187 protein-coding genes and 2 pseudogenes (2 of these 189 cut by a window edge) are annotated in these 230,686 nt (G+C 71.1%); 75 read left to right on the forward strand and 114 right to left on the reverse strand.

What is annotated here, in order from left to right; translation table 11 throughout:
• Window positions 1-703: the 3' portion of a sirohydrochlorin chelatase gene (locus ACZ561_RS24200; protein ID WP_470998728.1), read on the forward strand. 122 nt of this gene lie to the left of the window's left edge; only the last 703 of its 825 coding nucleotides appear in the window; its start codon lies beyond the left edge, outside the window; it ends in the stop codon at window positions 701-703.
• A gap of 37 nt (window positions 704-740) precedes the next feature.
• The gene (locus ACZ561_RS24205; protein ID WP_470998731.1) at window positions 741-947 is read left to right on the forward strand and encodes a helix-turn-helix domain-containing protein; all 207 of its coding nucleotides are present in this window, start codon (window positions 741-743) and stop codon (window positions 945-947) included.
• A gap of 1 nt (window position 948) precedes the next feature.
• Here the strand turns inward: ACZ561_RS24205 and ACZ561_RS24210 are convergent, their stop codons facing one another.
• Both ACZ561_RS24210 and ACZ561_RS24215 read right to left on the reverse strand, forming a co-directional pair.
• The gene (locus ACZ561_RS24210; RefSeq protein ID WP_470998734.1) at window positions 949-1,536 is read right to left on the reverse strand and encodes a TIGR03086 family metal-binding protein; all 588 of its coding nucleotides are present in this window, start codon (window positions 1,534-1,536) and stop codon (window positions 949-951) included.
• A 61-nt stretch (window positions 1,537-1,597) separates the two neighbouring features.
• Window positions 1,598-2,221 (reverse strand): mycothiol-dependent nitroreductase Rv2466c family protein, encoded by a 624-nt coding sequence (locus ACZ561_RS24215; protein WP_470998737.1) that lies wholly within the window; start codon window positions 2,219-2,221, stop codon window positions 1,598-1,600.
• Between the two features lie 104 nt (window positions 2,222-2,325).
• Here ACZ561_RS24215 and ACZ561_RS24220 point away from each other — a divergent pair, with 104 nt between their 5' ends.
• Window positions 2,326-3,186: an aldo/keto reductase gene (locus tag ACZ561_RS24220; RefSeq protein WP_470998740.1), complete on the forward strand. Its 861-nt coding sequence runs from the start codon at window positions 2,326-2,328 to the stop codon at window positions 3,184-3,186.
• Window positions 3,187-3,344: 158 nt separating this feature from the next.
• Here ACZ561_RS24220 and ACZ561_RS24225 read toward each other — a convergent pair whose 3' ends face one another.
• Window positions 3,345-3,731, reverse strand: coding sequence for a nuclear transport factor 2 family protein (locus ACZ561_RS24225; RefSeq protein WP_470998742.1), 387 nt, complete (start codon window positions 3,729-3,731; stop codon window positions 3,345-3,347).
• 327 nt (window positions 3,732-4,058) lie between these two features.
• Here ACZ561_RS24225 and ACZ561_RS24230 point away from each other — a divergent pair, with 327 nt between their 5' ends.
• The 4 genes from ACZ561_RS24230 (at window position 4,059) to ACZ561_RS24245 (ending at window position 6,467) form a co-directional block, all read left to right on the forward strand.
• On the forward strand, window positions 4,059-4,508 hold the full coding sequence (locus ACZ561_RS24230) for a hypothetical protein (protein WP_470998745.1): 450 nt from the start codon (window positions 4,059-4,061) through the stop codon (window positions 4,506-4,508).
• 339 nt (window positions 4,509-4,847) lie between these two features.
• Window positions 4,848-5,057 (forward strand): helix-turn-helix domain-containing protein, encoded by a 210-nt coding sequence (locus ACZ561_RS24235; RefSeq protein WP_329114377.1) that lies wholly within the window; start codon window positions 4,848-4,850, stop codon window positions 5,055-5,057.
• Window positions 5,057-5,626, forward strand: coding sequence for a Clp protease N-terminal domain-containing protein (locus tag ACZ561_RS24240; RefSeq protein WP_470998747.1), 570 nt, complete (start codon window positions 5,057-5,059; stop codon window positions 5,624-5,626). The genes ACZ561_RS24235 and ACZ561_RS24240 overlap by 1 nt, the downstream gene beginning before the upstream one ends.
• A gap of 118 nt (window positions 5,627-5,744) precedes the next feature.
• A complete protein-coding gene (locus tag ACZ561_RS24245; RefSeq protein ID WP_470998749.1) occupies window positions 5,745-6,467 on the forward strand; it encodes a hypothetical protein in 723 nt (240 codons plus the stop codon).
• A 6-nt stretch (window positions 6,468-6,473) separates the two neighbouring features.
• Here the strand turns inward: ACZ561_RS24245 and ACZ561_RS24250 are convergent, their stop codons facing one another.
• The 7 genes from ACZ561_RS24250 to ACZ561_RS24280 form a co-directional block, all read right to left on the reverse strand.
• Complete coding sequence (locus tag ACZ561_RS24250) at window positions 6,474-7,082, reverse strand: GNAT family N-acetyltransferase (RefSeq protein WP_470998751.1); 609 nt, start codon at window positions 7,080-7,082, stop codon at window positions 6,474-6,476.
• Between the two features lie 55 nt (window positions 7,083-7,137).
• Entirely contained in the window at window positions 7,138-7,683 is a 546-nt protein-coding gene (locus ACZ561_RS24255) for a DUF1697 domain-containing protein (protein WP_470998753.1), read from the reverse strand.
• A gap of 72 nt (window positions 7,684-7,755) precedes the next feature.
• Window positions 7,756-8,958 (reverse strand): S8 family peptidase, encoded by a 1,203-nt coding sequence (locus tag ACZ561_RS24260; RefSeq protein WP_470998755.1) that lies wholly within the window; start codon window positions 8,956-8,958, stop codon window positions 7,756-7,758.
• A gap of 224 nt (window positions 8,959-9,182) precedes the next feature.
• Window positions 9,183-10,379, reverse strand: coding sequence for a macrolide-inactivating glycosyltransferase (mgt, locus tag ACZ561_RS24265; RefSeq protein WP_470998756.1), 1,197 nt, complete (start codon window positions 10,377-10,379; stop codon window positions 9,183-9,185).
• A gap of 68 nt (window positions 10,380-10,447) precedes the next feature.
• Window positions 10,448-11,743: an ABC transporter substrate-binding protein gene (locus ACZ561_RS24270; protein WP_470998758.1), complete on the reverse strand. Its 1,296-nt coding sequence runs from the start codon at window positions 11,741-11,743 to the stop codon at window positions 10,448-10,450.
• A complete protein-coding gene (locus tag ACZ561_RS24275) occupies window positions 11,743-12,585 on the reverse strand; it encodes a carbohydrate ABC transporter permease (RefSeq protein ID WP_470998760.1) in 843 nt (280 codons plus the stop codon). Before ACZ561_RS24275 ends, ACZ561_RS24270 begins: the two co-directional genes overlap by 1 nt.
• The gene (locus ACZ561_RS24280) at window positions 12,582-13,520 is read right to left on the reverse strand and encodes a carbohydrate ABC transporter permease (protein WP_470998762.1); all 939 of its coding nucleotides are present in this window, start codon (window positions 13,518-13,520) and stop codon (window positions 12,582-12,584) included. Before ACZ561_RS24280 ends, ACZ561_RS24275 begins: the two co-directional genes overlap by 4 nt.
• A gap of 135 nt (window positions 13,521-13,655) precedes the next feature.
• Here ACZ561_RS24280 and ACZ561_RS24285 point away from each other — a divergent pair, with 135 nt between their 5' ends.
• The gene (locus ACZ561_RS24285) at window positions 13,656-14,546 is read left to right on the forward strand and encodes a phosphotransferase enzyme family protein (RefSeq protein WP_470998764.1); all 891 of its coding nucleotides are present in this window, start codon (window positions 13,656-13,658) and stop codon (window positions 14,544-14,546) included.
• 52 nt (window positions 14,547-14,598) lie between these two features.
• The gene (locus ACZ561_RS24290) at window positions 14,599-15,429 is read left to right on the forward strand and encodes an alpha/beta fold hydrolase (protein WP_470998766.1); all 831 of its coding nucleotides are present in this window, start codon (window positions 14,599-14,601) and stop codon (window positions 15,427-15,429) included.
• Between the two features lie 46 nt (window positions 15,430-15,475).
• On the opposite strand, the gene ACZ561_RS24295 is transcribed toward ACZ561_RS24290, so the two are convergent.
• The 4 genes from ACZ561_RS24295 to ACZ561_RS24310 form a co-directional block, all read right to left on the reverse strand.
• Entirely contained in the window at window positions 15,476-16,198 is a 723-nt protein-coding gene (locus ACZ561_RS24295) for an exonuclease domain-containing protein (RefSeq protein ID WP_470998768.1), read from the reverse strand.
• An 87-nt stretch (window positions 16,199-16,285) separates the two neighbouring features.
• Window positions 16,286-17,536 carry an SAV2148 family HEPN domain-containing protein gene (locus ACZ561_RS24300; protein WP_376444791.1) on the reverse strand — a complete coding sequence of 417 codons (1,251 nt, stop codon included), beginning with the start codon at window positions 17,534-17,536 and terminating at the stop codon, window positions 16,286-16,288.
• Window positions 17,537-17,645: 109 nt separating this feature from the next.
• Window positions 17,646-18,947 carry a copper amine oxidase gene (locus ACZ561_RS24305; protein ID WP_470998770.1) on the reverse strand — a complete coding sequence of 434 codons (1,302 nt, stop codon included), beginning with the start codon at window positions 18,945-18,947 and terminating at the stop codon, window positions 17,646-17,648.
• A gap of 33 nt (window positions 18,948-18,980) precedes the next feature.
• Window positions 18,981-19,808: a Tat pathway signal sequence domain protein gene (locus tag ACZ561_RS24310; RefSeq protein WP_470998772.1), complete on the reverse strand. Its 828-nt coding sequence runs from the start codon at window positions 19,806-19,808 to the stop codon at window positions 18,981-18,983.
• A 137-nt stretch (window positions 19,809-19,945) separates the two neighbouring features.
• Here ACZ561_RS24310 and glgX point away from each other — a divergent pair, with 137 nt between their 5' ends.
• A complete protein-coding gene (glgX, locus tag ACZ561_RS24315) occupies window positions 19,946-22,066 on the forward strand; it encodes a glycogen debranching protein GlgX (protein ID WP_470998774.1) in 2,121 nt (706 codons plus the stop codon).
• A gap of 239 nt (window positions 22,067-22,305) precedes the next feature.
• Here the strand turns inward: glgX and ACZ561_RS24320 are convergent, their stop codons facing one another.
• A complete protein-coding gene (locus ACZ561_RS24320) occupies window positions 22,306-23,529 on the reverse strand; it encodes an MFS transporter (protein WP_470999325.1) in 1,224 nt (407 codons plus the stop codon).
• A 90-nt stretch (window positions 23,530-23,619) separates the two neighbouring features.
• On the opposite strand from ACZ561_RS24320, the gene treY reads away from it, so the two are divergent.
• Window positions 23,620-25,968, forward strand: a complete 2,349-nt coding sequence (gene treY, locus ACZ561_RS24325; protein WP_470998776.1) for a malto-oligosyltrehalose synthase — start codon at window positions 23,620-23,622, stop codon at window positions 25,966-25,968.
• 615 nt (window positions 25,969-26,583) lie between these two features.
• Here the strand turns inward: treY and ACZ561_RS24330 are convergent.
• The 3 genes from ACZ561_RS24330 to ACZ561_RS24340 all read right to left on the reverse strand — a co-directional run bounded on the left by ACZ561_RS24330 (window position 26,584) and on the right by ACZ561_RS24340 (window position 31,170).
• On the reverse strand, window positions 26,584-27,648 hold the full coding sequence (locus ACZ561_RS24330; RefSeq protein ID WP_470998778.1) for a cytochrome P450: 1,065 nt from the start codon (window positions 27,646-27,648) through the stop codon (window positions 26,584-26,586).
• A 525-nt stretch (window positions 27,649-28,173) separates the two neighbouring features.
• Entirely contained in the window at window positions 28,174-30,378 is a 2,205-nt protein-coding gene (locus ACZ561_RS24335; RefSeq protein WP_470998780.1) for an MMPL family transporter, read from the reverse strand.
• 243 nt (window positions 30,379-30,621) lie between these two features.
• Window positions 30,622-31,170 carry an FHA domain-containing protein gene (locus tag ACZ561_RS24340; protein ID WP_383551321.1) on the reverse strand — a complete coding sequence of 183 codons (549 nt, stop codon included), beginning with the start codon at window positions 31,168-31,170 and terminating at the stop codon, window positions 30,622-30,624.
• A 323-nt stretch (window positions 31,171-31,493) separates the two neighbouring features.
• Between ACZ561_RS24340 and ACZ561_RS24345 the strand changes: the two genes are divergently transcribed.
• Both ACZ561_RS24345 and treZ read left to right on the forward strand, forming a co-directional pair.
• A complete protein-coding gene (locus ACZ561_RS24345) occupies window positions 31,494-32,483 on the forward strand; it encodes a GNAT family N-acetyltransferase (RefSeq protein ID WP_470998782.1) in 990 nt (329 codons plus the stop codon).
• 73 nt (window positions 32,484-32,556) lie between these two features.
• Window positions 32,557-34,308, forward strand: coding sequence for a malto-oligosyltrehalose trehalohydrolase (gene treZ / locus ACZ561_RS24350; protein ID WP_470998784.1), 1,752 nt, complete (start codon window positions 32,557-32,559; stop codon window positions 34,306-34,308).
• Window positions 34,309-34,532: 224 nt separating this feature from the next.
• On the opposite strand, the gene ACZ561_RS24355 is transcribed toward treZ, so the two are convergent.
• The 3 genes from ACZ561_RS24355 to ACZ561_RS24365 are packed head-to-tail and all read right to left on the reverse strand — an operon-like array spanning window position 34,533 to window position 37,678.
• Window positions 34,533-35,723 (reverse strand): M24 family metallopeptidase, encoded by a 1,191-nt coding sequence (locus ACZ561_RS24355; RefSeq protein WP_470998786.1) that lies wholly within the window; start codon window positions 35,721-35,723, stop codon window positions 34,533-34,535.
• A gap of 39 nt (window positions 35,724-35,762) precedes the next feature.
• Window positions 35,763-36,728, reverse strand: a complete 966-nt coding sequence (locus ACZ561_RS24360; RefSeq protein ID WP_470998788.1) for a DUF1444 domain-containing protein — start codon at window positions 36,726-36,728, stop codon at window positions 35,763-35,765.
• Window positions 36,729-36,781: 53 nt separating this feature from the next.
• Window positions 36,782-37,678, reverse strand: a complete 897-nt coding sequence (locus ACZ561_RS24365) for a LysR family transcriptional regulator (protein WP_470998789.1) — start codon at window positions 37,676-37,678, stop codon at window positions 36,782-36,784.
• 77 nt (window positions 37,679-37,755) lie between these two features.
• Here ACZ561_RS24365 and ACZ561_RS24370 point away from each other — a divergent pair, with 77 nt between their 5' ends.
• Window positions 37,756-38,466, forward strand: coding sequence for a CTP synthase C-terminal region-related (seleno)protein (locus ACZ561_RS24370; protein ID WP_470998791.1), 711 nt, complete (start codon window positions 37,756-37,758; stop codon window positions 38,464-38,466).
• On the opposite strand, the pseudogene ACZ561_RS24375 reads toward ACZ561_RS24370, so the two are convergent.
• A pseudogene (locus tag ACZ561_RS24375) lies at window positions 38,463-38,981 on the reverse strand (DDE-type integrase/transposase/recombinase); the annotation flags it as partial. The gene ACZ561_RS24370 and the pseudogene ACZ561_RS24375 overlap by 4 nt on opposite strands.
• A 56-nt stretch (window positions 38,982-39,037) precedes the next feature.
• On the opposite strand from ACZ561_RS24375, the gene ACZ561_RS24380 reads away from it, so the two are divergent.
• Complete coding sequence (locus ACZ561_RS24380; protein WP_470998793.1) at window positions 39,038-40,045, forward strand: quinone oxidoreductase family protein; 1,008 nt, start codon at window positions 39,038-39,040, stop codon at window positions 40,043-40,045.
• A gap of 282 nt (window positions 40,046-40,327) precedes the next feature.
• On the opposite strand, the gene ACZ561_RS24385 is transcribed toward ACZ561_RS24380, so the two are convergent.
• Both ACZ561_RS24385 and ACZ561_RS24390 read right to left on the reverse strand, forming a co-directional pair.
• Entirely contained in the window at window positions 40,328-41,230 is a 903-nt protein-coding gene (locus tag ACZ561_RS24385) for a poly-gamma-glutamate hydrolase family protein (RefSeq protein ID WP_470998795.1), read from the reverse strand.
• A 43-nt stretch (window positions 41,231-41,273) separates the two neighbouring features.
• Window positions 41,274-41,909: a nucleoside/nucleotide kinase family protein gene (locus ACZ561_RS24390; protein WP_470998797.1), complete on the reverse strand. Its 636-nt coding sequence runs from the start codon at window positions 41,907-41,909 to the stop codon at window positions 41,274-41,276.
• A gap of 47 nt (window positions 41,910-41,956) precedes the next feature.
• On the opposite strand from ACZ561_RS24390, the gene ACZ561_RS24395 reads away from it, so the two are divergent.
• On the forward strand, window positions 41,957-42,349 hold the full coding sequence (locus ACZ561_RS24395; RefSeq protein ID WP_470998799.1) for a VOC family protein: 393 nt from the start codon (window positions 41,957-41,959) through the stop codon (window positions 42,347-42,349).
• A 110-nt stretch (window positions 42,350-42,459) separates the two neighbouring features.
• Here ACZ561_RS24395 and ACZ561_RS24400 read toward each other — a convergent pair whose 3' ends face one another.
• Entirely contained in the window at window positions 42,460-43,953 is a 1,494-nt protein-coding gene (locus tag ACZ561_RS24400) for a TerD family protein (protein ID WP_470998801.1), read from the reverse strand.
• 110 nt (window positions 43,954-44,063) lie between these two features.
• On the opposite strand from ACZ561_RS24400, the gene ACZ561_RS24405 reads away from it, so the two are divergent.
• The 7 genes from ACZ561_RS24405 to ACZ561_RS24435 all read left to right on the forward strand — a co-directional run bounded on the left by ACZ561_RS24405 (window position 44,064) and on the right by ACZ561_RS24435 (window position 49,506).
• Window positions 44,064-44,453, forward strand: a complete 390-nt coding sequence (locus ACZ561_RS24405; RefSeq protein ID WP_470998803.1) for a WXG100 family type VII secretion target — start codon at window positions 44,064-44,066, stop codon at window positions 44,451-44,453.
• 12 nt (window positions 44,454-44,465) lie between these two features.
• Window positions 44,466-44,765, forward strand: coding sequence for a WXG100 family type VII secretion target (locus ACZ561_RS24410; RefSeq protein ID WP_376444202.1), 300 nt, complete (start codon window positions 44,466-44,468; stop codon window positions 44,763-44,765).
• Entirely contained in the window at window positions 44,765-46,465 is a 1,701-nt protein-coding gene (locus tag ACZ561_RS24415; protein WP_470998805.1) for an RNase A-like domain-containing protein, read from the forward strand. Before ACZ561_RS24410 ends, ACZ561_RS24415 begins: the two co-directional genes overlap by 1 nt.
• 14 nt (window positions 46,466-46,479) lie before the next feature.
• On the forward strand, window positions 46,480-47,130 hold the full coding sequence (locus tag ACZ561_RS24420; protein WP_470998807.1) for a hypothetical protein: 651 nt from the start codon (window positions 46,480-46,482) through the stop codon (window positions 47,128-47,130).
• The gene (locus ACZ561_RS24425; RefSeq protein WP_376444209.1) at window positions 47,127-47,444 is read left to right on the forward strand and encodes an RNase A-like domain-containing protein; all 318 of its coding nucleotides are present in this window, start codon (window positions 47,127-47,129) and stop codon (window positions 47,442-47,444) included. Before ACZ561_RS24420 ends, ACZ561_RS24425 begins: the two co-directional genes overlap by 4 nt.
• Window positions 47,445-47,453: 9 nt before the next feature.
• Window positions 47,454-48,089: a contact-dependent growth inhibition system immunity protein gene (locus ACZ561_RS24430; protein WP_470998809.1), complete on the forward strand. Its 636-nt coding sequence runs from the start codon at window positions 47,454-47,456 to the stop codon at window positions 48,087-48,089.
• Between the two features lie 175 nt (window positions 48,090-48,264).
• Window positions 48,265-49,506, forward strand: a complete 1,242-nt coding sequence (locus ACZ561_RS24435; protein ID WP_470998811.1) for a benzoate/H(+) symporter BenE family transporter — start codon at window positions 48,265-48,267, stop codon at window positions 49,504-49,506.
• Window positions 49,507-49,509: 3 nt separating this feature from the next.
• Here ACZ561_RS24435 and ACZ561_RS24440 read toward each other — a convergent pair whose 3' ends face one another.
• The 6 genes from ACZ561_RS24440 to ACZ561_RS24465 all read right to left on the reverse strand — a co-directional run bounded on the left by ACZ561_RS24440 (window position 49,510) and on the right by ACZ561_RS24465 (window position 54,183).
• Window positions 49,510-50,097, reverse strand: coding sequence for an NAD(P)H-dependent oxidoreductase (locus tag ACZ561_RS24440; protein WP_470998813.1), 588 nt, complete (start codon window positions 50,095-50,097; stop codon window positions 49,510-49,512).
• Window positions 50,094-50,789 (reverse strand): SMI1/KNR4 family protein, encoded by a 696-nt coding sequence (locus tag ACZ561_RS24445; RefSeq protein WP_470998815.1) that lies wholly within the window; start codon window positions 50,787-50,789, stop codon window positions 50,094-50,096. Before ACZ561_RS24445 ends, ACZ561_RS24440 begins: the two co-directional genes overlap by 4 nt.
• 120 nt (window positions 50,790-50,909) lie before the next feature.
• On the reverse strand, window positions 50,910-51,320 hold the full coding sequence (gene msrB / locus ACZ561_RS24450; RefSeq protein ID WP_376444222.1) for a peptide-methionine (R)-S-oxide reductase MsrB: 411 nt from the start codon (window positions 51,318-51,320) through the stop codon (window positions 50,910-50,912).
• Between the two features lie 13 nt (window positions 51,321-51,333).
• Entirely contained in the window at window positions 51,334-52,725 is a 1,392-nt protein-coding gene (gene murC, locus ACZ561_RS24455; protein WP_470998817.1) for a UDP-N-acetylmuramate--L-alanine ligase, read from the reverse strand.
• 101 nt (window positions 52,726-52,826) lie between these two features.
• On the reverse strand, window positions 52,827-53,297 hold the full coding sequence (locus tag ACZ561_RS24460) for an indole-3-glycerol phosphate synthase (RefSeq protein WP_470998819.1): 471 nt from the start codon (window positions 53,295-53,297) through the stop codon (window positions 52,827-52,829).
• Between the two features lie 106 nt (window positions 53,298-53,403).
• Complete coding sequence (locus ACZ561_RS24465) at window positions 53,404-54,183, reverse strand: pyrimidine reductase family protein (RefSeq protein WP_470998821.1); 780 nt, start codon at window positions 54,181-54,183, stop codon at window positions 53,404-53,406.
• 36 nt (window positions 54,184-54,219) lie between these two features.
• Here ACZ561_RS24465 and zapE point away from each other — a divergent pair, with 36 nt between their 5' ends.
• The 5 genes from zapE to ACZ561_RS24490 all read left to right on the forward strand — a co-directional run bounded on the left by zapE (window position 54,220) and on the right by ACZ561_RS24490 (window position 59,215).
• Window positions 54,220-55,335 (forward strand): cell division protein ZapE, encoded by a 1,116-nt coding sequence (gene zapE / locus ACZ561_RS24470; protein WP_470998823.1) that lies wholly within the window; start codon window positions 54,220-54,222, stop codon window positions 55,333-55,335.
• 33 nt (window positions 55,336-55,368) lie between these two features.
• Window positions 55,369-55,794 carry an OsmC family protein gene (locus ACZ561_RS24475; protein WP_329114651.1) on the forward strand — a complete coding sequence of 142 codons (426 nt, stop codon included), beginning with the start codon at window positions 55,369-55,371 and terminating at the stop codon, window positions 55,792-55,794.
• 126 nt (window positions 55,795-55,920) lie between these two features.
• Entirely contained in the window at window positions 55,921-57,279 is a 1,359-nt protein-coding gene (locus tag ACZ561_RS24480; protein WP_470998825.1) for an alkaline phosphatase PhoX, read from the forward strand.
• Window positions 57,280-57,365: 86 nt separating this feature from the next.
• Window positions 57,366-58,295, forward strand: a complete 930-nt coding sequence (locus tag ACZ561_RS24485) for a PPK2 family polyphosphate kinase (protein ID WP_470998827.1) — start codon at window positions 57,366-57,368, stop codon at window positions 58,293-58,295.
• 17 nt (window positions 58,296-58,312) lie between these two features.
• The gene (locus tag ACZ561_RS24490) at window positions 58,313-59,215 is read left to right on the forward strand and encodes a polysaccharide deacetylase family protein (RefSeq protein ID WP_470998829.1); all 903 of its coding nucleotides are present in this window, start codon (window positions 58,313-58,315) and stop codon (window positions 59,213-59,215) included.
• On the opposite strand, the gene ACZ561_RS24495 is transcribed toward ACZ561_RS24490, so the two are convergent.
• Genes ACZ561_RS24495 through ACZ561_RS24515 form a run of 5 tightly spaced genes read right to left on the reverse strand, consistent with a single transcriptional unit; the run spans window position 59,212 to window position 61,741 of the window.
• Entirely contained in the window at window positions 59,212-59,388 is a 177-nt protein-coding gene (locus tag ACZ561_RS24495) for a hypothetical protein (protein ID WP_470998831.1), read from the reverse strand. The genes ACZ561_RS24490 and ACZ561_RS24495 overlap by 4 nt on opposite strands.
• Before the next feature lie 4 nt (window positions 59,389-59,392).
• Window positions 59,393-59,578 carry a hypothetical protein gene (locus tag ACZ561_RS24500; protein WP_470998833.1) on the reverse strand — a complete coding sequence of 62 codons (186 nt, stop codon included), beginning with the start codon at window positions 59,576-59,578 and terminating at the stop codon, window positions 59,393-59,395.
• Window positions 59,579-59,592: 14 nt separating this feature from the next.
• Window positions 59,593-60,243: an ABC transporter gene (locus ACZ561_RS24505; RefSeq protein WP_470998834.1), complete on the reverse strand. Its 651-nt coding sequence runs from the start codon at window positions 60,241-60,243 to the stop codon at window positions 59,593-59,595.
• Window positions 60,240-61,070, reverse strand: coding sequence for an ABC transporter ATP-binding protein (locus ACZ561_RS24510; protein WP_470999327.1), 831 nt, complete (start codon window positions 61,068-61,070; stop codon window positions 60,240-60,242). The genes ACZ561_RS24505 and ACZ561_RS24510 overlap by 4 nt, the downstream gene beginning before the upstream one ends.
• Complete coding sequence (locus ACZ561_RS24515) at window positions 61,067-61,741, reverse strand: AIM24 family protein (RefSeq protein WP_470998835.1); 675 nt, start codon at window positions 61,739-61,741, stop codon at window positions 61,067-61,069. Before ACZ561_RS24515 ends, ACZ561_RS24510 begins: the two co-directional genes overlap by 4 nt.
• A gap of 71 nt (window positions 61,742-61,812) precedes the next feature.
• Here ACZ561_RS24515 and ACZ561_RS24520 point away from each other — a divergent pair, with 71 nt between their 5' ends.
• The 5 genes from ACZ561_RS24520 to ACZ561_RS24540 all read left to right on the forward strand — a co-directional run bounded on the left by ACZ561_RS24520 (window position 61,813) and on the right by ACZ561_RS24540 (window position 67,920).
• Window positions 61,813-62,508, forward strand: a complete 696-nt coding sequence (locus ACZ561_RS24520) for a peptidyl-tRNA hydrolase (protein ID WP_470998836.1) — start codon at window positions 61,813-61,815, stop codon at window positions 62,506-62,508.
• A gap of 111 nt (window positions 62,509-62,619) precedes the next feature.
• Window positions 62,620-63,375 carry a DUF4142 domain-containing protein gene (locus ACZ561_RS24525; protein WP_470998837.1) on the forward strand — a complete coding sequence of 252 codons (756 nt, stop codon included), beginning with the start codon at window positions 62,620-62,622 and terminating at the stop codon, window positions 63,373-63,375.
• A gap of 95 nt (window positions 63,376-63,470) precedes the next feature.
• On the forward strand, window positions 63,471-65,147 hold the full coding sequence (locus tag ACZ561_RS24530; RefSeq protein ID WP_470998838.1) for an MbnB/TglH/ChrH family RiPP precursor modification enzyme: 1,677 nt from the start codon (window positions 63,471-63,473) through the stop codon (window positions 65,145-65,147).
• Entirely contained in the window at window positions 65,144-66,199 is a 1,056-nt protein-coding gene (locus ACZ561_RS24535; RefSeq protein WP_470998839.1) for a TIGR04222 domain-containing membrane protein, read from the forward strand. The genes ACZ561_RS24530 and ACZ561_RS24535 overlap by 4 nt, the downstream gene beginning before the upstream one ends.
• Window positions 66,200-66,270: 71 nt before the next feature.
• Window positions 66,271-67,920: an alpha/beta hydrolase gene (locus ACZ561_RS24540; protein WP_470999329.1), complete on the forward strand. Its 1,650-nt coding sequence runs from the start codon at window positions 66,271-66,273 to the stop codon at window positions 67,918-67,920.
• 5 nt (window positions 67,921-67,925) lie between these two features.
• On the opposite strand, the gene hemQ is transcribed toward ACZ561_RS24540, so the two are convergent.
• Together hemQ and hemG are read right to left on the reverse strand one after the other, a co-directional pair.
• On the reverse strand, window positions 67,926-68,639 hold the full coding sequence (gene hemQ / locus ACZ561_RS24545; RefSeq protein WP_329114673.1) for a hydrogen peroxide-dependent heme synthase: 714 nt from the start codon (window positions 68,637-68,639) through the stop codon (window positions 67,926-67,928).
• 17 nt (window positions 68,640-68,656) lie between these two features.
• A complete protein-coding gene (gene hemG, locus ACZ561_RS24550) occupies window positions 68,657-70,147 on the reverse strand; it encodes a protoporphyrinogen oxidase (RefSeq protein ID WP_470998840.1) in 1,491 nt (496 codons plus the stop codon).
• 126 nt (window positions 70,148-70,273) lie between these two features.
• Between hemG and ACZ561_RS24555 the strand changes: the two genes are divergently transcribed.
• Window positions 70,274-71,302 carry a DUF4349 domain-containing protein gene (locus ACZ561_RS24555; protein ID WP_470998842.1) on the forward strand — a complete coding sequence of 343 codons (1,029 nt, stop codon included), beginning with the start codon at window positions 70,274-70,276 and terminating at the stop codon, window positions 71,300-71,302.
• Between the two features lie 27 nt (window positions 71,303-71,329).
• Window positions 71,330-72,703 carry an FAD-dependent oxidoreductase gene (locus ACZ561_RS24560; protein WP_470998844.1) on the forward strand — a complete coding sequence of 458 codons (1,374 nt, stop codon included), beginning with the start codon at window positions 71,330-71,332 and terminating at the stop codon, window positions 72,701-72,703.
• A gap of 68 nt (window positions 72,704-72,771) precedes the next feature.
• Here ACZ561_RS24560 and hemE read toward each other — a convergent pair whose 3' ends face one another.
• Complete coding sequence (gene hemE / locus ACZ561_RS24565) at window positions 72,772-73,848, reverse strand: uroporphyrinogen decarboxylase (RefSeq protein ID WP_470998845.1); 1,077 nt, start codon at window positions 73,846-73,848, stop codon at window positions 72,772-72,774.
• A gap of 91 nt (window positions 73,849-73,939) precedes the next feature.
• Between hemE and ACZ561_RS24570 the strand changes: the two genes are divergently transcribed.
• The 3 genes from ACZ561_RS24570 to ACZ561_RS24580 all read left to right on the forward strand — a co-directional run bounded on the left by ACZ561_RS24570 (window position 73,940) and on the right by ACZ561_RS24580 (window position 76,954).
• Entirely contained in the window at window positions 73,940-74,632 is a 693-nt protein-coding gene (locus ACZ561_RS24570; RefSeq protein WP_376431463.1) for a DUF3000 domain-containing protein, read from the forward strand.
• Between the two features lie 211 nt (window positions 74,633-74,843).
• Window positions 74,844-75,509 (forward strand): response regulator transcription factor, encoded by a 666-nt coding sequence (locus ACZ561_RS24575; protein WP_017242457.1) that lies wholly within the window; start codon window positions 74,844-74,846, stop codon window positions 75,507-75,509.
• A 161-nt stretch (window positions 75,510-75,670) separates the two neighbouring features.
• Window positions 75,671-76,954, forward strand: coding sequence for an HRDC domain-containing protein (locus ACZ561_RS24580; protein ID WP_470998847.1), 1,284 nt, complete (start codon window positions 75,671-75,673; stop codon window positions 76,952-76,954).
• A 31-nt stretch (window positions 76,955-76,985) separates the two neighbouring features.
• On the opposite strand, the gene ACZ561_RS24585 is transcribed toward ACZ561_RS24580, so the two are convergent.
• The gene (locus ACZ561_RS24585; RefSeq protein WP_470998849.1) at window positions 76,986-78,158 is read right to left on the reverse strand and encodes an alpha/beta fold hydrolase; all 1,173 of its coding nucleotides are present in this window, start codon (window positions 78,156-78,158) and stop codon (window positions 76,986-76,988) included.
• A gap of 320 nt (window positions 78,159-78,478) precedes the next feature.
• Between ACZ561_RS24585 and ACZ561_RS24590 the strand changes: the two genes are divergently transcribed.
• The 4 genes from ACZ561_RS24590 to ACZ561_RS24605 all read left to right on the forward strand — a co-directional run bounded on the left by ACZ561_RS24590 (window position 78,479) and on the right by ACZ561_RS24605 (window position 83,465).
• Complete coding sequence (locus ACZ561_RS24590; protein WP_362014462.1) at window positions 78,479-79,693, forward strand: thiolase family protein; 1,215 nt, start codon at window positions 78,479-78,481, stop codon at window positions 79,691-79,693.
• Window positions 79,690-81,819 carry a 3-hydroxyacyl-CoA dehydrogenase NAD-binding domain-containing protein gene (locus ACZ561_RS24595; RefSeq protein WP_470998850.1) on the forward strand — a complete coding sequence of 710 codons (2,130 nt, stop codon included), beginning with the start codon at window positions 79,690-79,692 and terminating at the stop codon, window positions 81,817-81,819. The genes ACZ561_RS24590 and ACZ561_RS24595 overlap by 4 nt, the downstream gene beginning before the upstream one ends.
• A 170-nt stretch (window positions 81,820-81,989) precedes the next feature.
• The gene (locus ACZ561_RS24600; protein WP_470998852.1) at window positions 81,990-83,081 is read left to right on the forward strand and encodes an LCP family protein; all 1,092 of its coding nucleotides are present in this window, start codon (window positions 81,990-81,992) and stop codon (window positions 83,079-83,081) included.
• Window positions 83,082-83,093: 12 nt separating this feature from the next.
• A complete protein-coding gene (locus ACZ561_RS24605) occupies window positions 83,094-83,465 on the forward strand; it encodes a PIN domain-containing protein (RefSeq protein WP_470998854.1) in 372 nt (123 codons plus the stop codon).
• Here ACZ561_RS24605 and ACZ561_RS24610 read toward each other — a convergent pair.
• The 9 genes from ACZ561_RS24610 to ngcE all read right to left on the reverse strand — a co-directional run bounded on the left by ACZ561_RS24610 (window position 83,462) and on the right by ngcE (window position 95,662).
• Window positions 83,462-84,940 (reverse strand): amino acid permease, encoded by a 1,479-nt coding sequence (locus ACZ561_RS24610; RefSeq protein ID WP_470998856.1) that lies wholly within the window; start codon window positions 84,938-84,940, stop codon window positions 83,462-83,464. The two genes, ACZ561_RS24605 and ACZ561_RS24610, sit on opposite strands and share 4 nt — an antisense overlap.
• Window positions 84,941-85,128: 188 nt before the next feature.
• Entirely contained in the window at window positions 85,129-87,069 is a 1,941-nt protein-coding gene (gene dxs, locus ACZ561_RS24615; protein WP_470998858.1) for a 1-deoxy-D-xylulose-5-phosphate synthase, read from the reverse strand.
• Window positions 87,070-87,275: 206 nt separating this feature from the next.
• Complete coding sequence (locus tag ACZ561_RS24620) at window positions 87,276-88,613, reverse strand: sugar ABC transporter permease (RefSeq protein WP_470998860.1); 1,338 nt, start codon at window positions 88,611-88,613, stop codon at window positions 87,276-87,278.
• Window positions 88,610-89,416 carry an ATP-binding cassette domain-containing protein gene (locus ACZ561_RS24625; protein ID WP_470998862.1) on the reverse strand — a complete coding sequence of 269 codons (807 nt, stop codon included), beginning with the start codon at window positions 89,414-89,416 and terminating at the stop codon, window positions 88,610-88,612. The genes ACZ561_RS24620 and ACZ561_RS24625 overlap by 4 nt, the downstream gene beginning before the upstream one ends.
• A 177-nt stretch (window positions 89,417-89,593) precedes the next feature.
• The gene (locus ACZ561_RS24630) at window positions 89,594-90,694 is read right to left on the reverse strand and encodes a substrate-binding domain-containing protein (RefSeq protein ID WP_470998864.1); all 1,101 of its coding nucleotides are present in this window, start codon (window positions 90,692-90,694) and stop codon (window positions 89,594-89,596) included.
• Window positions 90,695-90,816: 122 nt separating this feature from the next.
• Window positions 90,817-92,040 (reverse strand): ROK family transcriptional regulator, encoded by a 1,224-nt coding sequence (locus tag ACZ561_RS24635; RefSeq protein ID WP_470998866.1) that lies wholly within the window; start codon window positions 92,038-92,040, stop codon window positions 90,817-90,819.
• Between the two features lie 275 nt (window positions 92,041-92,315).
• Complete coding sequence (locus ACZ561_RS24640; protein WP_470998868.1) at window positions 92,316-93,239, reverse strand: carbohydrate ABC transporter permease; 924 nt, start codon at window positions 93,237-93,239, stop codon at window positions 92,316-92,318.
• Window positions 93,240-93,250: 11 nt separating this feature from the next.
• Window positions 93,251-94,174 carry a carbohydrate ABC transporter permease gene (locus ACZ561_RS24645; RefSeq protein WP_470998870.1) on the reverse strand — a complete coding sequence of 308 codons (924 nt, stop codon included), beginning with the start codon at window positions 94,172-94,174 and terminating at the stop codon, window positions 93,251-93,253.
• Between the two features lie 42 nt (window positions 94,175-94,216).
• Window positions 94,217-95,662 carry an N-acetylglucosamine/diacetylchitobiose ABC transporter substrate-binding protein gene (ngcE, locus tag ACZ561_RS24650; RefSeq protein ID WP_470998872.1) on the reverse strand — a complete coding sequence of 482 codons (1,446 nt, stop codon included), beginning with the start codon at window positions 95,660-95,662 and terminating at the stop codon, window positions 94,217-94,219.
• A gap of 380 nt (window positions 95,663-96,042) precedes the next feature.
• On the opposite strand from ngcE, the gene ACZ561_RS24655 reads away from it, so the two are divergent.
• Window positions 96,043-99,861, forward strand: coding sequence for a GH92 family glycosyl hydrolase (locus tag ACZ561_RS24655; RefSeq protein ID WP_470998874.1), 3,819 nt, complete (start codon window positions 96,043-96,045; stop codon window positions 99,859-99,861).
• A 69-nt stretch (window positions 99,862-99,930) separates the two neighbouring features.
• On the opposite strand, the gene acnA is transcribed toward ACZ561_RS24655, so the two are convergent.
• Complete coding sequence (acnA, locus tag ACZ561_RS24660) at window positions 99,931-102,648, reverse strand: aconitate hydratase AcnA (protein ID WP_470998876.1); 2,718 nt, start codon at window positions 102,646-102,648, stop codon at window positions 99,931-99,933.
• 219 nt (window positions 102,649-102,867) lie between these two features.
• A complete protein-coding gene (locus ACZ561_RS24665; protein ID WP_470998878.1) occupies window positions 102,868-103,731 on the reverse strand; it encodes an NAD(P)H-binding protein in 864 nt (287 codons plus the stop codon).
• An 81-nt stretch (window positions 103,732-103,812) separates the two neighbouring features.
• Between ACZ561_RS24665 and ACZ561_RS24670 the strand changes: the two genes are divergently transcribed.
• Window positions 103,813-104,811, forward strand: a complete 999-nt coding sequence (locus ACZ561_RS24670) for an AraC family transcriptional regulator (RefSeq protein WP_470998880.1) — start codon at window positions 103,813-103,815, stop codon at window positions 104,809-104,811.
• Window positions 104,812-104,815: 4 nt separating this feature from the next.
• Here the strand turns inward: ACZ561_RS24670 and ACZ561_RS24675 are convergent, their stop codons facing one another.
• On the reverse strand, window positions 104,816-105,814 hold the full coding sequence (locus tag ACZ561_RS24675; protein ID WP_470998882.1) for a LacI family DNA-binding transcriptional regulator: 999 nt from the start codon (window positions 105,812-105,814) through the stop codon (window positions 104,816-104,818).
• Window positions 105,815-105,907: 93 nt separating this feature from the next.
• Between ACZ561_RS24675 and ACZ561_RS24680 the strand changes: the two genes are divergently transcribed.
• From ACZ561_RS24680 to ACZ561_RS24690, 3 genes are all read left to right on the forward strand, one after another.
• On the forward strand, window positions 105,908-107,785 hold the full coding sequence (locus ACZ561_RS24680; RefSeq protein ID WP_470998884.1) for an amidohydrolase: 1,878 nt from the start codon (window positions 105,908-105,910) through the stop codon (window positions 107,783-107,785).
• Between the two features lie 248 nt (window positions 107,786-108,033).
• Window positions 108,034-108,390 carry a VOC family protein gene (locus tag ACZ561_RS24685; RefSeq protein WP_470998886.1) on the forward strand — a complete coding sequence of 119 codons (357 nt, stop codon included), beginning with the start codon at window positions 108,034-108,036 and terminating at the stop codon, window positions 108,388-108,390.
• Window positions 108,391-108,440: 50 nt separating this feature from the next.
• Entirely contained in the window at window positions 108,441-109,970 is a 1,530-nt protein-coding gene (locus tag ACZ561_RS24690) for a helix-turn-helix domain-containing protein (RefSeq protein ID WP_470998888.1), read from the forward strand.
• A gap of 155 nt (window positions 109,971-110,125) precedes the next feature.
• Here the strand turns inward: ACZ561_RS24690 and ACZ561_RS24695 are convergent, their stop codons facing one another.
• The 9 genes and pseudogenes from ACZ561_RS24695 to ACZ561_RS24735 all read right to left on the reverse strand — a co-directional run.
• Window positions 110,126-115,087, reverse strand: coding sequence for an SAV_2336 N-terminal domain-related protein (locus ACZ561_RS24695; RefSeq protein ID WP_470998890.1), 4,962 nt, complete (start codon window positions 115,085-115,087; stop codon window positions 110,126-110,128).
• Window positions 115,084-116,112 carry an AAA family ATPase gene (locus tag ACZ561_RS24700; protein WP_470998892.1) on the reverse strand — a complete coding sequence of 343 codons (1,029 nt, stop codon included), beginning with the start codon at window positions 116,110-116,112 and terminating at the stop codon, window positions 115,084-115,086. The genes ACZ561_RS24695 and ACZ561_RS24700 overlap by 4 nt, the downstream gene beginning before the upstream one ends.
• 6 nt (window positions 116,113-116,118) lie before the next feature.
• A complete protein-coding gene (locus tag ACZ561_RS24705; RefSeq protein WP_470998894.1) occupies window positions 116,119-118,158 on the reverse strand; it encodes a VMAP-C domain-containing protein in 2,040 nt (679 codons plus the stop codon).
• Window positions 118,159-118,269: 111 nt separating this feature from the next.
• On the reverse strand, window positions 118,270-118,752 hold the full coding sequence (locus ACZ561_RS24710) for a CU044_2847 family protein (protein WP_470998896.1): 483 nt from the start codon (window positions 118,750-118,752) through the stop codon (window positions 118,270-118,272).
• A gap of 99 nt (window positions 118,753-118,851) precedes the next feature.
• On the reverse strand, window positions 118,852-119,499 hold the full coding sequence (locus tag ACZ561_RS24715) for a hypothetical protein (RefSeq protein ID WP_470998898.1): 648 nt from the start codon (window positions 119,497-119,499) through the stop codon (window positions 118,852-118,854).
• A gap of 46 nt (window positions 119,500-119,545) precedes the next feature.
• The gene (locus tag ACZ561_RS24720; protein WP_470998900.1) at window positions 119,546-121,099 is read right to left on the reverse strand and encodes an MFS transporter; all 1,554 of its coding nucleotides are present in this window, start codon (window positions 121,097-121,099) and stop codon (window positions 119,546-119,548) included.
• A gap of 94 nt (window positions 121,100-121,193) precedes the next feature.
• The gene (locus ACZ561_RS24725; RefSeq protein ID WP_470998902.1) at window positions 121,194-122,039 is read right to left on the reverse strand and encodes an alpha/beta fold hydrolase; all 846 of its coding nucleotides are present in this window, start codon (window positions 122,037-122,039) and stop codon (window positions 121,194-121,196) included.
• A gap of 22 nt (window positions 122,040-122,061) precedes the next feature.
• A complete protein-coding gene (locus ACZ561_RS24730) occupies window positions 122,062-122,460 on the reverse strand; it encodes a RidA family protein (protein WP_376431405.1) in 399 nt (132 codons plus the stop codon).
• A gap of 365 nt (window positions 122,461-122,825) precedes the next feature.
• Window positions 122,826-123,947, reverse strand: a pseudogene (locus tag ACZ561_RS24735) (acyl-CoA dehydrogenase family protein); the annotation flags it as partial.
• A gap of 119 nt (window positions 123,948-124,066) precedes the next feature.
• On the opposite strand from ACZ561_RS24735, the gene ACZ561_RS24740 reads away from it, so the two are divergent.
• From ACZ561_RS24740 to ACZ561_RS24750, 3 genes are read left to right on the forward strand one after another with little or no spacing between them, the layout of a single operon-like run.
• Window positions 124,067-125,725: an AMP-binding protein gene (locus ACZ561_RS24740; protein WP_470998904.1), complete on the forward strand. Its 1,659-nt coding sequence runs from the start codon at window positions 124,067-124,069 to the stop codon at window positions 125,723-125,725.
• Between the two features lie 4 nt (window positions 125,726-125,729).
• Window positions 125,730-126,572 carry a PaaX family transcriptional regulator gene (locus ACZ561_RS24745; protein WP_470998906.1) on the forward strand — a complete coding sequence of 281 codons (843 nt, stop codon included), beginning with the start codon at window positions 125,730-125,732 and terminating at the stop codon, window positions 126,570-126,572.
• 23 nt (window positions 126,573-126,595) lie between these two features.
• Window positions 126,596-127,021 carry a hypothetical protein gene (locus ACZ561_RS24750; protein ID WP_470998908.1) on the forward strand — a complete coding sequence of 142 codons (426 nt, stop codon included), beginning with the start codon at window positions 126,596-126,598 and terminating at the stop codon, window positions 127,019-127,021.
• Here ACZ561_RS24750 and ACZ561_RS24755 read toward each other — a convergent pair.
• Window positions 127,008-129,401, reverse strand: coding sequence for a bifunctional salicylyl-CoA 5-hydroxylase/oxidoreductase (locus tag ACZ561_RS24755; protein WP_470998910.1), 2,394 nt, complete (start codon window positions 129,399-129,401; stop codon window positions 127,008-127,010). The two genes, ACZ561_RS24750 and ACZ561_RS24755, sit on opposite strands and share 14 nt — an antisense overlap.
• Before the next feature lie 2 nt (window positions 129,402-129,403).
• Entirely contained in the window at window positions 129,404-130,231 is an 828-nt protein-coding gene (locus tag ACZ561_RS24760) for an enoyl-CoA hydratase family protein (RefSeq protein WP_470998912.1), read from the reverse strand.
• Between the two features lie 242 nt (window positions 130,232-130,473).
• On the opposite strand from ACZ561_RS24760, the gene ACZ561_RS24765 reads away from it, so the two are divergent.
• Window positions 130,474-130,911, forward strand: a complete 438-nt coding sequence (locus ACZ561_RS24765; RefSeq protein ID WP_470998914.1) for an ATP-binding protein — start codon at window positions 130,474-130,476, stop codon at window positions 130,909-130,911.
• On the opposite strand, the gene ACZ561_RS24770 is transcribed toward ACZ561_RS24765, so the two are convergent.
• The 18 genes from ACZ561_RS24770 to ACZ561_RS24855 form a co-directional block, all read right to left on the reverse strand.
• The gene (locus tag ACZ561_RS24770) at window positions 130,871-132,454 is read right to left on the reverse strand and encodes an amino acid permease (RefSeq protein ID WP_470998916.1); all 1,584 of its coding nucleotides are present in this window, start codon (window positions 132,452-132,454) and stop codon (window positions 130,871-130,873) included. The genes ACZ561_RS24765 and ACZ561_RS24770 overlap by 41 nt on opposite strands.
• 144 nt (window positions 132,455-132,598) lie before the next feature.
• The gene (gene argF, locus ACZ561_RS24775) at window positions 132,599-133,609 is read right to left on the reverse strand and encodes an ornithine carbamoyltransferase (protein ID WP_470998918.1); all 1,011 of its coding nucleotides are present in this window, start codon (window positions 133,607-133,609) and stop codon (window positions 132,599-132,601) included.
• Window positions 133,610-133,760: 151 nt separating this feature from the next.
• Window positions 133,761-134,993, reverse strand: a complete 1,233-nt coding sequence (locus ACZ561_RS24780; protein ID WP_470998920.1) for an arginine deiminase — start codon at window positions 134,991-134,993, stop codon at window positions 133,761-133,763.
• Window positions 134,994-135,051: 58 nt separating this feature from the next.
• Window positions 135,052-137,415: a hypothetical protein gene (locus ACZ561_RS24785; RefSeq protein ID WP_470998922.1), complete on the reverse strand. Its 2,364-nt coding sequence runs from the start codon at window positions 137,413-137,415 to the stop codon at window positions 135,052-135,054.
• Window positions 137,415-139,586: a hypothetical protein gene (locus ACZ561_RS24790; protein WP_470998924.1), complete on the reverse strand. Its 2,172-nt coding sequence runs from the start codon at window positions 139,584-139,586 to the stop codon at window positions 137,415-137,417. Before ACZ561_RS24790 ends, ACZ561_RS24785 begins: the two co-directional genes overlap by 1 nt.
• A complete protein-coding gene (locus ACZ561_RS24795; protein WP_470998926.1) occupies window positions 139,583-142,027 on the reverse strand; it encodes a hypothetical protein in 2,445 nt (814 codons plus the stop codon). Before ACZ561_RS24795 ends, ACZ561_RS24790 begins: the two co-directional genes overlap by 4 nt.
• Window positions 142,024-145,422: a tubulin-like doman-containing protein gene (locus ACZ561_RS24800; RefSeq protein WP_470998928.1), complete on the reverse strand. Its 3,399-nt coding sequence runs from the start codon at window positions 145,420-145,422 to the stop codon at window positions 142,024-142,026. The genes ACZ561_RS24795 and ACZ561_RS24800 overlap by 4 nt, the downstream gene beginning before the upstream one ends.
• Before the next feature lie 39 nt (window positions 145,423-145,461).
• Window positions 145,462-147,885, reverse strand: coding sequence for a VWA domain-containing protein (locus tag ACZ561_RS24805; RefSeq protein ID WP_470998930.1), 2,424 nt, complete (start codon window positions 147,883-147,885; stop codon window positions 145,462-145,464).
• A 6-nt stretch (window positions 147,886-147,891) separates the two neighbouring features.
• Window positions 147,892-148,437 carry a Pycsar system effector family protein gene (locus ACZ561_RS24810; protein WP_470998932.1) on the reverse strand — a complete coding sequence of 182 codons (546 nt, stop codon included), beginning with the start codon at window positions 148,435-148,437 and terminating at the stop codon, window positions 147,892-147,894.
• Window positions 148,434-149,708, reverse strand: coding sequence for a hypothetical protein (locus ACZ561_RS24815; RefSeq protein ID WP_470998934.1), 1,275 nt, complete (start codon window positions 149,706-149,708; stop codon window positions 148,434-148,436). Before ACZ561_RS24815 ends, ACZ561_RS24810 begins: the two co-directional genes overlap by 4 nt.
• Entirely contained in the window at window positions 149,705-152,101 is a 2,397-nt protein-coding gene (locus ACZ561_RS24820; protein WP_470998936.1) for a hypothetical protein, read from the reverse strand. The genes ACZ561_RS24815 and ACZ561_RS24820 overlap by 4 nt, the downstream gene beginning before the upstream one ends.
• Window positions 152,098-152,904: a hypothetical protein gene (locus ACZ561_RS24825; RefSeq protein WP_470998938.1), complete on the reverse strand. Its 807-nt coding sequence runs from the start codon at window positions 152,902-152,904 to the stop codon at window positions 152,098-152,100. Before ACZ561_RS24825 ends, ACZ561_RS24820 begins: the two co-directional genes overlap by 4 nt.
• A 76-nt stretch (window positions 152,905-152,980) precedes the next feature.
• The gene (locus ACZ561_RS24830; protein WP_470999331.1) at window positions 152,981-153,700 is read right to left on the reverse strand and encodes a Crp/Fnr family transcriptional regulator; all 720 of its coding nucleotides are present in this window, start codon (window positions 153,698-153,700) and stop codon (window positions 152,981-152,983) included.
• A 238-nt stretch (window positions 153,701-153,938) separates the two neighbouring features.
• Entirely contained in the window at window positions 153,939-156,500 is a 2,562-nt protein-coding gene (locus ACZ561_RS24835) for a polynucleotide kinase-phosphatase (protein WP_470998940.1), read from the reverse strand.
• Window positions 156,497-157,966 carry a 3' terminal RNA ribose 2'-O-methyltransferase Hen1 gene (locus tag ACZ561_RS24840; protein ID WP_470998942.1) on the reverse strand — a complete coding sequence of 490 codons (1,470 nt, stop codon included), beginning with the start codon at window positions 157,964-157,966 and terminating at the stop codon, window positions 156,497-156,499. Before ACZ561_RS24840 ends, ACZ561_RS24835 begins: the two co-directional genes overlap by 4 nt.
• Window positions 157,967-158,012: 46 nt before the next feature.
• Entirely contained in the window at window positions 158,013-158,939 is a 927-nt protein-coding gene (mmuM, locus tag ACZ561_RS24845; protein ID WP_470998944.1) for a homocysteine S-methyltransferase, read from the reverse strand.
• A gap of 17 nt (window positions 158,940-158,956) precedes the next feature.
• On the reverse strand, window positions 158,957-159,880 hold the full coding sequence (locus ACZ561_RS24850) for an LLM class F420-dependent oxidoreductase (RefSeq protein ID WP_470998946.1): 924 nt from the start codon (window positions 159,878-159,880) through the stop codon (window positions 158,957-158,959).
• Window positions 159,881-159,935: 55 nt separating this feature from the next.
• Entirely contained in the window at window positions 159,936-160,316 is a 381-nt protein-coding gene (locus tag ACZ561_RS24855; protein ID WP_470998948.1) for a nucleotide pyrophosphohydrolase, read from the reverse strand.
• 197 nt (window positions 160,317-160,513) lie between these two features.
• Between ACZ561_RS24855 and ACZ561_RS24860 the strand changes: the two genes are divergently transcribed.
• The 3 genes from ACZ561_RS24860 to ACZ561_RS24870 all read left to right on the forward strand — a co-directional run bounded on the left by ACZ561_RS24860 (window position 160,514) and on the right by ACZ561_RS24870 (window position 163,315).
• The gene (locus ACZ561_RS24860; protein WP_470998950.1) at window positions 160,514-162,046 is read left to right on the forward strand and encodes an MFS transporter; all 1,533 of its coding nucleotides are present in this window, start codon (window positions 160,514-160,516) and stop codon (window positions 162,044-162,046) included.
• 215 nt (window positions 162,047-162,261) lie between these two features.
• On the forward strand, window positions 162,262-162,807 hold the full coding sequence (locus ACZ561_RS24865; protein WP_470998952.1) for a TetR/AcrR family transcriptional regulator: 546 nt from the start codon (window positions 162,262-162,264) through the stop codon (window positions 162,805-162,807).
• A 289-nt stretch (window positions 162,808-163,096) separates the two neighbouring features.
• The gene (locus ACZ561_RS24870; protein ID WP_470998954.1) at window positions 163,097-163,315 is read left to right on the forward strand and encodes a hypothetical protein; all 219 of its coding nucleotides are present in this window, start codon (window positions 163,097-163,099) and stop codon (window positions 163,313-163,315) included.
• A gap of 56 nt (window positions 163,316-163,371) precedes the next feature.
• On the opposite strand, the gene ACZ561_RS24875 is transcribed toward ACZ561_RS24870, so the two are convergent.
• The 4 genes from ACZ561_RS24875 to ACZ561_RS24890 all read right to left on the reverse strand — a co-directional run bounded on the left by ACZ561_RS24875 (window position 163,372) and on the right by ACZ561_RS24890 (window position 166,535).
• A complete protein-coding gene (locus ACZ561_RS24875) occupies window positions 163,372-163,866 on the reverse strand; it encodes a DUF6099 family protein (protein WP_470998956.1) in 495 nt (164 codons plus the stop codon).
• A 243-nt stretch (window positions 163,867-164,109) separates the two neighbouring features.
• A complete protein-coding gene (locus ACZ561_RS24880) occupies window positions 164,110-165,327 on the reverse strand; it encodes an AAA family ATPase (RefSeq protein WP_470999333.1) in 1,218 nt (405 codons plus the stop codon).
• A gap of 232 nt (window positions 165,328-165,559) precedes the next feature.
• Window positions 165,560-165,979: a cell division protein SepF gene (locus ACZ561_RS24885; protein ID WP_470998958.1), complete on the reverse strand. Its 420-nt coding sequence runs from the start codon at window positions 165,977-165,979 to the stop codon at window positions 165,560-165,562.
• A gap of 100 nt (window positions 165,980-166,079) precedes the next feature.
• Window positions 166,080-166,535: an Lrp/AsnC family transcriptional regulator gene (locus ACZ561_RS24890; protein ID WP_329114786.1), complete on the reverse strand. Its 456-nt coding sequence runs from the start codon at window positions 166,533-166,535 to the stop codon at window positions 166,080-166,082.
• A 116-nt stretch (window positions 166,536-166,651) separates the two neighbouring features.
• Between ACZ561_RS24890 and ACZ561_RS24895 the strand changes: the two genes are divergently transcribed.
• Both ACZ561_RS24895 and aspA read left to right on the forward strand, forming a co-directional pair.
• Window positions 166,652-167,710 carry an asparaginase gene (locus ACZ561_RS24895; protein ID WP_470998959.1) on the forward strand — a complete coding sequence of 353 codons (1,059 nt, stop codon included), beginning with the start codon at window positions 166,652-166,654 and terminating at the stop codon, window positions 167,708-167,710.
• Between the two features lie 155 nt (window positions 167,711-167,865).
• The gene (aspA, locus tag ACZ561_RS24900) at window positions 167,866-169,293 is read left to right on the forward strand and encodes an aspartate ammonia-lyase (RefSeq protein ID WP_470998961.1); all 1,428 of its coding nucleotides are present in this window, start codon (window positions 167,866-167,868) and stop codon (window positions 169,291-169,293) included.
• Between the two features lie 23 nt (window positions 169,294-169,316).
• Here aspA and ACZ561_RS24905 read toward each other — a convergent pair whose 3' ends face one another.
• Entirely contained in the window at window positions 169,317-170,291 is a 975-nt protein-coding gene (locus tag ACZ561_RS24905; RefSeq protein WP_470998963.1) for an NADP-dependent oxidoreductase, read from the reverse strand.
• 69 nt (window positions 170,292-170,360) lie between these two features.
• Here ACZ561_RS24905 and ACZ561_RS24910 point away from each other — a divergent pair, with 69 nt between their 5' ends.
• Together ACZ561_RS24910 and ACZ561_RS24915 are read left to right on the forward strand one after the other, a co-directional pair.
• Window positions 170,361-171,350 carry a GlxA family transcriptional regulator gene (locus tag ACZ561_RS24910; RefSeq protein ID WP_470998964.1) on the forward strand — a complete coding sequence of 330 codons (990 nt, stop codon included), beginning with the start codon at window positions 170,361-170,363 and terminating at the stop codon, window positions 171,348-171,350.
• Window positions 171,351-171,660: 310 nt separating this feature from the next.
• Entirely contained in the window at window positions 171,661-172,356 is a 696-nt protein-coding gene (locus ACZ561_RS24915) for a type 1 glutamine amidotransferase domain-containing protein (protein ID WP_470998966.1), read from the forward strand.
• Window positions 172,357-172,410: 54 nt separating this feature from the next.
• On the opposite strand, the gene ACZ561_RS24920 is transcribed toward ACZ561_RS24915, so the two are convergent.
• Both ACZ561_RS24920 and ACZ561_RS24925 read right to left on the reverse strand, forming a co-directional pair.
• Window positions 172,411-172,803 carry a nuclear transport factor 2 family protein gene (locus ACZ561_RS24920; RefSeq protein WP_470998968.1) on the reverse strand — a complete coding sequence of 131 codons (393 nt, stop codon included), beginning with the start codon at window positions 172,801-172,803 and terminating at the stop codon, window positions 172,411-172,413.
• A 50-nt stretch (window positions 172,804-172,853) separates the two neighbouring features.
• On the reverse strand, window positions 172,854-174,257 hold the full coding sequence (locus ACZ561_RS24925; protein ID WP_470999335.1) for a short-chain fatty acyl-CoA regulator family protein: 1,404 nt from the start codon (window positions 174,255-174,257) through the stop codon (window positions 172,854-172,856).
• 389 nt (window positions 174,258-174,646) lie between these two features.
• Here ACZ561_RS24925 and aceA point away from each other — a divergent pair, with 389 nt between their 5' ends.
• The 6 genes from aceA (at window position 174,647) to meaB (ending at window position 183,748) form a co-directional block, all read left to right on the forward strand.
• Window positions 174,647-175,933 carry an isocitrate lyase gene (gene aceA, locus ACZ561_RS24930; RefSeq protein WP_470998970.1) on the forward strand — a complete coding sequence of 429 codons (1,287 nt, stop codon included), beginning with the start codon at window positions 174,647-174,649 and terminating at the stop codon, window positions 175,931-175,933.
• 98 nt (window positions 175,934-176,031) lie between these two features.
• A complete protein-coding gene (gene aceB, locus ACZ561_RS24935; protein WP_470998972.1) occupies window positions 176,032-177,624 on the forward strand; it encodes a malate synthase A in 1,593 nt (530 codons plus the stop codon).
• Window positions 177,621-178,526: a 3-hydroxybutyryl-CoA dehydrogenase gene (locus ACZ561_RS24940; protein WP_470998974.1), complete on the forward strand. Its 906-nt coding sequence runs from the start codon at window positions 177,621-177,623 to the stop codon at window positions 178,524-178,526. Before aceB ends, ACZ561_RS24940 begins: the two co-directional genes overlap by 4 nt.
• A 238-nt stretch (window positions 178,527-178,764) precedes the next feature.
• Window positions 178,765-180,573, forward strand: a complete 1,809-nt coding sequence (locus tag ACZ561_RS24945; RefSeq protein ID WP_470998976.1) for a methylmalonyl-CoA mutase family protein — start codon at window positions 178,765-178,767, stop codon at window positions 180,571-180,573.
• Window positions 180,573-182,750 (forward strand): methylmalonyl-CoA mutase, encoded by a 2,178-nt coding sequence (gene scpA / locus ACZ561_RS24950; RefSeq protein WP_376431324.1) that lies wholly within the window; start codon window positions 180,573-180,575, stop codon window positions 182,748-182,750. Before ACZ561_RS24945 ends, scpA begins: the two co-directional genes overlap by 1 nt.
• The gene (meaB, locus tag ACZ561_RS24955) at window positions 182,747-183,748 is read left to right on the forward strand and encodes a methylmalonyl Co-A mutase-associated GTPase MeaB (protein WP_470998978.1); all 1,002 of its coding nucleotides are present in this window, start codon (window positions 182,747-182,749) and stop codon (window positions 183,746-183,748) included. Before scpA ends, meaB begins: the two co-directional genes overlap by 4 nt.
• A 12-nt stretch (window positions 183,749-183,760) precedes the next feature.
• On the opposite strand, the gene ACZ561_RS24960 is transcribed toward meaB, so the two are convergent.
• The 10 genes from ACZ561_RS24960 to ACZ561_RS25005 all read right to left on the reverse strand — a co-directional run bounded on the left by ACZ561_RS24960 (window position 183,761) and on the right by ACZ561_RS25005 (window position 196,379).
• A complete protein-coding gene (locus tag ACZ561_RS24960; RefSeq protein ID WP_470998980.1) occupies window positions 183,761-185,311 on the reverse strand; it encodes a sensor histidine kinase in 1,551 nt (516 codons plus the stop codon).
• The gene (locus ACZ561_RS24965) at window positions 185,308-186,048 is read right to left on the reverse strand and encodes a response regulator transcription factor (RefSeq protein WP_470998982.1); all 741 of its coding nucleotides are present in this window, start codon (window positions 186,046-186,048) and stop codon (window positions 185,308-185,310) included. The genes ACZ561_RS24960 and ACZ561_RS24965 overlap by 4 nt, the downstream gene beginning before the upstream one ends.
• A gap of 63 nt (window positions 186,049-186,111) precedes the next feature.
• Complete coding sequence (locus ACZ561_RS24970) at window positions 186,112-187,635, reverse strand: streptophobe family protein (protein WP_470998984.1); 1,524 nt, start codon at window positions 187,633-187,635, stop codon at window positions 186,112-186,114.
• 289 nt (window positions 187,636-187,924) lie between these two features.
• Window positions 187,925-190,264, reverse strand: a complete 2,340-nt coding sequence (locus ACZ561_RS24975) for an MMPL family transporter (protein WP_470998986.1) — start codon at window positions 190,262-190,264, stop codon at window positions 187,925-187,927.
• A 332-nt stretch (window positions 190,265-190,596) separates the two neighbouring features.
• Window positions 190,597-191,628 (reverse strand): pyridoxal-phosphate dependent enzyme, encoded by a 1,032-nt coding sequence (locus ACZ561_RS24980; protein WP_470998988.1) that lies wholly within the window; start codon window positions 191,626-191,628, stop codon window positions 190,597-190,599.
• The gene (locus tag ACZ561_RS24985; protein ID WP_470998990.1) at window positions 191,549-192,580 is read right to left on the reverse strand and encodes a GHMP family kinase ATP-binding protein; all 1,032 of its coding nucleotides are present in this window, start codon (window positions 192,578-192,580) and stop codon (window positions 191,549-191,551) included. The genes ACZ561_RS24980 and ACZ561_RS24985 overlap by 80 nt, the downstream gene beginning before the upstream one ends.
• Entirely contained in the window at window positions 192,577-193,413 is an 837-nt protein-coding gene (locus ACZ561_RS24990) for a Rossmann-like domain-containing protein (protein ID WP_470998992.1), read from the reverse strand. The genes ACZ561_RS24985 and ACZ561_RS24990 overlap by 4 nt, the downstream gene beginning before the upstream one ends.
• 20 nt (window positions 193,414-193,433) lie before the next feature.
• Window positions 193,434-194,231: an ABC transporter ATP-binding protein gene (locus ACZ561_RS24995; RefSeq protein WP_470998994.1), complete on the reverse strand. Its 798-nt coding sequence runs from the start codon at window positions 194,229-194,231 to the stop codon at window positions 193,434-193,436.
• Window positions 194,228-195,370 carry a FecCD family ABC transporter permease gene (locus tag ACZ561_RS25000; RefSeq protein ID WP_470998996.1) on the reverse strand — a complete coding sequence of 381 codons (1,143 nt, stop codon included), beginning with the start codon at window positions 195,368-195,370 and terminating at the stop codon, window positions 194,228-194,230. Before ACZ561_RS25000 ends, ACZ561_RS24995 begins: the two co-directional genes overlap by 4 nt.
• Entirely contained in the window at window positions 195,360-196,379 is a 1,020-nt protein-coding gene (locus ACZ561_RS25005) for an ABC transporter substrate-binding protein (RefSeq protein ID WP_470998998.1), read from the reverse strand. The genes ACZ561_RS25000 and ACZ561_RS25005 overlap by 11 nt, the downstream gene beginning before the upstream one ends.
• 144 nt (window positions 196,380-196,523) lie before the next feature.
• Between ACZ561_RS25005 and ACZ561_RS25010 the strand changes: the two genes are divergently transcribed.
• Window positions 196,524-197,792: an MFS transporter gene (locus tag ACZ561_RS25010; RefSeq protein WP_470999000.1), complete on the forward strand. Its 1,269-nt coding sequence runs from the start codon at window positions 196,524-196,526 to the stop codon at window positions 197,790-197,792.
• A 127-nt stretch (window positions 197,793-197,919) separates the two neighbouring features.
• Here the strand turns inward: ACZ561_RS25010 and ACZ561_RS25015 are convergent, their stop codons facing one another.
• The 3 genes from ACZ561_RS25015 to ACZ561_RS25025 all read right to left on the reverse strand — a co-directional run bounded on the left by ACZ561_RS25015 (window position 197,920) and on the right by ACZ561_RS25025 (window position 201,516).
• Window positions 197,920-199,041: a DNA alkylation repair protein gene (locus tag ACZ561_RS25015; RefSeq protein WP_470999001.1), complete on the reverse strand. Its 1,122-nt coding sequence runs from the start codon at window positions 199,039-199,041 to the stop codon at window positions 197,920-197,922.
• Window positions 199,042-199,516: 475 nt separating this feature from the next.
• Complete coding sequence (locus ACZ561_RS25020) at window positions 199,517-199,699, reverse strand: hypothetical protein (RefSeq protein ID WP_470999003.1); 183 nt, start codon at window positions 199,697-199,699, stop codon at window positions 199,517-199,519.
• Window positions 199,700-199,839: 140 nt separating this feature from the next.
• On the reverse strand, window positions 199,840-201,516 hold the full coding sequence (locus ACZ561_RS25025; protein ID WP_470999005.1) for an SWIM zinc finger family protein: 1,677 nt from the start codon (window positions 201,514-201,516) through the stop codon (window positions 199,840-199,842).
• A 165-nt stretch (window positions 201,517-201,681) separates the two neighbouring features.
• Here ACZ561_RS25025 and ACZ561_RS25030 point away from each other — a divergent pair, with 165 nt between their 5' ends.
• The 3 genes from ACZ561_RS25030 to ACZ561_RS25040 all read left to right on the forward strand — a co-directional run bounded on the left by ACZ561_RS25030 (window position 201,682) and on the right by ACZ561_RS25040 (window position 204,134).
• The gene (locus ACZ561_RS25030) at window positions 201,682-202,353 is read left to right on the forward strand and encodes a hypothetical protein (RefSeq protein WP_470999007.1); all 672 of its coding nucleotides are present in this window, start codon (window positions 201,682-201,684) and stop codon (window positions 202,351-202,353) included.
• 1,101 nt (window positions 202,354-203,454) lie between these two features.
• Complete coding sequence (locus ACZ561_RS25035; protein WP_470999009.1) at window positions 203,455-203,739, forward strand: hypothetical protein; 285 nt, start codon at window positions 203,455-203,457, stop codon at window positions 203,737-203,739.
• Window positions 203,736-204,134 carry a PIN domain-containing protein gene (locus tag ACZ561_RS25040; protein ID WP_470999011.1) on the forward strand — a complete coding sequence of 133 codons (399 nt, stop codon included), beginning with the start codon at window positions 203,736-203,738 and terminating at the stop codon, window positions 204,132-204,134. Before ACZ561_RS25035 ends, ACZ561_RS25040 begins: the two co-directional genes overlap by 4 nt.
• A gap of 507 nt (window positions 204,135-204,641) precedes the next feature.
• On the opposite strand, the gene ACZ561_RS25045 is transcribed toward ACZ561_RS25040, so the two are convergent.
• From ACZ561_RS25045 to ACZ561_RS25085, 9 genes are read right to left on the reverse strand one after another with little or no spacing between them, the layout of a single operon-like run.
• The gene (locus tag ACZ561_RS25045; RefSeq protein WP_470999013.1) at window positions 204,642-206,114 is read right to left on the reverse strand and encodes a non-reducing end alpha-L-arabinofuranosidase family hydrolase; all 1,473 of its coding nucleotides are present in this window, start codon (window positions 206,112-206,114) and stop codon (window positions 204,642-204,644) included.
• Window positions 206,114-206,920 carry a cupin domain-containing protein gene (locus tag ACZ561_RS25050; RefSeq protein WP_470999015.1) on the reverse strand — a complete coding sequence of 269 codons (807 nt, stop codon included), beginning with the start codon at window positions 206,918-206,920 and terminating at the stop codon, window positions 206,114-206,116. Before ACZ561_RS25050 ends, ACZ561_RS25045 begins: the two co-directional genes overlap by 1 nt.
• Window positions 206,872-207,732, reverse strand: coding sequence for a DUF6807 domain-containing protein (locus ACZ561_RS25055; protein WP_470999017.1), 861 nt, complete (start codon window positions 207,730-207,732; stop codon window positions 206,872-206,874). The genes ACZ561_RS25050 and ACZ561_RS25055 overlap by 49 nt, the downstream gene beginning before the upstream one ends.
• On the reverse strand, window positions 207,729-208,775 hold the full coding sequence (locus ACZ561_RS25060; protein ID WP_470999019.1) for a Gfo/Idh/MocA family protein: 1,047 nt from the start codon (window positions 208,773-208,775) through the stop codon (window positions 207,729-207,731). The genes ACZ561_RS25055 and ACZ561_RS25060 overlap by 4 nt, the downstream gene beginning before the upstream one ends.
• Window positions 208,772-209,812, reverse strand: a complete 1,041-nt coding sequence (locus tag ACZ561_RS25065) for a glycoside hydrolase family 10 protein (RefSeq protein ID WP_470999021.1) — start codon at window positions 209,810-209,812, stop codon at window positions 208,772-208,774. Before ACZ561_RS25065 ends, ACZ561_RS25060 begins: the two co-directional genes overlap by 4 nt.
• A gap of 26 nt (window positions 209,813-209,838) precedes the next feature.
• Complete coding sequence (locus tag ACZ561_RS25070) at window positions 209,839-211,230, reverse strand: glycoside hydrolase family 30 protein (RefSeq protein ID WP_470999023.1); 1,392 nt, start codon at window positions 211,228-211,230, stop codon at window positions 209,839-209,841.
• Between the two features lie 36 nt (window positions 211,231-211,266).
• Window positions 211,267-212,097 carry a carbohydrate ABC transporter permease gene (locus tag ACZ561_RS25075; RefSeq protein WP_470999025.1) on the reverse strand — a complete coding sequence of 277 codons (831 nt, stop codon included), beginning with the start codon at window positions 212,095-212,097 and terminating at the stop codon, window positions 211,267-211,269.
• Window positions 212,094-213,083, reverse strand: a complete 990-nt coding sequence (locus tag ACZ561_RS25080; RefSeq protein ID WP_470999027.1) for a carbohydrate ABC transporter permease — start codon at window positions 213,081-213,083, stop codon at window positions 212,094-212,096. Before ACZ561_RS25080 ends, ACZ561_RS25075 begins: the two co-directional genes overlap by 4 nt.
• Window positions 213,076-214,368 (reverse strand): extracellular solute-binding protein, encoded by a 1,293-nt coding sequence (locus ACZ561_RS25085; protein ID WP_470999029.1) that lies wholly within the window; start codon window positions 214,366-214,368, stop codon window positions 213,076-213,078. The genes ACZ561_RS25080 and ACZ561_RS25085 overlap by 8 nt, the downstream gene beginning before the upstream one ends.
• A 233-nt stretch (window positions 214,369-214,601) precedes the next feature.
• Here ACZ561_RS25085 and ACZ561_RS25090 point away from each other — a divergent pair, with 233 nt between their 5' ends.
• The 4 genes from ACZ561_RS25090 (at window position 214,602) to ACZ561_RS25105 (ending at window position 221,545) form a co-directional block, all read left to right on the forward strand.
• Window positions 214,602-215,615, forward strand: a complete 1,014-nt coding sequence (locus tag ACZ561_RS25090) for a LacI family DNA-binding transcriptional regulator (protein ID WP_470999031.1) — start codon at window positions 214,602-214,604, stop codon at window positions 215,613-215,615.
• Window positions 215,616-215,624: 9 nt separating this feature from the next.
• Window positions 215,625-217,844 (forward strand): glycoside hydrolase family 3 N-terminal domain-containing protein, encoded by a 2,220-nt coding sequence (locus tag ACZ561_RS25095; protein WP_470999033.1) that lies wholly within the window; start codon window positions 215,625-215,627, stop codon window positions 217,842-217,844.
• Window positions 217,841-219,331 (forward strand): glycoside hydrolase family 43 protein, encoded by a 1,491-nt coding sequence (locus ACZ561_RS25100; protein WP_470999035.1) that lies wholly within the window; start codon window positions 217,841-217,843, stop codon window positions 219,329-219,331. Before ACZ561_RS25095 ends, ACZ561_RS25100 begins: the two co-directional genes overlap by 4 nt.
• Window positions 219,332-220,078: 747 nt before the next feature.
• Window positions 220,079-221,545, forward strand: a complete 1,467-nt coding sequence (locus ACZ561_RS25105; protein ID WP_470999037.1) for an endo-1,4-beta-xylanase — start codon at window positions 220,079-220,081, stop codon at window positions 221,543-221,545.
• 283 nt (window positions 221,546-221,828) lie between these two features.
• Here ACZ561_RS25105 and araD read toward each other — a convergent pair whose 3' ends face one another.
• The 4 genes from araD to ACZ561_RS25125 all read right to left on the reverse strand — a co-directional run bounded on the left by araD (window position 221,829) and on the right by ACZ561_RS25125 (window position 227,256).
• Window positions 221,829-222,542 (reverse strand): L-ribulose-5-phosphate 4-epimerase AraD, encoded by a 714-nt coding sequence (araD, locus tag ACZ561_RS25110; protein WP_361855354.1) that lies wholly within the window; start codon window positions 222,540-222,542, stop codon window positions 221,829-221,831.
• A 44-nt stretch (window positions 222,543-222,586) separates the two neighbouring features.
• Entirely contained in the window at window positions 222,587-224,095 is a 1,509-nt protein-coding gene (gene araA / locus ACZ561_RS25115; RefSeq protein ID WP_470999039.1) for an L-arabinose isomerase, read from the reverse strand.
• 75 nt (window positions 224,096-224,170) lie between these two features.
• Window positions 224,171-225,877: a ribulokinase gene (gene araB / locus ACZ561_RS25120; protein ID WP_470999041.1), complete on the reverse strand. Its 1,707-nt coding sequence runs from the start codon at window positions 225,875-225,877 to the stop codon at window positions 224,171-224,173.
• Between the two features lie 332 nt (window positions 225,878-226,209).
• Window positions 226,210-227,256 carry a LacI family DNA-binding transcriptional regulator gene (locus ACZ561_RS25125; RefSeq protein ID WP_361855345.1) on the reverse strand — a complete coding sequence of 349 codons (1,047 nt, stop codon included), beginning with the start codon at window positions 227,254-227,256 and terminating at the stop codon, window positions 226,210-226,212.
• A gap of 223 nt (window positions 227,257-227,479) precedes the next feature.
• On the opposite strand from ACZ561_RS25125, the gene chvE reads away from it, so the two are divergent.
• The 3 genes from chvE to mmsB form a co-directional block, all read left to right on the forward strand.
• Window positions 227,480-228,589: a multiple monosaccharide ABC transporter substrate-binding protein gene (gene chvE / locus ACZ561_RS25130; RefSeq protein WP_470999043.1), complete on the forward strand. Its 1,110-nt coding sequence runs from the start codon at window positions 227,480-227,482 to the stop codon at window positions 228,587-228,589.
• Window positions 228,590-228,651: 62 nt separating this feature from the next.
• A complete protein-coding gene (mmsA, locus tag ACZ561_RS25135; RefSeq protein WP_470999045.1) occupies window positions 228,652-230,223 on the forward strand; it encodes a multiple monosaccharide ABC transporter ATP-binding protein in 1,572 nt (523 codons plus the stop codon).
• Window positions 230,220-230,686 carry the beginning of a multiple monosaccharide ABC transporter permease gene (gene mmsB, locus ACZ561_RS25140; RefSeq protein ID WP_470999047.1) on the forward strand. The gene runs 778 nt beyond the window's last position, so the window shows 467 of its 1,245 coding nt (coding positions 1-467); its start codon is at window positions 230,220-230,222; its stop codon lies beyond the right edge, outside the window. The genes mmsA and mmsB overlap by 4 nt, the downstream gene beginning before the upstream one ends.

The following is a 230,686-nucleotide window of genomic DNA, read 5'->3' on the forward strand; positions in this document are numbered from 1 at the left end:
GTTCCTGGACTTCAACCTGCCGTCCGTACCGGGGGTCCTGGACCGGCTCGCGGAGGAGGCGCGGCGCGAATCGCCTCCTTGCAAGGGTGGTGGCGGGCGACGGGAGGGCGTACGGGACGTGGTGGCCCTGCCGCTGCTGCTGACCCGGGCCTTCCACGCGAAGGCCGACATCCCCGCCGTACTGCGCCAGGCCCCGCCCTCCCTGCGGATCCGCCGCGCGGAGGTGCTCGGCCCCTCGCCGCTGCTGATCGCGACGGTGGAACGACGGCTGTACGAGGCCGGGCTGACGCCCGGCGACAAGAGCACGACCGGGGTCGTCCTGGCCTCGGCGGGCTCCACGGACCCGGAGGCGATCGCAGCGATCGCAGAAACGGCGCGGGAGCTGCGGCGCACCGGTTGGTGCTCCGTGCGGCCTGCGTTCGCCTCCGCATCACTCCCGCGGACCGAGGACGCCGTCCGCGCCCTGCGCGCCGACGGCGTGCGCCGCGTGGCGGTGGCCCCGTACGTCATCGCCCCCGGCCGACTGCCGGACCGCATCGCGGCGGGCGCGGCGGAGGCCGACCACCTGGCGGACGTCCTCGGTCCGTCCCCGGAGCTGGCCCGGCTGCTGATCGAGCGGTACGAGCAGCGCTGCGCGCCGGTTGCCGGCGAACTGCCGGACGCTCTCCGGGCGGAGAGCCTCACGACACGGGCCGCGGGCTAGGACCGTCCTGGTCTCGCGGGGCGGGGCTGCCGCCACCGTGCCTGCACCCACGCTCAGCGCGCTCACGCTCGGCACCGTACGGTCTTCGCGACGACGTCCTTTCGTGCTGCTCCACCTGCACCACAGCAGCGTCGCCCGTCGCGTCGAACAGATCGGCAGGACTCTGGCCATCGACCTCACCGACCCCACCGGCCTGACCCGGGCCAGGCTCGCCCTCACGGCGTGGCGGCTGCTCGACGACTGACCTACCGCCGTTCCTCCTGGCCCCTGGGGTCGCGGCCGCTGATCGCGAGGGCGCGGGCGAAGGCCGGGGCCGTGTCCGGTACGTCGAGGGGCTCGGCGAAGCCGTCGTACTGACGGTAGGTCTCGGCGTGTTCCTCGACGACCCCGAGCAGGAACCGTCCCGTCGCCTCCGGGACGGTGAAGTCCTGGCCGGTGGAGCGGGCCAGGTCCCAGCCGTGCAGGGCGAGTTCCTTGACGAGTAGCGAGGCGATGACCGTCGCCGGCATGGTCACATATCCGGTGTCCACCTCGCCCTGCCAGACGTCCGGCTTCGCCCAGGCCTCGAGCGCGCGGTCGAGCTGGGCCGCGTACCGCTCCGCCCAGTCGGGCTCGGACGTGAAGTCCCGCTGGACGGTCTCCTCGGGGAGCTGCTGACGCAGGGCGCGGAGTTCCAGGCCGTGGGCGGAGTAGAGGACGAGGTGGTTGGCCAGCTCGCGGACGGTCCAGTCGGCACAGACGGACGGCTGCGCGAGCTGGTCGGCGGTGACACCGCGGGCGACGCGGGCGGCCTCGGCGGCGGCGACGGTGAGGTGTGCGTGGATGTCGTTCATGCCGCCGAGGCTAGGACGGGCCGCCGCAGCCGCTCTTGAAGAATTGCGACAGCCGGCGCGCTCAGCTGAAGTCGAGCCCGCCCGTCCGGGTCCGCTTGATCTCGAAGAGGTCGGAGTGGCCGGCGAGCACCCGGAAGCTGTCGAAGAGCTCGGCCGCCTTCGGGCCGCGCGGGATGGCCCGCAGGACCGGCCCGAACCAGACCGTGCCGTCGACATGGATGGTCGGCGTGCCGACATAGCCGTCCGCCTCGGGGTCCTTGCCGGCGTCGTGGCTGCGGCGGACCACCTCGTCGTACGTGTCGTCGTGCGCGGCCTCGGCGAGTTCCGCCGGCAGGCCGAGCTCCGTCAGGGACTCGGCAATCACCGCGTCGAAGTCCTTCTGCTTCTCCTGATGGATGCGGGTGCCGAACGCGGTGTAGAGCGGGCGCAGGACCTCGTCACCGTGCTTCTCGGCCGCCGCGGCCGCCACCCGCACCGGGCCGATCGACTTGTCGACGAGCTCCCGGTACCAGTCGGGCAGCTCGTTGCCGACGTTGTGGAAGTACAGGCTCATCACCCGGAAGCGCAGCTCGATGTCCCGGTGCTGTTCGACCTCCAGCATCCAGCGGGAGGAGATCCATGCGAAGGGGCACGCGGGGTCGAAGTAGAAGTCGACGACGGTCCTGAGCTGCGTATCTGTGGTCATGACAGGAGCCTAGCCAGCAGGCGACGACAGGTGGCGGTCCATTGTCGACTCCGTCAACTGGGCCACTTCCGGCGGCCGTCCAATGATTGTTGTAGCGTCCACCCATGGTCTCGGAAACGTACACGCTGGGCGGCGACCTTCCCGTACGGCGGCTCGGTTACGGCACGGCCCAGCTCACCGGCGCCGGCTACTGGGGACCGCGCGGCGAGCGGGCGGACGCGGTCGCCGTCCTCCGGCGGGCCGTGGAGCGGGGCGTCACGCTGATCGACACCGCCGACAACTACGGTCCCGGCCTTGCCGAGGAGCTGGTCGCGGAGGCGTTGCACCCCTACCGGGACGAGTTGGTGGTCGCGACCAAGGGCGGGGTCGTACGAACGGGCGACAGTGCCTGGCACATCGAGGGGCGGCCGGAGCGGCTGCGCGCGATGTGCGAGGCGAGCCTGCGGCGGCTGCGGACGGACCGGATCGACCTCTACCAGCTGCACCGGCTCGACCCGCAGGTGCCGATGGCGGAGCAACTCGGCACGCTCGACGAGCTGCGCACGGAGGGGAAGATCCGGCACGTCGGCCTGGACTCGGTGACCTCAGAGCAGCTGACGCGGGCGCTGGCTCTGACGTCCTCGATCGTCTCGGTGCAGAACCGCTTCAACCTCCTCGACCGGGAGTCGGCGGCGGTGCTGAAGGTGTGCGAGGCCAACGGACTGGCGTTCCTGCCGTGGTTCCCGCTGGCCAACGGCGCGCTGACCGGTGGGGCCGCGGCCTCACTGGACGCGGTGGCGGGCCGGCTCGGGGCGACCCGGGGGCAGACAGCGCTGGCCTGGCTGCTGCACCACTCCCCCGCGCTGCTGCCGACGCCGGGCACCGGTTCACTCGCACATCTGGAGGAGAACCTGGACGCGGCCGCGCTCCGACTCGACGCGTCCGACATCTCCGTCCTGGACGCGCTCACGGACCACGACGGCTGAAGCGTGCTGCGGAACCGATCCGACGTCGATGCAACGCCGTGATGTGGTCTGCCGGCGACTGCCTCTGTCCGGTTGCCTGGTGGCTGTCGACGCCCGTTGATCTCCGGGGTGACGTCTTACGCGATCTTCCTGACGGTTCTGCGGTTCTGCCACCCGCTTCAGTCCACGCCGGGCGGCACACGCGTGGCCTGGTGGTGGTACATCCGCCAGCCCGTGGCTCCGTCCTCCCTGCGCCAGATCGAACTATGTCTGGTCCTGCGCTCACCGAGCATGGTCTCGAACGTCAGATGCACCAGACCCGGCGCGAGCAGCACACCCGACATGCATGAGGGCTCGAAGCGGGGGGCGTCCGCCGAACTGCCCGGATGATCGGGCAGTTCGGCGAGCATCGCCTCGTACGTCCACCGCCGCCCAGACCCGCCGACCTCCACGAACTCCGGGTCGAGGAGCTGCCCGGCGCGTTCCCGCGAGGTCCGGACAGCTGGATCCATGAGCTGCAACTCACCCGCGATCGCCAGGCTCACATCGTCTGCTGCACCGTCCATGAACGTATCCTCACCGCGCCCACCAGCCCTGCCGCAACCGAATTCGCCTGTCCCACGCGGGTCCTGGTGGATTCCTGGAGATCATTTACCCGGGCTCGTACCGCCGGGCTCGACGGAACCGGCCCGGGAACTTCGCCTTCACGTGGTAGCGCGGGGACGCTCCGTGCCGGATTCGCTCCGGGCCTTGCCCGCCCGCGCCCAGGGCAGACCGCCGCCGCAGCGGCTGCCGACCGGGTGGGTCGTCCCGGCGGGATCACCGGCCGCCTTCATCGGGCGGACCTGCCTTCATATGATCAGCTCTCGCCGACCGCCGGACAAAGGACGCCCATGACCGAGGAAGCGCGCACATTGCTCTGGACGACGGGCGTCATCACCGCGGTCGCCGTCGCGGTGCTCGGGGGCACCGTGTACGAGTTCGTCGCCGACAGCGACGCCACGGTCCCCCTCAGCGTGGCCGACGTCGAAGGGGCGTGGATCGCCGAGGACAGCGGCGACGTACGGCTGGTCGTACGCGGGGACGGTTCGGCCGAGCTGACGCGGGAGACGCGGGTCGATGCCTGTGGATGGGGCGACAGTCGGGCGGTACGGGCGACATGGTCCTTCGGCGACAACGACGATCCACGGATGATGCACTTCAATCTCTGGGATCCCGATACGACCGAAGAGTGCTTCTTCGATCTCACCGTCGCCGACTCGGGCAGGCAGGCGACTCTCACCGGCAACAACGCCTTCGCCACGTACGTACGCGGCGACACCCGCGGTGAGTCCTCAGGGTGAGTCGAGTCGCCTGCTGGAACCGCCGAACCAGCACCGCGCTCACCTCCAGGTCCCCAGCCGAAGGCCAGGAGGTACGCGCGCCCCACCGCGTTCCACCAGCGGCGCCCGCGGACGACGACCACCCCCAGAACAGGGCGAACCAGGCCGCAACCGCGCCGCCGACGATCAGAGCCCACCGGGCACCGCCAAGGCCGACGAACAAGGCCACCGTGAAGACCGTGACGACGAGCCCGAAATGGGCCCCGCCGGCACTCATCCGCAGCATCCCGCGCACGACCCGACAGCCTCCTCGTGTCAACCATGGTTGACACGAGGAGGCTGTCAACGTAAGTTGACAGCATGACCGATGCAACCGATCTCGCCGAGCGGGCGGGGGATCGCGACCCCCGGGTCGGACTCCGCGCCGTCTCCGCACTGAGGCGGCTCCTCGAACAGCTGGAGGCCGTTCAGGTACGCAGCGCCCGCGCCCAGGGCTGGTCGTGGCAGGAGATCGCCGCGGAGCTGGGCGTGAGCCGTCAGGCCGTCCACAAGAAGCACGGGAGGCATTGATGTTCGAACGGTTCACGAAGGGGGCCCGGGCGGTGGTGAAGGGCGCGGTGGTCCAGGCCGAACGCCAGGGCGCCCCGGTGGTCACCGAGGAGCATCTGCTGCTCGCGCTTCTCGACGCGGAGGACACCAAGGCGTCCTTCGTCCTGCGGGCCCTGGGAGTGACGGATCGGCGGGAATCACTGGAGGCGGCGCTCATGGACGCGCGTCGCCGAGGCGGGCTCTCCAAGGCGGACACGGACGCGCTCGCCGGACTCGGGATCGACGTGACCGAGATCGTCGCGCGGGTCGAGGAGGCACACGGCCCTGGCGCGCTCGCCGACGACCGTGACGAGCGGGTCCGCCGCTCCGGGCACCGGCCCTTCACCAGCGAGGCGAAGGGCGTTCTGGAGCGGTCCCTGCGCGTCTGTCTCGGGCGCCGCGAGAAGGCGATCGGTGACGAGCATCTGCTCCTCGCGCTCATGGCCCGCCCCGGTGTCGTCGCCGAGACCCTGGCGGACCACGGCGTCACCTACGCCACGGTGGAACGGGCCCTCGGCCAGGAGAGCCGCCCTCTGTCCGGCGATCTTTGAGAAGCTGGACGAGGGCCACCCCCAGCTGAAAGCCTCTCCGCACCAGGCCGAGGCCGACGAGGAGGACATCATCGACACCGCCGAAGAGGGCCAGCACCCGCTGGACTCCGCCAGCGTCATGAACGCGAAGAAGACCCTCCTTGAACTCCTCGGCCGGGCGGGAGTGTTCCACGTGGACGCCGAGGAGCTGATCGCGCTGGTCGAGGCCGGTGCGATCGCGGAGGCCCACGGCGAGATCGGCAAGATCGTGGGGGTCCCGCCGGAAGGCGGTGAGCCGTACGCCTCCGGCTGGCTCGCCGGCGCCCAGGCCGTCGACGCCGAACTCGTCCACCTCGCCGAGCGGGCCCTGCGGCGCGCGATCGGCCCGGCGCTGACCGACCACCCCCTGCGCGGAAGTGGCCAGGACGGCGTCGCACGCGCCCGGACCCCGGTCGGAATGGTGGACGTGGAGCGGGCGAAGGTCGCCGTGACCCCCCTCTATCTCGCGTTCAGCCACGCCTCGGACCTCGACCCCGAGGTGTCGGACGAGGTCCTCACCGCGGTCCTCGGCACGATGGGCGTCGTCGAACGGGTCGGGTACGCGGGGCGGCTCGAGGAGTTCGCCGAGACCCATCGGAGCCGACTGACCCAGGTGTACGCGCAGTACGGCCCCGGCAGCCGCATCGCCGTCCACGGCCGCTACTCCCTCATCCACTCCCCCACCAGCATCGCCGTCCTCGAACGCCTCACCGCCACTCCGTCCGCGTTGCGGACGGAGTGGGAGGACGCCGAGCTGCCCCCGGCGTGGCTGGAGGGTCTGGCGATCGCCTGGCGCGCCGCGGACGACGCGCCGCCGGCCTGACTTTCGTTACGGGGCCTCGGGGCCGCGCGGTTCGCGCCACATCCCCCACAGCACGGGCCCGTTGCCCGGCAGCCGGAACTCCTCGCGCACGGCGAAGCCGAAGTGCTCGTAGAAGGGCAGGTTGGACGGGCTGGAGGACTCCAGATAGGTGGGCAGACCCGCTGCGTCGGCCTTGGCGAGACCCGAGCGCAGCAGGGCTGCCCCGTGCCCCTGCCCCTGGGCGGCCGGGTCGGCGCCGATCAGCGCCAGGGACCAGTGCGGCTCCTGGGGCGTGTGCGCGGCGGCCGCCTCGACGGCGTCCCTGAACAGCGGGGCCCGGTCACCGAGGATGTCCTGGAGTTCCCGGATGGTCTCCGCGTCGGGAACGGCCTTGGCCTGCGCCTCCGGAGGTGCCCAGAAGGCGGCCGCGGCCTCGGTGTGCTCGCACACCCCGTGGCGGACGTACTGACGCGTGAAGATCGTGGTGAAGTAGCGGCCCAACCGCGCCTCACGCGAGGCGTCGTCGGGGAAGAACCAGCGCATCATCGGGTCGTGGTCGAAGGCGCGGGTCAGGGTGCGGCCGATCGGCGCAGCATCGTCGATCGTTGCCGTTTTCGGTGTGTTCGTCATCGACATACGGGTCATTCTGCACCCGGATGATCTTGAACGGGACGGTGGGGTCCCCTCGGCGCTATGACCGGGTCATCTCCACCAGCTTGACCACGGTGTTCCAGTTGCGCGAGGTGGCCACGATCCCCTTGAAGAGGGCGGGGCGGGAGAGCGCCTCACCGAGCTTGGACCGGCCGAGGCCGTCGGGTGTGTAGAGGTAGAGCGCGCGGTCGCCGAGCCGGAACTCCTCCGGCAGGAAGGCGTCCTGGTCGATGGCGGCGAAGCGTTCGGGGTCGACCCGCTCGGAGAGGTACGTGACGTGGAGCTGCTTCCCCTCCAGCTCGGCGGCGAGGAAGGGGCAGTCGTCGGCGACGGCGGCGAGGTACTCGGCGTCGCGGACGAGACAGTCGACGCGGAAGCCGAAGCGCTTCTCGATGGCGTCCTCGATGCCGGCGGTGAGTTCCCGCTCGTCGGCGTCGGCGGTGAAGACGGCGTTCCCGCTCTGGAGATAGGTTCTGACGTCGCCGTGGCCGAGGCCCTCGAGGAGGGAACGGAGCTCCGCCATGGGCACCTTGCGGTGTCCGCCCACGTTGATGCCGCGCAGCAGAAGAGCGTACGTCGTCGTCATGGTCACACGATAGGCGGCCGCCGTGCCCCGTGGGGGAGGGCACGGCGGCCGCCGGTCATCGGGCCGGGGCCGCTACTCGACGATCTTGAGCAGCTTGTTGGCGGTGCCCGCGGAGGGGTTGGAGATCTTGTCGGCGGTGGCTCCGCCGACGAGCGCCTGGGCGACCTGGTCCGGGGTGGAGTCCGGGTGTCCCGCGAGGTAGACGGCGGCCGCGCCGACCACGTGCGGGGTCGCCATGGACGTACCGGAGATGGTCTTGGTGCCGGTGTCGCTGTCGTTCCAGGCCGAGGTGATCTCCGAGCCGGGAGCGTAGAGGTCCACCACGGAACCGAAGTTGGAGAAGTCGGACTGCTGGTCGCCCTCGGTGGAGGAGGCGACGGTGATCGCCTCCTGGACACGGGAGGGAGAGCCCTGGCCCGCGTCGGAGGACTCGTTGCCCGCGGCGACACCGAAGGTGACGCCGGCGGCGATGGCCTTCTTGACGGCGTCGTCGAGGGCGGGGTCGGCGCCTCCGCCGAGGCTCATGTTGGCGACGGACGGGCCCTGGTGGTTCTTGGTGACCCAGTCGATGCCCGCGACGACCTGCTCGGTGGTGCCGGAGCCGTTGTCGTCGAGGACGCGGACGGCGACGATCTTGGCCTTCTTGGCGACACCGTGGGCGGTACCCGCGATGGTGCCGGCGACGTGCGTGCCGTGGCCGTTGCCGTCCTGGGCCGTGTCGTCGTTGTCGATGGCGTCGAAGCCGTCGACGGCACGGCCGCCGAAGTCCTCGTGGCTGACGCGGACTCCGGTGTCGATGACGTACGCGGTGACGCCCTCGCCACCCTTGTCGGGGTACGTGTACTTCTTGTCCCCGGCGGTCTCGGCCTGGTCGACCCGGTCCAGACCCCAGGAGGGCGGGTCCGTCTGGGTGGCGTTGATGGAGAACTTCTTGTTCTGGACGACCTTGGCCACGGCCGGGTCGGCGGCGAGGCGCTTGGCCTCGGTCTCCGAGAGGTCGTTGACCGAGAAGCCGTTGACCGCGGAGTCGTAGCTGCGGCGCAGGGTGCCGCCGTACTCCTTCGCGAGCTCGCTCTTGTCGGCCTTCTCGTCCAGCAGGACGACGTAGCTACCTGCGACGGCGCCTTCCGCGCCGAGGCCGTAGACAGTTCCGAGGGCGGGCGTGGGGGCCGCGCCGGCGAACTGGGTGGTGAAGACGGTGACTCCGGCCGCGGCCGCGATCGCGGTCGAGACGGCGATGAGCTTCGTCCGGCGGACACGCTTGTGTATTGCCATGAAGAGGGGTCTCCTCGTCAGGATTTGTGGGGGGATGAGCCACTGGAAGGAAACTCTCCGGTAGCTGCCTCGAAACCCTTGCTCATTGACGAGTGCAAATCAAGACCTACGTACACCTGTGACTTACTCAACAAGCTTTCGTAATAATAAATCGGTCAACTCGCCCCAACTCGGCGCACGCGTAGGGCCCCCGACCATCCGGGGGCCCTCAAGTGCGACGCGTTCTAGGGCAGTTCGGCCTCGATCAGGTCCGCGGCCCGACGCGCTCCGCCCTCGCCCGCCATCCGCTCCTGGATCTCCTTGGCGCGGACGGCCACTTCGGGGTCGTCGACGAGTGCGAGCACCGCTTCACGCAATTGCTCGGCGGTCGCCTCCTCCATCGGCAGGTGCCGGGCCACGCCCAGGGACTGGAGCATGTCCGCGTTGCCGAACTGGTCGACGGCCTGCGGGACCGCGACCATCGGGGTGGCGGTGGCCAGTCCCTCCTGACTGCCGCCCGCCCCGGCGTGGGTGATGAAGGCGTCCGCCTGCTTCAGGATCGCCAGTTGGGGGACCCAGGAGCGCACGTCGACATTGGCCGGAATCTCGCCGAGCTCCGACGGGTCGACGAAGGCGCCGATCTGGAGCACGACATGCCAGCCGGACAGGTCACCGAAGGCATCGATGCACGCCTTGTAGAAGTCGGGCCGCTTGGTGAAGGCCGAGCCCAGCGAGACCAGGAGCACCCGCTCCGCGTCCGCCGGCCGCTGCCACTCCCCCTGGTCCGCCCGGTCGCCCTGACAGGCGCCGACGAAGGTGAAGACGGACTCGTCGACCCGTTCGGCGTGCGGCTGGAGCGCCCGGGGGATGAGCGCGATCGCCCGTCGCGGGCGGGCGATCAGCCGGTCGGGGTGGGTGTCGACACCGTGCTCGACCAGCCAGTTCTCGAAGCGGGCGTAGTACGCCTTGCCCCGCTCGGATGCCTTGAGCTCGGCGAACATCGGCTCGGCGACCTCCTCCTCGTACCCCTCCCACGGGACGAGATTCGGCCAGAGTCCCACGACGGGGACATCCCACCGGTGTGCGAGGACCGGAGCGGGGTAGGCGGTGATGTCATGCAGCACGAGGTCGGGCCGGTCGCCGTCGAAGGCCTCCGCGAGCTGCGGGAGCGCCTGCACGGCGTCGTGGAGGAAGGGTTCGATGTTGTCGATGGGTTCGGTACCCCAGGCGTCCGGGTCGTCGTCGGTCGGAAGCGTGGAGGTGTAGACGACGGGGGTCGCGCCGGCCGCGGCGACCTTCTCGGCGAAGGAGGCGGGGATGGCGTAACTGACGCGGTGCCCGCGAGCGACGAGCTCGCGGATCACTTCGAGGCTCGGGTTCACATGGCCGTGGGCGGCGATGGAGAACATGGCGATATGGGCAGGGCGCGGAGTGGCGGTCATGCGTTCACAGTAAGCGAGACGAGACGTCTCGTCCAGTAAATCGGTGTCCGGTGGCGCGCGCGGGCGACTCAGCGACGCTGGTAGCGGGCGAGGACCAGATTCCCGTCCTCCACCAGACGCTTGCGCAGCTCTTCGGTGTCGATCGCGCCGCTGTAGTACTCCTGATACGCCGGGGTGGCCACCTTGTCCTTCCATTCCGGGTAGCCGCGCACCGATTGCGCGGGTGCGGGTCGCAAATATTCGGCCACGGCGGCTCCGGTCGCCCAGCCGTCCTTCGCGGTGCGCAGGGACGGGTCCGCGAGCGCCGCCGTGCCGGTCGGCAGCATCCAGTCGCCGCGCGCCAGGCGGACCATGCTGTCCGGCTGGAGGAAGAAGTCGAGGAACCGCGCCGCCTCCTTCTTGTACGGGCTGTCCTCGGCGATCGACAGCGTCTGCGGGCTGACACCCTGCGCGAGCCCGTCCTTCCCCGCGGGCGCCGGCAGCACGATCCACTCGAAGCCCTTGGGAGCCTGCTGGGTGATCTGCTGGCGGTACGAGAAGCCGAGCGGGACCATCGCGTACTTGCCGCCGAAGAAGCCCGGCAGGGCGTCCGAGCCGCCGGTGCCCAGAGTGGAGCGCGAGGCGCTGAGGTCCGTGTTCACCTGATCGTTGATGGTGCCGGGGACGACGCCGTCGTCCTCCGTGAAGCGGATGGTCACCCTTCCGTCGGGTTCCCGGTGGAAGAGCCGCCCGCCCGCCGAGAGCCCCAGGTTGAGGCTGACCGAGACCGGTTCCTTGAGGGGCCAGGCGACCGCGTATCTCCCCTTGCCCATGGTGGCCGTCAGATCCCTGGTGATCCGACGGAACTCCTCCCAGCTCCAGGGCTTCTCCGGGGTCGGGATGCGGACGCCGGAGGACTCCAGGATCTGCTTGTTCGCCATGATCACGCGGGGTTCCTGGAGGAACGGAACGCCGTAGATCCCGTCGCCGAAGGTCGTGGTCTCCCAGCTGCGCGCCGGGATGTCGGCCTTGAGGCGCTCGGGCAGGAGGGTGCGGAGATCGGCGAGGTAGCCGCCGTAGGCGAAGTCGGCCAGGTCGTCGGAGGCGTCGTGGATGATGTCGGGCGCCTCGCCGCCCTCGAAGGAGGTGAGGAGCTGGTCGTGGACGGAGTCCCAGCTGCCCTGGACGTAGTCGACCTGGATGTCGGGGTGGGCCGCGTTCCACTCCTTCACCAGTTGCCTGTTGGCGTCGACGGACTCCTTCTGCCAGGCCAGCGACTGGAAGCGGAGCCGGATCGGGCCGCCGTCGGAGTCGTCCCCGGCGGAACATCCGGTGAGGAGCAGCGCCAGCGCGGCCGCGGCCGCCGTGAACACCCGTACACGCATCAGGACTTCACCGCCCCGGCCAGCATCCCGCCCGTGATGCGCTTCTGGATGATCGCGAAGATGACGAGCGAGGGGATCGTGGCGAGGAACGCGGCCGCGGCGAGCGGCCCCAGGTCGGCGACACCCTCCGCGCCGAGGAAGTGGGTGAGGACGACCGGCAAGGTCTGCTTCTCCGGGGTCTTGAGCAGGACGAGCGCGAAGAAGAACTCGTTCCATGCGGTGATGAAGGCGAAGAGCGCGGTGGCGACGATGCCGGGAGCGAGCAGCGGGGCGGTGACCGAGACGAGCGTACGGAGCTTCCCGGCGCCGTCGACGGCCGCGGCCTCCTCCAGCTCGGCCGGGACGGCCCGTACATAACCGACGAGCATCCACAGCGCGAACGGCAGCGACCAGACGACGTACACCATGACCAGGCCGAAGAGGCTGTTGATCAGATGCAGGTTCTTCAGGACGAGGAAGAGCGGGATGATCACCAGCACGAACGGGAAGGCCTGGCTGATCACGACCCAGCCGGTGGCGGCCGTGGAGAGCCGGCCACGGTGGCGGGCCATCACATAGGCCATGGGCGTGGCGATGACGACGGCGATCAGAGCCGCCGCGAGGGCGGCGATCAGGCTGTTGCCCGCGGCCTGGAGCAGCGGCTGCTCCTCGAACGCCTGCCGGAAGTTGGCGAGGGTCGGGTCCTTCGGGATCCACGTCGGGTGCAGCGAGCCCAGTTCCGTCGCCGGCTTGAAGGCGGTGGAGATCAGCCAGAGGAACGGGAAGGCGAGGAAGACCAGATACGCCAGGAGGGCGAGGTACTGGCCGAACCGCGCGGGCTTGCTGGTGCGGAGCGTGCTCACCGGTCCTGGTCCCCCTTCAGCCGTCCGACGAGATAGAGGGCGAGGAGCACGGAGATGACGGCGACCATGACACAGCCCATCGCTGCGGCGTAACCGAACTGCCCGTAGCGGAAGGCCTCTTCGTAGGCGAAGAGCATGGGGAGCCGGGTGCGGCCGCCGGGTCCGCCGTTGGTCAGGACGTAGACCAGGGCGAAGGAGTTGAAGTTCCAGATGAAGTTCAGCGCGGTGATGGCGAGGGCGACCGGCTTGAGCGCGGGCCAGGTGACGGTACGGAAGCGGCGCCAGGCGCCGGCGCCGTCGAGGGCGGCGGCCTCGTGGAGTTCGTGCGGGGTGTTCTGCAGTCCGGCGAGCAGGGCGACCGTCGTCTGGGGCATCCCGGCCCAGATGCCGACGAGGATCACGGCCGGCAGGGCGGTGGCGAGCCCGGTGAGCCAGTCCCGCCCGTCGCCGAGGCCGAGATCGCGGATGGTCTCGTTGAGGATGCCCGCGTCGGGGTTGTAGACGAGCCGCCACATGATGCCGACGACGACCTCGGGCATGGCCCAGGGGATGATCGCGAGCGCCCGGGTCAGCCAGCGGAAGCGCAGGTTCTGGTTGAGCAGGAGCGCGAGCCCGAGGGCGAGCAGGAACTGCGGGACGGTGACCCCGACGGCCCACACCAGGCCGATCCGGAACGAGTCCCAGAACAGCGTGTCGTGCAGCAGGTCCTGGAAGTTGAGCGTGCCGACCCACCGGGTGGCCTGCGTGCGGCCGGACTGGGCATCGGTGAAGGCGAGGGCGATGCCGTAGAGCAGCGGGCCGACACTGAGGATCAGGATGGGGATCAGCGCGGGCAGCACCAGGAACCAGGCGCTGTGGTCCCGCCCGTGACCGGGTCTCCCGCCGGTGGTCTTCGGACCGCCGGACCGCTTCGTCGCGGTCGTCAGCACACTCATGAATTCGCCCCCTTATGTGCCTTTTGCCGCGCCGTCTCGGCCTCCGTCATGGTCCTGACGGTCCGTCGGTTCGTCAAGGTCACCTGCATGGATGCGAGACTTTGGCTGATTCGCACAGGCAGGCGGGAGAGACGGATGGACGAGGCGCGGGCACGGGAGATCCTGGCCGCCGCGGGGCTGCCCACGGGCGGCGAGAGCAGCCGCGGCGCGGTGCGCGAGCCGGGGGTGCCGCTCCTCGCACTCGGGGAGAACGCGGTCTTCGCGGTGGGCGATCTCGTGGTGAAGATCGGCCGGGACGCGGAGCTGCTCCCCCGGGCGGAGCGGGAGCTGGCGCTCGCGGGCTGGCTGGAGGACGCGGGCATCCCTGCCGTACGAGCGGCGGAGCCCAAGCCCCGCCTGGTGGAGGGCCACCCGGTCACCCTCTGGCAGCGACTGCCCGAGGCCGTGCGTCCGGCCGAGCCGCGCGATCTGGCGCCGCTGCTGCGGCGGATCCACGCCCTGCCGGAGCCGGCAGACCTCACGCTGCCGCGCCGCGAACTGCTCGGCGGCGTCGAGCGGTGGCTGCGGCTGGCCGGCGACGCGATCGATCCGGCCGACGCGGCCTTCCTGCACGAGCGCCGTGACTCCTTCGCCCCGGCGGCGGCCGCGCTCACCCCGCATCTCACCCCCGGTCCGATCCACGGCGACGCGCTGCCCCGTAACGTCCATGTCGGCCCCGACGGGCCGGTCCTGGTCGACCTGGAGACCTTCTCCTCCGATCTGCGCGAGCACGACCTGGTGGTGCTCGCCCTCTCCCGGGACCGGTACGGCCTCGATCCGGCCGCGTACGACGCTTTCACCGAGGCGTACGGCTGGGACGTACGGGAGTGGGACGGGTGCGCGGTGCTGCGCGGGGCCCGGGAGACCGCGAGCTGCGCCTGGGTGGCCCAGCACGCGCCGACGAACCCCAAGGCGCTGGCCGAATTCGAGCGCCGGGTGGCCTCGCTGCGGGAAGGTGACCCCGAGGTGCGGTGGTACCCCTTCTGACGGCATGACGGGGCACGCCGCTCGAATTCCCACTCACGATCGGGGTGTTGTGATGCGTGTGGAACTGTCCGAGGTGACGCTCGACGTCGAGGTGAGCGGCCAGGGTCCGGCCGTCCTGCTGGTGCACGGTTTTCCCGACAGCCATCATCTCTGGCGCCATCAGGTGCCGGCCCTGACCGCGGCCGGGTACAGGTGCGTCGCTCCGACGCTGCGCGGCTTCGGCGCCTCGGGCCGGCCGGAGGGCGGAGTGGAGGCGTACCACCCGGGCAAGCACGTCGGCGACCTGCTCGAACTCCTTGCGCGGCTGGATATCGACCGGGTCCATCTGGTCGGGCACGACTGGGGCTCGGGCATGGTGCAGGGTCTCGCCCAGGGCGCGCCCGAGCGGGTCGCGAGTCTGAGCATCCTGTCGGTCGGTCACCTGGCGTCCATCCGCGAGGCGGGCTTCGAGCAGAAGCAGCGGTCCTGGTACATGCTCCTGTTCCAGTTCCCGGGGCTCGCCGAGGAGTGGCTCGCACGGGACGACTTCGCCAACCTCCGGGAGATGCTGGGCGAGCACCCCGACGCGGAGGCCGTCATCGACCCGCTGAGGGCGCCCGGCGCGCTGACCGCGGCGCTGAACGTCTACCGGGCGGGTCTCCCCGCCGAGGTCCAGTTCGGCCCGGCACTGCCGCTGCCGCCGCTGCCCGGCCCCGTGATGGGTGTGTGGTCCCCCGGTGACCGCTTCATGACCGAACAGTCCATGACCGGCACCGGCAAGCACGTGGACGGCACCTGGCGGTACGAGCGCGTCGAGGACGCCGGGCACTGGCTCCAGCTGGACCAGCCGGAGCGGATCAACACGCTGCTTCTGGACTTCCTGGCGGAGAACCCGATCGGCTGACCGCACCGGAAGGACGCCGGGAGGCGGGCCGTCAGCCCGACCGTCGTCAGCCGGCCACCGTGGCCGGCTCGCGCAGCGGCCAGGTCGGGTCGACGACCGCCTCCGGGCTGCCCTTGCGGCGCAGGAAGTCCTGGAAGTCCTCCGCCCAGACGCGGTACCAGCCGATCTGACGCTCATGCAGCTCCGCCGGGGTCAGCTCGGCCACCGACCCGTGCCGCTCGGCTATCGCGACCGCCACCCGCACGGCGGCCAGCGCGTCGGCCGCCGCCTGGTGGGCCGCCTCGAGGACGACGCCGTACTCGGCGCAGACCGCCTCCAGGGTCCGCTTCCCCCGGCGGTAGCGGTCGACGGCACGGTCGATGGTGTACGGGTCGATTACCGGGCCTATCTGCGCGCCGCCAAGCCGCTCGCTCAGCGAGGGGAGCCCGTGACGCCGCAGCTCGGCGGAGAGCAGCGTCAGGTCGAAGGAGGCGTTGTACGCCACTACCGGGACGCCCTGGGACCAGTACCCCGTCAGGGTCTCGGCGATCTCGTCGGCGACCTCACGCACCGGCCGTCCCTCGGCGGCCGCCCGCTCGCTGCTGATGCCGTGGATCGCGGACGCCTGTGCCGGGATACGGATCCCCGGGTCGGCGAGCCAGTCCCGCTGCCGCGCGACGCGCCCGCCGTGGACGCCGACGATCGAGGCCGTCACGATCCGCGCCTCCAGCGGTTCGGTGCCGGTCGTCTCCAGGTCGAATCCGACCAGCGCTTCCCCGTGCCAAGCCATCGGGTCCTCCTTACGTGATCTCCCCCGTGGTGCTGAACACCCTCGCACGAGCCACTGACAACGGCCCTCGGGCCTCGGGTCCCGGGCTCAGGAGACCGGCCGGGAGTCGAGCCAGACCGACTCGAACTCCTCCCGGTATGTTGCGAAAAGTCCGTAATCGCCATCGCGTGGCTGCTGTCCCGAGCGCACCACGTTCCGACCGCCCCCGCGCAGCACCAGGACCGGCGCCTCCATCCCCCGCGCCTTCCGCAGATACGACTGGACGACACCGACGCCGTCCGGTCCGTCCCCGTCCACCAGGTAGGCGGTGAAGCGAGGCGTCTCGTCGAAGACATGGATCTGGAAGGCGCCCGGGTCGCGCAGCCTGGAGCGCACCCGCCGCATATGGAGGATGTTCATCTCCACCGAGCGGCTCAGCTCGCCCTTCTTCAGGCCCAGTTCGCGCTCGCGCCGTTTCACGGCGCTGCTCGCCGGGTTCAGGAACAGCAGCCGTATCCGGCAGCCCGACTCGGCAAGCCGCACGAGCCGCCGCCCGGAGAAGTTCTGCACCAGCAGATTCAGACCTATGCCAGTGGCGTCGAGGCGCCGGGCGCCGCCGAAGAGGTCCTCTGCCGGCAGCTGCCGCTGCAGCCGCACCCGGTCGGGATGGACGGAGACCACGTCCGCGTACCGGTCCCCGACCAGGTCCTCGACGGCGTCGACCGGCAGCCGGTCGGCGGACGGCACCGCCGCCCCGCTGCCGAGGATCTCCAGGAGCCGGGCGGAGGCCCGCTCGGACTGGGCGAGCACGGTGAGCGAGAGGGCCCGGTTGCGGGAGACGACGTTGCGCGTCACCTCCAGCTCGTCCAGGGCGAGCTCGACCTCCCGCCGGTCGTCGAAGTACGGCTCGAAGCACGGCCAGTGCTGCACCATCAGCTCCCGCAGCTGCGGGAGCGTGAGGAAGCTCAGCACGTTGTCGTCGGCCGGGTCGAGGAGATAGCCCTTGCGCCGCGAGACCTCGCGGACGGCGACGGCGCGCTGCACCCACTCCTGTCCGGCCGGGCCGGCCGCGGCCACCACCCAGTCCTCGCCGTGCACCGGTTCGTACACCGGCCGCAGCACGGCGGCCACCACGGCCCGCAGTCGCTGCTCGACGAGATTCAGCCAGATGTAGGCCCTGCCCGCCCGCTGGGCACGGGTGCGCACCTCGCTCCAGGCTTCGGCGCCCCAGTCGAGCTCCGCCCCGATCTCCATCGGTCTGGCGACCGAGACCGCTCCTGGCGGGACTTCCACGGGGTCGGGGGAGCTCCCCTCGTGACCCGCGTCACCTGGGGGCAGCTCCAGACCTCCCGAGCTCACCCGCGCACCGCCTTCTACTTCTGGACGCCCGTTCCGACCGTCTGTCGACGATCAAGGAAGGGTACTCCGCGAGCGGGAGGCGGTGCAGCAGGATCGGCAGGCTGCTTCCTCAACTCCCCTGATTCGGAGCGCCGTTCTGGTTGGCGAGATCGGCCGGAGTGAGCGGATTCATAGCGGTAACGTCCCTGGGTGCGAGCTGGAAGCCCTGCCAGTGGACCGGCATCGGCTGCTGGTCCTCGTCCCGGGCGATGTGATGGAACCCGATGTTGACCCAGACGGCGGGGTCGGTCAGCGTCTCTCCGTTGACCCACTTGTCCACGCTGTCGGGCGCGTTCGAGCCGCAGTTGAGGATGTTGTTGCTGGCGAACTGCTCACAGGCCCGGGTCTGGGTGAAGTAGATGTCGTGCTTGGTGAAGCCGCGCCCGGCGTGGGTGTTGGAGGGGCCGGGCACGATCTCGTACGAGCGGGCATGGCCGTCCTTGTTCTTGCCGGTGGCGCTGACCACCCGCCACCAGCGCATGTTCTTCGCGTCGCCCGCCAGCTCCTTCGTCACCGGGGTGCGCGTGGTCTTCACGGTCGGGCCGCCGCCACCGGCCGCCGGAGCCGTGACCTTGGAGTCGTACTGCTCGATCCGGTCCTTGACGCTGCCGTCGAGGCCGAAGTCGAGCCGCCAGAAGACGTTGTGGGCATGGCTGGTGGCATAGGAGCGGGCACCGGGGCCGATGGGCCAGCCACGGCCGTCGGTCGCGTTGTAGTCCCCCGGCGACAGACTGCCGGTGGCGCCGACATTGGCGGCGATCGTGCCGTCGGAGGAGAACCGCCACTCGGTGATGTACTCGTACCAGGCCACCTTGTTGACGGTGTAGACGAGCAGGTCCTTGCCCTGGGCCTGCCAGACCTTGGTGCCCTCGTCGTTGGCCATCCGGTAGGCGTGACCGCGCGCCCGGGTGGTGGTGCACAGGCCGTTGACGTTGCCGACCTCGGGCACCTTCACGGCGGTGATCGTGCCGCCGGGACACTCGGCCGGCTTCAGGTTCTGCAGCCCCCAGCCGAAGCCGGCGCCTGTGAGGTCGTCGTACTCGGCGTTGCCGTCGTCGTAGGGGACGTGGATCTGCGCGAGCTTGGCGCTGTTCAGGACGCGGATCGGGGCGGCCGCGCTCTTGGGCTGGTAGGTGACCTTGTCCAGGATGAGGCCGGAGTCGGTGTCGTAGCGCCAGCACATGCGCCAGGTGGTGCCGCCGTCGAGGGTCTGTTCGACCCGGTAGGCGGCGGAGCAGTCGGGGCGGGGCGGCGCCGGGGCCGCCGTGGCGGAGCTCACCGGGCCCGCGGCCGCCGTGGCGGTGGCGAGGAGCGCGGCGGAAGCGAGGACGGCGCCCTGCTTGCGGGCGCGCGAGAGGAACGGGTGGGGCATGGGTCGAGAACTCCCTCGTAGGCGGGTCGGTGGTCAGCCGACGCGCGTGACGGTCCTGGCGCTGAGATCGACGATGAGATTCCGGGTGTCGATCCACGAGCCGTTGAGGATCTTGGTGACGAGCCGGACGCAGCGGTGCTCGCCGCATGCGGCGAGCTGGGCGGGCACCTTCGCCTCGCGGTAGGTGCGGTAGACGTCGCCGTTGAACCAGAGCTGGTCGGGCGAGGTCAGCGCCTTGCCGGTGGCGTCCTTGTAGTCCTCCCGGACCCCCTTGCCGAGCGGGCCCGCGAGGATCAGCTCCAAGGCCTCGCGCAGCTCCTCGGGGTGCGCCGAGGGCTGCACCCCGCGCTGCGCGGCGGCGTGCTCGACCTTCCCGGTCTCCAGGTTGACGGTCCGGGTGATCAGCTCGTCGCGCCCGTAGTCGTAGAAGCGGACCTCGGCGCGGCGCGGCGAACCGGGTTTGTCGATCTCCTCCGGCAACGGATCGGCGAGCTCGGTGGCCAGGTGCTGAGGACCTCGGCCCCCTTCGACGTCGCGCTGCGCGGAGGCGGCCGGCGGGGTCAGCGCCAGGGCCTCGGCCCGCTTCAGCTCGTCGTCGGTGAGGGGGTCGGTGCCGACGCCCTTCGCTCCCTCGGGCGGTGCGGTGGCCAGGGTCGCGGGCTCCGGCGCCGTACCGGCGGCGTCCGCCGACCCCGGCGGTGCGGACGCGGCGGTACGACCCCCGGCGAGGTCGTTCCCGCGCGTGCCCTCGGCGCCCGCGTTCCCCGGCAGGGTGATCCCGACCATGAGGGCGGTTCCTGTCACCGCCATGGCCGCGCCCGCCACCACTTTCCCCAGATGGCGGCGCACTATTTCGTACACACTTCCCCCTCTGTATCCCCCTTGTGTACTGGTCACCCGGTAGGACGGGCCGAAGTCCTAGGAGGTTGCCCCCTTTTCGGGCAGGATCTGGCCGGAGTGCACCCCAACACCCGGATCAGAATGGAAGAGTCTTATCTATGCAGGTCTGGCCGGGACAGGCGTATCCCCTGGGCGCCACCTACGACGGCGCTGGAACCAATTTCGCGGTCTTCTCCGAGGCCGCCCACAGAATCGAGCTGTGTCTGCTCCACGACGACGGCTCGGAGACGGCGGTGGAGCTGCGTGAGACGGACGCCTTCGTCCGACACGCCTATCTGCCGGGAGTGATGCCGGGTCAGCGGTACGGGTTCCGCGTCCACGGCCCGTACGTGCCGGAGCGCGGGCAGCGCTGCAACTCGGCGAAGCTGCTCCTCGACCCCTATGCCCGTGCGGTCTCGGGCTCCGTCGACTGGGGCGAGGCGGTGTACGGCTACCACTTCGGGCGGCCGGACTCGCGCAACGACCTGGATTCGGCGCCGCACACGATGACCTCGGTCGTGGTCAATCCGTACTTCGACTGGGGCGACGACCGGCGTCCGCGCACCGACTACCACCGTACGGTGATCTACGAGGCCCATGTGAAGGGCCTGACGATGCTCCACCCGGAGCTGCCGGAGGAGCTGCGCGGGACGTACGCGGGGCTCGCGCACCCGGCGGTCATCGGCCATCTCAAGGAACTGGGTGTCACGGCACTGGAGTTGATGCCGGTGCACCAGTTCGTCCACGACCACCGGCTGGTGGACGCCGGCCTCTCGAACTACTGGGGCTACAACACCATCGGCTTCTTCGCCCCACACAACGCCTATGCCTCCTGGGGCGACCGGGGCCAGCAGGTGCTGGAGTTCAAGTCGGCGGTACGGGCCCTGCACCAGGCGGGGATCGAGGTCATCCTCGACGTGGTCTACAACCACACGGCCGAGGGCAACCATCTGGGCCCCACGCTGTCCTTCCGGGGCCTGGACAACCCGTCGTACTACCGCCTCTCGAACGACCGCCGGTACTACACGGACACCACCGGCACCGGTAACTCACTGCTCATGCGGTCCCCGCACGTGCTTCAGCTGATCATGGACAGCCTGCGGTACTGGGTGACCGAGATGCATGTCGACGGCTTCCGCTTCGATCTGGCGGCGACGCTCGCCCGGCAGTTCCACGAGGTGGACCGGCTGTCCTCGTTCTTCGACCTGGTGCAGCAGGACCCCGTGGTCAGCCAGGTGAAGCTGATCGCCGAGCCGTGGGACGTGGGCGAGGGCGGCTACCAGGTGGGGAACTTCCCGCCGCTGTGGACCGAGTGGAACGGCAAGTACCGGGACTGCGTACGGGACTTGTGGCGCGGTGAGCCCCGGACGCTCGCGGAGTTCGCGTCCCGGCTGACCGGCTCGTCCGACCTCTACCAGGACGACGGCCGGCGGCCGCTCGCCTCGGTCAACTTCGTCACCTGCCACGACGGCTTCACGTTGCGCGACCTCGTCTCGTACAACCAGAAGCACAACGAGGCGAACGGGGAGGGCAATCGGGACGGCGAGGGCTACAACCGGTCGTGGAACTGCGGCGCCGAGGGCGAGACGGACGACATCGGCATCGACGAGCTGCGCAACCGGCAGATGCGGAACTTCCTCGCCACGCTGATGCTGTCGCAGGGCGTGCCGATGCTCAGCCACGGTGACGAGTTCGGGCGGACGCAGGGCGGCAACAACAACGCGTACTGCCAGGACAACGAGGTGTCGTGGGTGCGCTGGCCGGAGCCGGGCGCCTCGGAGGAGGGCACCCTGCTGGAGTTCACCCGCGCGATGGCGCGGCTGCGGCGGGACCATCCGGTCTTCCGCCGCCGCCGCTTCTTCCACGGGCGGCCGGTGGAGGGCACGCACGACGAGCTCACGGACATCGCCTGGTTCACCCCGGAGGGCGAGGAGATGACCTCGCGGGACTGGCAGGCGGCGCACGCCCAGGCGCTGTCGGTCTTCCTCAACGGCAATGCGATCTCGGAGCCGGGGACGCAGGGGGAGCGGATCGCGGACGACTCGTTCCTGCTGATGTTCAACGCGTCGTCGCAGGAGCTGGAGTTCGAGGTCCCGGTCAACCACGGCCAGACCTGGCGGGTGGTGGTGGACACGTCCCACCCGGAGGGCATCCCACCCCAGGAGGGCCCGAAGGTGGCGGCGGGCGAACGGGTGACGCTGGCACCGCTGAGCCTGACGGTCCTGAAACGCCCGGCGTAGCCGGGACGACGTCCCCGGCCGGGGGGCGGGGGTGGGGGTGGGGGTGGGGGCGGCGGCTCGGAGGGGCGGCGCCCACCGGCACCCCCGCCACCCCGTTGTGGGCAGGCGTTCCGCGGGGCTGGGGAGGGTGGGGTGCGGGTGGGCACCGCACCGGCGGAACGGTCCCCGCGACGGGGGGGGAGGGGGCACCGCCCCGGTGGAGCGGGGGACTCGAGCCGGTCGAGGGTGCGCGCTCGTCGTCAAGGGCTTGGGGTCAGTTCCCGGGACCGCGGCGTCGGGACGACGGGCCGAGCCGTCCAGGAGAGCAAGGCGCACAGCACCGCCGCCACCACCGCCACGGCAAACGCCGCCGCCGACCCGTACGTGTCCGCGAGCCGTCCCGAGAGGGCGAGCGCCAGCGCCTGCCCGCCGACGACGCCACTAGTCAGAAACGCCATCGACTCGGCCAGCCGGGACGCCGGGACGGTCCGCTCGGTGAGCCCGAAGACCGTGATCAGATGAGGTGCGTACGCGGCACCGAGGACGATCACGACCGCGTACAGCGCGACCATCGAGTCGACGAAGACGAGCGGGACGGAGAGGACGACGAGCGCCGCCGTCGCCGCCCTCCACCGCGTCGCCAGCCCGATCCGCGCGGGCACCGCCGCCATGGACAGCCCGACCGCGGCGCTCATCACCCCCATCGCCGCATAGACGAGCCCCGCCTGCGCCGGCGCCCCGAGCTTCTCCGTGAGCGCGGTGATCCCGGCCTGCGAGGCCCCGAACATGGCGCCCTGAAGCACCATCGTGATCCGGAGCGCGTACGCGGACCTCGGCAGCCGGCCCCGTTCGGCGGCAGCCGTCCGGGTGATGGCGGCCTTCGTACCGCCCTCGGCAGCGAAAGCCGACGGGTGCAATGCGAAGGCCGCGCCGCACGTGGCCAGGAGCCCCGCCGCAAGCAGCAGGGCCGCGGCCGGATGGGCGAGCGCCGCCGCGAGGCCGACGAAGGCCGGTCCGAGGACGAACGACACCTCGTCGAGCGTCCCTTCGAAGGACAGCACCGTCCCCACCGTCCGGTCGTCCGCTCCGGAACCCCGGGCCAGGGCGACCGAGCGGACCCGGGCGAGCGGCCCGATCTGCGGGACGGTCGCCCCGGCCAGCGCGCCGAGGAGCATCAGCCAGCCGGTCGCCGCGTGCGCGAGCGCCGCGAGGACGAGCGCGGCGACGGCCACCGCGTTGGCGAGGGACGCGGCGATGACCACCCCGCGCTGCCCACGCCGGTCGGCGAGGCGGCCGATGACCGGTCCGGAGACGGTCTGCCCCGCCGCGAGCGCCCCTCCGGCGAGCCCCGCCGTCGTCAGTGATCCGCTCGTCTCGGCGACCAGGAGCAGGCTGCCGAGCTGGCACATGGCGGTGGGCAACCGCCCCATGAAGGAGAGGACCGGAAGCACAGGTCCGAGCAGGGAGAGGGTGTCGCGATACATGCGAAGCATCGGCCGAACGTAACGCGATGCACACGAACGGACGCATGAGGCGATGACACAGAAGCCTCCACGCCGGGTACGTACGTTCGCATGACGCCCTTGCCCACCGTCCCGACGGTCCCCACCGCAACCTATCGGCTCCAACTCCAGCCGGAGTTCCCCTTCTCGGCAGCCGAGCGGGCTGTCCCGTACCTCGCCGGCCTCGGGGTGTCCCACCTCCACCTCTCCCCCGTCCTGGAGGCCGTGCCCGGCTCCACGCACGGCTACGACGTGACCGACCACCGCACGATCCGGCGGGAGCTGGGCGGTGAGGAGGGGCTGCGGGCGCTCGCGGCGACCGCCAGGGCCCACGGCCTCGGCCTGGTCGTGGATCTGGTGCCCAATCACATGGCGGCATCGCCCGCGCACAACCACGCGCTGCACGCGGTGCTCCGCGAGGGCCCGGACTCGGCGTACGCCCGCTGGTTCGACATCGACTGGGAGGCGGGTGACGGGCGGGTCCTGCTGCCCGTTCTGCCGGAACGGCTGCCGGACATTCGGGAGCGGATGCGGATCTCCGACGGCGCGCTGCATCTGGACGGGCAGGTGTTCCCGCTCCGTGCGGGGACCGAGGGGCTTCCGCTGCCCGAGCTGCTCGACGCCCAGTGGTACCGCCTGGCCTGGTGGCGTCTGGCCCGAACCGAGCTCAACTACCGCCGCTTCTTCACCATTTCGGAGCTGATCGGGGTACGGGTCGAGGATCCCGAGGTGTTCGGCGACACCCACGGAAAGATCGTGGAGCTGGTACGGGACGGGGTCATCGAGGGGCTGCGGATCGACCATCCGGACGGGCTCGCCGACCCGGAGGGCTATCTGGAGCGGCTGCACGAGGCGACGGGCGGCCGGTGCTGGACGGTGGTGGAGAAGATCCTCACCGGTACGGAGCCGCTGCCACCGGCCTGGCCCGTGGCGGGGACCACCGGCTACGACGCCCTGCGGTACGTGGACGGGGTCTTCGTGGACGCGGCGGGCGCCGACGAACTCCTCGACGTGTACCGGCAGTTCGCCGGACGGGCCGGAGACCGGGGTGGAATCTGGGAGGCGACGGCGCGCCGCGCCGCCTACAAGGTCGTGACGCACGAGCTGTCCGCGGAGACGACTGCCCTGACCCGGATCGCGGGCCGGATCTGCGCCGCCGATCCGGAGCTACGGGATCACGCGCCGTGGGCGCTGCGGACCGCGATCCGTGAACTCCTGGTCCGTGTCCCGGTGTACCGCACGTACCGGGCCGGCGGGGAGGCGGTTCTCACCCCGGACGCGGCGCGCGGGGCGAAGGCGGCCTTCGCCGTGCCGGAGGAGGCCGCGGCCGTCGACACCGTACGGGATCTGGCGCTCGGGCGGCTGGGCGACGGTCCCGAACACGTGGCGTTCCGTGCGAGGTTCGCGCAGACGTCCTCCGCGCTGCGGGCCAAGTCCGTGGAGGACACGGCCTTCTACCGCTACACCCCGCTGCTGTCGGCGAACGAGGTGGGCGGCGACCCCGGCCGTCCCGCCGTCGCGCCGGAGGAATTCCACGCGTACTGCCTGCGGCTGGCCCGGGACTGGCCCGCCACCGGAACGGTGCTGACCACGCACGACACCAAGCGCAGCGCGGACGTCCGGGCGGGGATCGCGGTTCTCTCCCAATGCCCGTCGGTATGGGCCGCGTTGCTGGAGGAGGTGGCCGGGGTTCCGGCGCCCGATCCGCATCTGGCGTGGACGGCGTGGCAGACCGCGTTCGGCTTCGGCACCCCCGATACGGACCGGCTCGGTCCCGCGGTGCTGAAGTCCGTACGGGAGGCAGGTCTGCACACCAGCTGGACGGAGCCCGATCCGGTGTACGAGCGGGCCGTGACCGACTTCGTGGCGGCGGGGCCCGGCCGGATTCCGCTGCGGGCGGCGTCGGAGGCGGCGTTCGCCCTGGAGCCCCACATCCGGACGCAGATGCTGGGCGCGACGCTCGTGCAGCTGACGATGCCGGGTGTGCCGGAGCTCTACCAGGGGACGGAACGGGAGTACCGGGCGCTGGTCGACCCGGACAACCGACAGCCGTTCGCGATCGGGCCGGACGACGACAAGACGGTGCTGGTCAGGGCGGCGCTGCGGCTACGGCGGCGGCATCCGGAACTCTTCGGTGCGGCGGGAGACTACATGCCGCTCCCCGCGTCCGGCGCCGCGGCGCCGCACTGCCTGGCCTTCGCCCGAGGCGAGGGCGCCACGCCGGAGGTGGTCACGGCCGTCACCCGACTCCCCCTACGCCTCGCGGAGGCGGGCGGCTGGCAGGACACGGAGCTGACCTTGCCACCGGGCCCGTGGCTCGACCTTCTGGACGGCGTACGGGAGTTCCCGGGCGGCCCGGTGAGGCTCACCGAACTGTTCGTCGAACGCCCGGTGGCACTGCTGAGCCGCAGGCGGCCGTGAACCCCCGGTTCGGCGGGGAGCAGGGCGCCAACGGTTCTGCGGGGTCGGCGCCCCCGCCGGTGGCGGGCGCCCATGCCGCCGGGGCGGTGCCCCCTCCCCCCGTCGCGGGGACCGTTCCGCCGGGGCGGCGCCCCGGGTTGTGCGCATTCGTCCCGCCGGGCCGACACTCACCCTCACGACCTCACCCCCCCCACCCCGTTGTGGGCATGCGTTCCGCTGGGCCGGAACGGGTGGGCACAACGGAACGGCGACCTTGCCGGGCCCAGGCTCCCGGTCCGTACGGTGCGCACAGGTGCGGCGCCGTGGTCGGGTTGTGCCCACCTGCGGAACGGGTGCCCACAACCGGTGGGGCGGCGGTTGAGGGTGGGCCCCGCCCTGTGGAACGCGTGCCCAGAACCCGGTGGGGCGGGCGTTGAGGGTGGGCACCGCCCTGTGGAATGCCTGCCCAGAACACGGTGGGGCGGGCGTTGAGGGTGGGCACCGCCCTGCGGAACGCCTGCCCACAGCTCGACGGAGCCGGGGTTGAGGGGTGGGCGCCGCCCCGCCGAAGGGGTGGCCGCAACCCACGGGCCAGGTGAAGGGGGATCCGGCCCGCGGAACGGACCGATCGTGCCCCTAGCCCCCCGGCCGTACCAGGAGGTTCCGTGGGGCTCGGGTGATCACGCCCGTGCGTTCGGGGCGGAAGCCCTCCGCCAGGCGGAGGCGGGGCATCGCGTGGAACAGGGCCCGCAGCGCGTACTCGGCTTCCAGGCCCGCGAGGAGGACCGCGGGGCAGGCGCCTCTTCCGTAGGTGAGTTGGTCGGGGTCGTCGCGCAGCGGGTCGTAGCGGTCGGGGTCGCGGAAGCGCTCCGGGTCGCGGCTCGCGGACCCGATCAGCAGGGCGACGGGCTCCCCCGCCGGGATCGTGCCGCCGCTCACCCGTACCTCGGCGCCGGTGCGCCGGACGGCGATCTGCACGGGCGGGTCGCGGCGCAGCGACTCCGTCCAGGCACGGGCGATCTGCCCGGCCGGGGCGTCCAGGAGTGCCATCGCGTGCTCCCGGTCGACGAGCACGTTGGCGAGAAAGTTGGCGAGTGCCTTCTCCCGTACCGCGATCTGGCCCGTGCACTGACCGGCGAGCGCGGAGGCGGCGCGGCCTCGGACCAGTCGCATCATGTCCCGGTACGGCACTCCGACGGCGGCGGCGACGGTGCCGGAGGGCAGCCAGTGGCAGAAGTCCGCGACCAGGTCGGCCTGGCGGCGTTCGGCGATACGGCGGGCGAGGACGAAGGCGGTGCGGGCGGTGACGCTCCGGAGCTCGCCCTCGTCGACGTCGACGTGGCTCTGCGCACACGGCGGGTCTCCGGGCCGGTGGCCGTGCGTGAAGCGGGCGTCGGTGAGGGCACCGGCGACATCGGCGTACCGGCTGAGCACCCAGGCCCGCAGCAGCGGGTCGTAGGTGAGCGGGAACTCCTCCCGCAGCACCCGGTGGACGCGGTGCGGGTCCCGGCCGGCACCGGGATCGAGGGGGCTGGGCGCGACGGTCCGGCTCGGCGACCGCTCGGCGACGAAGGGCGCGTCCGCCCGGACGCGCGCGGCCCCGGGGCCGTTCGCCCATACGCGCGGGACCTGCGCGGGCTCCATGCGCGGCACGGCCGCCCAGCCGTCCGGCCGTATGCCCGAGTTCGACTCGTCGTTCATCGTGCCCCCTGTCGGAACACCTGTCGGAACACCGTGAGTGCGTCTCCCCACCCCACCATCGGGTGGGAGCCGGCGCAGCCTGCAAACCGCCGAACGGGTGACGCTGACGCGCCTCGGCGTGCGCGAGAGCGCCCCCGGAGCGGCTCGCCGACTCCGCGGCGGTGGCCGTGCCGGCCGCGCAGGCCAGCCGCCCAGCCGGCCCGGGCCGGCTGGGCACTCGGCGTGACATCCGACTGGTCGGGAGGCGTTCAGGATTCCGGCCGGTCGGGACGGAACAGACGTCAGGGCGTTCGGAACGGGCTCCGACATCCGGGCGTCCCGATCGGGCCCCGCCACCGGGCGTCCCGAACGGGTTCCACCATCCGGCCGATCAGGACAAGTCCAGACGTCAGCGCGTTCAGAGCGCGTTCCGACATCCGGCCGGTCAGGACAAGTCCAGACGTCCGGGCGTTCCGGCCGGTGTCAGACACCCGGCCCGAACAGCCGGACGCCCGACACCGGACACCCGGCCGGCCGGCCCGCTCCTCAGGCCTGCACCGGCGCCGCCGGTGCAACCGGCGCCTGCACGCGCGCCGGGCGGGCGGCCGTCGCCGGGCGTCGCGGCCACCAGACACGCTCGCCCAGGAGGGCCATCGCCGACGGGAGGATGATCGCGCGCAGCACGATCGCGTCGAAGAGGACGGCGACCGTCAGACCCACCGCGATCTGCTTCATCTCGATGCGGTCGATGAACAGGAAGCTGACGAAGACCGACACCATGATCACCGCGGCGCTCGTCACCACACTCGCCGAACCGGCGATGCCGTCCACCACCGCACGCCGCGTCGGCACCCCGCGTCCCACGGCCTCCCGGATCCGGCTGACCACGAAGATCTGATAGTCCGTGGAGAGCCCCACGAGGATCGCGAGCACCAGCAGGGGCGTACGGGAGCCGACGAACCCCAGCGACTCGAAGCCGAGCAACCCCTCCGCCCAGGTCCCCTGGAAGACCAGCGTGAGTACGCCCCAAGCCACCAGCACCGACGCCAGGTTGAGCAGCGTGCCGAGCACCGCCATCACGACCGAGCGGAACGCGGCGTACATGATCGCCAGGGTGGCGAGGGCGACGAAGAGAATCACCCAGGGCAGCCGCTCCCGCTGATGCGCCGCGTAGTCCGCGCCGGCCGCGATCTCGCCGGACACGGCCCACTGCAGCCCCGGCTCTCCCTCGACGGCCGCCGGCAGCAGTTGCCCGCGCACCTTCTCCAGGGAGTGCCCCGCCTCGGGCGAGTTCGCGGCGTACGGGACGGGCAGGGCCAGCAGCGCCGTGCGCCCGTCCTCGGCCGTCCGTACCACCGGCGCCCGGTCCTGCGCGAAGAGCGCGTCGCCGCGTGTGGCCGCGGCCATCTTCCGAAGCGGCGCGGCCGGGTCCTCGCCCCGTACGAGGACGAGATGCGCGGGCCCCTCGGAGGGGAAGGCCGTCACGAGCCGGTCGTACGCGGCGACGGCCGGGATGCTGTCCGGGAAGGTCTCCTTGCCCTCGGTGCCGAGCTTCATGCCCAGTGCGGGCGCGGCGAGCGCGACGGTGGCGACGAGACCGGCGATCAGAGCGACCAGCGGGCGGCGTACGACGGGCCGCAGCAGCCTGGCCCACAGGCGCCCCTCGCCACCCTCGCCGCCCGCGCGGCGTCGCCGGGAGAGCCGGCGGCCGTCCATCCGGTGGCCGAGCTCGGCCAGCAGAGCGGGCAGCACGGTGAGCGAGCCGCCAACGGCCACCAGCGTGACGAGGATCGCCCCGGTGGCGATCGAGGAGAAGATCACGTCGCCGACGAGGTACAGAGCGGCGAGGGAGAGCGCGACGGCGAGACCGGAGTCGACGACGGCCCGTCCCGAGGTCGCGGCGGCCAGTTCGACGGCCCGGGCGTGGGAGATCGTGCCGCCGGAGCGCTCGCGCTCCTCCCGGGCCCGCTTGAGGTAGAAGAGCGAGTAGTCGACGCCGACGGCCATGCCCATCATGAAGATCACGCTGAGCGCCGCGCCGCCCGCGTCCGGGAAGACCCAGGAGGCGAGCCCGTACAGGCCGACCGAGCCCGCGAAGGCGAAGACGGCGAGCAGGACGGGGATGCCGGCGGCGAGGACCGCGCCGAAGACCACGAAGAGGATCAGAAAGGTGACCGGGAGACTGATCATCTCGGTCCGCTGGAGGTCCTGGCCCTGCTTGTCGTTGACGGCCACGGAGATGGAGGCGCTGCCCGTCTGCTCGATCCGCAGGTCCGGGTGCGCCTGCTGGACGGCGGCGGTCTGTGCGAGGAGCGCGTCGACGTCCTTCTTCGCGGTCTCCCGGTCCCCGCGCAGGGTGACGGCGATCCGCAGGGCGGCGCCGTCGCGGGTGGCGACCGGTTCGCCAACCGACTCGACGGCGGGCAGGCCGTCCATCCGGCGGCGGATCTCGCCCGCGGCTGCCTCGGGTTCCTCCCCGGCGGTCCGGGCCGTGCGCTCGATCAGGACCTGCTCGACGGGCGGCGGGGTCAGCCCGCTGCCGGAGGCCATGGCCTCGGCCCGTCCGGCCTCGCCGATCCAGAAGTCGGCGAACGAGCCCTTGTTCGTGCCGACCGCCGCCCCCGCACCGATGCACAGCGCGAGGAGGAGCACCCAGCCGGAGATGGCCTTCCACGGGTGCGTGGCACACCACTGGGCCGTTCGGACGGTGACCGGGGCTCTTCCCTGGGGCTGCTGACCTGTTGTTCCCATGCCCTCAGCCTCCCGTCGGAGGCGTCACCGGGTCACTGGTGGACTCCGGTGTCCCGATGGGGGGGTTACCCCCACCCGTACGGGAAATCCCCTACAGCTCACGGCCGTTGAGCGATGCTGAGCATCGGACTTCACCGGTACCGGACCGCCGACTGCCGACCACCGACCGCTCAGCGGCACCGGGCCGCCGCCCTCCCAGCGATACTGGACCGCCGCCCTCTCAGCGGTACCAGGTCCCGCCGTTCAGCGGACCGACAGCCGGAACGACATCTGCCCGAACGCCACCATGTCGCCCGCCCGCACGGCCACGGCGCCCGTGACCCGGCGGCCGTTGACGCTCGTACCGTTGGTCGATCCGAGGTCGCGCAGGACCCACATCCCGCCCTGCAGGGAGAGTTCGGCGTGCAGCCTGGAGACCGTCTCGTGGCTCAGCCGCAGTCCGTTCGCCGGGTCGCGGCCGATCCTCAGTGGGTACGGCCCCGGTTCGGGCAGCAACAGCTTCGGCAGCCGCTCGGCGTGCCAGGCGCGGCCGAGCTTGGCCGTGAACGCGGACATCTTCTCGACCGCGCCCACCACCCGCCGTGTCCAGCCGGACTCGGTCTGCAGATCGGCGGTGAGCAGGGCCAGTTCGTCCGGCCGGCGCGCGACGAGGGCGCGCTCCATCCGGAACAGGAAGGTGTCGTGCGAGAGCCTGCCCTGCGCGGCACCCTCACGGAGCAGCACCAGCGCACGGTCCCGCTCGGCGTCGGTGAGCCGCGCGGAGTGCGTGGAGAACTCGAAAGGCGTCGTCACACCGTGATTGTCGGTCCGAGGGGCCTGACGTGTCCAGAACGGGGCTCGTCACAGGACTGTCCGGGCGTGAGCGGCCTCGCGGACCCCGCGATTCCGCCTACCGGCTCGCGAGATCTCGGAGCGCCCGTTGCCGAGCCCGGTTCGGGGGCGAAGAGGTCGAGGCCTCGGCACGAGGGTGCGGGACGCGCTCACCGTGCAGGCTCAGCTCGCCTCGGGCGGGCAAGGCCACGCTCCCGACCGACAACTGACACCGGAAGAAGCCCGACCGTCGTCACCAAGATCGCTGATACGGTCTGCGCACTCGACTCCCTGGGGGATACGACGTGAACGCGTCCTCGAACAGCACGGCCGACGGCCTGATACTGCGCCCGCTCTCCGGGCCCGAGGAGCTGGCCCTGTTCCGCCGGCTCAGCTACGTCCTCGACCACGAACTCGAGGACGACCTCGCCACCGGCCGCCGCACGCCCGCGTGGATGTGGGTCGCCCTGCGCGGCGACCGCGTGCTGGCCAGGCTCTCCTGGTGGACGAAGAAGGAGGGCGGCGAGCCGCTCCTCCTCGACTTCTTCGACCTCGACCCCGAGCTGCCCGAGCAGGAGCGCGCCGAGATCGGCCTGCGACTCCTGGAGACGGCGACCGCCGCGGTCGTACCGGCGGGCACGGCCCGCCCCGAGTTCAACCGGTTCATGCCGCCGGACTGGCGCGAAGTACCGGAGACCCGCGCCGGGCTGGAGACGCTCTTCGGCGTCCTGGAGGCCTCCGGGGCCCGCCCACTGGTCGAGCGGCTCCGCCTGGAATGGCGCCCCGGCACCCCTCTGCCGGAGCCGAAGGGCCGTCTGGAGTTCCGCCCGGTGCGCGATCGCGAGGACCTCGTCGCGCTGATGACCCCGGTCATGGAGGGCACGCTCGACGCGCACGGCCAAGCCGACCTCGGGTCCGGCATGTCGACCCGCGAGGCGGCGGAGCAGCACTACGACGACGAGTTCGCGCACTACGCCTCGCCCCGGGAGTGGTGGCAGGTCGCGCAGCTGCCGGAGACCGGCGAGCCGGTCGGTTTCGTCGTGCCCGCCCGGAACAACTACAACCACACCATCGCCTACATCGGTGTGCTCCCCACACACCGCGGCAAGGGCTACATCGACGATGTCCTCGCCGAGGGCACCCGCATCCTGGCCGGTCAGGACGTGCCCCGCATCCGTGCCGCGACCGACCTGGGCAACGTACCGATGGCGAAGGCCTTCGCCCGCGCGGGCTATGTGAACGTCGAGCGGCAGATCGACTTCGTGTGGGACACGCCGGGCGCGGCCCGGTCCTGACTGCCAGGATGGACGCCGTAGTCGCTGTCGCTGTTGCCGTGGCGTGCCGTCCGTCGACGAGGGGATCCGACCGGTGCTGTTCGAGGTGTGGGCCCCGCAGGCCCGTGACCGGGTGACGCTGGAGCTGAACGGCACCGGGCAGCCCCTGGAGCGGGACGCCGAGCGGGCCGGCTGGTGGACCGGGGTCGCGACGGCCGAGGACGGCGACCGTTACGGCTTCTCCCTGGACGGCGGCCCGGTACTGCCCGACCCCCGGTCCCGCCGCCAGCCGGACGGACCGGACGGGCTCAGCGCGGTCGTCGACCACTCCGCGTACGTCTGGTTCAACGAGTCGCCGCGGCTGCGGCTGCGCGCCGCGGTCCTGTACGAGCTGCACATCGGTACCTTCACCCCCGACGGGACCCTGGACGCGGCCGCCGAACGGCTCGGGGAGCTGGCGGGGCTCGGCATCACCCATGTGGAGCTGATGCCGCTCTGTCCTTTCCCCGGGGTTCGCGGCTGGGGGTACGACGGCGTCGCGCCGTGGGCGGTCCACGAGCCGTACGGCGGGCCGACGGCGCTGAAGCGCTTCGTCGACACGGCGCACGGCCTGGGGATGGGGGTGGTCCTGGACGTCGTGCACAACCATCTCGGCCCGTCGGGGAACCATCTGCCGTCCTTCGGCCCGTACTTCACCGACACGCATCACACGCCGTGGGGCGCGGCGGTGAACCTGGACGCGGCGGGCTCGGACGAGGTCCGCGCGTATCTGCGGGACAGCGCGCTCGCCTGGCTCCAGGACTACCGGATCGACGGACTCCGGCTGGACGCCGTGCATGCCCTGGTGGACGACCGGGCGCTGACGTTCCTGGAGGAGCTGTCGGAGGCGGTGGACGAGCTGGCGCGGGAGCAGGGCCGCCAGCACTTCCTGATCGCCGAGTCCGACCTCGCCGATCCCCGGACGACGACCCCGCGCGTCTCGGGCGGTCTCGGCATCCACGCCCAATGGAACGACGACTTCCACCACGCCCTGCACACCACGCTGACCGGCGAGTCCCAGGGCTACTACGCCGACTTCGCGCGGGCCCCGCTGGCCGCGCTCGCCAAGACGCTGACCCACGTCTTCTTCCACGACGGTACGTACTCGAGCTTCCGGGGCCGCCGCCACGGACGGCCGGTGGACCGGGTCCGTACCCCCGCTCACCGCTTCCTGGGGTACGCCCAGACGCACGACCAGATCGGGAACCGGGCGCTGGGCGACCGGCTCTCCGCGACCCTCTCCCCCGGCCTGCTCGCCTGCGCGGCGACGCTCGTCCTGACCGGGCCCTCGGTCCCGATGCTTTTCATGGGCGAGGAGTGGGGCGCGAAGACGCCCTGGCAGTACTTCACCGACCACACGGACCCGGAGCTTGCGGAGGCGGTACGGCGCGGCAGGCGGCGGGAGTTCGCGGAGCACGGCTGGGCGGAGGAGGACATCCCCGACCCCCAGGAGCCCACGACCCGGGACCGCTCCGTCCTGGACCGCGCGGAGCGCGAACGCGCCCCGCACAACCGGCTCCTCGCCTGGCACCGCGAGCTGATCGCGCTGCGCCGCACCCTGCCGGACCTCACCGACCCGGACCTGGCCGCGGTCCGGGTCGCGTACGACGAGGAGGCCCGCTGGCTGGCGTTCCGTCGCGGGGTGCTGCGGGTCGCGGTCAACCTGGGCAAGGAACCGGTGGAGATCCCGCTCGGCACGAACGGCCGCGACCGCGTCCTCGCCGCCTGGGAGCCGGTCGACGCCCCGGGCTCGGACGGCCTGCTGCGGCTGCCGGCGGAGTGCGCGGTGGTCCTGACGGACGGGTGAGCCGGGGCGATGGTGAGCCCGGGCGGGTCCTGAGCCGGGGCGGGTGGTGAGCCGGGCGTGGCGGAGGCCTGAGCCACGAGGACATCGACCGGCCCTTCGACGGTCAGATCCGGATCACGGGCGACGCGATGCGGGGGACGGCGCAGGACATCTCCGAGGACTTCGCCGAGGACCACCCGGGGGCCGCGCTCCCCTGCGACGAGAGCGGCACGCGCACGACCTGATCACTCCACGATCGCCATCTCGTGCGGCGTGTTGTTGAAGCGGCGGCCGCCGCCGGCACCGCCCCGGCCGTCCTCCGTCGCCGTGACGATGTCCTCGATGCGGACGCCGAAGCGGCCCGGGAGATAGACGCCGGGCTCGATCGAGAAGCACATGCCCGGCACGATCGGCCGCTCCTCGCCCTCGATCATGTACGGGGGTTCGTGGGTGGTGACACCGATGCCGTGGCCGGTGCGGTGGATGAAATACTCGCCGTAGCCCGCGTCCGTGATCACCTTGCGGGCCGCCCGGTCGACGTCCTGGCAGGCCACGCCGGGGCGGACGGCCTCGAAGCCGGCCTGCTGGGCCTCCCGCACCAGGTCGTGGACGCGCTGCTCCTCGGCCGTCGGCTCGCCGACATGGACGGTACGGGTGGTGTCGGAGCCGTAACCGTGCTTGAGGCCGCCGAAGTCGAGGACGACCATGTCGCCGCGCTGGATGAGCCGGTCCCCCGCCTCGTGGTGCGGGTTCGCGCCGTTGGGGCCGGAGCCGACGACGGTGAAGTCGACCTGGGAGTGGCCGAACCGCATGAGCAGCGCGGCGAGGTCGGCCGCGACCTCGGTCTCCCGCCGGCCCGCGAACCGGACCTTCAGGATCTCGCTGTACGCCTGGTCGGCGGCGGCGCCCGCGGCCGCGATCCGCTCCAGTTCACGCGCGTCCTTGACCGCCCGCAGCATCGGCAGGGCCTCCGTCAAGGAGACGTACGAGGTGCCGGGCAGCTCCTTCTGCAGCCCGAGGAGGTGCATCGCCCAGGCGTTGTCGCTGATGCCGATGGAGGCACCTCCCACGCCCTCATGGCTGTGGGGGAATCCTTCGACGTCGAGGAGGGGTGCGGTGACCGTGTACGGGTCCTTGCCGTCGGTCCAGTCCCGCAGCGTGAGCGCGCCGGCGCCCGGGGCCTTCTCCGCGTCCGGGGCCTCCAGGGTCGGTACGACGAGGACCGGGTCCCGGCCGGGCACGATGACGAGAACGGTGAGCCGTTCGGTGATCGCGGTCGGCCGATAGCCGGTCAGGTAGACCAGGTCCGGGCCGGGCGCGACCAGGACGCCGGCGAGTCCGGCGTCGGCCGCCGACGCGGCGGCGCGCGCCATCCGGGCGCGGTAGTCCTCGGCGGTGAAAGGGGCGGGCGTACGGGACTCGGGCGTACTCGACATGGAGTCATCCTGCCCGTCGGGCCCCCGGGACGCGACCGCTCAGCGCCGGTCCGGTCCCGGCCCCTGGGCGATGAGGCGTTCGAGCAGCTCGTGGAATTCCTCGCCGACGACGATCCGCAGCTCCCCGCCGTCCTCGTCATGGTCGCTGAGCTGGGTGAGCGTGCCGCCGCGCCACCAGAAGACGTACGGGCTGATGGCACCGGGGGTGTCCTCGTAGCCGGAGGCGGCGAACGAGGCCATCGCACCGAGCGCGGGCACGATCGTGGTGTCGCGGATCGGGTGGAAGGCGAGTTGGTGACGGAACGGCATCGCCACCAGGGCCCCGTGCTCGCCGAGCGACTGCCCGGTGACGCGCCGTACGACCGTGTCCAGATCCAGGACGCGGCTCGCGGTGTAGAAGGAGTCGCCGAGGATCACCTCGAAGCACATGCCGTCGGCGTCGCGTACCGTCTCGTGGCCCTCGACGGGCAGCCCCCGCAGGTTGGCGAGCGCCCGGTCGCGCAACCGGTCGACGTCGCCGAGCGGTTCGATGGCCTCGTCGGTGAGCATCATGACGCTCTCCGGCAGGTCGAGGGCAAGGATCTCGTACAGTCCGGGCGCGACGCTCCGTGCGTAGCCGAAGGTCCCCGGGTCGATGCCGTCGCCGCTGACCACGCGGGGGTAGAGCTGGGCGCGGATCTGCTCGGGCGGGAGGGTGTCGAGCGCGGAGGGGCCGTCCATGGTGCGCAGCACGAGGCCGACATGGCGGCGGATGAGCGCGGGCCAGGCGCGCGGTCCACGCCGGTCGTTGTGGCAGACGGCGGCGAGGTTGCCGAGGCCGAACCTGCGGCCGTCGGCGTCGCTCACCAGGTCGGCGTAGAGGGTGACTTCGAGGCCGAGTTCGGCGAAGGCCTCGCGGACCCGACTGCGGAAGAGGGCGGCCTCGCGCTGGGAGAAGTACGAGAACTCGGGGTCTCTGGGTGCGTCGTCACCGTCGCGCTTGGGTCCTCGCCGGAACAACCCCACGTCCGCCCGCCTTCCGTCGCCTGGGGAACAGCCTAGGGGGTGTGTCGAGTAGATCAGGTGGGGAGTCGCCAAGTCGACTCCCCGACCAGGAAGGCTGCCAATTCGGCGGCCGGGGGGCCGGGTTCGACGCCGGTGTGGAGGAGTTCGGTGCGGTGCACGAGGCGGGGCGCGCTCAGTGGTACGGCGACGGCGCCGGCGATCGCTCCGGCGAGGGAGACGGGCAGCAGCGTCAGGCCGTGGCCGGCGGCGGCCAGCGCGACGAGGGTGCGGGTGTCGGCGCCTTCGTAGCGCAGGGCGGTGCGGAAGCCGTGGCCGGCGGGCCCGCCGTGCGCGGCGCGCAGTCCGTCGAGCGGGATACCGGCGTCGGGGGCGTCCAGCCAGCGCGCGTCGACGAGGTCCGCGAGGCGCAGTCCGGGGCGGCCGGCGAGCGGATGGCCGGAGGGCAGGACCACGGCGAGCGGTTCCTCGGAGACACGCACGGCGGTGAGCGGGGCGACGTCGGGGAGCCGCAACGGGTCGCTGGGCGAGGCGAGTCCGTCGACCAGACCGAGATCGGCGGCTCCGGTCGCGACGGCGGCCGGCACCTCGTCGCGGGGCAGGGTGCGCAGGGTGACGCCGCAGGCGGGGAGCGCGTCGAGCGTCCGGGGGTGCAGGGCGAGCAGGGCGACGGCGAGGGTCAGCGTCTCGCGGGGCGCGGCGGCGAAGCGGGCGAGGTCGGCGCGGGCGGCGTCGAGCCGGAGGAGGAGGGATCCGGCGTGTTCGAGCAGGCGCTCGCCCGCGGGGGTGGGGACGACGGGGCGGCGGCCGAGCAGCGGCATGCCGAGGTCGTTCTCCAGGGCGGCGATGTGCTGGGAGACGGCGGACTGGGTGTAGCCGAGGTCGCGGGCGGCCTCGGAGAAGGAGGCGAGCCGGACGACGGTGACGTATGTACGCAGGAGGTGCGGATCCATGGTCATAAGTGTTCACGATGGAGAGTGCAGGAATCATCGTTGGACGTGAACATGGGCGGGCGAGCAGCATGGTCGGCATGACGCAGACATCCCGTATCGCCCTGGTCGGCGACCGTTCCCCGCATGTGAAGTCCCATGTCCGCATCCCTGTGTTGCTGGAGGCGCTGGCCGAGCGCGACGGCCTCGTGCTCGACGCGTACTGGATCCCGACCGGGGATGCGGAGGCGCCCGGCGCGGTGAAGGGCTTCGACGCGGTGTGGGTGCTGCCGGGGAGCCCGTATGCGAGCGAGGCGGGCGCGCTGGCGGCGATCCGCACGGCGCGGGAGGACGGGATTCCGTTCCTCGGCACGTGCGGCGGCTTCCAGCACGCGCTGCTCGAGTTCGCCCGTGACGTCTGCGGCCTGAGCGGCGCGGCGCACGCCGAGAACGACCCGGCGGCGGCCGGCGACGACCTGCTGATCGCGCCGCTCGCCTGCTCCCTGGTCGGCCATGAGGGGGCGGTGCGGGTGACGCCGGGCTCGCTCGCGGAGTCGGTGCTCGGCGCCGAGCGGACGACGGAGCGGTACCACTGCAACTACGGCCCGGACGGCCGCCGTCTGGACACCTTGCGGGCCCATGGCCTGCGCTTCACGGGCGAGGACGACGAGGGCCAGGTCCGGATCGCGGAGTTGCCCGGGCACCCGTTCTTCCTGGCGACGCTGTTCCAGCCGGAACTGGCGGGCGACGGCTCGCGCCCGCACCCGATCGTCCGGGCGCTGGCGCGGGCGGCGACGGAGCGGGCGCGCTAGGTGTATTGCCCTGTGAGGTTGGGGACGCGGCTTGCGGGTGGTTTGCCTGCGAGTGCGGTGTGTCCGCGGTGGTGATTGCAGGAGTGGAGCCAGCCGGGGAACGCTTCGCGGCGTTCGATGTCTGACCGGTAGGGGCGGGCGTAGGCCCATTCGTCGAGCAGGGTGCGGTTGAAGCGTTCGACCTTGCCGTTGGCCTGGGGCCGGTAGGGCCGGGTTCGTTTGTGGGTGATCCCGGCCGCCGCCAGGCTGTCGCGCCAGTCGCGTGAGCGGTAGCAGGAGCCGTTGTCGGTCAGAACCCGTTCGACGGTGATCCCAGCGCCGGTGAAGAAGGCGTGGGCCCGTTGCCAGAAGGCGGTGGCGGTCTCCTTCTTCTCGTCCGCGTGGATCTCGCTGTAGGCGAGGCGGGAGTGGTCGTCGACGGCGGTGTGCAGGTAGCTGTAGCCGGCGTTCCTGCGGGTCTTGCAGCCCGCTTGCCGGCCCAGGACCTTGTGTCCGCCGCCGTCGGGGATGTTGCCGGGAATCGGATCGCCATCAACGGGGTTGGTGGGGGATGAACCGTTATTGGAGGGTCATGCGAGCGATTCAGGTGTACGAAGTGGGCGGTCCCGAGGTGCTGCAGGAGGCCGAGGTGGACCAGCCGCGGCCGGGTCCGGGCGAGGCGGTCGTGGAGATCGCCGCATCCGGGGTCAACTTCCTCGACGTCTACCACCGCGAAGGCCGGTACAGCCTCCCGCTGCCCTTCACCCCGGGCGCTGAGGGCGCCGGCACGGTCGTCGAAGTGGGACCCGGCGTCGCTGACGTCGCAGTCGGGGACCGGGTCGGTTGGGTGGAGATTCCCGGCACGTATGCCGAGCGGGCCGTCGTGGACTCCTCCCGGCTGGTGCCGCTGCCCGACGATATCGGCTTCGAGACAGCCGCCGCCGCGCTCCTCCAAGGCATGACCGCGCACTATCTCGTCAAGGACGCCTACCCGGTTCAGGGGGGCGACACGGTGCTCGTGCATGCGGCTGCTGGTGGCATGGGGCTGCTTTTGACCCAGCTCATCACCCATCTCGGCGGCAGGGTGATCGGCACGACGTCGACCACGGCGAAGGCCGAGCTGGCGAAGCGTGCCGGGGCCGCTGAGGTGATCCTTTCCTCCGCAGTCGACGATCTCGCAGCCGAGGTGAGGCGGCTCAACGGCGGTCAGGGACTGCCGGTTGTCTTCGACGGCGTCGGCGCGCACACCTTCGATGCGAGCCTCGCCAGCCTGCGAACCCGCGGCCATCTCGTGCTCTTCGGCGCGGCAAGTGGTGCCGTGCCTCCGTTTGATCCGATGCGGCTCGCCCACGGTTCGCTGACCCTGATCCGACCCAGCCTCGGGCACTTCATCGCCGATCGGTCCGAACTGCTCCGACGGGCCGCCGATGTGTTCGAGTGGGTGCGCTCCAAGGCGCTTGAGGTCACCGTAACGGGCCGCTACGCATTGTCCGAGGCCGCCCAGGCCCACAGCGATCTGGAGGCTCGGCGTACCACCGGCAAGCTGCTCGTCGTACCCGATGCGGCCGCTATTGGACGCCGCGAGGAGACGCAGAGCTGATCGCGGGTGACGAGGTCGGGGATCTTGGAGACTGAGATGTCGAGGGCATGGCCGACCGTCATCGCCAAGATCCCCGACAGCGTCAGGCACTCAGCAGGACAAGATCAAGTTCTGGCGTATCTGGGTCACACCCCTTCAAGATCCCTCAGCCGAGACCTGGCTCACCCGTCCACAACCTCCCGGGACAGAACAGCTAGGGCGGCGGCGCCGTCCTGTGGGCGGGCCCCGGACCTCAGGGGCAGGGGCCCGGACGGCGCCGTCACACATGCGGACCTCCCTCGCCTAGACGGCGTCGCGGCCGAGTTCGTGGCGGTCGACGGCTTCGCGTACGGCGTCGACGAAACCGTTCCAGAAGTGGGCCTCGTCGGCGGAGCCCTTGCCGGCGGTCGCCCTGCGGTCGACGGCGCTGCCGAAGGTGCCGAACATCGCCTTGCGCAGCTCGGTGGAGATCTCGAGCTGGGCGCCGGCCCCGCTGCTCGTGCGGTTGACGATGTTCGCCGGGTCGTCGCCGTTCAGCGGGGAGTTGACGCCCGCGACGACCACCTGCACGTCCAGCCGGGGATCGCTGTTCCCGGTGGTGATCCCGTGTGCGGCGAAGGCGGATGCCAGGTTGCGCATCAGCCGCTGGTCACGGCCGCCGATGAGGATCTGCTTGGCCGGGCCCGTCTCGGGGGCGAAGCCGTGCAGGGAGACGGCGTACAGGTTGCTGCCGCAGACGGCCAGGGCGGCCGGGTCGTCGCAGTGGGTCGAGGTGACGTGCAGGTCGCTGGAGGAGGCCAGCCCCTCGAACATCCAGTAGTCGCGCTGCGGCGCTCCGGGCACGGCCGCGGGGGCGGTTCCGGCGCCGGTGAGCGTGTAGCCGGCGATGGCGAGGCACAGCTCACTGGTGCCCGCCTCGATGCCGCCGCCGTGCGGCGCGATGATCGCCGTACTGCGGACGGGCTCGCTCGTTCCGCTCGCGTTGTCGAACAGTTCCGCCGGGGCGCCGCGACGGAAGCGGCGCATCCAGTGGACGCCCTCCTGGTAGGTGCCGCTGCTGTACAGAGCCGTGTTCGAGGGGAACTCGGCGGCGGAGGTGGCCGCGGCGGCGGTACTGCCGTTCCCCGCGAGGTCGTTGAGCAGGGGGAGACCGGCGGCCGCGGCCGCCATGGAGGTCAGGATGGTGCGGCGACTGGTGGTGTTCATGCGGCGATCATGTCCGATGGGCGGGGGATGGCTCCCGAGGGGGTCAGTTCATGCGTACGACGAGGTGGGCGCGGTGCCGGCCGCGGGCGACGAGCCGGGCGTTGGACTCGTCGGAGTCCTGGACCCAGCGCTCGGCGTGGGCGCGGTCCTTGCCGAAGCGGACATGGCGTTCGACGAGCCGGGGCACGCGGCGGCGGTCGTCGAGTTCCAGGTACCAGGCCTCGTCGAGGAGCGGCAGGACGGTGGCCCAGGGGCCCTCGTCGTGGAGCAGGTAGTTGCCCTCGGTGACCACGAGCGGGACGTCGGGGGCGACCGGTATCGCGGCGGCGACGGGCTCCTCCAGGGCCCGGTCGAAGGCGGGGGCGTAGACGGTGGTGCCGGGCTCGGGGGCCCGCAGGCGGGCGAGGAGCGCGGTGTACCCGGCGGCGTCGAAGGTGTCGGGCGCGCCCTTGCGCTGCTCGCGCCCGAGCCGCTCCAGCTCCCGTTGGGCGAGATGGAAACCGTCCATCGGCACGAGGGCGGCGAGCCCGTCGAGCCGGGCGACGAGCCGGGCCGCGAGCGTGGACTTCCCGGCTCCCGGGGCCCCGGCCAGCCCCAGGATCCGCCGCCGGCCGGGAACGGCGAGCAGCCGTGCGCGGGCGGTGAGCTCGGTGAGCGACTGGGCGTCCATGGGGTGCATTCTCGCACCGTGTGGCGCCCCCGAAGTCATACGTATAACCTGGGCGTATGTCCTCCATCGCTCTCGTCGCCCTCGTCGTCCGTGACTACGACGAGGCCATCGCCTTCTACACCGACGCCCTCGGCTTCGACCTCGTCGAGGACACGGATCGCGGCGACGGCTCCCGCTGGGTTGTCGTCCGCCCCGCGGGCGGCCCCGCCGGTACCGGCCTGCTGCTCGCCCGCGCGAAGGGCGCCGCCCAGGAGTCCGCCGTCGGCGCCCAGACGGGCGGCCGCGTCGGATTCTTCCTGCACACGGACGACTTCGCCCGCGACCACGCCCGGATGACCGCGGCCGGCGTCCGCTTCCTGGAGACCCCCCGCCACGAACCGTACGGCTCGGTCGCGGTCTTCGAGGACCTCTACGGCAACCGCTGGGACCTGCTGCAACCGGCGTCCTGAACCGTGCGCGGGCGGCCGCACCGTCCGCGCGGACCGGTTCCACTGCCTGCTCCGACGGAGCCGCGCCGCCCCGGACAACTCCGGAGCGGCGCGCTCATGGCCCGCGACGATCAGCGTCTGGACCACCACGACCGGCCGGCCTGGGCCGATCGGATGTCGGTCACGTTCGCGAGGCCGCCCCAGTCCGACGGCCGGCTGTGGGGCTCCACCCGCTTCAGGTGGGCCCGCCAGGGGCCGTCCGCCATCTCCAGCTGCACGAGGACCGGGCCCTCGGGCAGCGGTACGGTCTCGCGCCGCTTGCCGATCTCGTTGACCACGTTCTCGTCCGTGGGCAAGCACGTGTGGTCGTCGTGCCCCGCCAGCTCAAAGAGGTTGACGATGAGGTTGTCGTCCCCTCGGTAGTGGATGGCGAGGTCGGCCGTGCCCGCGGTGTGCAGCAGGACGTCGGGGCCCCGGCGCTCCACCTGCTCCTCCGTCAGACGCGTCGCCGCCGCCAGCGGCAGCACCTGGACCTGCCAGGGGCCCTCCGCCTTCAATCGCAGCCGAAGCCGACCGTTCTCGGGGACCTGGGTGAGTACGCGGCCCTGGAAGTCCTCTTCGGTGCTGTTGACGAGGGTGTCCCCCTCCTTGTTGAACCGGGTGAGCGGCCACAGTCCGGTGTAGCCGTCGCCCCGGACGGCGAGATCGACCACGACCGGCCCCGGCGGGAGCCCCTCCACGGTGATCACGTCGTTGTCCCGACCGGTCTGCGTGTACGGCTCGAAGTCCGCGCCGAACGTCCAGGCCCTCGCGTCCGCCGCCGGAGGAGCCGGTACGGGATGCGGCGGAAGCGGCTCGGGCACCGGAGCCTGGGCGGCCGGAACCTGGAACGGAACCGAGGCCGGATGGGGAGCCGGGGCAGGCGCCTGCGCCGGCGGGGCCGGAGGCTGGAACGGCACCGGGGCGGACGCCGCCGGAGCCGGAGGCTGAAACGGCACCGGCGCGGGCGCCACCGGAGCCGGGGCCGGAGCCGGAGGCTGGAACGCCACCGGCGCCGGTGCGGGCGCCGCCGGGATCGGGACCTGGAACGGCGCCGGAGGCTGGAAGGCAACCGGGGCAGGCGCCGGTGGGGCCGGGGCGTTCCGCGCCACGTCCACCCCGTGGTCCGTCACCAAACCGGCGAGGCCGTTCAGGTAACCCTGGCCCACCGCACGGAACTTCCATCCCCCGGCCCGCCGGTACAGCTCCGCGAGGACCATCGCGGTCTCACCACCCGCGTCGGTCACGTCGTACCGCGCGACCGACGTGCCGTCCGGCGCGAAGGCCTCCACGGACAGCCCGTGCACGTCCCGCATCGCATCGCTCTCCGTCGACCCGACCACGAGGACGCGGACGACCTCCTCCTCGACCGCGGTGAGGGCCGTCTCCAGCCACGACGTGCCGTTCTCCTCCCCGAGCAGCCGTACAGCGCCCGACGGATGGACCGGAGCGCCGTGGAACACGATGTCCCCGTCCCCCCGGACCCGACCCGTCTCCGTCAGGAGCAGCGCCGCGACATCCACCCCGTTCCGTACCGCGATCCGTAGCGGCACCGTCGGAACGAAGGCATTGCCTCCCTTGATCATTTCCCCTCCCCGAAATCGATCACTCATGGATCTTCCGATCACCCGGGCCCGTGCGACAAGGCTGTCGTACCGCCTTGTTAGGGTGACGCGAGCGACGAGAGGCGGGGGCCATGACGATCGACGCCCACTTGAAGGTGGCCGAGGACGATCTCACTCGGCTGGCCGACGACTTGGACGAGATGCAGCGTCATCTCGACGGTCAGGTACGGCGGATGGACGGCATCGTCGACCGTATCGAAGCCGGCTGGAAGGGCGATACGGGGAAGGCGTACCGCGCCCTGCACCGGGGTGCGGCCGAGGATGCCGTGCGCATCCGGGAGATCCTCGTCGTCCTCGAGGAAGCCGTGCGGATGAGCCGCGACGGATTCACCGAGCAGGAGCTCGAAAACCTGCGGCGTCTCCAGCGCATGGAGAGTTCGGTGGACGTGGCGCTCGAGGCCGAGCAACTCCAGTCACCCACCCCGGCCCCGACGCCGCGCAGCAGCATTCTCGACATCTGAGCGGGGGCTCCCATGTCCGATGACCACATAGGCGTCGACTTCGGCACACTCCGAGATCTGGCCTCGGAGCTGGAGGACATTCTCAAGCAACTCAACATCAAGCTCGAAGCCCTCTACGCACGGACCGAGAAGGTCGTGCTGAGCTGGGACGGCGAGGCCCGCGAGGCGTTCATCGACGAACTCGACCGCTGGGACCGCCAGATGCAGGACCTCCAGGCCGCCCAGCGCTGGCTGCACGAGGTGGTGACGACCGGTCAGGCGAACTACGGTGCCGCCCACCGGGCCGTCCTCCACGGCTGGGGGGCCGCCTGATGGGTACGCCTCCCGCACCCGCCCAGAACGGTGGGTTCGACGTCACGCCCCGGCAGTTGAACGAGGTGGCGGGCACCGTGGTCATCCAGCAGGGGCTGCTGGACAAGGCCGCGAAGGACTTCATCTACGAGCTCGTGGAGTACATGGACTGCGGCGGCTACGGAGCCTCCGCCGAGGCCGTCTCCACCGCCTACGTCAAGGTGGGCAACAAGTTCCTCGACACCTGGGCGCGGGCCGTCGCCGGCGTCGGGGGTGTCGCGACCGGTTTCGTCACCACCGCCAACAACTACTCCCGGGCCGAGGCCGCCAGCCACCCCTCGGGCTCCGGCCAGCCTGTGCAGTTCCCGCTGCCGAAGGTCATCGACAAGCCCCCGACGTATCAGCGGATCGTCGACCTGAAGTGGGGTGACATGGATGACTACAGCAGCGGCTTCATCTCCTGGGTCCTGGAGGGGGTACCGGACTTCGCTCTGGACATCCTGCGCACCCTGCTGAACAAGGTGTACCGGTTCGGCGAGGTCGCCGACATCCTCCCCCTCCCGGACTACCTCGAGATCGACAAGATCGCGCTCGCCTGGCTGGAGCCCGGCTTCACCCTCCACCAGGTGGAGCCGGCGCTGTCGGGATCCATCGGCTCCATCTCCGACCCGAACAACGGCGAGTGGCAGGCGGCCATGCGCCAGTTCACCAGTTCGCTGTGGGGCACCACGGCGTGGGGAACCTCGACGGCCGGTTACGAGTGGAAGCACGACACGGCCGGAGGACAGGGCACCGGCAGCCATCCGGTGCTGAGCGTCCTGTTCGACACGACCCAGGAAGTCAGCCAGGCCATGCGGGCCTTCGCCGAGGCCGCCTCGACGATGCGCTCCGAGGTGTGGCGGATCTACAAGAAGGCCGTGTGGGACGCGCTGCCCCACATCAAGGACGGCCTCGGCATGGACGATCTCAAGAAGATCGGCAAGGGCCTGCTGTCCATGGGCAGGAGCCTGGGCATCGGCATCTCGCTGGAGATCGACACCGCCGCGCTGAACCGTGCGGTGTCGAAGTACGAGGGCGAGCTGCTCGGCGTGGAGGCGCGGCTCAACAAGCTGCTGCCCGCCCTCGACGAGGCGTACCGCGCCGTCCCCACGTACCAGTCCGAGCAGGCCCGGGCCCAGGCGTTCGGCGCGCGTTCACTCAACGACTTCAAGCCGGTGCACCGCTATGCCGTGCCCGGGCAGGACCCCGACGACATCTACTACCCGATGGACCTGGCGAGTCAGGAGGGCCTGTACGACAGCCATCCCATCGACAAACACGTCGGCATGACCGACGACCAGCTGAGAATGCGGCTGCGTGACCAGCCGGGGGCGCCGGCGGCCTCCTCCTTCACCGACCTCGCCTCGGCCCAGCGCTACACGCAGGCGGTCATCAGCAACGACGCCAACGAGAACAAGATCGCAAATTGGATCGATCGCGTCGAAAAGCGGATGGAGAGAAACCCGAACTTCGACCCGAACAGGTCGGAACTTCAGCCGCCGCTCTATCTGGAATTCCCTGGGGAGACCGTCGGCCGGAGCGTCTCGCGCGACGACTACACTAACGACGGCATGAACGCCAAGGCCGAGGACAGGAGCTGGGCCCAGGTGCGGGTGATCTACAAGAAGGATCTCGATCCGCCGTTCATCGTGCTGACCGCCATGCCGCACGAGGGACCGTGAGAGAGGTACGAGACATGCAGTCACCCCCTGTGTCACTTTTCTCGGACGGTCCGGCGCTCCGCCTTCTCGACCTCGCCGTCGCCGCGCAGGAGTCGGGCGGGAAGCTCTCCCTGGACGACGAGGTCAGACGGTACGTCCGCGTGGTCACGGAGGACTGGATCGCGAACTGGAACTGCCCTGTGTACACGGCGTGCGGCGTCCTGGAGCTCGCCGCCGACTCGGTCGACCGAGCGGGTACGCTCGAACCCTTTCCGCCCGCATTCCGGGAGAAGGCCGCGCGGGCGGCCGGGGACATGGATCCCGCCGAGTATCTGCGCACACTGGCCGAACTGGTCCGCATTCTGCACCGCGAAGGCGTTCCCGAATATGAGGAACTCCCGATGGCCGGCTGGGAATTCCTGCAGACCTTTCCCCATCTGTTCGGATTCGACGCCATTCTCATGGACGAGGGCGGCCCGTTCACGGACAGTGTCCTGTCTTTCCTGACCGGTGAGCATCCTTACTGCCATCAGCGGGCCGCCGCCTTCACGGCGGAGGCCCAGCGGGCCCTCGCCCTCTTCCCCGGCGAGGACGCGCTCCGGGCGCGCCTGTCCTGGGCCACCCGCGACCGGCTCCGCGAGCTCATCGACACCATCGACGACCACATGCAACGAGAGCACTCATGACCGCCGACACCGTCCGCCGGAACCGCGCCGCGACCTACCCCGACCGGGAGACCGCCCAATGGGCCACCCAGCAGGTCGTCACCCGTAACGAGCAGGTGATCCACCGCTGGCTGGCGCAGTCGACACGGCAGCGGCTCACGATCGAGGCTTCCTGGCCCTCGCGTCCCGAGCCGGTCGGGCGCGTGCTGCTGGACGCGATGATGCTGGCCGGACGGGACGCCGTGGAGGTGCGGGCCGCCCGGGTCACGCTGAAGCGGAGCGACGCGAGTCCGCACGGTTTCACCGTGCACACCACCTTCCCGATCTACCTCTAGAGGCTTCCTGTGTCCCTCAAGCCACTCGAACACGACCGAAGGTACGGCGAGCTGGATCAAGTCGTCCGTGCCCACCTGGGATGCACCGCCGACAGCGAGGAAGCCCTGGAGGCCTATCTCCGGCACTGCTGGCGGACCCGGCCCTGGGTGATCGCGGCCGCCGAGCACCAACTGCGCGAGTACGCCCAGAACCCTCCGGGGCGGCTGCGGCTGCGGCTCGGCGAGTTCTATCCCGTACCTGACGTCGGGCTGCCGGACACGGAGATCCAGGACTGGCTGCTGCGCCTGGCCGACCGGTTGCGGGAGAGCGTGGAGACGGGCATGGCTCCGCCGCCGAAGACTCCGCAGACCCACTGGGAGTGGCACGCGCGCTTCCCCGAGCTGGGCCAGTTCCTCGGGGGCTGGTTCTCCCAGGACATGCCCGACGAGTTCGGCGACCACGACGCCGCGGTCCAGGACTACGCCGACGGCACCGACCCCGGCCTGGTCGCCCAGCTCGCGGGCGAGCTGCACGACCTGCTCTCCCTGCCACTCGACGAGTCGGACTACGCGGTCGCCGTCGCCGAACTGGGCATGGAGGTCGATCCCCCGGAACCGCTGGGCCCCGGGGCCTGGCTGGCCGAGCTCGCCGAGCGGCTGCGCTGAGGGCCGGCGGCGCCGCGAAACCCCGCCGCGCGCACCGCACCGCATCACACCGCATCGAGCGGCCATCGCATCATCACCCTCGCCGCCCACACCGCCCCGTACCGGACCGCCCCGGTGCGGGGCGGTCCGGCTGGACTCCCCCTCTTCCCCTTCTCCGGAACGAGCGCACGCCACCATGGCCTTCACCCGACATCTGCGGTCCGCCGCGCCCCCCACCGCCGTAGCGGCCGGCTTTCTCGCCATGCTCATCGGCGTCACCAGCTCCGTGGCCGTCGTGTTCACCGCCGCCAAAGCCGCGGGGGCCACCTCCGCGCAGCTCACCTCATGGGTCTTCGCGCTGGGCATAGGCATGGGCGTCACCTGTATCGCCCTCTCCCTGCGCTACCGCGCGCCGATCGTGACGGCCTGGTCGACGCCGGGTGCCGCTCTGCTCGCCACCGGGCTGCAGGGGGTGACGATGGCGCAGGCCGTCGGGGCGTTCCTGCTCTCCGGCGTGCTGATCGTCATCAGTGGGGTCACCGGGTGGTTCGAGCGGATCATGAACCGGATTCCGGTCCCGCTCGCCTCCGCGCTGCTCGCCGGGGTACTCCTCCAGTTCGGCACCGAACTGTTCACGCAGATGGAGCGGAACGGACTGATCGCCGTCCCCATGTTCCTGGCGTACCTCGTGGGCCGGCGGTGGTTCCCCCGGTACGCGGTCGTCGTCGCGCTCGTCGCCGGGATCGCGGCGACCGCGTGGCAGGGGGCCTGGAAGCTGGACGGATTCGAGCTCGCCCTGGCCGAACCGTCCTTCGTACGCCCCGAGTTCAGCTGGCAGGTGCTCGTCGGGGTCGGTCTGCCGCTCTTCGCGGTGACGATGGCCTCGCAGAACCTGCCGGGGGTGACCGTCCTGCGCAACGCCGGCTATTCGACGCCGATCTCGCCCCTCCTCACCTGGACGGGTGCGGTCAACACCGTCCTCGCGCCCTTCGGTTGCTTCGGCCTGAACCTGGCCGCGATCACGGCGGCGATCTGCAGCGGCGAGGCCGCCCACCCCGACCCGCGCAAGCGCTGGGTCGCGGGTGTCTGGGCGGGTGTCTTCTATCTGCTGGTCGGCCTCTTCGGCGGAACGGTCGGCTGGCTCCTCACCGCGATGCCGCCGGCCCTGGTCCTGGGCATCGCGGGCATCGGTCTTCTCGGCACCATCGGCAGCTCGCTCACCTCGGCGCTGCTGGACGACCGCCTCCGCGAGCCGGCCGTGGTGACGCTGCTCGCCACCGCGTCCGGTCTCACGCTCTTCGGTATCGGTTCGACGTTCTGGGGTCTGCTGGCGGGCGTCCTGACACTCGCGGTGGGCGACCTCGCCCGCCGCAGGTCCGGGAAGCAGGCGGACCAGGAGCCGCGCCCCGCCACCCCCGAGGAGGTGAGGAGCCACTGAGCCTCAGAGCGACCGCGCCAGCTCCGCCGCCCGAGCGAGGTGCTCGTCCCTGAGGGTGGCCCACTCCTCCTCCCCATGGGTCGCCGACCCACCCAGGACGACGAAGTCGCTCGTCTTCGCACGCGCGCCGATCCGGTCGGTGAGCATGACGGTCCTCATCGCCTCGTGGCACCCCGAGGCGTCGAGCTCGGCGACGGTGTACCCGGCCGTGCACAGCACCAGCGCCTTCCGCGCCACCACGACCCCGGCCGGCTTGTACGCGAACCCGACCGTCCACACCCGGTCGAACCAGCCCTTGAGCCGCGCGGGACAGTCGGCCCACCACACCGGATAGACGAACACCCACGCGTCGGCGGCCGCGAGGCGGGCGTGCTCGGCGGCGACGTCGTCGGGAACGGCCGCGTCGGCACGGCGCCCGGACTCGCGCTCGTACTCGTCGCGCGTGAGCTCCGATCGGAACCCCATCGCGTCGAGGTCCGAAACGGTGTACGTGTGTCCGCCCTCGACGAGCCCACCCATGAACGCGTCGAGCACATCACGCGTGAAGCTCCGCTCACCCGGGTGCGCGTAGACGACATGAACGTGGGTCACGATCTCTCCCCCTCCGCCTGATTCCAGGCCTCCAGAATCTCGCGCGGGACGCGTCCGCGGTCGGGTACCGCGTAACCGTTGGCGCGCGCCCACTCGCGCACGACCCCGGTACTGACGGATCGTCCGGTCAGCTCCAGGGGACCCGGAGGCCAAGGCCCACCGGTCCCGGGCGTGGACGGCGTGAAGGTCGCGCCGTGGTCGAGGAGGTCCCGGGGGAAGAGAGGGACGGTGGTCCGGCCGCCGAGCAAGGCGGCGAGGAAGTCCGTCAGGGTTCCGCGGTGGGTGTACCAGCGGCGCCCACGGGCTTCGTTGACGGCGACGTGCCAGGCGTCCGGGTCGGTGGCCGGTTCCGTGATCCAGAAGAGGTACTCGCCGTTGTCGGTGACTCCGATGGCGAAGAGGTTCCGCGGGTCGTACCGAACCAGGCGGGCGTCCCGGGCTCGGGTGTCTTCGAGCAGGCGACGGATGGTGGCGGGCATGGGCCCGGTGAGGGCGACCCATTGCGTTGCCCCGAGAGGGTGGTAGAGGTGCAGGAACCGGCAGAACGCGCCGGGACCGTAGGTGTCGGCAAGGTTCTTGTAGTCGCGGGGCAGCCGTATCCCCAGGGTGTTCTCGATCTCGTCCCAGTCCGAGGGCGGCGGTGCGGCGGCCGGTGGCGGGCTGAGCCGGGTGAGTTCGTCGAAGCCGGTCACAGGGTCCCGTCCGTCCGTATCGGTCGCGTTCCGGGGGCGGTCGCCGACGGTTCCCGCCGCCCTACGAACGTGCCCCCGGCCGACCGTGGTCGACCAGGGGCACTCGGGAGCCGTGTCCGGCTACGCATCCGACTGCGGCGTGAGCCGCAGCGAGATCGAGTTGATGCAGTAGCGCTGGTCCGTCGGCGTCGGGTAGCCCTCGCCCTCGAAGACATGGCCCAGGTGCGAGCCGCAGCGCGCGCAGCGCACCTCGGTGCGGAGCATGCCGTGCGAGCGGTCCTCGATCAGTTCGACGGCGGCGCTGTCCTTCGGGTCGTAGAAGGACGGCCAGCCGCAGTGCGACTCGAACTTCTCGGTCGAGGTGAAGAGCTCGGCGTTGCACGCCCGACAGGAGTAGACGCCCTTGGTCGTGGTGTCGGTGTACTCACCCCGGAACGCGGGCTCGGTGCCCGCCTGGCGCAGTACCTGGTACTCCGCCGGGGTCAGCTCCGCACGCCACTGCTCGTCCGGCTTCTCGACGTCGTACGACATGAGCTCTCTCCCTCTACTTCGACAGGTGGGCGAGGATCCGCGGTCCGAGGTCCGTGACGTCGCCCGCGCCCATCGTGAGAACGAGATCACCGGGCTTGGCCATTCCCGCGATCACCTCCGGGACGGTCTCCTTGTCGTGCACGGCCGTCACGTCGGCGCCGGCGGCGCGGGCAGCCGTGATGATCAGCTCGCTGGTGATGCCGGGGATCGGGTCCTCGCGGGCCGGGTAGATGTCGAGGACCACGGAGGCGTCGGCGAGGGCCAGGGCGTCGCCCATCTCCTTGCCGAGCTCCTGGGTGCGGGAGAAGAGGTGGGGCTGGAAGACGACCACGAGCCGCGAGGCTCCGGCCGCGCCGCGCATCGCCTCCAGGTCGGCGGTCATCTCCGTGGGGTGGTGCGCGTACGAGTCGATGACCTGGACGCCCGCCGCCTCGCCCTTCAGCTGGAGGCGCCGGCCGACACCGGTGTACGCGGTGAGGGCCTGGGCCAGCTCGGCGGGGTCGATGCCGACGCGGGCGCCGGCGGCGAGGGCCGCGGCGGCGTTGTGGGCGTAGTGGCGGCCGGGGACGGAGACGGTGAAGGTGTGCTCGACGCCGTCGAGGACGACCACGACCTCGCTGGTCATGCCGTTCGGCACGATCGAGCGGATCCACACGTCGGAGGTCTCGGCCTCTCCGACGGTGACGATGTCCAGTCCCTCGCGGTGCGCGACCCGGGCGGCCAGCTCGCGGGCGCCGGAGTGCTCGCCGACGACCAGGGTGCCGCCGGGGCGGATCTTGGCGGCGAACGCCTCGAAGGACTCGTAGATCTCGTCCAACGACGCGTAGTTCGCGTGGTGGTCCAGCTCCACGTTGAGGACGATCGCGACCTCGGGGTCGTACTTCTGGAAGCTGCGGTCGCTTTCGTCGGCCTCGGCGACGAAGACCTCCCCCGCGCCGTGGCGGGCGTTGGTGCCGGGGCCCGCGAGGTCGCCGCCGATGGCGTACGAGGGGTCCAGGCCGAGCTCGGTGAGGGCGACGGCCAGCATGGAGGTGGTCGTGGTCTTGCCGTGCGTCCCGGCGACGGCGATCGCGCGCAGGCCGTCCATGAGGGAGGCGAGGGCGTCGGAGCGGTGGACGACCGGGATGTCGAGCTCGGCGGCGCGGGCCAGCTCGGGGTTGTCGGCGCGAATGGCGCTGGAGACGACGACGGCGGTGGCATCGTCGGCGAGGTGGCCGGCGGCGTGCCCGATGTGGACGGTGACGCCGAGGGCGCGCAGCGCTTCGGCGGTCGCGGACTCCTTCGCGTCGCTGCCGGCCACCTTCGCCCCGCGCTGGGCGAGGATCTTCGCGATGCCCGACATTCCGGCACCGCCGATGCCGATGAAGTGCGGCCGTTCCATGGCGGCAGGGATGGCGGGTGCCATGCGGATCTCTCCCCGGGGTGCGACGTACAGGAGGGCCCCAGCCTAGTGGCTCGCCCGGACGGCCCCGGGCACCGCGCCCGCGGCCGTCCGGGCCGCCCCCGTCACTCGCTGTGCGCGAACAGCTTCAGGACCGGGACGCCGACCTTGTGGCGGGCCCGCGAGGCCCAGTCCCGGTGGAAGAACTCCTCCACGTAGTGCGGGGCCGTCAGGACGATCACCTCGTCGGCGTCCGACTCGTCGACGACGGACTTCATCTTGTCGAGGGGGTGGTCCTCGACCACCTGTCCGACCGCCTCGCAGCCGGCGTTCCGCAGGGCCTGGAGCGAGTACTCCAGGGCCTGCTCGGCGGGGACACGGGCCTCCTTGCCCTCCGGTTGGTCCCCCTCCTTGGCCGCTTCCTTCAGCTCGCCCATGGCGACGTCGTCGATGGCGCGCAGCAGTACATCGGCCTGGTCACCACGGGGCTGCATCAGCACGATGAAGGACACCGTCTCTTCGCCGTGCAGGGTGGTGACGAATTCCACGTCGACGGACGTGAGGGGCTTCTCGATCATCAGAACGCTTGTGAACACCTCAGGAGCCCTTCTGCGGAAACCATCCTTCCCCGTGCCCGCACGGGGTCTACGGGGGTAAGTGTGCCCAGCGGAAGCTAACCGGAACGACAAATTCCGCCGATTGTCAGATCCGACGGTAGCGGGTGAAAAGGAACCCGGCCTCCTCCAGCACCGACGCCACGGCGAACCGTTTCGGGACGTCCACCGACGGGCCTCCCGCGATCCTCTGAGCGGTGCCCGCCGTCATCGTCGGCGACACCGTCAGACACAGCTCGTCGAGCACGCCCGCCGCCACGAACTGTCCGAGCAGCCGGGGCCCGCCCTCGGTCAGCTGGCGCCGCAGCCCCCGCGCCGCGAGCGCCGCCTTCGCGCGGTCCGGCTCCACGCCGGGCCCGTCGCCGGCGACGACCACCTCCGCACCCGCCTTGACGGCCGCGTCCGCCCGGTCGGGGGGCGCAGCGGCCCCGGTCAGGATCAGCGTCGGCACCAGCGGCTCGGTGAACAGCGGGGCCGAGAAGTCCAGGTCCAGGGAGGCGCTGACCACCGCGATCACCGGCGCGGGCCCTTGCCCGGCGGCCGCCCGGCGGGCCGCGAACACGTCCCGGGCGCGGGCCGGCCTGTACCCCTCCTGGCGTACGGTCTGCGCCCCCACCACGATCACGTCGGCCAGACCCCGCAGTGCGCCGAAGATCCGCATGTCGCTGTCGGACGAGAGGGGCTGGGAGCGGCCGTCGTGCTGACCTGCCCCGTCGAGGGAGGAGACCATGTTGGCGCGCAGCCAGACACCCTCCGCGGGCAGCTCCGGGTACGCGTAGAGATCGGCCAGCTCGTCGAGGGACCACTCCCGGTCCCCGGCGAGGGCGTCGTCGGCTGTCATGTCCGTCACAGGGAACAGGCGTCGCATCCTCGCAGTCTGACACGGCGCTTACAGTGGGGAACTGTGTCGACCCGTGCCTCCCACACCTCCCGCGTCATAACCGAAGCCGCTTCCGTCGAAGCCGCTCCGGTCTCCCTCTGCGCCCGGGAGCCCCATGTCCCCGCCGACCGGCTCGTCGCCGAGATGGTCCCGCCGCCGCGATTCGACTCGGTGCGGTTCGACACCTACATCCCGGACCCGAACCAGCCCAGCCAGACCGACGCGGTCAAGGCCCTGAGCTCCTTCGCCGAGGGGCTCGGCGGTGCCCACGCCACCGGCGCCGGCAGGCGTCCGGCGCTCGGTCGCTGGTTCGCCAAGAAGCCCGCCGCCCCCACCGGCCCGCGCGGGATCTACCTCGACGGCGGCTACGGCGTCGGCAAGACCCACCTCCTCGCCTCCCTCTGGCACGCCACGCCCGCCGAGCCGGGGCTCAAGGCCTTCGGCACGTTCGTGGAGCTGACGAACCTCGTGGGTGCGCTGGGCTTCCAGCAGACCGTGCAGACGCTCAGCGGACACCGACTGCTCTGCATCGACGAATTCGAGCTGGACGACCCGGGCGACACCGTCCTCGTCTCCTCCCTGCTCAGCCGGCTCGTGGAGGCGGGCGTGGCGCTGGCCGCGACCTCCAACACGCTGCCTGGCAAGCTGGGCGAGGGCCGGTTCGCCGCCGTCGACTTCCTGCGCGAGATCCAGGGCCTCTCCGCCCATTTCCGGCCGCTGAGGATCGACGGCGAGGACTACCGTCACCGCGGGCTGCCCGAGGCGCCCGCCCCGTACTCCGAGGAGCAGGTGACGAAGGCGGCGTACGCGACGCCGGGCTCCTCGCTCGACGACTTCCCGCACCTGCTCGACCACCTGGCGAAGGTCCACCCCAGCCGGTACGGCGCGCTGACCGACGGACTGTCCGCGGTCTGCCTCACCGATGTCCAGGCGGTCCCGGACCAGTCGACCGCGCTGCGGCTCGTGGTCCTCGCCGACCGGCTGTACGACCGTGAGGTCCCGGTGCTCGCCTCCGGGCTCCCCTTCGACCGGCTGTTCAGTGAAGAGATGCTGAAGGGCGGGTACCGGAAGAAGTACTTCCGGGCGATCTCCCGGCTCACCGCCCTGGCACGGGACGCAAAGGGTCTGGTGGAGCAGTAGGTTGGGGCCATACCCGATCGAAAGGGATTCATCATGGCCGCAACCCGCTCCGCCCACGCCGTCTGGGAGGGTGACCTCCTCAAGGGCAAGGGCGTCGTCACCCTCGACTCCTCCGGCCTCGGCTCGTACGACGTCTCCTGGCCGGCCCGCACCGAGGAGCCGAACGGCAAGACCAGCCCGGAAGAGCTGATCGCCGCCGCACACTCCTCCTGCTACTCGATGGCCTTCTCCAACATTCTGGCCAAGAACGACACCCCGCCGACCCGCCTGGAGACCAAGGCCGACGTCACCTTCGTGCCGGGCAAGGGCATCACGGGCAGCCACATCACCGTGCGCGGCGAGGTCCCGGGCCTGGACAAGGACAAGTTCCTCGAGCTGGCCGAGGACGCCAAGAAGAACTGCCCGGTCAGCCAGGCGCTCACCGGCACCACGATCACGCTGACCGCCGAACTCGCCTGATCGCTCTCGCCACATGAGGCCGTTGTGGCCCGCATGGTTCACCTGTCACCACAGTGCGTGATACACACATGCGGGTCACACGTCACATCACACACCTGTCCGCCAACAGGAAAAGTGGGTTGCCTCATGTCCGCAACACGACGTCAGATCCTGTCCCGCTCCGGCGCGTCCGTCGCCGGCATCGCCTTCGCGGGCGCCTTCTCCGAACTCTTCGCCGGTACGGCGGCCGCTCGCGGTCACGCCGGATACGGCCCGCTGATCCCCGACCCGGCCGGGCTCCTCGACCTCCCCAAGGGCTTCCGCTACAAGGTCCTCTCCCGCCAGGGCGACCCCCTCCGCTCCGGCGAGGGCCTCGTCCCCAGCAATTTCGACGGCATGGCCGCCTTCGCCGGCCGCCGGGGCCGCGTCCATCTGGTCCGCAACCATGAGAACCGGGTCACCGGCAAGATCGGCGTCCCGACCGTGGAATGCCTGACGTACGACCCCGCCGCCAAGGGCGGCTGTACGGCGATCGAGCTGGACGGCCGCGGCAACGTCCTCGGCGAGCGCGTCGCCATCGCCGGCACCGCGGTCAACTGCGCGGGCGGGCCCACCCCTTGGGGCACCTGGCTGACCTGCGAGGAGACCGAGGACAAGGCCGGGACCAACGGCTACACCAAGGACCACGGCTTCATCTTCGAGGTCGACGGCGCCGATCCGCACCGCACCGGAGCCGTACCGCTGACCGCCATGGGCCGCTTCCAGCACGAGGCGATCGCCGTCGACCCGCACAGCGGGATCGTGTACGAGACGGAGGACGCGTTCGAGCGGCCCTTCGGGCTCTTCTACCGCTTCCTTCCGGAGAAGCCGCTGGGCGGCCACGGTTCGCTGCGTGCGGGCGGAGCCCTGGAGGCGATGCGTGTGCCGGGCGTGCCCGACCTCTCCGTGGTCCAGGAGACCGGGGCGAGCTTCGGTGGCGTCGAGTGGGTCCCCGTACCGGATCCGCAGGCGGTCGAAACACCCATCAGGCTCCAGGACTTCGGGCCGAAGGGCATCACGCACGCGCAGAAGCTGGAGGGCTGCTACTGGGGCGGGCGGGCCGTGTACTTCGTCTCGTCCTTCGCCCGCGCCAAGGACGGCTCGGCGGCCACCCACTACGGCCAGGTGTGGAAGTACGAGCCGCATCGGCGCCGGCTCACGCTCGTCGTCGTCTTCGGTCCGAGCACCGACATCCAGCTGCCCGGGGAATCGCCGGACAACATCTGTCTCGCTCCGAGCGGCGGTCTGATGGTCAGCGAGGACGGCGAAGGTGGCCAGCACGTCTACGGCGTGAGCCGGAAGGGCGAGGTGTACGCGGTCGCCAGAGGGGCGCAGAACATCGGAACGCCGGAGGCCCCGGAGTGGGGCGAGTTCGCGGGCGTCACGTTCTCGCCGGACGGGCGGACGATGTACGTCAACTGCTACACCCCCGGGACGACGTTCGCGGTGACGGGCCCATGGTGCTGACCTAGCCCTTCGCCACACCGTTCGCGGGTCCGTCGAATCCGTCGCAGGATCGGGAGAAGGCGAGCGACGGACCCGAAGGGGCGCAGATGGCGAAGAAGGAAGAGAAGAAGGACGGGAAGGCGGCCAAGGGGTCCAAGGGGTCCGGGAAGAAGCGGCCGCGGACCCCGCCGGTGCGGTCCGCGGCCCTGCGGGAGGTGCTGCGCCTCCCCGTCGGCAAGCCGGTCGACCTCTCCTCGTACTCCGCCAGGGACATCCCGGCCGGCCCGGCCGACAAGGCGGCCGGGATCGAGGCCACCACACGTCTGGCCCCACGCCTCGCCGAGCTCCAGGAACGCCTCTTCGCGGCGAGCACGGCCGGCGACCGGCGCCGGCTGCTGCTCGTGCTCCAGGGCATGGACACCAGCGGCAAAGGCGGCACGGTCAAACATGTGATCGGCTACTTCAACCCGTCCGGCTGCCGGATCCGGTCCTTCAAGGCCCCCACGACGGAGGAACGGGGCCACCCCTTCCTCTGGCGGATCAGCCGGGCCCTGCCGGTGCCGGGCGAGATCGGCATCTTCGACCGCTCGCACTACGAGGACGTGCTCATCACCCGCGTCCGGGACCTGGTCCCGCGCCGCGACCTCGGCCGACGCTACGGCCAGATCAACCGCTGGGAGGAGTCCCTCGCGGACGACGGTGTCACGATCGTCAAGGTCTTCCTGCACATCTCGTACGAGGAGCAGCGCGCGCGGCTTCTGGAGCGGCTCGACAACCCGGACAAGCACTGGAAGTTCAACACGGGCGACATCGAGGAGCGGGCGCTGTGGCCCGCGTACCAGCATGCGTACGAGCTGGCGCTGGAGCGCTGCTCCACACCGGAGGCGCCGTGGTACGTGGTCCCCGCCGACCGTAAGTGGTACCGCAACTGGGCCATCAGCACGCTGCTCCTGGAATACCTGGAGGCGCTGGATCCGCGGTACCCGCCGGGAGACTTCGACGTGGCCGAGAGCCGTAGGCAGCTGCTCGCTTCCTGATCAGTTACTTTCCGTGGATGACCATTTTTGTACGAAGAATGTCGGCGCTCGCTCTGCTGGGCGCCGTTCTTGTCGGCTGTGGCGGGGGCACGGCCGACACGGCGACGGTGACTGACGCCCCGTCCACCACGCCGAGCACGCCGGTGGGCAAGGCGCCGAGCGCGAGCGCCGCGGCCGGCCCGGCGACGGTGCGCAAGGCGCCCCCCACCATGGCGCCCGGCCCGGAGGGGCTCACTCCGGTGTTCGAGCGGGCCCCCAAGGGCAAGAACGGGATCAGGAACAAGGTCGTCGCGCTGACCTTCGACGCCGACATGACGGCCGACCAGGGGCCGCGTGCGGCAGACGGGGAACGCTTCGACAACCCGGCGCTGATCGCGACGCTGCGGCGGCTCGAGGTGGACTCGACGATCTTCATGACCGGCCGCTGGGCCGAGGAGTACCCGGACCAGGCGCGCTCCATCGGCACCGATCCCCGCTTCGAGATCGCCAACCACTCGTACAGCCACTACGCCTTCGCCTCGCCCTGCTACGGACTGCCGACGGTGGCGAAGCAGGACATGGCCAAGGACGTACGGCGTGCCTTCGAGGCGTTCCGCGAGGCCGGGGCGCGCAATGTGGTGCCGTACTTCCGCTTCCCCGGCGGCTGCTACGACGACGACGCCCTGCGCGCGCTCGCCCCCGCCGAGGTCACGGCGGTGCAGTGGGACGTGGTGAGCGGTGACGCCTTCGCCAAGGACGGCGACGCGGTCGCCCGGCAGGTCCTGGACGGCGTACAGCCCGGCTCGCTCGTGGTCATGCACTGCACGCGCAGCGCCGCCCCGGTCACGGAGCAGGCGATCCGCCGGATCGTGCCGGAGCTGCGGGCCAGGGGCTACCGCTTCGTCAAGGTCTCGGAGCTGATGGCGGAGCGGGCGTCCTAGGCAGCGACGTCATGGGGGTCCGCGATGACCTCCGCGGCCCGCCGGTTCGCCGTGACGCCCCACGCCGGGCGCAACGTCGCCAGTCGGGTGACCGCCGTAGCCAGCCATTCCGGGTCACCCAGCCGGTCGGCCGCCTTCGCCGCGACCGTGTGGCACATGTGACGTCGCGTCATCAGCCTATCCGGAGCAGGCCGTTCGCTGGCCTTCGTGCCATTCGCAGACCGGGCAGAGGGTGATCCCCCGGGTCGACTCCGGGTACTCGGTCGGCTTCCGGCACAACACGCACTCGGCGTACGGTCCTTCGGCGGGCGTCGTCACCGCCGTCACCTCGGTGGGCTCGCAGTACGACGTGTCCTCCTCCATGCGTGCGAGGGTACTCACTCCCGCCAGGCCGTGGCCCTGATGCTCACGGCCGCCGCCGCACCGGCGAGGAGCAGGGCGCCCACCAGGGCGAGCCAGGGCATCGTGACGGTCGCGGTGCGGGAGCCGGTGATCAGGCCCTGCACCGCGTACTGCGCCGGTGAGCCGGTCGTCACGAGCGCGAGGAGCGAGCCGAGGACGAGCGCCGCGAGCGACCAGCCACGGGATCGGACGAGCGGCCGGGTGGTGAGGGCGCCGACGGCGGCGCCCGTCAGGACACAGACCGCGGTCGCGAGCAGGCCCGAGGTCCCGGCCTCGAACGGGTCGACGCGGCGGAGGTCGCTCACCGCCGTCACCCCGACGACGGCGACGACGCCGAGGAGCGCCGCGCAGGCCACGGCGGCCAGGACCGCAGCGAGGTGCGCGCGTCCCCGTCCGGCCGCGGCGGCCACGACGTTCCGCGCGGCGGACGGTTCCTGGGTGAGGCAGATGCGCACCGCCCAGGCCGTGACGGGGAGCAGCGCGGCAGCCGCGTAGCCGAGGGCGCCGAGCACGGGCTCCCCGGTCTGCACACCGACGCCGAGGAACACCGCGTACAGGAGCAGGGGTGCGAGCCAGCGCTGCGAGCGCAGCAGCAGGTCGGTCTGATAGCGCAGCAGTGCGGTCATACCCGGACGCCTTCGGTGCTCAGCTCGTGGATGTGCCAGGTGGCGTCGAGCAGCGCCCGGAGCAGTCCGTCGGAGTGCGCCGCGTCGACGGCGTACACGGTCGTGCCGTCGGACCCGGGTTCGTACGAGGGAGAACCCGGCAGCCCCTCGGGGAGCGGGCGGCCGCCGGAGACCACGATGCGCACGCGGGTCCGCATGTCGTCGTCGCGTCGAGGACGGCCGGACCGAACCCGCCCCTCCTCCACCGTGAACTCGGCGTCGGCCTCGCCCGCGAGCCGCCGCGGGTCGTGGTCGACGAAGACGACCGTCCCGCCCTCCGCGACCCGCTCGCGGACGGCCCGGTCCAGCTCATGGCGGGCGCCCGTGTCGAGGCCGGTCCAGGCCTCGTCGAGGACCAGAAGGTCCGGAGCGGCGAGCAGCGCCTGGGCGACGGCGACCTTCTGGCTGCTGCCCTTGGAGAGCTCGGCGAGCGGGGTGTCCGCGAACGGCCCGGCGCCGAACCGCTCCAGCCACTCCCCCGCCCCCGCGGCCGCGTCCGCCCGGCCGAATCCCTGGACGCGCCCGAGGTGGGTCAGATAGCCGCGCGCGGTGAAGGGCAGTGCGACCGGGAAGCGCTCGGGGACGTACGCCGTCCGCCGCGGCCGACCGGTGATCCGGCCCTCCGTCGGCGCGTCGATGCCCGCGAGGAGCCGGAGCAGTGTCGACTTGCCGGTGCCGTTGGTGCCGGTGATCCGGACGAGGGCGCCGGCGGGCACGGTGAGGCCGACCTCGCGCAGCACCCACGGACCGCGCAGGCCGTAACGGCGCCCCACCCGTTCCAGGTTCAGTTCGAGGTCTTCTGAGGAGTGAGCTCGCTGGGCCGGACGATGACGAAGCCCTCGCCCTCGAGCCTCAGCTGGACCGCCTCGCCCGAGCCGCCGCGGATCATCGAGCCGACGGACTGGGAACGGTGCAGCGAGGTGCGCAGCTGCTCGCTCCAGCCGACGACCGCGTCGGTGTCGACGCACACCGGGGCCTGCGCGGTGACGGGGATGACGATCGGGGTGCCCTCGCACATCAGGGCGATCTTGCCGTAGCCGCTGAAGACGCTGTTGAAGAGGCCGCCGCCGGTCATGCCGGCACCCTTCACCGTCTTGATCTCGTAGCCGAGGGTGGAGTCGAAGCAGAGGACGTTGCGGCCGTTCACGGTGAGCGCGTCGTTCTGCTCGACCTCGACGATGAAGCAGTTCTGCGCCTCGTGCGCGAACCAGGCCTCGCCCTGGCCGCGGACGGCCATCAGGGCCAGGCCCTCTCCGGTGACGGCGCGCTTGAGCATCCCGCCGATGCCCTGGCCCTTGCGCTCGAACTGGAGGTCGCCGCGGAAGGCGATCATCGAGCCCTGGCGCGCCTGCATCTCTCCGTTGACGGCGTACTTGACGCACTTGGCGTTCTGCAGGCTCATCCCCGGGAACGTCGCGGTCTCGGCAAGGTGTTCGCTGGCAAAAAGATCGCTCTTCATGAAGGGCATCCTGTCCCGGAACCTCCGATTCCTACAAGAAGCGCCTCGGCGAGCGGTGGCAGACTTGCCGGGTGAGCAGCAACGAAACCGATGTCCGCGATGAGAAGCCCCAATTCGTCCTCCCGCTGGTGGTGCGGATCGAGAAGGCCGAGCCCCCGGCCCGTACGGACGCCCTGGAGACGGCCGCTCGCGCCGTCCTGACGATCCTCGCCGACGAGCGCGCGCACGGTGACGGCGAGTGGGCGCAGGCCATGACGGACTGGCAGGACGCCCGGATCCGCAAGGTCGTGCGCCGGGCACGAGGCGCGGAGTGGCGGCGCGCGGAGACGCTCCCGGGGATCACGGTGACGGGTGAGGCCGCGGAGGTACGGGTGTTCCCGCCGGTCCCGCTGGACGGCTGGCCCAAGGAGCTGGCCAAGCTCCAGGTGTCGGGCACCGACCTGGAGGACCCGGCCGTGCCCGGCGCGCCGCGGCCCGGGGCGGCGGTGCTGTGGCTCAACCCCGATCTGGACATGTCCGCGGGCAAGGCGATGGCCCAGGCGGGGCACGGGGCGCAGTTGGCGTGGTGGGAGATGTCGGACGCGGACCGCAAGGCATGGCGCGAGGCCGGCTTCCCGCTGGCGGTGCGGACGGCCGATCCGGCGCGCTGGGCGGAGCTGACGACGAGCGGCCTGCCGGTGGTGCGGGACGCCGGATTCACGGAGATCGCGCCCGGTTCGTGCACGGTCGTGTCCGAATTCCCCGTGCTCGTTTCGAACGGCGACTGAACGCGCCCGTCCCGTAGTACGTATCTCCCGATACCGCCAAGTGGGTTGAACGGAAGCGTCCTTACCGGTTCAGTCTGCGGTGACCGAAATTTCGAACGTACGGGAGACACCTTGTCGCTACGCGTCAACGGGACGGTCCTCATCATCGCGGCGCTCGTCGCCACGGTCGGCGCGCTCGCCTTCCCCGTCTGGTCCTATGCCGACCGCTCCGGAACCGGCCAGGCGAATCTGAACGCGTCGAGCGTGGCCACCCAGTGGGGGCCGCTGTCCGCCACGGACCGGGACTTCCTGGTCAAGGTGAGGCTGGCCGGCCTCTGGGAGCTCCCGGCCGGCCAGCAGGCCATCGAGCGCGCCCCGAGCCGGGCCATGGTGGAGTGCGGCGACCACCTCGTCGTCGGCCACACGGACCTGGACCGACGGGCCCGGGACGTGGCGGCCAAGCTCGGCGTCGAGCTGCCGAACCAGCCGACAGAGCAGCAGCAGGGGTGGCTGCGGGAGCTGACGGCGTCGCGCGGGGAGGAGTACGAGCGGAAGTTCGCGAACCTGCTGCGCAACGCGCACGGCAAGGTGTTCGCGCTGATCGCGGAGGTCCGGCACACCACGCGCAACGCGCTGATCCGGCAGCTGGCGAGCGACGCCAACCAGACGGTGCTCGACCACATCACCATGCTGGAGGCGACCGGGATGGTCGACCACGACGCGCTGGCGAACGAGGCGGCGGGCCGGAAGACATCGCCGCCGACCGGTCCGCCGGTCGTGCCCTCGCCGGCGGTGCCCACGCCCGTGGTGCCGTCGGGGACGGACCAGTCGTTCACCTCGCGTCCGGTGCCGGAGGCGGGGATCGTGACGCCGCACTCGATGCCGTAGCGCCGCGGAACCTCAAATCAACCTCTGAACGTCCCTCCGACTGGATTCGAACGGCTCCGGCCGGGCCATCAGCTGGGGGACCGAAGGAGGGGGACATGAAGGAACGCAGCACGGCACTCGGCACGACGCCCGGCACAGGACTCGACTCCGCGCTCCAGCCGGCGCTCGGGATCGGCATCGGCTGGCGGCCGGAGATCGCGGACGCGGTGGAGGCGCTGCCCGGCATCGACTGGGTGGAGGTCGTCGCGGAGAACGTATGTGCCGGCCACCTCCCCGACTCGCTGAAGCGGCTGCGGGCGCGCGGGGTCACGGTCGTGCCGCACGGGGTCTCGCTGGGCCTCGGCGGCGCGGACCGGCCGGACGCGGGGCGGCTGGCGGAGCTCGCCGCGAAGGCGGAGGCGCTGGGGGCGCCGCTGGTGACGGAGCACATCGCGTTCGTACGGGCCGGGGGCGCGCTGACCGCGACGCCCCTCCTGGAGGCGGGGCACCTGCTGCCGGTGCCGCGGACCTGGGACGCACTGGACGTCCTGTGCGAGAACGTCCGGATCGCGCAGGACGCGCTCCCGGTACCGCTGGCGCTGGAGAACATCGCGGCGCTGATCTCGTGGCCCGGCGAGGAGCTGACGGAGGGCCAGTTCCTGGCGGAGCTGGTGGAGCGTACGGGGGTACGGCTCCTGATCGACGTGGCGAACCTCCACACCAACCACGTCAACCGCGGCGAGTCCCCGTCGAAGGCCCTCGCCGAACTCCCGGTCGAGGCGATCGCGTACGTCCATGTCGCGGGCGGCCTCGAACGCGACGGCGTCTGGCACGACACCCACGCCCACCCGGTCCCCGAGCCGGTCCTCGACATCCTCTCGGACCTGGCGTCGAGGATCTCCCCACCAGGCGTCCTGCTGGAACGGGACGACCACTTCCCTCCCACGGAGGAACTGACGTCGGAACTGACGGCTATCCGGGAACGGTTGACCGGGGCGGTCGGCAGGGCGGGGGCACCGTCCGCAGAGACCCGGACCGTGCCCGCCGAGGCGGGGAGGACGTCCGCCGAGGCCGGGACAGGGTTCCCCGCAGACCGGGTGGAGGCCGTCGCGGGCAGCGTTCCGGCGACCTCCGGGATCGAGCGCCCGCTGCTCATCGGCGCGGGGGCGCGGGTCTCCGGCGGTCCGATGCCGCAGCCGCGGCGGACAGCGGGCGCGCGCGAGCACGGTGATGCCGTCGCCGAGCCGCCCGGCACCCCGGCGCAGCCGGCCGAGGGCGGCGTACGGGCACTCGCCCCGGGTTCACCCCACGCGGCGGGCCCGCCCGGGGCGGAGAGCAGCCAGGTCCTGTCCCGGCCGGTCGAGGCTCGTCCGCAGCAGGCTCGTGACCGGGTCGCCGTGGCACAGGTTGCGCTGTTGTCCGCGCTCGTCGCGGGGACTCCCGCGCCCGAGGGGTTCGACACGCGGCGGCTCGGTGTGCAGAGCCGGGCGCTCGTCGGCAAGCGGGCCGAGGTGATCGCCAAGATCGCGCCCGAGCTGCCGGAGATCCTCGGGGACGGCTACCGCCGCGCGTTCTTCGCGTACGCCCGGACCCGCCCCATGTCCGGCGGCTACCGCCGCGACGCCCTCGCTTTCGTCGAGAGCCTGCTCGTCGCCGGCCGCCCCGAGGACCCCGACGCGCGGCGCCGGCTCACCCGGTGGTGGCGGGAACGCACCGACACGCGTCCGCCTCGCCGGGCGACCCGACTGATCCGCGCCGTCCGCGCCACGCTCGTAGGAAAGAGGGCCGCATGAACCTCCTCGCCCTGATCGTCTGGGCCGGCGTCCTCGTCACCCTCGGCATGACCATCGCCCACCTCCGCGCCGCCCGTGCCGACCGCGGCGGCTCCGTCCACGACCTCGCCGAGGCCGCCTTCCTCCTCGGCGGCCCGCCCCGCGTCGTGGACACGGCCCTGGCGGCCCTGCACGCCGAGGGAGTGATCGGGGTCGGCGGTCCCGGCCTCGTCGTCGTGCTCCGCCCCGACCTGCGGGCCCGGGACCATGTCGGCCGTGCGGTCCTGGAGCGGCTCGCGACCGCTCCCAGCGGTGCCCTGCACGAGCTGCGCCTCGCGGTGATGCGCGGCCCCGCCGTCCAGGAGATCGGCGACGGCCTGGCCGCGCGCGGCATGATGGTGACCCCCGCGGACCGGCTGACCGGCAAGCGGTGGTGCCTCACCCTGGGCTTCGGCTCGTTCGCGCTGCTCATCGTCTCGATCGCCCTGTCCGTGGGCGTCGCACGCGAACCCTTCGAGGTGCCGTTCGTCTTCAAGGTGGCGCCCGTCCTCTTCGCGGGCATCATCGGCTCCCTCGTCTGCGGCGCGTACAACGCCGGGCGGACGACCCTGGCCGGCCGCCGCGCCGCCGCCGAGTACCGGGCCGCCCATACCTACTTCCCCGACGCCGCGCACCAGGTCGGGCTGCGCGGACTGCGCGCCGTACCCGACACGGAACTGCGGACCCAGCTGATCGCGGCGGCCCGGATACCCAGGTCGCCCATGACGCACAACTCCTCCAACAGCGCCACCACGGACGCGTTCACGCTCGCGGCGCTGCACTGGTGCGCGGGCACGCCCGGCAGTCCGGGCGGCTGCGGCGGCGCTTCCGGAGGAACGGGAGGCGGGGCCGACAGCGGCGTCGGCGGCGGTGGCTGTTCCGCGAGCGCCTGCTCGAGCGGAGGCGGTGGTGGCGGCGGGACCGGCTGCGGAAGCTCCAGCGGTGGCGGATCCAGTTGTGGGAGTTCCAGCGGCGGCGGCAGCTCCTGCTCCAGCAGCAGCGGTTCCAGCTGCGGAAGCAGTTCCAGCGGCTGACCGGGTTGTTGTTCGCGACACGCCCGGAAGGTCCTTTACACGCCCCGCGCCGCGTGCCGACGATCACCGGCGTGAAAGCCCTCGTGCTGTCCGGAGTCGTCGGCTCGCTCGTGCTGACCTCCCTCGCCACCCCGCCCGGCCGGGCCCTTGACGCCCCGCCCTCCGAGGTGCACGGCACCCTGCTCGCGGCCCGCCGCGCCGCGACCGAGGGCATCCGCTTCACCACCTGCCCGGCGGAGGAGAAGCTGCCGCCGCACATCACGTGCGGCACCGTCCGGGTCCCCGTCGACTACGCGGACCCGGACGGGGCCTCGATCCCGCTCACCGTGAGCCGGGTCGAGGCCTCGGGCCCGGCCGCCGACCGCCAGGGCGCGCTCGTCTACAACCCCGGCGGCCCCGGCGCCTCCTCGACGTTCTTCCCGCTGACCGCGGAACTCCCCGCCTGGAAGCGGATCTCCGCCGCGTACGACCTGGTCGGCTACGCCCCGCGCGGGGTCGGCCGCTCGGCTCCCGTGTCCTGCCAGGACCCCGCCGACCGTGCCACGCGCCCCACCCCGGCGCCCACCCACCCCTCGGAGGTCTTCAAACAGGAGCGGATCGCCCGCGCCAAGACGTACGCCCAGGGCTGCGCCACCCGTACGGGCACGGCCCTGCGGCACTACCACTCGCTGAACAACGCCCGTGATCTGGAGGTGCTGCGCGCGGCACTCGGCGAGCCGAAGCTGACGTACATGGGCGCCTCGTACGGCACGTACTTCGGGGCGCTGTACGCGACGCTCTTCCCGCACCGGGTGCGCCGGATGGTCTTCGACGCGCCCGTCAACCCGGCGCCGCACCAGGTCTGGTACGTCAACAACCTCGACCAGTCGCCCGCGTTCGAGCGCCGCTGGGCCGACTTCCGTACCTGGGTCGCCGAGCACGACGAGGTGTACGGCCTCGGCACCACGGCGCGGGAGGTCCAGGCGAGTTACGAGAAGGTCCGCGTCGAACTCGCGGCGAGCCCGGCGGGCGGGAGGGTCGGCCAGGGGCAGCTGCACGCGGCGATGCTCGACGTGGGCTACCACGACGGTTTCTGGGCGCTGCGGGCCACCGCGCTGTCGCGGTATCTGCAGGGCGATCCGAAGCCGTTGATCGAGCAGGCCGCCCCGGCGCCGGAGACGTCGGACGCCGGGAACGGAAGGGCGGTGTACACGGCCGTGGAGTGCAACGACGCTCCCTGGCCGGAGGATTTCGCCGTCTGGGACCGGGACAACACCCGGCTGGCGGAGACCGCTCCGTTCGAGACCTGGGACAACGCGTGGCTGAACCTGCCGTGCGCGTACTGGAAGGCGCCGCGGCAGAAGCCGCTGGACGTGCGGACCGGTCCGGGCGTGCTGCCGCCGGTGCTGATCCTGGCCGCCGAGCGCGACGCGGCCACGCCGTACGAGGGGGCGCTGGAACTGCAGCGCAGGCTGTGGGGGTCCGCCCTGGTGACCGAGCGGGACGCCGGTACGCACGGCATCGGGGGTGGCCCGAACGCCTGCGTCAACGGGTACCTGGAGACCTATCTCCTGACCGGGGCCGTGCCCGGAGGGACGCCGGTGCGGCGCGCGTCATGCGCGCCGCACCCGGAGCCGGACCCGGTGTCGCTGGAGCGGCGTGCGGAACTCCGTCCGCCGTCTGATCTTCCGGGTCAAGGGATGACGGCCCGACCGATCGCCGGGCCGTCACCGAGTTCGTAGGGCCGTCAGGCCAGGCCTGCCACCAGGTCCGCCACGGAGCGGCGGCGGCCGGTGTAGAACGGGACCTCCTCGCGGACGTGCATCCGCGCCTCGGAGGCGCGCAAGTGGCGCATGAGGTCGACGATGCGGTGCAGCTCGTCGGCCTCGAAGGCGAGGATCCACTCGTAGTCGCCGAGCGAGAACGAGGCGACCGTGTTGGCGCGCACGTCGGGGTAGCCGCGGGCCATCTTGCCGTGGTCCGCGAGCATCCGGCGGCGGTCCTCGTCCGGCAGCAGGTACCAGTCGTAGGAGCGCACGAAGGGGTAGACGCTCACGTAGTCGCGGGGCGTCTCGTCGGCCAGGAAGGCCGGGATGTGCGACTTGTTGAACTCGGCGGGGCGGTGCAGCGCCATGTTCGACCAGACCGGCTCGAGGGCGCGGCCCAGCTTGGTGCGGCGGAAGAGGTTGTACGCGTCCTGGAGCTCGTCGCTCGTCTCGGCGTGCCACCAGATCATGACATCGGCGTCGGCGCGCAGACCGGAGAGGTCGTACGTGCCGCGGATGGTGATGTCCTTGGCGGCGAGCTGGTCGAACAGCTCCTGGACCTCGTCGGCGTAGCCGGCGCGGTCCTCGGGCAGGTTGTCGCGCAGCTTGAACACAGACCACAGGGTGTAGCGGATGACCTCGTTGAGGTCCTTCGCCTTCTTACCGGCGTTCGGGATCTTTTCGGGCGCACTCATACGCCTATTCTCGCCCGTCACGGACAGTGCCCTGCACCAGGGTGGGTGGTTTCCGACGTGGCGATGATCTCGTCCACGATCTCGTCGGCCGCGCGGTGGCCCGAGGCGATGCAGGCGGGGATGCCGACACCCTCGTACACGGCTCCGGCGAGGCGCAGTCCGGGCAGCTCGGCGACGGCCTCGCGGACGCGGGCGATGCGGGCGAGGTGGCCGACGGGGTACTGCGGGAGGCCGTCGGTCCAGCGGGTGACGGTGGTCGCGACGGGGCGGGCGGTCAGCCCCGCGGCCGCGCCGAGGTCCTTGAGTGAGGCCTCGACGAGGTCGGCGTCGTCGCGGAGGATCTGCTCCTCCTCGCCGTAGCGGCCGACGGAGGTGCGGAGCACGAAGAGGTCGGGGGCGGCGTCGGAGACCCACTGCCACTTCTGGCTGGAGAAGGTGGACGCCTTGATGGTGTGCCCGTCGACGGGCGGCACGAGGAACCCGGACCCGGGCAGGCCCTGGACGTCGGAGCGGCGGAAGGCGAGGGTGACGAGGGCCATGGAGGCGTACTCGACGGCTCCGAGCTCGCCGGCGGCCCGGGGCGCCTCGTGGCCGAGCAGCTCGGTGGCGGCCCAGGCGGGTGTGGCGAGGACGACCGCGTCGGCGACGATGCTCCGCCCCCCGGCGACGACGCGCCACCGGGTGGCGGGCCCGGGTCCGCCGAGGGTGTCCGGGGATTCCGGCGCGGCCGGAATCCGGCGGAGTTCGGTCACCGGGGCGTGCGTGAGGATCTCGCCGCCCGCGGCGCGGATCGCCGTGGCGACCGCGTCGGGCAGGGTGCCGATGCCGCCTTCGATGCCCATGAAGGCGGAACCGCCGAGGCCGGTGGCCGCGCCGGCCGCGTCCGACGGGGTCGCGGCGCCCGCCCGCTGGACGGCGTGGACGGCCTCGGTGAGCGTGGCGTGGGTACGGGCCGCGGCGAAGAGGGCGGGGACGGCGGCCCGCATCGAGATCCGGTAGGCGTCGCCGGCGTAGACCCCGCCGAGCAGCGGCTCGACCAGCCGGTCGACGACCTCGTGGCCCATCCGGTCGGCGACGTACGCGCCGATGGCGATGTCCTCGCCGATCTCGGCCGGGGGCAGTTCCCGGTCCCGCTCGACCCGGCGCAGCCCCTCCTCGGAGAGGAGGTCGGCGAGGGCCGCGGCGTCGCCGGGGACGCCCATGACGTGCCCCTTGGGCATCGGGCGCAGCGTTCCGCGGCTCCACACGGACGCGGTGGTCGTCGCGGGCGGCCGGAGCCGGTCGCCGAGGCCGACGGCGCGGGCCAGCGCCACCGCCTCGGGGCGGCGGGCGAGCAGCGACTCGGCCCCGAGGTCGACGGGGGCGCCGGCGATCTCCCCGGCGAGCAGCTTGCCGCCGACCCGGTCGCCGCCTTCGAGCAGCGTCACCCGTGCTCCGGCGGACAGCAGCCGGTGGGCGGCGGCGAGGCCGGCGATGCCGCCTCCGACTACGACAACGTGCGCGTTCATGGCTCCACTCTCTCAAAACCCGTTCCGAGGCCGGAACGTGACCGCTTCGCTACCGCGCGGGGGCAACCCGCGCCCCCTCCCGGTACGTCGAACCGGCAACACTCACCATCACCCCAGGGGGATCCCATGCGCGGAGTGCGAGGAGCGCGAAGAGCGGCTGTGGCGCTGCTGACGGTGTCGTTGGCGCTGACCGGCTGCGGCGGGACGGCGGACAGCGGCGCCGACAGCAAGGGGCTGAGCGCGGCGAGGCCTGCCGAGGGCGCCGAGGGCGCTGCGGACCGGGGCTACGCGTCGGACGGCGCCAGTGGCTCGGACAAGGCGCCGGCGACCCCGGAGAAGCCCGTCGGGGTACCCCGGCAGCAGCACGTGATCCGTACCGCCGAGCTGAGTGTGGAGGTCGAGGACGCGTCCAAGGCGTTGGCCACCGCCCGTCGGGTCACCGAGGGCGCGGGCGGCCAGGTGGCCAACGAGTCGACCGAGCGGATCGACGGCACGCACATGACCTCGCGGATCGTGCTGCGGGTGCCGCAGGACCGGTACGCGTCGGTGCTCGGCGAGCTGGCGGGCACCGGCCGGCTGCTGTCCCGGAAGGCGGACGCGAAGGACGTCACCGAGCAGGTGGTGGACGTGGAGAGCCGGATCGCCACCCAGCGGGCGAGCGTCGACCGGGTGCGCGCGCTGATGAACCGCGCGGAGAAACTGAGCGACGTGGTCACCCTTGAGGGTGAGCTGAGCCGTCGTCAGGCGGATCTGGAGTCGCTGCTGGCTCAGCGGGCCTCGCTGAAGGACCGAACGACGATGGCGACGATCACCCTCGAACTCACCGAGAAGGAGACGGAGAAGGCGTCGGAGTCCGAGGACCGTCCGGGCTTCCTGGACGCTCTCGCGGGTGGCTGGAGCGCGCTGGTGACGGCGCTGGCCTGGGTCGTGATCGTGCTGGCGGCGGTCGCGCCGTGGCTGGCGGTGGCCCTCGCCCTGTACCTGCTGTGGCGGATGCTCGTCCGACCACGGCTGCGGCGTCGCACGACCGGCGCACCGGCAGCGGCGGGACCGGCTCCGGCAGGACCGGCGCAGCCGGTTCCGGCTCAGGCGGCACCGGCTCAGGCGGGATCCGCGAAGGCGCCGGCGCAGGGACCTGACACATCCACGGACTGAACCACCGGGCCGACGTAGCGTGTTCGTATGAGCGAACGACTGGTGGTCATCGGCGGCGATGCGGCGGGTATGTCCGCCGCATCGCAGGCACGCAGGCTCAAGACGCCCGGGGAGCTGGAGATCGTCGCCTTCGAGCGCGGTCACTTCTCCTCGTACTCGGCCTGCGGCATCCCGTACTGGGTCGGCGGCGACGTCGAGGAGCGCGACGAGCTGATCGCGCGCACTCCTGAGGAGCATCGGGCGCGCGACATCGATCTGCGGACGCGGACCGAGGTGACCGAGGTGGACGTGCCGGGGCAACGGGTGCGCACCCGGGACCTGGAGTCGGGCACGGAGGCGTGGACGGGCTTCGACAAGCTGGTGATCGCGACCGGCGCCCGGCCGATGCGGCCGCCGCTGCCGGGGATCGACGCCCCGGGGGTGCACGGGGTGCAGACGCTGGACGACGGACAGGCGCTGCTCGACTCGCTGGAGCGTACGGAGGGCCGGCGCGCGGTGGTCGTGGGCGCCGGGTACATCGGCGTGGAGATGGCCGAGGCCCTGCTGAACCGGGGCTACGAGGTGACGGTGCTCAACCGGGGCGAGCAGCCGATGGCGACGCTCGACCCCGACATGGGGCGCCTGGTCCACCGCGCGATGGACGGTCTCGGCATCAGGACGGTCGGCTCATCGGCGGTCACGAAGATCCTCACGGGTGAGGAAGGCCGGGTCCGGGCGGTGGCGACGGAGGACGCCGAGTACCCGGCGGACGTGGTGGTCCTCGGGACGGGCGTGGTCCCGGAGACGACCCTGGCGCGGGCGGCCGGGCTGCCGCTCGGGACGTACGGCGGTCTGCTCACCGATCTCGCGATGCGGGTGCGGGGTCACGAGAACATCTGGGCGGGCGGCGACTGTGTCGAGGTGCTCGACCTGGTGTCGGGCCGCGAGCGGCACATCGCGCTGGGCACGCACGCCAACAAGCACGGGCAGGTCATCGGCTCGAACGTGGGCGGCGGCTACGCCACCTTCCCGGGTGTGGTCGGCACGGCGGTGTCGAAGGTGTGCGACCTGGAGATCGCGCGCACCGGTCTGCGGGAGAAGGACGCCCGCGAGGTCGGACTGCGGTACGTGACGGTGACGATCGAGTCGACCAGCCGGGCGGGCTACTACCCGGGCGCGGCGCCGATGACGGTGAAGATGCTCGCGGAGCGGCGTACGGGCCGGCTGCTCGGGGTGCAGATCGTGGGCCGTGAGGGCGCGGCGAAGCGGGTGGACATCGCGGCGGTGGCGTTGACGGCCGGGATGACCGTGGAGCAGATGACGGCCCTGGACCTGGGGTACGCGCCGCCGTTCTCGCCGGTGTGGGATCCGGTGCTGATCGCGGCGCGCAAGGCGATGGCGGCGGTGCGCGCGGCGGGCTGATCCGAGCCCCGCGGATGCGCCGTCGCTCCCGGGCGGGGACGACGGCGCATTCACCCGAAGGCGTCGGCTCAGACGGCCGTCCTTGTGTGGACGTACTCCACCAGGCGCGTCAGGGCGTCCGGGTCCATCGCCGGCATGACGCCGTGGCCCAGGTTGAAGACATGGCCCTCCAGACTCTTGGCGGCGGCGAGGACCTCGTCCGTCTTCGCCTCGACGACCTCGGTGGAGGCGAAGAGCACGGCCGGGTCCAGGTTGCCCTGGAGCGCCTTGCCGGGGCCGACGCGGCGGGCGGCCTCGTCCATCGGGACGCGCCAGTCGACGCCGACGACGTCCGCGCCCGCCTCGCCCATGAGGCCGAGCAGCTCACCCGTACCGACGCCGAAGTGGATCCGCGGGACGCCGTACGAGGCGACCGCGTCGAAGACCTTCACGGAGGCGGGCATGACCGAGCGCCGGTAGTCGGCGGGGGCCAGCGCGCCGACCCAGGAGTCGAAGAGCTGGACGGCGGAGGCGCCGGCCTCGATCTGGACCTTGAGGAAGGCCGAGGTGATCTCGGCGAGGCGGTCGAGCAGATCGGCCCACAGCTGCGGGTCGCCGTACATCAGCGCCTTGGTGTGCTCGTGGCTGCGGGACGGACCGCCCTCGACGAGGTAGCTCGCGAGGGTGAAAGGCGCGCCGGCGAAACCGATGAGCGGGGTGGAGCCCAGCTCGCCGGTGAGCATCCCGATGGCCTCGGTGACGTAGTGGACGTCCTCGGGGGTCAGGTCGCGCAGTCGGTCCAGGTCGGCGCGGGTCCGGATCGGGTCGGCGACGACCGGGCCGACGCCCGGCTTGATGTCGAGGTCGATGCCGATGGCCTTGAGCGGGACGACGATGTCGCTGAAGTAGATCGCCGCGTCCACCTTGTGGCGGCGCACGGGCTGCAGCGTGATCTCGGTGACCAGCTCGGGCCGCATGCAGGACTCGAGCATCGGAATGCCCTCGCGGACCTTCAGGTACTCGGGCAGCGAGCGCCCCGCCTGCCGCATGAACCAGACAGGCGTGTGCGGCACGGCCTCGCGCCGGCACGCCTTGAGGAACGCGGAGTCGTACGTCTGCGGCTGGTGCTTCGTCTGCTGGCCCACGGGGCTGTCATTGGCACTCACGCCCAGAATCTTCGCATGTGGCGGGAAGCCGCTCGTCCGGGCCGGGTGTCCCTCCCTGCGCGAGGCCCCCATTCCGCCTACTCTTCCCCGCATGGCTGCGGCTCAGGGACATTTTTCCGATCATTCCGACGGCGACGAACAGGCGGGCGACTCGGCGGGCAAAACGGAGACGAACCCGGTGCCGCCCGCTTTCCGGCGGGCGGTCGAGGCACTGCGTTCGGCCCGGCTGCGGCCGGAGGTCGAGATCGATCCGACCCGGCCGCCGCAGCGGCTCGCTCCGTACTCGTACGCGCTGGAAGCGGCGGTGGTGGAGGGCGAGGAGGATCTGGCCGACGGCCGGCTGGTCCTGCTGCACGATCCGGACGGGCACGACGCCTGGAAGGGAACGTTCCGGCTGGTGACGCTGGTACGGGCGGAGCTGGAGCCGGAGATGGCCTCGGACCCGCTGCTGCCGGAGGTCTGCTGGTCCTGGCTGACCGGCGCGCTGGAGGCGCGGGGTCTGCCGTACGGCGAGGCGAGCGGTACGGTCACCCAGGCGGGCTCCCACTACTTCGGTGGGCTCGCCGAGCGCCGTCCCGCGACCCAGATCGAGATCCGGGCCTCGTGGACGCCGCAGGAGGGCCTGGGGGGCGTGCCGGACACCGCGGCGCACCTGACGGCCTGGTGCGATCTGCTCTGCCAGATCGCGGGTCTCCCGCCGACCGCGCCCGATCCGGGGGCGGGGACGATCTCGGGTGCGGGGGTCGTCTCGCTGCCTCAGCGCAGGGGTCCGCAGCAGCCGTAGTGACGCCTCCGGGATCGCCCGGAAGGAGGCTCACTCGTAGGATGATCGATCACGCGTCCGAATTGCCCGAATTGTTACTCACCAAATCGTGATCTTTCCCTAAAGGCGGGCGCCCGAGCTGCCGAAGGAGTCAATGACCCCTTCACCGCACGGGTTCGCCCCCGGCTTCTTCCCCGAGCCGGCTCCGTCCCGCATCTCCCCAGGAGGCCGTGTGTCCGTTCTCCTCGAGCAGCCCGCAAGCCTGGTCGCCTACCGCCCGAACAAGCCGACGGCCATGGTCGTCGTGGCCGACCCGCGCGTCCGCTCCACCGTCACCCGCCACCTGTGGGCCCTCGGAGTACGTGACGTCATCGAGGCGTCGTCCATCGCTGAGGCCCGTCCCCGCGTCGGCAACCCCCGCGACATCTGCGTGGCCGACGTCCACCTCCCCGACGGCAGCGGCCTCACGCTGCTGTCCGAGACCCGCGCGGCGGGCTGGCCCAACGGCCTCGCCCTCTCCGCGGCCGACGACATCGGCGCCGTGCGCAACGCACTGGCCGGTGGCGTCAAGGGCTACGTCGTCACGGGTACGCGTACGAACATCGGGCACCCCACCCGCCCCGGCGCCGCCCCCATCGGCTCCGCGGCCGCCCGCCTCGGCCACCGCCGCCCCCCGGGTGCCCCGAGCCACCCGGGCGGCTACCGCGAGCTCTCCGGCCGTGAGGTCGAGGTGCTCCGGCTGGTCGCCGAGGGTCAGTCGAACAAGGCCATCGGCGTCTCGATGGGCCTGTCCGCGCTGACCGTGAAGAGCCACCTCGCCCGGATCGCGCGCAAGCTCGGCACGGGTGACCGGGCCGGCATGGTCGCGGTGGCACTGCGCACCGGGATCATCCACTGACCGCAGCAGGCCGTACCGGACCGGAATCGGGCCGGAATCGGGCCCCGGACGAGCCGCGTCACCGGGCCCGCAGCGCTCCCTGAACGGTTGACGAAAGATCGGCGCCTGTCGACGGAACGTTCCGTCGACAGGCGCTTGCCGTTCACAGATACCCTTGACACGTGACCGACGCCCAAGAGACCGCAGCAGACACAGCACTGCGAACCACCGGGGGCGCTCCCCCGGACGACGACGTCCCTGCGAACGGGCTGCCGATCCCCTTGCTGGAGCCCCGCGAGGGCATTCCGCCCGTCGTCGAGACCGACGAGGCCCTCGCCGAAGTGATCGCCGCCTTCGCCGCGGGCCGCGGCCCCGTCGCCGTGGACGCCGAGCGCGCCTCCGGCTACCGCTACGGGCAGCGCGCCTATCTCGTCCAGCTCCGCCGCGAGGGCGCGGGCACCGCGCTCGTCGACCCCGTGGGCTGCCCCGATCTGTCCGGACTCGGCGAGGCGCTCGCCGGGACCGAGTGGATCCTGCACGCGGCCACCCAGGACCTGCCCTGCCTGCGCGACATAGGCATGGTGCCGACCCGGCTCTTCGACACCGAGCTCGCCGGCCGACTGGCGGGCTTCCCGAGGGTCGGGCTCGGGGCGATGGTCGAGTCCGTCCTCGGCTACGCCCTGGAGAAGGGGCACTCCGCGGTGGACTGGTCCACCCGCCCGCTGCCCGAGCCCTGGCTCCGGTACGCCGCGCTGGACGTCGAGCTGCTCGTCGACCTGCGTGACGCACTGGAGAAGGAGCTCGACCGGCAGGGCAAGCTGGAGTGGGCCCACCAGGAGTTCGACGCGATCGCCTCGGCCCCGCCCGCGCCGCCGCGCAAGGACCCGTGGCGCCGGACCTCCGGGATGCACAAGGTGCGGCGCCGTCGCCAGATGGCGGTCGTACGGGAGCTGTGGACGGCCCGTGACCGGATCGCGCAGCGGCGGGACGTCTCGCCGGGCAAGGTGCTCAGCGACACCGCGATCGTGGAGGCGGCGCTCGCCGTGCCCACGAACGTGGCCGCGCTGACCGCGCTGCCGGGCTTCGGGCACCGCATGGGCCGACGCCAGCTCGAGCAGTGGCAGACGGCCGTGGACCGCGCGAAGGCCCTCCCGGACAACGAGCTCCCCCAGCCCGGCCAGCCGGTCGCGGGTCCCCCGCCGCCGCGCGCCTGGGCGGACAAGGACCCGGCGGCGGCCGCCCGCCTTTCGGCGGCCCGCGCGGCGGTCTCGGCCCTCGCGGAGGAGCTGAACCTCCCCCAGGAGAACCTGATCACCCCGGACACGGTCCGCCGCGTCTGCTGGGAACCCCCGGCTCCGGCGACCGAGGGCTCAGTCGCCGAGGCCCTCACGGGCTACGGGGCTCGGCCCTGGCAGGTGGGCCTGGTGACCCCGCTGCTGGTGACGGCGCTGGCCGCGCGGGCCTGATCCGGTCCGCCGGGTCCGTCTGACGGGATCCTCACTCCATGGGCGTGAGGATCTCGTCCTCGTCCCGGTAGAAGCTCCCTCGGGACTCGCCGAAGATCTTGCCGTGCTTGAGCCAGTGCTCGGACATCGTGTGCACCAGCTTCGCCTTGCGCTCCCAGACGATCTGATGGCCCGCGCAGGAGAGCCGGAACATCAGCTTCTTGGGCCCGGGGATCTTCTTGTAGAGCTCGGACGTGGAGAAGTACAGGAGACCGAGATCCGGCGCGGTGTTGATGATCGAGTCGTGCTCGCCGTACACGATGCACACGGGCACCTTCTCACCGAGGATTCCGTGCAGGGGCACGGTGGTCGAGTTCCAGCCCCACCAGTAGGAGTTGCGGACCCGGTTGAGCCCCTCGGGAGATCCGGCCACGGTGCCGCCCCACTTGGCGCCCTCCTTGTCGACCGCCATGATCGCCTTCCACACCTCGTCGACCATCCCGGCCTCGCGCTGGTCCGGACAGCCCAGGTCCTTCTTCCAGGAATTGTCGAGACCGGCCTTGGTGCCGACGGTCATCGGGAAGCCGAAAGCGCCGGCCGGCGTGGACACCGGCAGCGGCACGGGGGCCCCGAAATCGGTACCGTCGGCACTCTTCCTGCCCTCCGGCGGGAAGATCGGGGCCAGCAGGAAGAGGCTGCGCACCTTGTCGGAGTACTGGATGCTGTAGGGCCCGAGCTGCTGGGAGGCCGCGGACCAGCCGATCAGGTCGACCTTCGTCGTGCCGGTGCGCTGGAGGATGAAGTCGACGATTGTGTCGACCTCGTCCCAGTCGCTCTGGGAGTTGTTCAGCTGGGAGGTGTAGGCCAGCGGGCCGTTGTAGAGCGTCCCGTTCGGGTTGGGGACGAGGAGCTGCTGCTGGGCGACGGTGGGGCTGACGTTGTGCGGGTCGTCCATCTGCGGCCGGGGGGACAGACCGGAGCCCTGCAGCTCCATCACGTACACGTCGAAGCCGGCCTTCGCCAGCTCGGCGGCCCAGCTGTACTTCTTGTACGGCAGGTCGAAGCCGGCCACAGCGGGGACGCTGCGGCCGTGGAGCATGAGGACGGGCCTGCGCGGACTGCTGGGGGATGTGGCCTTGTGCTCCCGCACGAAGAGCTTGACCTTCAGCCCTTTGTTCGCCGGGATGGACGATTCGTGGTCCACGTAGAGGTCGGTGGCGGCCATGGGGTGCTCCGTTCTCCGGGTTCGGGTCCGGGACGGTCGCCCGGGGTGCGATCAGCGTCCGCTCGGACCCGCGTCCGGCATGGTTGACGTGACCGTGTCGACCTCGCCGTCGACCCGATCGGGTAGCCGCGGCACTCCGATCGGGCGGGCGTACGCGGGGCGCACAAATGCGCCCCGGCGCATCGGGCGGAGTGTGACCTTCACCGCTCCGGCCCCCGGGGCTGGGCAGCCCGGTTACCCGCAAGTAGCATGGGGGGAGCAAGCGCGCGCTTAGCCGCGTGCCGCAGCAGTGCCATCCCGCACCCTGGAGGAGAGCCATCGTGCCTCGTACCGTCAGGGACGTCGTCTTCGTCGACGGCGTCCGCACCCCGTTCGGCAAGGCGGGCCCGAAGGGCATCTACCACGAGACCCGCGCCGACGATCTCGTCGTGAAGGCCATCCGGGAGCTGCTGCGCCGCAACCCCGGCCTCGACCCCGCGAAGATCGACGAGGTCGCCATCGCCGCGACCACGCAGATCGGTGACCAGGGTCTGACCCTCGGCCGCACCGCCGGCATCCTCGCCGGTCTGCCGCAGTCCGTCCCGGGCTACTCCATCGACCGTATGTGCGCCGGCGCGCTGACCGCCGTCACCTCGGTCGCCGGCTCCATCGCGTTCGGCGCCTACGACGCCGTCATCGCCGGTGGCGTCGAGCACATGGGCCGCCACCCCATGGGCGAGGGCGTCGACCCGAACCCGCGGTTCGTGAGCGAGAAGCTGGTCGACGAGTCCGCCCTGTTCATGGGCATGACCGCCGAGAACCTGCACGACCGCTACCCGAGCATCACCAAGCAGCGCGCCGACGAGTACGCCGTGCGCTCGCAGGAGAAGGCCGCCAAGGCGTACGCCGACGGCAAGATCCAGCAGGACCTGGTGCCGATCTCGGTCCGCCGCACCAACGCCGAGGCCGGCGAGACCGGCTGGGGCCTGGTCACCGCCGACGAGCCGATGCGCCCGGGCACCACCCTGGAGTCGCTGGCGAACCTGAAGACGCCGTTCCGCGTCCACGGCAACGTCACCGCCGGTAACGCGGCCGGTCTCAACGACGGCGCCACCGCCTCGATCATCGCCTCCGAGGACTTCGCCCGCGAGAACAACCTCCCGGTGAAGATGCGCCTCGTCTCGTACGCCTTCGCCGGCGTCGAGCCCGAGGTCATGGGCTACGGCCCGATCCCGGCGACCGAGAAGGCTCTCGCCCAGGCCGGTCTCTCGATCGAGGACATCGACCTCTTCGAGATCAACGAGGCCTTCGCGGTCCAGGTCCTGGCGTTCCTGGAGCACTACGGCATCGCCGACGACGACGCGCGCGTCAACCAGTACGGCGGCGCCATCGCCTACGGTCACCCGCTCGCCTCCTCCGGCGTCCGTCTCATGACGCAGCTGGCCCGCCAGTTCGAGGAGAACCCGCAGGTCCGCTACGGCCTCAACACGATGTGCGTCGGCTTCGGCATGGGCGCGACCGTCATCTGGGAGAACCCCCACTGGGAGGGCAAGTGAGCACCACCGCCGAGCTTCTGAAGGGTGCGGCCGAGCTGTTCCCGGACGAGGTCGTCACCAGCGCCCACGTACGGCACTTCGAACTGCCCGCGGGTGCGGGCCGGTTCGCGCTGATCACGCTGGACAACGGCTTCGACCACACCAAGCCGACCACCTTCGGTCCGCAGTCCCTGGCGAACCTCAACACGGCGATCGACCAGGTCGAGGCCGAGGCCGCCAACGGTGAGATCGTCGGCGTCGGTGTCACCGGCAAGCCGTTCATCTTCGCGGTGGGCGCCGACCTCAAGGGCGTCGAGCTGCTCAAGCAGCACACCGACGCGCTCGCCATCGGCAAGGGCGGCCACGACGTCTTCAAGCGTCTGTCCGCGCTGGCCGTGCCGACCTTCGCGTACTACAACGGCGCGGCGATGGGCGGCGGTGTCGAGGTCGGTCTGCACTGCACCTACCGCACCGTCTCCAAGGCCCTGCCCGCCTTCTCGCTGCCCGAGGTCTTCCTCGGTCTGGTGCCCGGCTGGGGCGGCTGCACGATCCTGCCGAACCTGATCGGCGCGGAGAAGGCCGTCACGGTCATCATCGAGAACTCGCTGAACCAGAACCGTCAGCTCAAGGGCAAGCAGGTCTTCGAGCTCGGCATCGCCGACGCGATCTTCGAGGGCGCGGACTTCCTGGAGCAGTCGCTGATCTGGACCGCCTCGGTCCTCAACGGCTCGGTCGCGGTGGAGCGTCCGGAGATCGACCGCGGTGAGGGCTGGGACCAGGCCGTCGCCAAGGGCCGGTTCATCGCCGACTCCAAGGTGCACGGCGCGGCCCCGGCCGCGTACCGCGCCCTGGACATCATCGAGGCGTCCAAGGACGGCGACCTGCAGAAGGGCTTCGACGCCGAGGACCAGGCCCTCGCGGACCTGATCATGGGCGGCGAGCTGCGCTCGGGCATCTACGCCTTCAACCTGGTGCAGAAGCGCGGCAAGCGCCCCGCCGGTGCCCCGGACAAGTCGCTGGCCCGCCCTGTCACCAAGGTCGGTGTCGTCGGCGCCGGTCTGATGGCCTCCCAGCTCGCGCTGCTCTTCCTGCGCCGCCTCGAGGTGCCGGTCGTCCTGACCGACATCGACCAGGAGCGCGTCGACAAGGGTGTGGGCTACGTCCACGCCGAGATCGAGAAGCTGCTCGGCAAGGGCCGGATCAACCAGGACAAGGCCAACCGTCTCAAGGGCCTGGTCTCCGGCGTCCTGGACAAGGCCGCCGGCTTCGCGGACGCGGACTTCATCATCGAGGCCGTGTTCGAGGAGATGTCCGTCAAGCAGAAGGTGTTCGCGGAGGTCGAGGCGGTCGCCCCGGCGCACGCGATCCTCGCCACCAACACCTCCTCGCTGTCGGTCTCGGAGATGGCCTCGAAGCTCCAGCACCCGGAGCGCGTGGTCGGCTTCCACTTCTTCAACCCGGTCGCGATCCTCCCGCTCCTGGAGATCGTGCGCGGCGAGAAGACGGACGACGCCTCCCTCGCCACCGCGTTCGGTGTCGCCAAGAAGCTGAAGAAGACCGCGGTCCTCACCAAGGACGCCCCGGCGTTCGTCGTGAACCGCATCCTGACCCGCTTCATGGGCGAGATCCAGAACGTCATCGACGAGGGCACCTCGGTCGAGACGGCGGAGAAGGCCATCGAGCCGCTCGGCCTGCCGATGTCCCCGCTGGTCCTCCTGGAGCTCGTCGGCCCGGCGATCGGTCTGCACGTCTCCGAGACCCTGAACCGCGCCTTCCCGGAGCGCTTCACCGTCTCCCCGAACCTGGCGGCCGTGGTCAAGGCCGGCAAGCGCGGCTTCTACGTCTACGACTCCGGCCGGCCGGAGCTGGACCCCGAGGTCGCCGCGCTCCTCAAGCAGGGCGATGTCGTCCTGACCGAGGAGCAGGTCCGCGACCGCGTCCTGGACGCGGTGGCGCAGGAGATCGGCCTGATGCTGGAGGAGGGTGTCGTCGCCGAGGCGCAGGACATCGACCTCTGCCTGATCACGGGCGCGGGCTGGCCCTTCCACCTGGGCGGCATCACGCCGTACCTGGACCGTGAGGGCGTCTCCCAGCGGGTGAACGGCAAGCCGTTCCTCGCGCAGGGCGTGGCGAGCATCCCCGCGTAACGACGCGACGGTCGACTGCCGGTGGTGGCACCCCTCGGGTGCCGCCACCGGCAGTCGTCGTTCCACGGCGTCCTGTCGTACGGCACCACACGTCAACCGGGCGAACTCGTACGCCAGTCCGAGCGTTTTGCCTATACTGCACGGCCTACGGAGCAGAGGACTGAGGCAGGATGACCCAGGACATACCCACGCCGGAATCCGGCAGCGATTCCGACCGCTCCGCCTCGCGTTCGCGCAGGGCGCCGAAGCGCAGGCGCCGGACCGGGCGGATCGTCCTGCTGACACTGCTCGTCCTCCTCCTCGCCGCCGGCGGCGCCGTGTACGGGATGTACTCGAGCATCGACGGCAACATCAAGGCCGTGGACCTCGACAGGGAACTCGGGGACGACCGGCCGCAGAAGCCGGTGGCCGCCGGCCAGAACCTGCTCGTGCTCGGTTCGGACTCGCGGGCCGGGGCCAACGCGGCGCTCGACGGGGGCAAGGTGTCCGGCGCCCGGTCGGACACCGCTCTGGTGGTCCACATACCCGAGGGCCGGACGAAGGCCGTCGCGATCAGCATTCCGCGCGACACCCTGGTGACCCGGCCCGAGTGCCCGCGGAAGGGCGGCGGCACCACGCCCTCCGCCGAGCGCGTCATGTTCAACTCGGTCTACGCCCAGCACGGTCCGGCCTGTGTGGTGAAGACCGTCGAGAAGATGTCCGGGGTGCGGCTCGACCACTATCTGGAGATCGACTTCTCCGGGTTCAAGGACCTCGTCGACGCCATCGGCGGCGTCACCGTCGACCTCGACGAGCCCATCAGGAACGGCGCCGCCGGACTCGACCTCGCCGCCGGTCCGCAGAAGCTGGACGGTACCCAGTCCCTCGCCTTCGTACGGACCCGGTACGGCGTCGGCGACGGCAGCGACCTCGGCCGCATCGGGAACCAGCAGAAGTTCCTGATGGCGCTGCTCACCGAGATCAAGAGGCAGGACCTGCTGGGCAGCCCGGCCAAGACCTACAAGATCGCCGACTCCGCGACCAAGGCGCTCACCACCGACTCGGAGCTGGATTCGCTGACGGCCCTGAGCGATTTCGCCCAGTCGATGAACGGTGTGAACCCGAGCAGCATGGAGACGATCATGCTGCCCGTGGCGTACGACAAGAAGGACCCGAACCGCGTGGTGGCCCACGAGCCGAACGCGTCGCAGCTGTGGAAGGCGATCCGGGAGGACTCCCCGATCCCCGAGTCGGCGAAGAAGTCCCGCGCGACCGGCGGCTGACATCCTGTCCGCATGGACCTGGAACTTCCTCTGCTGATCGTCGACGGGGCCAACGTGGTGGGATCAAAGCCCGACGGCTGGTGGCGGGACCGGCGTGCGGCCGCCGAGCGGCTGCGGGACCGGCTCGCGGCCGCGGGCGGGCCGGAGGGCGGTCCCTTCGAGATCGTGCTGGTCGTCGAGGGCCGGGCCCGCGGAGTGGAGTCCGTGCCCGGAGTACGGGTGCAGGAGGCGCCCGGCAGCGGCGACGACCTCATCGTGGACCTGGCCCGGAACGCGAGCGGCCGGCCGTGCCTGGTGGTCACGGCCGACCGTGAACTGCGCCGGCGGGTGGGCGAACACGGGGCCCGTTGTGTGGGCCCCCGTGCCCTTCCGGAGACGGCCTAGTAGAGCGCGTCCTGGCCCGCCTTGCCCAGGCGGCTGTGGGAGCGGCCGTACAGGAAGTAGACGACGACGCCGATGGCCATCCAGACCGCGAAGCGGAACCAGGTCTCGCCGGGCAGGTTGAGCATCAGCCAGACCGACGCGGCGATGGACAGGATGGGGAGCACCGGCACCCACGGGGTACGGAACGCGCGGTGCAGGTCGGGGCGGGTGCGGCGGAGCACCATCACACCGAAGGCGACGACGACGAAGGCGAAGAGCGTGCCGATGTTCACCAGCGTCGCCAGCTCGTTGATGCTGGTGAAGCCCGCCACGATGGCGATGATCACGCCGAGCAGGATGGTCGGCCGGTAAGGCGTCTTGAAGCGCGGGTGCGTGATGGAGAAGAAGCGCGGGAGCAGCCCGTCGCGGCTCATCGCGAAGAACACCCGGGTCTGGCCGAGGAGGAGGATCAGGCAGACGGTCGTGAGACCGACGGCGGCGCCGAAGCTGATCACACCGGCGTAGAAGGGATGTCCGACCGCCTTGAAGGCGTCGGCGAGCGGAGCGCTGACCGACAGTTCGGTGTAGTGCTGCATGCCGGTCACGACCAGGGCCACGGCGACGTAGAGCACGGTGCAGATGAAGAGCGATCCCAGGATGCCGCGGGGCATGTCGCGCTGCGGGAGCTTGGTCTCCTCGGCGGCGGTGGCGACCACGTCGAAGCCGATGAAGGCGAAGAAGACGACCGAGGCGGCGGTGAAGATGCCCATGACGCCGAAGTTGGTGGCCTCGTACCCGAAGATCGTCTGAACGAGCGGGGCGTCCCAGGCGGAGCCGCCGCCCTCCGGGGTGACCGCGGGGGGAATGAACGGGTCGTAGTTGTCGCCGACGATGAAGAAGAGACCCGCGATGATCACGATCATGACGACCGTGACCTTGATGGCCACGACGAGCGCGGTGATGCGGGCGGACAGCTTCATGCCGATGACGAGGACCGCGGTCAGCACCAGGACGAGCAGGAACGCCAGGATGTCGAAGGTGCCGTCGGGCACGTCGGGCCCTTGCAGCGAGGCCGGTAGATGCCAGTCCACGTTGTCCATCAGGGAGCGTACGTAGCCGGACCAGCCGACCGCGACGACGGCCGTGCCGAGCGCGAACTCCAGGACGAGGTCCCAGCCGATGATCCAGGCCGGGAGTTCGCCGATGGAGGCGTACGCGAAGGTGTAGGCCGAGCCGGCGACGGGGACCGTCGAGGCGAACTCGGCGTAGCACAGGGCCGCGAGCGCGCAGACGATGCCGGCCGCGACGAAGGCCAGTGCGGTGGCAGGTCCCGCGTTCTCCTTGGCCACCTTGCCGGTGAGCACGAAGATGCCGGTGCCGATGATGACGCCGACGCCGAAGACCATCAGGTCCCAGGCGGAGAGCGATTTCTTGAGCGCGTGCTCGGGCTCCTCGGTGTCCCGGATCGACTGCTCGACCGTCTTCGTCCGGAACATTCCGGACGACCTGCTTGGCTGCTGGTCCGTACTCACCGTCGTACCTCCGTGCCGTCAGTTCCAGCACCCATGATCGAGACCCCGAAGGGGTGGCGCCTGTCGAGGGAACGGAGTTCACACGAATGGGCCGGTCGGCCACCCCGTGGAGTGGTCCGACCGGCCCAATGGTGACGCGCGGTGACGACGGTTCAGTCGCGGGCGGGCTCCACGGCCCGGCTGCTCTCCGGGTCGGGGGAGGAGCCGAGAGCCTGGGGGACGTCGAGGCGCGACACGAGGCCGGTGACCTGGCGGGCGATGTCGGGCGCGGTCAGACCGATCTCGGCCATCACCTCGGCGCGCGAGGCGTGGTCGAGGAAGCGCGGCGGGATGCCGAAGTCGCGCAGCGGTACGTCCACACCGGCGTCGCGCAGGGCCTGGGCGACGGCCGAGCCGACACCGCCGACCCGGCTGTTGTCCTCGACGGTGACGACGGCCCGGTGCTGCTCGGCGAGCGGGGCGAGCGCCTCGTCGACCGGCTTGACCCACCGGGGGTCGACGACGGTGGTGGAGATGCCCTGCTTGTCGAGGAGGTCGGCGATCTCCAGGCACATCGGCGCGAGCGCGCCGACCGAGACCAGGAGGACGTCGGGCCTGTCGGTGCCCGGCTCGCGGAGCACGTCCATGCCGCCGATGCGGCGCAGGGCCGGTACGGCGGGGCCGACGGCGCCCTTGGAGAAGCGGACGACGGTCGGCGCGTCGGTGACCTCGACGGCCTCGCGCAGCTGGGCGCGTACCTGGTCGGCGTCGCGGGGCGCGGCGAGCCTGAGGCCGGGGACGACCTGGAGGATCGACATGTCCCACATGCCGTTGTGGGAGGCGCCGTCCGTACCGGTGACGCCGGCCCGGTCCAGGACGAACGTGACACCGCACTTGTGCAGGGCCACGTCCATCAGGACCTGGTCGAAGGCGCGGTTCAGGAAGGTCGCGTAGACCGCGAAGACGGGGTGGAGTCCGCCGGTGGCCAGGCCGGCCGCGGAGACCGCGGCGTGCTGCTCGGCGATGCCGACGTCGTACACCCGCTCGGGGAATTCCTTGGCGAACTTGTCCAGGCCGACGGGCTGGAGCATGGCCGCGGTGATCGCGACGATGTCCTGGCGCTCCTTGCCGAGTTCGACCATCTCCTGCGCGAAGACGCCGGTCCAGTCGGCTCCGGAGGAGGAGATCGGCAGGCCCGTGTCGGGGTGGATCTTGCCGACGGCGTGGAAGCGGTCGGCCTCGTCCTGGAGGGCGGGCTGGTAGCCGCGGCCCTTCTCCGTGAGGCAGTGGACGATCACCGGGCCGCCGAAGCGCTTGGCGCGCGTCAGGGCGGACTCCAGGGCCTCGATGTCGTGACCGTCGATCGGGCCGACGTACTTCAGGCCGAGGTCCTCGAACATGCCCTGCGGGGCGATGAAGTCCTTGAGCCCCTTCTTGGCGCCGTGCAGGGTCTCGTAGAGCGGCTTCCCGACGACGGGGGTGCGCTCCAGGATGTCCTTGCCGCGGGCGAGGAAGCGCTCGTAGCCGTCGGTGGTACGGAGGGTGGCCAGGTGGTTGGCGAGGCCGCCGATCGTGGGCGCGTAGGAGCGCTCGTTGTCGTTGACGACGATGACCAGCGGGCGGTCCTTCGCGGCGGCGATGTTGTTCAGCGCCTCCCAGGCCATGCCGCCCGTGAGGGCTCCGTCGCCGATCACGGCGACGACGTGGTCGTCCTTCTTCAGGACCTCGTTGGCCTTGGCGAGGCCGTCGGCCCAGCCGAGGACGGTCGAGGCGTGCGAGTTCTCGATGACGTCGTGCTCGGACTCGGCCTGAGCGGGGTAGCCGGACAGGCCGCCCTTCATCTTGAGCCTGGAGAAGTCCTGGCGGCCCGTGAGCAGCTTGTGGACATAGCTCTGGTGGCCGGTGTCCCAGAGGACCTTGTCCTTCGGGGAGTCGAACACCCGGTGCAGGGCGATGGTCAGCTCGACCACACCGAGGTTGGGGCCGAGGTGGCCGCCGGTCTTGGAGACGGCGTCCACGAGAAACGTCCTGATCTCCGCGGCCAGCTGGTCCAGCTGTTCCGGGGAGAGCCGGTCCAGATCGCGCGGTCCCCTGATACGGGTCAGCAATGCCACCCGTGCCTCCTTGCCATTGAGCTGGTCGAGCTTGCCGATTCGTCGAGTCTAATGTTCCGCCCCCGACCGTGGTCATCGGGCGGCGGGGTGCGCGTCACGCGTGTGGCCGACACACCGCTGAGCGTACGGGCGGTGCACAGGACCAGACGCAGCAGTGCCCGGCGCCGGTTCTCCGGCGCCGAGCACTGTGGAGTACGTAACAGAGGCTACGCGCGACCCGCTGTCTTCTGGGTCCTCCGCGAGACCGAGTCGATCACGACCGCGGCGAGGAGCACCGCGCCGGTGATCATGAACTGGATCTCGTTGGCCATTCCGATCATGTTCAGGCCCTGCTGGATCGACTGGATGACGATCATTCCAAGGAGTGCCGACCAGACCTTGCCGCGGCCGCCGAAGAGGCTGGTGCCGCCGATCACGGCCGCCGCGATCACCAGCATCAGCGTGTTGCCGCTGCCGAGGCTCTTGGTGGCGCCGCCGGAGAGGCTGGCCACGAAGAGGCCGCCGAAGGCGGCGAGCATTCCGGAGAGGCCGAAGACCAGGATCCGGATCCGGTCGACGTTGATGCCCGCACGGCGGGCGGCCTCGGCGTTGCCGCCGACCGCGAAGACCTTGCGGCCGAACAGGGTGCGGCGGGCGACGAAGTCCGCGATCACCAGGACGGCGAGGAAGAGGACCAGGGCCAGCGGCAGGCCGCGGGCGCCCTCGGGCTCGTTCAGGACATACGCGACGACGAAGCAGAGGATCGCGACGACGGCCGTGCGGAGCACGATCTCGCTGGTGGGGCGGGACGGCAGCGCCGCGGCCTTGCGACGCTTGGCGTCGAGGAGCAGCGAGCCGGCGTAGGCGAGGACCGCCACGAGGGCCAGGCCGTACGCGGCGGCCTTGTCCTCGAAGTAGTACGCCGTGAGGTTCTCCACGATCGAGCCGGTGGGGGCGTTGATCGAGCCCTCCTTGCCCATCATCCAGATCTGCAGGCCGCTCCAGCCGAGGAAGCCGGCGAGGGTGACCACGAAGGCCGGGACGCCGATCTTGGCGAAGAAGAAGCCGTGGAGCAGGCCGATGAGGAGGCCGGAGGCGACGGCGATGACGACCGAGAGCAGGTCGTTCATTCCGTTGGTGACGTTGAGTACGGCCCAGACGGCGGCGCCGACGCCGGCGACCGAGCCCATCGACAGGTCGATCTCGCCCAGGATGAGGACGAAGACGATGCCGACGGCCATGATGCCGAGGCCGGAGGAGTAGACCGCGATATTGGCGACGGAGCTCGCCGAGAGGAAGTTGCTGTTCTGGACCTGGAAGACGATCGCGATGACGATCAGGCCCAGGACGACGGGCAGGGAGCCGAGTTCGCCGCCGCGGATCTTGCGGTTGAACTCGGTCCAGTAGCCCTTGATGCCCTGCTCGCGGACCAGCAGACGCGGGTCTACGGCGGGGATCGGGGCGGCGGAGGCCTCGACGGGGGCGGCCTGGGCGGGCACGGCGGCCTCGGGCGCCGCGGCGCCGGTGCTCTCGGGCGTCTCGGGGGTCTTGGCGAGGTCGCTCACTTCGCGTCCTCCTTCGTGGCCGTGGCCGAGGCCGTACGGGCCTGCCGACGGGTCACGGCGTTGTCCGTGGCACCGGTGATGGCGGCGATGATCGTCTCGTGGCTGGTGTCCTTGACGTCGAAGACACCGTTGTTGCGGCCCAGCCGGAGGACCGCGACCTTGTCCGCGACGGCGCGGACGTCGGCCATGTTGTGGCTGATGAGGATGACTCCGTGGCCGCGCTCGCGCAGCCGCTCCACGAGGTCGAGCACCTGTGCGGTCTGCTCGACGCCGAGTGCGGCGGTGGGCTCGTCCAGGATGACGATCTTGGGGTCGCCGATCAGGGCGCGGGCGATGGCCACGACCTGACGCTGACCGCCGGAGAGCGCCGCGACGGGGATGCGGACCGACGGAATGCGGATGGACAGGGTGTCCAGGAGCTCCTTGGCGCGCTTCTCCATCGCGATCTCGTCGAGGACGGACGCGGAGCGGAGCTCGCTGCCGAGGAACAGGTTGGCGACGACGTCGAGGTTGTCGCAGAGCGCCAGGTCCTGGTAGACGGTGGCGACCCCGAGGTTCTGGGCGTCGTGGGGCTTGGTGATCTGGACGGGGTTGCCGTCCCACTCGATGACGCCCTCGTCGATCGGGTGAACGCCCGAGATCGTCTTGACGAGGGTCGACTTGCCGGCGCCGTTGTCGCCGACCAGGGCGACGACCTCACCGGCGTGGATCTCCAGTTCTACGTCGGTGAGCACCTGGACGGCGCCGAACCGCTTGGAGACTCCGCGCAACGCCAGCACGGGCGTAGCGGACACGTGAATCATCTCCTTCGCCGCCTGACCGGCGGGGATGGTGGTGCGAAGAGCACAGAGGGGCTGTGAGAGGAGTCCGGCGCCCCGCCCCCGCTTGCGGGGCGTTGAACGGGGCGGGGTGCGCCGGACCGGACCGGGGGCCGCTTCGAAGGAGGTCAGTGGGTCGAAGGGCCGTACCGGCAGCGGGTGTTACTTGATGCCCGCCGCCTCGCAGGCCGCCTTGTACTCGGCGGTGCAGATGTCGGCGGCCTTGTAGACGCCGTCCTTGATGATCGTTCCGGCGATGTCGCCCTTGGTGACCACCTGCGCGTCGTACAGCTTCGCCGGGATGTCCTTGAACTCACCGGTCAGGCTGGTGACCTTGGTGGGAACCAGGTCGTCGATCTTCTCGCCCTTGAGCAGTCGGACCGCGATCTCGGCGGTGGTCTCGGCCTCCGGCTTGATCTGCTTGTAGATCGTGAAGGCCTGGTCGTCCTTCAGGATGCGCTGCAGACCGGCGAGCTCGGCGTCCTGGCCGCCGACCGGGACCTTGATGCCCTGCTTGGCGAGGGCGGTGATGATGCCGCCGGCCATGCCGTCGTTGGCCGAGTAGACGCCCTGGAAGCCGTCCTTGCCCAGCGAGTCGATGGCGGCACCCATCTTCTTGTTGGCCTCGTCCGGGGACCAGTCCGGGATGTCCTGCTCGTAGACGACCTTCTTGACGGCGCTGTCGAGGACGCTGTGGGCGCCCTTCTTGAACAGCGGGGCGTTCGGGTCGGTCGGCGAGCCGTTGATCATGACAACGTTGGCGTCCTTGGCCTTGTCGCCGAGCGCCTTCACGAGGCCCTCGCCCTGCAGGCGGCCGATCTTCTCGTTGTCGTAGCTCACGTAGGCGGAGATCGGGCCCTCGGCCAGACGGTCGTACGCGACGACCTTGACGCCCTTCTTCTCGGCCTGCTGGACCCAGGACTTGGTGGCCTTGTAGTCGACCGAGTCCAGGATGATGACCTTCACGCCCTGCGTGACGAGCGCGTCGAACTGCTTCTTCTGCGTCTCGGTGTCCTGCGCGGCGTTGTTGTACTTGACCTCGCAGTCCGAGCAGAGAGCCTTGATCTTGTCCTCGATGATCGGACGGTCGAAGGTCTCGTAACGCGTGGTCTTGTTCTCCGGCAGCAGCAGACCGATGGTCTTGCCGTCACCGCCGTTCCCGTTACCCGAGTCGCTGTCGCCCGCCTTGCCACAGGCGGCGACGGAGAGGGCCATCGAAACGGCGGCCGTGCCTATGACGACGCGACGCGTCAATGCGTTCATGTGGGGTTGCCTCCCTGACGAGGCCGCGACATTGCGGCCGAGGTGGCTGGAAGTCAACTCGGCCGCAACCCCGACGTCAAGGAGTAAATCCTTAACGAGATGACAACGGTGCCATCCGTTATCTAAGTGAAGGCAGGAGTGGAGGCCGGAGCGGCGGCGGGAGCGGCACCGGGAAGGGCGCCCTCCAACAGGGTCGAATCACCCATTTCGCTCAGCGCGAGGGCCAGCGCGCCCAGCACCTCGGCCCGTCCGCCGAGCGCCCCGGGGGCCAGCGAGAGCTGGCGCGCGGCGCTGGGGATGGCATAGCGCGAGACGGAGTCGCGGATCGGCGCGAGCACCAGCTCACCGGCCTCCGCGAGGTCGCCCCCGAGGACCACACGGCTGGGGTTCAGCAGGTTGCAGAGGTTGGCGACACCGCTGCCGATGTGGCGGCCCACGTCGGCGACCACACGCCGGCACCCCGGGTCGCCCTCGCGCGCCAGCTGGACGACCCGCTCCATGGTCAGATCGGGCCCGTGGCCGGGCTGGAGCAACGGCAGGACGTACCGCGCGGCGGTGAAGGTCTCCAGGCAGCCGCGGTTGCCGCAGCGGCAGACAGGGCCCGATTCGTCGATCGTGATGTGCCCGATCTCGCCCGCGGTGCCTCCAGGACCTCGGTAGACCCGCCCGTCGATGACGAGGCCCGCTCCGACGCCGCTGGCGACCTTGATGTAGGCCAGGTCCTTGACCCCTCGCCCACTGCCCCAGACGAGCTCGCCGAGCGCGCCGAGATTGGCGTCGTTGTCGACGTACACGGGCACGCCGAGCCGGCCGGAGAGCTCGTCGGCCGGGTTGATCCCGCTCCAGCCCGGCAGGATCGAGGTGGAGCCGAGCGTGCCGGAGGACACGTCGATCGGACCCGGTACGCCGAGGCCGACGCCGACGACCTTGTCGCGGCCGATGCCGGTGGCCTGGATCAGCCGTGTGACCAGCCGTTCCGCCCGGTCGAAGCCCTCCGCGGAGGAGGCGTCGACATCGAGCGGCTCGGACTCCTCGGCGAGGACCTGGTGGGCGAGGTTGCCGACGGCGACCCGCAGGTGCGTATGGCCGAAGTCGACGCCGATGACGATGCCCGCGTCGCCGGAGAGCGAGACGCTGCGGGCCCGGCGCCCGCCCGCGGAGGTGGGGGTGACCTCGACGGTCCCGCCGTCCTTCAGCTCCCGCACGATGTTGGAGACCGTGGCGGCGGACAGCCCGGTCGCCCGGGCGATCTCCGCCTGGGTGAGCGAGCCGGCCATGCGTACCGCACGGACGACCCGTTCGAGATTGGCCCTGTGCAGAGATGTCTGCGACCCCGGAGTCTCCATCGACTCATCCACTCCCGCCTGCGATGGACGGCGCATGCGCCGTCCCCGGCCGGGGCCACGCCAATGAGACCCCGGCTACTTCTCCAACTTGTGAACTCTAAGATGAGCCTTTCGGGCTGTCCCCCGTCAAGACCTGAGCGCGAGCGGGCTCGAATGAGCCCGGCCGCCACGGCGTCCCCGTCCTGACACCGCGGCTACCCCCGGACACCCGGCCCGACACGGCCGAGGCCCCGGCGGGATGTCCCGCCGGGGCCTCGCTCGTGGATGTGGGTGGGCTACTTCAGCGCCCCGGCGGTGAGGCCGGACTGCACCTGTCGCTGGAAGATCGTGTACACGACGAGCACGGGCAGCATGGCGATCATCATGCCGGCCATGAGGGCGCCCCAGTCGTTCTCGTACCCCTGCTGCAGCGCGATCATCGCGAGCCCCTGCGTCAGGACGTACTTGTCCTCCTGCTGGTTGAGCACCATCGGCAGCAGGTACTGGTTCCACTGGCCCAGGAAGTTGAAGATGCCGATGCTGATCAGGCCGGGCTTGGCCATCGGCAGCATCACCTGGAAGAACGTCCGGGTGTGCGAGGCGCCGTCGATCATCGCCGCCTCCGCCACCGAGGTCGGCAGCGTACGGAAGAACGCCGTCATGAAGAAGACGGTGAACGGCAGCGAGTACGCGATGTAGACCAGGATCAGACCGTGGTACGTCGCGAGGAGCGAGCTGCCCGGGAAGTCCCGCAGCACGAAGAAGAGCGGGATCACCAGCATGAAGACCGGGAACGACATGCCCGCCACGAACAGGTAGTAGATGAACCTGTTGCCGGGGAAGGTGAAGCGGGCCAGGACGTACGCGGCCATCGAGCCGAGCACCATGGTGCCGATGACGGAACCGCCGACCACGATGACGGTGTTGATGAAGTACTGGCCCATGTTCGCGTCGTTCCACGCGTTGGACCAGTTCTCCCAGTGCAGGACCGTCGGCAGGCCCCACGGGTCGGTGAGGATGCCGTTGCTGTCCTTGAAGGCGCTCCACAACACCCAGAGCAGCGGGACGCCCACCATGAGGCCCCAGACGATCAGGATGCCGTGGGAGAAGACGTTGAGGATGCTGCCCTCGGAGGTGCGGCCGGTCGTCGGCCCGAGCTTCTTGGTGACGGTGGCGGGCGTCGTCTCCGGCGCCACCTTCTCGATCTCTTCGGTCGTCATCCGCCGTACCCCTAGTACTCGATCCGCTCACGGCGCGCGAAGCGCATCGTGAGCACTGCGAAGGTCATCGTGACAATGAGCATCGCGATGCCCATGGCGGAGGCGTAGCCGAACTGGCTGTCGCGGAAGGCCGTCAGATAGAGCCTCAGCGGCATGACGTCCGTGGCGCCGTCCGGGCCGCCCATGTTCACCGACATGATCTGGACCAGGGCGAAGGCGTCGAGCGCGATGATGCCCATGTACACCCAGCCGGTCTGGACCGTGTCCCACAGCAGCGGCAGGGTGATCTTGAAGAAGGTGTGGAAGCGGTTGGCCCCGTCGAGCAGGGCCGCTTCGTAGATGTCCCGGGGGATGGAGGCCATCGCGGCGGAGAAGAGCACCACGAAGAAGCCGACGTGGCCCCAGACCATGACCGCGCTGATGCACCACAGCGCGAGGCTCTTCTCGCCCAGCCAGGAGTTCTGCAGGCTGTCCAGGCCCACCGCGCCCAGCAGCGAGTTGAGCATGCCGTCCTGCGGGTCCGGGTTGTAGATGTTGAACCAGATGACGGCGACGATCGTGATCGAGATGACCTGCGGGAAGAAGAAGACGAACTTGTACATCTTCGAGCCCGCCACACCGGTGACGACCTCGTTCCTCCTGCGCCGGCCGCCGACATTCAGCATGAAGGCGAAGAACAGGCCCAGACCGAGCGTGACGACCGGGACCAGCACCAGCATGTAGATGTTGTGGCGCAGTGCGTTCCAGAAGTCGTCGCTGTCCCAGAGCTTCTGGAAGTTGTCCAGGCCGACGAACTCGGCCGTTCCCACGAGCCCGGACCAGTCGGTCATCGAGATCTGGAACGCCTGGACGAACGGCGAGATCACGAAGAGCGCGTAAATGATCAGAGGCAGGGCCAGGAAGCCCACGATGAATCGGTATTTGCCGTGTTGCATGGTGCTCCCCGGCCCTTCCCCTCTTTGTCCTGGATCAGCAGGTCAGGCGGTGCGCTTGAACTTGGCGACGGAGCTGTCCTTGGCCACCTTGTCGCATTCCTCCTGGGTCCTCTTGATCCAGTCGGCCGCCTTCAGCTCGCCGGCGAGCAGCTGACCCGTCAGACCACCGATCTTCTCGTCCGTGAGCGCCGGGTACCACTCCTGCAGCTGAAGGCTGATCAGGTTGGTGCCGGCCTCCTTGAAGACCTTGCTGGCGGAGGCGAGGCCGGGCGAGAGCGTCATGCCCTCGGTGGCGTCCATGACACAGGTCAGGGACTTCACCTTGGTCGCGAAGTTCTGCGCGTGCTTCTTCGAGAGCATGATGCGCAGCAGCTCCATACCGCCGGCCGGGTTCTTGCCCTTGGCCGAGACCAGGTACGGCTCGCTCGGCTCGGCGCGCAGGGTGCCGTGCGGCATCTTGTCGCCGGTGCCGTCGAAGAGGGCGCCGACCGCCATGCCGAAGTCGGCGGGGGTGGTCGGGGCGGCCTCGTTCTCGACCCAGGAGCCGTTCGGGATGAAGACGGCCTTGCCCTTGTTCCAGGCGGTCTGCGACTGGATGTGGGTCAGGCCCTGGCTGCCTTCGAGGAAGTACTTCTTGGCCGCCAGCTCCTCGTAGTGCTCGATGACCTCCTTGACCGCGTCGTTGCCGGTCCAGGCGTTGGGCTCGAGGTTGTCGATCGCGATCCACTTCTCCATGCCGCCGATCTTGGCGATCTGCGCGAAGAGGTTGAAGTGGACGTAGTACGGGAACTTGCCGGCGTACGTCCAGGGGGCGATGCCGGCCTTCTTGATCTCGCCGCAGAGCGTGACCATCTCGTCGAGGGTCTTGGGGTACGCCCAGCCCTTGGACTCGAGCAGCTTCTGCGAGTACCAGGTGCCGTAGATCGTGAAGGCGTAGTACAGCACGTCGAACTTGTCGCCGTGCTTGCCCTTCTCGATGGTGCTCGGGTGGATCGTGTCCCGGATCTTCTTGGCCGGGTCGTCCATGGAGGCGGCGTCGAGGAGCAGGCCCAGGTCCTGGAGCTGACCCTGGGTGGACAGCTTGTTCATGTCCAGGTGGTCGGCGCCGGAGTTGTCGATGACGTCCGGCGGGTTGCCGCCCGCGAAGCGCGGCGTCAGCTTGGGGCCGACCTGCTGGGTGCCCGTGTGCTTGACCTCGGCGCCGTACGTGGCCTTGTAGTCGGCCTCCGCGTCCTTGGCGTACTGGTCGCCCAGGCCGCCCTTGAAGATGAACGCTTCGAGCGGGGCGCCGTTCTTCACGCCGAGCGGGTTCTTCGCGGTCTTCTCGCCGCCGGCGGCCTTCGGCCCCTGGTCGCCGCCGCCACCACCGGTGGCACAGGCGGACAGGAAGCTCATCGTCGGCACCGAGATCAGACCGAGAGCGGCGGAGCGCTTGATCAGATCGCGGCGGCCGGGGCCTTCGTGGTTGTGCGCGGAGGTGGATCCCATGCTCAAGTCCTCGCCTTCATTCAGGACTCAGGCGGTGTACCGGTCGCCCGTTATCTGCTCGCCAAGGCGAAGGGCCCCGCCACCGCATTCGAATGCAGCTTGGGTCGTACAGGCGTCGTGCCGCCGTGTGAGTGGTACGACGGGCTGGACGCCGACAGGTATAGTCCACTTCCCTTCGAGTGAGCAAGATCGAAAGCAGGTTTGAGCGGCAGTCTTTCCCGAGTTGAGACCTCGGGGATATCCCCGCTGTATCTGTACCGTTTCATCCCTCGACTTGTCGTCAACACCCTTGACACCATCGGCCACTTGGCCCCCTACTGGATTTGCTTCATTCGGATGACAACGTTGTCTAGATCCAGTGGCAGGAGCGGCGACACGGCATGGAGCCCAGAATTCGCACCCGATCAGGGTCCAGAAACCACCCCCTCGCAGCCGCCGCCCTGGTGGCCGCGTCGGCATTGGTACTGGGCTCGGTGCCCTCGGTGGCACAGGCACTTCCCGGCCAAACGGACACACGCGCACAGGAATTCACCACCTCGTTCGAAGCCGACGAAACTCAACCCACCTGGCGCAACACGGTGGAGGTCGGCACGGACGGCACCAAACGGACATCGGGGGTCGACGGCGGCTTCGCGAGCGGCATACCGGGCAATGTCACCGACAGGGTGACGGAGCTGCGGGCCAGCGGCGAGAACGCGGGCGCGGGCGAGACCAAGGAGAACCTGGTCGACCTTCAGCCCGGCACGAAATGGCTGGTTTTCGAGCCGACCGCCTGGATCGAGTTCGACCTCGCCGAGCCGGTCAAGGTGGTGACCTACGCGCTGACTTCGGCGAACGACGCCGCCGAGCGCGACCCCCGCGACTGGACGCTCCAGGGCTCGGCGGACGGCAAGGAGTGGAAGACCCTCGACAGCCGGGCGGGCCAGACCTTCGCCAAGCGCTTCGAGACGAGGACGTTCGACTTCGCGAACGACACGGCGTACGCCCATTACCGCCTGGAGGTCACGAAGAACAGCGGCGCGGGACTCACCCAGCTGGCGGACGTTCAGTTCTCGAACGGGGACACCTCGGCCCCCGTCCCCGAGGAGATGCGCAGCCAGGTCGACCGCGGTCCCGGCGGCTCCCCCACCGCCAAGGCCAACGCCGGCTTCACCGGCAAGCGGGCGCTGCGCTACGCCGGCACGCACAAGGCCGACGGCCGGGCGTACTCGTACAACAGGATCTTCGACGTGGACACCCGGATCGCCCGGGACACCGAGCTGTCGTACCGGGTCTTCCCGTCCCTGCCGGAGACGGACCTCAACTACCCCGCCACGAATGTGTCGGTGGACCTGGCCTTCACCGACGGCACCTATCTGAGTGATCTGCGGGCCGTCGACTCCCACGGCGGGCTCCTGACCCCGCAGGGCCAGGGCGCCGCCAAGCGGCTCTACGTCAACCAGTGGAACCAGGTCAGCTCCCGGATCGGCGCGGTCGCGGCCGGCAAGACCGTCGACCGGATCCTGGTCGCGTACGACTCCCCCAAGGGGCCGGCGAAGTTCCAGGGCTGGATCGACGACATCGCGCTGAAGGCTAAGGCTCCCGAGAGGCGTCTCGACCGGCTCTCGGACTACGCCTCCACGACCCGCGGCACGAACTCCAGCGGTGCGTTCTCGCGCGGCAACACCTTCCCCGCGACCGCCGTCCCGCATGGCTTCAACTTCTGGACGCCGGTGACCAACGCGGCCTCCAAGAGCTGGCTGTACGAATACGCGCGCGCCAACAACGCGGACAATCTGCCCGCCGTGCAGGCGTTCGCCGTCAGCCATGAGCCGAGTCCCTGGATGGGTGACCGGCAGACCTTCCAGGTGATGCCCTCGGCGGCGGCCGGCACTCCGGCGACGGACCGGGTCGGGCGGGCGCTGGCCTTCCGTCACGAGAAGGAGACGGCGAAGCCCCATCTGTACGGCGTCACCTTCGAGAACGGCCTGAAGGCGGAGATCACCCCCACGGATCACGCGGCGATGATGCGCTTCACCTATCCGGGTGAGGACGCGAGCGTCGTCTTCGACAACGTCACGGAGGAGGGCGGGCTGACCCTCGACCCGGCGACCAGCTCCTTCACCGGCTTCTCCGACGTCAAGAGCGGTCTTTCGACCGGCGCCACCCGGATGTTCGTGTACGGCGTCTTCGACGCGCCGGTCACCGGCTCCGCGGCGCAGGGCGTGAAGGGCCACCTCCGCTTCGACGCGGGCGCCGACCGCACGGTCACCCTCCGGATCGCGACCTCGCTGATATCCGTGGACCAGGCGAAGGCCAACCTCGCCGGCGAGATCCGCGAGGGCACCCGCTTCGAGCAGGTCAGGGAGCGGGCGCAGGGCGCCTGGGACCGGATCCTGGAGCGGGTGGAGGTCGAGGGCGCGACCCACGACCAGCTGGTGACGCTCTACTCCAGCCTCTACCGGCTCTACCTCTACCCCAACTCCGGTTTCGAGAAGGTCGGCGGGAAGAACCAGTACGCCAGCCCCTTCTCCCCCATGACGGGCCCGGACACCCCGACCCGTACCGGGGCGAAGATCGTCGACGGGGAGGTGTACGTCAACAACGGCTTCTGGGACACCTACCGCACGACGTGGCCCGCGTACTCCTTCCTCACTCCGAACAAGGCCGGTGAGCTGGTCGACGGCTTCGTGCAGCAGTACAAGGACGGCGGCTGGATCTCCCGCTGGTCCTCCCCCGGCTACGCCGACCTGATGACCGGCACCTCCTCGGACGTGGCGTTCGCCGACGCGTTCGTCAAGGGCGTGGACTTCGACGCCGAGGCGGCGTACGAGGCGGCGCTCAAGAACGCGACGGTCGTGCCGCCGAGCCGGGGCGTGGGCCGCAAGGGCATGGAGACCTCTCCCTTCCTCGGCTATGCGTCGACCGAGACCCACGAGGGCCTGTCCTGGTCACTGGAGGGCTACCTCAACGACTACGGCATCGCGAAGATGGCGCAGGCGCTGCACAAGAAGACCGGCAAGAAGCGGTACCAGGAGGAGGCGACGTACTTCCTCTCCCGCGCCCAGAGCTACGTCTCCCTCTTCGACTCCAAGGCCGGCTTCTTCCAGGGGCGCGACCTGAAGGGCGACTGGCGGGTGCCTTCGGCGCAGTACGACCCGCGGATCTGGGGGTACGACTACACCGAGACCAACGGCTGGGGCTACGCCTTCACGGCCCCGCAGGACTCGCGTGGCCTCGCCCAGTTGTACGGCGGCCGCAAGGGTCTCGGGCAGAAGCTGGACACGTACTTCTCCACTCCGGAGACCGCGAGCCCCGAGTTCGTCGGCTCGTACGGCAGCGTCATCCATGAGATGACCGAGGCCCGGGATGTCCGGATGGGCATGTACGGGCACTCCAACCAGGTCGCCCACCACGTCCCGTACATGTACAACGCGGCCGGGCAGCCCTGGAAGACACAGGAGAAGGTACGCGAGGTGCTGTCCCGGCTGTACACCGGCAGCGAGATCGGGCAGGGCTACCACGGTGACGAGGACAACGGCGAGCAGTCCGCCTGGTACCTCTTCTCCGCGCTCGGCTTCTATCCGCTGGTGATGGGCAGCGGGGAGTACGCGATCGGCTCGCCGCTGTTCAGCAAGGTGACGGTCCGCATGGACAACGGCCGCAAGCTGGTCGTCGAGGCGCCGCGCAACAGCGCGAAGAACCTGTACGTCCAGGGCGTGAAGGTCGACGGCCGGCAGTGGAACTCCACCGCGCTGCCGCACGAGCTGCTCGCCAAGGGCGGCACGCTGAAGTTCGAGATGGGGCCGAAGCCCTCGGCGTGGGGCACGGGCGCGAACGCGGGCCCGGTCTCGCTCACCCCGGCGGGCGGGACGCCCTCGCCCCGTACGGACGCGATCACCGGCGCCGGGCCGCTCTTCGACAACACCTCGGCCACGGAAGGCGCCGTCGCCACGGTGGAGCTGCCGGTGGCGAAGCCGGTCCGGGCGGTCCAGTACACGCTGACCTCGTCCGTTCGGGACAAGGCGCCGGCCGGCTGGGTCCTCCAGGGCTCGGCCGACGGCACCACCTGGAAGGACCTGGACCGGCGCGCGGGCGAGTCCTTCGCCTGGGACCGGCAGACCCGGGTCTTCTCGGTCACCGCCCCCGGCTCGTACGCGAAGTACCGGCTGGTGGCCGCCGCACCGGGCACGCTCGCGGAGGTCGAACTGCTCGGTTAGCGAGGCGTGGACGCGACAGGGCCGCACTCCCCGTGAGGGGGGTGCGGCCCTTCGCTGCTACCGGATCCTTCAGCCGCGGATCAGGTTGCGCAGCACGTACTGCATGATGCCGCCGTTGCGGTAGTAGTCCGCCTCACCGGGGGTGTCGATGCGGACGACCGCGTCGAACTCGACACCGGTGTCGGTGGTGACCTTGACGGTGCTCGGGGTGGTGCCCTCGTTCAGCTCGGTGATGCCCGCGATGGAGAAGGTCTCCTCGCCGGTCAGGCCGAGCGAGTCGGCCGACTGGCCGGCCGGGAACTGGAGCGGGAGGACGCCCATGCCGATGAGGTTCGAGCGGTGGATGCGCTCGTACGACTCGGTGATGACGGCCTTGACGCCGAGGAGCGCGGTGCCCTTGGCCGCCCAGTCGCGGGACGAGCCGGAGCCGTACTCCTTGCCGCCCAGGATGACCAGCGGGGTGCCGGCGGCCTGGTAGTTCTGCGAGGCGTCGTAGATGAAGGAGACCGGGGCACCCTCGACGGTGAAGTCGCGGGTGTAGCCGCCCTCGGTGCCCGGCGCGATCTGGTTGCGCAGGCGGATGTTGGCGAAGGTGCCGCGGATCATGACCTCGTGGTTACCACGGCGCGAGCCGTAGGAGTTGAAGTCACGACGCTCCACACCGTGCTCGGTGAGGTACTTGCCGGCCGGGGTGTCGGCCTTGATGGCACCGGCCGGGGAGATGTGGTCGGTGGTGACCGAGTCGCCCAGCTTGGCCAGGACGCGCGCGCCGGCGATGTCGGTGACCGGCGTGGTCTCCATCGTCATGCCCTCGAAGTACGGGGGCTTGCGGACGTAGGTGGACTCGGCGTCCCACTCGAAGGTGTTGCCGGTCGGGATGGACAGCGCCTGCCACTGGGCGTCGCCCGCGAAGACGTCCTGGTAGGACTTGTTGAACATGTCCTCGCCGATGGCGTTGGCGACGACGTCGTTCACCTCGGCCTCGGAGGGCCAGATGTCCGCCAGGTAGACCGGCTTGCCCTCGGTGTCGGTGCCGAGCGCGTCCTTGGTGATGTCCACCTTCATGGAGCCCGCGAGGGCGTACGCGACGACCAGCGGCGGGGAGGCCAGGTAGTTCATCTTGACGTCGGGGTTGATACGGCCCTCGAAGTTCCGGTTGCCGGAGAGGACCGAGGTGACCGCGAGGTCGTGGTCGTTGACGGCCTTGGAGACCTCCTCCGGCAGCGGGCCGGAGTTGCCGATGCAGGTGGTGCAGCCGTAGCCGACGAGGTTGAAGCCGACCTTGTCGAGGTACGGGGTCAGGCCCGCCTTGTCGAAGTAGTCGGTGACGACCTTCGAGCCCGGGGCGAGGGTGGTCTTGACCCACGGCTTGCGGGTCAGGCCCTTCTCCACGGCCTTCTTCGCGACGAGCGCGGCGGCGACCATGACGTACGGGTTCGAGGTGTTGGTGCAGGAGGTGATCGCGGCGACGGTGACGGCGCCGTGGTCGATCTCGTACGTCGAGCCGTCGGGGGCGGTCACGGTGACCGGCTTCGACGGGGCGCCGTTGGGGTGGTTCGCCGGGGAGTCGGAGGCCGGGAAGGACTCCTTGCCCGCCTCGTCGACCTCGTCCACGTAGTTGCGCACGTCCAGCGCGAACTGCTGGGCGGCGTTCGCCAGGACGATGCGGTCCTGCGGGCGCTTCGGGCCGGCGATGGAGGGGACGACCGTGGAGAGGTCGAGCTCCAGCTTCTCGGAGAAGTCGGGCTCGGCGGACGGGTCCAGCCAGAGGCCCTGCTCCTTGGCGTACGCCTCGACGAGCGCGACCTGCTGTGCGGAGCGGCCGGTGAGCTTGAGGTAGTTCAGCGTCTCGCCGTCGATCGGGAAGACCGCGGCGGTGGAGCCGAACTCGGGCGACATGTTGCCGATGGTGGCGCGGTTCGCGAGGGAGGTGGCGGCGACGCCCTCACCGTAGAACTCGACGAACTTGCCGACGACGCCGTGCTTGCGCAGCATCTCGGTGATCGTGAGGACCAGGTCGGTGGCGGTGGTGCCGGTCGGCAGCTCGCCGGTCAGCTTGAAGCCGACGACGCGCGGGATCAGCATGGAGACCGGCTGGCCGAGCATGGCGGCCTCGGCCTCGATGCCGCCGACGCCCCAGCCCAGCACGCCGAGGCCGTTGACCATCGTGGTGTGCGAGTCGGTGCCGACGAGGGTGTCCGGGTAGGCCTGGCCGTTGCGGACCATGACCGTACGGGCCAGGTGCTCGATGTTCACCTGGTGGACGATGCCGGTGCCGGGCGGGACGACCTTGAAGTCGTCGAAGGCGGTCTGGCCCCAGCGCAGGAACTGGTAGCGCTCCTTGTTGCGGCCGTACTCCAGCTCGACGTTCTGCGCGAAGGCGTCGTTGGTGCCGAACTTGTCGGCGATGACGGAGTGGTCGATGACCATCTCGGCCGGGGAGAGCGGGTTGATCTTCGCCGGGTCACCGCCGAGCGCGGCGACGGCCTCACGCATGGTGGCGAGGTCGACGACGCAGGGCACACCGGTGAAGTCCTGCATGATCACGCGGGCCGGCGTGAACTGGATCTCCTGGCTCGGCTGGGCCTGCGAGTCCCAGTTGCCCAGGGCCCGGATGTGGTCGGCGGTGATGTTCGCGCCGTCCTCGGTGCGGAGGAGGTTCTCCAGAAGCACCTTCAGGCTGTAGGGAAGGCGCGCGGAGCCCTCGACCTTGTCCAGCTTGAAGATCTCGTACGACTCGTCGCCCACGCGCAGCGTGCTGCGGGCGTCGAAGCTGTTCGCCGACACGACAGTCTCCTTCATCAATGTGCGCGTATTACCGCCATGCTGCCGCCACGACTCCTCGCCGATCCGCTAAGGTAAGGCTTAGTTAGGTAACCCTTACCGGGTGGGCGGCCGCGGTGCGCCGTAAGCAGTTATCTCGATGTCGAGATAACTCTAGTGCATCACCGCGGCCCGGTCATGCCCGGCATGACTGTGACGGGCATCATCCTGATGTCCGTCCGGTCAGCCGAGCCACACCCCGGTCGCGGCCGTTGTCCGGACATAGTCGGCGAAGTCGCGCGGTTCGCGGCCGAGCGCGCGCCGGACACCGTCGCCGAGCCGGGCGAAGCGGCCTTCCCTGATCCAGCCGTAGAGCATGTTCAGCAGCTCCACATGCTCCTCCGACACGTCCTGCCGCGCACCGTACGCCGCGAAGTCGGACGGCGAGACGGCGCGGTGGGCGATGTCGCGGCCCGTGGCACGCGCGATCTCGTCGACCGCCTCGGCCATGCTCAGCAGCCGGGGCCCGGACAGTGCGTACGACTGCTCGTCGTGGCCGTCCTCGGTCAGGGCCGCCACGGCGACATCGGCGATGTCCTCGACGTCGAGCCACGGCTCGACGCCCTCGCCGGTCGAACTCACGACGTCACCGTCGAGGATCTGCCGGAGGAAGAAAGGGTCCTCGCTGAAGTTCTGCGAGAACCAGGCGGGCTTCAGGATCGTCCACCGCGCGCCGGACTCACGCACGGCGCGCTCGCACGGAAGCTTCTCCTCCCCTTCCGGCACCACCCAGTCGCTGTGGGAGAGGAGCACCAGGCGCTCGACGCCCATGGAGGCGGCGAGCTTCGCGAAGGCGCGCATCGACGTCCCGGCGTCGGCGCGCTGCGAGTCGACCAGATAGGCCGCGCCGACACCGGCGAGGACCGGCTCCCAGGTGCTCTCATCGGTCCAGTCGAAACGGATCGGCCCCTTGCGGGAGACGGCGCGGACCTCGTGCCCGCGCTCGCGGAGGCGGGAGGCGACACGGCGTCCCGTCTTGCCCGTGCTGCCGAGGACCAGGATCGGCTTGGTGGAGTTCTTCGTCGCGTTCGTCGTCTTGATCGTCATGGGAGCAGTCAAACCGTTCACCGGTGAGGCGTGGAATGGTCTGTCCGCTCATTTCGATGTCTCAGCGTCTAACCTTGCCGCATGGATGCGTTGGCGAGTCTGCTGTACGAAGTGCGGTCCGACGGAGCTCTGTTCAGCCGGAACGTCCTCACGCCGCCGTGGTCGATCCGGTTCGCGGACCGCAGACCGATCACCCTCGTCACCATGTTGCGCGGCTCGGGCTGGGTGCTCCCCGGCGACGGCTCCGGCGACGCCACGCCCGAACCCTCGCCGGGGACCGCGCCGGACACCGCGCCCGTCGCGCTGGAGCAGGGCGATGTGGCCATCGTCGTGGGCTCGGAGCCGTTCTCCTTCGCCGACAGCGCCGAGTCGCAGACGCCCCCGCTGTACGTCCTGGCCGGTCCCGACCGGTGCACCACGGCCGACGGCGAGGAGATCAGCGAGGACATCGTCCTGGGCATGCGCACCTGCGGGAACAGCCTGGACGGCCCGACGGTGCTGCTCACCGGCAGCTACCAGGTCGGCGGCCGGGTCTCGGAACGGCTCCTGAGCGCCCTTCCCCGGGTCCTCGTGGTGCGCAACGACGGGCGCCCCGGCCCGATCCTGGACCTCACCGCCGAGGAGGTCTCCCGGGACGAACCGGGACAGCAGGCCGTCCTGGACCGGCTCCTCGACCTGTTGCTGCTGTCGACGCTGCGGGAGTGGTTCACCCGCCCGGAGGCCGATCCGCCCGGGTGGTACCGCGCACTCGGCGACCCCGTCGCCGGCCGGGCGCTGCGCCTGATCCACGACCGTCCCGCACGTCCCTGGACCGTGGCGGCACTCGCCGAGGAGACCGGCGTGTCGCGAGCGACCTTCGCCCGCCGCTTCGGCGATCTGGTCGGCGAGCCGCCCATGGCCTACCTGACCGGCTGGCGGCTCGCCCTCGCCGCCGATCTGCTGACACGCACCGAGGCCACGGTGGAGTCGATCGCCCGACAGGTCGGCTACGGCAGCGCCTTCGGGCTGAGCGTGGCCTTCCACCGCGTGTACGGAACCCGCCCCACCCAGCACCGCACGGCCGCCCGCGCGGCGGGGTAGGGCCTCACCGGCTCCTGGGGCGGGACGAAGCACGCGGGAGGAGCACGGCCGGGATCGTCAGACCGCCCGGTTCGGGGTCGGGGAGCGCGGGGTCGAGACGGGCGACCAGGGTCGTGACGGCGGTCTCCGCGATCGCCTCCGGCCGCAGCGTCACCGTGGTCACCGGCGGGTCGGCCTCGGCGTAGGCCGGGTCCTCGCTGGCACAGACGAGGAGCAGGTCGTCGGGGATCCGCAGACCGTGGCGGGCCGCCGCCGCGTGGACCTGGCGGCCGCCGGGGTCGTAGACGGAGTGGACGGCGTCGCAGGCGCGGTCGGCGAAGGGCCGGTCGAAGGCGTGGCCGGGCGCGTCGTCCGGGTCGAAGGCGATCACCTGCGGGGCTTGACCCCGCTCCCCGCACCACTGTTCGTAGGCCCGGGTCACCGCGCCCGTGTAGTACTCGCGGCCGAACCCGGCGTGCAGCGCGATCCGGCGCGCACCGGCGGCCGCCAGGTGGTCGAGGACCTCGCGGGTGGTCGTGACGTGGTCGTTGTCGACCCAGATGTCGTCGGGGCGCGGGTCGGCGGGGCGGCCGTCGAAGACCACGGGGATGCCCCGCGCCCGCAGGGCGCGCAGGACCGGATCGCCGTCGGGGCTGTCGAGCAGGAGCATTCCGTCGACGGTCAGGGTGTGCCACAGGGTCTCGCCGCCGCGCGCCGCGGGGAGGACCGTCAGGGCGTAGCCATGGGCGTGCGCGGTGGCCGTGGCGGCGGTCAACAGGCGGGAGAAGTAGGGTACTTCGAGGTAGTTCCAGGGCTCGCCCGCGTACGTGGTGACGGCGAGACCGAGGGTTCCGGTACGGGTGAGCGGCGTCCGGCGCGATCCGTAGCCGAGGGCCGCCGCGACCTCGCGGACCCTGCGTCGTGTGGACTCACCGAGCCGGCCCGTGCCGTTGAGGGCGTGGGACACCGTGGCTGTGGACACCTCCGCCGCGCGGGCGATGTCGGTGAGGGTGGGCCCTGACATGCGCGCCATCGTACGGATTTCGCAGGCCGGGGAGGGTACTGGTTATGACGTTAATCAGCGAACGTCCGGCCACAGCCAATGTTTGGAGTGGTCATGACTTCTTCCCTGAGTCGGCGCACCGTTCTCGCCGCCGCCGGTGCGGCGGGTCTCGTGGGGGTCGCCGCCGGCCCCGCCGCGGCGGGCTCGCGCCCCCGGTCCCCGTCCTTGGTCGTGCACAACGCGCGGGTGTTCACCGGCCTGCCCGGCGGCCGTCCCGTCGAGGCGGTGGCCGTCGGGCGCGACGGCCGGATCCTGGCCACCGGGCGGGGCAACGAGTTGCGCCGGCTCGTCGGCCGGGACACCGAGGTCGTCGACGCGCGCGGGGCGACCGTGATGAGCGGGATACACGACGGTCACGTCCATCCCCTGGGCGCGGGCAGCCGCTCGCTGCGGCCCTCCCTCGAAGGCGCGGAGACGACGAAGGAGGAGCTCCTCGCCATCCTGACCGGCTTCCTGAAGGACACCCCGGGCCAGGAGCCGGACGGCTGGCTGGTCGTGGAGGACTGGAATCCGGTCGGTCTGCTGCCGCAGGGCACCCTCCCCCACCACTCGCTGCTGGACGCCCTGCCGACCCGCCGCCCGGTCGCGCTGGTCGGCGGCGACGGCCACAACATCTGGGTCAACGCCCGCGCTCTGGAGATCGCCGGCATCACGGCCGCCACTCCCGACCCGGTGGGCGGGAAGATCGTGAAGGGGGCGGACGGCAGGCCGACCGGGGTGCTCAAGGACGACGCCCAGCCGCTGGTGACCCGGCACATCCCGGAGCCGAGCGAGGCCGAGCTGGTCGAGGCGTGCGCCCGGGTGCTCGGCCGGGCGGCTGCCTCCGGGGTCACCGCGATGATGGACGCCTGGGTCGGGCGCGGTGAGCTGAGCACGTATCAGGCCCTGTCGGCGGCCGGGAAGCTGCCGCAGCGGATCGTCCCGGCGATCCGGATCGACTCGGAGCAGGCGAAGGACCCGGCGGCCGCCCTCGCGTACGCCCGGGGTCTGCGCCGGGAGTTCGGGGGCGTGCGGGGGCTGCGCTTCGGGATGATCAAGGTGTTCCTGGACGGGGTGATCGAGTACCCGGCGCAGACGGCGGCGCTGCTCGAGCCGTATCTGGACGGCGAGGGACGACCGACCACCAATCGGGGCGAACTGTATGTTTCCGGGCGTGACTACGGCCGACTGGCGGCAGCGTTCAACCGGGCCGGGTGGCAGCTGCACGCCCATGGCCTCGGCGACCGTGCCGTGCGTACGGCGCTCGACGGTTACGCGTACGCCCGCCGCACCACCGGGCTGCGTGACGCGCGCAACGCGGTCGCGCACCTTCAGCTGGTGAACCCGGCCGATCTGCGGCGCTTCGCCGAACTGGGCGTGGCGGCCTGTATGCAGCTGCAGTGGGCGGCCCGGGACACCTGGACGATGGAGGCGCTCCTGCCGTACATCGGGCCCGAGCGGCACCGATGGATGTACCCGGCGCGCTCGCTGGAGCGCCATGGCGCGCGGCTCTCGGCCGGCTCGGACTGGCCGGTGGACGCGCTCCAGGCGTGGAACCAGATCCGGACGGCGATCGACCGGCAGGGGGCGCACGGCGAGGGCCCGCTCCACCGGGAGCTGGAGGGGCTCAGCCGCACCTCGGCGCTGCGGATGCACACGTACGGCACGGCCTGGCAGCTGCGCATGGACGGGGAGACCGGGACGATCCGGGAGGGGCGGGCCGCCGACCTGGTGGTTCTCGACAGGGATGTAACGAAATGTCCGGTCGCGGACATCAGCGACACCGCGGTGCGACTCACACTGGTCGGGGGCCGCGTGGTGCACGACGCCGACTCCGCCTCGGGCCGTACGGCGTCCGCCGGGCTGGCCCGTGCGGTGTCGGCGCCACGGCCTTCGGCGTACGCGGCGGTGCACGGCGGCCGCCACCGAGCCTGCGGCTGCGGCAAGAACTGACACCGCCACGGGCCACCGGGCGTGCGCCCGGGGCACGGACTGACAGACCACCTCGGGCCACCGGGCGTGCGACCGGAACGCGAATCGACAGACCACCACGAGCCACCGGGCGTGCGACCGGAACGCGAACCGACAGACCACCCCGGACAACCGGGCGTGCGACCGAGGCGCGGACTGACAGGCAGCCCCGGCCCCCGTACGGCCGCGGAGGAATTGCCGCGGCCGTACAGGGGGCCGAGGATCGAACCATGTTCAGCGGCGCGCATGTGATCCTCTACACCCCGGACGCGGAGGCCGACCGGGCCTTCGTCAAGGACGTCCTGGGCTTCGACCATGTCGACGCGGGTGGCGGCTGGCTCATCTTCCGGCTGCCACCGGCGGAGCTCGCGATCCACCCCACGACGGGCGAGCCGAAGCACGAGTTCTACCTGATGTGCGAGGACATCACGGGCACGCTGACCACCCTGGAGGACCGCGGGGTGGAGGTCTCACGGCCCATCAGCGACCAGGGCTGGGGGCTGCTCGCCGCCGTACGGATGCCGAGCGGGGCCGAACTGCCGCTCTATGAACCGCGTCACCCCACCGCGCACAGCGCGTCACCCTGACGGCTCACCCCCTCGCAAGCCGCATCTCATATCTGAGATAACGTGACGGCATGGCAGACGACTACCTCGTACGCATCGGCAAGCTCATCCGTGACGCCCGTCAGCACCGCGGCTGGACCCAGACGCAGCTCGCAGAGGCCCTGGCCACCAGCCAGAGCGCGGTCAACCGGATCGAACGCGGCAACCAGAACATCAGCCTTGAGATGATCGCACGCATCGGCGAAGCGCTCGACAGCGAGATCGTGTCTCTGGGTTACGCCGGCCCCATGCATCTGCGGGTCGTCGGCCGCCGCCGGCTCTCCGGCGCCATCGACGTCAAGACGAGCAAGAACGCCTGTGTCGCGCTGCTCTGCGCCTCCCTCCTCAACAAGGGCCGCACGGTCCTGCGCCGTGTCGCCCGCATCGAGGAGGTCTTCCGGCTCCTGGAAGTCCTCAACTCCATCGGGGTGCGCACCCGTTGGATCAACGACGGCGTCGACCTGGAGATCGTGCCGCCGGCCGAGCTGGACATGGACTCGATCGACGCCGAGGCCGCGATCCGCACGCGATCCATCATCATGTTCCTCGGCCCGCTGCTGCACCGCCTCGACCGCTTCAAGCTGCCCTACGCGGGCGGCTGCGACCTCGGTACGCGCACCATCGAGCCGCACATGATCGCGCTGCGCCGCTTCGGTCTGGACATCACCGCCACCGAGGGCCTCTACCACGCGCAGGTGGAGTCGTCCGTCGTCCCCGACCGCCCGATCGTGCTGACCGAGCGCGGCGACACCGTGACCGAGAACGCGCTGCTGGCCGCCGCCCGCCACGACGGCGTGACCGTCATCCGCAACGCCTCCTCCAACTACATGGTCCAGGACCTGTGCTTCTTCCTGGAGGCCCTGGGTGTACGGGTCGAGGGCATCGGCACGACCACGCTGACCGTGCACGGCGTGCCGCAGATCGACGTGGACGTGGACTACTCCCCCTCCGAGGACCCGGTCGAGGCGATGAGCCTGCTGGCCGCGGCCGTGGTGACCGAGTCGGAGCTGACGATCCGCCGCGTACCGATCGAGTTCATGGAGATCGAGCTCGCGGTCCTGGAGGAGATGGGCCTCGACCACGACCGCTCCCCGGAGTACGCGGCCGACAACGGCCGTACGCGTCTGGTCGACCTGACGGTCCGCCCCTCCAAGCTGGAGGCGCCGATCGACAAGATCCACCCGATGCCGTTCCCCGGCCTCAACATCGACAACGTGCCGTTCTTCGCGGCCATCGCGGCGACGGCCCAGGGCAAGACCCTGATCCACGACTGGGTCTACGACAACCGCGCGATCTACCTCACGGACCTCAACCGCCTGGGCGGCCGCCTCCAACTCCTCGACCCCCACCGCGTCCTGGTCGAGGGCCCGACCCGCTGGCGCGCCGCCGAGATGATGTGCCCCCCGGCCCTGCGCCCGGCGGTGGTGGTCCTCCTGGCGATGATGGCGGCGGAGGGCACATCGGTCCTGCGGAACGTGTACGTCATCAACCGGGGCTACGAGGAGCTGGCGGAGCGCCTGAACTCGGTGGGGGCGCAGATCGAGATCTTCCGGGACATCTGAGAGGCGAGGGCCACCGGCTCCCTTCCAACCTGCACTGCGGGTCTGCGAGGGGGCTGGTGGGACTTGTCCGGACCTTCGAGGCCTGGGCGGGCTGCCAGCGGCAGCCCGCCCAGCGTCGCCGGCGCGAGGCAGGAAATTCGCCTGCCGAGTCCACCTCAGCCGGACGGCCCGCGAAGGCCATGTTCCATGACCTCTGGTACGAGCGGCCGGGTCGCCCCGCTCCAGGACACCGCCAACTCCTCCCTGGCTCGCGTACATGCCAGGAACAGCAGCCTTCGCTCCATAAGCAGCTCCGACTCACGCCGACGCGCATCCGCCTCGGGCGCTGTGCCGTGGGCGCCGAACCGTACAGGTTCAGCCGTCAGCCCGAGCACCGCGACGCAACGAAACTCCATACCCTTCATCAGGTGCATGGAGGCAAGACGCACCCCTTCCTCATGCGGTGGGCTGCTGCCCTCGACGGAGACCACAGCCACTCCGGCTGCGGACATGACAGCGCGTGCGCTGTTCAGAGTCCGGATGGAACGGGCGCATACACCGATGTCGGATGGCCGAATCCCCTGCGCGATCCACTCCCGGACGCGGTGGACAAGCGCGTCCATCTCGTCGCTCTCGGTCGCGTAAGCGCTGACGACTGGTGGAAGACCGTGGTGCAGGGAGTGGAATTCGGCCAGCGTGTCGGTGCCGTCCCCGCTCAGATCCTCCACGGGCATGCCGCTGACGAGGCCGGTCGAAAAGTGGAGGATCTCCGCCGTGGACCGGTAACTGAGTCCCAGTCGGCTGCTCCGCCCCACGACGGAGATGCCCAGGGAACGGAGCGACACTCTTGCGTCGTGGATCCGCTGGTGCGGATCGCCGGTGATGAACAGATCGTCGGGGCCCGGGGCGACGGTGGCGCGGAGGACCCGCCACTGCGCCGGGTGCAACTCCTGAGCGTCGTCCACCACCACATGGTGATATGCGGGCCGCTCGCCCGCCGCCAGCACGTCCGCGGCACGCAGGCAGACCCCGAGGCTGGTCACGCGTCCGTCGGTCTCGAGGAGTGACTCGAATCGTTCGACCGCTGACCACACCACTGCGCGGCGCGCTGCCGACAAGGGCATGCCCCGTCCCAACCGGGCGGCTTTGAGGTAGGCACGTCGGTCGCGCAGGTTCTGCGCGAGGACCACATGACGGTACTCATCCGCCAGGAACCGTGCCTCCCACGGCAGGTCCAGCGCCTCCACGACTCGCTGCCACAGACGCAGTTCACCGGCCGGCGTCAGAAGCCGTGGAACCGTGCCGTCGGCATGCGCGACGACACCGTGCGCGTAGGCGTCGACGCCGGTCACCACAACTCTGTCGAGCAGCGCGGTGTCCTGGTCGAGCAGGACGGACAGCTGCTCCCGGAGAGCTGTCGCGGCGGCCTCGGCGTAGCTGGCCAGGAGGAGACGGGTGTCGGGAGTCCGCGCCAGCAGATGTCTGACTCTGTGCAGCGCCACCAGCGTCTTGCCCGTTCCGGGGCCTCCGGTGACCTGCGCCGGACCGTTGTAGGAAGGCCGGTAGGCGATTCGGCGCTGGGCGTCGTGCAGCGACTCCGCCGATCGACGCAGACGCTCTTTCAGGGGACGCGCACCCTGAGACAGCAACCGCGCGCGCGTCTCGGCGTCTGTCGGGCAGACGACGGTGCCCACCAGACCGCGCGTGAGCAGAGTCTTGTACGCGTGGCGGATCAACCGGTCCGCGTCCTCGTCAGGAGTCGACGATCTGCCGAGGGACGGATCCCTCGACGCTGCCCGGTCCGTGACGAATCTGTCCCCCCGCCAGACCATGTCGGGGCCGATGACGACTCCGCACCAGTCGTACTCGAAGCCCTGCGCCGTGTAGATGTTGCCCACTTGCCCGAAGCCGGCAGGATCGGTGGCCCACAGCGCACTGGACGGCGCTCCGGGGACCGATCTGTCACTCAGAGAGGGCCAGGAACGGGCCCAGTCACCGATGACCACGTCTGTCGGAAGCCCGTCACTCTCTTCCTGAGGTCGCGACCAGCGCCAGCAATAGCCCGCTGTCATTCGGGCGCTGTACCCCTCGAGGTGGCGTTGGCGCAGGAACGCTTCCATGTCCTGCGGGTTGTCGGCAACGAGCAGTTGCATCCGGCCATCCGGTTCCCAGCGCACCGGTCCGCCCGGCTCCAGGCCTAGAAGTCTCATCACCCAGCTCGTGTACGCGTCGCTGCCTCCGCAACGGAACTGGTCCTTCAGCTCTACCAGACGGACAGGAAGTCGCCTCTTTCTGGCCGCAGAATTGATCTCCACCACCGTGCCGACTTCTCCGGGACGCATGTTCTGGTGCTCATCAAGGAGGAACACGGTCACCCGTGCCGCGTCGATCAGCTCGTCGATCTGAGCCTTCCCCGTGCGCAGGTCTGGGCGCGTGTAACGGTTGACGGAAGTCGAACGGATTCGTTGGGCCTCGTCACAGATCAGCACATCGAGCGCGTCCGGCTCGGACTCCATGAAGCTGTTGAAGTACCGGAAGAGGTCCGTCGTGCGCCTTCGGTCGCCCACGATCGTGCGCAGCGTCTTGGTGAACGTCATCGAGCCGGTCGCATGCGCAACCTTCACGCCCTGCCGGCGCAGATCTCCCAGCAATTGCAGGGCGATCGTGCTCTTCCCTGTCCCCGGTCCACCGGTGACGACGACGACTTCCTTGTAGTCCGACCGCTGTGCCCTGCGGACCGCGTGAAGAACCAGACTGTAGGCGACCTGCTGCTCGTCCAGCAGAACGAACTGCTGTCGCTCGATCAGCGCGGACGCGGCGACAGCGGACAGCGGGCTGAGAGGGAGCGGTCTCGCGAGAAGGAATTCGTCCGCCGCGCCGTCTCCGGGGTGGCTGCCGCTGAACCGCGTACGCAGATAGTCGAGGAACACGCTCCGCCGATCGCCGGTGAACAGTCCCACCCGATGCTCACCGCCGTTTTCCTGCAGCCCGTCCACCTCGATCGCCTTGGCATTCGGAAGGTAGACGGCGGCTCCGACTCGTTGCGGATACCGACTCACCGCACCGTTGAACCGGATCAGGTACTCGCTGGAGCGCCGCATCCGCTCAAGGGGATTGAGGACCAGGTGAGCAGAGCCGTCCGCACGGCACAGGTCCGGATTGTCCTCGTCGGGGACGGCGATGGCCCACTGCTTCAGGTCGACGAGGACATACGACGGCTCCAGCCGGCCCGGATCCACGCCGGCCAGGACCACCTGGACTCGCGCACTGTTCCCCGGCAGCGCGTACTCGACCAGCATTTCGACATCGGTGAGGCCCGCATCCGTCAGCACGGCCGCCAGCGTCACAAGGCCATGCTCCCAAGTCCGAACCTGCGAGGGACTCGGCTTGTGCCCCCGGGCCAGACGGTGCTGTTCGATGAGGAACTGGATCAACGCCCCGCTCCGGGCGGCGGCCGCGACAGCTCCGGCAGATGCCCGGACCAGCGCCGTGGCGCCGAGGCCGGTGAGCCGCGCTTCCACCCCGGACGGCCTACTTGACCCCTCCGAAGCGACCGAGGGCTGCCCGGAAGCTGCGGATTGGCTCTCCAGCGCCGCGAAGGGCAATGCCTCGTCCAAGAGCCTCACGGCGCCCGAGGCGTTGGGCGTCAGCACCGAGAAGTCGGGCAGTCGGCCGAGATAGGGCTCGACTGCGCGGCCCACGGCCTCGGTGACCTCCCGGGTCTGAGCCCGGCTCATCCCACTGGAGAGGAGCTCGCGGACACCTGGCCGAAAGGTGTAGAGATCGTCTCCGTACAGCGACGCGGGAAGTTCCCCCGACTCGCAGTCGCCTCCGTCAAGCCGCTGCAGCAGTCCACCGAGCAGCACCTCCGCCACGTGTGTCGACGTGGCTTCCGGCAGAGAGGCGGTGCGAACGAGCTGCATCAACAGAGGGCTGAGCGGCGTGATGGCAGAGAGCCGGACCGCAAGTCGGTACGCCTGCGGCGAGAAAGCCCCCCGGAATGCGGCGATCAGCCGGTCCGGCGGTACGGAACCGGAAAGGGACTCCGGATGCCTCGGCATACCCGTGTCCCCCGGCGCATTCGCGCCGAGGCGCTCGAGCACCGCCGCGTCGACCAGGTGCGCAGTGGCGGGCCTGGTCACCAGTTGTGACCACGAGCCGAGCGAGGACGGTGAGAGGGCCACCACCGGCAACGGCACACGGCCTGGAGCGAGCAACTGCCGCTCCTCGGTCGCAGGGTCCAGCATGAGCAACTCCTGAATCATGGGCAGTGGTTGAGTTGCCCTCAGGAGAAGAGGCTGCGGCTGAAATGCTGTGGCACGCCATAGTCGCTGCGGCAAGGGGGTCAGGGCGGCGAGCGGTCCAAGTGCCCCCAGTTCCGCAACGGCTTCAGCAACAGCCGTACTCGACCACGCCGGATGCACACCGTCCGTGAGCAGGAAGGTCACGGACGGGCCGGCTCCCGTCCGCCGCGGCCCACGCGCCTCCCGGACAAGGTCAGGCGGAGAGAACCGGCGGATGTGGACGGTGCGGAAGATCCCACCGCGCTGCAGCAGGCGGCCCACCTCCCACGACAGCGACCGCCACACGCGCATGGACGCGGAGTCGTCGACCAGGAGAACCGCAGCGTTTCGCAGCTCTTGTGCGGGACGCAGCACCACATCGAAGGTGTCCGACTCAGCGGCGAGTCTGACCGTGGCCTCCACGTCGACGACCGTGCGGTGCGGGTGTGCCCTGTAGGCACGCAGCGGCCGCAGGGACCGGACCAAGTGGTTCGCGCCGGGCAGCGGCCGAGGTCCCGGCACCCTCACCGCATGGGCGGCCGAGCCTGTCGTCAGAGCGTTCGCTCGGATGTCGGGGAAGAGCAGGCGAGGCTTCTTCTGTGGCTGTTCCGTCTCCTGTCGGCGCACAGGATCCGGGCCCGCACCAGAGGATCCCGCCTCGTGCACCTCCTGTTCGACGTCTGCCTCGGCCGGCTTGGTGTCGTCCCGGAGATCGCCCTCTCCTTCGTCTGCCGTCGGCCCCGCTGTCTTCCCGCTTCCCGCGATCGTGCGGGCCAGCAGGAGAACGTCCAACAGCTCCGAGCCGTCGACCGGGTGGCCGATGCCGTCCAGGATCCGCAGCAGGCGATCGATCATCCGGGGAAGATCTCGTCAAGACGGTGCATGACCGTATTGATCATCTGCTCCCGGCTCAAATCGGCTCCCGTGAGCCGCAGGTGTACCGCGGCCAGCAGCTGATCGGTCGCGAGAGTCTGCGTGGTCGCCCTCTGCAGAAAGTCCTGGACCAGGTCCTCACATTCGGCAAGTGCCTCGTCACCCAGATGGAGCCTGACGATCTCGCGGAGCTTCGTCTCGTCGGGGTCCTGCAGATCGAGCCGGACACAGCGGCGGAGAAAGGCCGGCGGAAAGTCCCGTTCCCCGTTGCTGGTCATGATCACGATCGGAAACTGCGTGCACGACACGGTTCCCCTGCGTACCTGAACGCGCTGCCTGCTGCCGGTGACGAGTACGTTCACGTTCTGCTGGTCCTCGGGCAACCGGGCGAGTTCGGGAATCTCGAACTCGCCTTCCTCCAGCACCACGAGAAGATCATTGGGGAGATCGATATCCGCCTTGTCGAGTTCGTCGATGAGCAGAACTCGTGGGCGGTCCATGGCGGCGAGGGCCGTGCCCAGGGGACCGAGGCGCAAGTAGTCCCCGATGTCCGAACGCACGCTCCGGGAATGGCGCCTCAGCTTCCTCGGCGCATCACGGCCAAGGCGCCTCTCGCGTTCCATGGACGCCTCGCGGAGCCGACCCACCGCGTCGTAGCGGTAGAGGGCATCAGCCAGCGTCGAGCGGCTGTTGACCGGCCAGCGAAGCACATCGCCCAGCCCGAGATCGTCGGCGACGGCATCGGCCAGAGAGCTCTTGCCGGTCCCCGGGCGACCGGTGACCAGCAGCGGGCGCCGTAGGTGCAGTGCGGCGTTGACGATCGCCACGTGTTCCGGACTCAACAGGTACTGCTTGACCCCCGGCGTCCGTGCCGAACCCGCCAGGTTCCGCCAGGGTGGCGGGGCGGGGAGCTCAGCGGGGCCGCGGAACACCCACCAGGGCTCGGCTGCGGAGCCCGGATCCGGTTCGGACACTGCGTTGTGCGACACAGTCGCTCTCCTTGACATGGCGATTCAGGGTTGAGTAAGCGCCCAGGCATCAGGGGCGAGCGGCGGCGGCCTATGGTCCGGCCCGTCGTACAGAAGCGACAGGCGGTGCCCGTGGTGGGTCAGGCCGTCCGGGTCCGCCAGCGCTCTGGCGCGTTCCAGACGCACCATCTCCGGAAGGTCCGCGTGTCGGATCCCCTGCAGCAAATCGAGGAGCCACTTCGCCGTGTCCGCGTCGTGGTTCTGCCGATGCCACAGCACGGTGTGCACACCGGCCTGGAGACACTGTCGGAGCAATCGGCCCTGATGCTGCTGCTCACAGCACATGATGACCACGCCGGCGTCCGGAGCTGCCTCCAGCCGCGCCTGGGCGACGACCGAGGATATGGAGCGCTGGTCGAGCACAAGAGGCTGGGAGGACGAGAGGGCTTCGGTGCGGCGCTTCCACCGGACGAAGGTCTCGCGCGTTCGTCCGGAGCTGCGTAGGACAACCGGGCGGCTGATACCGAGGAAGAAGTCACCGTCGCCGTCGTCGCCGCCCGTCACCTGCCATGTGTCCACCTCGAGCCGCAGCCAGGCAGGCGCCACGAAGAACTCCACCTGAGCCTGATCGGCGTGTTCGTGCACCTCGTTGCGCAGCACGGTCCGGATGCCGGCGACCACCTGCTCGCTCGCGACCTCTGAGTCCTGCACCGCGACGACCTCGTGACGACCGTCACCGTTCCAGACCCAGATCTGGTAGGTGAAGCGATGGCCGGGTGATAGCGGTAGCAACTCGACCTGAATTCGAGGGCCCATGGGAGCAGTGGTCATGGCGCGGACAGCCGGACGAGTATCTTCGCGAAACTGGTCGACGGCTGCCTGAGGTACGCCCAGCCGCAGGGCGACCCTGGCCACCCATGCGTCCAAGTCCTGCGCCACGCGGTTTCCTGCGGCGCATTCGGTCAGGGCGATCCTGACCACCGCCTGCAACAGCGGCGGCATCCGCTGACCGGAAGGCGGGTCGTATCCCTCCAGGAGATCCGTGACATCCACCAAGCCGTGCACCGTCGGATACTCGTCTGCGTACGGCAGTACGGAACGCATGAGTTCGGTCGGATCGACGTGGCAGTGCGTCAGAAGGCCGACCAGGTCCCGGCGCTGCTGCGCGGTGAGTATTTCCGTTGCGCTGACCACACGCGCCGCGCTCACGAGCCGGTCGTAGAGAGAGCCGCTCCCGTGTGCTCCACCGGCTTCGGTGTCGGCCAGATATTCCCGGACCACCTCCAGCAGCTCCGGGACGCCGCGTCGCACACCGACGGCGAGCGTGAGCAGCCTGTGACAGTCGGCTGCCTGCTGCACCGACGTCCGGCGGAGCTTGGCCGACAACCTCTCCTCACATCTGCGAACCCCCTCGCTGCCTTGGAGAAGCTGTTCCAGGACTCCCAGCATCTGCTGCCGGCCCGACCCGGCCATCGGGACGGCCAGCGGCGGAAGCTCCGGCAACTCGGCCTCGATCGCGGGCAGCCCAATCGCGTAGAGCGATCCCGCTGATCCCTGCGCAGAGCCCCCGGCCGTCAGGTGGGTGGCCACCACGATCCCGACCACAGCTTCACGGCCGCGGTCCCAGAGCGGGCCGCCGCTGAACCCGGCGTACACCCCAGAACCAGCCACGACATCGAGTACGACCCATTGCTCGACAACGGCGCGCGGCACCGCACGGAGGGTCGTCGCCGTGTTGCCGCTGGCCCACAGGGCGATGGCCTCATCCCCGTTCCGCTCGGGCAGGAAGGGTGCCGCCTCCGCGCCGTCGGGAGCCGGCTCGCCCAGTCGGAGCACGGCCAGATCACCGAAATACGGCAGCGTTCCGGCGGCAGAGGCGCCGTCCCCACCCGCTTCGTACGGCCTCGGCGGACGCCACATCGTGCGTTCGACGCGGCCGGACAGTTCCCGGCCGCCGTCCACATGAGGCATCCGCAGTCGGACGGCCTGTGTGGGCATGGGGATGGCCGTCTCGAATTGGTCTCGTCCCAATGCGCTGTTGACGACATGGGCGCACGTGAGCACGAGGGAATCGCCGACAAGCACGGCGGCTCCGACGCACTGACCGTCCGGGCCCAGCACGGAGACGAACGCGCGGTGCAGTGCCGCGTCGCTATGTGAAGAAGTCCGAGGGGATGACAACGCCCGGGGCCTCCGTCAGGAAACGGCAGCCGCCGCCTCGTCCGCGGCGAACGGGGCCGGCGTGGCCGAAGCGGGATCCGCCGCGCTGGTGAAGTTCCAGCTTGCCGAGACAGTGAAGCTCGCCTCACCCTTGCCCGAGAAGATCCCCAGACTCAGATCGCTGCCGAGGGTGACCCCGAACTCCACCGTCACCTCGTCCGGACGCTGAACGGAACCCGCGAACGACTGGTGAATGCCGTCCAGCACACCGCTAAGGGGACGGAGCGCCTCAACGAGTGCTGCGCCTCCTCTGGTGAGCGCTTCCGCCGCCCGAGCCGGAACGCTGACGGGCTGCGCGGAGCCGAACTCCGGCGGCAGCTCGAGAGGTGCGCTCGGACCAGCCTGCTGCGCGGGCGTCGACCCGGCCGACACGGCAACGTTCTTGACGACCGGGGCAAGGTGCATGCGCACCACCGAGCCGTCATCAAAAGTGAGATTCACGTCCCCCATGTCGACCATGATGTCATGTCTGTGCTCCGACCATGGCGTTACGGTCTGGCGAACGAGGGCTCGCGGAAGAACGCCCCACCTCAGAGTTCTCCACCGGCGTCAAGCTGACTACCAGTTGATGCGGTCCAGGACCCACTCCCGCATCGCCGCGTCGTCGGACGGGAGTTGATCGTCGGGCGGACAGGGCGTCAGGGCCAGGACGAAGTGCGTCAGATAGCCGTACGGGCCGTGGTCCTCCAGGGGGCAGACGACGACGGCGTGGTCGGCGGTGCGCCAGATGCGGCACAGCGCGTACGGGCCCATGCTGAAGTGCCCGTCGGTGCGCAGGGTCCGCTCCGGTGGGGTGCCGAGCACCTCGGTCACCGTGGCGGCCGCCTCTTCGAGCACCGCCTCGCAGGCGTCGAGGGTCGGGTCCGCCTCGAACCGCCAGCCGAGCTCGTCAGCCCAGGCGCGGACGGCGCCCGTCAGCCAGTTCTCGTTGTCCAGGCCGTCCGGGTCGTCCGGATACGCCTCCGCGAAGACCAGGTTGAACGTCGCCCGTGCGTTACCCAAGGGATTGTCCACGTCGTACGACAGGACGTGCCCGTGCCGGGTCCGCTCCGCCTCGCACACCAGGTCGGTGAACTCCCAGCCCAGGAGGTCCGACCTGTGGTCCAGGAATTCCTCGTCCGGCACCGGAGCCATCGTGGGGAGGGCGAGTAGTTCACGGACGGCGGTGGCGGACGGGGCGCAGGCGGCGAGCGCTTTCACGGTCATGACGACGACCGTACGCGCCGCCACCGACACGCCCCGGGCCGGCAGCTCAGCCCATCCCGGGGGGTCCCATGCCGCCCTTGAGGCGTTCGATGTCCGAGGCTCGGACCTGGATCACGAAGAGGGCTATGAAGAACGCCACGATGGAGAAGGCCGCCGCCGTGATGAAGCCGGACGAGACGCCGGCCGTCAGGACCTCGTCGGCGTAGGGCGGGGGCAGTTGGCCGGTTCTGGCGAACTGGGCCTTCTCCAGGGGGTTCGCCTGGGAGAGGAAGATCGGTATCTGATCCTGTGCCTCGTTGCGGCTCGCCGTGCCGAAGACGGTCACCAGGATCGACAGGCCGAGCGAACCGCCCACCTGCTGGGTGGCGTTGAGCAGCCCGGACGCGGCGCCCGCCTCCCGCTGCTCGACGTTGGACAGCGCCATGATGGTCAGCGAGACGAACATCAGGCCCATGCCCATGCCGAAGACGAGGATCGGGCCCAGGATGCTGCCCAGATAGGTGGAGTCGACGTTGGTCAGGGTCAGCCAGGACAGGCCGGCCGCCGACAGGAGCGAGCCGACGACCATGAAGGGTTTCGGCCCGAACTTGGGCAGCATCTGGGAGGCGAACCCGGCACCGACCGCGATGATCGCGCTGACGGGCAGGAACGCGAGGCCGGTCTTCAACGGGCTGAAGTGCAGGACGCCCTGCACCCAGAGCGTCAGGAAGAAGAACATCCCGAAGATCGCCGCGGCCAGGCAGAGCATGATCGCGTACGTGCCCGCCCGGTTGCGGTCGGCGAACATGTGCAGCGGGGTGATCGGCTGCCGGGAGCGGCGTTCCACCAGGATGAACAGGAGCAGCAGGACGACCGCCGCGCCGAACGAGGCGAGCGTCAGCGGGTCGCGCCAGCCCTCCTGCGCGGCGCGGATGAACCCGTACACCAGCGCCACCATGCCGAGGGTGGAGGTGAGCGCTCCGGCGAAGTCGAAGTGGCCGGGGTGCCGCTCGGACTCCTTGATGTGGCGGGGTGTGAGGAACGCGATGAGCAGCGCGATCGGCACGTTGACGAAGAAGATCCAGCGCCAGTCGAGCCATTCGACGAGCAGTCCGCCGGCGACGAGCCCGATCGCACCGCCGCCCGCGGAGACGGCCGCGAACACGCCGAACGCCCGGTTGCGTTCCGGGCCTTCTTCGAAGTTCGTGGTGATCAGGGAGAGCGAGGTCGGGGAGGCGATGGCGCCGCCGACGCCCTGGAGCGCCCGGGCGGCGAGGAGTTGCCAGTCGTTCTGGGCCAGCCCGCAGAGCAACGAGGCGAATCCGAAGAGCAGGATGCCGAACATGAAGACACGGCGGCGGCCGAGGATGTCGCCGGCTCGTCCGCCGAGGAGCAGCAGTCCGCCGAAGGTCAGCGTGTAGGCGTTGACGACCCACGACAGGCTGGTCGTGGAGAAGTCCAGCGCGCTCTGGATGTGCGGCAACGCGATGTTGACGATCGTGATGTCGAGAACGACCATCAGCTGGCAGGAGGCGATCACGAAAAGGGCGATGCCCTTGCCGTCACCGCCCTTCCTCTGCGCTGTGGTCTCCGCCGGAGTCGTCGGCTTCGGGGTACTCATGGCGCATCGCGCCCCTCGCCTGGTGTGGGGGAGCCGTGGGCCGGTCAGTCCACCCTTTCGACACTAAGCCCGGGTCCGGCGGCTGACCAGTTGATCAAGCCTCGCCCGCGGAGGCCTCCGCGACGAAGGCGCGCAGCTCCTTCGCGAGCCGTTCGGGCTGGTCCTCGGCGACGAGCGTCCTGCTGTCCTCGATCTCGACGAGCCGCCCCTGGGGCAGGAGTTCGGCGAGCCGGCGGCCGTGCTCGCGGGGCATCATCAGATCGTCGACGGCCCAGACGACGAGCGCGGGGCGGTCGAACGTCCGCAGCCCCTCGGCGGCCCGGAGGAGTTCGTCCTTGCGGACGGCGAGACAGTAGCGGCGGAAGTCGTTACGGATCGCGGGGTCGGTGCGCAGGGGCCGCAGCCAGCCGCCGGCGATCGGCTCGGGCACGGGCCGCCGGGTCAGCGCTCCGAGGCCGACGGGCAGCCGGCGCAGCGGCTTCAGGCCGAGGACCCGGGCCATCAGGAGGACTCCGCCCGGGATACGGCAGGCCAGGTCGATCATCTTGCCGGGAGCGCCGGGCGGGTAGTTGTCGAAGGCCTCGCAGGAGATCAGGACGAGCCCGGCGAGCCGTTCGGGGTGGCGGACGGCGACGGTCTGGGCGCGTCCGCAGTCGCTCTCGACGAGCGTGACATCGGTGAGGTCGAGCCGGTCGAGGAGTTCGGCGATCAGGTCGACGACGCTGTCAGGCGAGAGCGGCACGTCCGGATTCATCGGGGTGCGGTGGGAGCCGTACGGGAGGGTCGGGGCCACCACCCGGTGGTCCGGGGCGAGTTCGGCGACGACCTTGCGCCAGACGGTGGCGTCGTGGACCAGCCCGTGCAGCAGGACGAGCACGGGGCCGGGGCCGCCGGTGTCCTCGTACGCGACGGTTCCGGCGGTCAGCTCGATCTCCGGCACAGCTCCCCCTGTTCGTCCGGCCCTACTCCACTACCGCGAAGCCGTCCAGCTCCACCTGGGCCTGATCGTCCCACAGCCGTACGACTCCGATCACGGCCATCGCGGGATAGTCGCGGCCCGCCAACCTCCGCCAGATCGCGCCGAGTTCATGGGCATGGGCGCGGTATGCGGCGACATCCGTGGCGTAGACGGTGACGCGGGCGAGATCACGGGCGGTGCCGCCGGCGTGGCGCAGGGCGGTGAGGAGGTTGGTGAGCGCGGTCTCGAACTGCTCGGGCAGGGTCTCCCCCACCACCTTGCCGTCGCGGTCGAGGCTGGTCTGCCCGGCGAGGAAGACCAGCCGGGTGCCGGTGGCGGTCACGGCGTGGGAGAAGCCGGTGGGCGGGGACAGTGCGGCGGGGTTGTGCCGGTGCAGGCTCATCGGGACGGCTCCTTCGGCGACTCGGCGACGACGGCAGGCTCCACGTGCGGCCCGGGCGCGGTGGCGGCGGGCTCCGCGGGCCGCCTCCCGGCGGCCGGCTCAGCGTGCGGCCTCCCGGCAGCGGGTTCTGCGGGCGGCCCGGGCGCGGTGGTGGCAGGCTCCGCCGGCGGCCTCCCGGCGGCAGGCTCCACGTGCGGCCCGGGCGCGGAGGCGGCGGGCTCCGCGGGTGCCCCCTCGGCGGGCTCAGCGGGCCGCCTTTCGGTGGCGGGCTCCAGCGGCGACTCGGGTACCACCGCGGGCTCCTCGGGCCGCCCGGGCGGCTCCCCGTTCCGCCGGGCGGTGGGGGGCTCCGGCGGCGCTGCGGCGGCCTCGGCCTCGGCGTACAGCTCCTTGGCGATGATCGTGCGCTGGACCTCGGTCGCCCCTTCGTAGATGCGTGGTGCACGCACCTCCCGGTAGAGGTGTTCCAGCAGATGGCCGCGTTGCAGCGCCCGCGCGCCGTGGAGCTGGACGGCGGCATCGACCACGTACTGCGCGGTCTCGGTGGCCAGCAGTTTCGCCATCGCCGAGCGCCGGGGCACGTCGGCCGCGCCGGCGTCGTACGCCGCTGCCGCCGCGTAGACGAGCAGGCGGGCGGCCTCCGTGCGGGTGGCCATCTCGGCGACCTGGTGGGAGACGGCCTGGAGGTCCCGGAGGACGCCACCGAAGGCGGGCCGGGCGGCGGTGTGGGCGAGGGTCGCGTCGAGGGCGGCCTGGGCCATGCCGACGGCGAAGGCACCGACGCTGGGGCGGAAGCGATTGAGGGTGGTCATGGCGACCCGGAAGCCCCGGTCGGTCTCGCCGAGGACGTCCGCCGGGCCGACCGGGACGCCGTCGAAGACGAGGGAGCCGATGGCGTGCGGGGCGAGCATGTCGAGGGGCGTGCCGGAGAGGCCGGGGCGGTCGGCGGGGACGAGGAAGGCGGTGACGCCGCGGGCGCCGGCGCCCTGGGTCGTCCGGGCGAAGACGGTGGCGAAGTCGGCCTCGGGCGCGTTGGAGATCCAGCGCTTCTCGCCGTGGAGGCGCCAGCTGCCCGCGCCGTCGGGCCGCGCCTCCAGGGAGAGCGCGGCGGCGTCGGAGCCGGCGTCGGGCTCGCTGAGCGCGAAGGCCGCGACGGCGCCTCCCGCGACGATCTCGGGGAGCCAGCGGGCCCGCTGCTCGGGCGTGCCGAAGGCGGCGACGGGGTGGCCGCCGAGGCCCTGGAGGGCGAGGGCGGTCTCGGCCTCCGTACAGGAGTGGGCGAGGGATTCCCGTAGCAGACAGAGGTCGAGGGCGCCCGCCTCGAAGAGCCCGGCGAGGAGGCCGAGCTCGCCGAGGGCGGCGACGAGGGGGCGGTTGACCCGGCCCGGCTCGCCCTTCTCGGCAAGCGGCCGCAGATGGTCGGCCGCGAGGGCGCGGAGCTCGGCACACCGGGCGGTCTGGCGTGGATCGAGTGAGAATACGGACATTCGGACCCCTGTCTCCGTCTGGCTCGCTCGCCTGCATCAGTTCTATCGCGCACCGTTGACTGTCGTCACCATCACGATACGCTCGTTGGGCGACCCCACCACGACAAGGGGACGAACTCATGGAGCTGACCCCCTCGGCCCACCACGACACGTTCGCGCGCGATCATCTGCCGCCCGCGGACGACTGGCCCCATCTGCTCTTCGATCTGCCGGAACTGGCCTACCCGGAGCGCCTCAACTGCGGGGCGGAGCTGCTCGACCGCACGGTGGAACGATTCGGTACGGAGCGTCCGGCCTTCCGGGACGGAAAAGGGAATGTCTGGACATATGGACAGCTGCGCGAACGAGTGAACCGGATCGCGCATGTCCTGACCTCCGATCTCGGCATCCTGCCGGGCAATCGGGTGCTCCTGCGCGGCCCCACCACACCCTGGCTGGCCGCCTGCTGGCTCGCGGTGATGAAGGCGGGCGCGGTCGCCGTCACCGTCCTGGCCCAGCAGCGCGCCCAGGAACTGGCCGTGATGTGCGAGATGGCCCACTGCACCCACGCCCTGTGCGACAGCAGGAGCGTCGACGACCTGGTGAAGGCCGAGGTCCCGGGGCTGCGGATCACCGCCTTCGGCGGGGACTCCCCCGACGATCTGCTCTCCCTCGCCATGGGCCGACCGGACAGCTACGAGGCGGTGGAGACGGCCGCCGACGACGTGGCCCTGATCGCCTTCACCTCGGGGACGACCGGTCGGCCCAAGGGGTGCATGCACTTCCATCGCGACGTCCTCGCGGTCGCCGACACCTTCTCGGCCCACGTCCTGCGCCCCGAGCCGGACGACGTCTTCGCCGGCTCGCCCCCGCTCGGCTTCACCTTCGGTCTCGGCGGGCTCGTCCTCTTCCCCCTGCGCGCCGGGGCCAGCGCGCTGCTGCTCGAGCAGGCGGGGCCCAAGCAGCTGCTGCAGGCGATCGCGGACCACCAGGTGTCGGTGCTGTTCACGGCGCCGACCGCGTACCGGGTGATGCTGGAGGAGATCGACCGGCACGGCGAGTACGACATCGCCCCGCTGCGGTCGCTGCGGCGGTGCGTGTCGGCGGGCGAGAACCTGCCCGCCGCGACCTGGGACGCCTGGCACCGGCGTACCGGCCTGAAGCTCATCAACGGCATCGGAGCGACCGAACTGCTCCATATCTTCATCTCGGCCGCCGACGGCGACATCCGCCCCGGCATGACCGGACGGCCGGTGCCCGGCTGGCAGGCGCGGGTGGTCGACCGGGCCGGCATGGAGGTCCCCGACGGCGAGGAGGGCCTGCTCGCGGTGCGCGGACCGGTCGGCTGCCGGTATCTGTCGGACCCGCGGCAGAGCGAGTACGTCCACGACGGCTGGAACGTCACGGGCGACACCTACGTCCGCGATACGGAGGGCTACTTCCGCTATGTGGCCCGCGCGGACGACATGATCATCTCGGCCGGTTTCAACATCGCGGGCCCCCAGGTCGAGGAGGCACTCCTCGCCCACCCGGACGTGGTCGAGGCGGCGGTGGTGGGTCAGGCGGACGAGCTGCGTGGCCAGATCGTGGTCGCGTACGCGGTCGTACGGGACGGGGTGCCGCGCGACGCGGACACGGCGGGGGCGCTGCGGGCGTTCGTCCGGGCCCGGCTGGTGCCGTACAAGAGTCCCCGCAAGATCGTCTTTTTGGACGCGCTGCCACGGACGGCAACGGGGAAGCTGCAGCGATTCCGGCTGCGCGCAGGACCCGACGACGGGCAGCGCCACCCCCTAGAGTGATCACGTGGCCGAGCAGCACACCCCCCGTTCCCTGATCGTCTCGCTGTACGGCGCGTACGGCCGTGGCCTCGCGCCGGGCGAGGAGCCGTTGCCCGTGGCCGAGCTGATCCGCCTCCTCGCGGTGCTCGGCGTGGACGCGCCCTCGGTGCGGTCGTCGGTGTCCCGGCTGAAACGGCGGGGGCTGTTGCTGCCGCGCCGGACGGCGGACGGAGCGGCCGGATACGCCCTTTCGGACGACGCGCGCCAGCTTCTGGACGACGGCGACCGCCGGATCTACACCCGTACGGAGCCCAAGCTGTCCGACGGCTGGGTCCTCGCCGTCTTCACGGTCCCGGAGGCCGAGCGCCACAAGCGCCATCTGCTGCGCTCGCGGCTGGCGCGGCTGGGCTTCGGGACGGCGGCCCCGGGCGTCTGGATCGCCCCCGCGCGGCTGTACGAGGAGACCCGCCACACCCTGGAGCGCCTGGAGCTCTCCGCGTACGTGGACCTCTTCCGGGGCGAGCACCTGGGCTACGCGGCGACGGCGGAGGCGGTGGGCCGCTGGTGGGACCTGCCGTCGATCGCCAAGCTCCACGAGGAGTTCCTCTCGGCCCACGAGCCGGTGCTGCGCGCCTGGACGTCCTCCAGGGGCTCGGCGGAGGACGCCTACCGGGACTACCTCTTCGCCCTGGACTCCTGGCGCCGCCTGCCGTACGCGGACCCGGTCCTGCCGGCCGAGCTGCTCCCGCGGGACTGGCCCGGCGCCCGCTCGGCGGAGGTGTTCGCGGCGCTGCACGAAAGGCTCCGGGACCGGGGCGCGGAGTTCGTGCAACCGGCGGCCGGGAGCGGTCGTCCCACCGGAGCGTGATCGTTACGGGGAGGGCGGGGGCGATGGAGCCGGAGTGGCTGGTCGCGGCGAACGTGGTGCTGTGGCGGCGGTGGGGTGACCTCGGACAGGAGCTGCGGCCGGGCACCAAGGCGTACAAGGGCGGGGCGAAGGTATACGTCGTCGACACCTACCCCGGCATGGGGAACGAACAGCTGACCACCGTCGGCCGTGGCCGGCACAACGGCCGGTGGATCACCATCGACATGGGCACCCGGCACCTGCACACCTTCCGCGCCACCCTGGTGTACACGCCGGCAGTGCTGCGGCGGCACCGCGGCGCCGGCTGGTTCCTGCGCACGCCCGAAGCGGCCGCGCAGGCGGCCGTCGAACTGGAGCGGACGGCCCGGGAGCTGCGGCGCACGCACCACGCGGGCCCGCACCCCGATCCGTGCCTGTGCCACGAATGCCTGGACGTCAGTCCAGCCTGAGCCGCGGCTTCGGGGCGTCCGTGCGGCCCGTCGGGGGTGTGCGGCTGCCGGCGCGGTACGGGGGTGGCCAGGGGGCCGCCGGGCCCTGGTAGTTCTGGTCGGCGGCCGCGTGGAGGGTCCAGTGCGGGTCGTAGAGGTGCGGGCGGGCCAGGGCGCAGAGGTCGGCGCGGCCGGCCAGCAGGAGGGAGTTCACGTCGTCCCAGGAGGAGATGGCGCCGACCGCGATCACCGGGACGGCGAGCGCGTTGCGGATCCGGTCGGCGTACGGGGTCTGGTACGAACGGCCGTACTCGGGACGCTCGTCAGGGACCACCTGGCCGGTGGAGACGTCGAGCGCGTCGGCGCCGTGCGCGGCGAAGGCGCGGGCGATCTCGACCGCGTCCTCGGCCGTCGTGCCCCCTTCCGCCCAGTCGGTGGCGGAGATGCGGACGGTCATCGGGCGGTCGTCGGGCCACGCCTCACGGACGGCGTCGAAGACTTCGAGCGGGAAGCGCAGCCGGTTCACGAGCGCTCCGCCATAGGCGTCGTCGCGCCGGTTGGTCAGCGGGGAGAGGAAGCCGGAGAGCAGATAGCCGTGGGCGCAGTGCAGTTCCAGCAGATCGAAGTCGGAGCGGGCGGCCCGTCGGGCGGCGGCCGCGAACTCCTCGCGTACGGCGGTCATCCCGGCCCGGTCCAGAGCGTGCGGGATCTGGTTGACGCCGGGCCGGTACGGCAGCGGTGACGCGGCGGTCAGGGGCCAGTTGCTCTCGGGGAGCGGCTGGTCCATGCCCTCCCACATCCTGCGGGTGGAGCCCTTGCGGCCGGAGTGGCCGAGCTGGACGCCGATCGCGGTACCGGGCGAGCGGCCGTGGACGAAGGCGGTGATCCTGCTCCAGGCCGCCTCCTGCTCGTCGTTCCAGAGGCCGGTGCAGCCGGGGGTGATCCGGCCCTCGGGGCTGACGCAGACCATCTCGGTCATGACGAGCCCGGCGCCGCCGAGCGCCCGCGCGCCGAGGTGGACGAGGTGGAAGTCGCCGGGGAGGCCGTCCTCGGCGACGTACATGTCCATCGGGGAGACGACGACCCGGTTGCGGAGGGTGAGTCCGCGCAGCCGGAGCGGGGTGAACATCGGCGGAGTGTCGGGCGGGCAGCCGAATTCGCGCTCGACGGAGCCGGTGAAGGCGGGGTCGCGCAGCCGCAGGTTGTCGTGGGTGACGCGACGGCTGCGGGTGAGGAGGTTGAAGGCGAACTGCCGGGACGGCTGGTCGAGGTAGCCGTCGAGCTCCTCGAACCAGCGCAGGCTGGCGGCCGCCGCGCGCTGGGTGGATGCGACGACGGGTCGGCGTTCCGTCTCGTACGCGGCGAGAGCCTCGGCCAGGGTGGGCTGTTCCTCGACGCAGGCGGCGAGCGCGAGGGCGTCCTCGACGGCGAGCTTGGTGCCGGAGCCGATGGAGAAGTGCGCGGTGTGGGCGGCGTCGCCGAGGAGGACGGTGTTGCCGTGCGACCAGCGTTCGTTGACGACCGTACGGAACGCGGTCCAGGAGGAGTTGTTGGAGCGCAGGGCCCGGCCGCCGAGCGCCTCGGCGAAGAGCTTGGCGCAGCGGGCGGTGGATTCCGCCTCGTCCAGCTCGTCGAAGCCCGCGGCCTGCCATACCTCCTCGCGCATCTCCACGATGACGGTGGAGGAGTCGGCGGAGAAGGGGTAGCCGTGGAGCTGCATCACGCCGTACTCGGTCTCGGCGATCTCGAAGCGGAAGGCGTCGAAGGCGAAGTCGGCGGCGAGCCAGATGTACCGGCAGCGGTGGGTGGTGAGCGTGGGCCGGAAGACGTCCGCGTGGGCGTCGCGCGTGCGGCTGTGGACGCCGTCGGCGGCGACGACAAGGTCGTGCGTGGCGGCGAGGACGGCGGCGGGCGGCGCCTCGGTGCGGAAGCGGAGCCGTACGCCGAGCTCGGCGCAGCGGGCGTGCAGGATCTCCAGGAGCCGGCGGCGGCCGAGGGCGGCGAAGCCGTGGCCGGTGGAGGTGAGGAGGTGTCCGCGGTGCGCGATGTGGATGTCGTCCCAGCGGACGAACGCGTCCTGGAGGGCGCGGTACACGGCCGGGTCGGCGTGCTCGATCCCGCCGAGGGTCTCGTCGGAGAGGACGACGCCGAAGCCGAAGGTGTCCTCGGGGGCGTTGCGCTCCCAGACGGTGACCTCGCGCTCGGGGTCGAGACGCTTGAGCAGCGCGGCGGCGTAGAGCCCACCGGGCCCGCCACCGACGACCGCGACACGCAGCGGGGCACCGGGGCGGGTTCCGTCCGAGCGCTCGACCTCCGGCCGGGGCTTCTCCCGCCCGGACGGCTCCGGCCCGACCGCGCCGGTGCCGACCGGCGCGGCGCCGGCGTCCCGGGCGGGCGTCATCGTCACCGCCCCTGCCACTTCGGGGTCCGCTTCTCGGTGAAGGCCGCGTGGAACTCGGCGTAGTCCTCGCCGTTCATCAGCAGTGCCTGGGTGTTGGCGTCCAGTTCGACGGAGGCCGCGAGGGGCATGTCCAGCTCGGCGGTGAGCAGGGCCTTGGTCTGGGCGTGGGCGAGGGCGGGTCCGTCGGCGAGGCGACGGGCCAGCTCGGCGGCGCGCGCGTCGGCGCCACCGTCCTCGGTGAGCTCGCTGAGCAGGCCGATCCGCTCGGCCTCGGGCGCGCGGACGGGTTCGCCGAGCATGAGCAGCCGGGTGGCGTGGCCGAGGCCGACGACCCGGGGCAGCAGATAGGCCGCGCCCATGTCTCCGCCGGAGAGTCCGACGCGGGTGAAGAGGAACGCGAAGCGGGCGCTCGGGTCGGCGATCCGGAAGTCGGCGGCGAGGGCGAGGACGGCGCCCGCCCCGGCCGCGACGCCGTGGACGGCGGCGATCACCGGGAAGGGGCACTCCCGGATCGCTCGGACGACCTGTCCGGTCATCCGGTTGAAGTCGAGCAGCTGCGCCGTGTCCATGGAGAGCGTCGCGCCGATGATCTCGTCAACGTCGCCGCCGGAGCAGAAGCCGCGGCCCTCGCCGCCGAGGACGAGCGCGCGGACGGCCCGTTCCCGGGAGAGTTCGGCGAGCAGATCGCGCAGGTCGGCATAGGCGCCGAAGGTGAGCGCGTTGAGTTTCTCCGGGCGGGCGAGGGTGACGGTGGCGACGCCGTCGTCGACGGTCAGCCTCAGATGGTGCCAGCACTCGGTGCGGGGTGCGGAGCCGATAAAGGGACTCATACGGAACGGCCTCCCTTCCTCCTGTCCGGAGCGTATCACCGTGTTGTGACTGTCGTCACGAGCACGCGATAGAACCGAGGGCCGGCCCGTACTGCCGAAGGTCCCCGCCGACCTGGGACTCAGGACCTCGTCGCGAGGGAGGGGGTACCCGTGGCTTTCACTCTTACGGTTCGTAAGGTTGAAAGCAGGACGTCTCGGGCTCGCGTCGTCCCCCTCCGCCCTCCCCGCGATCGGACCTTGCCATGGTCGAAGCCACCGACCCCACGACGTGGCGCATCCGGCTCCCGCACACCACGGCGGCCGTGCCGATCGCCCGCGCGCTGGTCCGTACGGCGCTCACCGACCTCGACGCGCCCGCCGACAGTGACACGGCGGAGCTGCTGACCGCCGAGCTCGTCGCCAACGCCGTCGAGCACACCGACGACGAGGACCCCATCGAGCTGGTCGTCGAGCTGCTGCCGGGCGGCTGCCAGGTCGAGGTGCACGACCGGCGCCCGGCCCGCCCCGGAGAGCTGATCCGCCCGCAGCCGGACGACTGGCCCGACCCCTGGCAGGAGCACGGCCGCGGCCTGCTGCTCGTCCGCGCGCTCAGCAGCGACTGCGGCCACCGCCCCACCGCCCACGGCAAGGCGGTCTGGTTCACCCTTCCCGCGATACCGGCGCAGCGCCGGCCGGCGTAGCTCCGCCCCCGGCGGCCGGAGCGGCCTCGGCCGGCCCACCGGCCGCCGGAGCGGCGCCGGCCGGAGCGGCCTCGGCCGGCCCACCGGCCGCCGGAGCGGCGCCGGACACCGCGGCATGGGACACCGCCGCATCGGACGGCGCGGCCGTGACCAGGCGCGAGTTGCGGCGCCCGTAGACCGCGTACACCAACGCGCCCACGGCGAGGAAGACCGCGAACTGCACCCAGGTCGCCCAGCCCGTGCCCCAGATCAGATACAGACAGAAGGCGATGCCGAGCAGCGGGCTGACGGGATACAGCGGGACCCGGAAGGTGCGCGGCAGCTCCGGGTCGCGGCGGCGCAGCACGATCACCGCGACGTTCACGACGGCCATGACGGCGAGCGTGCCGATCGTCGTCAGACCGACCACCACGTCGAGCGAGGAGAACGCGGCCGGGACCGCGAAGACGGCGGCCACGATCCAGGTGTTGGCCACGGGGGTCGCGCTCTTCGGCGAGACCCGCTCGAAGACCCGGGGGACGAGTCCGTCGCGGGACATCGACATCAGGATGCGGGTCTGCCCGTACATCACCGCGAGGACGACGGACGCGATCGCGACGACCGCGCCGAAGGCGATGATCCCGCCGCCGACCGTCGACCCGGTGACCTGGTCGACCACGAGCGAGAGGGCGGCCGGCTTGTCGCCGACGGCGTCTGCGCCGAGCGCGCCGATCGCGGAGAACGCCACCGCTCCGTAGAGCACCGTGACGACCCCGATGCAGATGAGGATGGCGAGGGGGATGGTGCGGCGGGGGTTCTTCACCTCTTCACCGGCGGTGGTGATGGCGTCGAAGCCGATGTACGAGAAGAAGGCCAGCGAGGCCCCCGCGGTGATCCCGGCGGCGCCGTGCCCCGCGAACGGCGAGAGGTTGCCGTCCTGGAAGGCGGTGAAACCGATCGCGCAGAAGAGGATCAGGACGCCGATCTTGAGGACGGCCATCGCGGCCGTCGCCCGGGCGCTCTCCCGGATCCCGCGCACCAGCAGCACGGCGGCGAGGAGAATGACGACCACCGCGGGCAGGTTGATCATGCCGCCGTCGGCGGGGCCGGAGGAGAGCGCGGCGGGCAGCCGCAGTCCGATGAGGCTGTCGAGCAGCTCGTTGAGGTACTGGCTCCAGCCGACCGCGACCGCCGACACCGAGACGCCGTACTCCAGGAGCAGACACCAGCCGACGAGGAAGGCGACCCGCTCGCCGAGGCTCGCGTAGGCGAACGAGTAGGACGACCCGGAGACGGGGATCGCGCTGCCGAGCTCCGCGAAGGACAGCGCGGTGAAGATGCAGGTGATCGCGGCCAGGACGAACGAGATCACGACGGCGGGGCCGGCCTCGGCGACGCTGTCGGAGAGGCCGACGAAGATACCGGTGCCGACGATCGCGCCGACGCCGAAGCACACGAGCTGGAAGAGGCCCATGGTGCGCTTGAGGCCGTGACCCTCGAGGTCCGCGCCGGATTCGGCGATCAGCTGCTGGGGGGATTTGATCCGCGACGCGGACGGGGACATGCGGTGGTTCTCATCTCTGGTCGAGCACACGCGCACACGCACGCGTGGGTCACACACGCGTGGGGTCCGAGCGTGCGAGCTCGAACCCCACCAATCGACCGATGGTAACCATGGGTGCGCATATCCACCCAATCGGACGTATCGCTATCCGAGGACGGGGGCCATCGTCGCGACCAGGACCGCCTTGATCGTGTGCATCCGGTTCTCGGCCTCGTCGAAGACGACGGAGTACTCCGACTCGAAGACCTCGTCGGAGACCTCCAGCTCCGTCAGCCCGTGCCGGGCGTGGATGTCGCGGCCGACGGCGGTACCCAGGTCGTGGAAGGCGGGCAGGCAGTGCAGGAACCTCACGTCCGACTTCCCCGTGGCGCGCAGGACGTCCATGGTCACGGAGTACGGGGCGAGGTGGGCGATCCGCTCGTCCCAGATCTCCTTGGGCTCTCCCATCGAGACCCAGACGTCGGTGGCGACGAAGTCGGCGTTGTGGACGCCCGCGGCGACGTCCTCGGTGAGCGTGATCGTCGCGCCGCTCGTCTCGGCCAGCTTCCGCGCGGCCGCGACGATCTCCGCGGCCGGCCAGTACGCCTCGGGGGCGACGATCCGCACGTCCATGCCGAGGAGGGCGCCGGTGACCAGGTAGCTGTTGCCCATGTTGAAGCGGGCGTCGCCGAGGTAGGCGAACGTGAGGGCGTCCAGGGGCTTGTCCGTGTGCTCGGTCATCGTCAGGACGTCGGCGAGCATCTGGGTGGGGTGCCAGTCGTCCGTCAGTCCGTTGAAGACGGGGACGCCCGCGTGGGCGGCGAACGCCTCGACGTGCGCCTGACTGTCGCCGCGGTACTCGATGCCGTCGAACATCCGGCCGAGGACGCGGGCGGTGTCCTTGACCGACTCCTTGTGCCCGATCTGCGAACCGGAGGGGTCGAGGTAGGTCGTGGAGGCACCCTGGTCGGCGGCGGCGACCTCGAAGGCACAGCGGGTCCGGGTCGAGGTCTTCTCGAAGATCAGGGCGATGTTCTTGCCACGCAGCCGCTGGACCTCGTTACCCGCCTTCTTCGCCGCCTTCAGCTCGGCGGCCAGGTCGATCAGACCGCGGAACTCCTCGGCGGTGAAGTCCAGCTCCTTGAGGAAGTGGCGGCCGATGAGGTCGGTGGCCATGGGTGCTCCTGGGTACGGTCGGGTACGGCTGATGAGTCAACGCCTGGAAGTCTATACGTCGATCAGCATTTATATACAGTGATGCGGCCCACTCGTCGCCCGCCCCACCATCCGCCCTGTCCACCGCTCCCCGGCCCAGCCCGCCGGGTCGTCACACCGCGTCCCGCTCCACCGGGCAGCTCATGCAGCGCGGTCCGCCCCTGCCCCGTCCCAGCTCGCTGCCCGGGATCTCGATCACCTCGATCCCCTGCTTGCGCAGATGCGTGTTGGTCGTGACGTTCCGCTCGTACGCCACGACCACGCCGGGCTCGACGGCGAGCACGTTGCAGCCGTCGTCCCACTGCTCGCGCTCCGCCGCGTGGACGTCCTGGGTCGCCGTCAGCACGCGGATGTCCTGCAGCCCGAGCGCGGCGGCGATCGCGCTGTGCATCTGCTCCGGAGGGTGGTCGGTGACCCGGAGCGAGTGCCCCTCGTCGCCCGGTTCGATCGTGTACGAGCGGAGCATTCCCAGCCCCGCGTACTGGGTGAAGGTGTCCTGGTCGACCATCGTCATCACCGTGTCGAGGTGCATGAACGCGCGCCGCTTCGGCATGTCCAGAGCGACGATCGTCCGGGCCGAACCGGCCGCGAACAGACCGCGCGCCAGCATCTCCACCGCCTGCGGGGTGGTGCGCTCGCTCATCCCGATGAGCACGGCGCCGTTGCCGATGACGAGCACGTCCCCGCCCTCGATCGTCGACGGATAGTCGGACTGCCCCTCCGACCAGTGGTGGAAGCTGCCCGCCTCGGGGCCGGTGAAGAGCGGATGGTGCTTGTAGATCGCCTCGAAGTGGACCGTCTCGCGTTGCCGGGCGGGCCAGCGCATCGCGTTGATGGAGACGCCGTCGTAGATCCAGGCGGAGGTGTCCCTGGTGAAGATGTGGTTGGGCAGCGGCCTGAGGACGAAGTCGTCCAGGTCCATGACATGGAAGCGGACCGAGGTCGGCTCGCGGTGCACGGCCAGGAACTCCCGCTTCGTCATCCCGCCGACCAGCGCCTCGACGAGTTCGGAGGCGTCGAGGGAGTCGAAGGCGGCGCGCAGATGGTCGGCGGCCAGCGGGCCGTACTCCTTCTCGTCGAAGACCCGGTCGAGGACGAGCTTGCGGGCGGCGGGCAGCTCCAGCGACTCCCGCAGGAGATCCCCGAAGAGATGGACCTCGACGCCCCGGTCGCGCAGTACGTCGGCGAATCCGTCGTGCTCCTGCCGGGCCCGGCGCACCCAGAGCACGTCGTCGAAGAGAAGAGCGTCCTTGTTGGAGGGTGTCAGCCGCTTCAGCTCCAGATCGGGCCGGTGCAGTATGACGCGGCGGAGCCGCCCGGCCTCGGAGTCGACATGGAATCCCATGCGCCCATCCTGACGGAGCCGGGCGGCTCGCGCGTGGTTCTCGGCGCGGTCGCCGGGGTCACGTCGCGTAGTACGCGACGATCACGGCGACGGCCGACACCATCACCGCGACGAGGACGAGGAACACGATCTTGCCGTCACCTCCGGAGGAGACCGCCGGGGGCGGCTCGGGTCGCCGGGACGGTGGCGGCGGGGCGGCGGGGCGGGGTGGTGGAGGGGGTGGGGATACCCCAGGGACGGGTGCGGGGGCGGGTACGGACTCCGGGCGCGTGGCCCGGGGTTGGGGCTGAGGCTGGGCGTAGGCCTCCCTGAGAAGCGCCCGCCAGATGTCCTCGGGGAGTCCCGGCCTCTCGTCGTCCACGATCTGCCGGAACGCGGACCGCGCGGCCGGGACGGGGCTCGACCGGAGCCGGGACAGCAGCGCCACGAGCGCACCGGCCGGGACGTCTCCCTCGTCGAGGAGGGGACGGACGGCCCAACGGTGCAACGCGGCGGCGTTGGCGGCCCGTTCGGCCTCGCCGGGCTCTCCGGGCCGGCTGGAGCGGGGCGTCGTCGCGAACAGCTCCTGTCCGATCACGAGGTCGCGGAACTCCCTGCGCAGCGAGTGCTCCCAGGACGGCAGACGTCGAGCGACCTCCCCCATGAGCAGGGTGGTGACGGCGTACGGCTGGGGCCGGCGGAGCGCGTCGAGCAGTTCGCCGTCGCCCCCGGCCCGTACGTGCGCCTCCGCGTCCTCGGCGGAGGTCGCGAGCCTCCGTACGAGACCGGTCTCCTCGGCCTTCCCCCGCCCCCATGGTCGCAGGAGACGCCGCTGCGCACCGCCCTCGGGCCCGCGCCAGACCGGGGCCACGACGGGCACGTCCGCCGGGTCGTGGGCGGGCGCCGGACCACGGGGAGCGGGAGGAGGGGGTGCGTCCCGCCGGCCCTCGGGGTCGTGCGCCGCACGGGCCTCCGGCACCTCCTTGGGCCCGTGCGCCTGGGGCCCGTACGCCTGGCGCTCGCCGCCGTACGGGAGCCGATCCGCGCGTGGCGCCCCGGGTCCGGGCTCCTCCCGGCGTCCACGGGACTCCCGGTCCTCATGGGACGCCCGCGTATCGCGGACCGCCCCGGCACCACCCGCTCCCCCCTCGGCGTCCCCCGCCGGCCACGCCTCGCGGGGACGCGCGATCCCCTGAGCCTCGGAGGCCCCACCTGCACTGCGCGACCCCCCGCCGGCGTCGGCGCCCCCCGGCCACGCCTCCTCGGAGCGCGAGACGCCCCGCCCCTCGGGGACTCCACCGGTTGCTCGCGCACCCGCGTCGCCGTCGTCGTGCGCGTCCCGCGGCCACGCCGCGCGGCCGGCCGAGTCGCCCCGGGCCGTCCCCCCGGCGCCCGCCGGGCCCCACCCCTCGCGGGGTTCGCTCCGCGCCGCCGCGCCGCCGCGCGGCCCGCCACCGTCGTACGCGTTCCCCGGCCCCACCGCGCCGGAGCGCGAGTCGCCCCATGGCGCCTCCCCGGCGCCCTGGCTCCGCTCGCGCCGGGTCTCCCCCGCCCGGCGGGTCCTCATGTCGTCGAGCGCGGTGAGTGCGCGCTCCGTCGTCTCCAGGAGGGGGCGGTCTTCCGAGCCCGGTACCGCCCGCAGCGCGTCGGCGACCGTGGCCGTCCGGCGTTCGTCGGCCTCCGAAAGGGACCAGAGGTGGTGGTGGACGAGTCGGGTCGCGATCTCCTCCGCGCGGTCGCCGAGGCGTTCGCGCGGGTCGACGCGGCGACGGTCGGTGTTCCGGCTCGCCGCGCCCGCCCACCTGCCGACGAACACGAAGCGCAGCGCGGGCAGTTCGACCGTGTCGTGGCTCGCGAAGGTCCAGCGCCGGTCGGGGAGGAGCCCGCCGAACATGCCGTGCAGTCCCCACAGCACGGGGCACGCCGTGTCCCCACGCTCGTCGAGCAGGGTGAACCTCGCCTTCGGGTTGCGCAGCAACTCCGCCGTCGTCCCGACGAGTTCGGACTCCACCTCCCCCAGGGCGATCGGCCCGGACGCCCGCTCCAGCGCCCGCGCCGGTACGACGGGGAGCGGACCGCGCACCTCGGCCAGAGGAAGCGCGGCCCCCTCCCAGTTCCACCCGTGGAGCCCCAGACAGGTGGCGGGATCGAGCAGCTCCGCCGAGCCGACGAGGGCATGGCAGATCACGGAGGAGCGTCCCCCGGGGTCCGTCCAGGGCGTACGGCGTATCAGCAGGACCCCCGCACGCTGGTGCAGCCGGAGCAGCGCGGGCCGGGTCTCCTCGCCGCTCGCCCGCAGCAGCGCGCCGAAGATCCCGAAGAGCGTCTCCACCTCCTCGTGCGGCGCCGACCAGGCCACGGGACCGAACCCGGTGCTGCCGGAGACGTTCTCGCTGTCCCAGCGGAAGACGATCTGGTCGACCTCGTTCTCCGACCGCGCCATCAGGCTCTCCCCTCGCTCGGTTCCGCCTCGGGAAGCAGCCCGCACATGGCGAAGATGGACAGCAGCGGTGCGAGGACCCGGCGCGACCGGGCCCCGTGGGGGAAGCGGTCCCCCTTGGCCTCCCCGCCGGTCGCCGCGACGAAGTGCAGCGTGCAGCGGGCACAGTCGTCGAAGGGCTTGAGCCAGGCGGAGCTCGCGTGATGGGCCAGGAACGCGTAGGCGTCCCGGCTCTCGGAGCGCAGCGCCTCCCGGTCGAGTGGCCGGGGCAGCGCGCGGCCGAGCCAGCGGTCGACGGCCGGTTCGAAGCGCACCAGGTCGGACTTGTTGACGGCGATGGTCGCGGGCGCGCCCACCAGGCCGCCGTTCTGCCGCGGGATCCGGTTGAGGACCGTCGTGAACGCCTCGTCCCCCAGGTCCCGGCGCGGCAGGCCGTTCTGTTCGCGGACCGGGTCGAGCGACGGCATCCGCAGCGCCCGCAAGGGATCCAGGACGAAGACGAAGGCGTCGACGCCCATCAGGAAGCGGGCGACCTCCCCGTCCTGGGCGAGGTCCTCACCGGCCAGGTCGAAGAAGACGACGGGCCGGGGCAGGGTGCCGCGCGCGGAGACCAGCAGCCCGTCGGCGAACCGGGCGAAGGTCTGCTGGCCCGTGCGGCCCAACTGCCGTCCCTGCTGGAGGCTCTGCACCCGTTCCCGTAGATAGGTGCGGTGCGCCTCGGGGTTGAGCGGAAGGCACTTCAGACCGTACGGCTCCAGGCCGCCGAGCTCGACCTCGCCGAGCATGGCGGCCAGCAGATGGGTCTTGCCCACGGAGGAGCTGCCGACCAGGGCGATGGACAGCGGCTCGCCGTTGGTGAGGTAGGGCACGGGGAGTTCGTGCGCCTCCTCGCCCTTCCCGGCGTGCGGGCACAGGTGGTACGCCTTGCGCAGGGCGTCCTCCCGGTGCCCGGGACGGTGTTCGCCGCTGAGGTCGAGCGGTATCCGATTGCCCTTGGCGTCGATGGTGACGAGCAGGCGCTCGTCGTATTCGACGGGGACCAGACAGTGCGGGCACATCCGCCCCCGCGTGGGCGGCGGGAAGGACTCGGGGACGACCGGGGGCGGCGGCGGGGTCGGATCGGCGTCGCCGCCGCCGAAGAACCGGTCGCGCAGGGAGCGCTTCGGCGGCACCAGGTCGTACGGATTGCGCGGTCCGTCGTACGAGCCGGCCGGAGTCCCGTACGAGGTGTGCGACGCGCCCTCACCCTGCCGCGACGCCCTCGACACCTCGCGCTTGCGGGCGAGGTGGGCGTCGTACTCGGCGCGGCCCGCGCTGAGCGGATCGGCGGTGCCGACCGACGTGGCGAGCGGGTCGGGGACGTGGAGCAGCCGCATCAGTTCGGCGGGGGACGGCCGGGCGGCCGCTTCCGTGGCGAACAGGCCGCTCTGTTCGAGCGCCGCGAGGCGCCGGTAGTCGCCGAGGTCCTCCGGCGGGCCCTCGCCCCGGTCGGGGTGGCCGGACAGCAGGTAGTAGCCGAGCCTGGCCACCGACCACAGGTCGTCACGGGTGTCGGCGACGCCGCGTCCCGTGCGCTGTTCGGGCGAGGCCCAGGGCGCCGCGCCGAAGACCTCGCGGGACTCGCCGGTGCGCAGCGCCGCGTACGGCTCGCACAGCCGCACATGGGTGCCGTCCCAGCGGACGGTGTCGGGTGCGATCGCCCGGTGCACCAGCTCGACCTCGCTCAGGAGGCGTACCGTGAGGGCGAGTTGGGCGATGATCTGCTGCTGTTCGTCACCGCCGAGGCGGTCCCTGCACTCGGCCAGCGGCGTACCGCCCGGTGTCCGGTAGAGGACGAAGGGCTCGGCGCAGTCCAGGTCGAAGCCGATCACCCGGGTGAAGACCTCACCGAACTTCTCGGCACCGTAACGCCGTTCGAGGGCGACGGCGGCGGAGACCTCCCGTTCGAACGTCCCGTACGCCCGTGGGTCGCCTTGCGCGGAGAGCGGCAGCCGGAACTGGAGGGCCTGCCAGCCGGTGCTCAGGGTGACCTGCCGGGCGAGGACGCCGGGCCGGCCGGGGAGTCTGCGGTCCTCGCCGTAGCGGACGGAGAACCGGATCGGCTCCTCGAGGTGCGTACGGAACTCCAGCTCCTCCTGCGGGCCGGGGCGCTGTGGCGCTTCCGCCTCGGTCATGACGCTCCCGCCCCTTCTTCCCTGACGATGCGGACCACGTCGCCGCGCAGCGGCACGAGACGCAGGATCCCCGCGTGGCGTCCCGCGCGCGTCCACACCACGTCCTCGACCGTGCCCCGCCAGATGTCGTCGCCGGTGGCACCCCGGCGCATCGCCTCGGGCACGAACCGGACCTGGCGGCTGGCGGAGGGGTCGTGGGACAGCAGCCGCAGATGCTCCGGGCCGCACAGCGGCACCGTACGGTCGGGGTCGTCGTCGGCCGCGAGCAGCCGGGCGACGGCGTCCGGCGCCACTCCGGTGAGCCGGGCCGCGTCGGGGCGTTCGCCCCGGTCCACGGCGCCGGGCGGCGGGGACGCGGCCACGTCGCGCTCCAGCCGGACCCGGGTCTCGTGGAGCAGCTCCGTCAGCCGGTCGTCGAGCGGCAGTCGGCCGGCGTTCCCGGGGTCGCGTTCGATCCCGGCCCAGCAGCTGTCGAGGATGCGGACGGTGCCGTCGACGAGGTCGGCGACGAGGGTGTCCACGAGAGCGGGTCCCCCGTCGCCGTACCGGCGTTCCAGCCAGGGCGGCGCGGCACCCGTGGCCCGCGCCGGAGCGGGATGAGGCGCCGCGGCCGGGTTGGAAGCGGGTTCGGGGAAGGCGGTGGGGCCGGGCCCCGCCGGCGGATCGTCCGGTACGTCGGACCAGGCGTCGTCCCCCGCGCTGTCCGCCCAGTCCTGCCAGCTCCACGCCGCGGTCGCCCCGGTCACCGGGGCGTCGGCGCGCTCCTCCTTCACCCCGCTGCCCTCGGACCCGTACGCGTCCTCGGACTCGTACGGGTACGCGTCCGCGGTGGCCGCCAGTCCGCGCAGCAGCCGGGCGACGGCGGCCGCACCGTCCGAGCAGTGGTGGCGCACCTCGGCGAAGAGCCAGTCGTGCACCGCGGTCGTGACGACGAGGGTGCGGATCTCCCCGACCACGCGGCCCGCGCTCTCCGGGTCCACCCGGGCCCACCAGTCGTCCACGGCCCGGGTCCAGTCCCGCAGGGCGAGCGCCACGACGGCGACGACGGCCACTGTCAGGGCCACGGCCCCCGCCCAGAGCGGGAGGCCGAGGGCCTGCCCCAGACCCGCTCCTCCGGCGCCGCCGACGAGGCCGCCGAGGAGCCGGGGCGCGGCGCCGGTGCTGCCTCCGCCGTCGAGCCGTCCGTCCGGGGAGCGGTTGGGCCTGCGCCGCAGCATCAGATGGGCGAGGGCCGCGCTCAGGACGCCGACGGCGGGGCCGAGTGCCCAGCCGGCGACGGGCCAGAGCCCCGCCACGAAGGCGAGGACGGCGGTGACCGCCAAGGCGACGGTCCGTGAGCCACCGGCCGTGAACGGATGCTGCGCGGCGAGGCGGTTCCTCTCCTCCCGGCCGCAGATCTCGTCGAGGCGGGCCAGCCGGGCGGCGCTGCCCGCCGGAGCGGTGCGCGCCGACAGGGCGGCGAGGCGGGCGGCGACGGAACGCAGCGGAAGGCCGCGTCCGATCAGCTCGTGGGTGTGGTCGCGCAGCGCGGGGACGATCCCCGCGCGCGAGATCTCCCGTGGCATCTCGGGCAGTTCGATGCCCCGGTCGCGCAGCTGCCCTCGGTGCTCGGCCGTCAGCCGTGTGCCTCCCGCCGCGGCGAACGCTTCGGCGACAGCGGTACGGAGGCGGGCGAGGGCGCCCGCCACCCGCTCGATGTCACCGGGCAGGTCGGGCCTCCGGCCGGATCCGCTGAGCAGACCGGCCGGGCCGCGCACCCAGGTGTATCCCTCGACGGCGTCGTCCAGGGACTCCTCACAGGTACGCAGCAGGATTCCGGCCCGCCCCTGGGCGGGAATCCAGTCGTGCCCGGAGAGGGAGCGCGGCACTGACTCGTCCAGGAGCACGGCGAGTTCGGCGGGGACGGCATCGGTGGGCGCGAGGGCCGGGACGTCGGGTCCGGCCAGGCCCTCGACGGCCTGCCGCCAGGAACGCGCACGGGCCTCGTCGGTGAGGTCGTGCTCCAGGACGCGCGCGGAGGGAACGGCCACGCCGCGCACGACGTCCCCGAGCGCGCGGAGCACGGCGTCGAACACCTCGGGGGTGGCCAGCACGTCGACGAGCGGGCGCAGCGCGGCGTCGTCGGAGTCGTCGAGCAGCCACAGCACTCCCGCGCCCGGTGGCCGCAGCGTCAGCGAGCGGCTCAGGGTCCGCTGCCCGGGGGCGCCGACGGCCAGGCAGACGACCCGTGCGGGGCCGTAGGACGACAGGCGCTCGTGCAGGAGCTGATGGGCGACGAGCCGGTCGGCGTCGTCGAGGACGAGGAAGCGCCGTTGGCCGCGGGACTGCGGGGCGTCCAGGGCGGCGCGCACCGCGCCGTCGGGATCGTGCACCCCGGCTCTCAGGTCGAGGCACACGGCATGGCCGGGCACCGGATGATCCGGGGTCGCGCGGGGGCTCACTCCTCCTCACCGTCCAGGTCCCAGGGGTAGCGGGTGTTCTCGGGCGCCTCGACGGGGTCGGGGGCCGGCCGCGCCGTGGGCTTGGGCTCGCGCGCCGGCCCGGGCTCATAGGACGAGCGGGGCTCGGACGACGAGCGGGGCTCGGACTCGTACCCGGCGCGCGGCCCGGACTCGTGCCCTGCGCGCCCGGACTCGTACGACGAACGCGGCTCGCGCTCGTACCCGGCGCGGGGCTCGGGCACGCGCGGGGGCTCCGCGGGCGGGCCGCTCGGGGCGTGGCGTTCGAAGAGCGCGCGCAGGTTGGGGCGGGTGGCCAGGCCCGCCCCGGAGAAGCGCATGTCCAGGGCGCCGGGGAAGGTCACCTCCCAGAAGTGGCGCAGCGGCGCGAGCCACTGCGTGTACTCCTCGCCGTACTCGGCGGCCAGCTCCTCGATCAGGACGAGCTGGCGCGGCGCGACCTTCTCGACGAAGTGGACGAAAAGCGGCGAGGGGCCCGCCGGTGTGGTCGCGAGGCCCTTCGGCAGGGCACGCATCAGCCGTTCGCAGAACTCCTCGATGATCCCGCCCTCGTCGAGCAGCGCCCAGCGTTCATAGGCGCGCAGCAGGCCCGCCCAGCTGGAGAGCGCCCCGTCGAAGCCCTCCAGGCGCAGCGACATGGTCGCCGACTCGCCCTCCTGGAGCCGGATGCGGACCAGTTCCGGCGACTCCGCGGGACCCTCGATCCTGATGTGTCCGTTCCACATCGCGTTCAGCAGCCGGTGCAGGATCCGCTGCCGGTCCTCCTCGGTGGAGACCAGCCAGTCGTCCTGGTAGCCGAGCCGCTGCCGCCAGTGCAGGAAGTCGTCCTCGCCCGCCGAGTCCCGTGCGTCGGCCCAGAGTTTGAGGACGCCGCGGACCTCGGAGATGTCGGTGAGGTTCATCCCGCTGCGGAACAGGACCACGGTGAGGGAGTCGGTGTCCACGGCCCGGTACTCCTGCGTCGCCCCGGCCGGCAGGTTCAGTTCCGCGCCGAGGTACTCGGCCGCGCGGGCGTCGGACTCGCTCGCCGGATGCACGATGAGGATCTTCAGCGGCCCGCTGCCGTCCGGGCTGAAGCCCAGTGGGAGCAGCCCGGCGATACCGGAGCGGAACTGCTCCAGCCAGCGGACGTCGATCTTCGACTCGGCGGCCTCGTCCCCGGACGCGGCCCGCAGCAGCAGCTCCATCGAGGGCAGCAGGGGGCGGGTGTAACGGTCCTCGTTCGCCTCGCCGAAGAGCCGCTTGACGCGCTGCTCGACGACCTGCTTGATCACCTTGACAGGGGCGCCCGGCGAGTGGCGGACGGCGTCCAGGGCCGAGCGCCAGTCCTCGGGCCGGACCAGCCGGCCGAGGAGGGTCGCGGCGTCGACGTTCTCGGGCAGCCGCTCGCTCTGCGCGAGCCGGTCGAGGACGTCGTCGTAGAAGGCGCGCAGGCTGTTCTGCGGTGGCAGCAGATAGGTGATGCCGGTGCGGTCGTCCCGGTAGAGCTCGCGCCTGCGGTCGGCGAAGAGCCGGCCCTCGTCCTGCTCATGGGCACGGAGCGCCTTCGTCAGCTCGCCGAGGTCGTGGACGATCCGGTGCAGCGCGTCGCGCCACTGCGGCTCGCCCGCCTCCCAGCCGCTGTGCCACAGCTTCCGCGCCCGCCACTGGTACCAGTCCTGCTGTTCGCCCAGCGCGTCCTGTACGTCGGGATCGGTCCAGCGCGCCGGTACGAGGCCGGCGGCGCTGCGCCTGATGTGCGGGATCACGGGAGACGCGGTCTGGACGTGGGCGGGCCGTTCGGGGATGTTGCGCCGGTTGTCGAGCATTCCGGTGAACCCTTCCCTGGCGACCCGGTCGGGGTGTCCGGGCAGCCCGTTCAGGACGGACTCCAGCTGGAAGGGCCCGATCTTGTCGAGCAGTTCACGGGCTCCGGTGCTCGGTTTGAACTCCTCGGTGAGGCGCGGGACTTCGCGGTCGAGCTGGCCCTCCAGTCGGGCGAGCGAGTCCTCCATGTCGCCGAGCCGGTCACGCAGCGCCTTGGTGATCGCCCGGTTGCCGCGCGGGAGTTCCTCGGGATCGGGCACGTCCGGGGCCTCGCGGGTCCACAGCCGGCCGATGCCGGAGCGGTTGAAGAGCTCCCGTACGAGTTCGGGGGACTCGGTGGAGGGCCGGCGGGCCTTCTCGGTCATGCCGCGGACGGCCTGGGCGAGGAGGCGGGCGGCGACGATCTCGGCGAGGTCGTCGACCGGCACGGTGAGGGAGGCGGCGAGGCTGCTGGACATGCCGCGGTAGCCGATGCCGGTACGGGCGGGGGTGGACCGCTCCACGCTCTTGTTGACGAAGCTGGCGGCGAAGGACTGGTAGTCGTCGTCGCTGCCGTGGTTGCCCGATCCGGTGTCCTCGCCGAGTTCGGTGCCGATGAGGGACATCACCATGGCGGTGATGGAGCGGCGCAGGTCCTCGGGCCGGATCACCGACGGCTTGGAGAAGAGGAAGGCGGTCTGCACGGTCGAGGGCCGCAGCGCGACGACGCCCTCCCCCGGGTAGTGGACGCTGATCCGGCTGCGCTGTCCGATGTCGCCGACCTCGTCGAGGGCGTTCGGCACGTTCTGGTCGTCGACGAGCCGGGAGAGGTCCACCAGGGCACGGGCCGCGTTGAGTTCGGCCTCCCGCCCCCCGCCCGCCTCGGGCGGGAACGCGGAGGGCATGACCACCAGCGGATAGATCTTCACTCCGCGCACCTTGGCGTGGCGGAACTCGTGCCCGATGAGGTGGAGGAAGTCGTAGAAGATGCCGGCTCCGGTGCCGCCGGCCACCGAGAAGGCGACGAAGACGTCGCAGCCTCGGATCCGGCCGCCACCGACCCGCTGGAGGTCCCCGGCCGCGGTGCCGATGGCGCTGATCGCCTCGCGCAGCTGGCGCAGGACCGGTTCGAGGCCGGAGCGCATCGTCGCGAACAGCGCGGCGCGGCCCACGGTCGGGAGTTGGCCCGCGCCGTCGTGCAGGGGGGCGACCCGGGGCTGGCGGGCCTGCGGCGGCAGCCAGGACCGGGTCTCCTCGTGGAGGGCGATCCGCAACATGCGGGTCACTTCGGGCGAGGAGTCGAACTCGGCCGGCAGCAGGTCGCGGATCACCCTGGACGTACGGGCGTAGGCCTGGCTCTCCGCCCCCCTGGCCCGGAACTGCGGCTGCTGCCGCAGGTCGCCCTCGCTGAAGTCCGCGTAGACGAACTGGAGGCATTCGGGCAGCTGGAAGGGGAGCCGCTTCCCCCCGTCGACGAGGTCGGTGCCGTCGGGGCCGCACAGCTCTCTGCGCAGGCTCCGCTCGAGTTCGCTGCCGATGCGTGCGCCGGTGCCGCCGAGGCCGACGAAGAGCATCGGCTGGTAGATCTTCATGTCGTGTCTCCCCTTGGGACCCTGTGCTGCGTGGTCCGGTCAGAAATTCGGGTCCCATGTGCTGGTGGTCGTGGGCTGCTCCCGGCGGCCCTCGTCGGTGTCGGGCGTACGGCTCCGGTCCCGGCCGGTGTCACGGTCGCCGGAGGCGGACGTACGGCGGCGGGGGACGCGGGGGCGCCAGCCGCCGGTACCGGGTGCGCGGTCCGTGCGCGTCGATCTGCCGCTGCCGCCCGAGCCACCGGATCCCGCTTGTCCGCCACGGCCGGTGCGGCGGCCGTCTCCGACGATGAGCTCGAAGTCGTCGAGCCCGGCCGGTACTCCGGGGCGTACGGAGAACTCCCGCCCCCCGTTCGGGCGCAGCAGCAGTTCACCGGCGCCCGTGCGGCGCAGCCGGTGGGCCGAGGACGCGCCGCGGGCGCGGCGCAGCGCGGGGGCCGCGCCCCTCGCCTCCTCGACCGTGAAGAGGTACTCGCCTCCGCCGCTCTGACCGTTGCGGACGGTGAGCGTGCTGAGGGACTGTCCGTCGCGGAGGAGTTCGAGCCGGACCCCGGTCAGGTCCTTGCGACGGCTGCGGGCGACCAGCCGGATGCCCACGACGGCGCCGGCGAGCAGGACGGCCGCCGCCCCGCCGATCACCGCCCACCGCCACGTGTCCCACCAGGTGGGTGGCGCCTCGACGCGTACGTCGAGGAAGGCGGTGTCGAGCACCTGCCCGGCGCCTCCGGTGTCCAGGACCTCGACCAGGCCGCCGAGTTCGCCGACGGGGGTGCCCTTCCCCACGGTGACGGTGAAGTCGAACCGGGTCTTTCGGCCCGCTTCGGCGGTGACCGTGGCCGGGGACACCTTCAGGTCGGCGCCGGCCGCCTGGTCCTTCAGGGCGAGGCGCAGGGTGTGCGGGCCACTGTCGTTGTTGGTGATGTCGAGGGTGCCCCGCACGGTGTCTCCGGGGTGGACGCTCACCCGGTCGACGGCGAGCCCGGCGGTGACCGCGGGGGTGCCCTCCGACCGTGTGGTGTTGAGCGGGCGGCGGTCGGAGGTGACTCCGGGCGCCGCCATGTCCGTGACCAGTGTCAGGTCGCCGGTGGCGGTGGCGGGAACGGTGATGCGGCCCGAGAACCGGACGTCGCCGGCCCTGCGGTCGGGGGCGCGGCCGTCGTCGGTGAGGCGGACGGTGACCGGCGCGAAGCCCGTGCCGGTCAGTACGGCGGAGACCGTGACGCCCTCCAGCAGCTTGGGGTCGGTGATGACGACCCCGCGCCGGGTCTGCATCCGTACCTCCACGACGGCCTCCTGGCCGGCGCGCGGCGAGGCGGGGTCGAGGGTGACCTCGGAGCGCAGCCGGCCCTGCCAGATCGCCCGGACGGCGACCTCGCGGTCCCGGTGGCCCTCCGGGGCCTCGATGTGGACGCGCCAGCGGCCGGGCATCGGGTTCTTGACGCGCAGCGCCTCGACCGGGCCGTCCTGTCCGCTGACCTCGAAGGTGGAACCGTCGAACTCGCCCTGGGTGGGCACCTTGCGCCCGCTCGGGTCGTAGTAGGTCACCCGCACCTTGGGGTCGTGCTTCCCGACCGTGAGCGAGCCGTCGGTGGCGATGGGCGGGATGGTGACGGACAGGTCGGCGGGCGGCTTGCCGACGGTGCCGTGCGCGATGCGTGCGCAGCGGGCTGCCGCGAAGGTCTCCTGGAGCGCCTTGTCGATCTCCGCCGCGGTGTCGACCACCCGCATCTTGGGGGTGGCCTCGGGCAGGTCGGCGCAGCTGCCGCGGTGGCCGCCCTCGGCCATGGCGGTGAGCGTGGCGCGGTCGATCTCGCCGCCGAAGCCGAGCGGCCAGATCTGGACGGACGCGGCCCGGGCGCGGGCGAGTTCCTCGGCGAGCCGCTTCTCGCCGTTCGCCTGCCGGTTGGCCTTGTCGGTGCCGTACTCCGGGCTGTCGCTCACGTCGAGCTTGCCGTCGGTGAGCAGGAAGACGACCTTGGGCGTGTCCTTGCGGCCGTCCTCGGTGAGCCGGGAGACGGCCTGGCGGATCGCGGCGGGGAAGTCGGTGCCGGGGCCCATGCTCGCCGCGTCGCGCCGGGTCAGCCGCGGGACGCAGTCGCTGAGCCGCTGGCGGCCCGCCGCGTCGGCGACGGTGAGCGGGCAGACCTCCCGTACGGGGGACTGACCGGCCTTCTCGGAGCTGCCGAAGCCGATGACGGTGGCCCGTGAGCGCTCGGATATCTCACCCTGGCTGAGCAGGGCGGCGGCCTCGGTCTCGAGGGCCAGGTCCTTGTCGGCGAGGCTCGCGGACTGGTCGACGACGACGGCGAAGTCGATCGGGTCCGGGCCGTCGTCCTTCGGCGGGGCGGCCGTGGCGGCGGGGGTTCGTGGGGTTGCCGCGTCGGCTCCGGTCGAGCCCGTCGGGCCGGAGAGCGCGAGCAGCGCCCCGGCGAGGAGCAGGACGCCTCCGGTGTTTCTCCACTGCATTGTCTCTCACCACAGTTCGCTGAAGAGGGCCGGCAGGGCGCCGAGCACGAGGGAGCAGACGCCCAGGCGCAGCCACCGGTATTTCGCGGCGAGCACGACACCGTGCACGCTCGCCTGTTCGAGGAGCCAGCCGGTGGCGTCGTCGCCGGACGCCGTGAGCCGGTCGCGCAGCGCGTCCGCGGGCGTCCCCGCCGTCAGGTCCCGCAGGAGGGTGCGGTCGGCCCCGGTGCGGGTGCGCGGCAGGACCACCGAGACGAGCATCAGGACCCCGGCCGTCCACAGCGTCCCGGCCACGACGATCAGGGCGAGACCCGCGCCGGAGGTGGGCAGCGGGCCGCGGTCCCGGGAGAAGACCACCGCCAGGAAGGCGAGGGCGCCGGAGAGCAGGATCGCCGCCTTGGTGTCGGCCCGGCCGATGTCCTCGCGGACGGTGACGAGCAGCCGGTCGGCCATGAAGCGGAGGTCTTCGGGGTCGGGGGCGGGCGAGGGCGTCGGGGGTACGGGGTCGGGCGGCGCCGGGCGCGGCACCGGGGCCGGCGGTGGCGTGGTCATTCGGCGTCCCAGTCGTCGAAGTCGGAGCTGTGCCGGGAGCCGGGCGACCGTCCTCGGTTGCCGTCGCGGTCCCGCTCGGAGGAGGACTGGACGCGGGTCGGCTCGTACACCGGCCGGTCCCCCTCGGCCCGCTCGTCGACCCGCTCCCGGCCCGCTTCACGGCGCTCGCCCCAGGCGCCTTCGTCCGCACCGGCGTCGGCGTCCCCGTCGGCGTCCCCGTCGGGGTCGGCGTCCCACGGCGGCTGGACCGGTTCGGGGAGCCCCCGGTCCAGGGCTGCCCGCCCCCGGCCGGAACCGGACGGGTTGAGGACGTGCCCGGCGACTCCTCCGAGTACGGAGCCGGTGCTCTCCCGCAGGAACTCCAGTACCTGGTACATCGGTTCGCCGATGTCGTGCCGTTCCAGGACCCCGGTGTCGAGGAGCCGGTTGAACACCGCGAGGAAGTCGGCCTGACCCTCGCGCTTCTCGTGCTGGAGCTCGCGCCTGATGTCCCACTGCTTGTCGGGGTTCATCGCCATGTGGTGGGCGATCTGCGCGAGGTCGCCGCGCCGGAAGAGCTCTTCGAGGTCGCGCGCGCGCTCGGCAACCAGCCGCCGCTCGGCCATGTCCTTGAGGCGCTGCTGCTCCATCTCGCGCTCGTCGACCTGCATGGCCACGGAGACCATGTCGCGCTTGCCGATCGCCTCCTTGATGGCGTCGTCCAGGTCGATGAAGACGAGCACACGGGTCCGCAGCCCGAGGTCCGCGCCGAGGCTGAACCGCCCGGAGCTCAACTCGTCCCGTACGGCCTCGTCGGCGCGCTGTGCGTCGGTGAGCCGGAATCTGCGGGACACGGCGCGCAGCCCGTCCAGGAGATCGTCGCGCAGCAACTCGGCGACGTCCCAGACCTGTTGGGTGACGACGAGATGCGGGTCTGCGACCTCCCACTGGATCCGGGCGGCGGCCTTGAAGAAGACCCCGTCGCCGGAGGCCGGCAGGGTGAGTTCGAACTCGGTGACGTTCCGCCCGAGCTGGACCTCGAAGACGGTGTACGGAAAGCCCATCAGGGGCTTGTCGGTGTCCTCGTTGCGGTCGGGCCACATGACCCGGTGGCCGCCGTTGCGGTAGAGGAGGACGGCGGCGATCTGGCCGCTGTCGCGCTTGTACGGGGGCTTGCGCTCGCGGAGCAGCGGGCCTCTGGCCCCGTTGCCGCGCGGGTCCTGCTCCTGTCGTCCCTGCTCCTGGCCCCGGCGCTCGTCGGACGGGTCGCCCTGGTTCCGCGGGTCGTTCATCGCGTCGCTCCTTCCGCGACGGCGTCCCACATCCGGCCCGCCGCGCGTTTGTCCATGGGCCGGTCCCGGTCGCCGACCAGCTCCTTCAGCAGCCCCCGCAGCCGGTCCCGGTCCCGGCGGCTCACACCGAGCAGCGGCAGGAGCCGGCAGACGTGACCGAGCGCCTCCTCGTCCTTGGCCGCACGGCGCAGCAGGCTGCCCAGACCGTCGAGGGCCACCTCGCCGGCGCGGGCGGTGTTGAGCGTGTGGCGCAGCAGGGCGCCCAGCTCCGGCGTGAGTTCGGGGCGGGTGGCGAGCAGGGCGACGAGCAGCGGCCGGGCGGCGTGCGGTTCGAGCTCGCCGACGTCGCGCAGCCCCCACAGATGGGTGGTCCGGAACGTCAGGGTGTCGACCATGGTGACGAGGACCAGGTTGGCGAGATTGTGCCGTCCGTCCTTGAGCCACTCGGTCAGCCGCCGGGTCACCGTCTCGGGCTCGCCCGAGGCGAGGAGCCTGGCGACGCTGAACGCGGCGGCGGAGATGACGTCCACGTCGGTCGCCTCGCGCTCGCGCACCACCCGGGCCAGCCCGTCGAGCGAACCGCTCACGGTGCCCGCCGCCAGCACATAGCCGTGGGCGAGCAGGACCACGTCACGTAGCTCGTCGTCGCCGGCCCACTCCTTCAGGACGGCGACGACGGCGGGCCGCACACGGGGGTCACGCGCCGCCTCGGCGAGCGCCGTGGCGGCCGCCATCCGCGGTACGGCGCCGTCCGTGACCGCCAGCGGGGCGATCAGCTCGCCGAACCCGTGGATCCAGTCCCAGGAGCAGAGCACCCCTGCGGCGATGGAGGCGCGCACCCACACCTCCGGGCGCGGGTCGTCGCAGAGCGAGCGGAGCCAGCGGGAGACCGGGCCGCGCACGTTGTGGTAGCCGTGCCAGATCTCGCCGAGGACGGCGGTGGCCAGCGCGTCGCCCTGGAAGCGGATCGCCCGCACGGGCACCTTGGCGGGACCGAGGTCGAGCTCGCCGTCCTCCAGGACGGAGCGGGCGAGCACCGGGCGGCTGTCGGCGTGGGTGCCGAACAGCCGTCGGCCCGACGGGTGTTCGGGGTCGAGGGTGGAGCCGAGCTCCCAGGAGAGGAGTTCGGCGGCCTCGGCGGCGATGCTGTACGCCGAGCCGTTGAAGACGGCGACGGCGATACGGAACGCGGTGGCGTTGAGGGCCGGCTGCGCCTCGGGCAGGGTGCCGGGGCGGTCCGCGCCGGCGAACCAGGCACGCGCCTGCGCCCGTACGAACGCCGAGCAGTCCTCCAGGAGCTCCTCGTCGGTGAGCTCCTCCTTCTGACGCCGGGCCAGATGGTCGGCGAGCCGGGCGGCCTCGCGCGGCCGCAGCGCGTCGAGGCCCAGGGCCTTGGTCACCTCGGGCCGCCGGGCGAGTTCTCGCGCGGAGTCCAGGGCTCCCGAGGGTTCGCCGCGCAGCAGTTGCCGCAGATGGCGGTGGAGGACCTCGTCGGAGGGCGGCGGCGGGCAGTACATCCCGTACCGTCCGCGCATCAGCCGGTCGGCGAGGTCGCCGCTCTCGACGAGGACGACGCCGTACGCGTCCTGGTCGCGCAGCTGCCGGCTGAACCGGTCGAGGTGCAGTTCGGAGAGGCGGATGCGGGAGCGGCGGGTCCGGTCGCGGGACTCGTCCGGGCCGCGCTGCGGTTCGTGGTCGAGGCGGGCGTCGTCGGACGGCAACTCCAGGAGGTGGCCGCAGGTCCGCTCCAGTACGTCGGTCTCGATCTCGTCCACGCGGTGGCGGGGGTCGAGGCGGGCGACCTTGTGGTCGGTGAGTTCGGAGAGGAGGGCCAGGGCGGTGGCCTTGCGGCCGCTGCCGGTCTCGCCGCACAGGACCAGGAGGCGGTTCTCCCGCAGGAGTTCCTTCATCCGTACGTAGCCGGGAACCTCGCAGTAGATGTCGTCCAGGTGCTGGAGGGTCTCCTCGGGCACCCGCCCCTGCACGATGTCCGAGCGTGTGCCCGGGCTCGACCAGTACTGGGTGATGAACTGGTTGCCCTCGTAGATCTGGCCGTCGCGGCCGATGTCGTACGTGCGGCCCGAGGGGCGGGGTGCGAGGGTGCGCAGGGCGGCGCGTGCGGTGCCGGCGCCGCCGGTGCCGCCCACGCCGTCGACGGGACTGCGGCCGGCCCGGTCGAAGGGGTTGGCCTCGGACTGTTGTTCACCCGCGCCGTCGGCCCGGTCGGCACCTGCTCGGTCGGCACCGGCCCGGTCGCCGCCCGCCCGGTCGGCACCCGCCCGGTCCCCGCCTGCCCGGTCGCCGCCTGCTCGGTCGGCGCCGGAAGAATCGCCGCCGGAGCGGCCGTCGTCCCTGGGCTCGTCCTGGGCCGGGGCGCCGTCGTCGTCGCTCATGCGCCCTCCCCGTGCCGGATGCCGGTGATACCGCCGTGAATGGTGTTGTCCTTGATCACCACGAGGTCACGACCGGCCTGGTAGCTGTCGCCCCGTGTGGGGGCGGTGGGCGGTGGGCCGTCCCCCCGCGTCGGCCCACCGCCGGTCTCTGGGTCACCACGGCCGTCCCCGCCGTCCCGCCTTTCGAACGGCGGCACCGGCGGCGCCGTTCTGCGGGGGATGTGGAACCAGGCGGTCTCGTCGGTCTCCTTGGAGCGCACCCGGGCCTGCCGGTAGTGCCCCGGCTCCACATAGCGGCCGCCTTCGACGACCACGTTGTCGTGGAGCCAGTCGGAGACGACGACGAGCAGATCCGCATCGGGCGCGGCGGTCATGATCTGTTTGGCCGTGGGGCTGTCGCAGAGCCGGCACGCCAGGTCGACCGCGCGGCCGACGAGACCGTGCCCGTCCTCCAGAACGAGCCCCGCGTTCATGCCGACCCGCATCCGCAGCCGCTCCTGGCGGCCCGCGTTGTGCTCGCGCAGGCTCTCGTACAGGGTGTCGATCCACCGGCCGACCATGAACGCCGGCGGAACCTCCGGGCGCAGCGCACCGAGGATGCCGTCGCCGCGGTCCTCCTGGTGGACCGTGCCCGGTTCGACGCCGATGGCGGCGTACGCCTCGCCGAACGCCTCGTACATGGCGGCGCGCATCCGTCGTTTCGTGTCCATGCCCCAGGTGCCCGATCCGACCGCGTCGCCGAAGACGACGAGGCGATGGATCGCTCCCGCACTCGCTCCCGCGCTCGCTCCCGCACTGCTCACTCGGACTCCCTGTGTGCCGTGTTGCCGTGGTGACGGGTCAAGCCTGACCGCACGCGGCGGCCGGCGATGTAGCCGTTTACACACCCGGCGGAGGTTTCTCCGCCGATTTCGTGTGGGGTGATCCGCCCTGGGCCAGCAGCACCAGGACGGGCATGTCGATGACGACCACACGGCGGTTCGCCGTGCGGACGACGTCCTGTTCCCGCAGCAGCCGGAGGGCCTTGGCCACCGCCTCCCGGGTGGCGCCTATGGCCGCCGCCAGGTCGTGCTGGGGAAGCGGAAGTTCGAGTACGGTGCCGGCGTCCGCCCGCCGGCCGGCCCGCTCGGCGAGCTCGACCAGACGTGCGGCCAGCCGCTGGAGCACGGTCTCGGAGGCCAGGGAGCGGCGCTCGACGTCGGCGCTGCGCAGCCGGGCGGAGAGCTGCCGCAGGATCAGCGAGGTGGCGTGCGGATGGGCGGCGAGGAAGCGGCGGAAGCGGTCGCCGGCGATGGCGACGGCCTCGACGCGGCCGAGGGCGGTGACGCTGGCGCTGCGCGGTCGGCGGTCCACCGCGGCGAGGTCGCCGACGACCTCTCCCGCGCCGCGCAGGGCGAGTATGAGGCGGGCGCCGCGCTCGGTCTCGACCGAGACGACGGACCAGCCGGACATGAGGGCGAGGACGTACGCGGTGGTGTCGCGCTCCCGGATCATCACCTCGCCCGGCTCGTAGGCGCGCGGGCTCCCCTCGGCGAGGAGCGTCCTGCGGTCCCGGTCGGGCAGGGCGTGGAGGAAGCGGTCCTGGCCGAAAAGACTCACTGTCACCCACCCCCGCCGCGAAGCCGTGGAAGCCACGTGGGGCCACGCCCGCGCTCGCCTCTGTGTGTTGGTTCCCACCTCATGTGGCGTGCGCAGTCACTCTGTTGACGCTGCGTCACGTAGTGGGGTGAAGAACGCTAGGGGCTGGCGAAGAAGCCCGTCAACGGGCACGGGGGGCGCAGGGGAGCGCAACTATCCATTCCCCTGCGCCCCCCGTGGGGAGCGTGTCACAGACGTGTCACAGACGCGGGTCCACCGGCTCGGACTCCAGTGCGAGCACCGCGAAGACCGCCTCGTGCACGCGCCAGAGCGGCTCGCCCTCCGCGAGTCGGTCCAGCGCCTCCAGGCCGAGCGCGTACTCCCGCAGCGCGAGTGAACGCTTGTGGCCGAGGAAGCGGTTGCGCAGGCGCTCCAGGTTCTCCGGGCGGGTGTACTCGGGGCCGTAGATGATCCGCAGGTACTCCCGGCCACGAACCTTGATGCCCGGCTGGACGAGTCGGCCGTCCGCGCCGCGCACGAGCGCCGCGAGCGGCTTGACGACCATGCCCTCGCCGCCGGCCGCCGTCATCTCCAGCCACCAGTCGACACCGGCCCGCACCGATGCCTCGTCGCCCGTGTCGACGATCAGTCGGCGCGTGACCTGGAGGAGCCCGGTCGGATCGTGCTCCACCAGCCGGTCGAGCCATCCGAGCTGCTCATCGTGCGGCACGGCCGCCAGCGAGCGGCCCCGCGCGGCGAGGAGCTGGAACGGCGCGAAGCGCACACCTTCGAGCCCCTGGGTCGGCCAGCAGTACCGGCGGTAGGCCTCCGTGAACGCCTCGGCGTCCGCCGCCCGTTCGCGCTGCTTGGCGAGGAGCGCGTCGAGCCCGTTCACGCCCCGCGCCGCCGCCTGCTCCAGTGCGCCGAGCGCGCCGGGGAAGACGGCCCGGGAGGCCGCGCCGACCGCCGCGTACTGCGAGCGCAGCAGCCCGGCCGACTTCAGCGACCACGGCATCAGCTCGCCGTCGAACAGAAGCCAGTCCGTGTCCAGCTCGTCCCACAGTCCGGCGGCGCCGATCGCCGCCCGCAGCCGCTCCAGGACTTGCTCGGTGACGGACGGATCATCGAAGAACGGACGTCCGGTCCGGGTGTGCAGCGCGCCGCTCACCCCGGTGACCCCGAACCGCTCGCGCGCCACCTCCTCGGTCCGGCAGACCAGGGCGACGGCTCGCGACCCCATGTGCTTCTCCTCGCACACGACGCGCTCGACCCCGTCCGCCCTGTACTGCGCGAAGGCCTCGGCCGGGTGCTCCAGGAAGTGCTCGTCAGCGGATCCGCCGCGGGCATCCTCCTTCGCGGTCGCCGTCGGGGCCATCGTCGGCGGCAGGTAGGCGAGCAGCCGCGGGTCGACCGCGAACCGGCTCATGACCTCCAGGGCCGCCGCCGCGTTCTCCTCACGCACGGAGACGTTGCCCATCTGCCGGGTCTCCACGATCCGGCGTCCGTGGACATCGGCGAGGTCGAGCGGCCGTCCCTCGTGGCCACCGGGCGCCTCGGTCGCGAGCGGCCGGGCCGGCTCGTACCAGACCTTCTCCGCCGGTACGTCGACCAGTTCGCGCTCCGGCCAGCGCAGCGCGGTCATCCTGCCGCCGAAGACCGCGCCGGTGTCCAGGCAGATGGTGTTGTTGATCCACGAGGTGTTCGGAACGGGCGTGTGGCCGTAGACGACGGTGGCCCGGCCGCGGTACTCCTCCGCCCACGGGTAGCGCACGGGGAGCCCGAACTCGTCGGTCTCTCCCGTGGTGTCCCCGTACAGCGCGTGCGAACGCACCCGGCCGGAGGTCCGGCCGTGGTACTTCTCCGGGAGACCGGCGTGGCAGACCACGAGCTTGCCCTCGTCGAGGACGTAGTGGCTGACGAGCCCGTCGATGAACGCGCCGACCTCGGCCCGGAACTCCTCGGTCTCGCGGCCCAGCTGCTCGATGGTCTCGGCGAGCCCGTGCGTCTCCTGGACCTTGCGGCCCTTGAGCCACCGCCCGAGCTTGTTCTCGTGGTTTCCGGGCACGCAGAGGGCGTCGCCGGCCGCGACCATGGACATCACGCGACGGAGCACGCCCGGGCTGTCCGGTCCTCGGTCGACGAGGTCGCCGACGAAGACCGCGGTACGCCCCTCGGGGTGGTGGCCGTCGACGTACCCGAGCCTCGCGAGCAGGGTCTCCAGCTCGGAACGGCAGCCGTGGATGTCGCCGATGATGTCGAAGGGGCCGGTGAGGTGACGCAGGTCGTTGAACCGCTTCTCCAGGACGACCTCGGCCGCCTCCACCTCCTCGACGCTGCGCAGGACGTGCACCTTGCGGAAGCCCTCGCGCTCCAGCCCCCGCAGCGAGCGGCGCAGCTCGCGGCGGTGGCGCTGGACGACGTGGCGGGGCATGTCCGCCCGGTCGGGGCGCACCGCGTTTCGGGCCTGGCAGACCTCCTCGGGCATGTCGAGGACGATCGCGATGGGCAGCACGTCGTGCTGCCGGGCCAGCTGCACCAGCTGGCGCCGCGCCTCCTGCTGGACGTTGGTGGCATCGACGACGGTCAGCCGTCCCGCCTCCAGTCGCTTGCCCGCGATGTAGTGCAGGACGTCGAAGGCGTCCTTGCTGGCGCTCTGGTCGTTCTCGTCGTCGGCGACCAGGCCGCGGCAGAAGTCGGAGGAGATGACCTCGGTGGGCTTGAACTGGCGGCGGGCGAAGGTGGACTTGCCGGAGCCGCTCGCACCGATCAGGACCACGAGGGACAGGTCGGTGACGGGCAGCGTGCGGGTGGTGTCGGTCATGCCGTGTCCTCCTTCGGGGTCGGGGTGCTGGTGTGGGTGAAGACGGCCATCTGGGTGGGCGGGCCGACCTCGGGATCGTCCGGGCCGACCGGGGTGAAGGCGACGTCGTACCCGTACTGTCCGGCGACGCTCGACGCCCAGTTTCGGAACTCCTCGCGGGTCCACTCGAAGCGGTGGTCGCCGTGCCGGACGTGCCCGGCCGGGAGCGTCTCCCAGCGGACGTTGTACTCGACGTTCGGCGTGGTCACGAGGACTGTGCGGGGACGGGCGGAGCCGAACACCGCGTACTCGAGGGCGGGCAGCCGCGGCAGGTCGAGGTGCTCGATGACCTCGCTCAGGACGGCCGCGTCGTAGCCGGTCAGGCGCTTGTCGGTGTACGCGAGCGAGCCCTGGATCAGCTTCACCCGGCCCGCCTGCCGCTCTCCGAGCCGGTCCAGCCGCAGCCGGCGCCCGGCGACGGTCAGGGCGCGCACGGACACGTCGACACCGACGATGTCGGTGAAGCGCACGTCCTTGAGCAGCGCCTGCACCAACTGGCCCTGACCACAGCCGAGATCGAGCACACGAGTGGCGTCGGCGGCGCGCAGCGCGGCGAGGATCGCCTCCCGGCGCTGCTCGGCGAGCGGGACGGGCTTCTCCTCGGTGTCCGTGGTCTCGTCGACCGCGTTGTCGAGGTCGTCGACGTCCAGCCCGTCGCTCTCGGCCAGGCGCACCAGCTCCAGGCGCTCCATGGCCTCCCGGGTCAGCCCCCAGCGGCGGGACAGATAGCGGCTGGTGATCAGCTTCTGCTCGGGGTGGTCGGCGAGCCAGCCGTCACCGGCGCGCAGCAGCTTGTCGACCTCGTCGGGCGAGACCCAGTAGTGCTTGGCGTCGTCGAGGACCGGCAGCAGGACGTAGAGCTGGTTGAGGGCGTCGGCGAGCCGCAGCTCCCCTTCGAGGACGAGCCGCACATAGCGGGAGTCGCCCCACTCGGGGAACGCGGTGTCCAGCGTCACCGGCTCGGCGTCGACGGTGTCCCAGCCGAGGGGGCCGAACAGCTTGCGGACCAGCTCGGCCCCGCCGCGCGCCGGCAGCGCCGGTACCTCGACGCGCAGCGGCAGCGGCTCCGCGGCCCGCTCGGGCATCGCCTTGCAGGCCCCGTGCAGGGCGCTCTTGAAGACCGTGGCGAGCGCGACGGCGAGCAGCGAGGACGCGGCGTAGGGCCGGTCGTTCACATACTGCGCGAGCGCGGAATCGGGGGCGCCGCCCCGGCCCTTGCCCTTGCCGCGCCGCACCAGACCGATGGGGTCCACCTCGAGGAGGAGCGCGGCCGTGCACCGCTCCGCGCTCGCCTCGGGGTAGAGGACATGCGCGCGGCCGTGCGAGGTCGAGAACGTCTGCGCGTTGTCGGGATGCTTGTGCAGCAGAAAGCCCAGATCGGTCGCGGGACGTTCGGGGGTGCCGGTCGTACTGATCGTTAGGAACACACGTCCGAGTATGGTCCGCCCGCCCCTCTCCGACCAGGCATTTTCCTCAGCCCTGGGCCGGTGTTCCGCCCTGTCGCCCCAGCGCGTCGGCCAGTGCGGCGATGCGGTCGGGGCCGACCCTGCAGCAGCCGCCGAGCAGCCGGGCCCCGGCCGCGGGCCAGCCTCGTATCCGCCCGGGATCGAAGGAGCCGCTTCCCCGCCAGGCCCGGGCCCTGGCGTCCCACTCCTCGCCGCTGTTGGGGTAGACGACCACCGGCTTCCCCGTCGCCGTGGCGGCGATCTCCACGGCGCGGCCCGCGTCCCCCGGCTCACAGCAGTTGATCCCGACCGCGATCACCTGGTCGTTGCCCGCCGTGAGCGCGAACGCCTCCGCGAGCCCCTGCCCGGCGCGAGTCCGCTCCCCGGCGATCGTGTACGAGAGCCAGACCGGCACGCCGCATCCCTCGACGGCCCGCAGCAGCGCCTCGGCCTCGTCGGTGTCGGGCACCGTCTCCAGGGCCAGCACGTCGGGCGCCGCCGCCGCGAGCGCCTCGACGCGCGGCCGGTGGAACCGCTCGAGCTCGGCCACGGTCAGCCCGTACCGGCCGCGGTACTCGCTGCCGTCCGCGAGCATCGCTCCGTACGGGCCGACGGACCCGGCGACCCACACCTGCTCGGCGGCCCCCTCCCCCGCGGCACGGGCCAGCTCCACCCCGCGCCCCAGCAGCCGCGCCGTCTCGGCCCGGCCGATGCCGCGCCGGGCGAAGCCCTCGAAGGTGGCCTGATAGCCGGCGGTGATCAGGACCCGGGCGCCCGCCCGGACGTACGCCGTGTGCGCCGCCGCGATCTGTTCGGGCCCGTCGACGAGCAGCCGGGCCGACCACAGCTCGTCACGCAGGTCGCAGCCCTGGGCCTCCAGCTGGTTGGAGAGCCCGCCGTCGAGGACGAGCACGTCGGCGGCGAGCGCCTCGGCGAGGGTGCGAGCGGGTGCCATCGGGGGTGTCCTTCCCGTCAGCCCAGCTGGGACTGGACGTGGGCGGAGATCAGCTCCAGGTGGTCGAGGTCGTCGAGGTCGAGGACCTGGAGGTAGACCCTGGACGCCCCGATCGCGCCGTACCGGCCGATCTTGTCCACGACCTCGGCGGGCGAGCCCGCCAGGCCGTTGGCCTTCAGCTCCCGCACCTCGCGGCCGATGGCCGCGGCGCGGCGCGCCACCTCCGCGTCGTCCTTGCCGACGCAGACCACGAGGGCGTTGGAGTACACCAGGTCGTCGGCCCGGCGGCCGGCGGCCTCGGCGGCGGCGCGGACCCGCCCGAACTGCCGCTCGCTGTCCTCCAACGAGGCGAACGGGATGTTGAACTCGTCGGCGTACTTCGCGGCGAGCCGCGGGGTCCGGCTCGCGCCGTGCCCGCCGATCAGCACCGGAATCCTGGCCTGTGCCGGCTTGGGCAGTGCGGGCGAGTCGACGAGCTGGTAGTGCTCGCCCTCGTACGAGAACCTCTTGCCGATCTCGGTGCCCCACAGGCCGGTGACGATCGCCAGCTGCTCCTCGAGCCGGCCGAACTTCTCCTTGGGGAACGGGATCCCGTACGCCCGGTGCTCCTCTTCGAACCAGCCCGCTCCCAGGCCCAGTTCGACCCGGCCGCCGGACATCTGGTCGACCTGGGCCACCTGGATGGCCAGGACTCCGGGGAGGCGGAAGGTGCCTGCCGTCATCAGCGTGCCGAGACGGATCCTGCTGGTCTCCCGGGCCAGACCGGCCAGCGTGATCCACGCGTCGGTCGGCCCGGGCAGGCCGTCGGCCGATCCCATGCTGACGTAGTGGTCGGAGCGGAAGAAGGCGTCGAAACCGAGGTCCTCGGTGGCCTTCGCGACAGTGAGAAGGGTGTCGTAGTCGGCCCCTTGCTGGGGCTCGGTGAAGATTCGAAGATCCATGACTCCATCCTGCACCGCCGGGTGGCTGTCAACCTCCCCGGCGGCGGGCCCGCACTCACTCCGAAGAGTGACCGTCTCCCGTGCCGGTCGCCTTCTCGGAGCGGCCCGGGGGCCGGCCGACGGGGAATCGGAGCTCGTTCCGGTCGATCTTCGCCGCGAGCGCGGTGAGCGGATCGACGCCGAGCACCCCGCAGAACTGGAGCAGATACGCCAGCACGTCGGCGACCTCGTCCTCGACCCGGTGCGCCCGCTCCGGGTCCTCCATCACACGGTCCGCCTCGTCGGGCGTCAACCACTGGAAGATCTCCAGGAGTTCGGCCGCCTCGACGCTGAGCGCCGCCGCCAGGTTCTTGGGCGTGTGGTACGGCTGCCACTCCCGCGAAGCCGCGAACTCGGCCAGCCTGCGCTGCAATCCCGCTACATCCAGTTCCGTCACGGCTCCAGGTCTATCACCGGCGACGTCCGGGCGCGAAGCGCAACGGTTCGCACGCCTGCCGCAGTTCGCCGGGCCGGGAAGGCCGGGCTTCAACTCGGGCTCACACTGCGACGATTGTTAAACGGGGACAGTCCCTGTATCTTCCCAACAGGAACCGTGGAATGTCCCCGTTTAGCTTTCCGAGGAGATGCCGAATCATGAGTGAAGAGACCGTCGCGAGCACCGCGGGCCAGAGTCCGCCCATTGAGGGCGGCGCGGCGGACCGCCGCAACGGCATGGTGCTCGCCATCGTCCTCGCCCTGCAGACGATGCTGATCCTCGACGTGAACGTGGTGAACATCGCCCTCCCCGACCTCAAGGAGGCGCTCGACTTCACCCCGACCGGACTCTCCTGGGTCCTCAGCTCCTACCTGCTGGCCTTCGGTGGACTGCTGCTGCTCGGCGGCCGCGCCGGAGACGTACTCGGACACCGCCGCGGCATGCTCATCGGCGTCACGGTATTCACCCTCGCCTCGCTGCTCGGCGGCCTCGCCGACTCGGCGGGCACGCTGCTCACCGCCCGCGCCCTCCAGGGCGTCGGCGCCGCCATCGCGGCACCGACCGTGCTGGCGCTGATCGCCACCCACTTCACCGACGACAAGTCCCGGGCCCGCGCCCTCGGTCTCTATGCGGCGGTCTCCGGCTCCGGCGCCGCCATCGGACTGATCGGCGGCGGCCTGCTGACGGACTGGCTCTCCTGGCGCTGGGTGCTCTTCATCAACGTGCCCATCGGTGTCGCGTTGCTGATCGCGGCCCCGTTGTTCATCCACGAGACCGACCGCACGCCCGCTCGCTTCGACCTCGGTGGCGCCCTGACCTCGACGGTCGGTACGACCGCGCTGGTCTACGGCTTCATCCGGGCCGCCGAGAGCGGCTGGAGCGACACCCTGACCCTCGGCTCCTTCGCCCTGGCGATCGCCCTGCTCGCGCTCTTCGTCCTCATCGAGACCCACGCCAAGCAGCCGATCACCCCACTGCGGCTGTTCGCCGACCGCAACCGCGCGACCGGGTATCTCTCGCTGCTCTTCGTCATGGCGGCCGGCAACGCGATGTTCTTCTTCCTGACCCAGTTCCTCCAGGAGGTCCGGGGCTTCACACCGATCCAGGCGGGGCTCGCGTTCGTACCGCTTGCCGTGCTGATCCTCGCCACCTCCGGCATCACCGCCAAGGTGCTGCCCAGGGTCGGCCCGCGCGTGCTGACGGCCGTCGGCGCCGCCGCCATCAGCATCGGTCTGATCTGGTTCGCCCGGATCACCCCGGAGGCCGAGTACCTCTCCGCGCTATTCGGTCCGATGCTCGTCGCCGGCCTCGGCATGGGCACCCTGCTCGTCGGCGTCACCACCATCCTGATGTCCGGCGTCGCACCGGAGGAGACCGGTGCCGCGTCCGGCCTGCTCAACGTGATGCAGCAGATCGGTGGCGCGCTCGGCCTCGCCATCATGGTCACCGTCTTCGGCGCCGCCGGCCGCGCCGCCTCGAACGAGGTCCCGTCCGGTCTCGACGCCAAGGGCACGGCGGACTTCGTCCTCACCGAGGGCGTCACCACGGCGTTCGCCTGGGGCGCCGGATTCACCGCGCTCACGATCCTGCTGACGCTGGTCATGCGTACCGTCCCGACGGGCGGCGGCGTCACGGAGCCGGCGCCGGAGCAGGCGGCGAACCCCGCGGGGCGCGAGGTCACGACCCCCTAGCCCACCGTCCGCGCCGCGAGGGGACAGCCTCGCGCCCGCCCGGTCAGGCAGCGGTCCCGGAGCTCAACTCCCCGCCCGGGGCCGGGCGCGGAGATCGGCGAGGAGGGCCCGGAGCGGGAGCACGATAGAATACGGGGTCATACCCCGGTTTGGTGCCGCTGCCGTCGCCGACGGGAGCGGCACCGTTCCCAGCACGGCAAGGAGAAGGCAGCCCGATGCGCGCAGACGCCCGCCGCAACTACGAGCGACTCCTGTCCGAGGCCAAGAAGGCCTTCCACCAGCACGGCATCCACACGTCGCTCGACGACATCGCCAAGCAGGCGGGGCTGGGCAACGCGACGCTTTACCGTCACTTCCCGACCCGGGAGAGTCTGCTCGAGACGATGCTCCGCGACAGCATCTCCGAACTCGGCAGCACCGCACATGAGTTGCTGAACACCGAGCCGGCCGGGGCGGCGCTGGCGAGCTGGGTACGGGCAGCGGTCGCCCACGCCACCACGTACCGCGGTCTCGTGACCATGCTGATGGACAGCCTCAAGGACGAGACGTCCGAGCTGAACGACGCCTGCACGTCGATGCAGTCGTCCGGCCGGCAACTGCTGGAACGTGCGCAGCGTGCCGGTGAGGTACGGAACGACATCACGTCCTCCGAACTGTTCGCCCTGATCGCGGCGGCGTCCTGGACCCGAGAGCACGCGCCGGAGGAGGCCGACCAGGTCCTGACGGTCCTCATCGACGGCCTGTGGCCGACACGAAGCTGACCGGGGCCGGGACGCGACGCGCTGGGGCGAGGTACGGGAGCAGTCGCCCCGTACGGCCCCGGGACGTCCGTCAACGGTTCCGTCAGCATCCCGGCCGCGCCTGCTCGGTCGGGTGAATACCGGCGTTCCGGCGGAGCGCGTCCCACGAGGCCAGTGACCGTGGCCCGGCGCGCGTCGTTGGCTCGGGCGGAGCCGGACCGCCCGGCCCGCGCGCCGGCGGCCGCTGCCGGTGCGTCGTTCTCACGTGTGGCCCTCCCCCGCGGGAAGGGCCTGGGCCGAGGAGGCCGCCATGTTCCAGGAAGCCGCGCCTGAAAGGGCGATGCCCGAGCAGCCGGTCAGGCATTCCGTGCCCGAGCAGAAGGGCTCCGGCGCCCCGAAGGGCCTGCTGCAGCAGATGGAGGAGCTGATGGCGGCGCTCACCGCCGATCTGTCGCAGCTCGACGCCGACCTTCAGTCCACGGCGGACCGCCGTGAGCATCCTGCCAAGGACCGACCCCTCACGGACTGAGGGCTCTCCGGCCGTCCACCGCCCGTCTCCACGGCGGGCGTCCCCGCGGTTCCCGTTCACGACGGTCCCGCCGGGCCCGCCCGCTCACGGGCGACATCGGGCGGCCGGTCCCGCTCCCGTACCGCGAGCCGGCGCAGCATCCCCCGCACCCGGTCGTTCGACTCGTCAGCCGCGTCGATCGCCTCGATGCACTGCCAGTAGAGCCCCTCCTCGTCGGTGACACAGGCCACCCCGACGAGAGCGATCCCCACCTCTCCGAGGAGCGCGCTCAGCGCCGTCAGCGCCACACGCGTGTCCCCCACCTCGGTCAACTGAGCGGCTCTCAAACCGCCCGTACGCAGCGCGGGATGGTCGACCACCCCGCGCCCGCCTCCTGTCTCGCTCAACCCTCGCGCCTCGCCCCGCAGCTCCAGCGGTCCGCCGAGCGCGAGATGACTCCCCATCGCCTGGGCGAGGGCCTGTGCCTGCCATGCCTCCGCCACGATGTCCAACGCATCCCTGCTCCGCGCCAGCGCGTTCCGCCCCGTCGCGATCAGTCGCTCCGCTTCCATCGACGCCGCCCCCGTTCGTACGACTTACTGCCCACTCACTCCATTACCCAGCGTGAAGGCGCCTGAGCCCCAACGCCAGGGGAATTCGGAAATCTGTGGACAGGAGGCTCGATGGGGAAATCCCGATCACTCCGAAGAGTGACGATCATCGTTCCCGAAGGCGCCCATGGACCGTCCCGAGGCCGACCCCGGGGACAGCACACCTCGCTCCGGTCGATCCGCCCCGTCGGCAGGGACATTCCGTCACCGCTCCAGCTCCACCACCGACACCCCGGGCGTCTCCCGCGCACTCGCCGCGACCGTCTCCCCGACGGTCGCCACGAGCCTGATGTGGCCACCGGCACAGATGGTGGTGGCGAGACCCAGCAGCTCCCGGAGCTGACGGGGATCGAGCCCCCGGTCCAGTCCGTCCGCGAGGACGGTCAAGGTCCTCATGGCACCGGGCACTTCGGCGAGTTGATCCATGGCGAGCACACCCGGACCGGTGAGAAGGACGAGTGCGAGCGCGAGATAGCGGAGCTCCCCGTCCCCGAGCCGCCCCAACGGCGTGGCCACAGCCGCCGGCGACGACCCCTGCACCTGACCCGCCCCCACCAAAGCCCCCGGGGCACCGGCCCCGACGCGCAACGCCCCGCGCTCCAGCACCGCCCGTACCCTCCCGTCCGGCAGCTCCTCGACTCCGAGTCCCGTCACCGGCCCCGCGCATCCCGCGCCCGCGACCGAGGCCAACCGTGCGTGCCTGCGGGGGCATTCGGTGCGGGTGCGGTGCAGCACCTCCGCGAGGTTGTCGCACCCCCGCCGCAGCCGCCCCTCCCCCGTCGGCACGGGTGCGCGCATCCGGTCCGGTCGTGGGTCGCAGACGAAGACCGAACGCAGCGCCACCAGCACCTGTTCCGCCGCCGCCAGGACCTCCAACTGCCCCTTCGTCTTGCCCGCGACGCGCAGGGGCAGAAGGGCCGTGCCCAGCAGGTCGTCGGGGAACGGCGCCCTGGTGACGGGGGTGGCTCCGGCGGTGTGCCATTCGGCCTGGACGGCATCGCGGCCCGGGTCGCGGAGGGCGGTGGTGAGCAACGTACGGCCGCGGCGGGTGAGCCGCTCGCCGACGATCCGGAGCCGGGGCTCGGCCTGTACGGCGATGTCGAGGTGGACGGGGCCGACCGGGCCGTCGACCGTGCACCCGATCCGGAATCCCCGCCTCCCCTGGGCGTCGGGCCTGGCCCGTTCGGGAACACAGTCGGCCGCGTCGGGAAACACCGCGGCCAGATCGTCGCCCGCCCCCAGCCGCGCCAGCGCCTCGTACGCCCGCAGAGCACTGGACTTCCCGCTCCCGCTCGCCCCGGCGAAGAGCGTCACCGGCCCCAGGGGGTGGACGGCGGCGCGATGGGAGGCGAAGGCGGAGAGACGTAGTTCGGTGACGGCGGGGCGGGTGGGGCCGGCGGGTCGCCGCGTGGAGTCGCCCATGAGATGCCGCAGCACGTCATCCGCGGAGTCACCCACGGCGTCACGCGCGGATGCGCGCATGGTGTCGTACGTGGTGTCGCGCGCAGCGTCGAACGCGGAGCCCCGTGCGGGAGCGGGAGCAAGGGTGGAGATGGCGGAAGCGTCGGAATCGGGCGTAAGGCCGCCGGTGAAGTGCATGATCGGACCGTACGCAGACCGGTGTATGACGAACCGTTACACCGAGATGACCTTCCTACGATCGGGGGACGGCGACCCCGATGCCGTCGTCCTCCGACTCCGGCGCGCCCTCGACCTCGGTGCCGGCCGGGGTCAGCAGGAAGACGTTGCGGTCGACCCGGTGCATGGAGCTGCCGAGCCCGAAGACGACGCCGCTGCTGAAGTCCAGGATGCGCTTGGCGACTTCGGTGTCGGCGCCGGTCAGGTCCAGCAGCACCGGGATCTGGGCGACGAGGTACTCGGCGACCTCACGGGCATCGGCGAAGACCTGTACCCGCAGGACGACCATGCGGCGCTGCTCGGCGGCCTCGTACGGGTCGTGCATCGCGCGGTGATCGACTCTGGACGGCCATTCGTCACGGCCGCGCAGGGGGACGACCTGCGCAAGGCCCTCCCACTGCTCGTCGGTGACGTCGTACCTCTCGTACCTACTCATGCCTCCATCCTCCCGTCCCTCACTCGTTCGGCCCAACAGCGACACGACCCGACTCGACGCAACTCTCGACAAGTCGACAAGAGTCGACCCGGTGCGCCCCTCACCGCTCGACCGGCAGCCCCCGGGGCTCCTTGATCCGCTTCATGATGATCTGCGAGTTGACCTCGGTGACTCCGGTCAGCGAGGTCAGCCGCTCGATCCAGAGGCGCTCGTACGCGGCGAGGTCGGCGACCGCGATCCGGAGCAGGCAGCCGGGGCTGCCGAAGAGACGGTGGGCCTCGATGACGTCGGGGATGTCGCGGAGCGCCTCCTCGAAGGCCTCGACGGTCTCCCGGTCGCGCCGGACCTCGATGGAGACGAGCACCTCGAAGCCCCGGCCGACCGCCGCAGGATCGATGACCGCGCGGTAGCCCTGGATCACGCCGTCCTCCTCCAGCTGCCGCACCCGCCGCAGGCAGGCCGAGGCGCTGAGGCCGACGCGCTGGGCGAGCTCCAGATTGGTCAGCCGGCCGTCTTCCTGAAGCTCACGCAAGATACTGCGATCGATGCGGTCCATGACGCAATTATGCACGTCGGAATTCATGATTCCGGGCTCAAATCCGCAATCACATTCGATACAAGCTCACCTATCGTTGCGAGTGCGACGACCTTCGACCTCCGGGACAGACAGACATGCAGTGGACACGCGACGACCGGCCCCGCCGGATCACCCTCATCAGCACCGGCGGCACCATCGCCAGCCGCTGGCAGGGCACCGGGTACGCCGCCGACGCGTCCGGTGACGACGTCCTGGCCACCTCGGCCCTGCCCGAGGGCGTGGCGGTCGAGGTCGTGGACCTGTTCAACGTCAACAGCTCCCGGATGACCAGCGCCCGCCAGCTGACGCTGCTGCGCGCGGTCCACGCGGCCCTCGCCGACCCCGGTGTGGACGGCGTCGTGGTCACGCACGGCACGGACACCCTGGAGGAGTCGGCGTTCTTCCTGGACCTCCACCATTCCGACCCCCGGCCGGTCGTCTTCACCGGCGCACAGCGCCCGCTCGGTACGGGGGACGGCGACGGCCCGGGCAATGTGTACGACGCCCTGCAGGTCGCCGCCTCGGTACGTGACCTGGGCGTCCTCGTCGTCTTCGACGGCCGGGTCCACGCGGCGCGCGGCACGGTGAAGACGCAGACGCTCGCGGCCGACGCGTTCGCCGACCCCTCCGAGCAGGGTCTCGGGAAGGTCGGATTCGGCAGTGTGGACATCCGGCGCAGCCCGGACCGGCCCACGCCCCTCCCCCTCCCCGTGGCCGGAGGCACCCCGCCCCGGATCGACCTGGTGATGCACCACAGCGACGGCGACCCGCTGTTCCTGAAGACGTCCGTCGCGGCCGGCGCCCAGGGCGTCGTGCTGGTCGGCACCGGCGCGGGCAACGCCACCCCCGAGATAGCCTCGGCCGTCGCGGACGCGGTGGCCCAAGGCACCCTCGTCGCCCTCAGCACCCGGGTCCCCGCCGGTCCTGTCGCGGAGATCTACACGGGCGGCGGAGCCGTGGACCTGGTGGCCGCGGGCGCGGTACCGGCCGGAACGCTGCGCGCGGGCCAGGCCCGGATGGCGGTCCTCGCCACCCTGCTGTCCGATGTCGCCCCGGACCGTCGCCCCGCACTGCTGCACGGCCTCCTGAACGGCCCCACCCGCGCGGAACCGGCTCTGACGGCTGCGGGCTCCCGCTTCTCCGGCGGCTCCTGACCACGCGCCGGCGTCCGTCCTCTTCCCCTCCGCCGACGGACGCCGGCCCTCCTTCCTCCTCCCTCCCGGCGGGTTCACCCGCCCGGGCACGTCGCCGTGCCCTCCACACGCCTCTCCTCGAAACCCCCTCCCCTCCCCTTAAGGCACTGACCTCGATGAAGACTGTCTCCCGCCGTGAGCACGACCTCCTCGGAGAGCGGGAGGTGCCCGCCGACGCGTACTGGGGCATCCACTCCCTGCGCGCCATGGAGAACTTCCCCATCACGGGAACGCCGATCTCCGTCTACCCCCAGCTGATCGACGCGCTGGCAGCCGTCAAGGAGGCCGCCGCACTGACCAACGAGGAACTGGGCCTGCTCGCCCCGGAGAAGTCGGCCGCGATCGTCGCCGCCTGCCAGGAGATCCGTTCCGGGAAGCTGCACGACCAGTTCGTCGTCGACGTCATTCAGGGCGGCGCCGGAACCTCGACGAACATGAACGCCAACGAGGTCGTCGCCAACCGCGCCCTCGAACTCCTCGGCCACACCAAGGGCGACTACCGTCACCTGCACCCGAACGAGGACGTCAACCTCAGCCAGTCCACGAACGACGTCTACCCGACCGCCGTTCGGATCGCGGCCATCACGGCGGTCCGAGGCCTGCTCCAGGCGACGGCCGTCCTCCAGGACGCGTTCGCGGCGAAGGCCGTGGAGTTCCGCGACGTCCTGAAGATGGGGCGCACCCAGCTCCAGGACGCGGTGCCCATGACTCTGGGCCAGGAGTTCTCCACGTACGCCGTGATGCTGGACGAGGACCGCAACCGGCTGGCCGAGGCGGTGGAGCTGATCCACGAGATCAACCTCGGCGCCACGGCGATCGGTACGGGCCTCAACGCCCCCGCCGACTACGCCGAGACCGCCCGCCGCCATCTGTCCGAGATCACCGGGATGCCGCTGGTGACCTCCGCCAACCTCGTGGAGGCGACGCAGGACTGCGGTGCGTTCGTCCAGCTCTCCGGTGTTCTGAAGCGGCTCGCGGTCAAGCTCTCCAAGACGTGCAACGACCTGCGTCTGCTGTCCTCGGGCCCGCGCGCCGGCCTGAACGAGATCAACCTCCCCGCGGTACAGGCCGGTTCGAGCATCATGCCCGGCAAGGTCAACCCGGTGATCCCCGAGGTGGTCAACCAGGTCGCGTTCGAGGTGATCGGCAACGACATCACCATCACCATGGCGGCGGAGGGCGGTCAGCTGCAGCTCAACGCCTTCGAGCCGGTGATCCTGCACTCCCTGGCGAAGAGCATCACCTCGCTGCGGGCCGCCTGCCTCACCCTCGCCGAGCGCTGCGTCTCCGGCATCACGGCCAACACCGAGGAACTGCGCGCCGCGGTCGAGAACTCCATCGGCCTCGCCACGGCCCTCAACCCGCACATCGGCTACACGGCGGCCACCGCGATCGCGAAGGAGGCCCTCCTCACGGGTCGCGGCGTCGCCGAACTCACCCTGGAGAAGGGCCTCCTGCCCGCCGAGCGCATCGCGGAGCTCCTCACCCCGGAACGCCTGACGGGCTCCCCCGGCCCGCTCCGCCAGGAGCACATCAGGAGCTGATCAGCAGCTCACCAGCAGCTCCGCTAGGAGGCCTGCGCCGCTTCGTCCCCGCCGACCAGCAGGACGATCTTGCCGGTGGTGCGGTCGGTCTCGCCGAGGGCGTGGGCCTTCGCGGCCTCGGCGAGAGGGAAGGTGGCCTCCACGTGGGCCCGCAGGGAGCCCGCCGCCACCAGGTCGGCGACGGCGCTCATGCCCGCGTGGTCGGCCTCGACGAGAAGGGTCTCCACACGGACGCCGCGCGCTTCCGCCTTCTGCGCCTCGTCGGGGTCGGTGGGCGGCAGGAGCGAGACGAGGACGCCACCGGGGCGCAGGACCTCGAGGGAACGGGCGCGGGTCTCCCCCGACATCGGGTCGAGCACCACGTCGATGTCGTGGGCGACGTCCCGGAAGTCGGTGGTGCGGTAGTCGATGACCTCGTCCGCGCCGAGGGAGCGCACGAAGTCGTGCTTGGGCGCGCTCGCGGTGCCGATGACGTACGCGCCACGGGCCTTGGCGATCTGGACGGCGAGGTGGCCGACGCCGCCGGCGGCCGCGTGGACGAGGACCCGCTGTCCGGGAGCGACGGCGGCGGTGTCGACGAGCGCCTGGTAGGCGGTGAGTGCGGCGAGCGGGAGGGCTCCGGCCTGGACGTGGTCGATGCCGGCGGGCTTGGGGGCGAAGGCCCGGGCGGGGGCGGTCACGTACTCGGCGTGGGAGCCTACGCCGTAGGGGTAGGGCAGCATCCCGAAGACCTCGTCGCCGGGCTTGAAGAGCGTCACGCCGTAGCCGACGGCCTCGACGACGCCGGAGACGTCCCAGCCGAGGACGAGTGGCATCCGGTCGAGGAACAGCACCTGGGAGCGGTGCTTCCAGTCGGTCGGGTTGACGCCGGCCGCGCGGACGGCGACCAGGATCTGGCTGGGACCGGGGGCCGGTCGGGGGATCAGGACCTCCTTGAGCACGTCGGGGGTGCCGTGGGTGTCCTGGCTGATGGCGCGCATGGTGGCGTTGTTCGTCATGCGTCCAGGTTCCCGGCCGGGGCCTGCGCGTACCATGGCATGATTGCCATCTTTCGACAGGATCGTGCCATGGGAAGCGAAAGCGCTACGGGACTCGCCGCGGACACGCCTCACCGGGTCGTCGTCCTCGCCCTGGACGGGGTGTACCCCTTCGAGCTCGGCATCCCGAGCCGTGTCTTCGGGGCGGCGGGTGACCTGTACGAGGTCCTGACCTGCTCCGTCGACGGCGGCCCGGTGCGTACGAACTCCGACTTCTCCGTCACGGTGGAGCACGGCCCCGAGGCGCTGCGTACGGCGGACACGGTCGTCCTCCCGCCCTTCGACACCGCCCAGGTCACCCGGGAACTCCGGACGGAGATCACGGACGCCCTCGCCGAGGTCCCGCCGGGCACCCGGATCGTCTCCATCTGCACGGGGGCCTTCGTGCTCGCGGCGGCGGGTCTCCTCGACGGGCGGCCGGCCACCACGCACTGGGCGCTCGCGAACGTGTTCCGGTCGTGGTTCCCCCAGGTGGACCTGGACCCGGACGTTCTCTTCGTCGACGACGGCGACCTGCTGACCTCGGCCGGCGCCGCTTCCGGAGTGGACGTCTGCCTGCATCTCGTACGCAAGGACCACGGCACCGCCGTGGCCAACCAGGTGGCGCGGGCCTGCGTCGTACCGCCGTGGCGGGACGGCGGCCAGGCCCAGTACATCGTGCAGCCCGTCCCGGGGCGGGACTCGAGCGGGACGTGGGCCACCCGCCAGTGGGCCCTGGAGAATCTCCACGAACCGCTGACGCTGAGGGAGCTCGCCGACCACGCCCGGATGAGCCTGCGCACGTTCGCCCGCCGCTTCAACGAGGAGGTGGGCATGAGCCCGGGCCGCTGGCTGATCCAGCAGCGCGTGGACCACGCGCGGCAGCTCCTGGAGTCCACCGACCTGGCGGTGGACGACATCGCCGGCCAGGTCGGGTTCGCGACCGGGACCTCGCTGCGCCAGCATCTGCACGCCGCCATCGGGGTCTCCCCGCTCGCCTACCGACGGACCTTCCGAGGCTCCCTGTCGCCGAGCACCTGAGCATCGCCGCAGGTCAGAGCGGTGGTGAGGGTATTCCCTCGGATCCATCGGAGTTCCAATGCCGACCATTGGATTCTCCATTGGAATCCCGCCGACGGCGGGCTTAGCGTCGAGGACATCGCCGCACCGACGATCCGAACCCGGAGTGCCGGCGCTTGCGGAGTGTCGACGTTCGCCGAGCGTCGAATTTCGACGAAAGTCGACGCTCGCGAAACGCAGGCACTCGCAGAGCGTCAGCGCCCGCGGAGCGTCTCCCCGCGGCGGTACCCATCCCGGGCCTCAGTGCCCCGCCCCCTCGGAGTGACTCACCATGTCGAAGATTCTTTTCGTGATCACCGGCGCCGACCACTGGACGCTCGCCGACGGCACCAAGCACCCGACCGGCTTCTGGGCCGAGGAGGCCGCGGCGCCGTACGAGGCGTTCGAGGCCGCCGGTCACGAGGTCGTCGTCGCCACTCCCGGCGGCGTCGTCCCCACGGTCGACCGGAGCAGTTTCGCCCCCGAGTTCAACGGCGGGCAGGAGGGCGCGGACAGGGTCGCCGCCGTCCTCGCCTCCTTCACCGAACTCCAGCACCCGATCGCCCTGGAGGACGTGAACCTCGACGACTACGCGGCCGTCTTCTACCCCGGTGGCCACGGCCCGATGGAGGACCTCGCCGTCGATCGGACCTCGGGGCGGATCCTGATCGACGCCCTCGCCTCGGGCAAGCCGCTCGCCGTCGTGTGCCACGGCCCGGCGGCGCTCCTCGCCGCGACCGAGGACGACGGCACCAACGCCTTCGCCGGCTACCGGGTCGCCGCCTTCACCAACGCCGAGGAGACCCAGTCCGGCTTCGCCGACAAGGCCAAGTGGCTGCTGGAGACCCGTCTGGCCGAGGCGGGCGTCGACGTCCAGGTCGGCGAGCCCTGGGTGCCGAACATCGTCGTCGACCGCAATCTCGTCACCGGCCAGAACCCGTCCTCCTCCGCCCCGCTCGCGGCCGAGATCCTCAAGAAGCTGGGCTGACCCGGACCCGGCGACCGGCCCGGGGCCCGCTGACCCGAGGCTCCCGCCCCCGCCTCACTCCTCGGCGGCCTCCCGGGCGATCCGGTCGAACTGGGCGCCCATCGCCTCGGCAAGCGCCTGGGCGGCGGAGAGCGGCCGGACCATGACGGTGAAGTCGTCGATCCGGCCGTCCTCGTCGAAGTGCAGGAAGTCGCAGCCCTGGATCTGACGGCCGTTCACGGTCGCGGTGAAGACGAGCGCGTGGTCCCGCCCGTCGGGGTCGGCGATCTCGCGCACATAGGCGAAGTCCTCGAAGACACGCAGCACCCCGCGGAGGATCGCCGAGGTGATCGCCTTCCCGGCGTACGGCTTGAACACGACCGGGCTGGTGAAGACGACGTCCTCGGCCAACATCGCGACCACGGCGGCCGTGTCACGGTCCTCGACAGCCTTGCGGAACGGGTGCATGAACCCTCGCATACTCAATTCGTTGAATAGGTGAGGGGAGGCTACACCAGTCAGCCGTCCTCCACCGTGTAAGGAACGAACGTGCTGGTGTTCTCGTCCACCGCGAGTGGGCGACCCAGGGGCGGGACCGCGCGCTGGGGGCAGTCGAGGCGCTCGCAGAGGCGGCAACCCATGCCGATCGGGGTCGCCGCCCCTGTGTTGTCGAGGTCGATGCCGTCGGAGTAGACGAGTCGGGAGGCGTGGCGGATCTCGCAGCCCAGTCCGATGGCGAAGGTCTTGCCGGGCTCGCCCCAGCCGCCGCGGTTGCGGGTGACGGCGCGGGCGGTCCACAGGTACCGCTGACCGTCCGGCATCGCGGCGACCTGCACGTGGATGCGGCCGGGGGCGGCGAAGGCCTCGTAGACGTTCCAGAGCGGGCAGGTACCGCCGGCGCGGGAGAAGTGGAAGCCGGTGGCTGACTGACGCTTGGACATGTTGCCGGCCCGGTCGACCCGGACGAAGGAGAACGGCACCCCGCGCAGCCTGGGGCGTTGCAACGTGCTCAGGCGGTGGCAGACGGTCTCGTATCCGAGCCCGAAGTGGTCGGTGAGCCGCTCGATGTCGTAGCGGAACTCCTCGGCGGCCGTATGGAAGGCCCGGTACGGGAGGACAAGGGCGGCGGCGAAATAGTTGGCGATCCCGATGCGGGCGAGGGCGTGCGGGGTGGATCCGGTGGGGAAGTCCTCCGCCGCGAGCCGGTCCAGCTCGGCGGACTGCTCCAGCAGGGCCAGCTGCGTCGCCATACGGAAGGCCTGCTGACCGGGGCGGAGGCGGGTCGACAGGTGCAGTACGCGGCCGGCGTCGTCGTAGTGGTGCAGCCGGTCCGAGTCGGTGGTGACCCGGACGCCGTGGTGGTCCGCGAGCCGGGCGGTGAGGGTGCGCGCGACGTCCCCGGGGCGGATGCGGAGCGAACGGGCCAGCTCCTCGGCGGCGAGGTCGATGTCGTGGAGGTAGTTCTGGCGGCGGTAGAAGAACTCGCGTATCTCCTCGTGCGGGGAGCGGGGAGCGTCCGGGCGGAGGTCGCCGTCGCGGCCCTCGACCGTCCCGGCGAGACGCTCGGCGAGCTGCTGACTGCGCCGCCCGAGGTCCAGCAGGACATGCGCGACGGCAGGCATACGGGAGGCGAGTTCGGCCAGGTCCGAGGGGGACACGCGGGCCTTGTCGACCTCCCCCGCGAGCGCCTCGCGCAGGTCGGCCACGAGGCGGCTGGTGTCCCGTTCCGAGAAGAAGCCCGGGTCGACGCCGAAGGTCTCCGTCAGTCGCAGCAGCACGGGCACGGTCAGCGGGCGTGAGTCGTGCTCCATCTGGTTCAGATAGCTGGGCGAGATGGCGAGCACTCGGGCCAGCTCGGCCTGGTTCATCCGCCGCTCCTCACGCAGCCGCCGCAGCCGCGCTCCCGCGTAGATCTTGCCCACCATGCCTCCCTCGACCGTCCCGGACCCCTTTCGGACCGCCCCCGTGACGCGCGTCAGCCTACGCGGGAATCCGCGTCGACAGACCTTCGCAGACTTGGCAAATCATCGCGCGAAGATTCGCAGAAGTTGGCAATCGTCCCTGGTTGATGGCACCCGGTGTCATTGGGAGAGTCGTCCTGCGGCCCGCCGGTCCAGGCGGTACCACCGGGCGCGATTCATGCCCTGATGTCGGTGATCCCGGCAGGTTCCGGCTGGCGGTTCGACGCGATTGCTCAGTTCGTTCCACGAGGGACGGCGGGCCGCACACCCCATCACGGCACACAGTGCCAATGCTTTGCACTTTTGACGTGCACGGCCCGGTCGAACGACTCATGGAGACGGTGACGGTCATGGCAGAGACGAACACGACGGCTGCGGCGGCGAAGCTGGCCGAGCGCTGGGCAACGGATCCCCGCTGGGCCGGGATCGAGCGCACCTACACCGCCGAGGACGTGGTCCGGCTCTCCGGCAGCATCCGCGAGGAGCACACCCTGGCCCGGCGCGGCGCCGAGCGCCTGTGGCGGCAGCTGCACGAGCGGGACTACATCCACGCGCTCGGCGCGCTGACCGGCGGGCAGGCCGTGCAGCAGGTGCGGGCCGGCCTCCAGGCCATCTACCTCTCGGGCTGGCAGGTCGCCGCCGACGCCAACCAGGCCGGGCACACCTACCCCGACCAGAGCCTCTACCCGGTCAACTCGGTGCCGCAGGTGGTGCGCCGGATCAACAACGCGCTGCTGCGGGCCGACCAGATCGCCACCGCCGAGGGCGGCTCGGACGGCATCGACTGGCTGGCGCCGATCGTCGCCGACGCCGAAGCCGGCTTCGGCGGCCCGCTGAACGCCTTCGAGCTGACCAAGGCGATGATCGCGGCGGGCGCGGCCGGAATCCACTACGAGGACCAGCTGGCCTCGGAGAAGAAGTGCGGCCACCTCGGCGGCAAGGTCCTCGTCCCGACCGCCCAGCACATCCGCACCCTGAACGCGGCCCGGCTCGCGGCGGACATCGCCGACACCCCGACCCTGGTCGTCGCCCGCACGGACGCCCTCGCCGCGAACCTGCTGACCAGCGACGTCGACGAGCGCGACGCCCGGTTCGTGACGGGCGAGCGCACCGCCGAGGGTTTCTACCGCGTGCAGAACGGCATGGCGCCCGTCATCGCCCGTGGCCTCGCCTACGCCCCGTACGCGGACCTCATCTGGGTCGAGACCGGCACCCCGGACCTGGCGCAGGCCCGCGAGTTCGCCGAGGCGATCCACGCGGAGCACCCGGACCAGATGCTCGCGTACAACTGCTCGCCCTCCTTCAACTGGAAGGCCGCGCTCGACGACGACCAGATCGCCAAGTTCCAGCGTGAGCTCGGGGCGATGGGCTACCGCTTCCAGTTCATCACCCTGGCCGGCTTCCACTCCCTCAACCACGGCATGTTCGACCTGGCCCGCGGCTACGCCGAGCACGGCATGACGGCGTACGTCGACCTCCAGGAACGGGAGTTCGCCGCCCAGGCGCAGGGCTTCACCGCCGTCAAGCACCAGCGCGAGGTCGGCACCGGCTACTTCGACCTGGTCTCCACCGCCGTCAACCCGGCCTCCTCCACGACCGCGCTGGCCGGCTCCACCGAGGAAGAGCAGTTCCACTAGCCCGCCCTCCGGCGTCCGACCGGTTCGCGTCCCGGCCGAACGGGGGCGAGCGACCGTCTCCGCCCGCCCCCGTTCGCCCCGCAGCTCAGGAGAGTTCGATGACCATCAGCGCCCCGACCCGTCACGTCCGTGTCCTGGCCGCCCCCGGTGACCGCCACGACGAGATCCTCACCCCCTCCGCCCTGGACTTCGTCGGCCGACTCGCCGACGCCTTCGGCGAACGCCGGCAGTGGCTCCTGAAGGAGCGCCGTCGGCAGGCCATCCGGCTCGCCACCGGCTCCCCTCTCGACTTCCCCGTCGCCACCTCGGCCGTGCGCGCCGACCCGTCCTGGCGGGTCGCCCCGCCCGCCCCCGGCCTGACCGACCGCAGGGTCGAGATCACCGGACCACCGGACCGCCGGATGGCCGTCAACGCGCTCAACTCCGGCGCCCGGGTGTGGATGGCCGACTTCGAGGACGCCACCGCCCCCACCTGGGACAACGTCATCGGTGGCCAGCTCACCCTGCTCGACGCCATCGAGCGCCGCATCGACTTCACCACGCCGGAGGGCAAGGAGTACCGCCTCGGCGAGAACCCCGCCACCATCGTGGTCCGGCCGCGCGGCTGGCACCTCGACGAGGAGCACCTGGAGTTCGACGGCCGCCCGGTCCCCGCCTCCCTGGTCGACTTCGGTCTGTACTTCTTCCACTGCGCGCGGCGCCAGATCGACGCCGGGTACGGCCCGTACTTCTACCTTCCCAAGCTGGAGAACCACTACGAGGCACGGCTCTGGAACGACGTCTTCGTCCTCGCCCAGGACCTGCTCGGCATCCCCCGTGGCACCGTCCGTGCCACCGTCCTCATCGAGACGATCACCGCCGCGTTCCAGATGGAGGAGATCCTCTACGAGCTGCGCGAGCACAGCGCGGGTCTCAACGCCGGCCGCTGGGACTACCTGTTCAGCCTGATCAAGACCTTCGGCCACCGCACCGACTTCCTCCTCCCCGACCGGGCCAAGGTCACCATGACCGCCCCCTTCATGCGCGCCTACACCGAACTCCTGGTGCGCACCTGCCACCGGCGCGGCGCCCATGCCATCGGCGGCATGGCCGCCCAGGTCCCGAGCAAGGACCCGGCCGCGAACGAGGCGGCCCTCGCCAAGGTCCGTCTCGACAAGGAACGCGAGGCCGAGGACGGCTTCGACGGATCCTGGGTCGCCCACCCCGGACTCGTCCCGGTCTGCCGCGGCGTGTTCGACGGCGTGCTGGGCGACCGGCCCGACCAGACCCACCGGACGCGCGACGACGTGGAGACGACCGCGGACGACCTGCTCTCCGTGCGGCGGATCAGCGGCCCGCCGACCGAGGACGGCCTGCGCACCAATATCGCCGTCGCCCTGCGCTACTTCGACGCCTGGCTGCGCGGGCAGGGAGCCGTGGCGCTGTACGGGCTGATGGAGGACGCCGCCACCGCCGAGATCGCGCGGGTCCAGGTCTGGCAGTGGCTGAGGCACCAGGTGATCGACCGCGCGACCGTGCTGGAGGTTCTGGACGAGGAGCTGGCCAAGCTCGGGGCGGAGCACCCGTGGGCGGCTCTCGACGAGGTGCGTGAGCTGTTCGCGAGGACCACGCTCGCGGCCGAGCTGCCGCTCTTCTTCACCCCGGACGCCTACTCCCGTCACCTCGTGCGACGGACGGAGTCCGCGTCATGAGCGGGCACAGCGGGGCAGGCGGGGCCGGCGGGGCCGGCGGGGCCATCCGGCGCGTCGGGATCGTCGGCGGCGGGCAGATGGGGGCGGGCATCGCGGAGGTCTGCGCCCGCGCCGGCCTCGACACCGTCGTCTGCGAGGCCGACGCCACGGCCGCCCGCGCGGCCCGCGAACGGGTCGCCGTCTCCCTCGATCGCGCCGTCCGGCGCGGCAGGCTCGACCGGGCCGCCGCCGAGGACGCCCTGGCCCGTCTCCTCTTCACCGGAGATCTCGACGATCTCGCCGACCGTCAGCTGGTCGTCGAGGCCGTCGTCGAGAACGCCGACGCGAAGACCGGGATCTTCGCCGCTCTCGACAAGATCGTGGCGGACCCGGAGGCGATCCTCGCCAGCAACACCTCGGCCGTCCCGATCATGCGGCTGGGCATGGCCACCCACCGGGCCGACCGGGTCGTGGGCGTGCACTTCTTCAACCCCGTGCCGGTGCTCCCCCTGGTGGAGATCGTCCCCTCGCTCCACAGCACGCCGGAGACCACGGCACGGGTCGAGAGCTTCGTGCGCGACACCCTCGGCAAGACCGCGATCCGCTCCCAGGACCGGTCCGGCTTCGTCGTCAACGCGCTGCTCGTGCCGTACCTCCTCGCGGCCGTCCGGATGGCCGAGTCCGGGTTCGCGACGGCGAGCGACATCGACGCCGGCATGGTGCTGGGCTGCGCCCACCCGATGGGCCCGCTGAAACTGGCCGATCTGATCGGCCTCGACACCGTCGCCGCGATCGCCGAGTCGCTGTACGAGGAGTTCAAGGAACCCCTCTACGCCCCGCCCCCGCTGCTCCAGCGCATGGTCCAGGCGGGGCTGCTCGGCCGCAAGAGCGGCCGCGGGTTCCACACGTACGACCAGGACTGAGGGGTCCTGGTCCGCCGCCCGGGCAGAGGGAGCCCGGCTGCTGAAGGAACCGGTGGGGGTGCGACGCGCGGTGCGGTCGCACCCCTTCCGTGTGGTCCGGTCCACCCCCGGCATCCGCGGCTCGCGGACGTGAACGGTCACATCCGGCATAGAACGGATTACCCCGCAGGTTCAAGGAGGGCAAGGTCACAGCCATGTGGCCTGCTGCTCCTTTGTTCACCTGACCTAGCATCCGAGCATGACAGTCCTTCCCGACGACGGGCTTGCCCTCGCCGCCGAATTCTCCGACGCGACCCGTGAGCAGTGGCAGCACCTTGTGTCCGGCGTGCTGCGCAAGTCGGGCAAGGAGGTGGAAGGCGCGGCCGCCGAGGACGCCCTCTCCACCACGCTGGAGGACGGGCTTCGCGTCCGCCCGCTGTACGCGGCCGACAACGCCGCACCCGAGCCCGGCTTCCCCGGTTTCGCCCCCTTTGTCCGGGGCAGCAGGGCCGAGGGGAACACCCAGGGCGGCTGGGACGTACGCCAGCGGCACACGGCCGCGGACGGCCCCACGGTGCTCGCGGACCTGGAGAACGGCGTCACCTCGCTCTGGCTGACCGTCGGAGAGGGCGGCATCCCGACGGCCTCGCTCGGCTCCGTCCTCGACGGCGTCTACCTCGACCTCGCCCCCGTGGTCCTCGAAGCCGGCCACGAGCTCGAAGAGGCCGCCGAGGCATTGCTGCGCCTGTACGCGGAGCGCGGCGTCGCGAACGAAGCCGCCCGCGGCAACCTGGGAGCCGATCCCCTCGGCCTCGAGGCCCGTACGGGACAGGCGTCGGAGTTCGCGCCCGCGGCCGGACTCGCGCGGCGGTGCGCCGAGGAGTACCCGGGACTGCGCGCGATGACCGTGGACGCGCTGCCGTACCACGAGGCCGGCGGCACGGCCGCTCAGGAGCTGGGCTGTTCGCTGGCGACGGGCGTCGCGTATCTGCGGCAGCTCACCGAGGCGGGTCTCAGCGTGGAACAGGCCTGTGGCCAGCTGGAGTTCCGGTACGCGGCCACCGCCGACCAGTTCCTCACCATCGCCAAGCTGCGGGCGGCACGCAGGCTGTGGGCCCGGGTCGCCGAGGCGTCCGGAGCGAGCGGCGCGGGCGCGCAGATCCAGCACGCGGTGACCTCGCCGGTGATGATGACGCGCCGCGACCCCTGGGTGAACATGCTGCGCACGACCGTCGCCACCCTGGCCGCCGGCGTGGGTGGTGCCGATTCCGTCACCGTGCTGCCGTTCGACCACGCACTCGGACTGCCCGACGCGTTCGCGCGCCGAATCGCCCGCAACACCTCGACGATCCTGATCGAGGAGTCGCACCTGTCCCGGGTGATCGACCCGGCGGGCGGCTCCTGGTACGTGGAGCGCCTCACGGACGAACTCGCCGAGGCCGGATGGGAGTTCTTCCGCACCGTCGAGCGTGCCGGCGGTCAGGCCGCCGCGCTGCGGTCCGGGATGATCCGCGACCGGCTCGCCGAGACCTGGTCGGCCCGCAGCACGAAGCTCGCCAAGCGGCGCGAACCCATCACCGGCGTCAGCGAGTTCCCGCACCTGACCGAGAACCCGGTCGTCCGCGCGCCCGCGCCCGAACCCCTGTCAGGCGGCCTGCCCCGCGTACGCCGTGACGACGCGTACGAGGCGCTGCGCGCCCGCTCCGACGCCCACCTCGCGGCGACGGGCACCCGGCCGCGGATCTTCCTCTCCACCATCGGCCCGGCCGCGGCGCACACGGCGCGGTCCACGTTCGCCGCCAACTTCTTCCAGGCGGGCGGCATCGAGCCCGTCACGGACGGCACCTTCGAGGAGAGCGGCGCGAGCGAGGCCTGCCTCTGCTCCAGCGACGCGCTCTACGAGGAGCAGGCCGCGGCCCGCGCGCAGGAGCTCCGGGCGAGCGGCGCCGGGCATGTGTTCCTCGCCGGACGGCCCGCCGAGCACGCCGGTGTGGACGCCTTCGTCTTCGCCGGCTGCGATGCCGTCGCCGTACTCTCCGCCACGCTCGACCGCATGGGAGTGTCCTGATGTCCATCCCCGATTTCTCCGCGATCGAGCTGGGGACCCCGACCGCCGACGCCGGCGCCGACGAGTGGCGGTCGGCGGTCAAGAAGGCCGCCGGCGGTGACGACCTGCTCTGGGAGACCCCGGAGGGCATCGCGGTCAAGCCGCTCTACACCGGGCAGGACCTGGAGGGCCTGGACTTCCTGGAGACGTACCCGGGCATGGCCCCGTATCTGCGCGGCCCGTACCCGACGATGTACGTCAACCAGCCCTGGACGATCCGTCAGTACGCGGGCTTCTCCACGGCCGAGGAGTCCAACGCGTTCTACCGGCGCAACCTGGCGGCGGGCCAGAAGGGGCTTTCGGTCGCCTTCGACCTGCCCACCCATCGCGGCTACGACAGCGACCACCCGCGCGTGACCGGCGACGTCGGCATGGCGGGCGTGGCCATCGACTCGATCTACGACATGCGGCAGCTCTTCGACGGCATCCCGCTGGACAAGATGACCGTGTCGATGACGATGAACGGCGCCGTGCTTCCCGTGCTCGCGCTGTACATCGTGGCGGCCGAGGAACAGGGCGTGCCGCCCGAGAAGCTGGCCGGGACCATTCAGAACGACATCCTCAAGGAGTTCATGGTCCGCAACACCTACATCTATCCGCCGAAGCCGTCGATGCGGATCATCTCCGACATCTTCGCCTACACCTCGCAGCGGATGCCGCGCTACAACTCCATCTCCATCTCCGGGTACCACATCCAGGAGGCGGGTGCGACGGCCGATCTGGAGCTGGCCTACACCCTCGCCGACGGCGTGGAGTACATCCGGGCGGGACGGGAAGCGGGCCTGGACGTGGACGCGTTCGCCCCCCGGCTCTCCTTCTTCTGGGCCATCGGCATGAACTTCTTCATGGAGATCGCCAAGATGCGGGCCGCCCGGCTGCTGTGGGCCAAGCTGGTCAAGCAGTTCGACCCGCAGAACGCCAAGTCGCTCTCCCTGCGCACCCATTCGCAGACCTCGGGCTGGTCGCTCACTGCGCAGGACGTCTTCAACAACGTCACACGTACGTGTGTCGAGGCGATGGCGGCCACCCAGGGCCACACCCAGTCGCTGCACACCAACGCCCTCGACGAGGCGCTCGCCCTGCCCACCGACTTCTCGGCGCGGATCGCCCGGAACACCCAGCTGCTCATCCAGCAGGAGTCGGGCACGACCCGGGCGATCGATCCCTGGGGCGGAAGCGCCTATGTGGAGAAGCTGACCTACGACCTGGCTCGCCGCGCCTGGCAGCACATCCAGGAGGTCGAGCGGGCGGGGGGCATGGCGCAGGCCATCGACGCCGGCATCCCCAAGCTGCGCGTGGAGGAGGCCGCGGCCCGTACGCAGGCCCGCATCGACTCCGGGCGCCAGCCGGTCATCGGAGTGAACAAGTACCGGGTCGACGCCGACGAGCAGATCGACGTGCTCAAGGTCGACAACTCCTCCGTGCGCTCCCAGCAGATCGCCAAGCTGCGGCGGCTGCGGGAGGAGCGCGACGAGGCGGTCACCCAGGACGCGCTGCGCGCGCTGACGAACGCGGCGGACCGCGGCGACGGCAACCTGCTCGCACTGGCCGTGGACGCGGCCCGCGCGAAGGCGACGGTCGGTGAGATCTCCGACGCCCTGGAGAAGGTGTACGGGCGGCACGCGAGCCAGATCCGTACGATCTCCGGCGTGTACCGCAACGAAGCCGGCGACTCCCCGTCCGTGGAGCGCACCCGTACCCTCGTGAACGCCTTCGCCGACGAGGAGGGCCGCCGTCCGCGCATCCTGGTCGCCAAGATGGGCCAGGACGGCCACGACCGCGGCCAGAAGGTGATCGCCACCGCCTTCGCCGACCTGGGCTTCGACGTGGACGTCGGCCCGCTCTTCCAGACGCCGGCCGAGGTCGCGCGCCAGGCCGTCGAGGCGGACGTGCACATCGTGGGCGTGTCGTCGCTGGCGGCCGGTCACCTGACTCTCGTACCGGCGCTGCGGCAGGAACTGGCCGCGGAGGGCCGCGAGGACATCATGATCGTGGTGGGCGGCGTCATCCCGCCGGCCGACGTCCCCACGCTCCTCGAGATGGGTGCGGCGGCCGTGTTCCCGCCCGGGACGGTGATTCCGGACGCGGCGCACGACCTGGTGCGGCGGCTGTCGGCCGGTCTCGGGCACGAGCTGTGATCGACGTTGACGCGTATGTGAAGGGTGTACTCGACGGGAAGCGGGCGATCGTGGCCCGCGCCATCACGCTCGTCGAGTCCACCCGCCCCCAACACCGGGCTCTGGCCCAGCGGTTGCTGACCGAGCTGCTGCCGCACAGCGGGAAGGCACGCCGGATCGGGATCAGCGGTGTGCCGGGGGTCGGGAAGTCGACGTTCATCGACGCGTTCGGCACGATGCTGACCGGCCTCGGCCACCGGGTCGCCGTCCTCGCCGTCGACCCCTCGTCGAGCCGCACGGGTGGCTCGATCCTGGGCGACAAGACGCGGATGGAGCGCCTCGCCGTGGACCCGGCGGCCTTCGTACGGCCGTCCCCCACAGCGGGAACGCTGGGCGGGGTCGCCAAGGCGACGCGTGAGTCGATCCTGGTGATGGAGGCTGCGGGCTACGACGTGGTCCTCGTCGAGACCGTCGGTGTCGGCCAGTCCGAGACCGCCGTCGCCAACATGGTCGACTCGTTCCTGCTGCTCACGCTCGCGCGGACGGGTGACCAGCTGCAGGGCATCAAGAAGGGCGTCCTGGAGCTGGCGGACGTGGTCGCCGTCAACAAGGCGGACGGACCGCACGAGCGCGATGCCCGTACGGCCGCCCGTGAACTGTCGGGCGCGCTGCGGCTGATGCAGAGCCGCGACGCGGCCTGGTCCCCGCCCGTCCTCCACTGCAGCGCCCGCGAGTCGACCGGCCTGGACACCGTCTGGGAGCGCCTCGAACAGCACCGCACCCTGCTCGACTCGACCGGCAGCCTCGCCGCCCGCCGTCGCGACCAGCAGGTCGACTGGACGTGGACCATGGTCCGCGACGACCTCCTGGGCCGGCTCCATGCGGACCCTTCCGTCCGCGCCCTGGCCCCCTCCCTCGAACAGCAGGTCAGAAACGGCCAGTTGACGGCAACTCTCGCCGCGGAACGCATCCTGCGCGCGTTCGAGACCGCCGGAGGGACCGCCCCGGAGGACGTCTGACCGCGTCCACGGTCACGCACTCCCCTCGCCGCCACCGTGCGACGGTTCGGGGAGGGGGAGTTCGATGCGGAAGGTGCAGCCTTCGCCCGGGGCTGTGTCGAGGATGATGTGGCCGCCCTGGGCGGTGACGAGGGCGTGGGCGATGGCGAGGCCGAGGCCCGAGCCGCCGGTGGCGCGGGTGCGGGAGTCGTCGGCGCGGTAGAAGCGGTCGAAGACCCGGTCGCGTTCGGCGGGGGTGAGACCGGGGCCCTCGTCGGCGACTTCGAGGACGGCGTGGGTGCCCCCGGTGCCGACACCGATACGGACCGGGGTGCAGGCGGGGGTGTGGGTGACGGCGTTGCCGATGAGGTTGGTGACGACCTGGCGGAGCCGGGCCTCGTCGGCGACGGCGGGGGCGGTGGACGGCTTTCCGCCACCGGGACCGGTCAGGGTCACCGGCCGGGTCGTGTCCAGGGCGCGTACGTCGTGGAGGGCATCGGCGGCCAGGGTGCGCAGGTCCATGGGGGCGAGGTCGAGGGCGAAGGCCGGTCCCCGGTCGGCGTCGGCGCCCGGGTGGGTGCCCTCGTCGAGGCGGGCGAGGAGCAGCATCTCCTCGACGAGCCGGGTGAGGCGTTCGGACTCCGCGGCGATCCGGGTCATGGTCTGGTCGACGTCGTCCCGGGTGGGCAGGGCACCCATGCGGTAGAGGTCGGTGTAGCCCTTGATGCCGACGAGGGGCGTACGGAGTTCGTGGCTCGCGTCGGCGAAGAAGCGCCGCGTTCTCGCTTCGGCCTCCGCGCGGGCCCGGAAGGCCGTGTCGATCCGGCTCAGCATCTGGTTCAGGCAGGCGGTCAGGCGCCCCACCTCGGTGTGGGGGGCGGCGAGTTCGGGGACGCGGTGCGAGTAGTCGCCGGCGGTGATGGCCGTCGCGGTCTCCTCGATACGGGTCAGGGGGCGCAGTCCGGAGCGGACGGCGAACCAGCCGGCGACGGCCAGCGCCGCGAGCAGTGCGGCGCCCACCGTCAGCGAGAGGTTCCGGGTCTCGGCGATCGTACGGTCGACCTCGTCGAGGGAGGTGGCCACGAGGACGCTGCCCCTGGCGTCGGACCGTCCGGGCGGGAAGACCTGGTCGGGCTGTGTGAGGGCGATGACCCGCCAGCTGTGGTCGCCGTCGTGCGCGGGAACGGTGAAGGGGCGGCCCTCGTGGGCGACGACTCCGGCGCGGTCGAGGGCGGGCAGGTCGGGGCCACCGCCCGGTGGCGCGGTGCTCGTGTCGAACGACCTGCGGGTGGCACCGTCGTCGTCCAGGTAGGTCACGGTCGTGTCGCCGAGGACGCTGAGCGCCTGCACGCCGGGCGGAGTACCGGTGCCGGAGGGCGGTGACAGACGGGCGGCGATCTGCCCGGTCAGGACGAGCCGGTCGTCGACCCGGTCCTGGAGGTAGGCGTGCAGGGCCGTGGTGACGAACATGCCCGTGCCGAGAAGGCCGACGGCGACCAGGGCGATGGACAGGAACAACAGACGGGTACGGAGCGACAGCCGGCTCGGCCGGGGCCGGCTCGGCGACAGCGTCGGGCGCTTCACGGCCGGGGCTCCCTCATCACGTAACCGACGCCCCGGACGGTGTGGATGAGCTTGGGCTCGCCGGTGTCGACCTTGCGGCGCAGATAGCTGATGTACGTGTCGACGATGCTGGGGTCGCCGCCGAAGTCGTACTCCCACACGCTGTGCAGGATCTGGTTCTTCGTCATGGTCCGTTCCGCGTTGGCGACCAGGAAGTGCAGGAGGCGGAACTCGGTCGGGGACAGCCGCACGGTCCGGCCCGCCCGGGTGACGTGGTGGCTGTCGGGTTCGAGTTCCAGATCGCCGACGGTCATCCGGGCCGGCTGCTCGCCCCGGGTGCGGCGCAGCACCGCGTGGATCCGGGCGATCAGCTCTTCGAGGTCGAAGGGTTTGGTGACGTAGTCGTCGCCACCGAGGCGCAGACCGTGCAGCCGGTCCTGGCGGTCGTCGCGTGCGGTGACGAAGAGAACCGGGACGTCACCGCCCCGTCCGAGCCGGGGTGACCGGGGCTGGGCGCGCAGTCGGCGGATCACCTCGAAGCCGTCCATGTCGGGGAGCATGACGTCGAGCAGGACGAGATCGGGGGTGCGCCGGGCGGCCAGGTCGAGGGCTTCCCGGCCGGTGGCGGCGGCGTCGACGTCGAAGCCGGCGTAGCGCAGCGCGGTGCGCAGCAGTTCCCGGACGGTGGGTTCGTCGTCGACGACGAGCAGATGGTCCGGGCGCGCCACGGTACGGGAGGGAGGTGTCGGTGCCGCCATGGTGTGGATCTCCTCCTTCACGGACACGGGCTGGGCCGACGGGGTGACGGTCGGCAGGGCTTCTCAGGAGATCACACGGGGCTTCACGGGGCCGACTCGGACGGGACTCTGGATGCGGACCGGGCGAGGGCGGATCCTGCCGGGCACCCCCGCGACGCTGTTACGGCCCCGGGCCCGCCGGCCGTGCAGGCGGCTGCCGCCGTACGCGGCGAGGGCGGCCAGGACGCATCCGACGAGCGCGGACAGCCCCGGGCTTCCTTCCAGGCCGGCGGCGACGCCACCCAGCTCGCCGCCCATGACGGTGATGCCGATCCGCAGCGACCCCCTCGCCAGCAGCGGGAGCACCAGCATCGAGACGCCGACCGCGATGCCCGTGCGCAGGGCGATCTCCACGTGGCGGCCGAGCAGGGACTCGGATTCCTCCCGCGGGGTGCGCGCCGGGGTACGGCCGGCGGCGATGTACCCGGCGATCACCAGCAGGAAGAGCATGAGCGGCAGCGCGATCAGCCAGACCGGTACGCCGGCGCCCGACCAGCCGCCGAGGTCCACGGACCTGTCCGCGCCCGCCGCCTCGCCCTGCGCCCCCGCGCCGATCATGCCGAGCAGCCCGTCGCCCTCGGACTGCAGCCGGTGCACGCCGGCCTCCCAGGAGGTGCCGAAGCCGGTGGTGAGCAGCGCGGCGACCAGGTTGGGGCCGATGAGCAGCAGCATCCCCGCTGCCTCGGCGGCCTGCTCACGGCCGGTCAGGGCGGCGGCGCCGGCCACCAGTGCGGCAGCCGGGGCCGACCAGCACAGCACGGCCGCCAGCCCGGTCAGGGTGGAGGTGACGGCGTTCCACTTCCGCCGGAGCCGGCCCAGCGCGATGGGGCGCGGGAGTGTCGTACGGCGGGCCGCGACGCAGCCGACCGCAAGGACGACGGCCACCCACAGCAGGCCGAAGAAGACGGTCGCGGCGGTATCGGTCTCGAAGGTGACCGAGAACAGCCCCGGGACGAGGTCACCGACGCTCCCGTCGCCACCGCCGGTGAAGCGGCCGAACGCCCCGGCCGATGGGCCGTCGCCGAACCGTTCCGTCACGCTCTCGGGCAGCCGGGCCGTGCCATGGGCCAGGCCGGCGAGGACCGGGAGGGCCACCGCCGCGGTCACCACCGCGCCGCCGCACCGGGCCCACAGCATCGCCGGGGCGGGCCGCGGCCGCCGGTGCAGGGGCCGGAAGAAGGCGATCGCGAGGACGGCGGTGCCCAGGAAGGTCAGGGTCAGCGGGGTCATCGCCGCCTCGCCGTCCAGGCCGAGTTCGAGACCCCCGCCGAGGCCCGCGAGCAGCCCGCCGAGGCCGCCTCCGTCGGCGGACTCGGACGCGGCGGAGGTCGTCGACTCCATGGTGACGTCGCCGCCGACGGCCATGCCGACGACCGTCGGCACCAGGCGGGAGAGCGGCGCGACGGCGCCGACGCCGAGGACGGCCAGGGCCGCCCATGCGGTGACGGCCATGACCACGAGGGCGGTCGCGACGGAGAGGGCCCCTTCGAGGGCGTGACGCCATGGTGTGACGGGAGGAGCGGCGTGCGGCGGCGGGGCTGCGGACATGGGCGGGCTCCTTGTTGGAGAGGCGTTCGGGGCGGGCCGGCGCGCGGCGGGCCGAGCGGGGGCTGCGTATCGCGTGCGCCCGGGCGGCGAGGGCGTTCGGGCACGGGCGGGCGGCGAAAGCGCTCCGGCACGGGCCCGGTGCGGAAGACGCTCCGGCACCAGGCGGGCGGCGAAGACGCTCCGGCGCCGACCCGGTGCGGAAGACGCTCCGGCACCAGGCGGGCGGCGAAGACGCTCCGGCGCCGACCGGGTGCGGAAGACGCTCCGGCGCCGGCCGGGCAGGGACGACTCAGCTGCTGGCCGGGGGGATGACTGAGCTTCCGGAGGGGCGGCTGCCGCCGCTTCCCGCGGTCTCGACGACGGAGTCCGGACCGGCACCGGGCGCGGTCGACACCGCCGTCGCCTCGCGTGGGGCTCGTTCGAGCCGTTCGCCTTCGACGTCGAGGTCCGGGACGAGCCGGTCCAGCCAGGCGGGCAGTTGCCAGGCGCGCCGGCCGAGCAGGGCGAGGACGGCCGGTACGAGTGCCATGCGGACGACGAACGCGTCGAAGAGGACGGCCGCGGCGAGCCCGAAGCCGACGGTCTTGAGCATCTGCTCGTCGGAGCCCAGGAAGGCGGCGAACACCGAGATCATGATCACGGCCGCGGCGGTCACCACCCGCGCACTGTGCTCGAAGCCGCTGATCACGGATTCCGACGGCGACTGCCCGTGCACATACGCCTCGCGCATCCTGGTCACCAGGAACACCTCGTAGTCCATGGCGAGACCGAAGACCACACCGACCATGAAGATCGGCATCACCGACATCACCGGCCCCGGTACCGCGACCCCGAAGACGGCCGCCGCCCAGCCCCATTGGAAGACCGCGACCACCGCGCCGAGCCCGGCCAGGACCGACAGCAGGAAGCCCAGTGCCGCCTTGAGCGGCACGAGGAGCGACCGGAAGACGACGATCAGCAGCAGGAACGCCAGACCGACGACGAGTGCCAGGTACGGGATCAGCGCGTCGGACAGTTTCTGCGAGACGTCCACGTTCATCGCCGTCGTACCGGCGACGAGGACGCGGGCGTCGCTCGCGCTCGCGAGCGCCGGGTCGCGCAGTGCGTGCACGAGCTCGGCCGTCTCCTCGCCGGCCGGCGAGGTGGCAGGGACGACGTTCAGCACGGCGGTGTCGCCGGACTGGCTCAACCGCGGCTGCCCGACGGCGACGACATCCTTCCTGCCACGGATCTGCTCGCCGACGCTCTTCGCGGCCGCTTGGGCGCTGCCGCCGTCGGCGGCCTGGACGACGACCGTCAGCGGGCCGTTGTGGCCCGGGCCGAAGCCCTCCGCGATCAGGTCGTAGGCCCGGCGCTCGGTGGTCGACTGGGACTTGCTCTCGTCGCCGGGCAGCCCCATCTCCAGGGAGGCGGCGGGGACCGCGACCACGCCGAGCAGGACGACACCACCGAGGAGCACCGCGACGGGCCGCCGAACGACGAACCGGGCCCAGCGCACACCCATCCCGGCCGGCGGAGCGCCACCGGTGTCGCTCCCCCGGCCCGCGTCACTCCCCACGTCCGCGCCCTTCCCCCGGCCCGCGTCACTCCCCCGGCCCGCGCCCCTCCGTCGCCGCCGCGGACGTGCCGGACCGATCCGACGGCCGCAGATCCCGAGCACGGCGGGAATGAGGGTGACGGCGATCAGCACCGCGATGACGACCGTGCCGGCCGCGGCGAGACCCATCTGCGTCAGCATCGGGATACCGACCACGCACAGCCCGGCGAGGGCGATCACCACGGTCAGACCGGCGAACACCACCGCCGACCCCGCCGTTCCGACCGCATGCGCCGCCGCCGCCTCGCGGTCCCGGCCACGGGCGAGTTCGGCCCGGTAGCGGGAGACGACGAACAGGGCGTAGTCGATGCCGACGGCCAGCCCGATCATGGTGGAGAGGCCGGACGTGGTCGAGCCGAGACCGAGCGGCTCCGCGAGGACCCGGATCGCCAGCCCGCCGATGCCCACACCGAGTACGGCGGTGAGCAGCGGAAGTCCGGCCGCCAGCAGCGAGCCGAAGGTGATGACGAGCACGACGGCGGCCACCGCCAGGCCCACGGCCTCCGAGGAATGTCCACCGGCCACCGCGTTGACGGCGTTGCCGCCGACCTCGACGGCCAACTCCCCCGAGCCCGCCTGCTCGACGGTGTCCCGCAGGGCGGTGCGGGAGGCCTCCTCGAGCTCCGACGCGGGCACGGGGTAGGAGACCTGCGCGTAGGCGGTGGTGCCGTCCGCGCTCACCGACCGTGCGGTGAACGGATCGGTGACGCGCGCGACGTGAGGATCGTCGGCGAGGGCTCGGACCGTCTCCCCGATCGCCTTCTTCGCCTCCGGGTCGGTGACCTTGCCGTGCTCCGCCCGGAAGACCACGCGGGCGGTCGCCCCGTCGGCGTGCAGCTGCGGGAAGCGCTCCTCCAGCAGGTCGTACGCCTGCTGTGCCTCCGTGCCGGGCATCGAGAAGTCGTTCGGCGGCGGGGCCGGTGCCCTCCCGGCCAACACCCCCGTCCCCACGAGCAGGACGACCCACAGCAGGGCGACCAGCCGGCGCCTCCGGAAGGAGAGGCGGCCGAGACCGCAGAGGAAGGTGGCCACAGCAGCGGCTCCAAGTCAGGTCGATGCTCATCGGAAGACGGCACCGACGCTGTCAGCCCTCCCTGACCGCACCCGGAGAGATCCTGGGAGCTTTCTGAGAACTCGTACCGCCCGCGGTACGGCGGAAGCGGACCCAACCGGACATACCACCGACCTCCGCTGCGTGATTCACAGAAAGCTCTTCGAATGGCCGGTCAGCCCGGCGTGCGGGGCAAACACTCCCAGGACCTCCTCGACGAACTCGACGAACTCGACAGGCCCACTGACACGGCGTGGCACGGCAGGGCTGCGGCCACGGACCCACCGACCGATCAGGCGCCGGGGCCGACGCCCTAGGCACCCACGTGCGCGCTGCCCGGCGCCGGCGCGCCGGCGCGGTTCCAGGCCATTCGGGACCAGGGGAGGGTCAGTTCGCTCTGGTCGGCGACCTCCCGGGGAGCCAGGTCCATGACCGGGGTGGCCTCGTGGTGGCGGGCGTAGACGGTGTCGATGTAGCGGTGGCCGGTGTCGGGGGCGAGGAAGAGGACCGTTCGCTGGGTGGCGCGGTCGCGTTCGTGGCGGGCGGCCAGGTAGCCGGCGCCGGTCGAGAGGCCCGCGAAGAGCGCGTGCCGGCGGAGCAGGTCGATGCTGCCGGACAGGGCCGCGTCGAAGGAGATCCAGTGCAGGGTGTCGTACAGCTCGTGCGAGACGTTCTCGAAGGGGATGGAGCTGCCGATCCCGGCGATGATGATCTCGGGGTCCGCGACGTGCTCGGCGCCGAAGGTGACGCTGCCGTACGGCTGGACACCCACGAGTTCGACGTCGGCCGGGCCATCGGGGGCGGCGCGCAGATAGCGGGCGAGGGCGCCCGTCGAGGCTCCCGAGCCGACCCCGCCGACGACGGTGAGGCCGTCCGCTCCGGTCGCCTCCCGGATCCGGTCGGCGATCGCGCGGTAGCCCAGGTAGTGGATGTCGTCGTGGTACTGCCGCATCCAGTGGTACTCGGGGTGCTCGGCGAGGATCTCGTGGATCCGCTCCACCCGCCGCTTCTGATCGAGCTTGAGGTCGCTGCAGGGCTCCATCTGTTCCAACGACGCTCCGAGGATGCGGAGTTGGGTACGGAGTGTGTGGTCGACCGTCGTCGAGCCGACGATGTGACAGCGCATGCCGTGCCGGTGACACGCCAGGGCCAGCGCGTACGCGTAGATGCCGCTGGAGCTGTCGAGCAGGGTGTCCCCGCGCCGTACGACTCCGGTGTCGAGCAGATGGCGCACCGCCGCGAGCGCGGAGACCACCTTCATCGTCTCAAAGCGCAGGCAGACGAGCCGGTCGTCGAGCCGTATCAGGTCCGGCCGGCCGATCGCCTCCGCGATGTGCTGGTCCATCCAGGATCTCCTTGAGGGTGGTGAACGTCGTGAAGGCCCGCGTGGCGGGGATGCCATGGGCGTCCAGGGCGCGCAGACAGCTGCGCACGCGGTACCGCAGGCCCGGCGCGGCGGCGTCGAACAGCACGCCCGCCACCGCGCCGCTGTGCGCGATCTGCACGCCCGCCGCCCCGACCCGGCGGGCGATGGCTGCCAGTGCGTCGAACTCCGGGTGACCCAGGACCTGTTGGCCGCGTCGGGCGCTGGCGGTGGCGACCTCCCCGAGGAGCCGGGCGTCGCCGGTCGCCACCGCCCGGCGCAGCAGCGTGCGCAGCCGCTCGAAGTCGCGGATGTCGGCGTCGGCGGCCTCCCGCACGGGCAGGGCGAGGGTGTCGACCGGCGCGCCTCCGCCGAGGGTGCAGCCCACGACGACCAGGGGCGGCAGCGCCGGACCGAGGACCTCCAGGACACGGCCCTCCCGCTGGGCGAAGAGCACGGGCCGCCCGTCCAGCATCAGCGGATCACAGGCGAGTTCGGCGCTCACCGCGAGCCGGGCCACCGTCTCGGGGGCGAGCCGGAGCCCGTACGCGTCGGCCACCGCGCGCACGGTGGCGATCACATCGCTCGTGGAGCTGCCCATGCCCAGGCCCACCGGAATGTCGCCCGAGATCCGCAACTCCCCTCCACAGGAGGGAAGTCCGGCCCGCTCCGCGCACTCTGCGACCGCGAGGACCGCGGCCTGCGCGGCCTTGGTGCGGTCGGCCGGTACGACGGTGAGCGCATCGGGCGCGGTACCGGGGCGGGGGACGAACTCGGCGCTGCTGCCCGGACCGGCCATGGGGAGGGTGACGAGGCCCGCGCACCGGCGTCCTTCGGCGTCGAGGAAGACACCCTGGAGGATCTCGCCGTGGTGGCAGGGCGCGCACCCCGTGCCGGTGGAGACGCGTGCGGCCGGGCGCGCGACGGGAATCACGCGCCGCCCACCGTCCGGTAGCGGTACAGAGCCGTCTCCTCGGCGCTGAACTGGGAGAAGGGGAAGGGTTCCGCGGACAGCGCCGTCACGCCCGAGCCGAGGAAGGCACGCGCGACGGCGCTCCCGGTCTGCGCGTACACGATCACCGGGATTCCCCGGGACCGGCAGCGCTCGAGGACGGTGTCGAACGAGCCGTTGCTCAGCGTCATCCCGGTGACGACGACCGCCTCGGCCCGGTCGAGCACCTCGTGCATGTCGTCGGTGACGGGGTCGCCCCACTGGGTGGCCTCGAGGTTGAAGTCGCACGGCAGCGGTTCGCCTCCGCGCTCGCGGATCGCCGCGACCAGCGGGTTGACGACGCCGATGAGGCCGACCTTCGCGCCCTGCTCGATGTCGAGCAGGCCCGCGATGGCCGCGTCGCGGGCCTTCGCGCGGACCTCGGGGGTACCGGCGGGAAGGGTGACGGGCTCGGCGTCGCCCTCCTCGGCGGCGACGCGGTGCGGGCGGACCTCGGAGAGGTACGCGTCGAGGGCGGCGATCCGCAGCGGGCGCGGGGCCTCGCGCAGCAGGGCGTCGAGCGGGGTGCCGGAGGAGTCGTGGCAGATCGAGGGGTCGATCTCGCCGGCCTCGAAGGCGCAGCCGCCGAAGGAGCCACCGAGGCGGACCAGGACGTACTGGTTGAGGTACGTGGTGTCGCCGCCCGCCAGGCGGGTGCCGTGGTGGATCCAGAACACGCTGGTCGCGACGAGTTCCGAGGGGAGCGGGCCGTGTTCGCCGGCCAGGACGGCCTCGACGAGTGCGTCGACGGAGAGAGCGGGGGCGGTCACAGTCATGGGATTCCTTTCGCGGAGCTTCACAGGGCGAGTTGGGGCGCCGGGAGCGGGCTGCCGAGCGGTCGGCGGTAGGTGACGGCCGGGTGTCCCAGCGCGTCGGTGGTGAGTTCGGCGTCGACCTCGAAGACCTCGGCGAGCCGCTCGGCGGTCAGGACGGCCGCGGGGGTGCCGGAGGCGATCAGGCGACCGTGGTGGAGGAGCAGGAGCCGGTCGCAGTACCGGGCGGCGAGCGACAGGTCGTGCAGCGCGACCAGGACTGTCCGGTCGGTACCGGTCAGCCTCTCCATGAGTTCCAACTGGTGTTTGACGTCGAGGTGGTTGGTGGGCTCGTCGAGGAGGAGTGCGTATGGCTGTTGGGCCAGCGCGCGGGCGATGTGGGCGCGCTGCCGCTCACCGCCCGAGAGCGCCTTCCAGGAGCGGCCGGCGAGCGCCGTGAGTCCGACGCGCTCCAGCGCGGCGGCGACCACGGCCCGGTCGGTGGCGTCCGGTCCGCGCCAGCGGTCCCGGAACGGGGTGCGTCCCAGGCCCACGACATCCGCGACCCGCAGATCGCTGTCGGCGCCCGAGTCCTGTTCGACGAAGGCGACATGGCGGGCGATCCGGCGCGCGCTCCAGTCCCGTACGGGCTCGCCGTCGTAGCGGACCGTGCCCGCGTCGGGGGCCCGGAGCCCGGCAAGGCAGCGCAGCAGAGAGGACTTGCCCGAGCCGTTGGGCCCGAGCAGTCCGACCGTCTCGCCGGGGGCGATGTCCACGCCGACCTCGTGTACGACGGGGGTGCCCGCCACCGACCAGCTCAGCTTCTCGGCGGTGATCCTCACAGCTCACCCCGCTTGCGCAGGACGAGGAGGAAGAGCGGTACGCCGAGCAGGGCGGTGATCACGCCGACAGGGACCTCGCGGGGTGCGAAGGCGATCCGTGCCAGCGCGTCGGTCCACACCAGGAACACCGCCCCCGCGAGCGCCGCGTACGGCAGCAGCACCCGGTGCAGCGGCCCGACGAGGAACCGCACCCCGTGCGGGACGATCAGCCCGACGAAGCCGATGGCACCGACGGTGGCGACCGCCACCGCGGTCAGCGCGGCCGTGACGACGAGCAGGAGCATCCTCGTGCGTCGCACGCCGATGCCGAGGGAGGTGGCGGTGTCGGTGCCGAACGCGAGCCCGTCGAGGGCGTTCGAGCAGAGCCAGGCGACCGCGAGACCCAGCGGGGTGACGATCGCGCAGACCACGACCGTGTCCCAGCGGGCGGGCGCCATCGAGCCGAGCAGCCAGTGGGTGACGGCTCGCGTGGTGTCCGCGTCCGCCGAGGCCATCAGGACGAGTGAGGTCAGCGCCGTGAAGAGCTGACCGACGACGACGCCGGTCAGGACGATGCGTACGGAATCCAGGCCGGTACGCCGCAGCAGCAGAAGGAGCAGCCCGAAGGAGAGCAGCGCGCCGGAGAGCGCACCGCCGGTGACCCCGAGGGTGCTCGCACCGACTCCGAGGACGACGACGGTGACGGCTCCCGTCGACGCGCCGGAGGAGACACCGAGCAGGTACGGGTCGGCGAGCGCGTTGCGGGTGACCGCCTGGAGCACCGTGCCGCACACGGCGAGCGAGGCGCCGACGAGGGCGGCCATCAGCACGCGCGGCAGCCGCAGGTCCCAGATGAGCGAGTCGGCCAACGGCGGCAGCGGCTGTACGTCCAGGCCGAGATGGGCCCCGAGGACGCGGCCGAGGTCCGTCCAGCCCACGTCGGCGACACCGATGCGCACGGCCGCCGCCACCGAACCCGCCAAGGTGACCGTGGCGAGGAGCAGAAGGGCCGCTTGGGCGCGTCGGGACCGGACGGACTGCCCGGATCGGACGGACCGCCCGGCCGGCTCTTCGACGGCGCCCTCCGTCACCACCCGCCCGCGTGCCGCCGGCAGCAGCAGGTCCACGGATCCGGTGCGGGTGTCCGGTTCAGCGGACATACCCGAGGTCCTTCATGCCCTGGGCCAGCAGCCCGAGGGCGTGTACGGAGCGTACGGACGGGTCCAGCTCGATGCCCGGCACCGTGAGGATCCTGTTGTCACGGACCGCGGCCAGCCGGGAGATCACCGGGTGCCGGGTCATGGTGGCGCGCTTCTCGGCGGCACTGTCGCCGGGCCTGCCTCGCTCGGACAGGTCGCCGATCACGATGAAGTCCGGGTCGCGCTCGGCCACTTCCTCCCAGGAGACCTCGGGCCAGTCCTCGTCGACGTCGTCGAAGGCGTTCTTCGCGCCGACGATCCGGCTCATCTCACTGGGCAGGCCGGTCTTCCCCGCCACGTACGGCATCCCGTTGAAGACGGAGTAGAGGTAGACGACGGTCGGCCGGTCCGCTCCCTGGGGAACCTCGGGGGCGTTCTCCCCCGCCTTGGCGACGGCGGCGCGCTGCTCGGCCGCGAGCCTGCCGGCCCGCTCCTCGGTGCCGAAGACCTTGCCCAGATTCTCGTAGTCGGAGAAGAGCAGCTCGAAGGGGGTCTTGCCGGCCGGGTTCTGCTGAGGGCAGTCCACGGCGCTGACGAAGGTGGGGACCTTGAGGGATTCCAGCTCCTCGCGGGTGCCGGCGCGGTCCTTGGTGTAGAGGTCCGCCGATCCCGCGACGACGAAGTCGGGTGTGGCGGCGCGCAGTTGCTCGCCGGTGGCGATCTTCGGGGCGACGACCGGGACCGTGGCGTACGCGGCCTGGTACTGCGCGGGGATCTTCGTCTTGAGGTTGGCGGTTCCCGCCATCCGGTCCTGGAGTCCGAGTTCGAGAAGGGTCTCGGTCGAGGTCTGGTCCAGGGCGACGGCGCGCTGCGGCGGCTCGGCGAAGGACTGCTGACGGCCGCAGCTGGTGACGGAGGCCGCCTGGGCCGCGGGCTTGGTGTCCGTGTCGGGACCGCCGGCCGCCGTGGAGCAGCCGGCGGTGGCGAGGGCGAGGGTCAGGGCGATGCCGAGACGGGCGGGATGGCGCATGGGTTCTCCGGTCTGAGGGGGCAGGGCGCTGCACCGGGCAGGAGTGCCGCGTTCGAAAGGGTACTGTAACGACAATCATTTTCATTAACCACCTCGGGGTGCGGTTCGCCGAGCCGCACCCCATCCCCAAGGAGCAACCCCACCGTGGCCACCACACCCACGCCGACAACCCCCAAGTCCACTGCCCCGCCCCCGCGTTCGGTCCTCCGCGACCCCGCCTTCCTGCGCCTGTGGGCGGGCACCACCGCCTCCGGGCTCGCGACCTGGGCCCTGCCCTTCGTCCTCGGACTCGCCGTACTCCACCGCGACCTCGGTGCCGCGGGCCTCGGCCTGGTCCTCGCCGCCCGTACCGTCGGCTTCCTCGTCGCCGTCGCCGTCGGCGGCGTCCTTGCCGACCGGCACTCCCGTCGCGCGGTCGTCCTCTGGTCCGCCCTCGCCGCGGCGATCGCCGCGCCCCTCCTCGCCGCCGGTCTGGGGCGTTCGCTCGTCCTGATGACGGCCGCCGCCGTTCTCGCCGGCGCCGGACAGGGCGCCTGCCGCCCGGCCTTCCAGGCGCTCACCGCCGAGATCGTCGACCCCGAGCGCCGTCAGCAGGCGAACGCCGCGATGACCATGGCGGTACGGAGCTCCACGCTCGCCGGACCCGCGCTGACCGCGCTGCTCGCGGCCTTCCTCGACGTCTGGACGCTGCTGCTCGGCATCGGCCTGCTCTGGCTGGTCGCCGCGCTGGTCCCGGGCAGGGGCGGCGCCGCGCGCGCCGCGACGGAGGAACCGGCCACCGCGGCCACCCCGCACGCCGGCCTCCGTACGGAGTTCCTGGAGGGCATACGCGAGGCGCGCCGCCACCCCTGGTTCCTGGCCGGACTCGGCGCCCTTGTCGCCGTCATCGCCCTCGGCTACTCCGCCACCAGCGTCGCGCTGCCCCTGATCAGCCGGGACCGGTACGGCACCGAATGGGTGCTGGCCGCCGCCATGACCGCGTACACCGTGGGCGCGCTCGCCGGCGCCCTGGTCATCGCCCGTTGGCGACCGCGCTCCCAGGGCTGGGCGGCCTTCGCCGGACTGGCCGCGTACGGCGTCGCACCACTGAGCCTGATGCTGCCCGTCCACCCCGTCGTGGTCGTCGCCGCGTACGCCGTCGCCGGGATCGGGATCGAGCTGTTCAACGTCCCCTGGTTCACGGCCACCCAGCGCGAGGTCGCCCCGGACAAGCTGGCCCGCGTCTCCTCGCTGGACTTCCTGGTGTCCTACGGCCTCGCGCCGATCGGCCTCGCCCTGATCGCCCCGGCGACATCCCTCTTCGGGGTCACGACCGTACTGGCCGTCTGCGCCGCCGCCTGCTTCCTCGTACCGGCCGCGGCGGCCCTGGTACCGACCGCCCGCCACTTCGGCCGTACGCCCACGACGGGCTGAGACGCGACCGACCCGGACGCCGCCACGAGGGCACCGTCCCCGCACGGCGGATCGCACCGCTCACCGGCGGCGGCCCGGTCGCTCGGGCGGCAGCCGCAGGCGGCGCCGAGACCCGACCGGAAGCCGCTCAGGTGTGCAGGTCGAATCGCTCGGTGGCCTGGACGAGACCGTTCACCTGGATGTCGACGGTGTGCTCACCGGCGTAGTACCGGCGGGTCTGGACCTCCTTGATCGCATGGGTCTTCTCCAGGGACCGCCGCTCTCCGGGGCCGAGTTCGAGGGTGGTCAGCTTGAAGACCTTCGGGATGCTGCGCCCGTTCTTGCGCAGGTGGTGCACCACGTAGTCGACCGCGATGCTGTGCGCCCGGTCGTCGGTGTTCTCGATGTCGAAGCTGATGAGGAGGGTCTCCCCCAGCGTCACCGACCGGGGGGCGATCGTCAGCCGGAGTACGCGGACATGCTCGCCGCCCGTGGCCCCGAGAAGGGCGAGGGCCTGCTGGTCGCCCTTCTTCACCAGGGTGCGCAGTCCGTGCTTCACGATCCAGTCGGTCTCAGGGGTCGGGCTCTCCTCCAGCCACCGCAGCGCGGTCGCGAGCGCGAGATCGGGTGCGTCCTTGGAGATGTCGTTGAGGTTGTTGGCGACGGACGTGCGCACATACCCCGAGGGGTCGCTGCGCAGTGGTTCGAGGATCTCCAGGACGGGCCGGGGGTCCTTGACGAACACGGTCAGGGTCCGGGCCCAGGGCAGACGGGAGCGGATTCCCTCACTCGCCAGGCGCCGCACGTTGTGGCTCGGGCTCAGCGCCCACCGGGCGACGCGCTCCGTCGTCGGCGCGTAGTGCTGTTCGAGATAGGGCCGGATCGCGTACTCGCCCGTGTGCCGCTTGGTGATCTCCTCGATGGCGTCCAGCGACAGGCCGGGGTGGTCGAGCCCGTACTCCTCGACGAATCGCGCGACCGGCATGAGGAACCAGCTGGAGGTGAACACGCCCTCACCCTCGGCGAGTTCGTCACCGAGGATGGCGAGCAGGATCGGTACGGCCTCGGCGTAGTCGGCGGGCAGGCGGGTACGCAGACCCTCGGCCAGGACGAGGACACGGTCCTTCAGCTCCTTGCCGGGAATGCGTGAGGCGACCTCGGCCGCGTAACTCTCCACGTCGAACTGGGGGTGGACGACTCGGATCCTGTCGCCGATCAGGCGCGCCGCGTCGGCGTTGAAGTGTCGCTTGAGCCCGTATTCGCCGGCCATGGTTCTGGTGCCTCTCCGTCTCGTTGTTCTGGTTGCCGGCCATCACCACGCCCAGCACCGTGGATCGGTGGACGAGCGGGATCCCTCGGAGCCGGCCCTCCTGGTTCTCGGGGTTGCCGGCGCCGATCCCCTGCGTGAACACGACGGCGGTCTCGTCCTGCGGCACGTTGCCGGGCGCGTGTGAGCGGCACTGTAGCCAGGCGACACGTCTTGGCTTGGCGCCATCCAGGACAGACCGCCACCGAGAACGCTGAACCTGCCGTCACGGAGCGGTCGCACGGCGACTCGCGCGCCTTGCCTCCGCCCAGCGCGCACCGTGCTTCGAGCGGCAGACCCGTCAGCCCTGGTGGGCGGCCGACGGCAGGGATGGAGCCACTGAGCGACCGGAACCGGCTCGTGGCGGGACCTCGCGGTGCGCGCCATTCACCACCCGCCAGCCGGTACAGGCCCGTCAGACGAGTGGTGGGGTTCGTTCTCAGCCGCGTACTGGTCCGCGGGTGTCCTCGACGAGCACGGAGGGCTTGATGACCTTCACCGCGGCCTGGTGGCCGGCCGCGGACTCGCCCAGGAACACCTGTCCCATGCCGCCGGAGCCGATCCGGCACACGAGGGCGAAACCCCCGATCTCCTTCGGGTCGTCATCCCTCAGTGGCTCCACGGTGTCACGCCTCCCCCTTGCGGTCCGCACCCCACGACTCCGCGCGGTGGACCTACCCGGACCGGGAGGCAGTCTATGCAGGTCCTCCATCGTCCTGTACCGGCTTCCCCCGGAGGCGCCCCCAGGCGCGACGGTCGTCGTCACGAGCCTGACAGGCCGTGGTCGTCCATCAGTCGCATCAGATTCCGCTTCCGCTTCTGGGCGGCGCGCAGGTCGGTGATGTACGCGGTGAAGTCGTCCGGTGTGCCGAGGCGGCGGTGACAGTCGCGGATACCCAGAAGCAGGCTGACGAGCTGTTGGTAGGCGCGGTTTCCGGTCTCGCGAGTGAGGGGGACGGCCAGGCGGAGGTAGACGGCGAGGGCGTCGGCGGGGCGGGTCGGGCGGGACCGGTCGGCGAGGGTGAGCCACTGGCCGTCGTGGGCGCCGTACTCGCCAGCTGTCCGCCAGGCGGCGTCGAGGTCCCCGTCGTCCAGCAGGATGTCGACCAGGACCCGGCCACCGCGCGTGTCCGCCCGTTCGGCATCGGCGCGGAGATGCGCCAGTGCGTTCTCGCGCTCGGTCGGCCAGCACGCTGCGGCGACGGCCGTGGCACGCAGCTGCTGGTAGGTGAGCAGGGTGCGGCGGGCCGCGAAGTGGTCCCGGCGCAGGGTTACGGCGTCGGCGGGCCGGCCGGTCCGGGTGTAGCGGTCGGCGAGGTGGTCGATCAGGGCGGTGTCGACGGTGGCGAGGTCCTCGGTCTCCCGGATGCCGCGCTCGGCCCATTCCAGGGCTTCGGCGGTGCGGCCGACGGTGTCGAGCTCGCGGGCGATGAGCAGATGGGTGTGACCGTTCGGCGCGAGGTCGGCGGCGTGCACGGCGACCACCGTGTCGATGTCCCGTCCCGACTTCGCGAGGCGCTGCATCAGGTGCTTCTCGGCCCAGCCGGTACGGTTCGCCTGCCACGCCTCGACCGCGTACCGGCGCAGGGCGGCCATCCCCCGCTCGCCGAGCAGGTCCTCGTAGTCGAGCGGGTCGATGTCCGTCAGGTCGGCCGCGTCGTCCAGAGCGTGCGTCACCAGCCAGTGCGCGAGTTCCTCCAGGTCGGGGCCTGCCGCGCGGCAGGCCTCGTGGTGGGCGTCGGCCAGGCCGACGCCAATCTCCCCGAACCGGCCGTCGGAGTCATCGACGCTTTCGATCACTGCGGCCAGCATCCCGATCGCCTCCCGGGCCAGAGCGATCGAGTCGGCCGCCCGGCCGGAGGCCGTCAGTGACCGGATCGCGTTGACCGCCTGCGCGGCCTGGTCGGCGTAGGCGTGGACGTCGGCATACTCGACGTAGCCGTACCGGGCGAAAGGGCCGCTATCGAGCAACTCGCGGATACGGGAACGGATCCCGGCCACGTCGCCGCGGGCGCTCGCCGCCCGCAGTTCCAGACGCCTCCGCAGGCTCCGGTCCTCGGCCATCTCTTCCCGTACAAGAGCGAGCAGATCGTCCCGTGACATGCCGGTCAGCCAGGCGTCGAGGCCTCGGATCCGGTCCCGGGCAGCCTTCCGCCGGCGAGGCAGGTCGGCTTCCTGGGCGATCACCGTCAGACCGAGCGCGACCAGATGCTTGCAGAAGTTGCCCTCCTGACCGTACGGGCAGTCGCACGTGCCCGCCGGCTTTCTGCGCCCGCCCAGGAGCAGCTCCACCTCGTACCGCTCCGTGCCGCGTACCGACGCCCTGATCCGGCCGTCACCGAACTCGACCCCGGACACTTCGTCGACATAAGCAAGTCCACGCTCGAACGAACGCTCCCCGGCCAGCGCCCTCAACTTCGCTTCCGTAAGACCGCCCACGCCTCTCCGCGCTCCGCTCCGGCTCGGACTCCCCAAACGGCCCCCACAGTAACGGGCCCATCCTCGTGTCAGGCCGTCAACAACCGATTCTCTGGGGTGCCTCACGCCCCGGCTGTATGGTCGTCGACCACCCCGGCTCCCCGGACCTTCCGCGAAAGGTGCCGCATGACCAAGCCCGCCACTGTGAACCTGACGAAGGCCTTGTCCACGGTCTCCCTGGACAAGCACGGCGTGACCTCGGGAATGATCAAGGTCAACCTCAACTGGACCTCGCCACAGGCCGCCGCCCAGAGGGCGGCCGGCGAGGCCCGTGGTCTGTTCGGCCGGGTCCGGGCGTCGTTGCGCTCGGTTGCGGCCAGGAAGGTGGATCTCGACCTCGGCTGCATGATCCGCTGCACTGACGGCTCCAAGACCGTGGTCCAGGCCCTGGGCAACGCCTTCGGCGCGGTGGACCGCTTCCCCTACGTCGCGCTCGACACGGACGACCGGACCGGGGCCCGGGAGACGGGAGAGAACCTGGTCATCAACCTGGACCACCCGGCCGAGTTCCAGAAACTCCTGCTCTTCGCCTACATCTATGCAGGGTCCGGCGACTTCCGCGGCCTCGACGCGGTGGTGACTCTGACCTCCGACCGCGGCGACCGCTTCCGGGTGGTTCTGGACGAATGCCCTCCGCAGGCACACGCGTGCGCCATCGCGCTCATCAAGCGCCAGAAGGGCGAACTCGTCATCGGACGCGAGGTGCGATGGTTCACCCCGGCGGACGGTCCCGGAGTCCAAGACGTGATCTCCCGCGCGTACCGACTCGGCATGAAATGGACCCCCGGCCGGAAATAACGCCCCACGATCAATGACACCATCCGTCCCCGTCAGGTAGGTCATAGGTCGAGGGCGGACCATTGGAACGGCCGCCCAATGAACGTCAGCTCGCGGTACTTGAGTGGGGTGGCAGTGGGGTGTCCCGCCGACGGATGGGAGACCAGCTCCTACAAGACAACGTGCCAGGCACTCTGGAGGTCACCCTTCGCGGCGAAGCTGCCGAACCCAGACGTCTCGGCGAGATCGAAGCGGCACACCAGAAGCGCAACCTCAGGTAAGCCTCCATGGAATAAGCCCGCACCCAGTACGCCGAGGCGTACCGCGTCAGGCACTTCGAGGCGCAGGCAGCAGCATGGGGCCACGCCACCCAACTAACGGCGTACGTGAGCGCCGTTCGCACGCGAGTCGAGACCATGCCACCGGGGCAGGCTCGAGCCGAATCCGAGGCATGGATCGACTGGGCGGCAGCCACCGTCGAGCGCCTCGACCCGCTGAGCACGCCACCCCGGCTGCCCAATCCCCGAACCACGAGCCGACGACCTGAAGCCCTTCCTCGGGCACTGGAGCCCCTCTGGCCACTGACACGACATCCGCCAGACACTCGCCCCAGGATCACGGAACATCACGACCGAGAAGCAAAGGGGCGGGGCCGGCCAACCGCGCGGCAGCCGGCCTCATCACCCCACTGCGGCAGCCACCTCCACACCCGCCAGTGCCCCGGCCGACACCCTCGAACCATGCATGACGACCCACCAGAAACCGCGCCGTCCGTGCGTCAAACGTGCGTCACGTGCGTCGAATATGCGTCAAGATATCGCACCTAACGCACGTAACGCCCATCACGCACACTCGGAGAAACACCAGGTCAGCGGCCCTTTTCGGCGGGCTCAAGGATCGCCACACACTCCACGTGGTGCGTCATCGCAAACATGTAAAGCCAAAACAGGTTGAAGAAAACAGCAGGCCATCGGCTTGCGAGACATAAAACGGGCTCAAGATCAATGTGCGTTACGTGCACTACGGGCGCTTCGTGCGCCTCTGACGCACACCCGAAGGGCGCCCAGGCTCTGCGCCGCCGAGAATCTCGCAGTATGGCATTCGAAATGCCATACTTGTGTCATGGCTGACGATGACACCGACTTCCCTCCCGGCGACGGCCCCAGCAGCGGTATCTCGGTCTCCCTGACCGCCGGCACCCTGCAAGCAATCCGTGAGCGGGTCGGCAAGCGAGGCGTTTCCGCGTACCTGGAGAAGGCCGCGCAGCGGCAGATCGAGCGCGACAACCTGGACGAGCTGATCGCCGACTTCGACAAGACCCACGGCCCCGCCGACCCGGAAGCTGTTGCCGCCAAGCGAGCCAAGCTCACCGGCAGCGCCTCCTCCGACGCCGGGGCGGCCGCGTGAGCGGCGCCCTGATCCTGGACAGCGAGGGCCTGGCCAAGGCCGTTCAGCGCGACCGCGAGGTCCACGAGTGGCTCACCGCCGCCCGCGACGCCGACCTTCCGGTGATCACTTCGGCTGCTGTGCTCGTCGAGGTGATCCACCCCAGGATCAATGACGCCGCGTTGAAATGGACCCTGTCCAGGCTGCGGGTCGAGCCGGTCACTCAGACCCTTGCCCAGTCGGCAGCGGCTCTGCTGCGCGCGGCGGGTTTGCACGGCCACAAGTACGCGATCGACGCGATGCTCTGTGCCACAGCCCTCGCCCAGCCGGGCCGCGTCACGATCCTGACGTCCGACGTCGAGGACCTCACCATGCTCACCACCGACCACCCGCGAGTGACCTCCGAGAAGATCTGATTCGTGGCACCGCGCCGTGCCGGCGCAACGTCGGGGTGCCGACGGCGGGGGTTGAGGCTTTGTGGGGCCGTGGCGGCGCGATAGTCCACGGCCGTACAGCGCCAGGGCCGCCACGGCACACGGCGGTCGAGGACGCTGGCGATCCATGGACCAGAGCTCGTGCACGCCGGCGTCGGCCAGGTGGGCTTCGAGTTCCGGCCGGTCGCCGGGGCGCAGGACCTTCAGAGGTGGGACTGCGTGTAAGCGGCGCGACTGGACGACTTCGCGTACACGACAGCCGTTTCGCGGCCCTGGGGCGAGTCTGCGCCGCTGGGTGGTACGAACTGCTGCCGCCGTAGTTCGGGGCGCCCACCCACCTTCGCGCCGAGGAGGATGTCCGACGCCCACCTCGACGTCCGCGGGGCGGGCGGGCTGCGTGGCGTCGTGGTGGGAGCCGATTCTGCGGAGTGGTGTCCGGCCGTGGCGGGCTCGGCCGTCTGCCGAGCCCGCCACGCCGGTGCCTCGTCGTCAGCGCTGCAGCGTCAGCAGACCTGGCCGGTAGGGCCACTGCCCGTAGTCGCCGCCGGAGTTGGGATCGCGTCCCTGATAGAGGAACCGCAGGTTGCAGGGATCTACCGTGAAGGTCTGATCGGCACCGGTGCGGATCAGCTCGCCATGGCTGATGTCGTTGGTCCAGTTGGCGCCGCTGTTGGCCTTGCCGGCGAAGGGGTTGCTCTCGGTCGCGGCCTGGGGTGTCCATGAACCGTTCAGGCTGGTGGCCGTGAACGAGCGGAAGTACCGGCCCTGCGAACCGATCGCCTCGACGATCATGAGGTAGCGGTCCTGGCCCTGGAGCTTGTAGACCTGCGGGGCTTCGAACAGGTTGTTCGTCGTGTCGCTCATGATGACTGTCGAGGTCGCGCCGAAACTGGCCGGGAAGTTCCCGATCGGCATGCCGGCCCGGTAGATCTTGCCGTTGTCACCGGCGAAGAACAGGTACATGTTCGTCCCGTCGCCGATGAGCGTCTGGTCGATGGGCCCCGTTCCCGAGCCGGCGATGCTTCCCGAGAAGAGCTCCTGCTCCGACGACCAGCCGTTCGGGTCGGTGGGGTCGCTCGACGTCCGGTAGGAGAAGGCAGTCCTGCCCCACTGGTAGGCGAGCACCCAGATGTTCTTCGGCGCGAAGTAGAAGAGCGTGGGCGCGACGACGGAACTCGACATCGTGTTCTGGCCGGCCGAGGCCATCTCCGACCAGTTGGTGAACGGGGTGAAGTTCATCGAACCCCAACCGGCTCCCGTTCCCGCGGCGCCGTGCGTCGTCGCATAGACGAGATGCTTGCCGTTGTAGGGGGCGACGGTGAAGTCCTTGAGCGAGGCCCATCCCGCCTTGGGCTGCGCCAGCGCGCCCGTCGATGACCAGCGGTACGTCGAGGGAAGGGCACAGGTGCCGGGGTTGCCACCGGCGACCTTGACGAGCTGCCACTGCTGGTTGGCCCCGCCCCAGTCGTCGTACTGGACGACGTTCGCGTTGTCGGCCATGGAGGCGCCCTGTACTTCGAGGGCCTTGTTGCTGTGGCGGGCGATGAGCCGCACGTAGCCGTCCGCGCTGTCGGCCAGCCGCCACTGCTGGTTGGTGCCGTTCAGGTCGGTCCACTGGACGACCGGGCCGCCGTTGGCGGTGGAAAGGTTGTGGACGTCCAGGACCTTGCCGGAGTGGCGGGACTTGATGCGGTAGTAGCCGTCGCCGGAGGCGACGAACTGCCACTGCTGCTGGTTCTGGTCGTTCCTGCTCCACTGGGTGATGCGGGCGCCGTCGCTGGTCGCCAGGTTGTAGACGTCCAGGGCCTTGCCGCTGTTGCGGTTGACCAGCGTGTACCAGGCGTTGGTGTCGACGGTCGCCGCGGCGGCGGGCGGGGCACTGAGGAGAGTGACCCCAAGCAGCAAGGACGACAGGACCGCGAGTACGAGACCCAGGACCAGGGGTGGATGGCGAAATCTCATCAGAAGAGCTCCTTCGGGGGACGGAGGTGAGGTGACCCCGACGAACCGCGCAGCGGCCGCGTCGGGAGGACGGGGACGGGGACGGGGACGGGGACGGGATAAGGGTGGCGGAGGCCGCACATGCCGAAGAGCGGGTCCTCCGGGCGCTCCAGTCGCGACACTTCGCCGTGATCGAGGTGGGAGAGGTCTCCGGTCTTCAGCGCTTCCAGTTGGCAGCCGGTCGTGAGGGCCGCCGCCAGCGGTCCGTCACGCCAGCGGATCCACCAGGCGTCCAGCAGCTCGCTCTTCAGGCGGTGGGCCGCCGTGTGGAACTCCCGCAGCCCGCGTTCGCGCAAGGCCAGGAATCCCTCGAGTGCCAGGTCGCGGCGGCGGCGCGCCGCCGCGGCGGGGTCGCCGGTCAGGGCGGCCGCCGCCTGGTAGGCGTCGGGATCGGCCAGCACGGGCGCAGGGAAGGTGAAGACGGCGTCACCTGCCTCGGGGAGTCCGCTGTTCTGCATGAGTACCAGGAGGCGCAGGCCGTCGGCGTTGACGAGGCGGTGGATCGTTCCGGGGGTGAACCAGACGACGTCGCCGGGGCGCAGCGGGGTGTCCGCGAAGCCGGTGGTGGTGAGGGTCTGGACGCTGCCCTCGCCGCTGATGACGACGTAGGCTTCGGAGCAGACGAGGTGCATGTGGGGCGTGCCTCCGCACAGCCCGTCGGCGCCCTCCCACTCGTACACGGTCAACCCGGAGATCCCCACGCCGCCGGGGAGCGGGGTCACCACGAGTGTTCCGCGACGTGGCGGGACAGGCGCGCAAAGGTCCATGCGCCGTCGGCCACGACGATCCGGTAGCGGCGCGACAGGGTGTCGCCCGGGGCCAGCGGCACTTCCTCGTCGAACGACAGGGACGGGTTGACGGCGGGGATGGGCTCACTGCGGACGAACCAGCGGCCGGGAGCGTCCGGATCGTCCAGGAACAGGAGCGTGGAGGCACGGTCGACCTCGTCGTGCGTGCCGATGAAGGCCAGCCAGTCGCCCTTCTCGCCCATCGCGGGGCCGATCACGTCGCCGCCGGTGAAGTCGCGCGGGCCGCGCCAGAACAGGCCGGAGTATCCGGCGAGCTCTCTGCCCTGCGTACCCGGGCTGCCGAACACCAGTGCGGTGTCGAGGACGTTGGTCAGCGCGGTGGTGACCTCCAGCGTCCAGGAGTCGGCCCCGACGTCACGTGCGGTGAGCGTGCGGCGCTCGTCGATCCAGTGCTCCCCCGACATCGTGTGCCAGGCCAGATCCTCGGTGATCACGGCGCGGCCGTGGCCCGTTCCGGCGGACACGGTGAGGCTGCGCATGGTGCCGAGGTTCGGCAGGTCGACGTAGCCCCGGCCGCGCAGGTAGGTGCCGCCGCCCCAGAAGTTCTGCCCCGACACCCACGACGCCGTCATCTGGACGCCCTTGTGCCAGCGGTGGTCGTGCGGCCGGTACCCGGTGACCACGTCGCCGGCGAGCGTGCGCACCGGATGCAGGTAGGGCTTCGGCGCCTCGAAGGGATCCATGACCGGCCGGTGCACGTAGCGGAAGAGGTCGACGCCTCGAACCCGGACGATCAGCGAGTCCTCGTTCTCCAGGAGTTCGAACGTCATCGGAACACCTCCGGGCGTCCCCCGTTGAGTGAGCCGTAGAACGGGTCGGCCGCGTCGATCTCTCCGCGCCGGACCGACAGGCCGGTGATCGCGGCCTTGTACAAGGCGGTGACCAGTTCCATGGTGGGCCTGCCGAGGTCGGGCCGGATCCCCGCCTCGTAGCCGTCCAGGAAGGCCGCGAGCTGGGCGGCGTGCGAGCTGGGCAGGTCGTCAGGCGGCTCCCACTTCACGCGGGACGACCTGGCGGTGAACGTCCAGTCCGCGTTGGAGTAGCCGTACAGATGCCGCAACTCGACCGTGGCGTCGGCGAGGTCGAACCGCAGGTAACTCTCCTCGCGAGGGGAGAGGACGCTGTTGACGACCGTCGCGATGGCTCCGTTCTCGAACCGGACCAGGGCCGCGGACACGTCCTCGGTCTGCACGTCGCGGTCGAGGCGGCCGGCCATCGCGCGTACCTCGGCCCATTCGCCGAGCACCTCGAGCATCAGATCCATCTGGTGGATGCCGTGGCCCAGCGTCGGGCCACCGCCCTCGCTCCGCCAGGTGCCGCGCCAGGGCACGTCGTAGTAGGCGTCGTCGCGGTACCACGCTGTGACGCACTGCGCGACGAGGGGACGGCCCAGGGCCCCGGCCGTGATCCGGTCGCGCAGGTACGGGGCCCCCGAGCCGTACCTGTGCTGGAACACCGCACCCGCGGCGGCGGGGCCTTCGGCGGCTTGGATCCGGTCGAGCTCGGCCAGCGACAGGGCCACCGGCTTCTCGCACCACACCCACGCTCCCGACTCCAGGCAGGTCACGGCCTGTTCGGCGTGCAGGTACGGCGGCGTGCACAGGTGCACGATGTCCGGGCGCTGCTCCCCGAGCATCGTGTGCAGGTCGGCATGGACCGCGGGGATGCCGTGCTCGGCCGCGAACGCCTCGGCGCGCGCGGCGTCCACGTCGACGACCGCCACGATCTCGGCCCGGTGCGCCTGCGCCCGGAGGGCGGGAACGTGGCAGATGCCGGCGATCCCGCCCGTTCCGACGATCGCCGTTCTGATCATCCGCCCAGCACCTCCCTGATCGAGTGGTAGGCCGGCTTGGGCATCAGGTCCTCGTCGTAGGGCAGCGCGGCGCCCTCGCCGGGGAAGACGGAGGGGATCCACGAGTACTTGTCCGTGTAGTCCCAGATGGTGATGCCGACGCATTTCCTGACCGCCAGGCAGGCCTTGACGTAGTCCGCGTACCAGGTGGCCTGGGTGGCGAGCTTCTCCGGGGTCGCCGGCAGGTTCATCCGGATGTCGAGCTCGGTGATCGCGACCTCGACTCCGAGGTCGGCGAAGCGCTGCATGTTCTGCCGGGCGTCGGCGGGGAAGCCGTACTGGAGCGCCAGATGGCCCTGGATGCCGAAGCCCTCCACCGGGACGCCGTCGGCCTTCAGCTGCTTGATCAGGGTGTAGTAGGCGTCGCTCTTGGGGCCGATTCCGTCGACGTTGTAGTCGTTGAGGTACAGCTTGGCGTGCCGGTCGGCCTCGTGGGCCCAGCGCAGTGCGTCGGCGATGTAGCCGGGGCCGAGCGTCTTGTAGAAGAGCGACTCGCGGTAGGTTCCGTCCTCGTTGAACGCCTCGTTGACGACGTCCCAGTGGATCACCTGGCCCTTGTAGTGCCGGACCACCGTCTGGATGTGGTTCTTGAGGACGGCGCGCAGCTCTTCGGCGGTCCAGCTGCGTTCGGTGAGCCAGGCGGGGAGCTGGCTGTGCCAGACGAGGGTGTGGCCGCGGACCTTCTGGTGGTGGGATTTGGCGAAGGCCACGACCTCGTCGCCGGCCGTGAAGTCGAAGACGCCGCGCTCGGGTTCGGTGGCGTACCACTTCATGGCGTTGCCGGGGGTGGTCTGTCCGAATTCGCTGCCGAGGAGCTTCAGGTAGGCGGCGTCGGTGAACTCGGGGTTGTCGGTGGCCGAGCCGAAGTACTTGTGGTGCTTCCTGGCCAGTTCGGCGAGCGTCCTGGGACGTGGTTCGGCGGTCGCGGGCGCGGCGGCGAGGCCCGCCGCGAGGCAGACGGCGGCGGACAGGGCGATGAGATGCCGGGACAGGGACATGGATGACTCCTCGGGTGCCGGGCGGTTCAGTCGAGGACGATCGTGGTCAGCGCGCGGGGGGCGAGCGTGGCCGTGAGGGTCGTACCGCGCGTGGAGACGACGGCGGCCGGGGTGATGGAGCGGGTCTCGTCGGTGACGTAGGCGTCGGGGTGCCGGTCGCGCCCGCCGCGAAGGGTGAAGGCGGCGGAGGTCTCGGTGGTCGCGGTGTTGAGGATCTCGATGACGCGGCTGCCGTCGGTGTTGCGGAAGGCCGTGATCCGCAGTGCCGGGTCGGCGTTCGTGACCGGCACGCGGACGGCCCCGGGGCGGATGAACCGGCTGAAGGCGGCCAGCGCCCAGTACCGCTTGGACACCCGGTAGTCGTCACCGGGGTTGGCGAGCTGGATGAGCCCCCGGGTCGCGCCGAGGGACGCGCCGGTCCAGTAGACGTAGGCGTTGGCGACGGTCAGGGTGTTCTGGATGTCGGCCGCGACGGTGAGACCGTCGTAGCCGCTGCCGTCGTCCCAGTTCTCGTTCCAGGTGGCGCCGTCCGGCGACCATTCCGACATCCACACGTGCTTGTCGGTGGGCTGCGGGACCGAGGTCGGACCGCTGTAGCGGTGGCCGGTGATGGTCCGCACGGCCTTGCCGGCCGCGGGGTCCGCCTCGATGGCCTCGGTGTAGCCGACCTGCCGGTCCCAGCCCGCTGCGTCGCAGCAGACCAGCTCTGTCTTCAGTCCGGATGCGCGAACGGTCGGCCCGAGCACCTTGAGGAAGTCGACGGCCTGCTGCGGGGTGAAGCGCATCGAGGCGTAAGTCGCCGTCCAGTCGGGTTCGTTGGTGAACCCCAGGTCGGTGATCCTGATGCCTTCCTGCTGGTAGAACTTCGCGTACTGGACGAGGTAGTTCGCGTAGGCCTGACGCCATTCGGGCAGGAGCTCGCCGCCGTCGTTCTCGCTGCCGTTGGTCTTCATGAAGGCCGGGGCGCTCCAGGCATCGGCGAAGAACCGTTCGACGCCGTACGCCTTGGCCTCCTTGGCGAGCCAGACCTGGCTGCCGTCCCATCCGTCCCAGACGTACTTCGGGATGGCGTCCGGACCGCCGGGATCGGCCGGCAGGATCGTCGGCATGTGGTCGTAGACCCTGTCGGTCGACGACCCGATGCCCAGGCGCAGGATCGAGAGGCCCGCGCCCTTCTCTCTGCTGAGCAGCAGGTCGAGCACCTCGCGCTGCTTGGCAGGGCTGAGGCCGCGCGCGCCGTGCAGCAGGTCGGCCCGCTGGAAGGCCATAGAGAAGCCGAATCCGTCGATGGGCTGGAGTTCGGCCCGGAAGTCGATGCCGGCGCGCGGGGGGTGGGCCGGGGGTCGCGCGGGGTCGGCCGCGGCCTGTGATGTGAGCGCTAACATCATGACGACTGTCAGGGCGGTCAGGCGTTTCACAGGGTCTCCTCGGGGGTGGAGGTCACGCGGGACGGGTCAGCCCTTGGTGGCGCCCGCGGTGAGGCCGCCGATCAGCTGGCGCTCGGCGACGGCGTAGAAGGCGAGGGCGGGGACCATGGCGAGCACGATGTAGGCGAGGACGAGCGCGTAGTCGGTCGAGTACTGGCCCTGGAACTGCTGGACGCCGACCGGGATCGTCTGCCATTTCGGGTCGTTGAACACCAGCAGCGGCAGAAAGAAGTTGTTCCAGCTCGCGACGACCGACAGTACCGAGACCGTGCCGAGCGCCGGACGCGCCATCGGCAGCAGGATCTTCCAGAAGAAGCGGAACTTGCCGCAGCCGTCCATGGTGGCGGCCTCCTCGATCTCCGCCGGGATGGTCCGGAAGAAGCCGCGCAGAATGACGATCGTCATGGGGAGCCCGAAGGCCGCCTGCGGGAGGATCACCCCGAGCGGGTTGTCGAGCAGGCCGAAGGTGCGCAGCATGAGGAAGAGCGGCAGGACGGCCACCGCGAACGGGAACATCAGCCCGATCGTGAACAGCGTGTAGAACAGCTCCCTGCCCCGGAAGGCGTAGCGGGCCAGCACGAACGCCGCCATCGCGGCGGCCGCCACCGTGCAGAACGTCGTGCCGACCGCGATGCCCGCACTGTTGGCGATCTGCCGCCAGAACGTCCCGTCGCCGAGAATGCCGGTGTAGTTGGCGGCCTTCCACTGCTCCGGCAGGCCGAACGGGTTCGTCGTGAGTTCGCCGGTGCTCTTGAACCCGGAGATCACCGCGTAGATCAGCGGTACGACGACGAACGCGGCGATCAGCCAGACCACGGCGTGCAGCGAAAGGCCGCGTGCCGTCCCGCGGGCGTTCATCGGCCGCCTCCTGTGGTGACGGCCCCGCTCAGGTCACGGCGGAGCACGTAGCGCTGGTAGAAGAGGGAGAAGACCAGGCTGATCACGAACAGGACCACGCTGATCGCGCTGGCGTAGCCGACCTGATACCGCTTGAACCCGAACTGGAACATCGCGATCGCCATGGTCTCGGAGGAGTGGTTGGGTCCGCCCGCGGTCATGACCCAGACGAGGTCGAAGAGCTGGATGGACCCGATGATCGAAAGGAAGACGCTGATCCGGATCGTCGGGCCGAGCAGCGGCAGCGTCACGTGCCGGAAGCGCTGCCAGGCGCCGGCGCCGTCGATGGAGGCGGCCTCGAGGATCTCGGCCGGGATGCCCTGCAGCCCGGCGAGGAAGAGCATCATGTGGAAGCCGAAGTACTTCCAGATCATGACCACGAAGAGGGTCGGCATGACCGTCGAGGGGTCGGCGAGCCACTTGCCCTGCAGCCCATCCAGGCCCAGGAGGCCGGCGAGATGGTCGGCCATGCCGGCGCCGGGCAGGAAGATCATCGTGAAGAGGACCGCCGTGACCACCTCGGACAGGATGTACGGCGCGAAGAACAGCATCCGGTAGACGGCCCGGCCGCGGAGCCTCTGGTTGAGCAGGACCGCGGTGAACAGGGCGAACGGCAGCTGGACCGTGATCGACAGGACGATCAGGTACAGCCCGCGCCCCAGATCGCCGAGGAAGACCTGGTCGTCGAAAAGCTTGGCGTAGTTGGCGAAGCCGACGAAGTCGTCCATGGGGCCGATCCCGCCCCACTTGAAGAAGCCGGTGAAGACGGCGACGACGATCGGGGCGAGGACGAAGACGAGGAAGAGGACCAGAGCGGGGACGAGGAACCAGGCGACCGAAGCCCATTCTCCCCAGCCGCGCAGGAGCGACCGGGCCGGGGTCGGCGGGCGCACCGGCACGACGCCCTCCGTCCGCTCCTTGGTCAGGGTGGACACGGAGCTAGGCACTCTTCGCAGCCTCGGTGATCGAGGTGGTGACCTGTTCGGGCGTCTTCCTGCCCGCGATGAGGTCGGCGACGCTGTCGTTGACTTCCTGGCCGACCGCCGGCGGATAGGCCTGGTCGAGGAAGAGCTGGAAGCCCGTCGCCTTGACCAGGCTGTCGGCCACCACCTTCTTGTTGGCGTCGGTGAGCTGGCTCTCCGCGCCCTTGACCACCGGCAGGTAACCGTTGGAGGCCAGCAGCTTGGACTCGTTCTCCAGGACGAAGAACCTCAGGAAGTCCAGCGCCTCCTTCGGGGCACCCTTGCGCAGCGCGAAGCCGCCGCCGCCGCCGAACACCTCGGTGGCCAGGCCGACACCGCCGTCGACCGTCGGGAAGGGGAAGAAGCCCAGGTCCGCTCCGAGGTCGGCGCCCGCGTCCTTCTGCACCGACGGTCCCCACTGCCCCATCAGCTCCATGGCGGCCTTGCCGTTGCCCATGGTCGCGGCCTGCCCTCCGGGGGTGGCGTAGCCGGCCCCCAGGAAGGCCGTCTGGAACGGCTGGAGGTCGACCAGCTCCTTGAGGTGGACGCCCGCCTGGACGAAGCCGGCGCCGGTGAAATCCTTGGTGGTCGCCGCCTGCTGCAGCGCGGGGAGACCGGCGACGCGCATCGCGAGGTAGGCCCAGTAATAGTGGCCCGGCCATTTCTCCTTGCCCGCGAGGGCGATCGGGGTGATGCCCGCCGCCTTGAGCTTCCTGACGTCTTCGAGGAGCTCGGCCCAGGTGGCCGGCGGGGCGGTGATCCCGGCCTTGGCGAAGAGCTTCTTGTTGTACCAGAAGCCGACCATGCCGATGTCGTAGGGCACCCCGTAGGTCCGGCCCTCGAACTGATACGCCTGCAGCGAGACCGGGGTGAGCTCGGACGACCAGTCGAAGATGTCGGTGAGGTCCTCGACCAGCCCCGCGTCGACCTGCTGCTGCAGCACGCCGCCGCCCCAGGTCTGGAAGACGTCGGGGAGCTTGCCCGAGGAGGTGGTGGCGGTCAGCTTGGACTTGAACGCCTCGTTCTCCAACGAGGTCGTGTTGATCACGATGTTCGGGTGAGCGGACGTGAACGCCGCGGAGATCTGCGGGAAGAGAGACTTGCCGGGTTCGGTCGTGGCGATGTTCCACCACGCGAAGGACACCTTGCCGTCGGCCGCCGGCTCGCCACCGGATTCGTCGGCCCCGCAGGCCGCGGTCAGGGAGACGGACAGGGCGGTCAAGCCCGAGAGCGCCAGGAAGCTTCGTCGGCTCGGGAGGGTGCTGGCCATGGGACCTCCGGGGTGGGGAATGCCGGTTCGTGCCCGAAAATGTTTCGAAATACTCTCGAATTCTGCGCTGCCACAAACTAGGAACGTGAGGCTTATCGGTCAAGACCTCGCGCCGATTTATCTACGAACAGCGACTGTTCGCAGGGTTGACAAGCAGGTCGGGCCACCCGGAAACTCGTCGAAAGTTTGCGATACCTATCGTCGGCCGAAGGCGTACGCGCAGAGGAGAGAAGTTGAGCGAGCAGCGCCCGACCCTGGCCGTCATCGCCGCGGAAGCAGGGGTTTCCCAGGCCACCGTGTCCAAGGTGATCAACGGCCGCTCCGATGTCGCACCCTCGACGCGCGAGCGGATCGAGGGTTTGGTGCAGGCTCACAACTACCTCCCGCCCGGCCGGCAGGGCAGAGCCCGCAGATCGGGTCTCGTCGACCTGATCATCGGTGGTCTGGACAGCGCGTGGGCGGTGGAGATACTGCGCGGCGTCGAGGCCGAGTGCGCCCAGCGGAGCGTCGGCACCGTCGTGTCGCTCGTCCCTCCGGGCGAGGCCGCACCGTCCAGTTGGACCGCGCTGCCGGCCCTGCACCACAGCGACGGCGTCATTCTTGTCACCGCCTCGGTCACCCACGCCCAGCGTGCCCAGGTCGAGCGGGCCGGGGCGGCGCTGGTCGTCATCGACCCGATCGACCTGCCGGGCAACGGCGTGCCGAGCATCGGAGCGACCAACTGGGCCGGCGGCCTCGCCGCCACCGAACACCTGCTGGAGCTGGGGCACCGTCGGATCGCCACGATCGGCGGACGCAAGGAGATGCTCTGCAGCCAGGCCCGCATCGACGGGTACCGGGCCGCCCTGGAGCGGGCCGGGATCGAGGTCGACCGCGACCTGATCCGGTTCGGCGACTTCCAGCACGAGGGCGGATTCCGGTGTGCCCGGGAGCTGCTCGCCCTGCCCGAGCCGCCGACCGCCGTCTTCGCCGGTAGCGACCAGCAGGCGATGGGCGTCTACGAAGCCGCCCGGCAGGGCGGACTGAGCATCCCGCAGGACCTCAGCGTGGTCGGCTTCGACGACCTGCCGATGTGCGACTGGCTGTCACCGCCGCTGACGACGGTGCGCCAGCCGCTGGAGGAGATGGGCCGGGTCGCCGCCCGCACACTGTTCCAGCTTCTGGACGGCCAGCCCCTGGTCAGCCCCCGGATGGAGCTCTCGACCGAGCTCAAGGTCCGGCTCTCCACCGCCCCGCCTCGTCCCTAGGAGAACCCCTTGAACGAGCCCTGGCGTGACCCCCTCCTCCCCGCGTCCGTGCGCGTCGCCGACCTGCTTGGACGGATGACGCTGGAGGAGAAGGCGGGTCAACTCGCCGGCTTCTGGGCGTTGCCCTCGGATCCTGGAGCACCTGTCGCGCCGATGGAGGACGACTCCGGTGAGTCCGCGCCCGGCCTCGACGACATCGTCGCCCACGGGCTCGGCCAGCTCACCCGGGTGTACGGCACCGCCCCGGTCACCGCGGAAGCCGGAATGGAGCGGCTCGCCTCGCTCCAGCGGCAGGTGACCGGATCCGGTCGGTTCGGGATCCCGGCGGTCGCTCACGAGGAATGCCTGACCGGATTCATGACGTTCGGCGCGACGGTCTTCCCCGGCCCACTGGCCTGGGGCGCGTCCTTCGATCCCGGGCTCGTACGCCGAATGGCCGCCGCCATCGGCGCCGGGATGCGGCGGGTCGGCGTCCACCAAGGGCTGGCTCCGGTGCTCGACGTGGTCCGCGACTACCGGTGGGGCAGGACCGAGGAGTGCATCGGCGAGGACCCCTACCTCGTCGGAGCGATCGGCACGGCCTACGTGCAGGGCCTGGAAGGCGCCGGCATCGTGGCGACGCTCAAGCACTTCGCCGGGTACTCTGCCTCGCGCGGCGGCCGGAACATGGCCCCCGTCGCCTCGGGGCCCCGCGAGTTCGCCGACGTGCTGGTCGAGCCCTTCGTACGGGCGCTGCGCGAGGGAGGCGCCCGGTCGGTGATGAACAGCTACACCGACGTGGACGGCGTCCCGGCGGCCGCCGACGAGCGACTGCTGACCGACCTGCTGAGGGGTGAGCTCGGTTTCGGCGGTGTCGTCGTCGCCGACTACTACGCCGTCTCCTTCCTGGAGACCCGGCACGGCGTCACCGGATCGCGCGGCGGGGCCGGCGCGCTGGCTTTGACCGCCGGGATCGACGTCGAGCTGCCGACGGCCCGCTGCTACGGCGAGCCGCTGACCGAACTGGTGCGAGCAGGAAGCATGCCCGAAGCACTCATCGACCGCGCCGCAGAACGGGTCCTGCTGCAGAAGGCCGAACTCGGTCTGCTCGACCCCGACTGGGAACCCGTCAAGCCGGAGCCGGTCGACCTCGACCCGCCGGAGAACCGGGCACTGGCCAGGCTCCTGGCCGAACGGTCCACCGTGCTGCTCAACAACGACGGCACCCTGCCGCTGCGGCCGTGCCGCGTCGCCATCAGCGGGCCGTACGCCGACGACCCCCAGTCCTTCCTCGGGTGTTACTCCTTCCCCAACCACGTCGCGCCGCCCGGCGACCCGGGGCTGGAGATCCCGACGCTCGGCGAGGCCCTCACCGCCGCCGGGTTCACGGTCACCGCGGACGATCCGGAGGTGAACGTGCTGATCCTCGGGGACCGGGCCGGCATGTTCGGCCGGGGCACCTCGGGAGAGGGCTGCGACGCCGAGACCCTCGACCTGCCCGACGACCAGGCCGCCCTCGCCTCCACCGTCCTCGACTCCGGAGTGCCGACCGTCCTGGTCATCGTCTCCGGACGGCCTTACGCGCTCGGCTCGCTGGCCGAACGCGCATCGGCCGTGATCCAGGCGTTCTTTCCCGGCGAGGAAGGCGGGACGGCGCTGGCCCGGATCATCAGCGGGGCCGCGGAACCCTCCGGGCGGCTGCCCGTCTCCATCCCCCGCCGCGTCGGCGGCCAGCCCGGCACCTACCTGCACCCGAGGCTCGGCGGACACACCGACTGGAGCTCGGTGGACCCGACCCCCCTGTTCCCTTTCGGACACGGGCTGAGCTGGACCAGCTTCACCTGTTCGGATCTCTCGGTGGAACCCGTCGCCGCGACGGACGGGGTCGTCGCCGTCTCGGTCACCGTCCGCAACGTCGGAGAAGTGGCCGGGACCGAGGTGGTCCAGCTGTACCTCTCGGACCCCGAGGCCTCCGTCGTCCGGCCGGAGAGGTGGCTCGCCGGATTCGGCAGAGTCGAGCTGCAGCCCGGCGCGGCCGCCCGGGTCACCTTCTCCGTCCATGCCGACCGGACCTCGTTCACCGGACTCGACCTGCGCAGAAGGGTGGAGCCCGGAGAAATCGGGGTGGCCGTCGGACGGTCCAGCGGCGATCTTCCGCTCCAGGGCTCCTTCACTCTGCACGGCCCCGTGCGTCACCCGGCGGTCGACCGCGTGCTGTCCGTACCGGTCGAGATCGTCCCGGTTCCATGAGCACGTCGTTCGGTGATCCCGTGCTGCCCGGGTTCCGGCCCGATCCGTCCGTCTGCCGGGTGGGATCGGACTACTACCTGGTGACGTCCAGCTTCGAATGGTTCCCCGGCCTTCCCCTGTTCCACAGCCGCGATCTCGTGAACTGGCGGCGTCTCGGCTCCGCGCTCGACCGGCCGTCCCAGCTCGATCTCGACGGGTGTGAGCCCTCACGCGGCCTGTTCGCACCCACGATCAGGCACCATGAAGGGGTCTTCCATCTCGTCTGCACGCTGATGGACGGCCCCGGCCATTTCGTCGTCACGGCGACCGACCCGGCGGGACCGTGGTCGGAGCCGCAGCGACTGGAGGGCGAGGGTTTCGACCCGTCGCTGTTCTTCGACGACGGGCCGGAGGACGGCGACGGCCGTGCCTGGTTCACCGCCGCCCGCGTCCTGGACGAGGCCGCCGGCCGCACCGAGATCTGGATGCGTGAGTACCTTCCCCGGGAGCGACGGCTGACGGGACCCGAGTACGTCCTGTGGTCGGGAAGCCGTCCGGGCGCCCGGTGGTCGGAGGCTCCGCACCTCTACAAGATCGACGGCACCTATCTCCTGCTCACCGCGGAGGGCGGCACCGATGTGGACCACAGTGTGGTGGCCGCCCGCGCCGACCACGTGACCGGCCCGTACGAGAGCGCCCCCGGAAACCCGGTGCTGCCTCCCGCCACGGGCCCGGTCACCTGCACCGGGCACGCCGACCTCGTCCAGACCCCGTACGGCAACTGGCGGGCCGTCCTCCTGGGCGTCCGCCCGGGCTCCGCCATCGGCCGCGAGACCTTCCTCAGCAGGGTCACCTGGAGCGACGGCTGGCCGGTCTTCTCCCCGGTCGGCCACACGAGCCCTCGCCGCCGTCTCCACGACGACTTCGCAGCCCTCTCCGCCGACTGGAGCACCCTGCGCACCCCACGCGCGCCGTTCTGGACCACCGGCGACGGGCTCCGCCTCCAGCTCCGCCCCGAACGCCTCGGCGAACGCACCGTCCCGTCCCTCCTGGCCCGCCCCCAGGAACAACACGACTGCGACGTGTCCACCGAACTGCACTTCACCCCCGCCGCACCGGGCGAACAGGCCGGCCTCGCCGTAGTCCTCGACGACGACGCCCACCTCCTCCTCCTTCGCACCACGGAAGGACTCAGCCTCCGTCACGGGCCTGACGTCCTGGCCGGCATTCCCGTCCGCCCGGGCCCCCTTCGTCTGGGAGTCCGCATCCGCGGCTTCAGCCACACCTTCCTCTACGCGGCACCCGACGGCGCCTGGCAGGACCTGGCCGCCGTCGAAGCCACCTTCCTCACTCCGCTGTTCACCAGCGTCCAGCTCGGCGTCTACGCCACGTCCAACGGCCTCCCGTCCACCAGCCAAGCCCACTTCGCATGGTTCGACATCACGTATCCGCACCGGCGGGAACCGTCTGGGGAGCCGCGACGCCGACGGGAGGCGCCCGCCGCGTGATGCCGCCCGCGAGCAGGGAGCGGACGGCGTCCGCCGTCTGTCGGTGACAGGAGCCCTCCGGGCTCTCCGCCCGGCCCTCGAATCATCCCGGCAACGGTGGTCGACTCGTACGGCGGCCCACTCGGCATCCCGCCACGCCCGGTGGGTGCGTGCGTGCGCGCGCTCGGGCCGGTCACCCGCCTTCCCGTACATCACGGCGATGCACTCCTGGCCGACGCGCAGGAAAGTGTCGAGCCGTTGGAACGCATATGCGGATCACGTGTGCGATCGCGCTCCCGGATTCAACGGATCGGCCGCTCGGGGGCGACGGATATCAACACCTCAGAGATGCGATCCGAGGGAATCACTCATTCATGAGGGATTCCTCCGCAGGGTCTCTGATCAAATCCGGCGAACACTACGCCGACAGCGACATCGCTTTCACCTCCACGCTCTTCGGTAGGCGCAGATCAGGGGCGTTCCGTATCGAAAGGCTTTCGATACGGAGCGGGCTCCCAAAAATATCTACCGGATCACCTCGAAGGACCGTACTCTCGAAACCCTTTCGAAACTCTTGACATGTCCCTGCAGTGTTTCCACACTGAGTCCCGAGGCTGCTTCGCTCCATTGCCCGCGCGCCACGGTGCCGGCCTTGAATCATTACGCCCTGGCGGTGCGCGCCCTTTTCCCATGGCGCGGACGCCGCAGACGCAGATTCCTTCTGCCGCACTCGAATCCTTCCGTGATTTCTGTCCTGGAGGTTCAATAATGCGTTCACCCACCATTTATCCGTCCACCGTCCGCCGGAAAATCGGCGGCCTGTATGCGGCGCTGGTCGTCGGCGTCCTCGGCTCCGCCACCGTGCTGGTGGCGCCGCTGAGCTCACACGCCGCCGAGAGCACGCTCGGCAGCGCGGCGGCGCAGAGCGGCCGATACTTCGGCACCGCCATCGCCTCGGGAAGGCTCAACGACTCGACGTACACGACGATCGCGAGCCGCGAGTTCAACTCGGTGACAGCCGAGAACGAGATGAAGATCGACGCCACCGAACCCCAGCAGGGCCAGTTCAACTTCACCGCCGGTGACCGCGTTTACAACTGGGCGGTACAGAACGGCAAGCAGGTGCGCGGCCACACCCTGGCCTGGCACTCCCAGCAGCCCGCCTGGATGCAGAACCTCAGCGGCAGCACGCTGCGCCAGGCCATGACAAACCACATCAACGGTGTGATGGCCCACTACAAGGGCAAGATCGGCCAGTGGGACGTCGTGAACGAGGCATTCGTCGACGGCACCTCGGGAGCCCGGCGCGACTCCAACCTGCAGCGCACCGGCAACGACTGGATCGAGGTCGCCTTCCGCACCGCACGCGCCGCCGACCCGGCCGCCAAGCTCTGCTACAACGACTACAACGTCGAGAACTGGACCTGGGCCAAGACCCAGGCCATGTACGCCATGGTCCGGGACTTCAAGCAGCGCGGTGTGCCCATCGACTGCGTCGGCTTCCAGTCACACTTCAACAGCGACAGCCCCTACAACAGCAACTTCCGCACCACCCTCCAGAACTTCGCCGCCCTCGGCGTCGACGTGGCCATCACCGAACTCGACATCCAGGGCGCCTCAGCCACCACCTACGCCAACGTGACCAACGACTGCCTGGCCGTCCCACGCTGCGTCGGCATCACCGTCTGGGGTGTGCGCGATACCGACTCGTGGCGAGCAGAGCACACGCCGCTGCTGTTCAACGGCGACGGCAGCAAGAAGCCCGCCTACACCTCCGTCCTCAACGCGCTCAACGCCGCCTCCCCCACACCCACTCCGACTCCCTCCCCCGGCTCCGGACAGATCAAGGGCGTCGCGTCGGGCCGTTGTCTGGACGTGCCCGGATCCAGCACAACCGACGGCACCCAGCTCCAGCTGTGGGACTGCAACAACCGCACCAACCAGCAGTGGACCTACACCGCCGGGGGTGAGCTCAGGGTCTACGGCGACAAATGCCTGGACGCCGCCGGCACCGGCAACGGCGCGAAGGTCCAGATCTACAGCTGCTGGGGTGGCGACAACCAGAAGTGGCGCCTCAACTCCGACGGTTCCATCGTCGGCGTCCAGTCCGGCCTCTGCCTCGACGCCACCGCCAACGGCACCGCCAACGGCACCGCCAACGGCACCGCCAACGGCACCCTGATCCAGCTCTACTCGTGCTGGAACGGCAGCAACCAGCGCTGGACCCGCACCTGACCTTCCCCAGCGAAAGGGGAAACCGCGATGAGGACACACGTTGCGGCTTCCCCCACCCCTGTGCGTAGACATCGCTGGTGGTCCCGGTTCGCCGTCGTGGCGGCAGCGACCCTCGACCGGCATGCTCGTCGCGGCAGAGCCGGTGCCCGCCGAGGCGGCGATGACGCCCGCACCATGAAGGGGAGCCAGGACCGTCCTGGCTCCCCTTCGTCGTGGTCCACCTCGGTCCGAGGGACAGGCGCGGCGCGCCCGGTGGGTGCGCGCCGCGGCCGGGACGGTGTGGTCAGACAGAGGGAGGGTTTCCGTAGTAGGCGTCCGGGCCGTGCTTGCGTGTGAAGTGGCGGTCCAGGACGTGCTGCGGGGGTTCGACCGTGCCCAGGGCGATGGTGTGGAGGGCCATCTCGGCCACCGCCTCGCAGATGATGGCGTGTTCCAGGGACGTGGTGGCGTCGGCGCCCCAGGTGAAGGGGCCGTGATGGGCGACCAGCGCGCCGGGGACCTTCTGGGCCCGAGTGTCGTCACGGTCCAGCAGGTCCACGATGACCTGGCCCGTGTTGTACTCGTAGTCCGTGGCGCACTGCTGGGGGGTGAGGGCCGCGGTGACGGGGACGGGTCCGTTGAAGGTGTCCGCGTGGGTCGTGCCGAGCACCGGTATCGGACGTCGGGCCTGGGCGAAGGCGACGGCGTGGGTGGAGTGCGTGTGGGTCACGCCTCCGATGGAGGGGAAGGCCAGGTAGAGGCTCCGGTGTGTCTCCGTGTCGGTGGACGGTCGCAGGTGGCCTTCCACGACGCTCCCGTCGGACAGGGAGACGACGACCAGGTCCTCCTCGCTCAGTACGTCGTAGGCCACACCCGAGGGCTTGATGACGAAGACGCCGGCCTTTCGGTCCACACCGCTCACGTTGCCCCAGGTGAGGGTGGCCAGGCCGGCTCGGGGGATACGGAGGTTGGCCTCCAGTACCTCTCGGCGCAGTTCCTTGGAAACGGCGGTGCTCACGGAGGGCTCCGTCCTGGTGGGGGTGGAGGTGGCGGCGGGGGTGTTCACAGGCTCTGGGCCAGACGGTGGTACGCCTGGTTCCAGCGCAGCTCGCGCGAGAAGCGCCGGACGGTGGTGTCCTCGTCGATGACGGCGAGTTCGGTCCGCAGCATCTCGGCGAGGTCTTCGAGCTCCTCGCCGCCGAGAGCGGTGGTCAGGACGGTGTGGTGCGGTGCTCCTGCCGTCAGCCATGCCTCGGTGGAGGTGCGCAGGTCGGGGCGGGGCTGCCAGACGGCTCGGGCGACGGGGAGCCGGGGCAGCGGCTCGGGCGGGGCGACGACGTCGATGCGGTTGGCGACGAGGCGGAACCGGTCGCCCATGTCGGCGAGACCGACGACGACGGCCGGACCGGGATCCGCGTCGAAGACGAGGCGGACCGGGTCCTCGCGTCCGCCGATGCCGAGCGGATGGATCTCGCAGGTGGGCGTCGCCGTCGTGAGCGAGGGGCAGACCTCGAGCATGTGGGCGCCGAGGATGAGTTCCTGGCCGGGCGTGAGGTCGTAGGTGTAGTCCTCCATGAAGGAGGTGCCGCCGGGCAGGCCGTGGGCCATCGCCTTCAGTGTGCGCAGCAGGGTGGAGGTCTTCCAGTCTCCTTCGCCACCGAAGCCGTAACCGTCCGCCATCAGGCGCTGCACGGCGAGCCCGGGCAGCTGGCGCAGGCCCCCGAGGTCCTCGAAGTTGGTGGTGAAGGCGCGGAACCCGCCTTCCGTGAGGAAGGTACGCAGACCGGCTTCGATGCGGGCGGCGTAGCGCAGGGAGTCGTGGCGCTCACCGCCGGGCCGCAGCTCGGGCGCGAGGGCGTAGAGGTCCTGGTACTCCTTGACGAGGGCGGAGACGGTGTCCTCGGGGGCGGCTTCGACCGCGGCGACGAGGTCGTTGACGCCGTAGGTGTTGACCGATACCCCGAACCGCAGCTGCGCCTCGACCTTGTCCCCCTCGGTGACGGCGACGTCGCGCATGTTGTCGCCGAACCGGGCGAGTTTGAGGGTGGTGAGTTCGGAGCGGCCGAGGGCGGCGCGGGCCCAGCCGGCGATGCGGTCGACGACGTCGGGAGTGGAGACGTGGCCGGCCACGGTCTTGCGCGGGACACCGAGGCGGGTCTGGACGAAGCCGAACTCGCGGTCGCCGTGGGCGGCCTGGTTCAGGTTCATGAAGTCCATGTCGATGGTGGACCAGGGAAGTCGGCGGTTGGCCTGGGTGTGCAGATGCAGCAAGGGCTTGCTCAGGGCGTCGAGGCCGGCGATCCACATCTTGGCCGGGGAGAAGGTGTGCATCCAGGCGATCAGGCCGATGCACCGGTCGTCGGCGTTGGCTTCCAGGCAGACCGCGCGGATGGCGGCCGCGTCGGTGAGGACCGGCTTCCACACGAGGCGGACGGTCATCTGGGGCTGGCCGGCGAGGGTGTCACAGATGGCGCGGGATTGGTCGGCGACCTGGGCCAGGGTGTCGTCGCCGTAGAGCGCCTGGCTGCCGGTGAGAAACCAGATCTCGCGGTCGGGCTGGGCGAGCGTCATGTCGGGTGTGCTCCTCGGAGGTGCGGGGGCGGGGAGGTCGGGCCGATGGAGGCTGGGGGCGGGGAAGCTTCCCGGTCAGCCGGTGGTGGCGACGCGTGCGGTGTTGCGGATCCGTCGCAGGCGGTGCAGGAGGAGGTCCGCGCCGGTGCCGAAGTGCTCGTGCAGGGCGCGGTACTCGCCGAACAGCGCGTCGTAGGCGTCGGCCCGTGCGGGGTCGGGCACGTACGCGTGGCGCTGGACGCTTCCCATGACGGAGGCGGCTGACCGGACGTCGGGGTAGGCGCCCGCGGCGACGGCGGCGTGAATGGCCGAGCCGAGCGCCGGCCCCTGTTCGGATGTGCCGACGGAGACGGGGCGCCGGAGCACGTCGGCGTAGATCTGCATGAGCAGCGCGTTCTTCTTCAGTCCTCCGGTGACGATGAACTCCTCGACGGGGATCCCGCCGCCCTCGAAGGTCTCGACGATCACCCGGGTGCCGTAGGCGGTGGATTCGAGCAGAGCCCGGTAGACGTCTTCGGGCCGGGTGTCGAGGGTGAGGCCGGCGATGACTCCGGAGAGGTGGTGGTCGACCAGAGGGGAACGGTTGCCGTTCATCCAGTCCAGGGCGATCAGACCGTGCGCGCCGACCGGCTGGTCTGCGGCCTTGCGGGTCAGGAGCTGGTGCAGGTTCTCGCCCGATGCCTCGGCCTCGGCGCGGTAGTGGTCCGGGACGCCCTGGCGGAGCCACCAGGCGAAGATGTCGCCGACCGCGCTCTGGCCGGCCTCGTATCCGTAGGCGCCCTCGACGATGCCGCCGTCGACGACCCCGCAGATGCCGGGGACCTCGGCGAGGGCGGTGCCGTTGAGGACGTGGCAGGTGGAGGTGCCCATGATGGCGAGCATCCGGCCGTTCTCCACGGCGCCCGCTGCAGGTGCGGCGACGTGGGCGTCGACGTTGCCGGCGGCGACGGCGATGTCTTCGGGCAAGCCGGTCCAGTGCGCGGCCCGGCTGCTCAGGGTGCCGACGCGGGAACCCAGTGGGGACAGCGGGTGCTCCAGGCGGGTGGCGGGGAAATCGGCGAAGTCCGGATGGAGGCGGGCGAGGAAGTCGGGCGAGGGGTAGGCCCCGTCCTGGTGGATTCCCTTGTAGCCGGCGGTGCAGGTGTTGCGGGATTCGGTGCCGGTCAGCTGCCAGACGATCCAGTCGGCCGCCTCGATCCAGCGGGCGCAGGCGGCGTAGACGGCGGGGTCCTCCTCCAGGACCTGCAGGGCCTTCGCGTACTGCCACTCGGCGGAGATCTTGCCGCCGTACCGTGCGATCCACTTCTCGCCGTGTGCGTGGGCGAGGGCGTTGATACGGTCGGCCTGGACCTGGGCCGCGTGGTGCTTCCACAGTTTGGGCCAGGCGTGCGGGCGGTCGGCCCACTCGGGCGTCAGGGCTAGGGGGATGCCGTCCGGGGTGGTCGGCAGGACCGTGCAGGCCGTGAAGTCGGTGGCGATGCCGATGACGCGGGCCGGATCGACTCCGGCGTCGGCGAGCGCCGCCGGAACGGCGGTACGCAGGACGTCACGCCAGTCCTCGGGGTGCTGCAGGGCCCAGTCGGGGGGCAGGGGGGCTCCGGTGGAGGGAAGGTGGTCCTCGATGACGGCGTGGCGGTACTCGTGGACCGACGAACCGAGTTCGGCGCCGTCCCGGACCCTGACCACGACGGCGCGCCCGGAAAGAGTGCCGAAGTCGACTCCGATCGTGCACGCCTCGGGATGGTGACGGGCTGCGGGGTCGGAAAGGGTGTGTGTGGTCACGATGTGGTCTCTCTCGTCATGAGCGGGGCCAGAGGAGCCCCCTGATTGTTAACGCTCACAATTGGGTTGGACAAGAGCTGGACGCAGTTCCATCGAAACATCGAGCAACGAATGAAGCCCCTGGGGTGAGCGCTCACTTGCACGCCAGGGCAGCCCCGGGAGCCGCGACGAGTCCGGCAGGTGGCGGGGAGGGGCGTAGCGGCCGATGGAGCGGAGCAGCGGGCGGGCCCCGACGCGGGCGGGTCGGCGCCGTGCGTGGGCCAGACGCCGAACGGCCGGCAGGAGGCCCGCCACCGGCGGCCAGGAGGCGGCGGTGTCGGCCGCCCTCCGCGTCAGGCTTCGTTCAGAGGGCGCGTGCTCGCGCGCATGATGAGCTGCGGTTCCACCAGGAGGTGCTCGGCCTTCCGGGCGCGACCCTCGATGTGGTCCACCAGGAGCCCGATGCTCCGGCGTCCGATGGCGGCGAAGTCCTGGCGGACCGTCGTCAGCGGCGGAGGGAAGAACTCGGCCTCCGGGATGTCGTCGAAGCCGGCGACGGCCACCTGTGCGGGGGTGCGGATCCCGCCCTCGCGCAGCGCCCGCAGGACGCCGAGCGCCATCTGGTCGTTGGCGACGAAGACGGCCGTCACCGGCGTCGCCCCAGGGCGGGCCAGGGCGAGTCCCGCGAGTTCCTGCCCCGCCCGGTACCCGGACAGCGGGCTCCAGTCCCCCGTCAGGACGCGCGGAGGCCGGATGCCGCTCTCCTCCAGTACGGCGCGCCAGCCCGCGGTGCGGGCCTCGCTCTCCAACCAGTCGTCGGGACCCGCCACATGCCAGACGTTGCTGTGCCCGGCGGCGAGCAGGTGCTCGGTGACCATGCGGGCGCCGAGTTCCTGGTCGAGGGAGACCCCGGGCAGGTCGAGCTGATGACCGCCCTCCACGGTGACCACGGGGAAGGGCGCGTCCAGTTCGGCGAGCGCCTGCACGTGCGAGCGCTGCGGAGTGATGGCTACGACACCCTCCACACCCCAGGCCGCGAGGTGGTCGATGGCGTCCTTGAGCCCCTGCCCCCCTCCGGTACGCAGACTGACGGTCGAGACGAGGTAGCCCTCCTCCCGAGCCGCCCCCTCCAGACCGGTCAGGGTGCTGGCAGGCCCGTACAGGGCGGTATTGACGGCGATGACACCCAGCGTCCTCGTACGGCGCGTCACCAGGGCACGTGCGGCGGAGTTGCGGCGGTAGCCGAGCCGCTCGATGGCCAGGGTGACCTGCTCCCGGGTGACCGCGCGCACGTTGGGGTGACCGCTCAGCACCCGGGAGACGGTCTGATGGGAGACCCCTGCCTCCCGTGCGACGTCGGCCATCGTCGGCGGGCGGACGTCTTCCGCGGGATGCGCCACGTTTGACTCCCTTCTCCCTGCTTACGGCTGTGTATCGATACGAGAAAAACCTTAGCGCCTCTTGTATCACGCTGTTGTGAGCGCTAACAATCTAGCTCGACCGGGGCACCGACGCCCCGGCGACCCAGCCGGAACGGTGCCGTCCCGGTGGTGCGAGGACACGCGCTGCCGTCGAGCCCGTCCCCGGTCGGAGCCGCCCTCGACGACGGGATGGGTAACGCCCATGAAGAAGTTCCGATCCGTATCCGCCCTCCTGGCCGTGACCACCGGCTGCGCCCTGCTCCTGACCGCCTGCGGACAGAACAGCGAGGGCGGCAGCCAGGAGTCGAAGGGCGGGAAGGATCTGACCATCGGCATCGCCATGCCCACCAAGTCCTCCGAGCGGTGGATCGCCGACGGCCGCAACATGACCGAAAGTCTGAAGAAGGCCGGCTTCTCCACGACCCTGCAGTACGGCGAGGACGACCCCGACCAGCAGGTCGCCCAGATCGAGAACATGATCACCCAGGGCGTCGACGCCCTGGTCGTGGCCGCCATCAACGGCGAGGCCCTGTCCAATGTCCTGCAGCAGGCGGCGGACGCTGACATCCCGGTGATCTCCTACGACCGGCTCATCCTGGGTTCCCCCCACGTCGACTACTACGCCTCCTTCGACAACGAGAAGGTCGGCGAGCTCCAGGCCACGTACGTCGTGGAGAAGCTGGGGCTGAAGTCCGGCTCGAAGAAGGGACCCTTCAACATCGAGCTGTTCGCCGGGTCCAACGACGACAACAACACCAAGTACTTCTTCAACGGCGCCATGAAGGTACTGAAGCCCTATCTCGACAAGAGGCAGCTGGTCGTGCGCTCCCAGCAGACCCAGCTCAACCAGGTCACCACACTGCGGTGGGACGGCGGGACGGCGCAGAAGCGCATGGACGACCTGCTGACCTCCTCGTACTCCACGGCCCGGGTCGACGCCGTCCTCTCCCCCTACGACGGCATCTCCATCGGCATCCTGTCCGCGCTGAAGTCCGACGACTACGGGAGCGCCGCCAAGCCGCTGCCGGTCGTCACCGGCCAGGACGCGGAGGTCGCCTCCGTGAAGTCGATCATCGCGGGCGAGCAGACGCAGACCGTCTACAAGGACACGCGCGCACTCGCGCAGGTCGCCTCGGACATGGTGGCCGCCGTCCTCGCCGGCAAGAAGCCCGAGATCAACGACGACACCACCTACGACAACGGCAAGAAGGTGGTTCCGGCCTTCCTGCTCGACCCGGTCAGCGTCGACAAGTCGAACTACCGGAAGGTCCTGGTCGACTCCGGCTACATCGACGCCGGCGCCCTGCGGTGACCCCCGCCGCGCCCCATTCCCCCGGCGTCCCCGCTTCGTCCCCGGCCGGCCCCGTCCTCGAGATGCGGTCCATCGTCAAGACCTTCCCCGGAGTCAGGGCACTCTCCGAGGTGACCCTGTCCGTGGAGCGCGGCGAGGTGCACGCCCTGTGCGGAGAGAACGGTGCCGGGAAGTCGACCCTGATGAAGGTCCTGTCCGGCGTCCACCCGCACGGGACCTACGAGGGCGAGATCCTCTTCGACGGCGAGCCGTGCCGCTTCAAGGACATCAGGGCCAGCGAGCAGCACGGCATCGTCATCATCCACCAGGAGCTCGCGCTCGTCCCTTACCTGTCGATCGCCGAGAACATGTTCCTCGGCAACGAACCGTCCCGGCACGGGATCATCGACTGGCACGAGGCGCTGCGCCGTGCGTCCGAACTGCTCAGGCGGGTCGGGCTCGACGAACACCCCGAGACCCGGGTCGCCGACATCGGTGTCGGCAAGCAGCAGCTCGTGGAGATCGCGAAGGCGCTGGCGAAGGACGTCCGCCTGCTGATCCTCGACGAGCCCACCGCGGCACTCAACGACGAGGACAGCGCGAAGCTGCTGCGGCTGATGCGAGAACTGAAGAGCCAGGGCATCACCTCGATCATCATCTCGCACAAGCTGAACGAGATCGCCCGGATCGCCGACTCCGTCACCATCCTGCGCGACGGGCGCTCCATCGAGACCCTCGACGTCACGGACCCGGCCACCACCGAAGAGCGCATCATCCGCGGCATGGTGGGACGGGACCTCGACAGCCGCTTCCCCGATCGCACGCCGTACGAGGGCCCGGCCGACGCCGAGCCTGTCCTGGAGATCCGGGACTGGACCGTGCGTCACCCGCTCGACCGCGGCCGCAAGGTGGTCGACGGGGTCTCGCTCCAGGTCCACCGCGGGGAGATCGTCGGGGTCGCGGGACTCATGGGGGCCGGCCGGACCGAACTCGCCATGAGCGTCTTCGGCCGTTCCTACGGCCACTACGAGCGGGGCACCGTGCTCAAGGACGGCCGCGAGGTACGGACACGTACGGTCCCCGAGGCGGTCGCCCACGGCATCGCGTACGTCACCGAGGACCGCAAGCACTACGGGCTCGACCTCGGGGACTCCGTGAGCCGGAACATCTCCCTCGCCTCCCTCGGCGCGCTCGCCCGCCGCGGAATCGTGGACGGGCACGAGGAACGCAAGGTGGCCGAACGGTTCCGGCGGACCATGAACATCAAGACTCCGAACGTCCTCGAACCAGTCGGCCGCCTTTCCGGCGGCAACCAGCAGAAGGTCGTCCTCAGCAAGTGGATCCTCGCCGGACCGGACGTCCTCATCCTCGACGAACCCACGCGCGGAGTCGACGTCGGAGCCAAATACGAGATCTACACCGTGATCGACCGGCTCGCCGCCGAGGGCAAGGCGATCCTCCTCATCTCCTCCGAACTGCCCGAACTGCTCGGCATGTGCGACCGCATCTACACCATGGCCGCCGGACGGCTGACCGGCGAGGTCACTCGCGAGGACGCCACCCAGGAAGTGCTGATGCGGCACATGACACAGGACACCCCCGCACCGCCGGCGGTCACCGCAGACTCCGCCTCCAGTGAAGGACACCAGGCATGAGCACCGAAGTCGGCACGACAACGACGGCCCCGGCGCCCCCGGGCAGCGGGTCCCCGTCCCCCGGGACACCGGTGGTCCGGGTACTCCTGAACGGCGTCCGGCGGAACATGCGCCAGTACGGGATGCTCTTCGCGCTCGGCCTGATCGTGCTCCTGTTCCAGATCTGGACGGGCGGCGACCTCCTGCTGCCGCGCAACGTCTCCAACCTGGTGCTGCAGAACAGCTACATCCTCATCCTGGCCATCGGCATGATGATCGTCATCATCTCCGGGCACATCGACCTGTCGGTCGGCTCCCTGATGGCCTTGGTCGGCGGCATCGGCGCGGTGCTCATGGTCGAGCACCATGTCTCCTGGCCCGTCGCGGTGCTCCTCACCCTGCTGCTCGGAGCAGTCGCCGGCGCGCTCCAAGGATTCTTCATCGCGTACGTCGGCATACCGTCGTTCATCGTGACCCTCGCCGG

This window comes from Streptomyces sp. NPDC039609 (assembly GCF_055596705.1).

Coding starts and splice junctions, on each gene's coding strand:
- ACZ561_RS24555 (WP_470998842.1), top strand. CDS start 70,274: ATGCGCGGAGTGCGAGGAGCGCGAAGAGCGGCTGTGGCGCTGCTGACG.
- ACZ561_RS25100 (WP_470999035.1), top strand. CDS start 217,841: ATGAGCACGTCGTTCGGTGATCCCGTGCTGCCCGGGTTCCGGCCCGAT.
- ACZ561_RS24500 (WP_470998833.1), bottom strand. CDS start 59,578: ATGGAGGAGGACACGTCGTACTGCGAGCCCACCGAGGTGACGGCGGTG.
- ACZ561_RS24665 (WP_470998878.1), bottom strand. CDS start 103,731: ATGACGATCAAGACGACGAACGCGACGAAGAACTCCACCAAGCCGATC.
- ACZ561_RS24970 (WP_470998984.1), bottom strand. CDS start 187,635: ATGTCCGCAGCCCCGCCGCCGCACGCCGCTCCTCCCGTCACACCATGG.
- aceA (WP_470998970.1), top strand. CDS start 174,647: ATGGCAGAGACGAACACGACGGCTGCGGCGGCGAAGCTGGCCGAGCGC.
- ACZ561_RS24535 (WP_470998839.1), top strand. CDS start 65,144: ATGAACCTCCTCGCCCTGATCGTCTGGGCCGGCGTCCTCGTCACCCTC.
- ACZ561_RS24850 (WP_470998946.1), bottom strand. CDS start 159,880: ATGGATCTTCGAATCTTCACCGAGCCCCAGCAAGGGGCCGACTACGAC.
- ACZ561_RS24305 (WP_470998770.1), bottom strand. CDS start 18,947: ATGCCCCACCCGTTCCTCTCGCGCGCCCGCAAGCAGGGCGCCGTCCTC.
- ACZ561_RS24760 (WP_470998912.1), bottom strand. CDS start 130,231: ATGAGTCCCTTTATCGGCTCCGCACCCCGCACCGAGTGCTGGCACCAT.
- ACZ561_RS24220 (WP_470998740.1), top strand. CDS start 2,326: ATGGTCTCGGAAACGTACACGCTGGGCGGCGACCTTCCCGTACGGCGG.
- argF (WP_470998918.1), bottom strand. CDS start 133,609: ATGGCCACCGACCTCATCGGCCGCCACTTCCTCAAGGAGCTGGACTTC.
- ACZ561_RS24280 (WP_470998762.1), bottom strand. CDS start 13,520: ATGAGTGTGCTGACGACCGCGACGAAGCGGTCCGGCGGTCCGAAGACC.
- scpA (WP_376431324.1), top strand. CDS start 180,573: ATGTCCATCCCCGATTTCTCCGCGATCGAGCTGGGGACCCCGACCGCC.
- ACZ561_RS24740 (WP_470998904.1), top strand. CDS start 124,067: ATGGAGCTGACCCCCTCGGCCCACCACGACACGTTCGCGCGCGATCAT.
- ACZ561_RS25015 (WP_470999001.1), bottom strand. CDS start 199,041: ATGGCCGGCGAATACGGGCTCAAGCGACACTTCAACGCCGACGCGGCG.
- ACZ561_RS25085 (WP_470999029.1), bottom strand. CDS start 214,368: ATGGCCAGCACCCTCCCGAGCCGACGAAGCTTCCTGGCGCTCTCGGGC.
- ACZ561_RS24680 (WP_470998884.1), top strand. CDS start 105,908: ATGACTTCTTCCCTGAGTCGGCGCACCGTTCTCGCCGCCGCCGGTGCG.
- ACZ561_RS24990 (WP_470998992.1), bottom strand. CDS start 193,413: ATGACTGTGACCGCCCCCGCTCTCTCCGTCGACGCACTCGTCGAGGCC.
- mgt (WP_470998756.1), bottom strand. CDS start 10,379: ATGACCGCCACTCCGCGCCCTGCCCATATCGCCATGTTCTCCATCGCC.
- ACZ561_RS24355 (WP_470998786.1), bottom strand. CDS start 35,723: ATGTCGAGTACGCCCGAGTCCCGTACGCCCGCCCCTTTCACCGCCGAG.
- ACZ561_RS24475 (WP_329114651.1), top strand. CDS start 55,369: ATGGCCGCAACCCGCTCCGCCCACGCCGTCTGGGAGGGTGACCTCCTC.
- ACZ561_RS24505 (WP_470998834.1), bottom strand. CDS start 60,243: ATGACCGCACTGCTGCGCTATCAGACCGACCTGCTGCTGCGCTCGCAG.
- ACZ561_RS24390 (WP_470998797.1), bottom strand. CDS start 41,909: ATGCACCCCATGGACGCCCAGTCGCTCACCGAGCTCACCGCCCGCGCA.
- ACZ561_RS24755 (WP_470998910.1), bottom strand. CDS start 129,401: ATGACGCCCGCCCGGGACGCCGGCGCCGCGCCGGTCGGCACCGGCGCG.
- ACZ561_RS24785 (WP_470998922.1), bottom strand. CDS start 137,415: ATGGCGCGGTCGGAGAACGAGGTCGACCAGATCGTCTTCCGCTGGGAC.
- ACZ561_RS24490 (WP_470998829.1), top strand. CDS start 58,313: ATGACCATTTTTGTACGAAGAATGTCGGCGCTCGCTCTGCTGGGCGCC.
- ACZ561_RS24870 (WP_470998954.1), top strand. CDS start 163,097: ATGTTCCAGGAAGCCGCGCCTGAAAGGGCGATGCCCGAGCAGCCGGTC.
- ACZ561_RS24790 (WP_470998924.1), bottom strand. CDS start 139,586: ATGACCGAGGCGGAAGCGCCACAGCGCCCCGGCCCGCAGGAGGAGCTG.
- ACZ561_RS24835 (WP_470998940.1), bottom strand. CDS start 156,500: ATGACCGACACCACCCGCACGCTGCCCGTCACCGACCTGTCCCTCGTG.
- ACZ561_RS24885 (WP_470998958.1), bottom strand. CDS start 165,979: ATGAGTAGGTACGAGAGGTACGACGTCACCGACGAGCAGTGGGAGGGC.
- ACZ561_RS24655 (WP_470998874.1), top strand. CDS start 96,043: ATGGAGCCCAGAATTCGCACCCGATCAGGGTCCAGAAACCACCCCCTC.
- ACZ561_RS24410 (WP_376444202.1), top strand. CDS start 44,466: ATGTCCGATGACCACATAGGCGTCGACTTCGGCACACTCCGAGATCTG.
- ACZ561_RS24720 (WP_470998900.1), bottom strand. CDS start 121,099: ATGAGTACCCCGAAGCCGACGACTCCGGCGGAGACCACAGCGCAGAGG.
- hemG (WP_470998840.1), bottom strand. CDS start 70,147: ATGAACGCGCACGTTGTCGTAGTCGGAGGCGGCATCGCCGGCCTCGCC.
- ACZ561_RS24415 (WP_470998805.1), top strand. CDS start 44,765: ATGGGTACGCCTCCCGCACCCGCCCAGAACGGTGGGTTCGACGTCACG.
- ACZ561_RS24805 (WP_470998930.1), bottom strand. CDS start 147,885: ATGCAGTGGAGAAACACCGGAGGCGTCCTGCTCCTCGCCGGGGCGCTG.
- ACZ561_RS24895 (WP_470998959.1), top strand. CDS start 166,652: ATGCAGTGGACACGCGACGACCGGCCCCGCCGGATCACCCTCATCAGC.
- ACZ561_RS24240 (WP_470998747.1), top strand. CDS start 5,057: ATGTTCGAACGGTTCACGAAGGGGGCCCGGGCGGTGGTGAAGGGCGCG.
- ACZ561_RS24385 (WP_470998795.1), bottom strand. CDS start 41,230: ATGAACACCACCAGTCGCCGCACCATCCTGACCTCCATGGCGGCCGCG.
- ACZ561_RS24245 (WP_470998749.1), top strand. CDS start 5,745: ATGAACGCGAAGAAGACCCTCCTTGAACTCCTCGGCCGGGCGGGAGTG.
- ACZ561_RS24910 (WP_470998964.1), top strand. CDS start 170,361: ATGGGAAGCGAAAGCGCTACGGGACTCGCCGCGGACACGCCTCACCGG.
- ACZ561_RS24890 (WP_329114786.1), bottom strand. CDS start 166,535: ATGGACCGCATCGATCGCAGTATCTTGCGTGAGCTTCAGGAAGACGGC.
- ACZ561_RS24570 (WP_376431463.1), top strand. CDS start 73,940: ATGGCTGCGGCTCAGGGACATTTTTCCGATCATTCCGACGGCGACGAA.
- ACZ561_RS24480 (WP_470998825.1), top strand. CDS start 55,921: ATGTCCGCAACACGACGTCAGATCCTGTCCCGCTCCGGCGCGTCCGTC.
- ACZ561_RS25045 (WP_470999013.1), bottom strand. CDS start 206,114: ATGAGATTTCGCCATCCACCCCTGGTCCTGGGTCTCGTACTCGCGGTC.
- ACZ561_RS24625 (WP_470998862.1), bottom strand. CDS start 89,416: ATGATTCACGTGTCCGCTACGCCCGTGCTGGCGTTGCGCGGAGTCTCC.
- ACZ561_RS24635 (WP_470998866.1), bottom strand. CDS start 92,040: ATGGAGACTCCGGGGTCGCAGACATCTCTGCACAGGGCCAATCTCGAA.
- ACZ561_RS24765 (WP_470998914.1), top strand. CDS start 130,474: ATGGTCGAAGCCACCGACCCCACGACGTGGCGCATCCGGCTCCCGCAC.
- ACZ561_RS24730 (WP_376431405.1), bottom strand. CDS start 122,460: ATGAGCCTGCACCGGCACAACCCCGCCGCACTGTCCCCGCCCACCGGC.
- ACZ561_RS24290 (WP_470998766.1), top strand. CDS start 14,599: ATGCGTGTGGAACTGTCCGAGGTGACGCTCGACGTCGAGGTGAGCGGC.
- ACZ561_RS24905 (WP_470998963.1), bottom strand. CDS start 170,291: ATGACGAACAACGCCACCATGCGCGCCATCAGCCAGGACACCCACGGC.
- ACZ561_RS24800 (WP_470998928.1), bottom strand. CDS start 145,422: ATGAAGATCTACCAGCCGATGCTCTTCGTCGGCCTCGGCGGCACCGGC.
- ACZ561_RS24560 (WP_470998844.1), top strand. CDS start 71,330: ATGAGCGAACGACTGGTGGTCATCGGCGGCGATGCGGCGGGTATGTCC.
- ACZ561_RS24865 (WP_470998952.1), top strand. CDS start 162,262: ATGCGCGCAGACGCCCGCCGCAACTACGAGCGACTCCTGTCCGAGGCC.
- ACZ561_RS24700 (WP_470998892.1), bottom strand. CDS start 116,112: ATGTCAAGGAGAGCGACTGTGTCGCACAACGCAGTGTCCGAACCGGAT.
- ACZ561_RS25075 (WP_470999025.1), bottom strand. CDS start 212,097: ATGAACGCCCGCGGGACGGCACGCGGCCTTTCGCTGCACGCCGTGGTC.
- murC (WP_470998817.1), bottom strand. CDS start 52,725: ATGGCACCCGCCATCCCTGCCGCCATGGAACGGCCGCACTTCATCGGC.
- ACZ561_RS24675 (WP_470998882.1), bottom strand. CDS start 105,814: ATGTCAGGGCCCACCCTCACCGACATCGCCCGCGCGGCGGAGGTGTCC.
- ACZ561_RS24210 (WP_470998734.1), bottom strand. CDS start 1,536: ATGAACGACATCCACGCACACCTCACCGTCGCCGCCGCCGAGGCCGCC.
- ACZ561_RS24260 (WP_470998755.1), bottom strand. CDS start 8,958: ATGGCAATACACAAGCGTGTCCGCCGGACGAAGCTCATCGCCGTCTCG.
- ACZ561_RS24695 (WP_470998890.1), bottom strand. CDS start 115,087: ATGATCGATCGCCTGCTGCGGATCCTGGACGGCATCGGCCACCCGGTC.
- ACZ561_RS24215 (WP_470998737.1), bottom strand. CDS start 2,221: ATGACCACAGATACGCAGCTCAGGACCGTCGTCGACTTCTACTTCGAC.
- ACZ561_RS25005 (WP_470998998.1), bottom strand. CDS start 196,379: ATGCGCCATCCCGCCCGTCTCGGCATCGCCCTGACCCTCGCCCTCGCC.
- ACZ561_RS24645 (WP_470998870.1), bottom strand. CDS start 94,174: ATGCAACACGGCAAATACCGATTCATCGTGGGCTTCCTGGCCCTGCCT.
- ACZ561_RS25000 (WP_470998996.1), bottom strand. CDS start 195,370: ATGTCCGCTGAACCGGACACCCGCACCGGATCCGTGGACCTGCTGCTG.
- ACZ561_RS24945 (WP_470998976.1), top strand. CDS start 178,765: ATGACAGTCCTTCCCGACGACGGGCTTGCCCTCGCCGCCGAATTCTCC.
- ACZ561_RS24435 (WP_470998811.1), top strand. CDS start 48,265: ATGGCCTTCACCCGACATCTGCGGTCCGCCGCGCCCCCCACCGCCGTA.
- ACZ561_RS24770 (WP_470998916.1), bottom strand. CDS start 132,454: ATGTCCCCGTCCGCGTCGCGGATCAAATCCCCCCAGCAGCTGATCGCC.
- aspA (WP_470998961.1), top strand. CDS start 167,866: ATGAAGACTGTCTCCCGCCGTGAGCACGACCTCCTCGGAGAGCGGGAG.
- ACZ561_RS24820 (WP_470998936.1), bottom strand. CDS start 152,101: ATGAGCGACGACGACGGCGCCCCGGCCCAGGACGAGCCCAGGGACGAC.
- ACZ561_RS24530 (WP_470998838.1), top strand. CDS start 63,471: ATGAAGGAACGCAGCACGGCACTCGGCACGACGCCCGGCACAGGACTC.
- glgX (WP_470998774.1), top strand. CDS start 19,946: ATGCAGGTCTGGCCGGGACAGGCGTATCCCCTGGGCGCCACCTACGAC.
- treY (WP_470998776.1), top strand. CDS start 23,620: ATGACGCCCTTGCCCACCGTCCCGACGGTCCCCACCGCAACCTATCGG.
- hemQ (WP_329114673.1), bottom strand. CDS start 68,639: ATGAGTGCGCCCGAAAAGATCCCGAACGCCGGTAAGAAGGCGAAGGAC.
- ACZ561_RS25065 (WP_470999021.1), bottom strand. CDS start 209,812: ATGTCCCTGTCCCGGCATCTCATCGCCCTGTCCGCCGCCGTCTGCCTC.
- ACZ561_RS24395 (WP_470998799.1), top strand. CDS start 41,957: ATGTCCTCCATCGCTCTCGTCGCCCTCGTCGTCCGTGACTACGACGAG.
- ACZ561_RS24515 (WP_470998835.1), bottom strand. CDS start 61,741: ATGAAGAGCGATCTTTTTGCCAGCGAACACCTTGCCGAGACCGCGACG.
- ACZ561_RS25055 (WP_470999017.1), bottom strand. CDS start 207,732: ATGACGTTCGAACTCCTGGAGAACGAGGACTCGCTGATCGTCCGGGTT.
- ACZ561_RS24980 (WP_470998988.1), bottom strand. CDS start 191,628: ATGGACCAGCACATCGCGGAGGCGATCGGCCGGCCGGACCTGATACGG.
- ACZ561_RS24370 (WP_470998791.1), top strand. CDS start 37,756: ATGACGCAGACATCCCGTATCGCCCTGGTCGGCGACCGTTCCCCGCAT.
- ACZ561_RS24630 (WP_470998864.1), bottom strand. CDS start 90,694: ATGAACGCATTGACGCGTCGCGTCGTCATAGGCACGGCCGCCGTTTCG.
- ACZ561_RS24270 (WP_470998758.1), bottom strand. CDS start 11,743: ATGCGTGTACGGGTGTTCACGGCGGCCGCGGCCGCGCTGGCGCTGCTC.
- ACZ561_RS24670 (WP_470998880.1), top strand. CDS start 103,813: ATGGATGCGTTGGCGAGTCTGCTGTACGAAGTGCGGTCCGACGGAGCT.
- ACZ561_RS24780 (WP_470998920.1), bottom strand. CDS start 134,993: ATGGGATTCCATGTCGACTCCGAGGCCGGGCGGCTCCGCCGCGTCATA.
- ACZ561_RS24365 (WP_470998789.1), bottom strand. CDS start 37,678: ATGGATCCGCACCTCCTGCGTACATACGTCACCGTCGTCCGGCTCGCC.
- ACZ561_RS24940 (WP_470998974.1), top strand. CDS start 177,621: ATGAGCGGGCACAGCGGGGCAGGCGGGGCCGGCGGGGCCGGCGGGGCC.
- ACZ561_RS24495 (WP_470998831.1), bottom strand. CDS start 59,388: ATGACGCGACGTCACATGTGCCACACGGTCGCGGCGAAGGCGGCCGAC.
- msrB (WP_376444222.1), bottom strand. CDS start 51,320: ATGTCGTACGACGTCGAGAAGCCGGACGAGCAGTGGCGTGCGGAGCTG.
- ACZ561_RS24585 (WP_470998849.1), bottom strand. CDS start 78,158: ATGGCCGCCACCGACCTCTACGTGGACCACGAATCGTCCATCCCGGCG.
- ACZ561_RS24465 (WP_470998821.1), bottom strand. CDS start 54,183: ATGCGACGCCTGTTCCCTGTGACGGACATGACAGCCGACGACGCCCTC.
- ACZ561_RS24860 (WP_470998950.1), top strand. CDS start 160,514: ATGAGTGAAGAGACCGTCGCGAGCACCGCGGGCCAGAGTCCGCCCATT.
- ACZ561_RS24420 (WP_470998807.1), top strand. CDS start 46,480: ATGCAGTCACCCCCTGTGTCACTTTTCTCGGACGGTCCGGCGCTCCGC.
- araA (WP_470999039.1), bottom strand. CDS start 224,095: ATGACGCTCGCCCAGCCCGACCGCGAGATCTGGTTTCTCACCGGCAGC.
- ACZ561_RS24225 (WP_470998742.1), bottom strand. CDS start 3,731: ATGGACGGTGCAGCAGACGATGTGAGCCTGGCGATCGCGGGTGAGTTG.
- ACZ561_RS24875 (WP_470998956.1), bottom strand. CDS start 163,866: ATGGAAGCGGAGCGACTGATCGCGACGGGGCGGAACGCGCTGGCGCGG.
- ACZ561_RS24715 (WP_470998898.1), bottom strand. CDS start 119,499: ATGACCGTGAAAGCGCTCGCCGCCTGCGCCCCGTCCGCCACCGCCGTC.
- ACZ561_RS25105 (WP_470999037.1), top strand. CDS start 220,079: ATGCGTTCACCCACCATTTATCCGTCCACCGTCCGCCGGAAAATCGGC.
- ACZ561_RS24400 (WP_470998801.1), bottom strand. CDS start 43,953: ATGATCAAGGGAGGCAATGCCTTCGTTCCGACGGTGCCGCTACGGATC.
- ACZ561_RS25035 (WP_470999009.1), top strand. CDS start 203,455: ATGGCTGACGATGACACCGACTTCCCTCCCGGCGACGGCCCCAGCAGC.
- ACZ561_RS24380 (WP_470998793.1), top strand. CDS start 39,038: ATGCGAGCGATTCAGGTGTACGAAGTGGGCGGTCCCGAGGTGCTGCAG.
- mmsA (WP_470999045.1), top strand. CDS start 228,652: ATGCGGTCCATCGTCAAGACCTTCCCCGGAGTCAGGGCACTCTCCGAG.
- ACZ561_RS24640 (WP_470998868.1), bottom strand. CDS start 93,239: ATGACGACCGAAGAGATCGAGAAGGTGGCGCCGGAGACGACGCCCGCC.
- ACZ561_RS24250 (WP_470998751.1), bottom strand. CDS start 7,082: ATGTCGATGACGAACACACCGAAAACGGCAACGATCGACGATGCTGCG.
- chvE (WP_470999043.1), top strand. CDS start 227,480: ATGAAGAAGTTCCGATCCGTATCCGCCCTCCTGGCCGTGACCACCGGC.
- ACZ561_RS24810 (WP_470998932.1), bottom strand. CDS start 148,437: ATGACCACGCCACCGCCGGCCCCGGTGCCGCGCCCGGCGCCGCCCGAC.
- ACZ561_RS24690 (WP_470998888.1), top strand. CDS start 108,441: ATGGCAGACGACTACCTCGTACGCATCGGCAAGCTCATCCGTGACGCC.
- ACZ561_RS24815 (WP_470998934.1), bottom strand. CDS start 149,708: ATGAACGACCCGCGGAACCAGGGCGACCCGTCCGACGAGCGCCGGGGC.
- ACZ561_RS24285 (WP_470998764.1), top strand. CDS start 13,656: ATGGACGAGGCGCGGGCACGGGAGATCCTGGCCGCCGCGGGGCTGCCC.
- ACZ561_RS24600 (WP_470998852.1), top strand. CDS start 81,990: ATGACCCAGGACATACCCACGCCGGAATCCGGCAGCGATTCCGACCGC.
- ACZ561_RS24915 (WP_470998966.1), top strand. CDS start 171,661: ATGTCGAAGATTCTTTTCGTGATCACCGGCGCCGACCACTGGACGCTC.
- ACZ561_RS25030 (WP_470999007.1), top strand. CDS start 201,682: ATGACCAAGCCCGCCACTGTGAACCTGACGAAGGCCTTGTCCACGGTC.
- ACZ561_RS24880 (WP_470999333.1), bottom strand. CDS start 165,327: ATGGGCGACTCCACGCGGCGACCCGCCGGCCCCACCCGCCCCGCCGTC.
- ACZ561_RS24320 (WP_470999325.1), bottom strand. CDS start 23,529: ATGTATCGCGACACCCTCTCCCTGCTCGGACCTGTGCTTCCGGTCCTC.
- ACZ561_RS24605 (WP_470998854.1), top strand. CDS start 83,094: ATGGACCTGGAACTTCCTCTGCTGATCGTCGACGGGGCCAACGTGGTG.
- ACZ561_RS24335 (WP_470998780.1), bottom strand. CDS start 30,378: ATGGGAACAACAGGTCAGCAGCCCCAGGGAAGAGCCCCGGTCACCGTC.
- ACZ561_RS24235 (WP_329114377.1), top strand. CDS start 4,848: ATGACCGATGCAACCGATCTCGCCGAGCGGGCGGGGGATCGCGACCCC.
- ACZ561_RS24425 (WP_376444209.1), top strand. CDS start 47,127: ATGACCGCCGACACCGTCCGCCGGAACCGCGCCGCGACCTACCCCGAC.
- ACZ561_RS24295 (WP_470998768.1), bottom strand. CDS start 16,198: ATGGCTTGGCACGGGGAAGCGCTGGTCGGATTCGACCTGGAGACGACC.
- ACZ561_RS24405 (WP_470998803.1), top strand. CDS start 44,064: ATGACGATCGACGCCCACTTGAAGGTGGCCGAGGACGATCTCACTCGG.
- ACZ561_RS24230 (WP_470998745.1), top strand. CDS start 4,059: ATGACCGAGGAAGCGCGCACATTGCTCTGGACGACGGGCGTCATCACC.
- ACZ561_RS24485 (WP_470998827.1), top strand. CDS start 57,366: ATGGCGAAGAAGGAAGAGAAGAAGGACGGGAAGGCGGCCAAGGGGTCC.
- ACZ561_RS24750 (WP_470998908.1), top strand. CDS start 126,596: ATGGAGCCGGAGTGGCTGGTCGCGGCGAACGTGGTGCTGTGGCGGCGG.
- ACZ561_RS24710 (WP_470998896.1), bottom strand. CDS start 118,752: ATGGTCGACATGGGGGACGTGAATCTCACTTTTGATGACGGCTCGGTG.
- ACZ561_RS24920 (WP_470998968.1), bottom strand. CDS start 172,803: ATGCACCCGTTCCGCAAGGCTGTCGAGGACCGTGACACGGCCGCCGTG.
- ACZ561_RS25050 (WP_470999015.1), bottom strand. CDS start 206,920: ATGGACCTTTGCGCGCCTGTCCCGCCACGTCGCGGAACACTCGTGGTG.
- ACZ561_RS24965 (WP_470998982.1), bottom strand. CDS start 186,048: ATGGCGGCACCGACACCTCCCTCCCGTACCGTGGCGCGCCCGGACCAT.
- ACZ561_RS24685 (WP_470998886.1), top strand. CDS start 108,034: ATGTTCAGCGGCGCGCATGTGATCCTCTACACCCCGGACGCGGAGGCC.
- aceB (WP_470998972.1), top strand. CDS start 176,032: ATGACCATCAGCGCCCCGACCCGTCACGTCCGTGTCCTGGCCGCCCCC.
- ACZ561_RS24610 (WP_470998856.1), bottom strand. CDS start 84,940: ATGTTCCGGACGAAGACGGTCGAGCAGTCGATCCGGGACACCGAGGAG.
- mmuM (WP_470998944.1), bottom strand. CDS start 158,939: ATGGCACCCGCTCGCACCCTCGCCGAGGCGCTCGCCGCCGACGTGCTC.
- ACZ561_RS25060 (WP_470999019.1), bottom strand. CDS start 208,775: ATGATCAGAACGGCGATCGTCGGAACGGGCGGGATCGCCGGCATCTGC.
- ACZ561_RS24255 (WP_470998753.1), bottom strand. CDS start 7,683: ATGACGACGACGTACGCTCTTCTGCTGCGCGGCATCAACGTGGGCGGA.
- ACZ561_RS24330 (WP_470998778.1), bottom strand. CDS start 27,648: ATGAACGACGAGTCGAACTCGGGCATACGGCCGGACGGCTGGGCGGCC.
- ngcE (WP_470998872.1), bottom strand. CDS start 95,662: ATGGGATCCACCTCCGCGCACAACCACGAAGGCCCCGGCCGCCGCGAT.